Genomic DNA, 230,686 nt, shown 5'->3' with positions numbered 1-230,686 from the left:
ATTGAGCTGACTGTGCGTCAACGGGCTGAGCGGTATCCTGTCGGGGCAGACTGGGGCGACAGCTGGCACTGTTCACCGAGGGATGTGTGGTGGATATAGCAGCGCCGGTCAAACTTCGGATGGTCGCGTTGATGGCGCCGATAGCTGGCTATGTCCTCATGTGGTGCGTAGCGCTCTCGTGGGCGGGGAGTCTTCCAGATCCGGTTGCTGTTCAATGGGGTTCGGCGGGGGTGACAAATCTGAATTCGTTGGTGTCGTACTACGGGTTCTTTGCGGCTGGCGTGGTGGTGCCTGGCGGGTTGGGACTTCTCGCTGCTGTCACCGCTAACCGTGGAACCCGACGTGTGTGTGCGGGCTTGGCAGTTATGTTGAGCTTTGTCTTGGGCGGGATGTGCATTGCGATAGTGGCTGGCCAGCGACACCTTCCGAACGCATCGGAGTCGTCTGTTCCCCTGGCTAGCATGGGAATCGTCGCCACAATCGGGATCGGATTGGGTGTCGCGGCTGCTTACTTCGTCGATGGTGATGCACCTGGCAACTCTTCAACGGAGGAGTCGCTGGATTCCCGCTATCGGCAGCAGTGGCGATCCGCGACTGACGCAAGCCCTCCTAACTCGGACTGAGCGGTTGCGGAACGCTTTTCGGTTCTCGTCAAGAGGCCGCACTGGAAGTCTTCTCGTGCGATCTCTCCGAGTTACCGGCAGCGTGATCACCCGTGACGGCCAATAGTTTCAGAAGAAACGCATGCATTCCTGGGGCTACTCCCTGAATCGTCGGCATTGGGAAGGCCGTCAGGCGACTCGAGCTGCCTGAACTCGGTGAATCAGCGTCGACGAGCTTGCTCGCAACGGCGTCGACGCTCTTCACGGTGCGAGGCTGGGCAACGAAGATATCAATGAGCTCAGCACGGCGTCATCCCGCGACGGCCGAGTCCTCTAGCCGAGTGATCCTATGTGCGTCTATCTCCAGGAGCGGGCGACCGGAGACTGCCACGGGTCGTTGTGGCCGGTACTGGTGGACGAACCCGAGCTGGCGGTAGACCTGCAGGCGCCGCCCGAGTGGCCGTTCGAGATCGAGCATCCCGATCCCGTGAGCCTGAGATTGTGGCGGTCGAAGAAGGCGGTTGTGGAGCCCTATCCGTCCGTCTTGACAGTGTGCTGCGCCTTGGTCCAGACGATAACCGAAGTGAAACTCAGAATCCAAAATGTGAGAAAACCACCCCGAGTTTCACCTCCAGACAAGGTTTTCATCCCCACAATCACCCTGTTTGGTGCCAGTCTTCCTCCCTTTTCGTAGGTTTAAATTGCACATGCAAGTAGCTTGCAGTTCGCCAAGTGGGATTGTGTGTGTCCGTCGGGGACCCTGAAGTCAGACAGTGAGGGAAAACGTCGTGAGATCTGTGGTGTCGGAACTGTGGTCGACAATAGTGACTGTCGGGGTGCGCCCGCGCACATGCCGTAGGCGATCTGGGGGCTTCGGGGTGGCCGTCGTGGCTGCTGCGCTGGTGCTTGGAGCGCTATCGTTCACTGCGCCTGCAGCGGGTTCGGATGTCGGGTTGGTCGTAGAGAGCGACGCCTCACCGCTGTTCACCGTCGGATTATCTGTGTTCGACGGCGTCCCACCGTTCGATGCTGATGATGGTCCGGGTCGCGATTCCGGTCCGTCCAATCGGATTGTCCGCGAGGGTGATCCGGTGACGTACGTCATTGACATCGGTATCCGGGGCGTTCCCCTGCCTGATGTGGTTATCGACCTTCCGGTGCAGCGAGGATTCAAAGTGACGTCCGTGCCTGAGTACTGCGGCGACGGATCGTTCCTCGATGAGATCGGGTTGCTTTGTCGCGTGGGAGAATTGGAGCAGGACAGATACTTCACCCGCACGGTGGACATGACCGCTGGCCCGAAAGCAGAGGCGGACGGACTGCCGATCGCCGTCGTAGTGAGCGCACGCGGGGGATCGGTCCGTGTCCGCTCCAACGACGCCGTTGTGCGGGTCTCGACCGCTACAGGGGTGTGCGATCCGTACGGAGTCTCCGTTCCTGACAGCGCAACAACTCCGGAGGGTCCGGTGGTGGCGAACGGAACAATTTCAGGTGTCGTCACCTCCGGCCCGGCGTCGACCGCACTGATCGAGGGCGTGGATCAGTGTGGTCACGCAATTGCTCGGTCGGTGACACCCTTCGATGGGCGGTTCTCCTTCGTCGGACTTCTGCCTGGAACGTATCGAATCACGGTCGATGGACGAGCGCCGGTGGACGTCGGACTGTACCCGGGTGAGATGACTGTGAACGGGCTGATGCTGTGATCGCCGTCGCGCACGTTCGGGGACCTGACATTGATCCTCGAAGCCGCTGTCGTGTTTCAGAATGCCAGGACACCGTGGGAGGTTCTCGTGCGTGAAAGTCTCGGTATCGCACTCGACAGCGATTCCATCTCCACCGCTCTCGTGGACGCCGACACCCCTCTCCTCGGGCCTGTCGACCAGCACCGCCATAGGTGGAGTGCGGACGGGGGCGTTCCGTCCGCACAGTCATCGGCTCGCGCGCTCGTCTCCGCTGCCGGCGTCGCGATCGACCGCGCATCACGCTCTGACCTGCACCCGACTTCGATCGGGGTGGTGTGTGAGCGCAGCGACGTGCGCGATCTGATTTCAGAGACCTCGTCGCCCCTTGCGGGCGACAACGTCGTTGTGGTCAACGGTCTCGACGCACGCCTGGCTTACCTTCGAACGGTGGACACGCTGGCTGGGGTGTCCCCGATCCTGGCATTCTGGGGCGAGGGTGAGGAAACCGTGATCGCCGCGATCGATCCTCTCTCCGGTACGATCGACTCCGCGCACCGCTTTCTGAGCTCGGACTTGTTTGCGAACAATGAAACATTCACCGCAACATTTGCTTTGATCGTGGCGGAGCGGGATGCGGTTCCGAAGATGCTCGTGGCAATGAGGTCTCCCGAGCAGAGTCGGGAGATGGCCGCAGTCGCTGCCGAGCAGGCCGGTCTCGGATTCGTATTCCTTGGCGAACCCGGTCAACTCGCCATAGGTGCGGCTCTGGTCGCCGCCGCGCATCTCGCTGCCTTGCACGGGGTGCCCTTGGCCGGAGCGATCGGCGCCCCGGTGGTGACCGCGGCCGGAGCGCGGCATTGGGCACCACTTGCGGTGGTATCGACATTCCTCGTGCTCGGAGGGTTGTTGATCGGATTGCTGATCACCCTTGCGCCGGACAAGGCGAGCACCGCCACCACTGATCGGACGAACGGCGAGACCACACCGTCGATCCCCGGCGACGAGGACAGCCACGACAGTGGCGGCCCTGCCGTCCCCGTCCAACCTGGACACAGGTTTGGGGAGAGCGGCGAGAGTGTCGACGTACTGCCTTCGCTCCCAACGACTTTGAACGAGGTTCTCCCGCCCTGCGATCCGGTCGCTCCTGCCTTCCCGGCTGGCCTACGACGCTCGGACCCTGACCTTCCATCTGCGACGACCCCTCCGCAGGCTCCAGGCGTCGATGACTGCGTGCCAACACGTAGCGGATGATCTACGGGGCACATGCACATAGTGCAGCCTAGATCGCGATCGTCGCGGGATTGGTGACGGCACATCTCCTCAGCATCCGCGCTCGCGGTGCCACTGGCCACTCTCCGCCATATAGGGCGTACTCGTTGTTATCTATTCGGCCATCTCCTGGAATGAAAGGCTTTTGCCGGAAGTAATGCACTACAACGATTTTGCGGGGTGGGTGCGTGCTCGTCTCGATGCGGGGCCCGTACAGTGACGACATCGATGCGGCCCGGAAACTAGGCGTGCCACCTTCAACTGTGTTGCGGTGGCTCGGTGTCCGTCACCCGACCCGTGCAACGACCCGAGAAGTTGCGACCCGCTTCGGCGTACCCATCCAGGAGGTGCTCGTTGCCGGTGGCTACATGACGCCTGACGAAGCAGCCACCACCGCCGATACGCTCGACGACGCTCGAACAGTTCACTGACACTACCCTCGACACCGTCGGGAACGAAGAAACGGCCGAGCGCTCTTGGCCACGACCGACCAGGCTGAATCATCCCGGATTTTTCGGAGACTTCATCCTTGGAAAGATGGAGTCATGTCGTCAGGAACGAACAACAAGAACCTCGAACTGCGGCAGCGGGCACTCGCCCATGCTCTCGACGCTCAGAACTGGACTGCGGCGATCGACATCGCCGAACTTCACTGGGTGGAGATGCTCGTCGACAATGGCGGCGGCCTTCGCTCTGCGCTGCAGAGAATTCCTGCCGACGTGGCAGCTAAACACCCCACAGTTCTCGCGGTTCGTGCACTGTTCGACGGGCACCCCTTCGTCACGGTCGGCGTGTTGGCGGATCCACCACCCAGCATTTCTGGGCTGGTGACAATCGATACGCCGAAGGATGAACTGAACGTCGGTTGTATCGAGTCGATCATGCTCCGAATGGCCGGCCACTTCGAACAATCCGCGGCTGTCACGCAACGCCTGACCCATCTCAGTCGTAGCGCCCTAGACCACAGCGGGGAGGTCGTCAGCCGACAGTTGCCGTTCATGCGAGCCCAATGGGCCATCACCTATCAGCTCCATGGGATGCTTGCCGAATCCACCATCGAAGCACGCCTTGCCTACCACGACGGACTGTCGCAACAGATCGGTTTCGTCGCCCGCGCTGCCGCCAATACCATCGCATTGAACTGGGCGATGGTCGGTGAACCTCTCCACTCGCTGCACTGGTCGGAATGCGAGAAACGACATGCCGAACACGGTGGCTGGCTCGAACCGACCTTCCGCACAGCGGGACGCGTCGCACGAACACTGACGTTCCTTGACGCTCTCTCTGTCGACGACGCCCTCAGCGCCCTGGATGAGGTGGGGTATCCGTCCGAAGCTGAAGAGCTGTGGGCCTTCGTCATGTATGCACACAGTCAATGTGCGCTGGCCCGAGGTGACGCCTTTGCAGCGTTGTCGTTGATGCGCAGAACCGTATCAGCGCATAGGCATCAGCACACTGTCACGTCGATATCCCTGCCGCTGTTGCAGGCCACCGAGATTGATTTGTTGATTGCGCTCGGTGAAGGGAGTGAGGCACTCGCACTGGCCGAGAGCATCGTCGATCCCGCCGCCCACCCGTGGACGCTGACGTCCGTCGTGCGTCTTCGTCAGCGAATCGGCGACAACAAGACGGCCGTGGCCCTGTGCGACCAGTTCGGTTGGACTCTTGAGTCGCATCCACGGGCTCAGATGGAACTACTTCTCACTCAGGCAGTTGCCCACTGGGAACTAGGAGAAACGCACTTCGCTACGCAGGTGTGGTCCAAAGCCTGCAAAATCGCAGACCAGACCGGGCTGCTGCGATCGTTCTCGACCATCTCGGCCTCTGACATCGCTCTGTTGGACAACGCCGCGGACACTGGCTCACAGGCGCTCTCAGAGTTCCGCAAAGCCTCTGGGGTGGAATCCTTTCCGAGAGTTGTGCACATCGTCACCCTCACCGATCGTGAACACAAGGTCCTCACACTTCTCAAGCAGGAAATGACGCAAGTGGCGATCGCGAAGGCTCTCTACGTCTCCGTCAATACCGTGAGATCCCAGTTGCGTACCCTCTACCGAAAACTTGGTGCGCACAACCGCAATGATGCAATCCGGCGAGCACACGCCTTGAAGCTGATACCGCGCGCGTGAGAGTTAATGCACGACGCCTGCCGCCAGGATCAACTCGGTACTTCATTTCCACCTTAGCGACGTATCCGAAGGTCCCGCCCGCGTACCGGGTCCGGCGGAACCGACCCCATTGCTGGCAATCTAACAAGTGGATATGCGGGTATGTGGTCTTGCTAGCTTGTTACCTTGCCAGCACTTCATCGATGCACTTGTTGAATTCAGCGTCCATCGTCGTCCCCAGTTGGGCGAGCTTCGCCTTGAAGGCTGCACGACGGGCTTTCGTCACTCGGGCCGATACCTGGACAGTGCGGGCATTGGGGTCGTCGGTCAGGCTGAGAGTGGAATCGGCGGAGTTGAGGGCAATCGCTTCGCGGTTCTCCGCGGGAACGGCCGGATGCGCGCTCCGTCGGCGAGAGCTCAACGTACTTGCTTGCGGTTCATATTTTGGCGGCATTTCGATTGTCCCCGTTGTCGATTGAATGCAGGATCGAGGTCAGGTAGTCGGCGTATGTCTGGTGAAGGACTCTCGCTTTGACCGTGCCCCATGTATCCAGACCTCGGCCGGACTCTTGAGCCTCAGCGATGAAGCTTGCCCGTTGAACAGGCGGGGAGAGAAGAGGCACGGGTGCCGGAAGGCTGATCAGTGCACCCTGCAGTTCACTCATCCAGTGACCCATCCGCTTTGTCTTCTGGACCCCGTTCACGATGGCGGCCGCAATGGTGAGCTTGGGATTCGTATACTGCTGGATTATCTCGACAGTGTCGAGGAGGCGATCCAAACCATCGAGGGCGAACTGGCCGAGTTCTGCGACTACCACTACGGCGTCTGCGGCAGTGAACGCGTTGACAGGCAACTGGTCCAGACTCGGAGGGCAATCGATCAGAATGAGATCGTAACGATCGGAGATCTCCGCGATTGCCTTCTTCAGTCGGCTCTCTCTGCCGGCCTTCATGGTAACCAGGCTCTGAGCCACATCAGCAAGGTCATCACCGCCGGCCGGGACGACGTCAAGGTTTGCCCACTCGGAGGCCCGTATCGCGTCGGATATCGGTGAGCTATTCGACTTGTCCAGGACCGTGGCGAGTGAACAGGTCTGGCTGCCTTGATGTCTTGGTGCCAGGACTTTGGTTGCATTGCCTTGTGGGTCAGCATCGACCACGAGAACCTTGAAGCCGTGTTCCGTGATCGCCGCACGTGCGATGTTCACTGTGGTGGTCGTCTTCCCGACTCCGCCTTTCTGATTGGCGAACGCAATTATTTTGGTCATCTGGCTCCGGATTCTCGGCGGGAAAACAGCTCTTACCCGCGGCCTCTCTAGCTAAGACTATCGAATTCTTAACTTGCCATATAGTGACGACGCTGGCTTGTGAACATGCTGGAGAGTTAACAATTCAACAAGAGGTCATACCGGTCGATGCGATGCGATGCGAAGAAGCGGTGATTGTGGCCTGATCCGGGTGAGTCAGCGCATGAGAAATCCCGGCTGTTCGCAAGTCGACTTGTTAACAACCGGGATTTCGCGTGGCCGAACTGGTCGCAGCCGAGGTTCACTCTCCACGTGCCGTCTGTTCGATACAGGGTCGCCTCGAGGATCATTTGAGGCTCGTCGGTGAGGTTTATTGAGCAGCGTGCGACATCTCCGTCACCGTACTAACGAGACTTTGGATAGGAACTGTGTAAGTGAGCGCCGGGGGTTGTTCGCCCTCTGCCCAAGTCGTTCTCGAAGAACCTCGCGCAGTTCGGGACAGGTTTGGGATTGACCAAGTTCGCAATTGGAGTTGTTGACAAGTGATCGTGAATTGTTGTTAGGCATTCGAATTGGTTGAACCCCGATCTGGTGATCAACAAGATGAGGTCAGCGTTCCACTCAGTTGTCCGAATGGACGTCCCATAGCTTTTAGGCGAGACGGACTGGTTGGTGCATCCATAGGCGCCCCCGAGCATTGGACAGCGAAGCCCGACCACAGCGCCTAATTAGGATGTTCCAATGTCACGCTCAAACTGGTCGTTCACGATCGATTGCTCCCGTCGGGTCAGCGGTACAGGCGGCTTGGCTGTCGACAGCCGTGAAATGAGTCCGTATGAGATCGGTCGCCCGGATTGGTGGCCAAGTATCGATGCGGCTTGTCGGAAGTCGGACGTTCGAACCTCGGGCAGGTGCTCGTGACGACGAAGCGGAACCGTCGGTCCGGCGTAGAGGACCGCTGGAGGAAGACGATCAGGGTCGGTGATGTCGAGCAGAAGGTTCCGTCGGCGAATGATGGCAAAGGCAAGCGCTGGCGTGCTCGGTACGTTGACGACCTCGGCACCGAGCATGCAAAGGGCTTCGACCGGAAAGCCGACGCTCAGAACTGGCTGAACACAGCTACGACGGCACTTGGCACGGGAACTCATGTCGCGCCGCGCAATGCTCAGATCACTGTTCAGCAATGGTGCGATCAGTGGATCCTGGGATACGGAGTCCATCGTGACTCGACGGTCAGGCAAGCGCGCACGCACATTGCGCAGATAACCGCGGAGTTCGGCAAGGTGCGTCTATCTGCTGTCCGACCGTCGGCGGTCAAAACCTGGACGTCGAAGTTGAAGGTGGATGGGTTCGCGGAATCGTACGTCTACGCGTTGCATTCACGTCTGGCGCAGATCATGGGCGATGCGGTTCATGACGGACTGCTTGGTCGTAATCCGTGCTCGCGTCGGACATCGCCGCCGATGGGTCGCGCCAAGGTCTACGTGATCACGACCGAGCAACTGTGGGCAGTGCACGACGCAATGCCGGCTCACTATCGAGTGGCGATCCTTCTTGGCGCGTTCGCAGGCCTTCGGATCTCCGAAGCGGCCGCGACGCTTGTCGACGATGTCGACTTCACCAGGGGAGTAGTTCACCCGAAGCGGCAGTGGCCGGACAAGCCGTTGAAGACACAGGGGAGTGACGCGCCGATTCCAGTGCCGCAGTCTCTCGCGCTCATGTTGTCGGCGTCGGTGCAGCAGTGGCCCCATGAGCACATGGTCACGAACGGCGAGGGGAAGGCTGCGGGACCGTGGTTGATTGAACGTGCGTTGCGAGGGGTGAAGGACTCGGGGGACGTCGACCTTCCCGACGAGTTCACATTCCACGACTTGCGCCACTATCTCGCCTCGCTGCTGATTGCCTCGGGCGCAGATATCAAGACAGTCCAGGCTCGGCTGCGGCATGCGAGCGCGAAGACGACGCTCGACACCTACGGGCACATGTGGCCGGACGCAGACGAGTCCACCCGCTCTGCGATCGATGCTGTGATCACTAAGCGGGTGGACTCGTCTGAAGATGCTGCGGACGCTGTGCGGACGGAAGGCTAGGTCAGCCGGTTCCAGTCCAGGTCAGCGACCGATGCGGATCACACGTCGTAGTAGAGCTCGAACTCGTACGGGTGCGGACGCAGGTTGACCGGAGCGATTTCCTGCTCACGCTTGAGCGAGATCCAGGTCTCGATCAGGTCGGTGGTGAAGACGCCACCCTCGGTCAGGTACTCGTGATCGGCTTCGAGGCGGTTGATGACCGTCTCGAGGCTGGTCGGAGCCTGCGGGATGTTGCGAGCCTCCTCCGGGGGAAGCTCGTAGAGGTCCTTGTCGACCGGAGCCATCGGCTCGATCTTGTTCTTGATGCCGTCCAAGCCGGCCATCATCTGTGCAGCGAAGTTGAGGTACGGGTTACCCGAGGAGTCGGGTGCGCGGAACTCTAGACGCTTTGCCTTCGGGTTGTTGCCCGTGATCGGGATACGGACAGCTGCCGAGCGGTTGCGCTGGCTGTACACGAGGTTGATGGGGGCTTCGTAGCCCGGCACCAGACGGTGGTACGAGTTGATCGTCGGGTTGGTGAAGGCCAACAGCGACGGAGCGTGGTGCAGGATGCCGCCGATGTAGTGGCGCGCCATGTCCGAGAGGCCTGCGTAGCCGGACTCGTCGTGGAAGAGGGGCTTGCCGTCCTTCCACAGGGACTGGTGGACGTGCATGCCCGAGCCGTTGTCACCGAAGAGCGGCTTCGGCATGAAGGTTGCGGACTTGCCGTGCTGCCAGCAGGTGTTCTTGACGATGTACTTGAACAGCTGCAGGTCGTCAGCAGCTGCGAGCAGCGTGTTGAACTTGTAGTTGATCTCCTGCTGTCCGCCGGTGCCGACCTCGTGGTGGCCGCGCTCGAGCTCGAAGCCTGCGTTGGTCAGGTTGGTGGAGATTTCGTCGCGCAGGTCCACGTAGTGGTCGTACGGAGCGACGGGGAAGTAGCCACCCTTGGCGCGAACCTTGTAGCCGAGGTTCGGGGAGCCGTCGGCGTTGGTCTCTGCGCCGGTGTTCCAGGAACCGGAGATGGAATCCAATTCGTAGAAAGCGGAGTTCATGCCGGAGTCGTAGCGAACCGAGTCGAAGATGTAGAACTCGGCCTCGGCGCCGAAGAATGCGGTGTCCGCGATGCCGGTGCTGACCAAGTACTCCTCGGCCTTGCGGGCAACGTTGCGCGGGTCGCGGCTGTAGGACTCACGGGTGAACGGGTCGTGCACGAAGAAGTTGATGTTGAGGGTCTTCGCCTTGCGGAAGGGGTCGATCTGCGCCGTGGTGACGTCGGGAAGCAACATCATGTCGGACTCGTGGATCGACTGGAATCCGCGGACCGAAGATCCGTCGAATGCGAGGCCGTCCTCGAACACGTCCTGGTTGAAAGCAGACGCCGGGATCGAGAAGTGCTGCTGGACGCCGGGCAGGTCGCTGAACCGAATGTCGACGTACTCGATGTTCTCGTCCGCGATGTACTTGATGACCTCTTCGGCCGTGGTGAACGCCACGCTTGTGCTCCTTAAGTCGCTTCAGCCAAGTGATGTCGGTTGAATCCGTCGAGGCAGACGGTAGGGAGCTGGTGTTGCCCGCTCGTCAACCCTTTGTTTCGGCAGTGTTACGCGTCGCAGCATCCTGGGGATTTCCGAAGTCCATGTGACCGGCCACACAGTTAAAACCCGGCAAATCTGGACTACGGTGCTGCGACGCCTATCCTGGACAGCATGGCACGTATCACCGGAACTTGGCTCTCTGGGCCGCAAGCAGCTTTGCCGAAGAGCGCGGACGGCCGTGAGCAGTCGTACCGTGGCGAGCTCCTCGGTTTCCCTCAGGAGGGTCCGGGTTCGCTGGTCGGTTCGGGCCGTCGTATCGCGGCACTGTTGGTGGATTGGGTGATGGCTGTGGGAGTGGCCTCGCTCATCACCGGCGACTTCTTCGACGGTATGACCTCGACTGTCACGCTGATGGTGTGGTTCGCCGTCGGTGTCGTCACCGTGGCTCTGTTCAACTTCACCCCGGGGCAGTTCGTCCTCGGACTTCAGGTTGCGCGTATCGAAGGCCCGATCCGAGTGGGCTTCGTGCGCGCGCTCGGACGTCAGGCACTGCTTGTGTTCGTGATTCCCGCGACCATCACCGACATCGACGGTCGCGGTATGCAGGACCGCGCGACCGGCACTTTGCTCGTGAAATCGCGCTGACACAAACTTCTCGAACGAAGAAAGACCCGGGTCCGTGTGGGCCCGGGTCTTTCGTTTGCTGTGGGGGAGTGTCAGCGACGACGAATGGTTCGCTGCATTCCCTTCATCTTCGCGCCTCCGGGCATCGGGCCCTTGGGAAGCGCTGCTCCGCCGCCGCGTGCGCTCAGTGCAGCGAGGCGACCTTCGATGTTGTCCATGCGCTTGGTGTCGATGTTGCGGGGCAACTTGTTCAAGTAGCGCTGGAGCTGCGAGAGCGGAACCTGGCCCTCGTCGTTGCCGATGATGATGTCGTAGATCGGGGTGTCGCCGATGAGGCGGGCAGTCTTCTTCTTCTCCTGCGCGAGGAGGCCCTTGACGCGTTGCGGCGAACCCTCGGCGACGAGGATGACACCCGGCCGTCCGACGACGCGGTGAACGGCATCGAGCTGGGTGGTGCCGGCGACGGCATTCGTGACGCGCCACGCGCCCTGCATGTTGTCGAGCGCCCACGCAGCGGCACCGGCCTGGCCTTCAGCCTTCTTGTACACCGATTTCTGGACGCGGCGACCGAAGATGATGAAGGCGCCGAGGAGACCGAGAACGATGCCGATCGGCAGCAGGAACCACTGAAGGCCCCAGATGAGACCGACCAGGAAGAAGACCAGAGCCGCACCGACGAGGGTGCCGATCATCAGCGGCAGGAGGAGCTTGTCGTCCTTGCGCTGCATCTGGAATGCCTGCCAGAGCTGTGTTCTACGTTCCTTGGAAGCCTGCTTGCGGGCAGCCTTCGCTGCAGCCTTTGCCTCTTTGGTGGGTTTGCCCTTACCGGATTTGCTGCCGTTCGCCATGTACCCAGGATACGTCCATTGCTGTGCGCCTTTACTAACCGCCCGCGGTTAATAAAGGCGCACAGCAAAAAGTGGATCAGCGATTCAGGCGCGCCATGAGTGAGCTGGCTTCCTGGGAAGCGTCGCCGCCCTCGGTCAGATGACGCTGCGCCTCGGGAAGTTCACGGCCGTGATGTGCCATGGCCTGCGCATACAGGCGGCCGGCGCGGTACGACGAGCGAACCAACGGACCGGCCATGACGCCGGCGAAGCCCATCTCTTCTGCAGCCTTCGAGTGTGCGACGAACTCCTCGGGCTTGACCCACCGCTCGACGGGGTGGTGCCGGGGCGAGGGGCGCAGGTACTGGGTGATGGTGAGGATGTCGCAACCGGCGGCGTGGAGATCTGCCATCGCCTCGGTGACCTCTTCAGGGGTTTCGCCCATGCCGAGGATCAGGTTGGACTTGGTGACCAGTCCGTAGTCGCGTGCTGCGGTGATGACGTCGAGGCTGCGCTGGTACCGGAATGCCGGACGGATCCGCTTGAAGATGCGGGGGACGGTCTCGAGGTTGTGTGCGAGTACCTCGGGGCGTGAGGCGAAGACCTCGTCGAGCAGTTCGGGCTTGCCGTTGAAGTCCGGAACCAGGTTCTCGACGCCGGTGCCCGGGTTGAGTTCGTGGATCTTGCGGACGGTCTCGGCGTAGAGCCAGGCGCCGCCGTCGGGGAGGTCGTCGCGGGCGACGCCGGTGATCGTGGAGTACCGAAGGCCCATGGCCTGAACGCTTTCCGCGACGCGACGGGGCTCGTCGCGGTCGAGGGCTTCGGGCTTGCCGGTGTCGATCTGGCAGAAGTCGCAGCGGCGTGTGCACTGCTCGCCGCCGATCAGGAAGGTGGCTTCGCGGTCTTCCCAGCATTCGTAGATGTTGGGGCAGCCCGCTTCCTCGCAGACGGTGTGCAAACCTTCACGCTTGACCAGGCCCTTGAGCTGCGTGTACTCGGGGCCCATCTTTGCTCGGGTCTTGATCCAGTTGGGTTTGCGTTCGATGGGCGTCTCCGCGTTTCGGATCTCGAGACGGAGCAGCTTACGTCCTTCTGGGGCGATAGTCACGACAGTGATCCTACGCCCGGTGATTACTGCAACGGGGTTCGGGCGAGCCCGTCAGCTGTACTGAACGGTAGTAAAAGTCGGAGTAGGCGAGGCGCTTTCGAAGGTGACGCGCTCGACGTTCCGTTCGGTGACGGGCATGGTTCCGTCGAGAGCAGCGATCACTGCCTCGGTCACAGCGGGAGTGACTTCGTCCACGGTGACGTCGCGACCGAGTTCATGCGACAGCGTCGTGACCCCGGCGTCACGGATGCCGCAGGGAATGATGTTGTCGAATCCGGTCAGGACCGAATTGCAGTTCAGGGAGAAGCCGTGCAGTGCCACGCCCCGTTGGACGCGCACGCCGATGGCAGAAACCTTGCGCTCGGGCTTCCATTGCCCGTTTGCGAGTTCGGCAGGCAGCCAGACGCCGGAGCGGCCGTCGATGCGCCCGCAGTTCAGGCCGAGGTCCGTGCACACCGTGATCAGTGCTTCCTCGATGCGTCGGACATACCGCACCACGTCGATGGGCTCCGCCAGTTTCACGATCGGATATCCCACCAGCTGGCCGGGGCCGTGCCAGGTGATCTTCCCGCCGCGGTCGACGTCGATGACAGGCGTGCCGTCGACGGGACGATCTTCGGGTTCCGTGCGTCGTCCTGCCGTGTACACCGGCGGGTGTTCGAGGAGCAGTAGCGTGTCCGGTCCGATGTCGTCCGCCCGCGCAGCCGCGAGCTCACGCTGGCGGTCCCACGCGGCGTTGTAGTCGATCGAACCGAGTTGCTCGACGGCGATCGGCAGTTTCGAGAACCGGGCGGAAACGGCAGCGCTGCTCATGGACGTAGAGATTACGCCCGACTTCGGAATCAACCGAGTGCGGCCGCCAGCGCTTCGCCGATCGTGTTGTGGCGGAAAGAGAATCCCGCCCTTTCCAAAGCTGCGGGAATGGCGCGCTGGCCACCGAGGATGCCGCTCTTGGCGAATTCTCCGATCAACGCTTCGAGTGCGAACCCGGGAACGATCCAGGGAGCCGGTCGGTGGACCGCACGGGACATGGCGTCATTGAACTGGGCATTGGTGACAGGGGCCGGACCGGTCAGGTTGACGGGACCGGAGAGTTCGGAATTCGTGAGCGCGAATTTGATCGCGTCGCACTCGTCCTCGAGTGAGATCCACGGAAAGTACTGGCGACCGTTGCCCAGTCGCCCGCCGAGGCCGAACGAATAAAGGCGCCGAAGCCGACCGAGCATGCCCCCATGAGGTGAAATCACGACGCCGGACCGCAGATTGACGACGCGGGCACCCGCCGCACGCGCCGGTTCGGTGGCAAGTTCCCAATCGCGACACGTCGTGGCGAGAAAGTCTGTGCCTGCCGGCGAATCCTCGTCGACGATCTTGTCGCCGGTGTCGCCGTAATAGCCGACGGCGCTCGCGTTGGCGAGGACGGGAACCTTCTCACTCGCGACCGCTTCGGCCAAGACGTCGGTCGCGACGATGCGGCTGTCACGGATCGCTTGCTTGTAGGAACCCGACCACCGTTTGTCGCCGATGCCGACGCCGCAGAGGTTCACGACGGCGTCGGCGCCCTGCAGGACGGAGAGGTCCAGACGGTCGTGGTCCGGGTCCCAACGCGATTCGTCGGGGCCGGCAGTCGAGCGTCGCACCAGACGCACCACGTCGTGGTTGTCGGAGCGCAACGATGACACCAAGGCCGTTCCGATCAAACCGGACGAGCCGGCGATGACTACTCGCATTCGGAAAGCCTCCTTCGATTCAGCGTGCTTCGATATCCGAACGTATATCTCCGACCGTACTGAAAAAGCCGGGGCGCCACCTCCTGATGGAGATGACGCCCCGGCCGGCCGAGCAGTTGCTTACAGGCCCAGATCAGCTTCGAACGAGGCTTCTTCCAACCGCTGCTTCACAGTGGTGAGGAATCGGCCGGCGTCGGCGCCGTCGACCAGCCGGTGATCGTAGGTCAGCGGCAAGTAGATCATCGAGCGAACGCCGATGGACTCGTTGCCGTTCTCGTCGGTGACCACCATCGGGCGCTTGACGATCGCGCCGGTTCCGAGCATGGCCGCCTGCGGTGGTACCAGGATCGGGGTGTCGAACAGCGCGCCCTGGCTGCCGATGTTGGTGATGGTGAAGGTGCCACCCGAGAGCTCGTCCGGCTTCAGGCCACCCGAGCGTGCACGCTTGGCGATGTCGGCGATGGCGCGGGCCAAGCCGGCCAGGCCGAGATCGCCGGCGTTGTGGATGACGGGGGAGAGCAAGCCCTGATCGGTGTCCACTGCGATGCCGAGGTGCTCAGCGTCGTAGTAGGTGATCTGCTTGGCAGCCTCGTCGTAGCTGGCGTTGATGTTCGGGTGCGACTTCAGCGCCTCGACGACTGCCTTGGCGAAGAACGGAAGGAACGTCAGGTTGACGCCTTCGCGCTCGATGAAGCCGGCCTTGGCACGGGCCCGCAGGGCGACGATCTTGGTGACGTCCACCTCGAAGGTCTGCGTGAGCTGAGCGGTGTTCTGCAGCGACTCACGTGTCTTGGTGGCCGTGATCTGCCGAATACGGTTGGCCTTCTGCGTGGTTCCACGCAGGTGTGCCAGTTCGGGTCGGACGCCTGCGGCTGCGGTGGCGGCCGGTGCGGCCGCGGGTGCTGCAGCAGCGGGAGCGGCGGCGGGAGCCTTCTTGGCCTCCGCAGCGGCGAGCACATCCTGTTTGCGGATGCGGCCGCCGACGCCGGTGCCGGTGACGGTCGCGAGGTCGACGCCGTTGTCCGTTGCGAGCTTGCGCACGAGCGGGGTGACGTACGGGCTGCTGTCGCCGGAAGCTGCGGGGGCAGCCGCCGGTGCGGGAGCCGCAGCAGGCTTCGGAGCGGGTGCGGCCGGTGCGGCGGCAGGCTTGGGTGCTTCAGCCTTGGGTGCTTCGGCCTTCGGAGCTTCGGCCTTGGGGGCAGGGGGTGCTGCCGGTGCTGCGGGAGCGGCCTTGGGTGCCGGAGCCGCGGCGGGTGTGCCGGAGCCGACGACGGCCAGCTGGCCACCGATCTCGACGGTGTCGTCTTCCTGCGCATTGATCTCGAGCAGGATTCCGGCGACGGGGGACGGGATCTCTGTGTCGACCTTGTCGGTCGAGACTTCGAGCAGCGCCTCGTCGACGGCAACTTCGTCGCCGACAGCCTTGAGCCAGCGGGTGACGGTGCCTTCGGTGACGGACTCGCCGAGGGCGGGCATCGTCACGGCGGTACCTTCAGCGGAACCGCTCGAAGCGGCGGGTGCCTCGGCAGCGGGAGCTTCTTCAGCGGGAGCTTCGGCAGCCGGCGCTTCCTCGGCGGGAGCTTCCTCGGCGGCGGGGGCGGGTGCCTCTGCCGCGGGTGCTGCGGCTTCGCCGGCTTCACCGATCTGGGCGAGCTCGCCACCGATTTCCACGGTGTCGTCTTCCTGCGCGACGATCTTGGTCAGGACGCCGGCGACGGGAGACGGAATCTCGGTGTCGACCTTGTCCGTGGAGACTTCGAGCAAGGGTTCGTCGACTTCGACCGTGTCTCCTTCCTGCTTGAGCCACCGTGTGACAGTTCCCTCGGTGACGCTCTCACCTAGGGCTGGCATCTGGACGGAGAAGGCCATGTCTTTTGACTCCTCGACAGTTGTGTTCGGGTTGTTGAATTTTGTCGACTTGTGGTCGTAATACATTGTGCTCGAGTGGCGCGCGACGTGCGGCTACTTGTAGCTATTTTGCCGATGTCGACGCGCGGGCGCGGCGTCACCGTCGTTCATCTTTCCATTGATACGCCGGGCGTGTCCGATGAGGGGGATGCCGTCCGTTTCGGGTGTGTCGGCTACTGGCGAGTAGGTATGCGTCGGGGGTCCGGCTGTAACGTCGTAAGCGGACCAAACGGTATGTCGTGCGCAGGCACAACGGACATCGCCTGGCAAACTTGACATATCGCCGGGGTGCATCCGCGGCGTCGGTACCGAGGAGGGTACGACCGTGGGACTGTTCGATCGTTTCAAGCGTCCGCCGAGTGCGGCTCAGGCCGCAGCGCAAAGTGATGCGGATCATCTGGCGAATTGGGCGCACTCGCACGAAGGCGTCGAGGCCTATGTGGAACCGCAGACGACGGTGACCGAGGTGACCGTCGTCCTGGTTGCGAAGGACGGGGAGTGGACTCGTCGTCGTGTCGGCGGCGAACGTGGTGCCCGCAAATTGGGACAGGACCTGAAGATCCCGGTCTGCGACGTCCGCAAGACGGGATATCCGCAGCGTATGCGCGATCACGACGAACGTAAGCGAATCGAACGCAAGCGGGCCCGAGAGCAGGAATTACGCGACGGCGCCTGAACTGCTGTGCGCCTTTATTAACCGCGGGGGGTTAATAAAGGCGCACAGCAAGGGGTCAGCCGTTGACCGCGATGTCCTCCAGGACCGAGATCATCGTGCGAACGGGAACGCCGGTACCGCCCTTGCCGGTGTAACCCCACGGCCCTGAGGTGTTGTAGGCCGGCCCCGCGACGTCGATGTGCGCCCACTGGACACCCTCGGGAACGAATTCCTTGAGGTAGTGAGCTGCGACCAGCATGCCGCCCCAGCGGTGTGGGGTGACATTGGCCATGTCGGCGACCTTGGAGTCGAGATCTCCGCGCAATTCCTCCGGCAGCGGCATGGCCCAGCCGTTCTCGCCGACGCTCTGCGAGATGGAGGCGACGCGGTCACGGAACTCGTCGGTGCCCATGACTCCGGGGGTGCGGTTGCCGAGCGCGACCATCTGCGCACCGGTCAGGGTGGCGGTGTCGATCATGTAGTCGGGATTGTCCTCACCCGCGCGAACCATCGCGTCGGCAAGAATCAAACGGCCCTCGGCGTCGGTGTTGACGACCTCGATGGTGATTCCGCCGTACTGGGTCAGCACGTCGCCGGGACGCTGGGCGGTCGCGGACGGCATGTTCTCGGCCATCGGTACGTATGCGACGACGTTGACGGGAAGGCCGAGCTTGGCGGCAAGCACGACGGTGGAGATGACGGCTGCGGCGCCGCCCATGTCCGAGGTCATGTTCTCCATACCGGCGGCGGGCTTGATGGAGATTCCGCCGGTGTCGAAGGTGATGCCCTTACCCACCAGTGCGACCTTGCGGGCACCACGCTTCTTCGACGCGTATTCGAGGCGGACGAGACGCGGCTGGCGTGACGAGCCCTTGCCGACGCCGATGATTCCGCCGTAGCCACCCTTCTCGAGTGCCTTCTCGTCGAGAACCTGGACGGTGAGCCCGGCCTCGACGCCCAGTGCCTTCGCGCGCGCGGCGAACTCGGCGGGGTAGAGGTGGCTCGGGGGAGTGTTGACGAACTCGCGTGCGGTGGCGACGGCCTCGGCGATGGCAGCCGACCGTGCCAGCGTCGCTTTGGTCTCCTTCGTGCGCGGCGACGGCACCAGAAGTTCGACGCGGGCCAGTGGCTGCGAATCGGGACCGGGAGCCGTCATGGACGACTTGAATTCGGTGAAGCTGTACGCGCCCAACGCAAATCCCTCGGCGGCTGCACCGAGGTCGAGGATCGAGAGCGTGGTTGCGACGGTGTCGATGCCGGACAACGAGCGAGCTGCGGCGCCGGCGGACTTACGGATCTGCTCGCTGCCGAGCTTGTCGGCAGAGCCGAGTCCGACGGCGAGAACGCTGGTGACCGACAGTTCGCTCGGTGCCGGGACACGAGTGAGCTGCTCGGGCTTGCCCGTGGCGCCGACGGCGATGAGGCTGTCGAGGATCTCGGCGAGTACGTCTTCGGCGACGATGCCTTCGCTGAGTGCGATTTCGGGGCCGTCCGGACCCGACGTCAGACCGACGACCAGTATCTCTGCGCGCTTGGCGACTGTGCCGGCGAGAACGAGGTCGGGTCCCAACGATCGGGCTGTGCGAGTGCTCAAGGTGTCTCCTGTGAGGTGAGTGTGCGATGCGTCCGGTTCTGGCGGATGCCTGAGTCGATGTTAGGCCCTTTGCAGTTTGCGGACGGGCGATCGTCACGGCCGGGTGAGCTCTCGCTGCGGACATGTTTCGATCGGCGAAGTCCGATAGGTTGTGGGCCATGACCGACGAACAACTGTTGCAGGGCCCGATCCACCCCGTCCACGTCGAACTCGGCGCGACGTTCGCGCCGTTCGGGGGGTGGCAGATGCCGGTTTCGTACGCCGGCGTCGTGGCCGAACACACCTCTGTGCGTGAGAATGTCGGACTCTTCGACGTCAGTCACCTCGGCAAGGCCGTCGTGCGTGGCGCGGGCGCCGCGGAATTCGTGAACTCCGCACTGACCAACGATTTGAACAAGATCGGGCCGGGTAAGGCTCAGTACACGTTGTGCTGCAACGAGTCCGGTGGTGTCATCGACGACCTCATTGCGTACTACGTCAGCGACGACGAAATCTTCCTCGTCCCGAACGCAGCCAATACCGCGGACGTCGTTGCGGCTCTGGTCGCCCTCGCACCGGACGGAATCACCGTCGAGGATCAGCATCGTGCCTACGGTGTGCTGGCTGTGCAGGGTCCGAAATCGGTGGCGGTTCTGACCGCTCTGGGACTTCCCACCGAGATCGAGTACATGGCGTACGAAGATGCGGAATGGAACGGCGTGCCTGTTCGTGTGTGCCGCAGCGGTTACACCGGTGAGGTCGGCTACGAACTCCTGCCGCGGTGGGAGGACAGCGAGCCGTTGTTCCGCGCGCTTCTCGAGGCAGTGCGCGCCGAGGGTGGGCAGGCCGCCGGACTCGGCGCCCGTGACACTCTTCGTACCGAGATGGGGTATCCGCTGCACGGGCATGAGCTTTCGCTCGAGATTTCTCCGCTCGAAGCGCGCTGCGGATGGGCGATCGGTTGGAAGAAGCCGACATTCTGGGGCAAAGAGACCTTGACCGACGAGAAGGCTGCCGGCCCGGCTCGCAAACTCTGGGGGATCAAGGCTCTCGATCGCGGCGTGCTTCGTGCCGGCCTCGGTGTTCTGCGTGACGGCGAGGCAATCGGCGAGACCACCTCGGGGACGTTTTCGCCCTCGCTCAAAGTGGGAATTGCGTTGGCGCTCCTCGATTCCGGTGCCAATGTCTCGGCCGGCGACGAGATCGAAGTCGACGTCCGTGGTCGTGCTCTTCGGTGCGTCGTGGTGTCTCCTCCGTTCGTGGAGACCAACACCAAGTAGAGAGCTTTTTCACGTTCGATAGGATTGCGCCCATGACAGGTGCCGCCGATTTCGTTCGTGTTCAGAGCTCGTCCCCGAAGTCCGACGCCGAGCGCCGTGACATTTTGGCGGCGCCCGGCTTCGGGCGGCACTTCACCGACCACATGGTCTCGATCGACTACACCGCGGGCAAGGGCTGGCACGACGCCCAGGTGTTGCCGTACGGAAACATCGAGCTCGATCCGGCCGCAATGGTTTTGCACTACGGACAGGCCATCTTCGAGGGCCTCAAGGCATACCGTCAGCCGGGTGGCGAGATCAGCTCGTTCCGCGTCGAGGCCAACGCCGAGCGTTTCGCGGCATCTGCGCGCCGTCTGGCCATGCCGGAGCTCCCGTCGCAGATGTTCATCGATTCCATCACCGAACTGATCGACGTCGATCTCGACTGGGTTCCCGCAGCCGGTGGCGAGGACGCGCTCTACCTCCGTCCGTTCATGTTCTCCACCGAAGCCGGACTCGGTGTCCGTCCCGCCGACGAGTACCGCTACCTGCTGATCGCCTCGCCTGCCGGTGCGTACTTCCCGCGCGGCGTCAAGCCGGTCAGTGTGTGGCTGTCCACCGAATACGTTCGCGCGGCCCCCGGTGGTACCGGCGCGGCCAAGTTCGCCGGCAACTACGCCGCTTCACTCCTCGCCCAGGCGCAAGCCGCCGACGAGGGTTGCGACCAGGTGGTCTGGCTCGACGCCATCGAGCGCACGTACGTCGAGGAAATGGGTGGAATGAACCTGTTCTTCGTCTTCGGCTCGGGCCCCGACGCTCGCCTCGTGACGCCGTCGCTGTCCGGTTCGTTGTTGCCAGGCATCACGCGCAACTCGTTGCTCGCCCTTGCCGCCGATTCCGGTTTCGCCGTCGAGGAGCGCAAGATCAGCACCGACGAATGGCGCACCAAGTGCAAGAGTGGTGAAATCACCGAGGTCTTCGCTTGCGGCACAGCAGCAGTCATCACCCCCGTCGGACGCGTCAAGTCCGCCGAGGGCGAGTTCACCATCGCCGACGGCGAGCCGGGTGAGGTGACGATGGCACTGCGCGACACCCTCACGGGTATCCAGCGCGGAACCTTCGCCGACACCCACGGCTGGATGACGAAACTTCACTGATCGCTGGTTCGTTCCGCGAGCAATCGCTCCCGGAAGAACTGCAGAATCTCGTCTCGTGCGACGGTGGTGGGCGATCCCGCCTCGTCGACGAGATGAGCCGTCACCACGCTGTGTGGATTGGCAATGACGTGTTCGAAGAACGGCGACGTTGTCGCGTTGGCCGCTTCGTCGGGTAGTACCTTCCCGACGAAGCGCTCGCCCAAGGCCTTCGAATAGGCGGCGAATCGTTGTGCGCGGCAGAACGAGTCACCTCGAAAGCGGTATGCAAGCACCGTGAGGTCTTCGGCCTCGAGTCTCGAGCGCACGGCTTCGAGTTCTTCGGGCCCGTTGTCGGTTTCGTCCGGTCGATCGAGCGGTAACGACGGTTGGGCGAGAACCGGCGCGATGACCGAGGGTTCGAGCATCATCGACAACGCGAAGTTACCGGTGAAGCACATTCCGATCACGCCGACGCCAGGTCCGCCGCTCTCCTCATGGGCGGAAGCGGCGAGTGAACGCAGCCAACGGACCGCCGGACTCGGTTCGTCGGCAGCGAGGGTGCGGAATTCTGCACTGACGCAGGCTCTCTTGAACACCGTCAGCCCCTCGTTCACTGTGGGGACCGCGCCGTCGCGGCCGAACAGTGACGGAACGAAGACAGTGAAACCGGCGTCGCGCACCCAGCGGGCGAATCGCGCTACATGCGGGCTGATGCCCGGCATCTCCGGCATGACGATTACTGCGGGACCGGTGCCGGCCACGTACACGGACTTCGCCACTGCGTCGATGGTGATCGTTCGACGGTCGAAGTCTTCGAGCGGATCGTCTTCGGTCATGCTCCGGTTCGGCACGGTGAGCCCTCTCAGTAGTCGAAACAATTCCTCTGCACAGTCTTTCGGCGCGGGATCGACTACAGAAGAGGGCGGTTCGCCATGTTTTCGGGCGGGCTCGCCTCGCACCTATCCGGCGCCGCCGTTGCGGAATCGCTTTCGGTAGTCGGCCGGGCTGATGCCGACGCGGTCGGTGAACAGGCGACGAAAGGTTCCAGGATCCTGATAGCCGATGTGCCCCAGGATCTTTCCGAGAGGCCAGTCGGTCGATTCCAACAACCGTTTGTCAAGGGACAGTAGGAACTGCCCAGGGGCGGTCGTGAGACCTGCCCGCTGACGGTCACGAGAACTGCCCGGTGGTGGCCATGGGATCTGCCCAGTGGGCTTGCGGCCACCACCGACCAGAGCACTCAGCTCAAGGGACTCACCCCTCGGCCGGCGAGTGCCTGGGTAAGTCGCACGGAGTCTCCGCTGGTCTGGCACACGTGGGCGTGGTGCAGTAGCCGGTCGACGGTGGCGGTCGCCAGCGTCTTGGGCATCAGCTCGTCGAACCCGGACGGGTGCAGGTTCGAGCTGATCGCGACCGACCGCTTCTCGTAGGCGGCGTCGACGAGCCGGTAGAGCCCCTCGGCGGCATCCTGGGCGACCGGCAACAGGCCGATGTCGTCGACGACAACGAGATCGGCGCGCAGCACACGGGCGATGGCCTTGGACACCGTGTCGTCGGCACGATGGCGGCGCAGCAGGACCCCGAGGTCTTCCAGGGTGAACCAGGCGACCTTCAACCCGGCCTCGACGGCTTGGTGACCGAGTGCCTCCAGTAGGAACGTCTTCCCGGTCCCCGACGGCCCGCACACGACGAGGTTTTCCCGACGGTGGACCCATTCCAGGGTGCGGAGTGCCTGCTGGGTCGGTGCCGGGATCGAGGATGCCTCGGGCTGCCACGCATCGAACGTCTTCCCGGTCGGGAACCCCGCAGCCGCCCTGCGGGTGGCCAGTGCGGAGCGTTCCCTTCCGGCGACCTCCTCGGCGAACAGAGCCTTGAGCACCTCGGCGGGCTCCCAGCGTTGGGCCTTCGCGGTCGCGACGACCTCCGGTGCGTGGCGACGGATGTGGGGCAGCCGAAGCCGCCGCAAGAGGTCCTCCAACTCGGCCGGCAACGGCGGCGCGGACGCCATCGATGGTGTGGTGGTCTTGGTCGTCATCGGGTCACCTCGTTCCCCTCGCGGCTGTCGTGCTGGCTGTCGTGCTGGCCGAGACGTGCCCATCCGGCGGTGCCCTGGGTCAGCGACCGTTCTTCGCCGGCACGGTGCTCGCCAACAGCGGGTTGCCGGGCGTGGTGGTCGAGGATCGAGGACAGATCGGCCTCGGCGAACCGGCCGTGGACGGCGGCGTGGCCGAGTGCCCAGTCGACCTCGACGGGGTCGAACAGCTTGGCCAGGCTGAGGGCTTCGGCCATCTTGACCCTCATCCGCGGCGTGCCCGCCGCAGCGGCCTCGACCAGCCACAGGCGGGCGCCCTCGCCCAGGTCGAGGAACTCGGCTTCCGCTGGGTTCTTCGCTCGCGGCTGCCGGTTCAACGGACCTTCCGGCTGCGGTGGGAAGTGCTCGTCGTTGATCCTCGGCGTGCCCGGCGTCGCGCGCGCGTGGCGGGCGACCTCGGCGGGTCCGTCCTCGCCGACGTGAACGATGACGACCTCCTCGCCGTCGCCGAGTCCTTGGGCACGAACCCACACCGTGGCGCCGAGCAGGGTGTGTGGCACCGAGTACTGGCCGGACTCGAACATCACCATCGGCGTGTTGCCCGGCACTACCCGGGTGGTGCCGAACGCGACTGTGTGCGGCTGTGTCGGGACCGGGTGTAGCCGTGTCCGCTCTTCGGCCAACATCTCGACCGGTGGCCGCTTCGTGGTCCGGTGAGCCCGGGTGTTGACCTTCTGACAGAACGCCTCACACGCCTCCTCGAGCTCGCTAAACGACGCGTACTCCTCACGCAGGTTGGTGTCCTTGGGCACCAGGTCGGCCTTGCTGATCTTCACCGACGACTCGGTGCCGCCCTTGGACGCCGGATCCGCCGGCACACAGGTGTGGACCACGACCGAGTAGTGCTCGGCGAAGGTGACGAGCTGTCCGTTGCGGACCGGGATCCCGGCGATGTGCTCGGTCGTGACGGTCTTCTCGTTGTCGGTCAGCACGTAGGTCGGCACCCCACCCAACCGGCGGAAGGTCTGGTCCAGCGCGGCGAACACGGACGGCATGGTCTTATCGCGCAGCGCGATCACGACCCGGAACCGCGACCACGCCAGCCACGCCACGAACAGAACCGTCTTGACGCCGTCGACGACAGGTCCGTCGCCGTAGTCGTACTGCAGCCACATCCCCGGCTCGGTGACCCAGGGCCGGTGGACCCGCACATGTCCTGACCGGTATGACTTCTTCACCGATGCGACCGCACGACGGGTGGTGCGCTCCGAACCCTTGTAGCCCATCGCGAGCAGCTTCTCGTGCGCTCTGTCGGCACGGACCTTGCCCTTGGACCGCTCGACCCACTCCTCGACCTTGGGCAGGTACTCATCGATCAACTGCGGCCGAGTCACGGCCTTGTCCAGCTCACCCCCGGCAGCACGGCGGTCCACGTAGTGCTTGACCGTGTGGTGCGAGCATCCGGCCAGCTCGCCGGCATCACGCAACGACCCTGTCAGGTCGTAGGCATCCAGGATTTCCATGATCTCCTCGGCAGACTTCAAGTTGTCCCTCCTCAGGGCGACGGGCGCTTCAGCACCGCCGATCGCACCTGAGGAGGGGCCTCAACCGTCGGAGCCGGTGAGGCAGACGACGTCGTGTCGGGCAGATCCCATGACCGCCACCGGGCAGGTTTCATGTCCGCCAGCGGGCAGTTTCGTGGCCGTCTCCGGGCAGAATTTCATGGCCGCCGACAACCGTTTCGCTTTTCGGATCCGTGCACGCTGCAGATAACTGCGCGGCGATTCCCCGGTCTCGTCCTTGAACTTCCGAAGCATGGTTCGGGTGCTGAGGTGAAAAGCACTCGACAGCAGATCCAAGTCGTAAGGTTCCGCCATCCGTTCGACCAGCCACCTTCCGACGTCGTCGGCAAACTGTGTGTGTTTGGCGGGCAGCATCGAGTCGAGGATGTACGGAGCTTGACTGGTTCGGTTTTCGGGCGCCAGCGTAATTCTTGCGGTCGTACGCGCAATCTTGTCGCCGAGATGCTCGCGCACGAGTGCTGTTGCGAGGTCGAGCGCGGCGGTGAACGCAGCAGTGGTGGTGACGCCGTCGTCCTGGACGATCAACGAGTCGGTTCGAACCGTCGCACCGGGGTAACGACTCGCGAGGTCCGCACCGTACAGCCACGACGTCGTACATCGGCGTCCGTCGAGCAGTCCCGCCTCCCCCAGCAGATACGCGCCGACGCAGACCGACGACACCCGAACGCCGCGCGCCTCGCACGCACGGATGAACTCGATTTCTCTGTCCCACAGCGACAAACGCGTCGCAGGGTCTTCGGACGGCACGAGTTCGAACCCCGGCACAACCAGGTGATCGATGTCGTGATGCCCCTCCTGCACGCCGAGCGAAAATCCACCTGCCGCAACGACGGGCGTGCCGGACGCTGCGATGACCGATACCTCGAAGGGGTCGGCGGGCGCTCCATCAGCGACGCGATTGGCGATCAGGAGAAGGTCGGTGAAAACGAAGATCTCGGCCGCGAGGCAACCTTCGTACGCAAGGACACCTACTCGCACGACGTCGGATCACAGTCCGAGAGTGAGGCCGACGGCCGTAAGCGTCACAGTGAGTTCGAGTGCGAATCCGAGAACGTCTCCGTTGAGTCCGCCGAATCTACGGACGCAGTGACGCACGCACAGCACACTGATCACCAGCGCCGACGCGGTCACGAGAGGGCCGAGCCACCACCGGTCGGTGGCAAAGCCGGAAGCGGCGATCAGCGGAACCGACCACACGATTGCGGCCCACAACGGTTGTGAATCGGCGACGAGCGCACCGAATCCGCTCGGGCCAGACGCGAGAATACCTCGGCGGCAGGCAAAAACGACGGCCACACGACCCGCAGCGACAGATACGAGAACGGCGATCCACTGCGTGGGGGAGTCGGCAACAGCGAGGACGCCGAAGGAGACCGATTGCAGCCCAAGGAAGATGAACAGCGCCGCGACCCCGAACGGTCCGGCACCGCCGCTGTGCATGACCTCGCGGGCGCGCTCCGGTGGACCGTAACAACCCAGTCCGTCGACGGAGTCTGCCAGTCCGTCCACGTGCATCCCGCGTGTCCCGAGAGCGAGCGCACCTACCGTCAGCAAGCCTGCGAGATAGGGATTCAGGCCGACACTGGTTGTGCCCCAGAGCAGAAACGTCGCGGCAATGCCGAGAGCGATCCCGGTGAGCGGAGCTGCCGCGATGGCGCGACGGCCGGCAGTTCGGTCGATGTCGGAGGGACCACGAACCGGAAGGACCGTCAGCCACGAGAAGGCCAGTGGCACTCCGGACAGCGGGCCCGCCACCCTCACTCCGCCGTATCGGTCTTGGTCAGGTCGATCGACTCGGGTTCGTCGGCAGGTGCCCTGCCCTGAGTGCTGACGCCGGCTTCGGAGAATGTCGCCATCTTGCCCAGGATTGCCACTGCGCCCTGAAGAATCGGGAGCGCTGTGACTGCGCCTGAACCTTCACCGAGACGCATGTCGAACTCGACGATCGGGTCGAGACCCATTCGGGTCAATGCGATGGTGTGGGCAGGTTCGGTGGAGCGGTGTCCGGCGACCCACCATTCACGTGCGCCGAAAGCCAGTTCGTCGGCAACCATGGCGGCTGCGGTGACCACAACGCCGTCGAGGATCACCGGCGTACGACGCGAAGCTGCCTGGGCCAGAAAGCCGGCCATCGCGGCGAGGTCGGCACCCGAAGACGTGCGCAGCAGCGCGACTGTGTCGCGAACGTGCGGACGGGCACGCCGGAGAGCGTCGCGAATCGCTGCGGTCTTGCGGATCCATCCGGCGTCGTCGATACCGGTACCTCGACCCACGACCGCGACGGGTTCACTGTCCGTGAGTGCGGCGATGAGTACGGTTGCGGGCGTCGTATTGCCGATGCCCATGTCGCCGGCGATGAGAAGATCTGCGCCCCCGTCGATTTCCTCGTCCGCGATCGCTCGGCCGGCGGCGATGGCCTGAAGGGTTTCCTCGTTCGACATGGCGTCTTCGCGGTCGATGGACCCGGAAGACCTGCGCACCTTGTGGTTCGAGACGGACGGATCGGTATCGCCGTCCACTGCGATGTCGACGACGCGTACCGTGGCGCCGGCAACCTCGGCGAGGACGTTGACTGCCGCGCCGCCCCCGAGGAAGTTGGCGACCATCTGTGCGGTCACTTCCGGCGGATAGGCGGAGACGCCATTGCGGGCGATTCCGTGATCACCCGCGAACACGACGACGCGAGGCCGAGCGAAAGCGTGTGGGGGACAAACTCCTTGGCAGGCTGATGCCCAGCCGGCGAGAGCCTCCAGTCGGCCCAGCGAACCGGCCGGCTTGGTCAGATCACGCTGACGCGCATCGGCCTGCGCTCGCACCTCGCGGTCGGGCGGGGTGACGGGTTCGAAGTCGGCGCTACTGACTGGCGCGACGTCAGGGTTGGCATCTGGATTCGCCCCTGAAATGGCCCCTGGATTGGCCTCGGTACTCACATCGTGCCTTCCGGTTGTGCAGCAGTATCTTTCAAGATGAGCGGTAACCCTGCAACCACTAGTACGACACGATCGCACACCGCGGCGATACGAGCGTTGAGAGTGCCGATCTCGTCGCGGAACAATCGTCCGGACCGCGTCTCGGGGATGACGGCCAAACCCACTTCGGGGCTGACCAGCACCAGGTGTCCGCGATAGTTCTCGACACTGGCGACCAGGCTGTCCGCAGCGGGAGTGACGGTGCCGCGCGGAGCGTCCCAGGCGCCTTGCCGATCGAGTTCCGCGGTCAGCCACGTTCCCAGATCGTCGACCAACGTCGCTGTGTGTGAATCGCTTTCGAGCTGCGCCGCGAGATCGCCGGCATCTGCGGTTTCGACCGTCGACCAATGGGAAGGCCGCCTGTTGCGGTGTTGGTCGATCCGGCTCTCCCAGTCTGCGTCGGAGACATCGCGCCTTGCCGTCGCCAGATACCGGATCGGTGCCGAACTTTCGGGTAGGTGGCCTCCACAAACCAAATCCTCGGCGTGCGCGGACTTACCAGACCGCGCGCCGCCGAGGACCAAAGTTCTATACGTGTTCGTCACGCTCAGATTGCGTCGCCCGGCCCCACACGAGGCTTCGGTGCGCGCAGCTTGCGGATCTGCGACGCGCGAACGAACGCGTACCAGCCGAGCTTGAAGCCGCCGTCGGTGCTGTCGGGGAAGCGCTCGGCGACGCGGTTGTTGATCATGCGACCGAGCCAGATGCCTTCACCGACCATGAAGAGCATCATCACGAGCATTGCCAGTGTGACGATCTGCTGGAGCGCGGGCGTGACGAACATAGTCATGATGAGGATCAACGCGAGCGGCATGAACAGCCCGACGAGGTTGCGGCGAGCGTCGATGAAGTCGCGGACGTAGGCGCGAACCGGTCCCTTGTCGCGGGGGAGCAGGTACTTGTCCTCGCCGGCGAGCATGCGGGCGCGGCGGTCTGCCGACGATGCGCGACGCTCGGCGGCTTCGGCCTTGCGGTCCTCCTTGGAGCCGCGGGTCGCCTTGCGGCGGGCGCGGGCTTCCTTCGCGGTCAGCGGGGCAGGGGCAACGGGGCCACGCCTCTTCGCCTCGGCGTCACGACGCTTGGGTGTGGGGCGGCCCTTGCCCACCTGCTCGATGGGCGCCTCTTCGGAGGCCGAGGATGCCTCAGTGCCCTCGACGTCACGTTTGTCGGAGTTGTCTGAGTCACCGCGGCGTAACAATTTCACACCTCCAGGCTATTGGATAAGTGCACGGTCTGGGAAACCGACCTCGGTCTTTCTGAAAAACCCAATCGCCCGAGGCACTGAAACGCGCGAGATCGTGAAACATCGGGGTCATTCGGGACTCTTAGACTTCGGCTATGCGGGTAATAGTTGCTCCAGATTCGTTCGGTGAGACGTTGACGGCCGTCGAAGCGGCCGAATCCATTTCTGCCGGTTGGCGACGTGGCCGACCCGAAGACGACGTCGTCACCGCGCCACAATCCGACGGTGGTCCGGGATTCGTCGACGTCTTGGCCACGGCCGGGGGCGACATCCGGACTGCACGGGTGTCCGGGCCTTTGACCGCCGCCGTCGACGCCACGTGGCTGTTCGATTCGGACACGGCGTACATCGAGTCCGCCGAGGCCGTCGGGCTCGGCCTGCTCGGAGGTCCGCCGACGCGGGACACCGCACTCGCCGCGCACAGTCTCGGTGTGGGAGAGCTGATTGCTGTCGCGCTCGAGGCAGGCGTGAAGACGGTTGTCGTCGGACTCGGTGGGAGTTGCTGCACCGACGGGGGACGTGGACTGGTGGAGGCGCTGGGCGGCCTGCAGGCTGCAACGGCGGCTACGGCAGGCATTCAGTTGGTCGCCGCCACCGACGTCGAACACGTACTTCTCGGCGAGCACGGTGCGGCAGCGGTGTTCGGCCCGCAAAAGGGCGCCGACGCCGAAGCCGTCGCAGTCCTCGAAGCGAGCAACGCGAGATGGGCCGAACAGTTGGAGTCCGTCACCGGAAAACGAGTGTCGAGTTTTCCGGGTGCCGGCGCCGCGGGTGGTATCGGTGCCGCGCTCTTTGCGCTCGGTGCACAGCGGCGATCCGGGGCCGACGTCGTCGCGGATCGCACCGGACAGGCCGCGCTACTGGCTTCCGCTGACCTGGTGATCACGGGCGAAGGCAAGTTCGACCACCAATCTCTGCGCGGCAAACTCGTCACAACGCTCGCTTCGGCGGGGGCAGCGCACGGCGTTCCGACGCTCGTCTTTGCCGGCCAGGTGACGCTCGACGAGGCGGACTATGCGTCGACCTCGATAGTCGCGGCGAAGTCGGTGACGGATTTCGCCGGGTCGGTGGAACGTGCGATGGAGGAGGCGTCGGCGTGTCTCGAGGGACTCGCCGAACACACGGCGCGCGAGTGGAACATCTGGCGCGGCGTCCGGAGTTGAGGATCCACAAGCGTCGACGCGCCGTTGCCGTGTCGGGAAGACCGGATAGGATGAAGACGAATCGCACCCGGTAAAGGACTGGCGGGAATAAGTCGGCAGCGGCGTACCGTTGAAGCGTTCACGGGTTGGTACGAACATTAGGGAGAGCCCATGACTGTGCAGAACGAGACCGCCACCCACGGCGTCAAGATGACCGAGGCCGCGTCCGCCAAGGCGAAGGCACTCTTCGATCAGGAGGGTCGCGACGACCTCGCGCTGCGTATTGCAGTGCAGCCCGGCGGCTGTGCCGGACTGAAGTACCAGCTGTTCTTCGACGACCGCACGCTCGACGGTGACCTCACTGTCGACTTCAACGGCGTCAACCTGGTTGTCGACCGGATGAGCGCGCCGTACGTCGAAGGTGCGTCCATCGACTTCCTCGACACCATCGAGCAGCAGGGCTTCTCGATCGACAACCCCAATGCAACAGGCTCCTGCGCCTGCGGTGACTCGTTCAACTGAGTCTGTCGATCACAACTCAATTCACGAACAACTGACGCGGAACCGACATTCGGTTTCGCGTCAGTTGTTTGTGGTGACTCGTACGTAGACCGTTCCGATCCGACAGCTCTGGCGCCGATGACGGCGCTACGGGCGGTAACGTGAACTTTTGCTCCTCTTTCATTCATATACTCACTTCGCTGAAAGGCCACGATCCGTGACTATTGCGGTAACCGGTTCCATCGCCACCGACCACTTGATGCGCTTCCCCGGCCGCTTCGCCGATCAGCTCCTCGCCGATCAGCTCGCCCACGTTTCGCTGAGTTTCCTGGTCGACGATCTCGTGATTCGCCGCGGTGGTGTCGGCGGCAACATCGCTTACGCCATGGGCGTGCTCGGTGGGTCCCCGCTACTCGTCGGCGCAGTCGGTGCCGACTTCGCCGAGTACCGCACGTGGCTCGAGGACAACGGCGTCGACTGCAGCGCGGTCCGTATCTCGGACAAGGCACATACGGCGCGTTTCGTGTGCACCACCGACGAGGACATGGCGCAGATCGCGTCGTTCTACCCCGGTGCGATGAGCGAGGCTCGCGAGATCGAACTCGCGGCAGTGGCCAAGACTGCGGGCGCAGTCGAGTTGGTGCTGATCGGCGCCAACGACCCCGAGGCCATGGTTCGCCATACCGACGAATGCCGTCTGCTCGGGATTCCGTTCGCAGCGGATCCGTCGCAGCAGCTTGCCCGCCTGTCCGGTGACGAGGCCAAGGCGCTCATTCACGGCGCGAAGTACTTGTTCACCAACGAGTACGAGTGGGGTCTGCTTCAGCAGAAGACTGGTCTGAGCGAGGAAGAGATCCGCGCGCAGGTCGGCATCCGTGTCACCACCCTCGGCTCCAAGGGTGTGGAAATTGTTGACGCCGAAGGTAATTGGGTGCGCGTCGACGTAGTGCCCGAGACCGGCAAGGTGGATCCGACGGGCGTTGGTGACGGCTTCCGCGCCGGGTTCCTGCTCGCACACGGCGCCGGTCTGAGCTTTGAGCGTGCTGCACAGTTGGGATCTTTGGTCGCTGTGTTGATTCTCGAGACCGTGGGAACGCAGGAGTGGGTGTTCAATCGCGACGAGGCACTCAAGCGCCTTACCGACGCATACGGCAGCGCGGCAGCGGACGAGATCGCGACGATCCTGCCGAAGTAGGGCTCCGCCCCGTGAGTGGTTGAGGAGTCCGGAGACTCCCTAACCGCTCACGGGGCCGAAGGCCTAGATATTGACCGGGTACACCGGTTCCTGGATCTGCGGCACGATGCGCTTCTCCACGAAGATTCCGTGCCAGACCATGAAGGTCAGGACGGTCCACAGGCGTCGGCTGTGGTCGGACACGCCCTCGCGGTGATCGTTGAGCATCTTCACGACGGCCTGCTTGTCGAAGATGTGGTCGGTACCCGACTCCTCGATCTGCAGATGTGCCCAGTCGAAGAGTTCGGTGCCGCGCAGCCAGTGGCGTAGGGGAACCGGGAATCCGAGCTTCGCACGGTGCAGAACATGGTGCGGCACAATGCCTTCCAGGGCCTGGCGCAGTGCGTACTTGGTTGTGTCCTTCGTGATCTTCTGATCGAGCGGTACGCGTGACGCGACGTCGAAGACCTCGGGATCGAGGAACGGCACACGCAGTTCCAGCGAGTTGGCCATCGTCATCTTGTCTGCCTTGACGAGGATGTCGCCGCGCAGCCAGGTGAACAGGTCGAGATGCTGCATCCGCGCAACCGGATCCCAGTCCCGTGACTGCGCGTAGATCGGCGCAGTGACGTCCTGGTGAGTCCACTCGGGGCGGAAATCGCGCAGGACGGCGCGGAGCTGAGCGTCGTTGAAGCTACGAGCATTTCCGTAGTAGCGCTCCTCGAGCGTCAAGGAACCGCGGTTGAGCAGACTCTTGCCGCGAGTGCCGTCCGGGATGCGTTCGGACAACTTGCCGGCAGCCCGACGCAGTCCCTTGGGGAGGTACTCGAAAGGCTTGAGCGACAACGGCTCACGGTAGATCGTGTAGCCGCCGAACAGCTCGTCAGCACCCTCGCCGGACAGCACGACCTTGACGTGCTTGCGCGCTTCCTTCGCGATGAACCACAGCGGAATCAATGCCGGATCGGCTACCGGGTCGTCGAGGTACCAGACGATCTCGGGAATGGCAGCGGCGAACTCGGCGGGGGAGACCACCTTGACGACGTGCTTCGCGCCGATCGCTGCGGCAGATTCTGCAGCGACGTCGACCTCGGAATAGCCCTCACGTTCGAAACCGGTCGTGAACGTGATCAGGTTGGGGTTGTGGCGCATCGCCAGCGCCGCGATCGCCGTGGAGTCGATACCACCGGACAAGAACGAACCGACGGTGACGTCGGCGCGCATGTGCTTGGCGACCGAATCCTCGAGTGCCTCGGCGATTTCCTGGTAGCGCGCCTTCTCGGTGCCAGGTGCAAAAGGCTTGGCCGGGAACTTCGGCGTGAAATACCGCGTGAACGTGGGCTCCTCGCCCGGACGCACCCGAGCGAAGCTGCCCGACTCCAGGCGTCGGATCTGCTTGTGCAGTGTTTCCGGCTCCGGTACGTACTGCAGAACGGTGTAGTGCTCGATGGCACGCGGATCCAGCTCGGTACCGATGCCGATCAGATCGGTGAGTTCGAGCAGGCTCTTCTTCTCGCTGCCGAACGCGGTGCCGCCGGCGCCGGTCGCGATGAACAGCGGCTTGATCCCGAATGGATCGCGCGCGATGAACAGCTCGCGTGTGTCGGTGTCCCAGATCGCGAACGCGAACATTCCGCGCAGGCGCCGGACCGCGTCCTCACCCCAGTAGTGGAATGCAGCGACGATGGCCTCGGAGTCGCCCTCGGTGAAGAACTTGGCGTCGTGGTCCTTGACCAGTTCGGCGCGGATCTCCAAGTAGTTGTAGATCTCGCCGTTGAACGTGAGCGCATAACGCTCCGGGTTCTCCGGTGGGCCCCAACGCAGCGGCTGGTGGGAATGAGCGATGTCGATGATCGCCAGGCGGTTGAACCCGAAGACGAGGTGATCGTCGTTCCACGTCCCGTGTTCGTCCGGCCCGCGGTGACGAAGGCAATGCATCGCCTGGTCGACCCGCGAGACGGCGTCCTCGCTGGTTCCGCCAGATGTCAGTAGCCCGAGCAGTCCACACACAGCGTCCGGTTCCTCGATTCAGAATTTTTGTACAGAAGGCTCCCGGACACGAGTGTCGGGGAGAGGTCAACGAACTCTTGACGAAAGTATGCCGCAGATCGACGTCCCTGCCGATCGCGGCGGAACCAATCGACGTGATGTGCGTCGCCGAAACGACCTGAGCCGTTCCTGAGCAGCACCTGAGAGAGCTGTGTGACGTCCGCCGCGACACGGGCGAGGACCCGAGGATGGATAGCGCCCGGCTTTGGTCTACGCTGCGTAGTAATTGGGCCTTCCCTCCGGGCATGCCCTAGTTGAATTTTGTGGCGATCAGGAAGGCGTGAACGTGGCGCAAGGTCGGATCCTTCGGCGAGCGGGGCTGGCAGTATCTCTGGGCATTGCTGCCTTGCTGCTGTCGGGTTGCTCCATCGACAACGAAGTGCTTCGTTTCGGGTGGCCTTCGGGCATCACCCCGGAGGCGACGCGCATGCGTGAGCTGTGGACGTGGTCGGTTGTAGCCGCCCTCGTCATGGGTGTGCTGGTGTGGGGGTTGGTCTTCTGGGCCGTCATCTTCCACCGTAAGAAGAAGGACTCGCCGGAATTCCCGCGTCAGACGGCATACAACGTGCCGCTCGAACTCGGTTACACGGCAGTTCCCTTCGTCATCATCGCGGTTCTCTTCTACTTCACCGTCATCGTTCAGAACCATGTTCTGGACAAGACGGACAATCCTGACGTCGTCGTAGACGTCACGGCCTTCCAGTGGAACTGGAAGTTCGGCTACCGCTCCATCGAGTTCGGTGACGGCTCCGCTAAGTACAACGGAATCGACGTCGAGGCCGAAGAGGCTGCAAAGACCGAGGGTTCCACCGTGAACGAACACGGGGAAGAAGTCCCCGGCCCGATCCACGGCAACAGCACCGAGGACCTGAGCTACCTGCACTACGACAAGATCGAGACCGTCGGCTCCAGCCAGGAGATCCCGATTCTCGTTCTGCCCACCGGCAAGCGGATCCAGTTCGAACTTGCTTCCTCGGACGTCATCCACGCTTTCTGGGTGCCTGAGTTCCTGTTCAAGCGCGACGTTCTCCCGAACCCCAAGGAGAACCACTCGGACAACATCTTCCAGATCAGTGAGATCGAGAAGGAAGGCGCGTTCGTCGGGCGTTGTGCAGAAATGTGTGGCACGTTCCACGCGATGATGAACTTCGAGGTTCGTGCGGTTTCGCCCGAGGACTTCGCCAAGTACATCGAACTGCGCAAGGGTGACGCGGAGGGCAAGGGTGGTCTGACGACCGCCGAGGCTCTGCAGGCAATCGGTCAGTCGCCGGTGGCTACGTCGACCACGCCGTTCAACACCGACCGCGAGTACCGTCAGGCAACCGTCGCCACTGCAGGCAACTGAGCCGGCCAGCCTCTTCACTGAACAAGGACAAGTGCTGATATGAAGATCGAAGCCAAGCTCTTCGAGATCCTGACGATGTTCTTCATTCTCGTCGCGATCATCTACGGAGTGTTCACCGCTCTGTCACGCACAGGTATCGAGTGGGCCGGACTGACGGCCATCGTCCTGTCTGCAGGTCTGACGCTCATCGTGGGTACCTACTTCCGCTTCGTCGCCCGTCGTCTGGACACCCGTCCCGAGGACTACGACGACGCTGAAATCTCGGATGGTGCAGGAGAACTGGGCTTCTTCAGCCCGGGTAGCTTCTGGCCGATCCTGCTTGCCGCTGCTGCTGCACTCGCGGCAGTGTCGCTGGCGTACTTCCAGCCGTGGCTCATCGCAGTCGCAGTTGTCTGTGTGCTCGCCGCAGCCGCAGGCCTGGTGTTCGAGTACTACACCGGACCCGAGAAGCACTAGTTTCACCCGCACTCGAACAGAGGCGCCGCACCCACCCGGGTACGGCGCCTCTGTTGTCGTTTATGTACGTTTCGGTGGTAGGAGGGTGCCTGTCAACAACCGCTCTCTGTCAATCGTGGAGCGAGTATTCGAGGTCGTAGCGGTGCAGACCGTCGACGACCTCCAGCTCGAGAGTGCCTGCGATGCCCTTCAACTCGCCGGTCCCGGACCCCGGCACGATCTCGTACAGAAGCTTCTGCGTTCCGTCGATCATCTGACCGAACTGCTGCAGGGCGAACGATCCCACAGCTTCGTCGACCTGCCCCGTGACAAACTCCAAAGCGACATAGCCCGCTGCACCGGCTGTCGGATCGCCCGCGGACAGCATCAGTCCGGACGACGTGCCTTCGACGCCGCCGATGAACGTCTTGTCGAACTCGAAGCGTCCGACGCGTCCGGAGAGCTCAGGATCGGCGGGGCGAAGATCGATCTCGAAGGTGCCGCGTGCATGGGATGTCATGGTCCGAGTATCTCACCAGGCGACAACGCCTCGAGGGGACTCCCGAGAACGTGCAACACTCGGTAGATGATTCTCGAACATGCCGTCCTACAGGTCGATCCGTCGCAGTCAGCGCGTTTCGAGGCCGCATTCGACGTGGCCCGAACCATCATCTCCGAGGTTCCCGGATTCATCAGGCTGCGGCTCTCGCACTGCCTGGAATCGCCGGAGCGATATCTCCTGCTGGTCGAGTGGGAAGACGTGGAGTCACACACCATCGGGTTCCGTAAGTCGCCAGGATACGAGAAGTGGCGAGAACTTCTCCATCACTTCTACGAGCCGTTCCCGACGGTGGAGCACTATTCGACTGTGCTCGAGGTCTAGCAAAGCGTAGTGCCTGCTGTTGTCGGCGCTCAGACGACGAACCGGGGGAGTGGTGCCCACTTGGAGGTTGTCCATACTGAATCGCTCAGAGAACGAGTGAGGCCCCGAACCGGAATCCGGTTCGGGGCCTCACTGGTCAACTGACGTTCTTAGTGGAGTTCTCCACTGGAACCATCGGACTTGCCGTTGGTTCGGTTCTGGTAGTCCAGAAGGATCTGAAGCTGCTCGTGCTCAGCTTCGTGATGAGCGGCTTCGAGAGCCTCGCTCTCCTCGACTGGGTCAGCGGTGATCAGGCTACCGCTACCGGGCTTGCCGGCGAGGCCGAGCTTGTTCATCTTCTTCGGGACAGCAGCACCCTGGTACTCGAGCGGGATCGGGTGTCCGTGCTCGTCGACGGGGCCGAGCGGCTGGTGGATCTCGATGTACTGGCCGTTCGGCATCCGCTTGATGATGCCGGTCTCGATGCCGTGTTCGAGGACTGCACGGTCACTGCGCTGCAGGCCGATGCAGAACCGGTACGTCACGAAGTACGCGATGGGCGGAAGGATGACCATGCCGATACGGCCGATCCACGTCATTGCGTTCAGCGAGATGTGCAGGTGGTACGCGATGATGTCGTTGATGCAGGAGATCGTGAGCACCAGGTAGAACGCGATGGACATCGCACCGATAGCGGTACGGACCGGCACGTCGCGCGGGCGCTGCAGGATGTTGTGGTGAGCGTCGTCTCCGGTGAGACGCTTCTCGATCCACGGGTACGCGATCAACAGTGCGAAGACGAGGCCCATGATCAGGGCGACGGCGAACACTGCAGGGATCGTGTACCGGTTGAACAGGTAGATCTCCCACGCCGGCCACAGTCGAGCAAGGCCGTCCGTCCACATCATGTAGATATCGGGCTGGGAACCTGCCGAGACCTGTGACGGGTTGTACGGACCGATGTTCCACACGGGGTTGATCTGGAACAGACCACCGAGCAGTGCGAGCACGCCGAAGGTCATGGCGAAGAACGCGCCACCCTTCATCGCGAAGACCGGGAGGATGCGCACGCCGACGACGTTCTGTTCCGTACGGCCGGGGCCGGGGAACTGCGTGTGCTTCTGGTACCAGACCAACGCGAGGTGGCCGGCGATCAGAGCCAGGATGATGCCCGGGAACAGCAGCACGTGAGCGACGTAGAGACGCGGGATGATGAGGTCGCCGGGGAAGTCGCCGTCGAAGATCAGCCAGTGCATCCAGGTACCGACGATCGGGATACTCATCGTGATACCACCGAAGGCGGCGCGGAGGCCGGTGCCCGAGAGCAGGTCGTCGGGGATGGTGTAACCGAAGAAGCCTTCGAACATCGCCAGGATGAGCAGCAGGCAGCCGATGACCCAGTTCGCTTCACGTGGGCGACGGAAGGCGCCGGTGAAGAAGATGCGAGCGAGGTGAACGATGATCGACGCCGCGAACATCAGTGCAGCCCAGTGGTGAATCTGGCGAACGAAGAGACCGCCGCGCACCTCGAAGGAGATGTTCAGGGTCGTCTCGTAGGCGCGAGACATCGTGACACCGCGAAGCGGCTGGTATGCGCCCTGGTAGACGACGTGTGCCATCGACGGATCGAAGAACAGCGTCAGGAACACACCGGAGATCAGCAGGATCACGAAGCTGTAGAGCGCGATCTCGCCGAGCATGAAGGACCAGTGCGTCGGGAAGACCTTGTTGATCTGCCGGCGCATGCCTGCGGCGAGGTGGTAGCGGGAGTCCATAGCCTCCGCTTGTCCAGCCGCTGCCGCGCTGATCTTGGACGGTTTGGTTGTTGTTGTGGTCACGGTCGACGCTCCCAAAATGCCGGGCCGAGTGCTTCGATGAAGTCACCGTCGGCGACCAGGAAGCCCTCTTCGTTCACTGTAATAGGCAACTGCGGAAGTGCGCGAGCAGCGGGACCGAAGATCGGCTTGCCGTAGGTCAGTGCGTCGAACTGCGACTGGTGGCAGGGGCACAGAATACGGTTGCTCTGCTGTTCGTAGAGCGAGGTGGGGCAACCCAGGTGGGTGCAGATCTTCGAGTAGGCGAAGTAATCGCCGTAGTTGAAGCTTTCCTGGCCCTTACGCTTGGTGACACGCGCGGTGTCTTCCGTGCGGAGGCGGATGAGCATCACCGAGTTACGAATGCCGCGCAGTGCTGCGAGCAGAGCGTGCTCGTCGCCACGGTCGGACTCGCGGAACGGGAAGACCGTTTCCATCGAACCGGCATCGAGATCTTCCGGGCGAACGAGGACGATGTCCTCGGGACGGCCGGTGTCACGACGCAGGTAGATGGTCTCGCCCGGGTAGTTCGGGGTCCAGCCGGACACCCACAGAGGTGAGTCGTCGCCCTTGGCCCACGGGTTCTTGATGAGTCCGCCGAGGGGCATGACCATCATGACGCCGAGTGCGCCGCCGCCGAACATCAAGCTGCGCTTGATGGCCTTGCGGCGGGGGAGGGTGGACGTCTCGAGGGTATCGCCGAGCTCGGCGACGATCGTGCGACGATCGACCTCGGTGGAACCACCGTCGTGGCGGTCCTGGATCGAGACCTCTTCGGGGATGAACTTCTTCGTGAACTGAACGGCACCGATGCCGACGCCGAGAATCGCCAGACCCATGGTCAAGCCGATCAGCGGGGTGTACAGGCTGTACTTGCCGTAGTTCTCGTCACCGGCGCCTGCGTACTCCCAGGGCCAGAACAGGTAGATCGCGATGAACGCGATCGCCGAAACGCCGGCGAGGCCGAACCAGAAGGCGACGTTGCGCTCGGCGCGCTTTTCCGCCCTGGTGCCCTTTACCGACCAACGATCACGGCGGTAGACGACATCGACGCCATCGAGATTGGTACCCAGCTTGACCAGGTCGTCGCGTGACATCGCGTCGAGCTCTTCATCTGTGTACTTCTTAGGCGTATCGCCGCCATGCTGGCCAGCGTCGCTCATGACCTTGCTCCGATCCACAATGCTGCACCGACGACAGCGATGATTCCGACGGCCCACATGGCGAGACCCTCAGAGGCCGGACCGAGGCCACCGAGCCCGTACCCACCGGGGTCCTTCGACTCGCCCGACGACTTGACGTAGGCGATGATGTCCTTCTTCTCCTCGATCGTCAGCTGACGATCCGAGAACTTCGGCATGTTCTGGGGACCGGTAACCATGGCAGCGTAGATCTGCTGCTCGCTGGCCGGATCCAGGACCGGGGCGTACTTGCCCGAGGACAGTGCGCCACCGCGGCCGGTGAAGTTGTGGCACGACGCGCAGTTGAGCCGGAAGAGCTCACTGCCGCGTCCGACGTCGCCACCGCGCAGCGAGGACTGGGCGATTTCGCCGTTCTCGTCGCGGATGAGCGTCGGGCCGCCGCCGTTGGCCTGGATGAAAGCGCCGAGGGCGTCGGTCTGCGCAGCATCGAACTTGGGGTCCTTGCGTGCAGCCTGGGCCTCGTTGCGAGCTGCCGGCATACGACCAGAGGAGACCTGGAAGTACACGGCTGCTTCGCCGACGCCGATGAGGCTGGGACCGCGGTCCTGCACGCCCTGCAAGTTCGCGCCGTGGCACGTGATGCATGACGTGTCGTACAGCTGCTTGCCTTCACGAATCAGGGCTGCTGAATCGTCACTGGCGGTCGCAACCTGCGGAGCTGGTGTCAACGCCGAAGCGAGGAAACCTGCGCTGATCAATCCCATCATCAATACGAGCGCGCCAGTGACGCGCCGGCGGATTTTCCGCTGGCGACGCGACTTCGCGGCATTCGCTGAGTTATCGGATGCGGGAGGGGGGGATGAACTCATCTGTATCCCTTTGGTATGTCGGGACGGAACTGGACGTCAGGGGCTGCCTGGGGCGTACAGCTGATTAACGGATGAAATAAATCGTGGCAAACAGCGCGATCCACACGATGTCGACAAAGTGCCAGTAGTACGAAACAACGATCGCGGCGGTGGCCTGGGCGGGCGTGAACTTGCTGACCCGGGTACGTGCGATCAAGAAGACGAAGGCGATGAGACCGCCGATGACGTGCAGACCGTGGAAGCCGGTGGTCATGTAGAACACCGAGCCGTACACGCTGCTCGAAATCGTGGTGCCCTCGTGCACGAGGTGGTAGTACTCGTAACCCTGGCCGGCGACGAAGAACGCCCCCATGACCAAGGTGATGGTGTACCAGCGACGAAGTCCGAAGACGTCGCCACGCTCAGCCGCGAAGACACCCATCTGGCAGGTGAACGAAGATGCGATAAGCACCAAGGTCACCGGCACGGCCAGATAAAGGTTCAATTCGGTTGGCTCCGGCGGCCAATTTCCGTTCGCCTGAGCTCGTGCCACGAAGTACATGGCAAAGAGCCCTGCGAAGAACATGAGCTCACTTGACAACCACACGATGGTGCCAACGCTGACCATATTCGGCCGGTTCAGCGAGTGCACGCGTTGGGTGATTGCCGATCCTGAAGTCCCTACTGCGCTCGTCACAGACAGAAGTATGACGCTTCGTCGTAAGAGACGACCACTCGGGTCCACCATCGGCGCGTCGCTCGGCTCGAGTTCGCGGGATCGGGCGGCGAACGCGCTGGTGGCGTGGTCGGAATATGCTGGCGCGATGGCAGCTACACACAAGAGTAGACCGTGGTTCCTGAGAATTTTCGGCACGAAGATTCCGACACCGCTCGATGCAGGGCGGTCGGATCTGGTCGTCGTTGCCGAAGGCTTCGACGACGCCGAGGCGAGCTCGACGGCTCTCGAACGTGCCGCCTCCACCGAGCCGGAGTTCAGGGCGGAGTCCGAAGTGGTTCTGCGGCATCATCTCGACCTCCCGGAGGGCTCGGTAGCCGATGCCGAGAGCATCGTCGCCCAGGACGGATATGTGCGAGGCGTGGGTCGGCCCGAGGACGTGACTCCGGTGGTCGAGAATTCGGTTCGCGTCGTCTTCGAGCGTGTCCAGGTGCTTGACGCCCTGCATTGCTCCCAGGAGCGGTCACGAATGGCTGGTCTGGCGCAGCGACTCGGTGGTTCGGTCGCCGGGTGGGACGCGCTCCAGCCCCCGATACTTGCGGAGGCGCCGCCCAAACGCGGTCGCAGAAAGTCCTGAGCGGCCCTATTCGGTTTCCTCGTTACCTCACTGACTAGGCTGCGAGGGTCATCGGCAGCACAAAATGGCAGCGCGAAACGACAGCTCGAAACGACAGCTCGAAATCCAGCCCACTTGAACGACAGGGGACCAAGGCACTATGGCCGGCACCGACGCATCCAACGCCGTGAACGTCGATTCGAGTGCAGTGGTGCGGTCCTGGCCGATGATTCTCGGTTTGCTCACGGACGGCAGTGACTTGTCGGAAGCCGACAGTCGCTGGGCTATGGGCGAGATCATGTCGGACAACGCCACCTCCGCTCAGATCGCTGCTTTCGGGGTCGGTCTGAAGATGAAGGGAGAAACCCCCGCGGAGTTGGAAGGGCTCGCCGCCGCGATGCTCGAACACTCCAGGCGCGTGCCGGTCGATTCCGACGTCGTCGACATCGTCGGCACGGGTGGTGACCGCTCCAACACGGTGAACATCTCGACGATGGCCTCGATCGTGGTTGCCGCGTCCGGTGTGCGAGTTGTCAAGCACGGCAACCGCGCTGCTTCGTCCAAGAGCGGTGGCGCCGACGTGCTCGAGGCGCTCGGCGTTCGCATCAACCTCGGGCCGGAGCAGGTTGCGAGGTGCGTCGAAGAGGTCGGCATCGGCTTTTGTTTCGCGCCGGTCTTCCATCCCGCACTGCGCTTTGCGGCGGTGCCTCGCAAGGAAATCGGCATTCCGACGGCATTCAACGTGCTCGGTCCACTGACCAATCCGGCTCGTCCGCGTGCCGGGCTGATCGGGTGCGCATTTCCGAAACTGATCTCGGTCGTCGCGGGAGTCCTTGCGCAGCGCGGCAATTCGGCGTTGGTGGTACGGGGAGACGACGGACTGGACGAACTGACCACATCGACGACGTCGACGGTTCACATCGTCGGCGGTGGAAGTGTGCGAACTGTCACGCTGGATCCGCGTGACCTCGGAATCGACCGCGTTCCTCTCGAAGAGTTGCGTGGAGGCGACGCCGAAATCAACGCCACCGTCGCCAGAACGCTGCTTTCCGGGCAGAAGGGGCCGGTCCGGGACGCGGTCCTGCTGAACGCGGGAGCAGCCATCGCGGCATTCAACGGTGTCGGCGACGATCTCGAGAGTGCGATCTCTGCCGGGATGACTGCAGCCGCTGCCGCGATCGACAGCGGCGCGGGCGCTGAACTGCTTCACAAGTGGGCGGCGCTCACCGCCGAGCTGGCCGACCAAGCCTGATCGAGGGGCTATTCACCCAGCGAGAAACCGGCCTCGACGTCTGCGCTGGAGAATGACTGGAACGCAATGTGTGTGGCGGTTCGGAGAACGCCGGGCACCTTGTTGATTCCTCCGGTGACCACGTCGGCGATCTGGGCGTGGTCACGCACTTTCACGATGGCGATCAAATCGACGTCACCTGCGCACGAGTAGACCTCGGTCACTCCGGACAGGTCGGCGACGGCCTGCGCGGTTTCCGGGATCCGAGCGGACTCGGCGTGAATCATGACGATGGCGTTGATCATTTCTCTCCTCGATTTCCCTGCGGGTTGTGATGACCCGGTGGTTTCGATCGAGCTTAGGGGTGCCGCCCCGCCGTTACGTCATCGATGTTCGGATTCGGTTCCGGCTCGGGCGAGTCGGCACCAGGCTTCCCACTTGCCGGCGCCGCTCACAGGTTCGACGTATCCGGATGTCGCCGACACGATTCGGACACCGTCCGACGAGAGCCACCTTGCGATCAGTCCCAGTTCTTCGGGTGACGCGCCGCGGAACGGGGCGTCGTCCGGTAGGACGGTTTCGGCCGCCGCGGTGATGGCGTCGACGACGGGCATCGGGTGAGTCCCACGTCTGGCGAGCCCGGCGGACGCGAGACGCCCGGACCGGATCACCGACAGCTCCCAGCCGCCGTCTCCGGTGGGGCGGGCGAGAACGAGTTGTTCGATCGCCGCGACTGCAGCGAGTCGCTGAGTGCGCCGCACTGCGGTGGCGACTGCGACCGTTCGGTCACGCAGACGAGCAGCATTCTCGAACAACGCGTGTGCGGACAGCTCGTCGATCCGGGCCTGCATCTGTTGGAGGGGAGCGTCGTTGGTTCCTCGGAAGAATCCACGCACGGCCTCAGGGGCGGCCGCGTAGTCCTCTGCGTTGATTTCCGGGGTCCAGGAGGCTGGACACGCCCCCAGTTCGCGAGCGGGGCAGTCAGGGCCGTGAACGGCGCCGCGTCCGAGACGCTTGGTACACGTGCGCAGACGACTGAACTCTGCGACGGTGTCGGCGACGTCGACTGCGTCGCCGCGAGAGGTGAACGGGCCGATCGAATCGGCCGTGGGCGTGCGAACCACGGACAGTCTCGGAAACGCCTCGTCGGTGAGGGTGATCCACCAACCTCGCTTGGGAAACTTGGAGCGACGGTTGTACGGCGGCGCATGCGCGCTCAGCAGTCGTAGTTCACGCACCCCGGCCTCGAGAGCGTGCGCGCACTCGACATGGTCCACACGGGTGGCCAGCGCGACCATTTCCTTCATCCGGCCGCGGGTCTCCGAACCGGTGAAGTAGTTGCGGACGCGGCGTCGAAGGTCGGTAGCAGTTCCTATGTAGAGGGCTTCGTCGGAAGGACCGCGGAAAAGGTAGACACCGGGGCTTCGCGGCAGGTTTGCGGCGAAGGACCGTTTGGCCCGTTGATGCGAGGAAATGTTGGGCAGGTAGTCGACTAGTTCGCTGTAACTGTGGACACCCTGGTTTCCGACCCTGTCGATCAGTCCGTGGAGGACGTCGACGGTCGCACGCGCGTCGTCGAGAGCCCGGTGCGTCGGCTGGGTGGTCACTTGGAAGAGATGGGCGAGTGCGGAGAGCTTCACCGAAGGTGCTTCGTCGCGTGTGAGTACGCGCCGGGCGAGTTTGACGGTGCACAGGACACGGAACGCAGGCCACGGGCGCGCGCTGCGTGACGCCGCTGCTTTGAGGAAACCGATGTCGAACGGCGCGTTGTGTGCCACCAGCACCGCGCCCTCGGCGAACTCGAGAAATGCAGGCAGGACACGTTCGATGGGAGGTGCGCCGATCAGCATGGCCGTGGTGATTCCGGTCAGTTCGACTATGTAGGGCGGAATCGACCGGCCGGGGTCGACGAGTGTTGCCATTTCGCCCAGTACCTCGCCGCCGCGGATCTTGACGGCGCCGATCTCGGTGATGGAGTCCTGGTCGGCGCTGCCCCCTGTGGTCTCGAGGTCGACGACGACAAATGTTGTCTCGCTCAGCGGTGTGTCCAGTTCGTCGAAGCTCAGTTGCCGCCCGACGTCGAACTTCTCCCCGTCGGAGAACGGGGGCGGAGACGGAAATTCTCGGGCCGAGGCGGGACTCACACCGCAGACAGTAGAAGTACCCCCCGACACGAATTCGAGAGTGCAGACACGGAATCCGACCCGCACGGACTTCCGTTGCGAAATCGGTCGATGAACGCCCGACAAAAGTAGGAGAGACGAGGATCACACTTGCGGTGGGAACTCGCGAATGTGGACGCGCGCCTACTTGTGAGTAGGGCGAGTCGAGGGGGTCTTCGGTGCGTCTGTCGACGGCTGAAACCGCGTCCGTGACCGGAACAAGTTCTAGTTTCAAGTAATCATCGTTGAACTGCATGGAAGATCGGATTGTCGGGTTTGGTGAGCCTTGGCAGTGGGTAGCGGGCGCGGGTTTGACGGCCTGGAGTGGGTCGCCGAACCGACCTGTTGTTATCTCCCCGTGACCCGCCGGGCGTATCGCGGGCGCGGCACCACGATTTCCGGCGAATCGGGCGCGATTGTCACGAAGCGGTCGACATCGTCGCGATCATTTCGTAACCTTCCTGAGACCTAACGAAGTCTTGCCGGACCAAACAGGACCGGCATCGTCAGGAACCGCCTAATCGGGATCTCCGCGAGGAACCCGAACCGGGAACCCAAGTTTCCACTGGGGTGAATCCCGCCTGGGGTGCAGCACGCAGGATCGCTGCAGACCACGCGGGTAGGGCTGATCTTCCCAGCCCGAACCCGTCAGCTAACTCGGTCGGCGGATGAATGGAAGAAATGGAGCAACCCTTAAGTGGCGTCACAGAGTTTCAAGCGTTCAGCGCAGTTGGCAGTAGCCGGCGCGCTCGCAGTCGGAGCATTCGCTGCAACCGCTGCACCTGCCTCGGCAGACCCCATCACCATCCCCGGCGTCGGCACGTTCGAGGTTCCGGGCGTTTCTATTCCTCAGTTGCCGGTCATTCCGGGCATCACCGACATCGCACCGGCTGCACCGGCCGCTCCCATCTCCAGTGTTGGTGAGCAGGCAGTTCGCGCCGCAGAGAGCAAGCTGGGCTCCCCGTACGTGTACGGCGCAGCCGGCCCGGACGCATTCGACTGCTCCGGTCTCGTTCAGTGGGCATACAAGCAGGCCGGTCTCAACCTGCCTCGCACGAGCTACGACCAGGCTGCAGCCGGCGTTGCCGTCGCACAGTCCGATCTTCAGGTCGGCGACGTGATCTCCTTCTACGGCGGATCGCATTCGGGCATCTACGCCGGTAACGGCAATGTCATCCACGCGTCGACCGCTGGTCAGCCCGTGAAGCTCGCTCCGGTGTCCTCGATGCCGTACGACGGCGCTCGCCGTTACTGATTTCTGAACACGCTCGACGGCTGTCTCCGGTAGGCAGTCGGAACGATCCGCCGCTGTGATGCGGCGGAGCTCGGGGGAGCTCCGGATCTTCGAATGTGGGCCTCGAATCTTCGATTCGGGGCCCACATTTTCGTTTCGCGACAATTCGCCCGGTACTTCACCCCGACACGCCTACCGGCGAGTAGACACAAACGTATGCCGTTCCGTAACCTTATCGAGACATTGCGCGGCCGAGACAGGTACTGTGGATAGTTGACAGCCAGCTAACAGATCGTCGACCGGCCCCGGTCGGCGTCGCTTCACCGAGACGGAGAGTTGCATTCCGTGGTTTCATCGAAAAACAACAGTCGAGTACGGGCCGCATTGACAGTGGGAGTGCTGGCGTTCGGACTCGTTGCAGGGCCTTCGATGCAGGCCGGTGCCGACCCCGTCATCACCAACCCCACCGAGGCGCTCGACAAGCTCGGTGAACTCTCCCGGGTTTCCGAGCAGACCAACGAAGCGCTGCACAACGCGCAGATCGACCTCGACGCGAAGCTGGCAGTCGCGAATGATGCGGACGTGCGATCGGCAGCCGATCAGGGTCTTCTCGACGCGGCTTCGGCGCGCGTCGCCGAGTTCGCTCCGGCGGTAAACCGTATTGCCACAGCGAATTACCAGGGTGCGCGAACCAATCGCCTCTTTGCGTTGATGGTGAGCGACTCGCCGCAGCAGTTGCTCGACCAGATGTCTGCGCTCGACGTGATTTCCAACGACGCGGCAGTACAGGTCTCTCAGTTCAACCAAGCCACTGCCGATGCGCGTGCCGCCTCGGAAGCATCGAAGCGATCGGCCGAAGAAGCGCGAACCGCCGCCGATCAAGCCCGCGCACTCAGTGACGATTTGCAGCGCAAGCAGAGTGAACTGCAGACGCAGATCGCCGACGTGACCAAAGCCTTCCAGAATCTCACCGACGACGAACGTGACCAACTGAGCGGTACGCCTTTCCCGCCGGATGTCGATCTCAGCAAAATTCTGGCTAACTTGACCCCTGGCTCGGGTGCTGCTGCTCTGCAGGCAGGCCTCACGCGGATCGGTGACCCGTACGTCTGGGGCGCGACCGGCCCGAACGAGTTCGACTGCTCAGGTCTGGTGGTGTGGGCCTACAAGCAGATCGGAAAGACTCTGCCGCGATCGAGCCAAGCGCAGGCGCAGGGCGGTGTACCGGTGTCGAGGGACCAACTACAGCCCGGCGACGTCGTGACGTTCTACAGCGACAACTCGCATGTCGGCATCTACGCCGGCGACGGAAACATTCTGCATGCGTCGACGTTCGGCGTACCGGTGAAGGTCCAGTCGATGGCAGGCATGGAGTTCTCCACTGCGCGTCGTTACTGACGGCTTGCTGCGCCTGAGTGGCGTGTGGCCAGCCGCCGTGAAGCGTCGAGTCGAGTTCTCCTACACTCGGCACCGTGCCGACTGAACCGATGACGACGCCCGACGTCGGCGCAGATCGACCACGCCGTTGGGAGTATCCGGCCCTCGTGGCGCTCGGTGTAGCCGTGGTGCTCGTTCTGGGCCTGACGATCTTCCTGACGAACAGGTCCGATTCCGACGAAAACGCCGCCGCCGAACAGGACGCGGAACGCAGCGCTCAAGTCCAGAGCTTTCTCGATGCATGGGCCGCGGCTCAGATGTCCGACGATCCGTCGGGGCTGGCGAAGTTCGTCGACAGTTCCGCCGCACCCGGTGTGCTCGAGGCGGAAGTTCGACGAGCCACTGCAGCGGGAGCGCTCGAATTCTCCGACTGGGGATACGAGATTCCCAGCGGCGGCCTGACTCCGGCGCCGCGAACCGGTGCGCCGGGCGGAGACGTCGAAGTATGGAATGCGCAAGTTCTGTTGCGGTACGCCCTCGACGGCGTCGACGCATTGCCCACGCGCAAGGCAGTGTCCATGACACTCGCGAAACGCGGCGATCAGTGGTCGGTTCTTGCGGACGGGTCGATCGTCGGACTGGACGGCGCCCGAACGGCGGGCGAATCCTGGAATGGCCCCTGGGACTTCGGCCCGCTTGCCGTCGCCGAGAATTCTGCGGGTAACGCGCTGGTGATCGGCCACCCGGGTCAGCAGGCGTTCGTCGACGCTTTGGCTGCCGATGTGGACTCAGCCATCGAGAACACGACGCAGTTGTGGGGGCCGTGGTGGTCCGAGCGCGCGGTGCTCATGGTGGCGGGGTCCGCTGAGGAATTCACCGCACTGGTCGGCTCCCATCACGACGGCGCTTCGATTGCCGCAGTGTCGGTCGCGGATGCGACGGCGGACGGGTCTTCCGACGTGAGCGGCCAGCGGGTGGTCTTCTCGCCTGCCGCGGCTTCGAGGTTGACCGACATCACCAGGCGAACGGTGTTGCGCCACGAACTGATGCACATAGCCGCCCGATCGAAAACCCGTGACGGGTCGCCGATGTGGGTATTGGAAGGGTTTGCCGAATACGCGGGAAACCGTGGATCCTCGCGGGCCTGGGGTGAGATCGCGCCGACTCTGGCAGCAGCGGTACGCTCCGGCGATACTCCGACCGAGTTTCCGGACGACACGCAGTTCAGCGGTGTACCGGTCGTGAGTTCACTGGCGTACGAATCGGCGTGGTCGATCAACGCGTATATCGCCGATCGATTCGGAGAAGCAAAGCTGACCGACCTCTTTCGCGCTCTCGCCTCCGGAAAGATGACGGCCGAAGACCTCGATTCGCGGATCCGAGCGGTCGTTGGCGTCGGAACCGAGGAACTGCGAGCCGGATGGGTCGACTGGACCAACAGCCATCTGGGCTGAGCGGTTCGCGGCTGGGTCGATTGCAGCGGCGAGGTGCCCTTCGCACGTTTGAAGCACCGAGTGCCCTACGGTGGACGGATGCGCCGGACCCTCTTGGTGACCAACGATTTTCCTCCTCGCCCCGGAGGTATCCAGTCCTATCTCCACACGTTCGCCGGGCATCTGCCGCCGGACAAGTTGGTGGTGTACGCACCGCGGTGGCGGGGCGACTCGCACAAGAAGTTCGATGCGGCACAGCCTTTCGAGGTCGTTCGGCACCCGACGACGCTGATGCTGCCGTCGCCTTTTGTCGCTCGTCGAGCCGCGAAGTTGGTCAAGAAGCACGACTGCGAGTCGGTCTGGTTCGGTGCGGCAGCACCGTTGGCGTTGTTGGCACCGGTTGTTCGACGCGCCGGAGCGAGCCGAGTGATCGCGAGTACTCACGGCCACGAGGTCGGATGGTCGATGATTCCCGGTGCGCGGCAGTCGTTGCGTGTGATCGGTGACCACACCGATGCGGTGACGTTCGTCAGCAAATACACCCGTGGGCGGTTCTCGGCGGCCTTCGGCCCGCAAGCGGCGCTCGAGCACCTTCCTTCCGGAGTGGACACGTCAGTGTTCCACCCGGACTCGGTCGCCCGCGCGGAACTGCGTAAGCGATACGGGCTGGGCGAGCGGCCCACGATCCTGTGCCTGTCGCGGCTCGTGCCACGCAAGGGGCAGGACATGCTCATCAAGGCGCTGCCGACCGTACGCAAGAGCATTGACGGGGCGGTACTGGTGATCGTCGGAGGTGGGCCGTACGAGGACCATCTCCGCCAATTGGCGCGTAAGACCGGGATGGACGATCACGTCGTCTTCACGGGCACGGTGCCCGCCGCAGAGTTGGCGGCGCACCACACGATCGCCGACGTGTTCGCCATGCCGTGCCGTACCCGAGGCGCCGGATTGGACGTCGAAGGACTGGGAATCGTCTACCTCGAGGCCTCGGCTACCGGTGTGCCGGTCATCGCCGGGCGCAGTGGTGGCGCTCCGGAAACGGTGCAGCAGAACAAGACCGGGCTCGTGGTCGACGGCACCTCTGTTCGCGACGTCGCCGAATCCGTGATCGAGGTGCTGTCCGATCGTGATCGCGCGGCCGCGATGGGAGCAGCCGGCCGGGCATGGGTTGCCGAAGACTGGAAGTGGGACACGCTCGCTTCCAAACTGCGTAATCTCCTCGGCTGAGCTACCGGGACTCGAACGCGAACGGCCCGCACCGAATTCGGTGCGGGCCGTTCATGTCGGCACGTTCGTGTCGGCAGAGGACTGATCGGCGAAAGACTACTTGGCGTAGATCTTTTCGATGTCGGCGGCAAAGCTCTCGTGCACGACGTTGCGCTTGAGCTTCATCGTGGGCGTGAGTTCGCCTGTGTCCTCGGAGAAGTCGACCGGAAGAATGCGGAACTTCTTGATCGCCTCGGCGTGTGAGACGAGCTTGTTGGCCTCGTCGATGGCGTCCTGGATTTCGCCGACCAGTTCGCCGTCCGAAACCAGGTCGGCCGCTGTGGTTCCTGCGGCCTTGTTGTTGCGCTCGTTCCAGGCGGGGAGAGCTTCGGCGTCGATGGTGATGAGGGCGCCGATGAAAGGCTTCTGGTCGCCGACCACGATGGCCTGGCTGATCAGCGGGTGCGCGCGAAGGGAATCCTCGAGCTGAGCGGGGGAGACGTTCTTGCCGCCTGCCGTGACGATGATTTCCTTCTTGCGGCCGGTGATGGTGATGTAGCCGTCCTTGTCGACGGTGCCGAGGTCGCCGGTGTGGAACCAGCCGTTCTCGATCGACTCGGCGGTCGCCTTCTCGTTGCGCCAGTAGCCGGTGAAGACCACCGGTCCCGAGAGGAGGATTTCGCCGTCTTCTGCGATACGAACGGAGTTGCCGGCCAACGGCTTTCCGACAGAACCGACCTTCTGTGCGCCGATGGTGTTGACGGCGAACGCTGCGGTGGTCTCGGTCAGTCCGTAGCCCTCGTAGATCGTGACACCGATACCGCGGAAGAAGTGGCCGAGTCGAGCGCCCAGAGGTGCACCACCGGAAATGGCCAGCTGGCACTGCCCGCCGAGCGCTGCGCGCAGCTTCGAGTACACGAGCTTGTCGAAGAGAGCGTGCTTGGCCTTGAGAACGATGCCGGCGCCGCCCTTGTCCTGCGCCTCGCTCCACGCGACGGCGGTGTCTGCGGCCGCGTCGAAGATCTTTCCCTTGCCGTCGCCGTGCGCCTTGGCGCGTGCGCTGTTGTAGACCTTCTCGAACACGCGCGGCACCGAGAGGATGAAGTCGGGCTTGAACTCGCCGAACGTCGGAACGAGGTTCGGGATGTCGCTCGTGTGCCCCAGCGCTGCACCGGCATCGAACGACGCGATGCTGACTGCGCGAGCGAGAACGTGCGCGAGCGGCAAGAACATCAGAGTGCGAACGCCAGGAGTCTTGAGCAGCGTGCCGAGGTTGGAGTCGAGGATGCCCTTCGACTCGGCAATCAGGTTGGAGTGCGTCAGCTGGCAGCCCTTGGGTCGGCCCGTGGTGCCCGACGTGTAGATCAGGGTCGCGGGATCGGATGCCTTCAGTGCAGCGACGCGGGCGTGGACGTCCTCGTCGGAGATGTCGGCGCCCAGTGCGGTCAATTCCTCGACAACACCTTTACCGCCTGCCGCGGCATCGATCTGGTACACCGTGCGCAGCGCGGGGGCGGCTGCAGCGACGTCCTTCACGGTCGCGGCATGTGCGTCGTTCTCGACGATGAGGTCGATTGCTTCGGAGTCCTCGAGAATCCAGCGAACCTGCTCGGCTGCGGAGGTTTCGTAGATCGGAACCGTCACGCCGCCGGCCGCCCAGATGGCGTAGTCGACGAGCGGCCATTCGAAGCGAGTCGCCGACATGAGGCCGACGCGATCGCCCTGCTCGACTCCGATCGCGATCAGGCCCTTGGCGACGGCAGTCACCTGAGCGGCGAAATCGCCTGCAGTGACATCGACCCATGCATTTCCGACTTTGCGCTTGTAGACAACCGCCGCCGGCTTCGTCTTCGCGAAGGCGAAGACCGAGTCGACCGCGGAGGCATCCTCGGGAATGGTGAACGTCTGGGGTGCGCTGAACTCAGGCACGAAATACCTCCGACACTGCGAAATACTGACGAGTAGGGTTTTCGTCTCCTACTGTAGTCGCATGTCCGACGCAGTTGTGGCCAGGCTTACAGTCTGTCCGGTATGTAGTGTTGCGACACCCCTCGACGCTTCGCGGACGCGATATGTGAAGCTACTTCGGTGAGCAGCATTCAGGTCGCAGACCAGACTTTCATCGCCGCCCCGCCCGAGCGGGTCGCCGAACTGTTGTCCTCGCGCGCGCAGTGGCGTCGCTGGTTCAGTGATCTCGAGCTCGAAGTCCGGGAAGATCGCGGTCCCGCAGGATTCCGTTGGGGGGTGTCCGGTCAGCTGGTCGGCACCATGGAGGTGTGGCTCGAACCGGTCATGGACGGGACGATCGCGCACTACTTCCTGCATTGTGAGCCGGTCGGCGTATCGCCGTCCGATCTGGCGACCCTCGACCTCGCCGGGATGAACCGCAAGCGTCGGGTCGACGGCAAGGTCATGTCGTTCCAGCTCAAACGCGAACTCGAAGCGGGACGTGCCGCCGGAGTAGCACCGGACTGATAATCGAAGCACTGCACGTTGTGCAGGTTCTGGACTTTTGACGAAGGAAGGTAGCGCAGTCGTATGGCCGAGAAGACCAAGGGGTTGATCAGCATCGACGCTCCTGCCGACGCCGTGATGGACGTCATCGCCGATTTCGAGCGGTACCCCGAGTGGGTGGCCGCGGCGAAGTCCGTCGAGGTGACGGCGCCGGGACAGGGCGGCCGCGCGGACCGAGTACGTTTCGTCCTCGACGCGGGGATGGTGAAGGACACCTACGAACTGCAGTATTCGTGGGCACCGGACGGTATGGCGGTGAGTTGGGAGCTGATCTCGGGCGAGATTCAGAAGTCCCAATTCGGTTCGTACACACTCGAGCCCGGCCCGAACGGCACCACGTCGGTCACCTACGAGTTGACGGTCGACCTGACGATTCCGATGATCGGACTGTTCAAGCGCAAGGCCGAGAAGATCATCACCGACACAGCTCTGAAGGAACTGAAGAAGCGAGTCGAGGGCTGAGTGCCGGAGCAACGATCGCGCGTCCAACTGTTCGTCGGTAAAGGCGGAGTAGGCACGACGACGCTTGCCGCAGCGACTGCTGTGTCGGCTGCGACCGATGGGGCGAGAGTGCTGCTCGTGTCGATCGATCAGGCAGGTTCTCTTGCAGACGTCCTGGGCGTGCCGAATCCGCGAACGACCACATCTCTCACCGAGCGTCTCGACGTCCGGCAACTCGACACGTCAGCGCTCCTCGAGGACAAGTTCCGAGGATTGTCGGGGTTGATCGACGCTGCAGGAACTTTCGGAGCGGGAGATCACGAACACGGTTCGTCATTCGAGGGCTTGGAACCGGAAGAGTTGACGGGATCCCTGGGCATCCAAGACATGCTCGGGCTCGCCGAGATCGTCGACCTCTCGGACAGCGGCGACTACGACGTCGTGATCGTGGACTGTCCGGCCGCAGCCGAAGCGCTGCGGATACTCGGCTCGCCGTCGATGGTGTCGGAGTATCTCGAGCGATTGTGGCCGCGGCACAGGCGGATGGTCGCTGTGACAGGTACGGACATGCGGCTGCTCCTGCTCGTGTCCGTCGTCGAACGCGTGCTCGCGTCGGTGGATCGGATCGCGGTTCACCTCTCGGATCGGGAGAACACCGGCGTGCGTGTGGTGACGTCGGCCGACGGCGTGTCGGTCGCGGCGACTCGTCGGACGTTGTCCGGGCTGGCTCTGGCCGGGTTGCGAGTTGACGGGATTGTGGTCAACAACCTTGTCCCGCAGTTCAACTCGTCCGCCGGGAAGGGTGTCGACGATTCACCGGCGGCGCAGTGGCTCGCGTCGATCCGGGCGGCTCAGGCACTCGTCGTGGACGAACTGCGTGGATCAACCGATGGAATGTCCGTCACAACGGTCGAACGCGCTTGCGCCGAACCGGTAGGGTTGGCCGCTCTGGGCGAGATCGCGGCCACGTTCGAGGGTGGAGCGGGCACGGATTCGGGCACCGTCGGTACCGCGGACAACATCGTGGTGTCGTTGGAGTCCGGGACCGGAGTCGATTCGGTGTACGTGATGCGGATGTACCTTCCGCTCGTGGATCCGTCGTCGTTGTCGTTGGGCCGGGTGGAGGACGATGTGCTGGTGGGAGCAGACGGCGTACGACGCAGAGTTCGTTTGGCGTCGGTGCTGCGTCGTTGTGTCGTGAACGGGGCGGAGTTGGACGGCAGTTACCTGATCATCCGGTTCAGCCCGGATCCCGCGGTGTGGCCGGTATGAGCGAAGAGCACGAGCGCCTCGTCGCGGAGTTTCGCGCGCTGGCGGAAACCGTTCTGACGCGCCTGGAACCGGTGCTGCAGAAGGCCGCAGCAGCGACGGCAGACGTTGCGAGTGACTCGGCGTCCACGGACACGCAGCCGGTGTTCACCGGCTGCAGCTGGTGCCCGGTGTGCGCCCTCGCCGCACTGGTTCGCGGTGAGCACCACGAACTGTTGGCATTCCTCGCGGGTCAAGCAGCAGCATTCCTTGCGTTGCTTCGTGAGATTCTCGACGAGTTTCTCGGGGGGCCGTCAGGCCCCGATCGTGGACCCGAAGGCGGTCCGACGACGCCAGGTGCGGAGCGAACTCGCACGGCGGCATTTGTCCCGATCAACGTGACGGTCAAGGACTGACTCAGTACCCCGGGTAGAGCGAACGGCCCGAGATGAGCACAATCGACACAATGGTCACCGACGCACGAGGCACCGATTCAGGGTGCGCACTCCAGCGGACGCCGCTCGCGCGGGAATCGTCGCGATGAGCGCGCGCCGCTTGAAAGCGGTCTCCGACTCCACCATGGACGACATCTTGACGGTCGGCATCGACGTCGGCGGGACGAGTATCAGGGCCTCCGTCGTGGACGTCGACGGACAAGTGCTCGAGATGATTCAAGCCCCGACCCCGCAGTCGGCCAGGGCACTCGAAGACGGTCTCGATCGCGTCGTGCGCGAATTGGTCACCAGGCACGAGGTATCGGCCGTGGGGTTGGCGGTCGCCGGCTTCATCACCTCCGATCGAAGCTCGGTTCGGTTCGCTCCGCACTTGCCATGGGTGGACGCGCCGGTCGGAAGTGACTTGAGCAAGCGGCTCGGCTTGCCGGTCGTTCTCGAACACGACGCCAATGCAGCGGCGTTCGCGGAGCACCGATTCGGCGCGGCCGCAGGTGGCCGCAATGTCGTGATGGTGGCGATCGGGACCGGAATCGGTGGAGCGCTGCTGATCAACGGTGAGCTGTACCGGGGGAGTCACGGCGTCGCTCCCGAACTGGGCCACATCCAGGTCGTTCCGGGCGGGCGTCAGTGCGCGTGTGGCAAACGTGGGTGTTGGGAGCGCTATTGCAGCGGAACGGCGCTCGTCGACACGGCAATCGAACTGCTTGCCGCCGACCCGGCCGCGTCGACGGTCCTGGCGCGTGAGGTAGCGGTGGATCCTGGTTCGCTCACCGGTCGCCGGATCGCCAACGCCGCGCAGGACGGTGACCCACTCGCGCTGGCAACGATCGCCGAGTTCACCCGTTGGCTGGCCGTGGGTCTGGCCATGGTCGGTGACGTCTACGATCCCGATCTGGTCGTGATCGCCGGCGGCGTCGCGAGTTCTGCCCCACTGTTTCTCGACGACGCCCGCGAGCAATACGCGACATTGTTGACCGGGGCGAAGCACCGCCCACTGGCCCGCATCCGTTCCGCTCAGCTGGGCGAAGCTGCGGGCATGGTCGGCGCCGCCGCTTTGGCCCGATCGGTAGTGCCTCAGGATCTCGGTGGGGTCGACGGCGCTGGAACCACGTCTGCCGGACTGTGATCGGGTCGATCCTGCAGGGGGTTGTGTAGCGGGGGTTACCGGTCGGCAGTAAGGTCGTACTCAGCGAAATTCAGCTGTGAATGGGAGGGACGCCGTGTGGTATTGGCTCTTCAAGTATGTGTTGCTGGGGCCGATTCTCTGGCTGCTCGGGCGTCCGACGGTCAAGGGTCACGAGAACATTCCGACTGACGGGGCGGCCATTCTGGCCAGCAATCACCAGGCGGTTCTGGACTCGTTCTACCTTCCGCTTCGCGTCAACCGCCGCATCACGTTCCTTGCCAAGAGTGAGTACTTCACCGGTTCCGGTCTGAAGGGCGCTTTCCAGAAGTGGTTCTTCACCGCGGTCGGTCAGGTCCCTATCGACCGAACCGGTGCAGACGCGGCGCAGGATGCACTCAACGCCGGTCTCAAGGTCCTCGGTTCGGGCAGCCTGCTGGGTATCTACCCCGAGGGGACGCGCTCGCCTGACGGTCGCCTCTACAAGGGCAAGACCGGAATGGCGCGCCTCGCACTTGAATCGGGCGTCAAGGTGATCCCGGTAGCGATGGTCGGCACCGACAAGATGAATCCGATCGGCTCACGGATGTGGCGTCCCGCCAAGGTCACCGTGATCGTCGGCGAACCCATCGATTTCTCCCGCTTCGAAGGCATGGGCGGAAACCGCTTCGTCGAGCGCGCTGTGACCGACGAGGTGATGTACAAGTTGATGAAACTCTCCGGCCAGGAGTACGTGGACATCTACGCGGCAAGCCTCAAGAACCAGGCGCCCACGAAACCCGAAGCTGCCGTCGACGTTCCGGCGGAAGGCGGCGAGTCGGTTGTCGATCTCGTGGCCTCGGCCGAGTCGAAGGAATCCGCGAAGTCCGACAAGGATTCGCTCCCGGACGCACAAGCCAGCTAGAGATTTCCCACACCGGCCGCACGCGCATTGGCTCCAGAGCCTGCGCGTGCGGCATAGTTTTCGGACGTGCGCTACTTCTACGACTGTGAATTCATCGAAGACGGTCGAACCATCGATCTCGTGTCCATCGGCGTTGTCTGTGAGGACGGCCGAGAGTACTACGCGGTTTCGACGGAGTTCGATCCCGCCCGTGCCGGTAGTTGGGTGCGCAAGAACGTGCTGCCGAAGTTGCCGCAGCCTTCGTCGCCGCTGTGGAAATCACGCGAGAAGATCCGCGACGATCTTCTGAAATTCTTCGTTCCGCGGCCGATGGTGGTTCCGGAGCTCTGGGCGTGGGTCGCCGCCTACGACCACGTCGCGCTGTGCCAGTTGTGGGGCGACATGACGGAACTACCGCAGTCGATGCCGCGGTACACCCGCGAACTCCGACAGTTCTGGGAAGACAACGGCAGTCCTGCCCTCCCGTCGGCGCCCGCCGACGCACACGACGCACTTGCCGACGCCAGGCACAACCTCGTGAAGTTCGACGCCATTTCGGCTGCACGGTCACTTCGCTGACCCAGGTTTCGGTGCGCGGGAAGTGTTCCGATTGGGCTGCGATCGAGAGCCTGTGTGACGCGCCGACGAGCGAGCGAATATCCTGTAGAGGTGAACTGGACTGTCGACGTGCCGATCGACCGCTTGCCCGAACTCCCGCCGCTGCCTGCCGGACTGCGTAAGCAGCTCGACGAGGCGCTCGCGAAGCCCGCTGCTCAGCAGCCCTCGTGGCCCGCTGACCAGGCGGCCGCCATGCGGACTGTGCTCGAGAGCGTGCCTCCCATCACGGTGGCCAGCGAAGTCGAGGCGCTGCAAGAGCGTCTCGCGCAGGTCGCGCGTGGTGAGGCATTTCTGCTCCAGGGCGGTGACTGCGCCGAGACCTTCGCGGACAACACCGAGCCGCACATCAAGGGAAACATCCGCACGTTGCTGCAGATGGCCGTCGTGCTCACCTACGGTTCCTCGATGCCGGTCGTCAAGGTGGCTCGCATCGCCGGCCAGTACGCCAAACCGCGCTCGGCCGACATCGACTCGTTGGGTCTGAAGTCCTACCGCGGCGACATGATCAACTCGCTCGTCGCCGACGAGGCAGTCCGCGCCCACGATCCTTCGCGACTGGTGCGTGCATACGCCAACGCCAGCGCCGCGATGAACCTGGTTCGCGCACTCACCGGCGCCGGCATGGCCGACCTGCACAAGGTGCACGATTGGAACCGCGAATTCGTCGCAGCGTCTCCCGCGGGCGCACGCTACGAGCAACTGGCAGCCGAGATCGACCGCGGCCTGCAGTTCATGAACGCGTGTGGCGTCACCGATCCGAGCCTGCACCAGGCACAGATCTTTGCCAGCCACGAGGCCCTGGTTCTCGACTACGAGCGCGCGATGCTGCGTCTCGACAACGACAGCGATCACCCCAAGCTCTACGACCTGTCGGCTCACTTCCTCTGGATCGGTGACCGCACTCGTCAGCTCGACGGCGCGCACATCGCCTTCGCCGAGTTGGTGTCCAACCCGATCGGCCTCAAGATCGGCCCGAGCACGACGCCGGAAATGGCGGTGGAATACGTCGAGCGTCTCGACCCCACCAACAAGCCAGGTCGTCTGACTCTGATCTCGCGCATGGGCAACGGCAAGGTCCGCGACCTGCTGCCGGCGATCATCGAGAAGGTCCAAGCCACCGGTCACCAGGTCATCTGGCAGTGCGATCCGATGCACGGCAACACCCACGAAGCCTCCACCGGGTACAAGACGCGCCACTTCGACCGCATCGTCGACGAGGTCCAGGGATTCTTCGAGGTCCACAACGGTCTCGGCACGCATCCGGGTGGCATCCACGTCGAGCTGACCGGTGAGAACGTCACCGAGTGCCTCGGCGGCGCGCAGGACATCTCCGACCTCGATCTCGGCGGTCGCTACGAGACGGCGTGCGACCCCCGATTGAACACCCAACAGTCGTTGGAGCTCGCGTTCCTCGTGGCCGAGATGCTGCGAGGCTGAAACCTTGCTTCGCCGAAGCTGATTCGCGCCGGCATAGATTTTCGGCAACCGCCCTCACCCGCTCGCGCAGGTGGGGGCGTTCGCTATTGCGTGAATCGTGTGACGAATCGGCGCTGCCAGGGCATTTCGACGGCGCGAGGTGAGTAACGTGCGCGAACGTACGCGGTGGCGTCCTTACTGGGCACTCCGTCCATGACGGCAAGAGCGGCCAACGCTGTTCCGGTGCGGCCGTATCCACCACCACAAGCGATCTCGACTCTTTCGGTTTCCGAGCGCACCCACACTTCGTGCAAGGCCCTGCGCAGCGCATCGGGATCGCTCGGCAACCAGAAATCTCGCCAGCGGACCCACTCCGACTCCCATTCGGTGTCGGGAGGTTCTTTGCCGGTCAGATAGACGCCGAAGGTGGGGAGAGGTCCGGAAGGAAGTGGATTGCGGAGTCCTCGACCCCGAATCGATCTCCCCGACGGCAAGTCGAGTATCCCAATGCTCTCGGGTTCCCACGTGGCCATGAATTCAGATTAGGCCGAAGCGGACTGTCAGGGAATTGCGACGACGCTGATGTCGGTGCCCTTGGCAACGAGGTCGTTCTTGACGCTCTGGCTGATGATGACCGAGCTGTCGTTCTGGGTGAGCTGACGCACGGTGATCTCGAGGCCGAGGCGGCCGAGTTCTTCGCGTGCTGAGGAGACGGAGCGGCCGATCAGCGAGGGAACCTTGACGGAATCGGAGATGAGGAGAACCACGGAGGTGCCGGCGTTGACGGAGGACCCGACTGCGGGATCGGTGCCGATCACGCTACCGCCCTCGACGGCGTCGTCGAACGTCGTTCTGGTGGTGCTGACTGAGATGCCTACCTTGTCGAGGGCGGCGCGCGCAGCGTTCTCGGACATGCCCTTCACATCGGGAATGTCTACGGGCGGTGACCCTTTGGACGTGATGACCTTGACCGAGGAGCCCACGGCAACTTCGGTTCCCGGTGCCGGGTCGAGCGCGGCCACGCCGCCGATCGGGATCTTGGAGCTGAATGTGTCCCCGCCGTCGACCGCGACGAGAGTGCGGTCGGCGAGTTGTGCGCCCAGGGCCGAGACGTCGCCGCCGGCCGGAATGGGCGGGACAGTCGGTCGCCCGAGCGAAGTCAGTAACGCCACGGTCGAGCCTTTGGTAACCCTCGAGCCGGAGGCCGGGTCTGTCCCGATCACCGTGTCGATGGGTTGGGCGTCGGAGTACTGACCCTGGACGTCGGGGGAGAGCCCGGCGTCCTGCAGAGCGGTGACCGCAGTGTCCTTGGTCAGCCCGTCGATCGAGGGAACGGCTGTATAGCGGCCAGATCCCATCCACCATCCGCCGAAGCCCAACGCGAGCGCGAGGACCGCGATGACGATCAGCCAGATCAGGGTGGCTCGTCGCGATTTACGACGTGCCTCGACAAAATGAGCATGCGGATCGTCGTGCCCCGGGTGGTCGTCGCCGAAATCGGAACCGTCGTCGAAATCCGAGTCACCGTCGACCGTCGCCGGACGAGCAGTTTGTGCGGTGACCGCGCGAGTGTGCTGGATACCGCCAGGGGGAGGAGAGCCCGTGCCGAGCGCCGTGGTGGCTGCCACAGCCGGGGCCACGCCGGACGCCAATACCGTCGTGGCAGCAGGGTTCGGGCGCGCAGCAGAGTTCGGATGTACCTCCGTGGGAGGCGCGGGCGCCGGTTGTGGCCGGGCCGGGGCAACTTGCGCGCTCTGGTGCTGGGCGCTTCGACGCGGAGCGGGAACGCGGTATGACGGAAGTTCCAGTTGCTCGCTCACACTGCGAAGTGCAGCTGCCATCTCACCGGCGTCGGCGAAACGATGTGCGGGCTCGCGGTGAGTGGCTTCGGCAACCAGACGATCGAACTGCGCCGGTACACCGGGGATACGTGAACCTGGGCGCGGGACATCGTCGTGGATGCGTTGGTAGGCGATGGAGAGTGACGTATCGCCGGTGAACGGTGTTGTACCGGTGAGAAGTTCGAACATCAACACGCCGGTGGAATAGACGTCGCTTCGAGTGTCGGCAATTCCTGACGTCACCTGTTCCGGCGACAGATAGGCCGCGGTGCCGAGGATCACGCTGTTGGAGGTGGTGGTTGCTGCCGCAGCTGCACGCACCAATCCGAAGTCGGCGATCTTCACTTCGCCGGTGTCCGAGATCAAGATGTTCTCGGGTTTGACGTCACGGTGAACCAGTCCCGCTCGATGCGCCACCGCCAACGCGTCCAGGACAGGTGCCACGACTGCAGCGACTGCGTGTGGCGGCATCGGTCCGCGCTCACGAAGGAGTTCACGCAAGGTTCCACCGTCGACGAGTTCCATCACGAGGAACACGTGATTGCGATCGCTGCCTTGGTCGTAGACGGCCACAAGGGCCGGATGCTTGAGTCGGGCCACGGCCCGGGCCTCGAACTCGAAACGAGTCAGGAACGCTGGATCGCCGGCGAATTGCGGGTCCATCACCTTGATCGCGACAGGTCGATCCAACCGTGTATCGAGGCCTCGATACACGGTCGACATACCGCCGCGCGCGATCGGTGCGTCCACTCGATAGCGGCGCTCGAGCATTTCGCCGATCAACCCTCGACCTCCGTAATGACTGTTCCTCCGTGCTTGCGATCTGCGTGCTTGTGATCTGCGTGCTTGTGATCTGTCTGCTTGCGGTCTGGGTGGTAGCTGTCAGCAATGTGGGTGGTTGTATACCGCGTACCGGTTCCCGCAGTGAGGGCACCGATTCACATCCACCGCGAAATCCCGGTTACTGATACGCCGCATCCCGTCCATCGTAGCCAGCGATACCGACGCGGAAGTCTCGAGAACGTCACAGAGCGCTGTGACCTGAGCGGAGCGGCAGTTTCGAGCACTGCACCGGGCGGTACACAGCGGGCTCGCCGGACCGGATAAACTTCTCGCGGTGAGCGCGATTCCTTATTGTGATGATGTCCTGGATTCTTCGGTTTCCCTGTTCCAGCTGGTGGATGTGGCGAAGAACGTCGGGTTGCCGGTGAGCAAGGTTCACCAGTTGCTTCGCGATCACAAGATCATCGCAGTCAAGCGGCATGGCGTTCTCGGTGTCCCCGAAGTGTTCTTCGGCGAGGACGGCCAGATCGTCAAGTGGCTGCCCGGTCTGCTGGCGGTGCTGCACGACGGCGGTTACACCGACATCGAAATCCTCCGCTGGTTGTTCCTGGCCGACGATTCCCTGCCGGGGCGCCCGGTGGACGCACTGCATGGTGATCTCGCGCGTGAGGTCATCCGCCGCGCACAGGCCATGGCTTTCTGAGCTGCCGGCCTTCTGACAACTCACCGCATGCGGTTTTTCGCCGCGTAGGTTGCCGACCGGACCAGACCCGGCGCAGCGACTCGAAGTCGCGTGCGTCCTGGAACGGACACACGTCGATGCAGTATCCGGAAGTCGGCGCGCTCGACCTGGTCGAGAATTGCTCCGTACAACACGAAAGCCGTGCGGATCGACGGCTGGACCCGTCGGTCGAGCATCGGGATGCCGGATTCGGCGGTCCGATACCGCCCCCGCGTCACGGCGATGAAGTGCGCCAGCGCGCGCTTGACCCGAACGTCCACCGTTTCGGTTCTTCGCCCATGTTCGAGCATCTCGATGTCGACCCCGAATGCGGCGAACTCGCCCGCCGGTAGATACAGACGTCCCCGGTCGAGGTCTTCACCGACGTCGCGGATGAAGTTGGTCAGCTGAAACGCCTCACCGAGATTCGACGCGGGCACTACCGCTTCCTGCTGCGGAACGCTCACTCCGAGAATCGGGAGCATCTGCAAACCGATGACGACGGCAGAGCCGTACATGTACTCGCTGAGTTCGTCCATCGTGTTGTAAACGGGTCGAAACTTCGCCGTGTCGGGGGCGTCCATCCGCATGGACTCGAAGAAGGCGTCGAAATATGCGCGCGGGATGTCGAACGTCTTCACAGCATCCGCGAAGGCCGGGAGTACGCGTGTCAGGTCGAGGGGAACCGTCGACGGGAAGCCACCTGTCGCAGTGGGGTTGTCGAGTGCGTTGACGGCTGCACGTTCGACGTCGGCGAGCACCGTGCCTCGTTCATGCGGACCCGAGGGTTCGTCCACGATGTCGTCGACGACGCGAGCAAATGCGTAGAGCGCGTGAACTGCGCGGCGTCGAGGTACGGGCAACAACCGGGTGGCCAGAAAGTACGTTCGGCCGTGTTCCCTCGTCACGCCCTCGCAGAATTCATAGGACGCAGGCAGTGCGTTCATGACACGCGGATCACGCAGATCCTGACGTCGAGGGCGCCGAGGCGGCTGACGTCATTTCGATCGGTTTCTCGTGTTTGCGTCCACGAAGTCGCAGTGGGTCTTCCGTCTGCAAGGACATCGCCGCGATCACGGCAGCGACGATGGCCAGAGCCACGTGCGGGAAGGTGTACAGGCCGATCGATCCGTCTGGCTGGAACACCAGCATCAGCCAGGTGGACAGCCCGGTCAGTACGGCGAGAGTCGTCGGCGACATTGCGAAACCGGCAGCTACTGCCAGCGGCCAGGAGTAGTACCAGGGGAGTGCTGCGGGGGACAGAACGACGATGGCGACCATCACGATCACGATGCCCATGACGGCGTCGCGCTCGGTCTTGCGGTAGCGCCACCACACGACGGCGATGATCGCGATCAACACAACCGCCGAGATGGTCCGGGAGACTTCGAGGATGTCGTTGAAATGGTCGCCGGCGAACCAGGAGGTTGCCATGGTTCCGATGTGCGCCACGATCGTGGGCAGCGAGAGCCAGTTGATGATCTTTGCCGAACCGGAGAGTGCCGTCGTCCAGCCGAGGCCGACTCCGGCGATCAGTGAGGTGGATCCGAGTACCGCCACGAACACCGCGAAACCTGCGCCGGCTGTCTTGACGAACGATCGGATCGGTGACGCCGGTTCTCGCCCGGCCGCTGCGGCGTCCTCCCGCTCGTGGATCATCCAGATCCAGACTATGAAGGGAAGTGCGACGCCTGCGGTTGCCTTGATCGCGACGGCGAGCGCGATCAGCCCGATCCCGAAGAGGTGCTTGCGTTCGAGAGCGAGCGCAATGCCTGCGGCCATGAGGCCGACCATGAGCATCTCGTTGTGAACGCCGCCGATCAGGTGGATCAGGACGAGGGGATTGAGTACTGCGAGCCACAGGGCGATCGAGGTGTTTCCGCCGAGCTTCGTCGCGAGATGGGGAACGGCCCACATCATCAGGGCGAGTCCGGGGAGCATCGTGATCCGCAACAGCATCGTGCCGGCGATGACGTTCTCGCCGGTCAGCCGAACGATGGCGTCGGCAAGGAGAAGGTGAACCGGACCGTACGGGGTAGTTGTCGTCGTCCACACGTTGGAGACGTTGTCGAGCAGGATTCCCGGATTGACGACGGGGCCGACGGCATACGGGTCGAAGCCGTTGCGCAACAACGCGCCTTGCGCCAGGTAGGAGTAGGCGTCACGGCTGAACATGGGCACCGCGAACAGCAGCGGAAACGTCCAGACCGGGACGACGTAGCGCAGGCCGCGCAACGAGACGTCACCGCGCAGAGTCGAGCGGCCCAGTCGAACCCAGGCGGCGATCATGCACAGGACACCGATCCAGACGATGGCCGCCGACAGAATCGATCCGTGGCCGAAACGGAGCCAGGACAGATGCATCGACTCGAGCAGCGGATCTTGGCGCCGGACGCTACCGGCACCGAATCCGCCGAAAGTGATCATGACTGCGCCGAAGAAACCGAGCAGTGCACTGTGACCTTCGGGAGTCCGAAGGAAATTGGCGGCCCTTAGGTGCCACGGTCTTTCAGTGGCTGCGGCAGAGGACGTCATCGGTGCAGGTTCCTCCCCCGAGGAGATCGGTGTCGATCGGCGCGTGCAGCGCCCGAGTCGGTGAATCGTGGATGAATGGTCGGTTACGAGGGGCCAGTTTAGTTGCTCGCACGAGTGCCCACCGCGCTGGCTCGCTCGCGTGTACCGGTAATACGTTCGGCGGCGAGCCGTCCGGACAGCAGAACGGTCGGTACTCCCACCCCCGGAACGGTTCCCGATCCGGCGAGAACGACGTTGTCGAAGCCGCGGGCGAGGTTCTTGCGTCGGAACGGCCCCGTCTGGGTGAAGGTGTGTGCCGCTGCGAACGGGCTACCCGCGGCCATGCCCTTCTCGAGCCAGGTCTGCGGGGTGTCGACGTGATCGATCTCGAACCCTTCGACCAGTCCCGTGTAGCCACGTTCTTGCAGCGTGAGGATGATTTCGCGCACGTAGGGCGGGCCGAGAGTCGACCAGTCGAGACTTGCACTGTCCAGATTCGGACACGGCGCGAGGACTGACAGCGGTTCACGGATTCGGCCGTCTCGCGAGAAGGCCAGGCTCGGATCGGTCTGTGCCGGTCGGGTGACGAGCAGTGACGGATCACTCATCAGTCGCCCGCGGCCGCGGCGTGCCGTGATCTCGGCGAAGGTACGCTTCCACGCCTCGCCGAAGTCGATCATGTGGTGTCGCTGCGCGGGCCATTCGTCGGCGACCGCGGAGGAAACAGTGCCGTGAATCACGACAGCGGACGGCGATGTACGCACCGGGCGCGGACGCAATCGCGTATGCGGGCGCAACAGCGAGTCCGTGACGGCCATGTCGGGAGTGAGGACGGCGGCGTCACAGTCGAAGCGCTCGCCGTCGCGTGTGTGAACGGTGTGCACGCGCCGATCGCTCACCTCGAGGCGTTCGACAGTGCGGCCGAGATGCAGAATTCCGCCGGCCTCGGTGAAGGCGTCGGCCATCGACTCGGCGATCGTGCGCATCCCGCCCTCGGGGAAGTAGACGCCGAGTGAGGTGTCCATGTGAGCGATCGCCCCGTACACCGCGAGGGCCCGAGACGGAGCAACGCCCGCATACAGCGCTTGGAAGGTGAAGATCCGCCGGAGGCGAGGGTCGCGGATCTTGCGATCCACCTGCCCGCCCAGTTTCCCGAATCCTCCCAGTGCGACGAGCCGGCTCAGATCTTTGACTGCGTCACGCGAATTGACCAGTCCGAGGGGAGAATCGAAGTCGGCGTCCATGAAGCGGTCGAATTCCGCGTCGAAGATCCGGTTCAGCCATTGCCGCAACGCACGGTATCGCTGCGCTTCTTCCGGCCCGCAGACACGGGAGACTTCGGCAGCCATGTCTTCTGGGTCGGCGTGGACATCGAGAGCGGTGCCGTCTGCGAATCGCGCGTGGTACGTCGGATCGAGCTTGTGCACAACGAATTTGGGGTTTGTCGAGGCTGGGTCGGCGCCGACGGCCGCAAGGGCGTCTTCGACGAGTTCGGGCATCGTGAGCACCGTTGCGCCGTTGTCGATGCTGTAGTCATTGCCCTGGTAGACACCGACTCGCCCACCGACCGAGCTGTTGCTCTCGAGAATCGTAACGTCGCGGCCGGCGCCACGCAGATACAACCCCGCAGACAGTCCGGCAAGTCCCGCGCCGACGATCACGACTCGATCGGTCGGCGAGCTGACGGTTCGAGTGCGGTGCACGTGTGCCACGGTCAGTAGCTTCGCTTCGTGGCCGCGATCGCCATGTCGGTCAGGCGAGCCTTGGACTCTGCCGTTGCCGTGCTCGAGTCGAGGGCGTTCGCAGCTGCCTCGACGAGGGTGTCGATCTGCGTTTCGACGTCGGTGACGGCGCCCAGATCGGTGATCACCTGGCGCAGAGTGTCGACCTCGGTGTCGGTCAGCTGCGTGCCGATTCCGTTGCGGAGCAGTTCTGCTGCCGCCGGATCTGCGGCGTCGGCGCGGGCAAGCGCCATCGCGAACAGGACAGTTCGCTTACCGGCGATGAGATCGTCGCCCGACGGTTTGCCCGTGACGGACGGATCTCCGAAGACACCGAGCAGGTCGTCGCGAAGTTGGAAGGCGATACCGATGTCCGTGCCGAAGGTCCGGTAGGCATCGACCAACTCGGCGTCCGCACCGAACAGCGCGGCGCCGAGGTGCAGTGGGCGTTCGATCGTGTACGCGGCGGTCTTGTAGCGGTTGACCCGCATGGCTGCCTCGACGGTCTCGTCGCCTCGGGCTTCGTTGCTGATGTCGAGGAATTGGCCACCGAGCACCTCGGTGCGCATTGCCGACCAGACCGGGCTGACACGTGCGGCCGCCTCGGGGCTGATCCCGGATTCTCGGATCATGTCGTCCGCCCAGGCCAAGGCCAGGTCGCCGAGAAGAATGGCGACGGCCTCGCCGAAGTGCGCGGAATCGCCGCTCCACTCCTCGTCTCGGTGCTGGTTCTCGAATTCGACGTGAACGGTCGGGAAGCCGCGCCTGGTCGTGGATGCGTCGATGATGTCGTCGTGGACGAGCGCGCAGGCCTGCACCAGTTCGAGGGCGGCGCACGCACGAATCACCGCGTCTGCGTTCTTACCGTTCGGGTCGCCTCCGGCGCCGAGCCATCCCGTCCAGGCGAACGACGGTCGGACGCGCTTTCCTCCGCGCAGGACGAAGGCCTCGAGGGTGCTGACGGCCTCCTCGTATCCACCGCCGATGTTCGAGACGAGTTCGCGGCGTGAATCGAAGAAGTCGCGGAGCGCTGCTTCGAACAGACCCGGCAGTTCGAGAGAGGTCGGATGCGGTGCGGTGTTGGTCGAACTCTGTCCAACGCGCGCGGTTCCTGCGGACAGGGTGGCCTCCAAGATCGGTATGTTCTCGCGCCGGAGGGTTACACGGAAGCGAGCTTGGAGCCCAGCTTAGTGGGGGTTGGAATCAACGGCGGGTCGGGCCGTGAACTGCGCGATCCTGACATTCGGGATACGCAGTACTGGGCGATGAGCTTGTTTGCAGCTGGAAAACATATGCTTGACCGGTGACATTCGATCCAGTCAGGGGCCGCTCCAGCGAGGGATGGGCCACCCGAACACCGTCGATCGTCGATCGGATCGCTTCCTCGACAGGAAGCCGTATTCCGTTCTCGGTCGAGTTTTCGCCGCCGCGTGACGCGGACGCCGAAGCGCGCCTGTGGCGTGCGGTGCGTACCTTCGAGCGGCTCGGACCGGCATTCGTCTCGATGACCTACGGCGCAGGTGGCTCGACGCGCGATCGTACGGTGCGTGTCACCGGCGAACTTGCCGAAGAGACGACCCTGCTGCCGGTTGCTCACCTGACTGCTGTCTCACACAGCACCGAAGAGCTTCGCGCCATGGTCGGTGCCTACGCCGATCGTGGGATCAGCAACATCCTCGTATTGCGCGGCGATCCGCCCGGCGATCCGCTCGGCGAATGGAAGAAGCATCCCGAAGGCGTCGAGTACGCCGAGGAACTCGTGCGGATGGTCCGTGACCTGGGCGACTTCCACGTCGGCGTCGCGTCGTTCCCCGAGGGGCACTACCGCGCTCCGGACTTGGCATACGACACGAAGTACCTGGTGTCGAAGTTGCGTGCCGGCGCCGAGTACTCGATCACGCAGATGTTCTTCGACGTGGAGGACTACCTGCGTCTTCGTGACCGGGTGAGTGCGTACGACGCAGAACAGGGCGCCAAGCCGATCATCCCGGAGATCATGCCGGTGACGTCGCTGCGCTCGGTGCGGCGCATGCTCGAGCTCTCGGGCTCGTCGTTGCCCCCCGCTCTCGAGCGTCGATTCGACGCCGCGGCCGGAAGCGGTCCGGACGAGAACCGTGCAGCGGTCCGCGAACTCGGCATCGATCTGGCCACCGAGATGGGTGAGCGGTTGATCGCCGAAGGCGCTCCGTGCCTGCACTTCATCACTTTGAACTTTGCGCGCGCCACCAGTGAGGTCCTCGAGCGACTCGGTCTCACCCCCGACACCTCTGTCGGGACAGCGCAAGCCGTCTGATCCCGGTTGCCCCGCTCGACACCAATCGAGTGGGGCAATCGCCAGGCGCTACTTCGTGGTGTTTTTCGGATTCCTGTTGTCAGCTTGCTTGCTGGCAGGTGATTTCGTGACAGGCGTCTTCATGACCGGTGCTTTCGCGGCGGGCGCGCGCTTGATCGGTGCTCGATTGCGCGCCATCCAGGCCATCGCACCGACGACAATCGCGACACCGAGCGCCAGCCCGGCCATGATTCCTGCCCACCCGGCGAAGCTTCGGGTGCTTGGGTCCGCGTAGTTGACCTCGGCGCGCATTGTCGACACCTCGCCGGCGGGCAAGGTCCACGACACCCGGGAATCGCCGTCTCGTGTTCCGTTGGTCGTGCCGACCCGTGCCGGGAAGGCGATGCTGACCTGGACGTCGGCGCCCTGAGTTGGAACCGTCTTCAGGTCTGCCTTGCCGTCGAGCGTGACGGTGTCCCCGGATCGCTTGAGGGTGATCTGGAACGACCCGGACCCCTCGGCGTACATGGAGCCCAGTTGGGCGACGTCACCGAAGGACAAGTCGCTGAAGAACGCCTGGCTGCCGACGTACCCGTCCTTCTTGTACTCCTGAACCCGTATCTTGTCCTCCAGCGACGAAGGTGGGGTCAGCTGCGGACCCTTGTCCGCCTCGTTCGCCGGAATAGAGGCAGCTACCACCTGTCCGGTCACACGATCGTTCGCGGACACTCCCATCGACACCTGCACGCGGATGCACCCGGCAAGCAAGGGAACAAGCATGAGGGCGAGCGCGGCAACCGTCAGGAAACGTTTCCGACTGGTCGGCTTGGCGGCGGGATCGGTGGACTGTTGCACAGTGGTCATCGTGCCAGCCGTGGCGTAGCCAGTCATCGAGGCGGGGGCGTGTCGGCGGGTGAAGTTCGGCGGGTGACCTTCACGACCTGCTCGAACGACGCATCCAACGACGAGTCGCGCCGCGGCGGCTGTCCGACAGTGCGATTCGAGCCGCACTGCGACCACTGGCTCCGGACACACCGCCACCGGGATGAGTCGATGCTCCGGTCAGATACAACCCGTCTGCTCCCGGAACGCGATGGCCGGACAGTTCCGGAAGCGGTCGCCACAACATCATCTGATCGAGTGACATCTCGACGTGCATGACATTTCCGCCGATCATCCCCAATTCCGACTCGATGTCCCGGGGAGTCTGAATGAATCGGTCGAGGACGGAATCGGCGAACCCGGGTGCGAAAGCCTCCATCTCGCCGACGATCCGGTCGGCCTCCGCCTCGGCGACCGATGCCCAATCGCGATGTCCGCTGAGGCGATACGGCTGCCACTGCGACCACAGTGTCACCTGATGCCGCCCGGCCGGGGCGATCGTGGGATCGATTCCGCTGAAACTCATTCCGAGAACCGCAGGGCGAGGAGGAAGTTCCCCCGCCAGTGCTGCGCCGTGTGCAGTGCGCAAGTGTGCGCGATCGGAGACGAGTAATTGCAATCCCGAGGTACTTTCCCGTGTCGTGGCGTCGCCGCGGTACGACGGAAGCGCGGATGTCGCCAGTCGAAGTACCGCGCCGATGCCGGGGCCGACCCTGATTTTCCGCCGCCAGTGATCGAGCGTGGTTCGGTCGAAGCCCCCTCGGCCCAGGAGGTCGAGCGTGGTCAGGATGTGGCACCCGGCGATTACCTTGCGAGCGTGAACTTCTCGACCGCTCTCGGTTGTGGCGGTCCAGTGACTCGGGTTTCGACGGATCGACGTCACGCCGTCACCGAGCGCGACCGTGGCGCCGTCGACAGCCATCCGGGAGGCCAACGCAGCACTCAGTGCGCCGCTTCCACCGACTGCTCGCCCTGGCGGCAAGACGTGCATGAGGGCCGCGAAGCCGACCATCGGAGCGGTTCCCGGTTCCGACATCGCAGGCCCGGACTGGGCGCCGAACCACGCAAGCGCTGCTTTGAGTGCCTCACTGTCGAAATACTCGTCGAGCAGTGCGTCGCCAGGCGCGAGGAACTGCCGAGACAGTTCGCTGTTGCCGCGTGCGGTGGCGAGACCTCCGAACGCACCGATCAGGTTCGATCCGGTGGGCGGTGCGGAAAACGCTTTCATGACATGTCGACTGCGCTCCGACCAGACCGCGACGAATCGCCGGTAGGAGTCGGCGTCCTTTGTCCCGCATGCTCGTTCGATGGACCAGCAGGTTGCGTCGAGGTCGCGGTGAAACACGATGCCCGGCCCGTCGGTGCCCGGGGCGGGCGGCGCGAACGCCCACGGGTCACAGTCGATGTAGCGCAGTCCGTGCGCGCCGAGTCCGAGTTCCTCGATGATGCCGCTGTGTCGGATCATGAGGTGTGCCGACGACCCCCGGTCCACCTTGTATCCGGGAAATCGCTCGACGGTCGAGACGGCGCCGCCGAGAACCGTGTCCTTCTCCAGAACCTCGACCGACCAACCCTCGCGTGCGAGGTAGGCGGCCGATACGAGCGCGTTGTGTCCGGAGCCGACGACGACGGCGTCGAGAAGCGCGCTCACAGCGGCAGTCCACGGCCGAGGACTGCGAACGGCCGGTTGTCGCCGGCAAAACGAAATCTGCGGAGCACGTCACGAAAGCCGAGGCGACGGTACAGCCGCCAGGCTCGGTTGTCCTCGTCGTACACCTCGGGTGTCGACAACAGAACACTGCGTTCGGGTCGATCGACGAGGAGGTGACGCAAGAGCGATTCGCCCAACCGGTGACCTTGTCCGTTCGGATGCACGTGGAGTTCGGTGAGTTCGAAGTAGTCGCTCAGAATCGCGTCGATCTCGCTCTGGGGACGACCCGAGCGCCGAAGCCCGTGCAGTACCTGTTGATGCCACCACTGGTCCGGGCTCCCGCGATACCCGTAAGCGATCCCCACCAGCGGCAGATTTTCGTGTGACGGTTGCTGAGGAACCGCCAAAGCGCCGACTGCCTTCCAGCCAGGCCGGTTCGCGTGCTCCTGCCACATCGGTGCGCGATGGAACTCGGTTCCTCGCGGATAGTCCATCGCGGTGACGTACACGGCCAGTGCCTCGTGGAGTCGACTCGCGAATTCTGCGCGATCGAGGTCGACCGTATGTGGTGTCCAGGCGATCTGCGGGTCGACCGGTCTCACCTCTTCTCTTGACGGCGTGTCGGTGGGTGCAGTTATATTGAATAGGTCGAACAGATGTTCGATGTGGGTGATCCGGAGATGCCCGAAGGGAAGCGGGCATCTCCGGACCACCTGGTCTTGGATCCTCACGGTGCAGGAGGTGCCCCGATGTCCGAGCGTGTGAAGCCTGAACGTGTGAAGTGCCAACGAACTCTTCCTGCCGAGTTGTCGAGTCCGTCGGATGCCGCAATTTCTCGATTGCCGATGTCGGCGAGGCGGTCCTTCGGCGCGAGTGACGCCAGCGACCGCACTGCTCGAGTGGGAAAGTCCGGTGTGGCGTGGGGGCTGCTCCGGAAGGCGGATGCGCTTTTAGAGGAAGCGATTGGGGCGGGCGATCCTGCCGACCGGTTCCGGTGTGCCTACCTGGCGGCCCTACGTGGTGCCGGGGCAGTGTTGGCCGCAGCTCCTGCCGGTGCCGGCTCGAAGCGCAAGCGAAGTGGAAACGCGTGGGTTCTGATGGACGCCGCAGCGCCCGCGTTCGGAGCGTGGTCGAAATTCTTCGCAGGGTGGTCCGCTACGCGTGCGGCCGTGGAAACCGGCGTGTCGATCGTGATCACGGACTCCGATTCCGACGCATTCTTCGCCGAGGTCGGCCGTTTTCTCACGGCGGTCGAAGATTTCATCGGTCAGGACGCGTCCGAGCATTTGCGAGCGTCGTGAACAAATGGTCCGTGTCGGCAGTTGTTTCCGGGGAATTTCCTGGTCCGCACAGGCAAATGGAGCCGAATCGGGGCCCTTCGGCACGAATACGTACGCTTGTGGCGGAACTCGTACCCGGAGTTGGTGGTCCGAGACCTAAACTGCTCGTATTATGAAAACAGGTAATCGTCCAACTTGATTACCCGCCGCCTCACACCGTGGGGTGGTTGCCAAACTTCCAGTGCCGGGGGAGGTACCGTGCCACTCTCCGAGCACGAGCAGCGCATGCTCGATCAGATCGAGAGCGCTCTCTATGCCGAAGACCCCAAGTTCGCCTCCAATGTGAGGGGCGGCCGTATGCGGGCGCCGTCGAGTAGACGGCGGTTCCAAGCAGCGGCTCTATTCGTGCTGGGTCTGGTCCTGCTGATCGCGGGGGTTGCACTCCCGCTCAAGCCGGGCGGTTTTCCGATCATCAGCCTGTTCGGTTTCTTGTTCATGTTCGGCGCAGGGGTGTTGTTCCTCTGGGGTGGTGGACGTAAGTCTGCGCCGGCCGCCGACTCCGCTTCCGAAGGTGGCAATCATCCCTCCGGTCCGCCGGGTAGGGGTAGTGCCGGCGGATCCGGGCGGGGACGCGGCCGGAAGTCCGGCGGCGGATTCTCGTCGCGGATGGAAGATCGATTCAAACGCAGGTTCGAGCAGGACTAGCTCTCCCGCCCTTCTTCGGGCGTACTTCGAGAGTGATGCAGTTCGGACGTGACGCCCTCTTCAGGGCACGGACGACCACACGTGTGGCGGTCGGCAACCAAGGTTGCCGACCGCCACACGCCGTTGCTGTGGGTGTTGTACGTGTGCGCCGGCAATCCATCGAGTGAATCAGTGACGTGCGAGCGAATCACTCGCCACTCCTGCTGCCTCAGGGCATGCCCGCGGGCTTCCTCCACTTCGCTCCACTCGGCCCTCCACTTTCCTCCACCCTGGTCGAACTGCAACGCACGACCAGACCTCGTCCCGCTCACGTCTATTCGAAAACCGCGCTTGTACTGCGATTTTGTGTGGGGGAGCAACCGATCGTGGCGTAAAGGGTCGATCTGACGGCGGTGTGGGCCGGGACACGGTTACAAATTTCCCCCACGTCTCCCCACCTGCGCTGACCTGCTATTTATCAGCAAATGATGCTGAATAGGGACCATGTGCTCCTTGTTTGTGGGGGAAAGTGGGGTACTGTGGGTTCGGGCGGAGAGCTGAAGCACGATCCGCTCGATAGGGAGGGTTTCAGCGCAAGCTCGCAGGAGGTGTCGAGTGTTCCTCGGTACCTTCACGCCGAAGCTCGACGACAAAGGTCGGCTCACGTTGCCGGCAAAGTTCCGAGACGAACTGGCAGGAGGATTGATGATCACCAAGAGTCAGGATCACAGCCTCGCCATCTACCCCCGGGACGAGTTCGTCAAGCTTGCTCGAAAGGCAGCGGCAGCTCCACGCAATGATCCGGCAGCTCGGGCGTATGTCCGTGCCCTGGCCGCCGGCACAGATGAACAGCACGCCGATGCCCAGGGGCGAATCACCCTCTCGGCTGATCATCGGCGTTACGCAAACCTGTCCAAGGAATGCGTAGTGACCGGCTCCGTCGATTACCTCGAGATCTGGGATCTAGCAGCCTGGGAGAGGTATCTCGGAGACAACGAAGAGGACTATTCGCAGGCAACAGGCGAATCTCTCAGCGAGATCGTCTAGGCGAAGAGCCCCCGGCGAATGCCGCGAGGCCTCTGCCCGGAAAGACCCTGACGCACTTCCCCAGCGCCAGGTTCTCCTTCGGGCAGGGACCTCGAAGCATTCGCCTTCTCGAACAGTCATCGCCTTCTCGGAAAGTCAGCACCTTTTCGAAAAGTCATCGGAAATCATGAAAGTAGGAGCCGGAGCAATCATGGTGGATCACGAGGTGAACGAACCCTCGGATGCCGATGGCTTCGCGCACGTCCCTGTACTTCTGCACCGCGCCGACGATCTTCTCGGCCCTGCCATCACCGCCGTCGGTGACGGTGGAGCGGGCGCATACATGATCGATGCGACGTTGGGGCTCGGTGGCCACTCCGAATTCTTCCTGGGCAAGTACCCGGGCCTTCACCTCATCGGTCTCGATCGCGACACCAACGCACTCCGGATCGCTTCCGAGCGTCTGGCGCCATTCGCGGACCGAACGACGTTCGTGCACACCACGTATGACGGGATCGAGGACGCGCTCGAACAGGCAGGTCTGCCGTCGACGGAGTCGGTTCACGCGATCCTTTTCGATCTGGGTGTGTCGTCGATGCAGTTGGACGAAGCCGACCGAGGTTTTGCGTACTCGATCGACGCTCCTCTCGACATGCGGATGGATCAGACGGTCGGGCTGACCGCGGCAGAGGTCCTGAACACCTACAGTCACGGCGACCTTGCTCGCATTCTGAGCACGTACGGCGAAGAACGGTTCGCGGGAAAGATTGCGTCCGAGATCCTTCGGCAGCGTGAGCGTGAACCCTTCACCACCAGTGCAGCTCTGGTCGAATTGCTGTACCGAACAATCCCGGCAGCCACGCGGCGTACGGGGGGACACCCGGCCAAGCGCACCTTCCAAGCGCTGCGGATCGAAGTCAATGCCGAGTTGGATTCGCTTCGTGCAGCCGTTCCTGCCGGGCTCGACGCACTGGCAGTCGGTGGGCGAGTGGTGTTCATGTCCTACCAGTCGCTCGAGGATCGAGTTGTGAAGGCGGAGTTGGTTCCCCGCTCGAAGTCCACCAGTCCTGAAGGACTACCGGTCGAGTTGCCGGGTATGGGACCGGAGTTCCGCATTCTCACCCGTGGCGCAGAACGTGCGTCAGAGCAGGAAATCGAAGAGAACCCACGATCAGCTCCGGTGCGTTTGCGTGCCGCAGAACGCATTTCCAGGAGGCGGGCATGAGTCGTCAGGGCAAATCCGGTGCAGCGCAACGTGCATACGACAAGCGCACCGCACGGGCGGCAGGCCGGACCGGAACTGTCGCTGCTGCCGGCCCGTCTATCTCTCCTCGGGCGATGCTCAAGGGGAGAGTGCCGTTCGTCGCCTCCGTCATCGGACTTCTGTCCATCGGTCTCGCGGTGACTCTGCTGCTGACCACTCGCGCTGCCGAGGATTCGTACCAACTCAGTGATGCACGTGCATACAACCAGTCTTTGGTCGAGCAGAAAGCAGCGCTCGAACGTGACTTCCAGTCGCGTAACTCGGCTCCGGAGTTGGCAAATCAGGCAAGCGCTCTCGGCATGGTCCCCGCCAAGGACCCTGCACGACTGGTAGTTCATCCGGACGGTTCGGTCGAGGTCGTCGGAACGCCGACTCCCGCGACTGCCGGAGCTATGCCTCCGCTCGATGCGCCCACATCGGTGCCCGCACCGACTGCGACACCCCCGCGCACCACAACGCCGGTTGCTCCCGGAGCCACGCCGAGCGTTCCGAATAACACGCGAAACCTCGCGCAGAGTGAACAATTGGTTCCTGTGATCCCCACGACGACAGCACCCGCCACCACGACGGCGGTGCCTGCTCCGCCTGAGGAACGTCGGTGAGTCAGAACTCCCGTAACAACCCCGGTCGGCGTCCGCGCCGCTCGGCCACCGCCTCATTTCCGTTTCGTCAGCGAGTCGGTCGTATCACCATGTGTGGTGCGCTCGCCGTTGCGGCATTGCAGCTCTTGTGGATTCAGGGAATCGACGCGCCGAGTCTGGCTGCGGAATCTGCCAATCAACGAACCACGACCCAGGTCGATCCGGCTGTACGTGGCTCGATAACCGATCGCAACGGAAACCCCCTCGCCTTCACCATGGAAGCCAAGGCGCTGACTTTCCAGCCGGTGCGGGTACGCAAGGAACTCGAGGAAGCGCGCGCCAAGAGCATCGAGCAGGGCGCCGAGGGTGACAAGCAGGCGCCGGAAGTGAGCGATCGCCTCGCCGAGATCGCCGCCGGAATCCACGCCAAGCTCGGCGATACCGTTCCGGAAAAAGATCTGCTTCAGAAGATGAACAGCAACGAGACTTTCACGTACCTCGCGCGCAGCGTGGATCCGGCGGTTGCTGCCGAGATCTCGGACAAGTTCCGGGAGGTCGGCCTCGAGCGTCAGGACATCCGCGAGTACCCCGGTGGCTCTCTGGCCGCGAATCTCGTCGGCGCGACCGGCTGGGACGGGCACGGTTTGCTCGGTCTCGAAGATTCGATGGACTCCACGCTCGCCGGAACCGATGGATCCGAAACGTATGACCGCGGTTCCGACGGCGCTGTGATCCCCGGTAGCTGGCGCGACAAGCAACCGGCAGTCAACGGTTCGGGTGTCGAGCTGACCATCGATTCGGACCTCCAGTTCTACGTTCAGCAGCAGGTCCAGATCGCCAAGGACAAGTCGGGCGCAAAGAACGCTTCGGTTGTGGTCATGGACTCCAAGACGGGACAGGTGTTGGCCATGTCCAACGACAGCACCTTCAACCCCGCAATCGGCATCGACAAGAACGCGCCGACAGCCGAAATGGGCAATCCGTCGGTCAGTACGCCGTTCGAGCCCGGATCGGTGAACAAGATCGTCACCGCAGCAGCGGCCATCGAGGACGGTAAGACAACTCCGGACGAAGTTCTGCAGGTCCCGGGCAGCATCACGATGTCCGGTGCCACAGTCAAGGACGCGTGGGATCACGGTGTGGCCCCGTACACCTCTACCGGTGTGTTCGGAAAGTCCTCGAACGTCGGCACCTTGATGCTCGCTCAGCGAGTGGGCGAGGATCGCTACGCAGACATGCTGAACAGGTTCGGCCTCGGACAACGCACCGACGTCGGACTTCCCGGCGAGAGCGCGGGCAGCGTTCCGAGTCGCGACCAGTGGTCGGGCGGAACCTTCGCGAACCTGCCGATCGGGCAGGGTCTCTCGATGACAACCCTGCAGATGACCGGGATGTACCAGGCCATTGCCAACGACGGCGTGCGAATTCCTCCGCGGATCGTGAAGTCGACTGTCGATTCTTCCGGCACGCGGACCGAGACGCCGCAGCCCGAGGGCGTCGAGGTGGTCAGCGCCCAGACAGCGGCGACCGTTCGAGACATGTTCCGGTCGGTCACTCAGGAAGACACCGGCAACCAACGAGGAACCGGTGTTGCCGCGGGTGTGGAGGGATACCAGGTCAGTGGAAAGACCGGGACCGCGCAGCAGGTGGATCCCGCGTGCAAGTGCTACTCCAACTCCAACTACTGGATCACCTTCGCGGGAATCGCGCCTGCGGACAATCCTCGATTCGTGATCGGAATCATGCTCGACGCACCGGTTCGCGGCGTGGACGGCGGCGGCGGTCAGTCGGCGGCACCGTTGTTCCACAACATCGCGTCGTGGATGCTCCAGCGTGACAGTGTCCCGATGTCGCCGGACCCCGGTCGCAAGTTGGTGTTGCAGGCGGACTGATTGCGGTGTGTCGGTTTCGACACGGTCTTCGGGTGAATCCCGGACACGGTAATCTCAAACGTCGCAGTAACCTCATTCATCGCAGTGCGCCGAACTTTGCTTGCGTTGCGACCGCCATAGACAACGACCGCCATAGACAACGACCGCGATAGAACAACGACAATTGCCAGGAGTCGAGTGACAGTGCCGAATCGTTTGCAATCGTCGAACTCGGACGGCGCTCCCGGGACGCGTCCGACACAACCGGTTGCTACCGCGATCACGGCGCTCTCCGAACTGTCCGGGGCTCGCCTCGAATGGGTGGGGCAACCGGGATCACAGTCCTCGGAGGTCGTCGTCAAGGGCGTCGACCTGCGTGCGCAGGGAATCGTGACCGATGACCTCTTCGCCGCTCTGCCCGGTGCACGGACCCATGGCGCTCAGTTCGCCGTCGACGCTCTGGGGCGCGGTGCGACCGCGATCTTGACCGACGAGGCCGGCCTCGAACTGATCGAGGCCGCGGACAAGGCGCCTGACCGGTCCGTCCCAGTTCTCGTTCATCCGAACCCGCGGGATGTGCTCGGTGAGATCTCCGCGGAAATCTACGGCCGGCCCTCAGAGAAGATGCAGGTCGTCGGCATTACCGGTACATCGGGCAAGACCACGACGTCGTACTTGCTCGAAGCTGCGATTGCCGGAGCCGGCCGCAAGCCCGGCCTGGTCGGGACCATCGAGACTCGAATCGACGGCCGCCGGGTGCCCAGCGCTCTGACCACGCCGGAAGCTCCGCAACTGCATGCTCTGTTCGCCGTGATGGCAGAGCAGGGGATCGATACCGTCGTCATGGAGGTCTCCAGTCACGCTCTCGCTCTCGGACGCGTCGACGGCATCCGCTTCGACATCGGCGCGTTCACCAATCTTTCGCAGGACCACCTGGATTTCCATCGGGACTTCGAGGAGTACTTCCAGGCCAAGGCTCGGTTGTTCGATCCTGAGTCGACGGTGCGAGCCGAGCATGCCGTCGTCTGCGTCGACGACGTGTGGGGTCGACGGATGGCCGAGTTGGCCGCGACCGACGAGAGCGACGCGGTGACCACGGTCTCGACCTCGACGGCCGAGGCCGAGTGGACGGTCGGCGCAGTCGAGGTTGCCGAGGACGGCTCGCAGACCTTCGAGTTGGTCGGGCCGGACGGACAGTCGTGGCCAGTCTCACTTCGTCTCCCCGGGCGATACAACGTGGCCAACGCTGCGCTGGCGTTGACCGTCAGTTTTGCTGCGGGCCTCGACCCGGACGCGGCTGTTCGAGCGCTCGGGACCGTGGACGTCCCGGGGCGAGTTCAGCGGATCGACCGGGGGCAGAGCTTTCTCGCCGTGGTCGACTACGCGCACAAACCGGCAGCGCTCGAAGCTGTGATCGCCACGCTGCGCAACCAGGTTCCCGGTCGCGTTGCCGTGGTGGTCGGCGCAGGCGGGGATCGCGACGCCGGCAAACGGGCACTGATGGGTGAAGCGGGTGCGCGTGGCGCAGACCTGCTGATCGTCACCGACGACAACCCACGCACCGAGGATCCGGCGAAGATTCGCGCTTCGGTGATGCAAGGCGCCATGGACGTGCCCGAATCCGAACGCGGCGAGGTTCGCGAAGTGGGGGACCGGGCCGCCGCGATCGAGCAAGCAGTCCGGTGGGCACAGCCAGGAGATGTCGTCCTGGTGGCAGGCAAAGGCCACGAAGTAGGTCAAGAAATCGACGGGGTCAAACACCCGTTCGACGACCGCGAGGTGTTGGGCGAAATGATCGGCCGATTCGCGATCAACACAGCACATGGAGGCAAGCAATGATCCCGATGACGCTCTCTCGGATCGCCGAGATCGTCGGAGGAACCCTGCACGACGTCGACGATTCGTCGACGCAGGTGACTGGAACCGTCGAATTCGATTCGCGCAAAGTAGCTCCAGGTGGGCTCTTCCTCGCCCTACCCGGAGCGCGTGTCGACGGTCATGATCACGCGGAAGCGGCGGTGGCAGCGGGCGCTGTGGCGGTGCTCGCGGCGCGGCCGGTCGGAGTTCCGGCAATCGTCGTTCCATCGGTGCCGAACGACGGTCCCAGTGCAGTGATGCTGCTCGAACACGACACCGACGGGTCCGGAGCCGCGGTCCTGCATGCCCTCGGCCTTCTGGCCCGAGCCGTCGTCGACGAACTGGCAACTAACGGCGCACCGACCGATGGTGGACTGACGCTGGTCGGTGTCACCGGTTCTGCCGGCAAGACCTCGACCAAGGATCTGATAGCAGCGCTGCTGCGCGAGTGCGGCGAGGTGGTTGCGCCCCCCGGGTCGTTCAACAACGAATTAGGTCTGCCGTGGACAGTGCTCCGCGCCGACGAGAGGACCCGCTTCCTCGTTCTCGAGATGTCGGCCCGTGGGGTCGGTCATGTCGGCGAACTGACGAAGATCGCGCCGCCGAAGATCGGCGTAGTTCTCAATGTGGGCACTGCCCATCTCGGTGAGTTCGGTTCGCGTGAAGCGATCGCGGTCGCCAAAGGTGAACTGGTGGAAGCACTCCCGTCGGCAGCCGACGGTGGAGTTGCGGTCCTCAACGCCGACGACCGCATGGTCGCCGCAATGGCGAGTCGAACCAAGGCCCGGATCGTATTCGTCGGTCAGTCCGAAGACTGCGACGTTCGGGCGACCGACGTGGTTGTCGACGACCAGGCCAGGGCTTCCTTCACACTGAACTGTTCACAGGGTTCTGCACATATTCGCCTGGCCGTTCACGGCGAACACCACGTGAGCAACGCCCTGGCCGCGGCGGCCGTCGCACTCGAGAACGGCCTCGCGGTTGCAGACATCGCGCGTGTCCTCGAGGGCACGAAGGCAGCGTCCGCGAGGCGGATGGAAGTCACCGAGCGCGCCGACGGCGTCACCGTCGTCAACGACAGTTACAACGCCAATCCCGATTCCATGCGCGCCGCCCTCAAAGCGTTGGTGTCCATGGCGCGATCGGATCGGCACTTCGGTCGCCGTAGCTGGGCTGTGCTCGGAGAGATGGGTGAGCTCGGACCGGAATCAGTTGTCGAGCACGACGCGATCGGTCGCCTGGCCGTCAGACTCGATGTCAGCAAGTTGATCGTCGTCGGGACGGGCCGCACCTCGCGTGCGATGCATCAAGGAGCAGTGATGGAGGGGTCGTGGGGTGACGAGTCCGTCGTCGTGCCCGACGCAGCTGCGGCAATCGCCATTCTCGAAGCGGAACTCGAACCGGGCGATCTCGTCCTGGTGAAGGCGTCCAAGTCGGTTGAACTGTGGACGGTCGCCGAAGCGATTCTGGCCGCAACGCCCAGCGACAACACCGGTGACGCGAACACCGATGGCGAGAACGGCGGGGATTCGCAGTGATCCAGATTCTTCTCGCCGCAGGCATCGCGCTGGCGGTCTCCATCATGCTCACGCCGATCCTGATCAAGGCGTTCTCGAAACAAGGTTTCGGGCAGGAGATCCGAACCGAAGGTCCAGCCAGTCACCAGGCCAAGCGCGGCACGCCGACAATGGGCGGCGTCGCGATCCTGACCGGAATCTGGGCCGGCTATCTCGGCTCACACCTCATCGGTCTCGGCATGGACAACGCGGAGGGGCCATCGGCGTCCGGCCTACTCGTTCTCGGTCTGACCACCGCGCTCGGTGGAGTCGGTTTCCTCGACGACTTCATCAAGATCCGCAAGCAGCGCAATCTGGGACTGAACAAGACAGCGAAGCTGGTCGGCCAGTTCGTCGCTGCCATTGCCTTCGGAATTTTGGCCCTTCAGTTCCGCGGTGACGACGGGCTGACTCCGGGCAGTGTTCATCTGTCGTACGTCCGCGACATCGCCACCGTCTCACTCGGGTCCGTGGTCTTCATCGCCTTCTGCTACCTACTGGTCAGCGCCTGGTCCAATGCCGTCAACCTGACCGACGGCCTCGACGGATTGGCCGCCGGTGCGATGAGTTTCGTTCTCGGCGCCTACGTCATCATCACGTTCTGGCAGTTCCGCTACTCGTGCGAGACGAATCCCGGTAAGGGTTGCTACGACGTCCGAGACCCGCTCGATCTCGCGGTGCTCTGCGCGGCCGGCGCCGGCGCGTGCATCGGTTTCCTCTGGTGGAATGCCGCACCCGCCAAGATCTTCATGGGCGACACTGGTTCACTTGCCCTCGGCGGCATGCTCGCCGGATTGTCGATCACCACCAGCACGGAACTGTTGATGGTGGTCATCGGTGCACTGTTCGTCGCGGAGGCCGCGTCGGTGGTGATCCAGGTAGCGGTGTTCCGGTCCAGCCGACGGCGGGTCTTCCGAATGGCGCCGTTCCATCACCACTTCGAACTCGCCGGGTGGGCTGAAACCACGGTCATCATCAGATTCTGGTTGCTGGCGGCTATTGCGTCGGCTATCGGATTGGCACTCTTCTACAGCGAATACCTCGCAGCGCTCGGAGGCTGAAAACCATGACCAGCTCAGCGGATTCCGAGAACGACCTGTCCTGGCTCCGCGGTACGCGAGTGCTGGTCGCCGGTGGGCGGGTGTCCGGTCAAGCGACCATCGAACCTCTCGTCGCCCTCGGTGCTGTCGTGACGGTTGCCGATTCGACCTTGGACTTCGCGGAGCGCTGCGCGGAGCTCGGCGCGGGCATGGTGACCACCACCTCGATCGAGGATGCTCCGGATTCGATCACCGAGTACGGGCTCGTCGTCACCAGTCCGGGCTTTCGGCCGGATGCACCGATCCTTGCAGCCGCCGCCGGTCACGGGATTCCCATCTGGGGAGACGTCGAGTTCTCCTGGCGCGTCGACCACAGCGGGCACTTCGGCACACCCCGTAAATGGCTCGTCGTGACGGGGACGAACGGAAAGACCACGACGACGTCGATGCTGGCCTCGATTCTCGACGCCGCTGGAGTTGTCGGCCGAGCCTGCGGAAACATCGGGCTGCCGATACTCGACGCACTCGCCGAGACGTCGCCGCGCGTGGAGTACCTCGCTGTCGAACTGTCGTCCTTCCAATTGCACTGGGCGCCTTCGGTGCGTCCGGATGCCGGCGTGGTCCTCAACGTCGCCGAGGATCACCTCGACTGGCACGGCGGAATGAGCGCGTACGCCGAGGCCAAGTCGCGGGCGCTGAGCGGAAAGGTCGCGGTGGTCGGCCTCGATGACGCAATCGCTTCCGAACTGGGAACTCGCGCAACTGCAGACATTGTCACCGGGTTCAGATTGGGTGAACCGGGCGAAGGGGAACTGGGTGTCGAAGCGGGACACCTCGTGGACAACGCATTCGGCGATCACGTCCGCTTGGCCGAAGCAGCGTCGATAGATCCCGCCGGCCCGGCAGGCGTCATGGACGCGCTGGCCGCCGCCGCCTTGGCGCGGGCACTCGGATTCGAGGCAGACGTCGTCGAACGCGGTCTGGCCGCACACAAGGTCGGCCCACACCGAGGGGCGCTGGTCGGCCGTGTCGGGTCCGTTGTGTACATCGACGACTCCAAGGCCACCAATCCGCACGCAGCCAGACCGTCGATACTCGCGCACGATCGCGTCGTCTGGGTTGCAGGCGGTCTGCTCAAGGGAGCCAGCGTCGACCAATTGGTGAGCGAAGTCGGCCCTCGACTCTCCGGCGCTGTCCTTCTCGGGCGTGACGCTGGTGTGATCGAGGACGCGCTCGCGCGACACGCACCCGATGTTCCCGTGGTGCACGTGATGTCGGGGGACGATGCAGTGGTGAGCGAAAACAGCAGCAACTCGACTCTCACCATCCGGCTGCCGTCGGGTGCCGACGCGGATGCCGTCATGGCCGCAGTGGTAGTCGAAGCTGCCGAGTTGGCGTCCCCCGGTGATGCAGTTGTACTCGCCCCGGCCGCGGCGTCCTTGGACATGTTCGCCAGCTACGGACATCGTGGTGACAGCTTCGCCGCCGCCGTAGCCGCATTACCCGATCCGTTCACGGATTCGCTTGGCCAAGCCGGGAACTTGCGATGACCAAGGGTCCCAAGACCCGAATCGGTGCCTGGTTGGCGCGGCCGTTGGCGTCGTTCCACCTGGTGGTGACGATTGCCACGATGTTGACTGTCTTGGGGCTCGTGATGGTTCTGTCGGCGTCGAGCGTCGAGCAGTACGTGTCCGGTGGCTCGGCGTATTCGTTGTTCACCCAGCAGTTGATCTTCGCGATTCTCGGAGCTGTGCTCTTCTACGTCGCGCTGCGGATCCCGGCGAGAGTGCTCCGGCAGTATTCGTTTCCGCTGTTCGTCGTCGTGCTGATCATGCTGGTACTCGTCCTGATTCCGGGAATCGGCACAGAAGCGCAGGGCGCGCGTCGCTGGTTCAACGTCGGCGGGTTCTCGGTGCAGCCCTCGGAAATCATGAAGGTCGCGTTGGCGATCTGGGGCGCCCATCTGTTGGCTTCGCGGCGGCCGGACGACCGATCCGTGAAGTCGATCCTGATTCCGCTCGTGCCCGCAGCAATGCTGGTCTTCGCGCTGGTCGTCGCGCAACCGAACCTCAGTACGACCATCGCATTGGGAATCATCGTCGGGGCCCTGCTGTGGTTCGGTGGGCTGCCACTGAAGCTCTTCGGCTCGATCGCGGTGACGGGCGTCGTCGTGGCGGGCGTGCTGGCGATGACGGCCGGTTATCGTTCCGATCGAGTTCAAGCCTTCTTCAACAAGAGCGACGACCTGCAGGGCAACAACTATCAGGCCAAGCAGGCTTTGTATTCGCTCGCCGACGGGGGCTTTTTCGGACGCGGACTCGGTCAGAGCGTCGCCAAGTGGAACTACCTACCCAACGCGCACAACGACTTCATCTTCGCGATCATCGGCGAAGAGTTGGGATTTGTCGGCTGCGCAGTGGTGATCGGTTTGTTCGCTGTATTCGTCTACACGGGATTGCGGATCGCAGCCCGCAGCATCGATCCGTTCTGGCGGCTCCTGTCGGCCACTGCAACTACCTGGATCGTCGGCCAGGCAATGATCAACATCGGTTACGTCATCGGACTGCTGCCGGTGACCGGACTCCAGTTGCCCTTGGTCTCCGCCGGCGGTTCGTCCTTGGCGATCACATTGTTCATGTTCGGTGTCATCGCCAATGCAGCGCGCCACGAGCCCGAAGCAGTTGCCGCTCTGAACTCCGGGCAGGACGGCAAGATCTCGAAGTTGCTCAGACTGCCGAAGCCCGTGCTGTACCACCCGCCGTCAGGGGGCCGGCCGATCCGTCGACCGAAGCCCGCACGGCAGATCGAACCGGCACGCGGACGCGACGGCCGGCGCGCGATCGAGACGGGCGATCGACGCAAGCGGGCAGATCAAGGTGCTCGCCCTTCCTCGGATTCCAACCGAGGTGCGGCCGCTGGGTCACGGAAGCGCACCGCGGGAGGGCAGAATGGTCAGCGTCGGCAGGCGCCGACACGTAGGGCACAAGATCCACGAGAAGTTCGAGAGCGAGGAATTCGTAGGTGAGCGGCAACAAATCGGCTCTGTCGGTAGTGGTGGCAGGGGGAGGCACGGCTGGTCACATCGAACCCGCACTTGCTGTCGCGGACGCGGTCAAGGCCGCTGCGCCCGACACCAGAATCACTGCGCTCGGGACGGCGCGTGGTCTCGAAACCACCTTGGTGCCGGCTCGCGGGTACACGCTCGAGCTCATTCCCCCGGTTCCGCTTCCTCGTAAGCCCACGATGGATCTCGTCAAACTGCCGACACGCATCCTCGCCTCGGTGCGCAAGACCCGCGAGGTACTCGATTCCGTCGACGCCGACGTGATCGTCGGTTTCGGTGGTTACGTCGCGCTTCCGGCGTATCTTGCCGCACGTGGTGGTGTTCTTCGGCGCCGCCGCAAGATTCCGATCGTCATCCACGAGGCGAACGCCAGTGCCGGCATCGCGAACAAGATCGGTGCTCGCCTGGCGACGCGGGTGCTTGCTGCTGTTCCGGGTTCCGGAGTGAAGAACCGCGGCGATCAGGACGCCGAGATCGTTGGCATCCCGGTTCGCGCGTCGATCGCCAATTTCGATCGAGCGGGACTCCGCTCGCAAGCTCGCGAGTACTTCGGACTACCTCAGGACGGTCCCGTTCTGCTCGTCTTCGGCGGATCGCAAGGCGCGAAGTCGCTCAACGACGCGGTGTCCGGAGCAGCGGAAGAACTGGCGAAGGCCGGGATCTCGGTCCTTCACGCACACGGACCCAAGAACTCTCTCGAAGTCACGCAGTACTCGGAGACGGCACCGTATGTGGCTGTTCCTTATCTTTCGCGGATGGATCTCGCGTATGCCGCAGCCGACGCGACTATCTGTCGTTCGGGCGCGATGACGGTCGCCGAGGTCTCGGCGGTCGGGCTTCCGGCCGTCTACGTTCCGTTGCCGCACGGCAATGGTGAGCAGGAACTCAACGCGAAACCCGTTGTCGCAGCGGGCGGTGCGATCATCGTCTCCGACAACGAGCTCACGCCGACGTTCGTCGCCGGTACCGTCGTCCCGATGCTGAGCGACAGCGCGCGCCTCGACAAGATGAGCAGTGGTGCTGCCAACGTCGGGCACCGCACCGCGGCAACCGAGATCGCACGGATCGTGCTCGACATCGCGGCAAAGGAAAACGCCGTCCAGGAAAACGCAAGGGGAAACCGATGACCGCGCTGCCCGCCCACCTCGAGCGAGTACACATGGTCGGAATCGGCGGTGCCGGTATGTCCGGCATCGCGCGAATTCTGCTTTCCCGCGGGGGCCTCGTCTCGGGTTCGGACGCCAAGGAGAGCCGAGGAGTCCTGGCGCTCCGTGCACGCGGGGCGCAGGTCCGGATCGGCCACGACGCCGATGCTCTCGACCTGCTGCCGGGTGGTCCGACCGTCGTCGTCACGACGCACGCGGCTATCCCGAAGGACAACCCGGAACTCGTCGAGGCCGCTCGCCGCGGAATCCCGGTGATTCTTCGTCCGGCTGTCCTTGCATCACTGATGCAGGGCAATCGCACGTTCCTGGTTTCGGGTACACACGGCAAGACGTCGACGACCTCGATGCTCGTGGTCGCCCTGCAGCACTGTGGATTCGACCCTTCGTTCGCCGTTGGCGGCGAACTCAACGAAGCGGGAACGAATGCCCATCACGGCAGCGGTGACGTCTTTGTCGCGGAGGCGGACGAGAGTGACGGGTCGCTGCTGCAGTACGACCCCAACGTGATCGTCGTGACCAACATCGAGGCCGATCACCTCGACTATTTCGGGAGTGTCGAAGCGTATGTGAAGGTGTTCGACGATTTTGTCGACAAGTTGCGTCCGGGTGGGCTCTTGATTGCTTGCCTCGACGACCCGGGATCGGCGGATCTCGCGAAGCGAATCGTGGCCTCGGGCCGTTCGGACATCCGGGTACTCGGTTACGGATCGGCAGACGCGCAGGAAGTGGAGGCGGGCACCGCCTTCGAGCCTGTCGACGGTGTCGAGGTCGGAGTCCGACTACTGGGCTTCCATGCGCACGACGTCGGGGGAGTCCTGCAGTTCCACCTGGCGGGCGAGAGCGCCGCGCGAACCGTGCGGATGGCAGTGCCGGGTCGTCACATGGCGCTCAACGCACTTGCGGCTCTACTGGCTGCCCGTGACGCCGGCGCCGAGACGGAGGAGATCGTCGAGGGGCTCGCCGGATTCGGTGGCGTACACCGCCGGTTCCAGTTCACCGGCCGCGAGCGTGGTGTCCGGGTGTTCGACGACTACGCCCACCATCCGACCGAAGTTCGTGCGGTTCTCGGCGCGGCGGCGGATCTGGTTCGACCGGAGGACGATTCGTCGTCGACCAATTCGGCAGCCGGACGCGTGATCGTGGTCTTCCAACCTCATCTCTATTCACGCACCGCCGCGTTTGCCGAGGAGTTCGCGCAGGCGCTGGACTTGGCCGACGAGGTTGTCGTTCTCGATGTCTACGGCGCTCGCGAAGAGCCGATGCCGGGCGTCAGTGGTGCGCTGGTCGCTCAGTCGGTCACGAAACCTGTTCACTATCAACCGGATCTGTCACAGGCGCCGAAGCAGGTGGCGGCGTTGGCTCACCCCGGCGACATCGTCATCACGATGGGTGCCGGTGACGTGACCATGCTCGGCAAACAGATCCTCGATGCTTTGCGTTCGGCGCCGCATCCCGCGCCGCGATGACACCCGACGCACGAAGTCGGCGCGGGCGTCGAGATCCTCGAGCCAGACAAGCCACCAGTACGCGTCGGCGCAGTACTCGCACCGAATCGCGATACTCGACGCGGTCGACGGAGCCGGCTCCCGAACCCACACCGACTCGTAGGTGGTTCAAGCGACCGCTGATCGTGGCACCGCTGGCAATCGTGCTGGTGGTGGGAATTGCGTTGACGGCTTGGTTGTCTCCGGTGCTCTCGGTCCGGGGCACCGAAGTTCTCGGTGCGACGACCGTCAGTGAGGAACAGATCCTTTCGCTCCTGGCCGTACCGACCGGTCAGCCGTTGATGCGGGTAGACACCGGCGCCGCCGCCGCACGTGTGGCGACGATTCCGAAGGTGGCCTCGGCTCGTGTGCAGCGGATGTATCCGTCGACTATCCGCGTCACCGTCACCGAACGGGTACCGGTCGTCTTCGTCGACTCACCCGAGGGTGCACACCTGCTGGACGAGAAGGGCGTCGACTTCGAGATGGGCGTCCCGCCGCCCGGGGTTCCGCGTCTGGTGACACCGACGCCCGGGTGGAACGACGAGCCGACGCTTGCCGCGCTCGAGGTGTTGTCGGTGTTGCCGCCGGATCTGAGATTTCAGGTGGGAGAGGTTGCCGCTCGGTCGATTTCGAGTGTCACGCTGACTCTGCTCGACGGTCGCGTCGTAAACTGGGGCGGTGTCGAGCACTCGGATCGTAAGGCTGCTGTGACGCTTCCGCTGTTGACCCAACCGGGGCAGACGTACGACGTGTCCAGTCCTGATCTGCCGACGGTGCGATAGCGCCCGGTGCAGCCGTGCGTCAGTGCGCAGCAAATACTTCGGTGTGTCTCGGCGCGCCTAATGGCGGAACGCGACGACGGTGCATAGCGTTTCGTTTCAGATCGAATACTTGACATAACTCTAACCCTGTGGTTGAGGTTTAGGGTTTATCTCGAACACCAGCAGTGACAAATACAGCAGCAGTAAAAAGACAGCAGCACTGACAAGCAGCGTGAAACACGACACGGAAGGCGAGAGCCGATGACGCCCCCGCACAACTACCTCGCCGTAATCAAGGTCGTCGGCATCGGCGGCGGCGGCGTGAACGCAGTCAACCGCATGATCGAACAGGGACTCAAGGGAGTCGAGTTCATCGCGGTCAACACGGACGCGCAAGCCCTTCTGATGAGTGACGCCGACGTCAAGCTCGACGTCGGTCGTGAATTGACCCGTGGCCTCGGCGCCGGTGCCGACCCGGAAGTGGGTCGCAAGGCAGCCGAAGATCACAAGGACGAGATCGAAGAGGTCATCAAGGGCGCCGACATGGTGTTCGTGACCGCAGGCGAGGGTGGTGGCACCGGAACCGGTGGTGCCCCTGTCGTGGCAAGCATCGCCCGGAAGCTGGGCGCACTCACCGTCGGCGTCGTGACTCGGCCGTTCTCCTTCGAGGGCAAGCGTCGTGGGGGACAGGCGGATACCGGAATCCAGGCGCTCCGCGAGTCCTGCGACACGCTGATCGTCATTCCCAACGATCGCCTGCTCCAGCTGGGTGACGCGGCCGTCAGCCTGATGGACGCGTTCCGCAGCGCGGACGAGGTTCTCCTCAACGGCGTCCAGGGCATCACCGACCTCATCACCACTCCGGGTCTGATCAACGTCGACTTCGCGGACGTCAAGGGTGTCATGTCCGGTGCCGGTAGTGCGTTGATGGGAATCGGTTCCTCGCGGGGTGAGGGACGCGCGATCAAGGCGGCGGAATCCGCGATCAATTCCCCGCTCCTCGAAGCTTCGATGGAAGGCGCCCGCGGCGTGCTTCTGTCGATCGCCGGCGGTAGCGATCTGGGCCTGTTCGAGATCAACGAGGCGGCTTCGCTGGTGCAGGAAGCTGCCCACATCGACGCCAACATCATCTTCGGAACGGTCATCGACGATTCACTCGGTGACGAGGTTCGTGTGACGGTCATCGCTGCGGGATTCGACGGAGGAGCTCCGGCTCGTCGTCCCGTGGAGTCGACCGCGCAGGGACGTGGAGCTATCGGCGCCGGGCGCGCGGGTGAGGTCGGCCGGTCGCCGGTGGCCGCCGAACCTGCTGGCGAGCAGCCGATTTCCGCAGCGCGCGAGACCACCGGTTCGGGCAGCTTGCCTCCGATCGGTGGCCCCCGCCATGCGCCGGTCCAGGAAGACGAGGGCGACGACGACGTCGACGTGCCGGTCTTCATGCGTCGCTGACGTAGGGCTACAAACAGTTTCGAGAACAGGGTGCCCGGAATTTCTGGGTACCCTGTTCTTGACTGGATGTCCGGTCACGTCTGAGCCGGACGACAACTTTCGACGTTTGTGAGCACACTTATCTTGAGTACCGAGAAGTCGACCACCCGCACCCGCATTCGCCGCGTCGTGACCAGCCGAGCCGGTGGTGTTTCCGCGTCACCGTACGAGTCGTTCAATCTGGGCGATCACGTCGGAGACGATCCGGCAGCCGTCGATGCGAATCGCCGACGTCTGGCACGCGAAATAGGCGTCGAGCCTGACCATCTCGTGTGGATGGAACAAATCCATTCGCGCAACGTCACTGTCGTGACGGAACCGACCGACGAAGTGATTCCGGTGACGGATGCTCTGGTCACCACTGTTCCCGGCCTGGCGCTAGCCACCCTCAGTGCAGATTGTGTTCCCGTTCTGCTCTCCGACGAGGAGGCCGGTGTGATCGCGGCCGTTCATGCCGGACGGATCGGTGCCCGCATCGGTATCGTCCCGCGCGTCCTCGCGGAGATGGTGCGTCAGGGCGCGGACGTTTCGCGTATCGGCGCCTTCCTCGGTCCGGCTGCGAGCGGACGCCAGTACGAGGTTCCCGCTGCGATGCGCGCGGACGTGGAAAAGCACTTGCCGGGCAGCGCAACTCGCACCGAGAAGGGCACGCCGGGGCTCGATCTGCGTGCGGGACTGCGTAAGCAGTTGCTCGCCGCGGGTGTGTCCGGTGTCGCCGAGGACCCGCGGTGCACGATCGAGGATCGCGCGTTGTTCAGTCATCGCCGAGAATCTCTGACCGGGCGTCAAGCTGCAGTGATCTGGATGGAAGCGCCCGCAGCGCAGGAAACCGTCTAGGCAGAAATGCGCGAGACGGAAATGCGGCTGACAGAAATATCGACGGCACTCGACTCGGTGAGGGCGCGATTGGCGGCCGCCTGCCTTGCCGCCGGTCGCGAGGTTTCCGACGTAGCACTGCTGCCGGTGACCAAATTCTTTCCGGCGTCCGACGCTCGAATCCTGTACGAACTGGGTTGCCGTGAATTCGGTGAGTCTCGTGAGCAGGAAGCAGTGGAGAAGGTCGCGGACTTCGACGGCGCTGCACAGACGGGCGCGATCGATGATCCGGTTCGCTGGCACATGATCGGACAGTTGCAGCGCAACAAAGCTCGGTCGGTAGCGAAGTGGGCCTATGCAATTCACTCGGTGGACAGTGCGCGACTGGTCGATGCACTCGATCGGGCTGCGCTGAGTGCTTTGTCGGACGGTGAGCGCACGGAGCCGCTCCGGGCGCTCATCCAGGTAAGTCTCGACGGAGACCCCGCGCGTGGCGGAGTTCCGACGGGCGAGCTAACGCCTCTCGCCGAGCGGATCGAATCAGCCGAAGGTCTCGAATTCGCGGGACTGATGGCCGTCCCGCCGCTTGGATCAGATCCGGACGAGCAGTTCGAAATCCTCCGCAGGGCACATCTTTTGATCCTCGAATCGCATCCCCGGGCAACCGAACTCTCGGCCGGTATGACCGGCGATCTGGAGGCTGCAGTGCGCCACGGATCAACCTGCGTGCGTGTCGGAACCGCACTGCTCGGCTCACGACCAGTAATCTCGAGGTGATCGCTCAGGTGATCGCCCAACCCGTCCACACCGCTGCGACCGGTCGCAGTCGGATTGATTCCGCCGCGCCAAGGAAGGTCGATCAATGAGCAACCTGCATAAGTTCAAGGCTTACTTCGGCATGGTTCCCCTCGATGACTACGAGGACGAATACGTGGAGGAGCCCGATCAGGCTCGCCGCGCACCCCGTCGTAGTCACGACGGCTATGCCGAGCGCGACGACCGCGAGTTCGTCGAACCTGCCTTCTCGAAGGCGAGCTACGCGCCCAGTCGTCGTGACGAAGAGGACGCGGAGTTCGATCGCTACGATTCCCGGCCCCGCGTCGACACCGTTCCCAGCCGCAGCAGCCGCCCGGCGATGGCGCCGCGCCCGGCAAGCCGTGGCAACCTCGCGGTCGACGCGCGCGCAGAGCGACCCGAAGCGCGACGTGCGCCGGTTGTCGACGACGGCGGCCCGCTCGCCAAGATCACGACACTGCGTCCGCAGAGCTACGCAGAGGCCCGCACGATCGGTGAGCGGTTCCGGGACGGCACTCCCGTCATCATGGATCTGGTCGACATGAGCAACGCCGACGCGAAGCGTCTGGTCGATTTCGCGGCCGGCCTGGCGTTCGCATTGCGTGGTTCTTTCGACAAGGTAGCCACCAAAGTGTTTCTTCTCTCACCGGCCGACATCGACGTTTCCGCCGAGGAGCGCCGTCGGATCGCCGAGACGGGTTTCTACAGCCAGAAATGATGGTCTCGACCGCAGTCCGGCCCCTGAGCAGGGGTGACGTGAGCACATTCGAACGGCGGCCCGCCTCGGCGGACGCCGCATTCGGACCCATCGCCGGCCGTTACAAGACGGACTCGATGCGGACCGGTTCCGGAATTGCTGCGGTGTGTCTGTTTTGGACACACCGCAGAAGTCAGGCAGAGTGAGGGTGTGGACGCGCTTCTCTCTGTGATCTATCTGGTGCTGGTTGTCTTCTGGCTGTTGCTGATCGGCAGAGTGATCGTCGAGTTCGTTCGTTCGTTTGCCAGAGATTGGCGACCGACCGGATTGGTCGCAGTCATTCTCGAAACCATTTTTACGATCACCGATCCTCCGGTGAAACTGCTCCGCAGGTTGATCCCCCCGATCAACCTCGGTGGAGTTCGCTTGGATCTATCCATCATGGTCTTGCTTTTCATCGTCATCATCCTGATGTCGGTTGTTCGCTGAGCGCAGTCCGAGTGAGTGGTATGCCAGAATGGATGCCATAACTCATCCAGTGGTTCGCCACTACGTAGTTCGCCACTACGTAGACTGTGTTGCAACTGAATGCTTGCTAGACCGCCAAATGACGCGTGAAGGGATCCTTCCATGCCGCAACTGACTCCAGCTGACGTGCACAACGTTGCGTTCAGCAAGCCGCCTATCGGCAAGCGTGGCTACAACGAGGACGAGGTCGACGCATTCCTCGACCTCGTCGAGCAGGCGCTGTCGCAGCTCATCGAAGAGAATGCGGACCTGCGCCAGCGCGTAGGTGAGCTGGATCAGGAGCTCGCGGCTGCCAAGAAGTCGCCGGCACCTGCTCAGCAGGCAGCACCCGTCGCAGCGCAGCCCAAGCCGGAGCCCGCTCGGGTCGTCGAACCGCCCAAGCCTGCACCTGTTGCAGCGCCGGTTCCCGCCGCCGCTGCCGTTGCAGCGCCGCAGAGTGGCGACACCCACATGCAGGCCGCAAAGGTCCTCGGACTGGCTCAGGAGATGGCGGATCGCCTCACCAACGATGCCAAGACCGAGTCCGAGCAGCTGCTCGGCAGTGCCCGCACCAACTCCGAGCAGCTCATGAGCGAGGCTCGCAGCAAGGCTGACGGCATGATCGCGGATGCGCGCAACAAGTCGGAGGCGATGCTGACCGACGCTCAGACTCGCTCCGAGACCCAGCTTCGCCAGGCTCAGGAGAAGGCAGACGCTCTCAAGGCGGACGCCGAGAAGAAGCACACCGAAATCATGGCGACCATCAACCAGCAGCGATCGGTCCTCGAGGGCCGTATCGAGCAGCTCAAGACGTTCGAACGCGAGTACCGGGTGCGCCTGAAGTCCTACCTGGAATCGCAGCTCGAAGAGCTCGAACAGCGCGGCTCGGCCGTTCCGGTCGACGGTGGACAGGATTCCTACAGCCCGTCCTTCGCCAAGGGAAACAGCTGACCGAGAGCGCTCCGTCGGCTCAGCTATCGGACCGGACAAAGGTTGATACGTGCTGGTCGTGACGTTGGTTCTCGCGGGAGTTGGTTTCGCTCTCCTGATCGTCGCCCTGACCACAGGGTCGCTGATCTGGGCGTGGGCATGTATCGCGATTTGTGTAGCAGGTGCCGTCCTCCTGCTGGTCAGTGCGCTGACCAGCAGGAAGGCGGTTCCTTCGTTGGATGACCCGGCATCGGGCAGCGGAATGTCGTCGCCTTACGGTCGAGTCGAGAGTTCCTCGAATTCGTCGATCGACGATGCAGCCACCGCCAACGATGACAATCAGAGAAATCATGGCGAGTCGCCGGGTGGCCCCGACAAGTCCTAGGGCGAGTTCCGACAAGGTCCAGGACGAGTATTAGACTGTCCAACACGAATACCAGGCTGTGATCCGGCAATCACCGGGGAGCTTTCGGAAGAACGGTTCTTGTCGCTTCAGGCGCCCAGAACTCAGTAGAACCGAACGGGTGAGCCCGTCACAGCTCGATCGAGTGGCACCTCGGGATCCAAGCGCGGATCTACGGGGTGCAAACGGGGTGGTACCGCGGTGTCGGCGCACAAGCGCCACGTCGTCCCCGTGCCGAGTCCGACTGGCACGAGGAGATCGCCATGGCGAGTAACGGGTATCCCAAAGTCGACTACGGTGTCCCCGCCGACACCGGAGTCAAGTTCCCCGAACTGGAACAGAAAGTCCTGAAACAGTGGGACGACGACGACACCTTCCGTGCGTCGGTTTCCAATCGGGACGGCAGCGAAGAGTTCGTTTTCTACGACGGACCGCCCTTCGCAAACGGTTTGCCGCATTACGGTCACCTGCTGACGGGGTACGTCAAGGACCTGGTGCCGCGCTTCCAGACCATGCGTGGACGCAAGGTCGAGCGACGCTTCGGCTGGGACTGCCACGGACTGCCCGCAGAACTCGAAGCGGAGAAGCAACTCGGCATCAAGGACAAGGCCGAGATCGAAGTCATGGGTCTGGCCAAGTTCAACGAGTACTGCAAGGCCTCGGTGCTCAAGTACACCGACGAGTGGCGCGACTACGTCACCCGCCAGGCACGTTGGGTCGACTTCGACAACGACTACAAGACCCTGGACGTCGACTTCATGGAGTCCGTCATGTGGGCCTTCAAGGAGCTGCACGACAAGGGCCTGATCTATCAGGGCTTCCGCGTGCTGCCCTACAGCTGGTACGAGCAGACTCCGCTGTCCAATCAGGAGACTCGTCTCGACGACGCGTACAAGATGCGTCAGGATCCTGCAGTCACGGTCGACATGCCGCTGGTCGCTCCGGGTTCACCATTGGACGGCGCAAACGCGATCATCTGGACCACGACTCCGTGGACACTGCCGTCCAACTTGGCCACTGCGGTTCATCCCGAGGTCGACTACGTCCAGGTGCTCGGCGAGGACGGAAAGCGGTACGTGCTCGCGGAAGCACGGGTTGCTCATTACGCACGTGAGCTGGGGGAGGACCCCGAGGTCGTTTCCCGTCACAAGGGCGCCGAGTTGGTCGGACTGTCGTACACACCGCCGTTCGACTTCTTCCTCGGACATCCGAACGCGCACGTCGTGCTTTCGGCCGACTACGTGACAACCGATTCCGGAACCGGAATCGTCCACCTCGCACCGGCTTTCGGTGAGGAGGATATGGATGTCGCCACGGCCAACGGTATCGAGGTCGTGCAGCCGCTCGATCCGGGTGGAAAGTTCACCTCGATGGTTCCGCCGTACGAGGGCTTGATGGTCTTCGACGCCAACCCGGTCATCATCAAGGACCTCAAGGCCGCTGGAAAGCTGCTGCGGCACGAGACGATCGAGCACTCGTACCCGCACAGTTGGCGCAGTGGGCAGCCGCTCATCTACATGGCGGTTCCCTCGTGGTTCGTCGCGGTCACCAAGTTCCGCGATCGCATGGTCGAGCTGAACAAGGACATCACGTGGGTGCCCGAGCACATCCGTGACGGCCAGTTCGGCAAGTGGCTCGAAGGTGCACGCGACTGGAACATCAGCCGAAACCGCTACTGGGGCAGCCCGATCCCGGTGTGGGTGTCGGACGATCCGCAGTACCCGCGTACGGACGTCTACGGATCGCTCGATCAGTTGGAGGCAGACTTCGGTGTGCGTCCGACCGATCTGCATCGCCCGATGATCGACGACCTGGTCCGCCCGAACCCCGACGACCCGACCGGGAAGTCGATGATGCGCCGCGTTCCCGAGGTGCTCGACTGCTGGTTCGAATCCGGTTCGATGCCGTACGCGCAGGTGCACTACCCATTCGAGAACCGTGAATGGTTCGAGGGCCATTTCCCGGGCGATTTCATCGTCGAGTACAACGGGCAGACTCGCGGCTGGTTCTACACGCTGCACGTGCTGGCCACCGCACTCTTCGATCGTCCGGCGTTCAAAACCGTTGCTGCGCACGGCATCGTGCTCGGCGACGACGGACTCAAGATGAGCAAGTCCAAGGGCAACTACCCGGACGTGAAGGAGGTGTTCAACCGCGACGGCAGCGATGCCATGCGATGGTTCCTGATGTCTTCGCCGATCTTGCGCGGCGGAAACCTCATCGTGACCGAGCAGGGCATCCGCGAAGGTGTGCGTCAGGCATTGCTCCCGCTGTGGAACGCCTGGAGCTTCCTGCAGTTGTACGCGCCGGAATCCGGTGTGTGGCGTACCGATTCGAAGAACATCCTCGATCAGTACATCCTGGCCAAGCTCGCTACCACCCGCGACGTGATCACCGAGGCCCTCGAGGTCAACGACATCGCCGGCGCGTGCGACGAGCTTCGGTTGTTCTGTGACGCACTCACCAACTGGTATGTGCGACGGTCGCGTTCGCGGTTCTGGGACGAGGATCGCGACGCGATCGACACCCTGCACACCGTGCTCGAGGTCGTGACGCGTCTCGCTGCGCCGCTGTTGCCGCTGGTGTCCGAGGTGATCTGGCGCGGGCTGACCGGGGAGCGCTCGGTTCACCTGGCTGATTGGCCCGAGGCGTCGGAGCTCCCCGCGAACCCCGAGCTGGTAGCGGCGATGGACGACGTCCGGACCGTGTGCTCCACGGTGCTGAGCCTGCGCAAGGCGCAGAATCTGCGTGTTCGTCTTCCGCTGCCCGAGGTCACGGTTGCGGCGCCGGATGCCGAGCGTCTGCGTCCGTTCCTCGGACTGATCGCCGACGAGGTCAACGTCAAGAAGGTCGATCTGACCGATGACGTCGACGTGCACGGGCGCTTCGAGATCGCGGTCAATGCGCGTGCTGCAGGACCGCGTCTGGGCAAGTCCGTTCAGACTGTCATCAAGGCGGTCAAGGCGGGCGACTGGACCGAGAACGCGGACGGCGTCGTGGTTGCGGCGGGCATCGAACTGCTGCCCGAGGAGTACACGCAGAAACTGGTTGCAGCCGAGCCTGATTCGACGGCTGCATTGCCCGACGGTGCGGGACTCGTCGTACTCGATTCCGTCGTGACGGAGGAACTCGAAGCCGAGGGCTGGGCGAAGGACCGTATCCGTCAGTTGCAGGATGCGCGTCGTGCCGCCGGTTTGGACGTCTCGGACCGGATCAACGTCGTGCTCGAGGTTCCGCAGGACTGCAAGGAGTGGGCAGAGCGTCATCGCGAATTGATCGCCGGTGAGGTTCTGGCCACCTCCTTCTCGGTGGGTGAAGCGGGAGACGACGCCGTCGATCTCGGTGACGGTATCCGCGCCGCGATCACGAAGGTCTAATACCGCCGTAACTACTCCGGCTCCCCGAAGAATGTCTGTATGTCGGGGTGCCGGAGTAGTTTGCTCTCATGAGTACGAGCAAGGAAACCGTGGCGCGCATTCTCGAGCAGTTGGAACCGCTCGACGTGCGGGCAAGGGCGATGTTCGGCGAGTACGGATTGTATTGCGACGAGAAGATCGTGGGCTTGATCTGCGGAGACGTTCTGTTCGTCAAACCCACCGAGGTCAGTGCGGAGTTCGGATCAGAGGCGGATCTGGCTCCGCCGTACCCGGGAGCGAAGGATTACTACCGGGTGACGGAGGAACGGTTGCAGGACCTCGATCACCTGCACGCCTTCATTCAACGGACTGCCGACGTATTGCCGCTGCCGAAGAAGAAGTCGCCCAAGAAGAAGGCGCGGACGTAGATTCTGCACCTACTTTTGAGAGAACCGTAACTCCCGATGAATCAAGGTGATCCCACACGAAGTCGCAGGTGGGTGCTGCATCTCGACATGGATGCGTTTTTCGCCTCCGCCGAGCAGTTGACCCGTCCCACGCTGCGAGGTCGCCCGGTGCTGGTCGGCGGCTTGGGCGGGCGCGGAGTGGTGGCCGGGGCAAGTTACGAAGCGAGAGTTTTCGGTGCGCGTTCGGCGATGCCGATGCATCAAGCACGCCGGATGGTCGGTGGTGGAGCGGTGGTATTGCCACCGCGGATGTCGTTGTATTCGGTTCTGAGTAAACGCACGTTCGACGCGTTGCGCCTTCGTATGCCGATCCTCGAGCAACTGTCGGTGGACGAGGCTTTCGGGGAGCCGGTGGAGTTGGCCGGTGTCGGAGCTGACGAGGTCCGCGCGTTTTGCGAAGATTTGCGGGCGTTGATCAAAGCCGAGACCGGGTTGGTCGCCTCGATCGGTGCCGGCGCAGGTAAGCAGGTCGCCAAGATCGCGTCGGGACTGGCAAAGCCCGACGGCGTCGCAGTCATTCCTCCCGGGATGCAGCACGAGTTGCTCGATCCACTGCCGGTGCGGAAGCTCTGGGGGATCGGCCCTGTTGCCGAGGAAAAGCTCAAGCGTCTCGGCATCGAAACCATCGGAGGGTTTGCCCGCACTCCCATAGCGGAGGTGGCGTCGATACTCGGAACCACTGTCGGACCGGGGTTGCATCGGCTCGCACAGGGGATCGACGATCGGCCGGTCGCCGAGCGTGCCGAATCCAAGCAGATCAGCGCGGAATCCACTTTCGCCGCAGACATCGTCACGATGGCGCAACTGCGCGCCGCCGTCGAAAGTAGTGGTCGTGCAGCATTTTCCAGGCTGGAGAAGGACGGAAGAGCTGCTCGCACCGTCGTACTGAAGCTCAAGAAGTCCGATATGAGTATCTTGACTCGATCCGTGACGCTGCCGTTTGCCACCATCGACCGCCAAATCCTCATCGCGACTGCGCAGAAACAGGTCATCGATCCACAGGAATTGGGGCCGATTCGCCTGGTCGGTGTGGGATTCGCCGGTTTGTCCACCGTTCGGCAAGGATCACTTTTTCCCGAGTTGGATCAGGATGTTCCCGGCTATCCGGTCGAGACTCTCACGGGCGCCCTCGATGAGGCTGAACTCGACGTTCCGGTGGCCGCACGCGTGCCTCAGCGCTACTGGCACCCCGGTTTGGACGTGAAGCATCCAGAATACGGACACGGTTGGGTGCAGGGCGCCGGGCACGGTGTGGTCACCGTTCGCTTCGAAACCCGTTCCAGCGGAACGGGAATAGCCAAAACCTTCGCCGAATCGGATGAGGTGCTCGCGGTAGCAGATGCGGTCGACAGCCTTCTCTGAGGATGTCCTTAGACTTTTTCCGCTTACCGTTGGGTAATGTTGTCGACGATCCTCGAGCAAGCACGATGTTCGACTGACGCTCGAATGTGAACACCCGAATGGATAGGACTGAGAAGTTGAAGCTTCAGAAGATGACCGTTGCAGCCGTGGCGATCGCAGCAGCCCTGACGATGACCGCGTGTGGTTCAGACGGAGGAGACTCCGACAAGACGACTTCGGCGAAGCCCACGACCACCACCTCTGCGGCACCCACGTCCGAGGTTGTTCTGCCGACCGCCCCTGAGCTCAACGCCAAGGTCGCTCAGGCACTCGACGAGAGCGTTCCGGCCGCAGACAAGGTCAACCTCGTCCAGGGCGCCGAGGCTGATCCCGAGCTGATCAACCAGGTCGCCGCTGCCGCCAAGGCTGCCGGCGCGCAGGTCGAGATCCTCGACCCGGTCACCGACACGGGCAGCGAGACGGCAGCAGCTTCGCTGAACATCGTCGTCAACGGCCAGCCGCTGCAGCAGGGCCTGCAGGCTTCGTTCGTCTACGAAGACGGCGTCTGGAAGCTCTCGAAGACCACGGCTTGCCAGATCGTCGGCGTTGCAGGTCTGACCTCGCCGGCTTGCGCTGCTTGATCTCTCGGTAACACCTGAAACACCAGAGCGGCCGCCGACTCCCGAAGGGGAGTGGGCGGCCGCTCTTCACGTGGTAAGCGACGTCAGTGATGGAATCCCTCGGTGACGCGCGGCCGCGGCATCGGGCTGTCCAGTTCGTCGAGGAACGCGGTTTCCTCTTCGATGATGCGCAGCAGATTGGCCGCCAGGTCCATGCTCAGTCCGTTACGAACCACGATGCGCTGCACTGTCAGATCCGCGAGATCGTCCGGCATGGGGTAGGCCGGCACCAACCAGCCCTTGCCTCGCAACCGGTCCGAGAGGTCGTACAGCGTCCAGTTGGACGTGTGCCCCTCGGCGAGGCGCCACGCGAAGACCGGGATGTCGGAACCGTCGTTCCACAGTTCGAACGCGTCGAGTTTCCCGATCCCTTCGGCGAGAAATTTCGCCACGTCCTGGGAGGACTGCTGGATCGCGCGATAGCCGTCGTGGCCGAGACGCAGGAACAAGTAGAACTGCAGGATCACCTGAGCGCCGGGACGCGAGAAGTTCAGTGCGAAGGTCGGCATACTGCCGCCGAGGTAGCTCACCTTGAAGACGAGGTCGTCGGGAAGTAGATCCTGCGATCGCCAGACCACCCATCCGAGGCCGGGATAGACGAGCCCGTACTTGTGCGCCGAGGTGTTGATGGAGTGGACGCGCGGTAGTCGGAAATCCCATTCGAGTTCGGGCTGAAGGAACGGTGCGATCATCGCACCGGAAGCGCCGTCGACGTGGATGGGGACGTCGAGTCCCGTCTTCGCCTGGATCTCATCGAGTGCCTTCGAGATTTCCAGGACCGGCTCGTACATCCCGGTGTAGGTGACGCCCATGATCGCGACGACGCCGATGGTGTTCTCGTCGACGTACTTGTCCAGATCGTGACCGTCGAGGGTGCGGTGTTCCTCGCTGATCGGCACGTAACGCGCTTCGACGTCCCAGTAGTTGCAGAACTTCTCCCAGCACACCTGGACCGCGGAACTCATGATGAGATTTGGCTTTTCGGTCGACTTGCCCGCGGCTTTTCGTGCGTGCTGCCAGCGTCGTTTCATCGCCAGGCCGCCGAGCATGCAGGCTTCGGACGAACCGATCGTCGAGGTGCCGATTGCGTCCTTGGGGGAGGGTGAGTGCCAGAGATCGGCAAGGATGCGCCAGCAATAGGTTTCGATCGCGGCGGTCTGCGGATACTCGTCCTTGTCGATCATGTTCTTGTCGAACGACTCGGCATACAGTTTGGTGGCGTGATCGTCCATCCACGTGCTGACGAACGTCGCGAGATTGAGCCGCGCATTGCCGTCGAGCATCGTTTCGTCGTGGACGATCTGATACGCGGTCTCGGGAAGCATGCCATCGGGTTCGAGTGTGTACTTCGATGCAACCGAATCCTCGCCAGGCCTCGAGAAGATCGGATTGACGGCTACGTAATCGGTGTGATCTGACCTTCTGGGTTCCGGCATGAACTCTGGCTCCTCACATCAGTGTGTCGCGTTGGTCTGTTTCGTACCTACTCTCACCGTTCAGTGTGGACGGGCAGTTGTCAAAGGGTCTGTGGTCCCGAATCATTCGCGAAAGGCCGAGACGGGACCAATCCGCTCGTTGTCAGGGCGTTTGTGCGCGCAGGCGATCTGCGGCGGCCGATGCCATCGAGAGGAGAACATCGGGGGCGATCGGACTCGGCGCCGTCGCGGACAGCTGAGTCAACGTCGTCCCGACTACGGCCACGATCGCGTCGGCAACCAAGGTGAAACCGCCACTCTCCGTGATGATTCGGAAAGCGAAAGACGCGTCGCCGATGTTCGGGTCCGACGCTCCGCCGACGCGATAGGTGATTGTCGTTCCGTCGGCATCGGTTCCCGAATACTCCGCACACCCAGCCAGCGTGGTCTGAAGTTTCTCGAAAGCTGCTGCTGCCGCGGTGCCGTCGGCGTACGAAGCAGAGTCCTGATCGATGCTCGTGAAATCGGGGCCGGTGAACATGTCGGAGAGGTCGGCGACCGATCCGGGAGCCTGGGTGGCTATCGGCGCCAGAACCTGGGCGCAGACGGCGGGGTCGGTGCTCGACTTGTCCGCCTCCGAGTTTTCCGGCGCCGGTGCGAGGCCGAGGTCGTCGACCGGGTCGGGAACTACGTCGAAGTCGGCAGGTAGCTCGGACAGGGTGAGCGCGGCTCGTTGCAGGCCGTCACGGTCGAGAGGCGCCCCGCTCAGCGGTGCGGCCGGAGCAGCCGTGAACGGCGCCAAGCCGACCTGTGGGGCGGAAACCTGCGTAGTCGTGTCGGCACCAGGCGAGTCGTCCGAGCCGCAACCGGTCACGACGAACAGTGCCGCCGTTGCGGTCAGACCAAGTGCGAGAAGCGACCGGCGTGTCACGATTCCCACCGAATGCTGTTGGAGATGGTCTGCCGGATCACCGAGGAGCTGTCCGGGTCGCCGTATGCCTGGTCGCCGCCGACGGTCATCTGTCCGTCGATCGGCAAGGGGAGTGAGAGGTCGACGGTGAGGTTTCCGGAGCCGGCCATGACGTACTGATCGATGTTCAGCGTTCCGGCGTCACCGGCCAGGTTCCAGACCGGGCTCTGCGGGGTCTGCGATACGTCCACCGCGAGCGAAAGCCGATTGCCCTCGCGCGCGGTGAGCGTGACGGTGGTTGTCTGATCGAGCAGGATTTCGCTGCTGACTTGCTGCCGAACCACCCAACGTGCGCCGACACCGACCGGAGCGTCGGGGAGTGCGACGGTCCGGTAGACCGCTTGGCCCAGCGCTTGTTCGATTGCAGCGCGGGCAGCATTGGCCGAGTTGGCGGAGGGCTTCAACCGTAGGGCGGTGATGGCGCCCGAATCCGTGACCGACAATCCGGCCGCAGACCCGTCGGCCCCGCTCAGCGCAGCCTGCAGCGTTGCATCGGGCGAGGTCATCGACGATAGCGTGAGGTCAACGACTGCGGTGGGATCGTCAGCGGTCACGTTTGCCGAGAGCGGGATCGTGATCTCCGGCGAAGAGAAATCCTGCGCCGGTTGTTGATCGATCTGCTGACTCACGACGGCCTGGGTGACGAGCGTCGCCGTCTGCGTGGTGCCGACAGGCAAGTTCGTACGCAAAATTTCGCGCGGCTCGCTTCCCGCCTCGAGAACTTCGACCGTCGCGGCGGTCACCGGAACAGTCACCTCACTCGGCGAGGAGGTCGGGGTGTTCGGAGGTTGATCCGAGTCGCCGCAAGCGGTGAGAACGGTGGTGAGAGCGAGGGCAGCGAGGGCGAACGGAACGCGTCGGCCGGTCGTGGACAGCAGTGGCACGCGCTCCAGGCTAGCCGCAGTTGCAGAGTGCGTGACCCGGTGCGGTGAACATGAGGGATGATGGTTGCGTGAGTACAGACCACCCAGACCGAGATGTCAACGCGGAGGATCAGCCGATTACCGAAATCTCGAAGGCCGACGAGTCCGAAACCGTGAAACCGGAAGCCGTGAAATCGGAAGACGGTGACCTGGCGGTTGCGCCGGTCGAAAAGCCCCGCCGGCTGACCATGCTCATTGCCATCGCCGCTGTCATCCTGCTCTCGGACATTCTCACGAAGGTGTGGGCAGTCGCCGCGGTCAAACCGGGGCAGCCGATCGAAATCATCGGTGACGTGGTCACATTCACGATGGTGCGCAATCCGGGGGCAGCGTTCTCGATGGCGACGTCGATGACGTGGATCCTCACTCTCGTCGCAATCGGTGTGGTCATAGGTGTGATCAAGATCGGTCGCACGCTCCGTTCACCGTGGTGGGCGCTCGGTCTCGGCCTCGTTCTCGGCGGCGCGCTGGGTAACCTCGTCGACCGATTCTTCCGCTCTCCCGGAATCATGCGCGGACATGTGGTGGATTTCGTCTCCGTCGGCTGGTGGCCGGTGTTCAACATCGCGGATTCCGCGATCGTCTGTGGCGCGATTCTGCTCGTCGTCCTGACACTGTTCGGCTTCGAACCCAACGGTGAACGCCTGCGTGATCACAAGGCGGACGACAAGAAGCTCACCGAATCGAAGGCTGCAGCCGAGGGAGAAACCAAGTGAGGGAATCCCGTTCGATGCCAGTGCCCGACGGTCTCGATGCCATGCGCGTCGATGCCGGCCTCGCGCGCCTTCTCGGACTCTCGCGCACCGTGGTCGCGACACTCGCGGAAGAAGGCTCGGTACTCGTCGACGGTGTGGCCGTCGGCAAGTCCGATCGTCTGACCGCAGGGTCGTGGCTCGAGGTAGTCCTGCCCGAACCGCCGCGGCCCCTGACCATCGAAGCGACACCGGTCGAGGGAATGGAGATCCTCTACGCCGACGACGACGTCGTGGCAGTCGACAAGCCCGTCGGAGTTGCCGCGCACGCCAGCGTCGGGTGGACGGGACCGACCGTCATCGGCGGACTTGCCGCGGCCGGTTTCCGCATCTCGACGTCCGGTGCCCACGAGCGTCAGGGCATCGTCCACCGCCTGGACGTCGGAACGTCGGGTGTCATGGTGGTTGCCACATCCGAGCGCGCGTACACGTTGCTCAAGCGCGCTTTCAAGCAGCGGACCATCGACAAGCGCTATCACGCTCTCGTGCAGGGACACCCCGACCCGAGCAGCGGAACGATCGACGCGCCCATCGGACGCCATCACGGGAACGACTGGCGATTCACGGTCACGGCCGACGGCAAGCCCAGCGTCACGCACTACGACACCATCGAGGCGTTCCAGGCAGCGAGTCTGCTGGACGTGCACCTCGAAACCGGTCGCACACACCAGATCCGTGTCCACTTTTCGGCGTTGCGCCATCCGTGCTGCGGCGACCTGACTTACGGCGCGGACCCTCGACTTGCCGAAAGGCTCGGCCTCGAGCGCCAGTGGCTGCACGCCGTGTCTCTTGGATTCGCACATCCGGCGGACGGTCGCTGGGTCGAGATCAAGAGCAAGTACCCGAAGGATCTCGAACACGCACTCGAAGTTCTCCGGTCCTCATGACACCGCGCGGGCTTACCCCCGCGCCGGCCGTCGTCGCGGTGGTGGTCGGTGTGGCGGCGGTGGTGGGCGTGGGGTTCGCGAATCCCGTGCCGACCCCGCCGATCCGGACGGACACCCTGGGTCCGGACAGTGGGGAAGCTGTCCCGGACTACCTCGACCGAGCGCGAGATTCCGTCGCGTCGGTCGATGGGCCGGTGTGGGCGTTGGTCTCGTTCACGAAGGCACTCACCGTCGACGAGGTCATCACGTCGACCAGCAGTGTTCAGGTGCCGGGCGCTGAGGTCTCGGGCGTTCGCGTGTCCAGGGTCATGTTCCGAGTTCCGATCGAGCGCGTCCAGACGCCGCTCATGTCGGTGCCCGTGCCCGACAACGACGAAGCAGTACGCAGATCGCCCGGGGTTGCAGCCACGCGACTGGTCTCGCTCGGCGGCGACACCGATCGTCAGCAACAGGTGGCGCTCGCGTCGGCGAAGCGATTGTCCGCCGGGTGCGCCTGCGCGGTGGGCGTGCTGGTGCGAGCTACTCCCGAAGGACTCGAAGCGATCGAACATGACTCGAACGTCCGTGCAGTGGAAGCGTTGCCGTCCGACGCCTCGCCGTGGCTGGCAGCCGTCCGTCCCTTGCTGCCGGAGTACGTGGACGTCGTTGCTCCCGGCCCCGACGACGGCCCGGTCCCGTGAACTCCGGTTCTGTGAACAAGGACGAACGCGCTAGGTCCGGTTCGTCCTCGGGGATCCTCTACGGTGTGGCGGCGTTCCTGTTGTGGGGAACGTTCCCGGCATTCTTCGGACTACTCGACTTCGCCGATCCGGTCGAGATCCTGGCGCACCGGGTGGTGTGGACCCTTCTGTTGATGCTGATCGTGTTGGCCTTTGCCGGCCGCCTCGGATCGCTTCGCGGAATCAGCGCACGCACCTGGCTGCTGGTGACCGCGGCGTCAGCGGCGATCGCCGTGAACTGGGGGACGTACATCTATGCCGTGGTGTCAGGCCGCGTCGTGGAGGCGGCTCTCGGGTACTTCATCAACCCGCTGGTCACCGTTCTGCTCGGCGTCGTGATCTTCCGCGAACGACTGCGTCCCGCCCAGATCGCCGCGCTCGTTCTCGCTGCCACGGCAGTTGTGGTGATCACGGTCGACTTCGGGAAACCTCCGATCGTCGCTTTGCTGCTCGCCGGCTCGTTTGCCACCTATGGGTTGGTCAAGAAGGTGGTTCCGCTCGATCCTCGAACCAGTTTGACTGCCGAGGGAGTCGTTGCCGCACCGTTCGCGGTCGGCTACCTCGTGTTTCTCGGCCTGACCGGGGCCGGTGCATTCATCAGCAGCGGTACCGGGCACAGCCTGTTGCTGCTTGCCGCCGGCCCGGTCACCGCGCTGCCGCTGCTCCTGTTCGGCGTCGCCGCTCAGAGAGTTCCGTTGGCGACGATGGGCATGCTGCAGTACCTCACCCCGGCGCTCCAGATGGCGTGGGGTGTGGCCGTCATGCACGAGGACATGCCGGCCTCACGCTGGATCGGCTTCGTTCTGATCTGGGCTGCACTGGTGATCTTCACGACAGACACCTTCGTCGCCGGTCGACGTTCGCGGCGTTCGGTGAGGTCGAGCGCCGAACCCGAGGTTCCGGTCACGTGACCGGAGGCGGCGCACGGCGACTCCGCTACGTCGGTCGCCGGTCGTGTCGGCAGCGCGGCATACACTCGATCTCGCTCCCAGACCTTCAGAGAGGCGCACGTGGCTGACTCGTTCGTACATCTTCACAATCACACCGAGTACTCGATGCTCGACGGTGCGGCCAAGGTCGGCGCCATGTTCGAGGAGGCCGCTCGTCTCGAAATGACCGCAGTCGGCATGACCGACCACGGAAACATGTACGGCGCCAGCCAGTTCTACAACGAGGCAAAGAGCGCCGGCATCAAGCCGATCATCGGCATCGAGGCCTACATCGCACCCGAGTCTCGCTTCAACACCAAGCGAGTTCTGTGGGGCGATCGCAGCCAGAAGTCCGACGACGTCTCCGGTAGCGGTGCGTACACCCACATGACGATGGTGGCCGAGAACGCGACCGGACTCCGCAACCTCTTCAAGCTGTCGTCGCTCGCGTCCATCGAGGGCCAGCTCGGTAAATGGCCACGGATGGACGAGGAGCTCATCGCCGCGCACGCCGAGGGCATCATCGCGACCACGGGTTGCCCGTCCGGTGAGATCCAGACCCGCCTTCGTCTCGGTCACGATCGCGAGGCTCTCGAAGCTGCCGCGAAGTGGCAGGAGATCTGGGGCCCGGACAACTTCTTCCTCGAACTGATGGATCACGGTCTCTCGATCGAGCGCCGTGTGCGAGAGGGTCTGCTCGACATCGGCAAGCAACTCGGTATTCCGCCACTTGCCACCAACGACTGCCATTACGTCACCAAGGACGCCGCCGAGAATCACGAGGCGCTGCTCTGCATTCAGACCGGCAAGACGCTCTCCGACCCCACTCGCTTCAAGTTCGACGGCGACGGCTACTACCTCAAGTCCGCTGCCGAGATGCGCGCCATCTGGGACAACGAGGTACCGGGGGCATGCGACAACACCGTTGCCATCGGCGAGCGTGTGCAGTCGTACGAGGACGTCTGGGCATTCCACGACCGGATGCCGATCTTCCCGGTCCCGGAGGGACACACGCAGCAGACCTTCCTGCGCGCCGAGGTGATGCGCGGACTCGATCGCCGCTTCCCGAGCGGACCGCCGCAGGAGTACCTCGCCCGCGCCGACTACGAGATCGGCGTCATCAACGAAATGGGCTTCCCGGCCTACTTCCTCGTGGTCGGCGACCTGATCAACCACGCCAAGGACGTCGGGATCCGTGTCGGGCCCGGCCGTGGATCGGCTGCCGGTTCGTTGGTGGCCTACGCGATGGGTATCACCAACATCGACCCCATCCCGTACGGGTTGCTGTTCGAGCGATTCCTCAACCCCGAGCGTGTGTCCATGCCCGATATCGATATCGACTTCGATGATCGCCGTCGCGGCGAGATGGTTCGCTACGCGACGGACAAGTGGGGCAACGACAAGGTCGCCCAGGTCATCACCTTCGGCACCATCAAGACCAAGGCTGCCATCAAGGACTCGGCTCGCGTCCAGTTCGGCAAGCCGGGCTTCGCCATCGCCGATCAGATCACCAAGGCACTCCCGCCGCCCATCATGGCCAAGGACATCTCTGTCTCCGGTATCACCGATCCGAAGCACGAGCGGTACAAGGAGGCCGTCGAGGTTCGAGCACTCATCGACTCCAGCCCGGACGTCGCGAAGATCTACAAGACTGCGGTGGGTCTGGAGGGGCTGATCCGTAACGCCGGTGTGCACGCCTGCGCGGTCATCATGTCGTCCGAACCGCTCACCGACGCAATCCCGGTCTGGAAGCGCGCCCAGGACGGCGCAATCATCACCGGGTGGGACTACCCCTCGTGTGAAGCCATCGGCCTGCTCAAGATGGACTTCCTCGGTCTGCGAAACCTCACGGTCATCGGCGACACGCTCGAGAACATCAAAGCCAACCGCGGCATCGACCTCGACCTCGACACTTTGCCGATGGACGATGCGGCAACATACGAACTGCTCGCCCGCGGCGACACTCTCGGTGTGTTCCAGCTCGACGGCGGCGGTATGCGCGAGTTGCTGAAACTGATGCAGCCCACCGGATTCGGCGACATCGTCGCCGCCTTGGCGCTGTATCGACCGGGACCGATGGGTGTGGACGCCCACATCTCGTACGCTAAGCGCAAGAACGCCTTGGAAGACGTCAAGCCGATTCACCCCGAATTGGAGGAGCCGCTCGCGGAGATCCTCTCGGAGACCTACGGCCTGATCATCTACCAGGAGCAGATCATGCAACTGGCGCAGAAGGTGGCCGGGTACACCCTGGGTCAGGCCGACTTGCTGCGTCGCGCCATGGGTAAGAAGAAGCTTTCCGAGCTGGAAAAGGCCTACGCCGGCTTCCGGCAGGGCATGTTGGACAACAACTTCAGCGAAGCCGCCATCAAGGCGCTGTGGGACACGGTCCTTCCCTTCGCCGGCTACGCGTTCAACAAGTCGCACTCCGCCGGCTACGGACTCGTGTCGTACTGGACTGCGTACCTCAAGGCGAACTACCCGGCCGAGTACATGGCGGGTCTGCTGACCTCCGTCGGTGACGACAAGGACAAGTCCGCGATCTACCTCGCAGACTGCCGCAAGTTGGGCATCACCGTTCTCCCGCCGGACGTCAACGAGTCACGCGTCGACTTCGCGACCGTCGGCGACGACATCCGTTTCGGTATGGGGTCGGTGCGCAACGTCGGCGCCAACGTCGTCGCCTCGATCATCAAGGCGCGCACCGAGAAGTCGAAGTTCACAGATTTCTCCGACTATCTCGGCAAGATCGACGCGATGGCTTGCAACAAGAAGGTCACCGAATCGCTCATCAAGGCCGGTGCTTTCGACTCGTTGGGTCATCCGCGCAAGGGCCTGATGTTGGTCCATGCCGACGCCATCGATTCCGTGATGAGCACCAAGAAGGCGGAGGCGATCGGACAGTTCGACCTCTTCGGCGGTGCCGAGGCGGACGAGTCGATCACCTCGGTGTTCGACGTCAAGATTCCTGACGAAGAGTGGGATTCCAAGCATCGCCTGGCGCTCGAACGAGAGATGCTGGGGCTGTATGTCTCCGGTCACCCGCTCAACGGCGTCGAGCACATTCTTCGCCAGCAGTCCGACACGTCCATCGCCGCGATTTTGGAAGGCGGCGTCCAGGACGGTGCCCAGGTAACTCTCGGCGGCATCATCGCCTCGGTGGACCGCCGGGTCAACAAGAACGGTCTGACCTGGTGCATCGTGCAGCTCGAAGATCTCGTGGGTGGAATCGAGGTGCTGTTCTTCCCGCAGGCGTACGCCGTGTACGGAATGGACATCGCCGAGGATGCCATCGTGTTGGTCAAGGCTCGCGTTTCGATCCGAGACGATCGGATGTCACTGATCGGCAACGACCTTGCGGTACCTGATATTTCGGCGATCGGGGTTGCGCGTCCGCTGTCGGTCTCGCTGCCGCTTCGGCAATGCACCAAGGACAAGCTCAGTGCTCTCAAGCAGGTGTTGACCAGGCATCCGGGGACGTCCGATGTCCATGTCCGACTGATCGGCGGAACCGAAATCAGCTTGTGGAAGGTCGACGACGTCCTTCGGGTCGAACCGTCCTCGGCACTGATGGGCGACCTGAAGGCATTGCTCGGACCGAGTTGCCTGACGGTCTGACCGCCGAGCGGACCTGAACCGAACGAAGGGACCTTGCTGCTGATGCAGCAAGGTCCCTTCGTGGTTCGCGGGAGTTCGGGGGAGTGCGGTGATCAGGTGGTGCGTGAGTAGTGCACGCGCCGTACCCACCACGTGACTACAGCGGCCGTTGCGGCAGTCAGTACGGCCACCTGCATCGACTGCGTGACGGCACCGGCGACGACGAACAGCACGAACCCGACCACGAGAGCTTCGATCTTGTACAGCGGCCACCGAGTTCCGGCCAGATCGACGCAATAGTCGGGGGAGGGGCGTGATTCGCGAGTGGAGATATCTGCGGTGGTCATCTCGTCCCTTTCTGATACGGCTGTTCGAAGCTGTGGTTTCAGAGTAGCCAGAGATGAGAGTTCGGGCAAGCGAACTTTATTGATCGGCAGCTCACTTAATCGATCAACCAGGGGAGTGCGCGGGCGACAGGCCTGGTCGGCGTGGTTCGGTGGCCAAGGTGCTCGAGTGGGTGTTCACTGGTACACATGCCAATCACAGGTGAGTACGAACCCAGTCCAGCGTCGTGGGCCGCCGATCAGGTCGCACGCATCGAGAACTCCGGTGGCACCGAGGGAAACGACATGAACGGCATGCCCGTCGTCGTTCTCACGACCATCGGGGCAAAGTCCGGCAAGGTCAGGAAGACGCCGCTGATGCGGGTCGAGCACGACGGTTCGTATGCCGTTGTGGCTTCGCTCGGTGGCGCCCCGAAGAATCCGGTCTGGTACTACAACGTCAAAGCCGACCCGCACGTCACGCTGCGTGACGCGACGCAGGTCTTCGACCTGGTTGCTCGGGAAGTCACCGGCGACGAGAAGGCGGTCTGGTGGGAGCGCGCTGTCGCTGCGTACCCCGACTACGCCGATTATCAGACGAAGACCGATCGTGAGATTCCGGTGTTCGTGCTCGAACCCAAGTAACCCCGCATTCCACAAGAAGCGCTGCATCAATCACAAGTAAATCGTCACTCCCGGGGGTCGGCGATCCCGACTCCCGTGAGTGTGTCATGGAGGTCTGATGAGTCCGAAAACCGTTGCAGATCAATTGGTTCAGCAGCTCGTTGACGCGGGTGTCAGTCGGATCTACGGCATTGTCGGTGACAGTCTCAATCCCATCGTCGATGCGGTTCGTCGCACCGGTGGTTCCGAGAAGGGCGGAATCGATTGGATACACGTCCGGCATGAGGAAGCAGCCGCCTTTGCGGCCGCAGCGGATGCCCAGATCACCGGAAAACTCGCAGTGTGTGCCGGATCCTGCGGTCCCGGAAACCTTCACCTGATCAACGGCCTGTACGACGCTCATCGTTCGGGCGCGCCGGTCCTCGCGATCGCCTCGCACATCCCCAGCGCCCAGATCGGAATGGGCTACTTTCAGGAAACGCATCCCGAGCGGATCTTCATCGAATGTTCGAGTTACACCGAACTCGTCAGCACGGCAGTCCAATCACCTCGCGTGGTGCAGTCGGCGATTCAGCATTCGGTGGCTCGAAACGGCGTCTCGGTGATCGTGCTTCCCGGGGACATCGCCGATTGTCCGGCAGAAGGCACCCCGCCGACGCTCGTCGAAACCCGAAGGCCGACAGTCGTTCCGGATGCCGGTGACGTCAAGGCGTTGGCAGATGTGATCAACGGCTCGCGTAAGGTTGCGATCTTCGCCGGCGCGGGCGTGCGAGATGCGCGCGCGGAGGTTCTGGCGTTGGCCGAAACCGTCGGCGCTCCCATCGGGCATTCACTGCGTGGCAAGGAATGGATCCAGTACGACAATCCATACGACGTCGGGATGACCGGATTGCTCGGTTACGGTGCGGCGCACGACGGTATCCACGGCGCCGATCTCCTGCTCCTGATCGGTACGGACTTTCCCTACGATCAGTTCTTGCCCGACGACGTTCGTACCGCTCAGATCGACATCGCGGCCGAGCGGTTGGGGCGTCGAACCAGCCTGGACCTGGCTGTGCACGGCGACGTCGCGAGCACCTTGAGCGCACTGATTCCGCAGCTCGATCGAAAGACCGACCGCGGGTTCCTGGAGGACACGCTCGCCAAGCACAACACTCTGATGACCAAAGTGGTTGGTGCATATACGGATCCGGTCAAGCAGCGCACGCCGATTCACCCCGAGTATGCGGCCTCGATCTTGGACGATCTGGCAGCCGACGACGCAATCTTCACCGCCGACACCGGGATGTGCAACGTGTGGACGGCGCGCTATCTCAATCCGAACGGATCGAGACGCTTCATCTCCTCGGCGCTGCACGGATCGATGTCCAATGCGCTCCCACACGCGATGGGTGCTGCATGGTCGAGTCCGGGGCGTCAGGTCATCTCGGTGTCGGGCGACGGTGGATTGTCGATGCTGCTCGGTGAGTTGGTCACCGTCGCGATGTACAAGTTGCCGGTCAAGATCGTGGTGTTCAACAACTCGACGCTCGGAATGGTCAAGCTCGAGATGCTGGTCGACGGCCTTCCGGATTTCGGGGTCGACGTGCCCGCGGTCGACTACGCGGCGGTTGCTGCTGCGCTCGGTATCTTTTCGCGCCGAATCGAGAATCCCGCGGATATCGAAGCGGGCCTACGCGCCGCGCTCGATCACGACGGTCCGGCCTTGGTTGATCTGGTGACCGATCCGCTGGCATTGTCGTTGCCGCCCACCATCACCGGTGGTCAGATGAAGGGCTTCGCTTTGGCGATGTCGAAGATGGTGATGAACGGCGGCGTCGGCGAGGCAGTACAGATGGCCAAGTCGAATCTGCGGAACGTGCCACGTCCCTCACAGTTGGATCCGCGCGGCTGACCTACCGCCACCCTGCCTCGCAGACCATGCGGGGCGGGGTGGTGGGAAGGTTGATCTCCGACGTGCGAAAATGGCGGGGTGTCTAACTCGCCCGATGTCGTAGTAACGAAGTCCACCGTCCCCGCGCTCGACGCGCAGGAGATCGACGCGGCCATCGAGCGAATTCAGCACGTCATTGCGGCGACGCCCCTGCAGTACAGCGATCGTCTTTCGGCGTTGACCGGGGCACACGTGTATCTCAAGCGTGAGGACCTCCAGGGCGTTCGTTCGTACAAGATTCGTGGCGCGTACAACCTGATCGCTCAGCTCAACGAGGCCGAACGCGGTGCCGGCGTAGTGACTGCCAGTGCCGGTAACCATGCGCAGGGTGTTGCTTTCGCGTGCCGAACGATGCAGATCAAGGGTCGGATCTACGTTCCGGCCAATACCCCCAAGCAGAAGCGTGATCGCATCCGCGCGCACGGTGGAGCGTTTGTCGAACTGTTCATGATCGGTGAGACCTATGACGCCGCAGCTGCTGCGGCCGCCGAGGACGTAGCCGAAACCGGCGCAACCATGGTTCCCCCGTTCGACGACGTGCGCACCGCTGCGGGGCAAGGAACCATCGCAGCGGAGATTCTCACGCAATTGGACGCCCCTCTCGACACGATCGTCGTGCCGGTCGGCGGCGGCGGTTGCATTGCGGGCATCGCCACCTACCTGCACGAACGGTCGCCCAAGACGTCGATCGTCGGGATCGAGCCGTCCGGTGCGGCGTCAATGACGGCCGCTCTTGTTGCCGGGGGCCCGGTGACTCTTCCCGACGTCGATCCATTTGTCGACGGCGCAGCGGTCAAGAGGATCGGCGATGTTCCCTACGAGGTCGTCTCACGTCTGGGTGCCGCCGTGGTGTCGCACGCGTCGTTGCCGCTCGTGGCTCGTCAACTTCAGACACGGTCCGGTTCGGGATCGTTTGTCGTCAATCAGATCGACGAGGGCGCTATCTGCACGGCGATGCTCGAGCTGTATCAGAGCGAGGGCATCATCGCCGAACCCGCGGGAGCGCTTTCCGTTGCGGCACTTCAGAATTTGACGTTCGAGCCGGGTTCGACCGTCGTGTGCCTGATCTCCGGTGGCAACAACGACGTCTCTCGTTACGGCGAAATCCTCGAGCGTTCGCTCGTTCACCTCGGGCTCAAGCACTACTTCCTGGTCGACTTTCCGCAGGAACCGGGAGCGCTCCGTCGCTTTCTCTCGGACGTGCTCGGGCCGGACGACGACATCGCGCTGTTCGAGTACGTCAAGCGAAACAATCGCGAGACGGGTGCCGCGTTGGTGGGTATCGAACTCGGTTCCGCCGACGGGTTGGCGGCGTTACTCGAGCGGATGGAGCGCGCGCCGATGCAGTCCGAGAGGCTCGAGCCGGGAAGCCCGGCGTACCGCTATCTGACGTAAGAGACGCCCCCGGTCAGGGCCGCAGTCGCTCGACCACCTGTCGATGCAGTTCGGGATCCGGCTGGGGGAGCCCGAGCATCGCCGCCAAATACAGGCCGTCGCCGACGAGTCGGATGATCTCGGCCTGCACAGGGTCGGCGATCTCGGTCTGAAGGCCCTTGTCCCAGCTCCGCATCACATGTGTGACGGCTTTCTGGATTTCGTCGTGTTGTCCGTCGACTGTTCTCAGTGCCGCGATGATCGACCGGAAGAGTGAGAGTTCTTCGCTTTCGTTCGCATCGGGGATCTGCAGATAGAACTCGGTGACCGTCGTACCGCCTGCTACGGCGTCTTCGAGTTGCTGATCCGAGCGTTCTCCGAGTCTGCGGACCATCGCCGCGAGCAGTGCTTCCTTGCTGGGGAAGTGATAGAGAAGTCCGCCCTTGGAAACCCCGGCTTCGGCGGCAACGCCTTCGAGCGTGACTTGGGCGACGCCGCTGACCAGCAGCAGCTTCTCCAGTGCGTCGAGAATTCGATCGCGAGTGTCGGCAGCCATGTGATGTGACCCTACCCGGAAATAACTTTACCGCTCGGACGGTTCACTGTTACCGTAGACCTACTGTACCGGCTGGACGGTGCAGTGAAGTCTTTTCGAAAGAACTCAGAGAAAGTCGCAGGGGAGCAATGTCAGTGTCGGCAGATACGTCTGCAATCAATCCCGACGAGGTTCGGGCGACAAAGCGTGACTGGGCGGGCTTGATAGTCCTTGCCTTTGCTGTGTTGCTCATCGCAGTCGACGGCACGGTGCTCGATCTTGCGCTTCCGTTCATCAGCGCCGACCTCGAACCGAGCAGCACGCAGTTGCTGTGGATCATCGACGTCTATTCGTTCGTGCTCGCCGGTCTGCTCATCACCATGGGTACGCTCGGCGACCGGATCGGTAGGCGAAAACTGCTCCTGATCGGCGCAGTCGGCTTCGGTCTCGCCTCGATCATCGCCGCTCTCGCTGTCAGTCCCGAGATGCTCATTGCCGCCCGCGTGCTGCAGGGTATTTCCGGTGCAACGCTGATGCCTGCCACCCTCGGTCTGATCCGCACGATCTTCGTCAACCCGCGTCAGCGCACCGAGGCGATCGGTGTCTGGGGCGCGATGGCCGGTGGCGGTACCGCGGCCGGCCCGTTGGTCGGTGGTTGGTTGCTCGAGCACTTCTGGTGGGGTTCGGTCTTCTTGATCAACATTCCGGTCATGATCGCGCTGGTTGTACTCGGCCCGATCCTGATCCCGGAGTCGAAGGACCCCAATCCGGGTCGATTCGACCTCATCAGCGCTGGTCTGTCGATGGCGACCATGTTGCCGCTGGTGTACGCGGTCAAGGAATCCGTGGTGCACGGCGTCAGCATCACGTTGCTGGTGATCGGCCTCGTTGGTCTCGCGGCGGGTTACGTGTTCGTGCGTCGTCAGCGGATGCTGAAGGATCCGATGTTGGATCTGAAGCTGTTTGCCAACGCGTCGTTCTCCACCGCCGTCATCACCAACCTGCTCTCGATCTTCGCGCTGGCAGGTGTCCTGTTCTTCGGCTCGCAGTACCTGCAGTTGGTGCTGGGTAACTCGGCGCTCGACGCCGGCCTGCTGATGCTCCCGGGTATGTTGCTCAGCGCATTCACCGCGGTTGCGGCAGCCTGGTTGATTCGCCGGTGGTCGGTGTCTCACGTGCTCAGCGCGGGCCTCGCGGTTGCCGGTATCGGTGCTGCGATGCTGCTCGCGCTCGGCGTCGACAGCGGCCCGTTGATGTTCGTGATCGGCTTCGGTCTGGCCGGTGCTGGTGTCGGTGTCGCGTTGACGTTGACATCGGATCTCGTGGTCAGTTCGGTGGAACCCGAACGCGCCGGCGCTGCTTCCGCTGTGTCGGAGACCGCGTACGAACTCGGCATCGCGCTCGGCGTGGCGATCCTGGGCAGCGTGGTGATGGCGATCTTCCGCAAGGGAATCGACACCTCGATGCTCGAAGCAGATCAGGCGCACGCTGCACAGGGCACACTCGGCGGTGCCCTGCAGGAAGCAACGTACCTACCTGGTGAACTCGGTTCGGTGCTTGCCGATTCCGCGAAGTCGGCGTTTGTCGACGGTATGCACGTTGCTGCCGGTGCAACAGCTTTGGTTCTGTTCGTCAGTGCCGCATTGGTGTTGAGGATGCTGCGGAGTACACCAGAGAACGCGAAGCGTTAATACCGGAATCTCGAGAGTTAGTCAGCTTTCGAGTACGACGAACGAGTGCCCCGGCACGGCGGTTGCGGACGCGGTCTCGTCCTGTGTCGGCGGATCCCACCAGAGGATGGGGGTTCCGCCGGCCGGGACCGAGGCCGCGTCCGTTCCCAGATTGCACACGATCTGTAATGCGCCGCGGCGCAGGGTGATCCACTGGTCGTCCTCGTCGTAGTCGACGTGCAGGTGCCCCAGCCAAGGGTCGGTGATCTCGATTCGCTTCCTGCGCAGGGCAAGTAGATCGCGATAGCAGGCCAGGACGCGAGCGCGTGTCTCGTCGTCTCGCTCGTCCCAGTCCAGTTTCGATCGCAGAAATGTCTGTGGGTCTTGCGGATCCGGAATGTCGTCACTGTTCCAGCCGTGCGCCGCGAACTCCGCTTTGCGGCCTTTGGCAGTGGCCTCGCCGAGTTCCGGTTCCGGATGCGAGGTGAAGAACTGGAACGGAGTGGTCGCTCCCCATTCCTCGCCCATGAACAGCATCGGCGTGTACGGCGATAGCAGGACCAGCGCCGCCTTGATCGCCAATTGTCCTGGCGTCAGATAGGCGCTCGGGCGGTCCCCGATCGCGCGGTTGCCGATCTGATCGTGGGTGCACGTGTATGCGAGCAGGGCGCTGGCGGGCTGATGCGTGATGTCGATCGGCCGGCCGTGAACCCGTCCACGGAACGAGGAATACGTTCCGGCGTGGAAGAAACCGCGCCGCAATGTATTTGCAAGGGATTCCAAGGATCCGAAGTCGGCGTAATAACCCTGGCGTTCGCCGGACACGGCCGTGTGAATGGTGTGGTGGATGTCGTCGTCCCACTGCGCGTCCAAGCCGAACCCGCCGGCCGCTCGTGGCGTGATCAGAGTGGCGTCGTTGAGATCGCTTTCGGCGATCAACGTGAGCGGTCGACCCAGATGAGCCGACAGTGTTTCCGTTCGGACGGCGAGTTCCTCGAGGATGTGCGTTCCGGTGTGATCGACCAACGCGTGGACGGCGTCGAGGCGTAGACCGTCGATGTGGAAATCGCGCATCCATCGCAGGGCATTCCCGATGATGTACTCGCGAACCTCGCCCGACTGCGGACCGCCGATGTTGATCGTTCGGCCCCAGGTGTTCGCTCCATCGGCAATGTAGGGGCCGAACTTTTCGAGGTAGTTGCCCGACGGGCCCAGGTGGTTGTAGACCACGTCAAGAATCACGCCGAGTCCGCGTTCGTGGGCCGCATTCACCAAGCGTTGCAATCCGTCCGGGCCACCGTAGATCTCGTGGACCGTGTACCAGAGCACACCGTCGTAGCCCCAGTTGTGAGTTCCGTTGAAGCCGTTGACCGGCATGATTTCCACGAAGCCGACGCCGAGGTCTACCAGGTGATCGAGACGTTCGATCGCGGCGTCGAATGTTCCTTCGGGGGTGAACGTTCCGATGTGCAGTTCGTAGACCGATGATCCTGGGAGTTGTCGTCCGGTCCACTGAGAGTCGGTCCAGGACGCCTCGTCGAGCTGATGCAACTGGGAGCGGAGATGCACGCCTTCGGGCTGGCGTGGTGAACGCGGATCCGGGAGTGTTTCACCGTCGACGACAAAGCCGTAGCGAGCGCGGTTGTCGCAGTCGACCTCGGCGCGCCACCACCCGTCGTCGGTCCGGTCCATCTCGTGCGTGATGCCGTCGACTTCGACCCGGACCGATTCCGGTGTGGGCGCCCAGACCTCGAATGTATGCACACGATCAGCATGCCTTGTTCGGCCGGATGTGGCAGCCCGGCGGGCTGGTTCCGTCGTCAAGGACTGTTTCTATCCGCAGGTGTTGCCGGACGGTGCAGACAGCGTGATCAGTTTCGGAGCGGGGGCGCTGCAGCATCCGCCCTCGGCTTTCCCTGTGTCGGTTTCTGCTGTGTCAGGTTCGTCGAAAATGCCTGCGCCGCCGCAGACTCCGGTCTCCGGAAGGACCAACTCGACGCGGGCCGCTGCTTCGTGATCGCCGGCGAGCTCGGCTGCGATGCTGCGAACCTGCTCGTAGCCGGTCATCGCCAGGAAGGTGGGTGCTCGGCCGTAGCTTTTCATTCCAGCCAAGTACACCCCCGGCTCCGGATGGCGAAGCTCCTTCGCGCCATGCGGGTAAACGGTGCCGCACGAGTGGACGTTCGGGTCGATCAGCGGAGCAAGCTCGACCGGTGCTTGTAAGACCGGGTCGAGGCCGAGTCGAATTTCCGAGAGCCAGGACAGATCGGGGCGGAAGCCGGTCAGCGTTATGACGTTGTCCACGTTCTCGATGCGATCACCCGCATCGGAGGCGAGTATGAGTTGTCCCGAAGGGGTAGTTGTCACCTCTGCGGTGCGGAAGCCGGTGACGACTCTCAACAGGCCATCCTCGACGGCCTTCTTTGCACGCAAGCCCAGGGCGCCGCGCGCGGGCAGTTCGTCAGCGTCGCCGCCTCCGAATGCAGAGCCGATGTTTCCTCGGCGGACCGCCCAGGTGATGCGGGTGCTCGGAGCCTGCTCCGCCAACCCTGACAGCGCAACGATCGCCGTCAGCGCGGAGTGGCCACTACCTGCGATGACGGTGTGCGTTCCGGCGAACTGTGCCCGCACTGCCGGATCGTCGAGATCGGGAACCCGGTACCGGATCGCAGTACCCACAGCGCCTTCGCCGAGTGCAGGAAGCCCTTCACCACCGAGCGGGTTGGGGGTGCCCCAGGTGCCGGACGCATCCACAACGGCCTGGGCGAACATCCGATCCTCGGTTCCGTCACGGCGGCGCAGGTGAATCGAGAGGGGTTCGCTGTCGCGTCCGGCGTCGACGACCAGGTCACGTCCGCGTCGAGCGACGCCGATCACCTCGGTGTCGAACTGGACCAGGTCGGCGAGGGCCGAGGCGAGTGGTTCGAGGTAGAGCTCGCGCCATTGCCGGCCGGTCGGATAGGTCTGCCCGTCGGGTGAGCTCCATCCATTCTGGTCGAGGAGTCGCCGCGCGGCGGGGGAGACGAGTTCGGACCACCGGGAGAACAGTCGAACGTGATTCCACTCGGAGATCGCAGCACCGGCTGTGGTTCCGCGCTCGAATACAAGGGGTGTGAGTCCGCGCTCGCGCAGTTCTGCTGCGGCTGCCAGGCCGATCGGGCCGGCCCCGATCACGACAACGGGTAGGGGGTTCATTTTCGTGCCTTTCATCGACGATTATCGATCTACGGGAACTGTATCGACGATCATCAATATAAGCAACCATCGACAGCTGTCGATATAGTGGAGAGATGACTTCGCTGCAGACTCCGACGGTACGAGTCGGAGATTCGGACCCGGATCAGATCCGTTCTTCCGTCCTCGCGCAGGGCGATGCCGATACCTACGCGCAGTGGTTCGCCTGCCTTGCCGAGCCGATGCGCGTCCGATTGCTTCACCGGGTAGCGAGCGCGGTCGGTGGTATTACCGTCGGAGCGCTCGCCGAGGCGTTGGGGATCGGGCAACCGACGGTGTCGCACCACCTGCGCAAGCTCGCCGATGTGGGTTTTGTGACCATGCGTAAGGAAGGGACGAGCACGGTCGTCGCGATGAGTCCGACGTGTTGCGTTGCCTTGCCGCAGGCGGCGGATGTGGTGATGGGAGTCCTTGCTCCGCGTCCGTGCTGCCCGAGTGATTTGCCCGACGATGTCTCTGTCCGGGCCATGATCGACGACGACTGGGATGCGGTTCGCCGTATTTACGGCGAGGGTATCGACACCCGAAATGCCACCTTTGCCGCTGAGGTCCCCTCGCGTGAGCATCTCCACGAACGGTGGCTGCCGCAGCATCGATGGGTGGCGACTATCGGGGGTGTTGTTGTCGGATGGGCTGCGTTGAGTCCGGTTTCCGAGCGTGACTGCTACCGCGGGGTTGCCGAGAACTCCGTGTACGTTGCGGACGGCATGCGTGGTCGTGGCGTCGGAAAGGCGTTGTTGCGCAAGCAAGTCATGGCCGCCGACGCCGACGGACTCTGGACTCTGCAGACGTCGATGTTCCCGGAGAGCCGTGCCTCCATCTCGCTCCATCATTCGGCCGGGTTTCGAACGGTCGGCCTTCGCGAGAAGATCGCCGAACTCGACGGCGTGTGGCGCGACACTGTTCTGCTCGAGCGTCGAACGGCGATCGCCGAGGGATGAGTCCGGGATCCGGCTGACCGGATGCCCGATTGCGCGTTGATTCGATATCTGTCAATATCGAAGAATGTCGAATCAAGAGCTGCCGGACTCCGAGGCTTGCTGCACCCCGCTCGTTCGTGAACCGTTGACCGAGGATTGGGCCGGCGACTTGTCTCGGATGTTCAAGGCCCTCGGCGATCCGGTTCGTCTCCGCTTGCTCAGCTTGGTGGCAAGTCACGAGGGTGGTGAAGCCTGCGTCTGCGACATCTCCGACTCGTTCGACTTGTCTCAGCCGACTATCTCGCATCACCTGAAGGTGTTGCGCCAGGCCGGGCTGCTCGATTGTGAACGACGCGGGACCTGGGTGTACTACTGGGTTATTCCGGCTGCGCTGCAACAGCTTTCCGCCGTTCTGCTGGTTGAAGGTGCGAGCGTGAGTGCCGCGGACGCTTGCGCTGAGGTCACCGCATGAGCAACACCGCTGCCACCACCGAACACCCCGAAGTCGTCGGAAAACTCTCCACCCTCGACCGCTATCTGGCGGTCTGGATCGGCGTGGCCATGGTCGTCGGCCTGCTGGTTGGACGCTGGATCCCCGGTGTGAACACTGCCCTGGACAAGGTGCAGATCGACGGCATCTCGCTACCGATCGCCCTCGGTCTGCTGATCATGATGTACCCGGTCCTGGCGAAGGTCCGCTTCGACCGCCTCGACACAGTCACCGGGGACAAGAAACTCCTCGCCGGCTCCCTGTTCCTGAACTGGGTTCTCGGCCCGGCGCTGATGTTCGCCCTCGCCTGGCTGTTTCTGCCTGACCTGCCGGAATACCGAACCGGTTTGATCATCGTCGGTCTCGCTCGGTGCATCGCGATGGTGATCATCTGGAACGACCTGGCCTGCGGAGACCGCGAAGCCGCCGCGGTGCTGGTCGCCATCAATTCGGTGTTCCAGGTGATCATGTTCGCCGTGCTCGGTTGGTTCTACCTCTCGGTCCTGCCCGGGTGGCTCGGCATCGAACAGACCACCATCGACACCTCGCCCTGGCAGATTGCGAAATCGGTCCTGATCTTCCTCGGTATCCCGCTGCTGGCAGGTTTTCTGTCCCGCTTCTTCGGCGAACGCGCCAAAGGCCGCGACTGGTACGACAACAAGTTCATCCCCAAGATCAGCCCCTGGGCGCTCTACGGTCTGCTGTTCACCATCGTCGTGCTCTTCTCGATGCAGGGCGAACAGATCACCTCCCAGCCTTGGGATGTCGTCCGGATCGCGCTGCCCTTGCTCGCGTACTTCGCGCTCATGTGGGGCGGAGGCTACATCCTCGGCGCCGCAATCGGATTGGGCTATGAACGCACCACGACCCTGGCGTTCACCGCCGCGGGCAACAACTTCGAACTCGCGATCGCGGTAGCCATCGCCACCTACGGCGCCACCTCGGGGCAAGCTCTTGCCGGTGTCGTCGGCCCGCTGATCGAGGTACCGGTGCTCGTCGGGCTGGTCTATGTCTCCCTTGCTCTACGCAAACGCTTTGCAGTCAAAGAGGTTTCATCCAGTCGAGAAAGAGCGAGGTCATGAGCAAACCATCGGTGTTGTTCGTCTGCGTCCACAATGCCGGTCGATCTCAGATGGCCGCGGGATTCCTGAGCCATCTCGCGGGCGACGCCATCGAGGTCCGTTCCGCCGGATCCGCACCCGCCGAGACCGTCAATTCGGCAGCGGTCGAGGCGATGGCAGAGCGCGGTATCGACATCTCAGCGCAGTCTCCGAAGATCCTCACTGTCGACGCCGTCCAGGATTCGGATGTCGTCATCACCATGGGCTGCGGCGACACGTGCCCGATCTTCCCCGGCAAGAGTTACCGAGACTGGGTTCTCGACGACCCGGCCGGACAGGGCCTTGAAGCAGTTCGCCCGATCCGTGACGAAATCGAGCGGCGCGTTCAAGCTCTGATCGACGAACTCACCACTGCCGCGAAGTCTTCCTGACCGATCGGGGACTCGACAGGATCATTCGCCCGCGGGCTCGATGTGTTCGGCACCGAGGACGGAGAGTCGGTATTCCTGTGCGTCCTGCTCGGTTTCGAAATCTTTCTCTTCGAGGAGATTCCGGTCGGCGTCGAGGTATCGGTAAGCAGTCATTCCTCCACCGTGTCACTGATGAACGATTCGTGCTCGGATACCGGTTCGATTTCGTCGACGGCTATTTGAATCAGCCTTCCGTAGCGCCGGATCAGATCCTCCGACGACAGTGAATCCTCACCGAGGAGTTCGAGCGTCCGCATGCCGGTGGCCAGTCCGAGCAGCAGTGAGACGACGATCTGGCTGCGTACCAAACCGGGCTCCGTGTCGCCGATGCGGCGCGCGATCCCGTGAACGTATCGTTGCTTGATCTCGGCCCGAGCGGCGGCCGGATCTGGCGCCTCGTGAACGTGTACTGCGAGCATTGCCCACGGATCGGTTTCGTCGGATTCTCTACGAGCGACAAGTTTCTCGACCAGTTGACAGCCGATGTCTCCGGTGGCGTCGGCATTCGGATCCTCGTCCATCGGAGGTGCGGACGGGATCGCAGCCGAGTACAGCCGAGCTTTGCTGCCGTAGATCTTCATGACCAGGGCAGGGGAGTAGCCGGCTGCGACCGCGATGTCCTTGATGGTCGTCGATGCGTAACCTCGTTCCGCGAACAAGGCTTTCGCTGCTGTGAGGATGCTGGCTTCGCCGCTGCTCATGTCGCTCGCCTCCGCCTCGATACCCGATCGCCATGCGTTCGGTTGCTTGTACTGGCGTTCATACTGTCGTCAACGGCTCGGCATCGACGGGTACGTCGAAATCGACGACGGTGGACTGCGCGATGACCGCTCTCTGACGAGCCAATGTGCCGTGTCCGCTCTCGGTCAGCGCGGTCAGGATGTACCGGCCGGATGTGGGAAGTGCGATTCCGTAGTGCCCGGTTCCGTCGGTGACCGTGGATGCGACGAATTCGCCGGTCGGTTTCGTGAGCGTGACGACGGTTCCCGAGGTTGTTCGGCCGCCGACTCCGACCTTGCCGGAGATGGTGAGGCGGTCACCGAGTTCGACGGTGTGCGTCGATTGCGCGCTGTCGAAGCTGATTACCTGTGATCTCGGGGACCAACCGTCGGCGCTCGTGACCACCAGGTACCGGCCGGGCCGGGGTAGGGCGAGGGAGAAGTTGCCCTCGTTGTCGGCGCGACTCCAGTCGATCGGTCGCCCCTCCATGTCCATCACGGTGACAACGGCCTGCCGGATCGGTCGGCTGTCGGCCCGGACCACATGACCGGCAACCACAATTTCCGTTTCGGACACGGCGGCGTCGGGAAGCTCGAACCCTTCCGGGGTCACCGGGCGAAGTGCCGCTTCCGGTTTTGCGCCGCGGCGAGGAATGAACGCAGCGGCAGCGGCAGCAGCCACGGCGGCGAGGGCGGCCAGCCAGAAGATGTTCTTGAAGGCGTCGATCGACGGAAGGCCCTCGCCCGGCCTGGACGGGATGACCATCGAAGTGAGCATGGCGGCAACCACCGCGCTGGACGTGGAAGTACCGACTGAGCGGAGCAGCGAATTGAGGCCGTTTGCCGACGCGGTTTCGGTAATCGGAACCGATCGCATGATCAGCATCGGCATCGCGGAGTAGGCGATTGCGGTTCCGATGCTGACCACCGCCGCGCTGATGATGATCAGTGCTATCGAACCGGTCAGGAACACTCGCGCGATGTAGGCGAGCGCGAGCACCGTGCCGCCGACGATCAGGGTGATCTTGGCTCCGAATCGCTTCGTGATGTTCGCGGAGACGGGCGCGAAGAAGACCATCGCGAGGCCTGCCGGAATCATGCACAGTCCGGCCGCCATCACGCCCAGTTCGAAGCCGTAGCCGGAGATCTTCGGCATCTGAAGTTGTTGGGTGGTGGAGAGGTTGTTCGCGTACATCGAGAAGCCGACGAGGATCGAGGCGACGTTGGTCAGCAGAACAGGCCGCTTGGCCGACGTTCGTAGATCGACCATCGGCTGGGTGACGCGAAGTTCGTAAGGGAACCACAATGCGAGAGTCACGATTCCGATGACGAACATCAGCAATGTCAGTTCGCTCGTCCATCCCCAACGGGCGCCCTTGGAGATGGCGAGGAGGATCGCCGTGAGTGCTGTCGAGAGCATGACCGCGCCCAGGAAGTCGAATTTGCCGCGGGTACGAACACTTGATTCCGGGACGACGACGGCTACCGCGATGATCAGCAGGACGCCCACGATCGCCGAGAGCCAGAAGATGGCGGGCCAGCCCAGATGCTCGAAGATCAACCCGGACAGCGGGAGCCCGAGTGCGCTGCCGATTCCGAGAGTGGCACTCATCAACGCTGTTGCCGACGCCACCTTCTCCTTGGGCAGTTCGTCGCGCATGATGCTGATTCCGACGGGGATCATCGAGATCGCGAAGCCCTGGAGACCACGTCCGATCAGCAGGGCGACAAAGTTGCCGCCGATCGCCGCGACCAGTGATCCGACCACGATCATCGTCATCGAGATCAGCATCATGCGTCGTTTTCCGAACATGTCTGCCAGGCGGGAGACGATCGGAGTGGCGACGGCACTCGTGAGGAGCGTGACTGTGACGAGCCAGGAGGCGTCGTCAGCGCTGACGCCGAGGATCTTCGGGAAATCGGGCAACAACGGAATGACCATCGTTTGTTGCAGCGCGACCACGGTGCCGGAAAGACAGAGAATTGCGGTAATGAGCCGACTTGAACGGCGAGTGGTCGGAGACGAGTGCAATGCCAAGAGACGGTCCTTCACGCGGCGATGGTGAACGGGAATTCACCCATGAGTGAACCACTGTTCACCCGTCACTGTCACCTTCGGTGAATATGCGATTTCTCACGACGGCAACTTGCCCCAGGGTTTCCGAGTCGGCATGGCGGGAACAACGTCAGTGGTTGGTCTGCGCCTGCGCGAGCGGGCAGCGAGGAGGAGTGATGCATGCCGAAGTGGGTGACCGTCTCCACGTCCAGGGGCGCGTTGTGGGGCAGGCGGAGGTAACTGCCGAGGTTCTCGAGGTGCACGGCGAGGACGGCGGTCCTCCCTATCTGGTCAGGTACGACAACGGCCACGAGGCGTTGGTGTTTCCCGGTAGCGACGGCTGGATAGACCACCCCGGAAAAGGCTCCTGAGCTGCACGATTCTTTCCATGCATGGTCGTTGCATCGAATGCGGCTAAAGTGTGCGCAATGGAGGGCAGACGCCAGTACCACTCCCGCGTGCGTGAAGCTTCCGCGCAGCGAACGCGTGAACTCATTCGTGATGCGGCGACGGCCTTGTTTGTTCGAGACGGGTATGTCAGTGCCACCGTCAAGCAGATTGCCGCCTCGGCCGGCGTCGCCGATCGGACGGTGTTCACAGCCTTCCCTGGCGGGAAACTCGAGATCTTCGAAGCGGCCCTCGCTGCGGCGCTCGATGCCGAAGAGGTTCCACTCGGCGCGCCGAACCTGGCCTCGGACCCCGATGACGTTCGCCGGATCGTCTCCCAGATCGTGGCTCAGGGCATCGGACTGCTCGAACGTGCCGGCGCTCTGATGATGGTCGCGGTCGAATCCTCGGGTGCGGATGCCGACATGCGTCGACTATCCGAGGAGTCGTCGGATCAGTCGGCCGTCAATGCGATGTCGATAGCCGAGGGTCTCTCCGAGCATGGCTTGTTGAGGCCTGAGATTTCGCTCGAGAAAGCTGCGGGCATACTTGCCGCTTTCGTCTCGCCTCAGCTTCATCAGCAATTGCGTCGGGTCAGTGGATGGGACGTCGATGCGTACCGAGGATGGCTCGAGTTCAACATTCGCCAGAATCTAATGTACTAATTGGTCTGTTTTCGTTAGCATGGCGAGGGTTTTTTATTCTCGGGAGGAATCGCCAGCGTGCCCTATGCCTTGTTCGGCCTCATCACGATGTTGCTGTGGATTTTCTGCATCGTCGACGCCATCACGAGAGATGACGCCTACATCCAGTACCTACCCAAGGTCGTCTGGATTCTGATCATCATCTTCCTTCCTACTTTGGGATCGGTTCTGTGGCTGGTGGTCGGGCGCGGACAGAACGCGCCCCGCGGATACGTCGGCCCAACCGGGTACGGCGAATACGAGCGCCCGGGACGTGCCGTTGCGCAGGATCCGGCGGCGGACGAAGCCTTCTTGCGTCAGTGCCGCGAGCGGGCGGAAGAGCAGCGTCGAATTGCCAAGCAGCAGCGCCGCGACGGCGACGCTGATCGGATGTGAGTTATCGGTAGGCCGTGAGTCGGTCCAACACGAGCCGAAGCGGCGGCCACGACGATCGGCCGCGACGCGTCACCGCATAGGCAGTGAGGATGACGGGCGGATCGACGAGTGGTTCGACGCGCACGCCTTCGCGAGTCTTGCGTTCGAGCGGCATCAGCCCCACGCCGTAACCACTGAGGATCAAGAGTTCGACCAAGTCGAGACTGTCGATCTGGTGAGTGATCCGAGGGGTGAACCCGGCCAGCGACGCGAGGGTTCGCACAGCGCGCTCGTCTGCCGTGTTGCGTGAGTTCACTATCCATGACGTGTCGGCGAAGGCGCGGAGATCGATTCCGGATTCTGTGGACTTGTCGGGAGCTTTGGCGTCGTCGGGAACACACAGTCCCCATGGCGTCGACCAGAGCGGAATTGCTTCGAGTAGTGGGCTCGGCGACGCGGGGGCAAGGTTGTAGTCGTACGTCAGCGCGAGGTCTAGATCGTCGCGTTCGAGGAGTGCAAAAGCCTCGACGGGTTCGTATTCGTAGATCATCACGTCCACCTGCGGGTGACTGCGTTGCAGGCTTCGAGCGACGGGGAGCATCGCGGTTCTGATCGCAGTTGCGAATCCGCCGACTCGCAGGGTCCCCACCGGTTCCGCGTCCGGATCGAGGTCCAGGCGAGCTGCATCGACGGCTGCCAGGATGGTGACGGCATGATCGGCCAGTCGTTGACCGGCCGGCGTCAGCCGCACCCGGCGACCGTCGGGCTCGATCAGTGCGGTACCGGTCTCCGCGGTCAAGGCCGCGAGTTGTTGGGACACTGTCGACGTCGTGAGGTTGTGCGCTTCGGCGACCGCACGCATCGAACCCAAGCGGGAGAGTTCGAGGAGGAGATGGAGTCGACGGGTTTCCATCCTTCGATCATTCACTAATCGTGAACATAATGTAGGTCAAAATCGCGTGGACACGAACGGTTGGCCTCCCGTTCAATTCAGCTATGGATACGAAAGCGCGGGCCGGAGTGGGCCTGGCTGTTTTGGCGATGTTGTGCGTGCAGCTCGGGCTCGCCGTGTCGGTGGGCCTGATCGATCAGCTCGGCGCAGACGGAGCGGCGTGGCTACGACTCGCCTGGGCAGGCATCATTCTTCTGATCATCGTCAGGCCCCGCCCTTCGGCGTTCACTCGCAAGGCGTTTCTGGCTTGCGTGGTTCTGGGTGTGGTCACCGCAGGCATGACGCTCCTGTTCATGGCAGCGGTGGAGCGCCTTCCGCTGGGAACAGCAAGCGCATTGGAATTCTTGGGTCCGCTGACGGTTGCATTGCTCCGGGGGCGTGGCCGCGTTCTGTGGCCGGTTCTGGCAGGCGTGGGCGTCGTGCTTCTCACCGAACCATGGGCAGGGACAGTCGATCTGGTCGGTGTGGCGTACGCACTCGGTGCGGCGCTCTGCTGGGCGATGTACATACTGCTCACCCAGCGCGTCGGCGACGAGGTTGCCGGGATCAACGGGCTGGCGGTGTCGATGGCGGTAGCCGGGTTGGCCGCGACAATTGCCGTAGGCCACTCGGCTATCGGGCGGCTGACTCCGCATCTGATTCTCGTGGGCCTCGGACTCGCGATCTTGCTGCCCGTCGTGCCGTTCGTTCTGGAGATGGTCTCGTTGCGAAGGCTGTCCACGGCGGCGTTCGGCACGCTGATGAGTCTCGAGCCTGCTTTCGCGCAGCTTATCGGTCTGGTTGTGCTGCAACAGGTTCCGAGTGTTCTGGCCGTGGCAGGTATCGCGTGCGTCGTCGTCGCAGGGATCGGCGCGGCCCGCGGTGGTGCTCGAGGTGGTGCTCGGGATGGCGCCCGGAAGCCGACTGAGCCACCCTCCGATTCCGAGCGAACGTACCTTTCGGCGCCTTCATGAGACCGAGAGTGCCGTTCGCTCAGATCGCGTTCGCTCAGCGAGAGTGCGCCGCGGCGATTGCTCCGTCGAACACGTCGGCGACCTCGCCGAGGGAATCGAGAATCGGCTGACCGGATCGTTCGACGCGAGCCCGCACCAGCGAGCCCTCGAGCGCGGACACTGCCAGGATGGCAAGCCGTTCCGCTCGCGCACGTCCGACCCCGGACGCGATCAGTGTGTCGCGCAGTAGCGAAGTCCACTGTCGATACACCGCCTGTCCGGCGGCTGTCACGCTCTCCGAATCGGGGGCAAGTTCCAACAACACCGTCGTGATCGGCGAGCCTTCGTGGAAATCCGAATCGCTCACCCATCCGGCGAGCAACCGCGCGTACTCGCGCAGCAGCGACCCGGCGTCCGATTGGCTGTCGGCGAGTTCGGTCAGGGTGTCGGTGACCAACTGCCCGCCGACGCGGACGACCTCTTCGCCGATCTGCTCTTTGCCGCCGGGAAAGTAGTGGTACAGCGAACCTTTCGGCGCCCCGCTCGACTTGAGGATCTCGTTGAGGCCCGTTGCCGCATACCCCTGGCGGCGAAACAGATCGGCCGCAGCTCGTACGAGTGCTTCGCGGTGTTTCGGGGGAGTCGCCACGAGTTGGAGCTTAAACACCCCAGCGATCCACCACAATCTATGTAGACTGGTCTACATGGGAAATTCTGAAATGCTCGAACAGTTGCGGGCGGTCAACGCCTCGGCGGCCTTCAACCGGTGGGCCGGATTCGAAGTCACGGAGGCCGAACCGGGTCGCGTTTGTCTGCGGCTCGAATGGCGTGAGGATCTGGGCCAGTACTCGGGACACCTGCACGCTGCGCTCGTGGCGGGACTCGTCGACACCGCGTGCGGATTTGCTGCTTTCACCCAGGTAGGTGTCGTGGCGGCGTCCAACTGCGCGGTCAATTTCGTGAGTCCGGGCGTCGGAACCGCATTTGTCGCTACGGCGCGCTCGGTCAAGGCCGGGCGCAAGCAGGTGTTCGTCACTGCCGAGTTACATGCCGAACGCGAAGGCGAATCCGTGCTCGTCGCGTTCGGCACCACCCTGTTGGTTCCACTCGCCCCTCAGACACAGGGAACCGCAAGCAACGTCAGGGAATGAGGATGAACTTCCCGGCGGGATGGGAGCTCTGCAACTCGGTGTGAGCGAGCGCGACGTCCGTTAGTGGGAAAGTCTTGGCGATCTTCACGGTGAGATGTCCGGAACCGGCTTGTTCGACCAGCTCGGATCGAGCCTTCAAACGTGCTTCGGCACTTGCCGGATTGCCTCCGCCGACAGACGCGAAGCCGTCGGTCTGGGCGCGTCCGAACGCGACGATGGTGACGATGCGACTCTTGTCGGTGACCAAAGCCAGAGATGCATCGACGGCTTCGTCCGTTCCGGCGATGTCGAACGCCGCATCGACGCCGTTCGGCGCGAGTTCACGGACACGCGCTTCGAGGCCGTGGCCGTAGAGCACAGGCGTGGCGCCGAGCGAGCGCACGTAATCCTGATTCGAGGCTCCCGCAGTGCCGATCACCGTAGCTCCGCGACCAACTGCCAACTGAACAGCGATCGCGCCGACGCCGCCGGACGCGCCGTGGATGAGAACGGTGTCGCCGGAACCGACCCGAATGGTGTCGAGGGCGTCGACTGCAGTTCCGCCGACCAGAAGGAGGCCGGCTGCCTGTTCCCAGCTGATGCCTGCGGGCTTCGCGGTGACAGAGGAGACCGGCACGACTACTTGTTCGGAGTAGAGGCCGTTGCCGGGGCTGACGATCACTTCGTCGCCGACGTTCACATTTGTGACGCCGTCGCCGACAGCCGAGACGACGCCCGCTGCCTCGCCGCCGAGGCGGATGGGAAGTTTCTCGGGGTCGGTGCCGAAAGCGCCGCTGTAGAGCTTGAAGTCGAAGGGATTGACGCCGATCGCCTTCACGTCGACCAGGACTTCACCTGATTTCGGTGACGGTAAATCGACGTCCACCAGCTTCAGGACCTCGGGCGTGCCGTACGTCTGCGCTACAACAGTTTTGGTCATGTCTCGCGCAACCGTCCTCGGGGAAGCGATATTCCCCGAGGACGGGAAAAACTCGAGAAGATTCGATCAGCGGATCAGGGTGCCCAGATCGAGCGGCATCGCGATGCCGGTGATGTGATGGGCCTCGTCGGAACCGAGGAACGCGACGGCGGCGGCGATGTCCTCCGGCTGGCTGACCGGGTCGGGCAAGGTCTGCATGAAGATCGGACCGAGTGTGTGGGCGTTGGCGTCGATGAGCGGCCGCATGTCCGTCATCTGCATTCCGGTTTCCACGCCGTGTGGGTGGATGGTGTTGACCCGAATGTTGTACTGCCCCAACTCCGAGGCCATCGTCTTGGCCAGACCGGTGATGCCGTGTTTGCTCGCGACGTAATGGCCGAGGAAGGGGAGGCCGCGCAGGCCGGCGACGGAGCTGGTGAAGATGATCGAGCCACCGGTGCCTTGCTTGATCAGGTGCGGGATCGCTGCCTTGGCGGTGTGGAAGACGCCGGTCAGGTTGACGTCGAGCGTTTCCTGCCACTGCTCGGGCGTGATTTCCCAGGACATGTTGGCAGAACAGATTCCGGCGTTCGCGACGACGACGTCAAGTCGCCCCAATTCGTCGATGCCGGCCGCGAGCGCCGCGGACAGCGCAGAGAAGTCGCGAACGTCGGTCTTGGTAGCGACAATTCGACGGTCCAGGGCCTTGACCATTTCGACTGTCTCGGCCAGGTCGTCGTCGGTGGCGCCGGCATACGAGGTGGATTCGAATTGAACACACGCGTCGACGGCGATGATGTCTGCGCCCTCTTCTGCCAGCCGGACAGCTTCGGCGCGCCCCTGACCACGGGCGGCTCCGGTGATGAAGGCAACTTTTCCGGTGAATCGACTGGCGGCCATGCTCAAACCTCCGACTAGTGGTGATGATCTGCTCTTCGGAAGTTAGCGCGACGAAGTTCTTTTCGGGGGTGAATGCCCAGTCAGCGGAAACCGCTCAGCGCACCCTGGTCAACAGGGCACATGGCCCGGCAGCGAAGATGTCCCGCGCATCCGAAGACAAGACGGGTTGTCCGCTCAGTGCGTCGACCCATTCGCCATCTGGCAGGTCCACTCGCGTATCTCTCCAACCGTGCGACGAGAGTCTGAGCGAATGTCGCGTCGCCAGAGCAACGACCATAGGCGGATCACCTGCCGGGCCGCGCGAGAAGCCGACCAGATGACCGGATCCGGAACCTGAAGCGAAGACCGGCCGGTACTCACCGTGATCGAACCACGAGGGGTTCTCCCGCCGCAGTGTCAGTGCCGTGCGAACGAGGTGCAACTTTGCGGTTCCGGTTGCGTCGATCGGCGCGGCGCCGGAATCGAGCAGTGATCGCCTCGTTCCGTAGTCGACAAGCCGCCGGTTGTCCGGATCGACCAACGAGTCCTCCCACAGCTCAGTGCCCTGGTAGACGTCGGGAACGCCGGGCCCGAGAAGTTGGAGCAGCTTTTGGCCCAGAGAGTCCGACCAGCCGTGACGCGCGATCCGGCCGACGAATTCGCTGACCGAATCACCGACTGGGCCGTCGATCACCTCGTCGATCCAGCGGTGCACTGCCGACTCGAAGTCGACGTCCGGATCGTTCCAGGAAGTTCTGGCGCCGGACTCGCGGACGGCTTTCTCCGCATAGGCGTGCAAACGCTCGCGCAGCTCTGGAACCGAGGCTGCCGAGCGGCCGTCCGCCGGCCACACACCGATGATGTTCTGCCACAAGAACAATCCGGTAAGCGGATCAGGGCTGGGGCACACGTCTTCCCACTCGCGAATCAGCCGGGCCCACAGCGTCGGCACCTGAGACACAACACCGATCCGTGCCCGCACGTCCTCGCCGCGTTTGGTGTCGTGAGTGGACAGACTCGTCATCGCGCGCGGCCACCGCTTCGCTCGGTCCGCGTTGTGGAGATGGAATTCGGCGACGGAGACGGCAAGCGATGCCGGGTTGCCGCCGACTTCCTGACGTGAGACCAGGCGCGCCGTCCGATAGAAGAGTCGATCTTCGACGGACTTGGCCATGACAGCGCCACACACCTGCTGGAAGCGAACTGAGGCTTCACCGCTGTTCACCAGGGATTGCGCCAACACGTTGAACGATGGTTCATGTCCGGGAGCCAATTCGTGCATGTCGCCGACGATCCGAGCGGCCAAACCGGCGAGGGGACTGTAGTCGGATCGGTACACCGGCATCCGAGCGATCGCGACGACAACTGCGTCGTTCAGTTCGGTCTCACTGCAACGACTTCCGGTTTCGCGTCGGATTGCACGTACGAGCCTGCGAACCTCCGGTGCCAGGTCACCGCGCCCGGTGTCGCGTTTGAACTGACGTTCGGTGTGATGCAACCACGTACTGTCCCCGTCGTCGCCGGTCAGATCTGCCGAGAGTTCGGTCAATTCGAGTTCGGCGGCGGGATCGACGAAAATGCCGCCCAGCTGATTGAGGGCGTCGTATCCGGTGGTGCCGTCGATCGGGAGCATCGGATCGAGTGGTTCCGTATGGCCGAGGATCTTTTCGATCACGAGCCACTGATCTGGTCCGATCAGTTCTCGCAGGCGCCCGAGATATTCCGCCGGATTCGCGAGTCCGTCCGGATGATCGATGCGAACGCCGTCGATCAGTCCTTCGTCGACCCACGACTTCACTTGCCGATGGCAGAGTTCGAAGACTTGGGGGTCCTCCTGGCGCAGCGCAGCGAGTTCGTTGACGGCAAAGAACCGTCGGTAGTTGACGATCCCGGCGTTCCACGGTACGAGTCGGTACGACTGCCTGGAGTGCACCTCCTGTGGAGATCCGAATTCAGTACCGGCAGCGATGGGGAAGCGGTGCTCGTAGAACGCGAGAAGTGTTTCCTCGCCATCTTTCTCGACAGTCAGTGCGTCGAGATCGTCCGGGCTGCCCAGTACCGGGAGTGAGAGTTTGCCGTCGGCGCCGTTGGCTCCGTTGTCCTCGGCCCAATCGATGTCGAAGAAATGCGCGTACTCCGACGACTGCCCGTGCGTGAGAACGTCCCACCACCAAGCATTTTCGCGAGGTTTGGCGACACCGACATGGTTGGGGACCAGATCGACGATCAGGCCCATCCCACGTGATCGAACGGCGCGCGAGAGCTCCACCAGGGCCTCGCGGCCACCAAGTCCTTCGGACACGGTTGTCGGATCGGTGACGTCGTAGCCGTGCGTCGATCCGGACGTCGCAGTGAGGATGGGGGAGAGATAGAGATGTGAGACCCCCAAGGCCTCGAAGTAGTCCACCTGTGCGGCCGCATCACGAAGAGTGAATGCATCCGGTCGCAACTGCAGTCGGTAGGTGCTGGTTATCGGGGCCATGTGCACGTCTCCCTCAAGCGGTTCTGCGAAGTACCGTCAATGCTCGCGCTTTTACATCCAATGTTGTTCCGGCTTTGATCACGGTATCGCTCTCACCGGTGGGGACCGAGGTGTCCAGTACGACGGTCCACTCCGACGCGTAGTCCGCGTTGGGGGTGGAGAATTCGAGATCTTCGTAGTGGGCGTTGAAGCAGAGAAGGAACGAATCTCCGGTGACGCGCTCGCCACGGTAGTTCGGTTCCGGGATCGCGTCACCGTTGAGAAAGACAGCCAACGACTTGCCGAAACCGCTATCCCAGTCGGCCGGAGTCATCTCTTCGCCAGACGGCGTGAGCCAGGCGATGTCGCGACTCTGATCGCCACTTCGAATAGGTCGCCCCTCGAAGAATCGACGACGCCGGAAGACCGGGTTCTTGGCGCGCAAGGCAATTGCGCGCTTGGTGAACTCGACGAGGTCGGCGTTGGTTTCCGCGAGAGTCCAATCCATCCATGACAGTTCCGAATCCTGGCAGTAAACGTTGTTGTTACCCTGCTGAGTTCGGCCCATCTCGTCGCCGTGAGCAAGCATCGGGGTGCCCTGGCTGAGCATCAGCGTAGCCAGTATGTTTCGGCTCTGACGTCCACGCAGTTCGAGGATTTCCGGGTCGTCGGTGGGGCCTTCGACTCCGCAGTTCCACGATCGGTTGTGCGATTCGCCGTCGTTGTTGTTCTCACCGTTGGCTTCGTTGTGCTTCTCGTTGTACGAGACGAGGTCGTGCAGGGTGAAACCGTCGTGAGCGATGACGAAGTTGATGCTCGCGCCGGGGCGACGTCCGGTGGCCTCGTAGAGATCAGAGGATCCGGTGAGACGGGAGGCGAACTCCCCCAGCGTTGCCGGCTCACCACGCCAGTAGTCGCGGACGGTGTCGCGGTATTTGCCGTTCCATTCGGTCCACAGGCCGGGGAAGTTGCCGACCTGGTAACCGCCTTCGCCGACGTCCCACGGTTCGGCGATCAGCTTCACCTGACTGACGATCGGATCCTGTTGCACGAGATCGAAGAAGGCCGAAAGGCGGTCCACGTCGTGCAGTTCACGGGCGAGTGTCGAGGCGAGGTCGAAGCGGAAACCGTCGACGTGCATCTCCGTGACCCAGTACCGCAGAGAGTCCATGATCAATTGCAGCGTATGCGGATGACGGGCGTTGAGGCTGTTGCCCGTTCCGGTGTAGTCCATGTAGTGCTCTTCGTCGCCGTCGACCAGGCGGTAGTAGGCGGCATTGTCGATTCCGCGGAAACTGATGGTCGGCCCCATGTGATTGCCCTCGGCGGTGTGGTTGTAGACCACGTCGAGGATCACTTCGATACCCGCCTGGTGGAAGCTGCGCACCATGGCTTTGAATTCCGCTACGGCCGCATCGGGTTTCGTGGCCGAGGAGTAGTCGGTGTGCGGAGCGAGAAAGCCGAAGGTGTTGTAACCCCAGTAGTTTCGCAGACCTTGGTCGAGAAGCACCTGATCGTGCATGAACTGGTGGACCGGCATCAGTTCGATCGCCGTGACACCCAGATCGGTGAGGTGCTCGATGATCACCGGATGAGCGAGCCCCGCGTACGTGCCGCGCAATTCCTCCGGAACTCCGGGATGCGTCGCGGTCATACCCTTGACGTGCGCTTCGTAGATGACCGTCTTGTGATACGGACGCTTCGGCGAGTGGTCGGACGCCCAATCGAAGAACGGGTTGATGACGACGGTCGACATCGTATGGCCGAGCGAATCATGTTGGGGGAAAGGGATGGTGGCGGGTTCGTCGACGAGTGGTTCCGGCTCGAAGGGTTCGGGCTCGAGGATCTCGTCCGATTCCTGATCGCCCGTGGGCGAGTCGTCTTCGAGGCCCACCTCGTCCGATTCGGCTTCCGAACTCGTTTCGTCGGTAGCCTCTTGCGGCCCCACGGCGGGAGATTCGTCGTCTCCTGAAGGTTCGGGGTCCGCCGCCGATTCGACGTCGTACGAGAACAGCGAACGGTCTCCGTCGAAGTCTCCGTCGAACGCTTTTCCGTACGGGTCCAGCAGGAGTTTGCTCGGATCGCATCGCAGACCTGCAGCCGGATCGTACGGCCCGTGTACGCGGTAGCCGTATCGCTGGCCGGGGGATACCGACGGAAGGTACGCATGCCAGACGTAACCGTCGACCTCGTCCATCCGAATGCGGGTTTCGGTTCCGTCCTTGGCGATCAGGCACAGCTCGACGGCCTCGGCGACCTCGGAGAAGAGCGAGAAATTGGTCCCAGCGCCGTCGTAGGTGGCACCGAGTGGGTACGCACTGCCAGGCCATACCGGGATGGGAGTGGCTGAGGTCTCGCTCGGCGGTTGATCCATGAATCAGACCCTATCGGGTGCAGCCGATCGAATCTCGTCGACTGTCTACGGTGCCGATCACCGTTTCGCCTGGCTGCGGGCGGTTGCAAGCATTCCGGCTGTGATCTGTTCCACCTCTGCCTCCGAACACAGGTACGGAGGCATCGCGTATACGAGGTTGCGGAACGGCCGGAGCCAGACGCCGGCGTCGACGGCTGCATCGGTCGCGCTCTGCATGTCGACCGGCTGTTCGAGTTCGATCACTCCGATTCCGCCTTTGACGCGGACGTCGACGACCCCGGGAATTGTGACGGCTTCGGCGAGGCCTCGAGCGAGGCCACGTTCGAGGGTTGCGACGTCACGCCGCCAGTCCATCGCAAGCAGAAGTTCGGTCGACGCCACCGCGACGGCGCACGCGAGTGGATTGCCCATGAAGGTGGGGCCGTGCATCAGCCCGCCGCCCTCACCGGCAGTGATGGTCTCCGCGATCTCCGTGGTGCACAGCGTTGCCGCCAGACTCATGTACCCGCCGGTCAGTGCCTTGCCGACGCACATGACGTCGGGACTGACGCCGGCGTGATCGGCGGCGAACAATTCTCCGGTGCGTCCGAATCCGGTCGCGATCTCGTCGAAGACCAGGAGGACTTGGTACTTGTCGCAGAGGTTACGCAGGTCGATCAGGTACGCGGGATCGTGGAAACGCATTCCGCCGGCGCCTTGGACCACCGGTTCCACGATCACCGCTGCGAGGTCCTCGTGATGCTCGGCCAAGAGCGATTCCAACTCCTGCACGTATTCGGGGAGATAGCCCGCCGGGGGAGCCTGCGCGAAGACCTGAGGGCGCAGGACGTCGGTCCAGAGAGAATGCATGCCGCCGTCGGGATCGCAGACGCTCATGGGGGTGAAGGTGTCACCGTGGTATCCGCCGCGCCAGGTCATCAAACGATTCTTCGACGGCTTTCCGAGGCTCCGCCAGTACTGCAGGCACATCTTCACTGCGACTTCGACGGCCACCGAACCGGAGTCGGAGAGGAACACCTTGTCGAGGTGAGGTGGTGTGATGTCGACGAGCAGTCGCCCGAGGCGAGCGGCGGGTTCGTGCGTCAGTCCGCCGAACATGACATGGCTCATTTTGCCGAGCTGCCGTGCGGCGGCGGTGTCGAGCACGGGATTGCGGTAGCCGTGAATGGCGGCCCACCACGAGCTCATCCCGTCGACCAATCGGCGGCCGTCGGAGAGCGTCAGGGTAGCCCCCTGCGCAGAGTCGACGATCAGCGGACGAGTCGACGCGGGAAACGATCCGTACGGATGCCAGAGGACATCGGCATCGATGGCGGAGACGTCATGGGGATCAAGTCCGGTTGTGAGCACGGATGCACCCTAACCATTGAGTTGAACGGTGTTCAAGTATGGTCGGAAAAGTGAACACCTCGCTGAATTGGCTGACGGCCGTCGAAGCGGACCGCAGGGCCGCTGGACTGCGTCGCGAACTCCGTCCTCGCACGGTCGACTCCCCGTTGATCGACCTGGCGTCGAACGATTACCTCGGACTCGTGCGGCACCCCGATGTGATCGAGGGTGCCGCGGCGGCTCTGCGCCGTTGGGGCGCGGGCGCCACGGGCTCTCGTCTGGTCACCGGCACCACCACCGAACACGAACTGCTCGAAGTCGAACTGGCCGAGTTCGTCGGGGCGGACTCCGGACTTGTCTTCTCCTCCGGTTACACAGCCAATCTCGGCGCGGTGACGGCGCTCTCGGGTCCAGGGTCGTTGATCGTCTCCGATGCGGGATCGCATGCCTCGCTGGTGGATGCCTGCCGCCTGTCACGTGCTCGGGTCGCCGTTGCTCCGCATTCGGACGTGGGCTTTCTCGCCGACACGTTGCGCAGCAGAGTGGAAGAGCGAGCGCTGGTCGTCACCGATTCGGTCTTCAGTGCCGACGGAGACCTCGCGCCACTGCGGCAGATGCATCAGGTGTGCCGCGAGTACGGGGCGATCCTGTTGGTCGACGAGGCGCATGGCATCGGTGTGCGCGGTGCCGGTGGACGTGGACTCGTCCACGAGTCGGGCCTGGCCGGTGAACCCGACGTCGTCGTGACGGCAACACTGTCCAAGTCGCTCGCCAGCCAGGGCGGAGTTGTGCTCGGTGACAACAAGATCCGCGCGCATCTCATCGACGCGGCAAGAACGTTCATCTTCGACACCGGTCTCGCACCGGCCGCCGTAGGCGCGGCCAGGGCTGCACTCGCCGTACTCCAGCGTGAGCCGACGCGAGCGCTCGACGTCCTGGCCCGGGCATCCGAGTTGGCGGACGTCACCGGTGCTCCGTCGCCTGAATCTGCTGTCGTCTCAGTCGTTCTCGGTGATCCGCAGCGGGCGTTCGATGCCGCGTCGGCGTGCCGGGATCAGGGGTTGCATGTCGGTTGCTTCCGCCCGCCGTCGGTTCCGGAAGGAACGTCACGGCTGCGTCTGACCGCACGCGCGACGCTGTCCGCATCCGAGATGGAGCAGATCGCTCTCGTACTGCGCGAAGTATTGGCCGGAGCCCGAGCATGAGCATTTTCCTGGTGACCGGAACGTCGACCGACGTCGGAAAAACAGTGGTGACAGCCGCATTGGCATCGGTGGCCTTGCAGTCGGGAAAGTCGGTTGCAGTGCTCAAACCGGCCCAGACCGGCGTCGACGTGGACGGTGCGGGTGATCTGGCCGAGATCGAGCGTCTGACCGGCGGCGGTGCGACGCTGGTCGAGTTGGCGCGGTACCCCGAACCTTTGGCGCCGGATACTGCTGCACGTCGAAGTGGTCTCCCGTTGTTGGCGCTCGACGACGTGGTTCGGGTCGCCTCCGACCTGGACACCACCCACGACTTGACCCTGATCGAAGGCGCCGGCGGCTTGCTGGTCCGCTTGGGCGTCGACGGGTTCACCGCTCGCGATCTTGCCGCGGCTCTGGCAGCGCCAGTGGTGCTGGTGGTTGCGTCCGGCCTGGGCACGCTCAATCACACGGCACTGACCGTGGAAGCCCTACGTGCATCCGGCGTGGACTGCGCCGGGTTGGTGATCGGTTCGTGGCCGCAGGAACCGGACCTCGCCGAGAGATGCAATCGCGAGGATCTGGTCTCGGTCAGCGGTGTTCCCCTTCTCGGGGTAATGCCTGCCGGAAGTGGGGGCGCGAGTGTCCGAGAGTTTGCTCGCACCGCTTCGATCACGCTCGGTGAACTTCATTTGACCAACTGACGACGTAACATCCGATTTGTCCGCATCGATAGCCAAGGCACAGTGGGGCGCCTTGGGTTTCGACGTCCCTCGCGTACGATTCCGGTCGGTATATTTCGACGGGTGTCTTGCGGCGACCCTGCATCCGGGGCGCCTTGGTCACCGACAGTGGTTGTCGAATTGTGAGTAGGTCAGTCGAATGTAGGTGGTGAGCACGGTCGAAAAGTCGTTGTCGTCATCGGCCGTACGTCGCGCACTGCTTATCGGCGTAGTCGTCTTCGTCTCGTGCCTGGTCGGAATTCTGAGCCGTCTGCCGGGCACGCTTGCAGTCTTCTGGCCGGCCAACGCGCTGCTACTCGGGATCCTCTTTCGGTCGCCGCGTTCCGCCACACTGCTCACCTGGATCTGCGTCGTAGTCGGTTATGTCGGAGCCGACCTGATCACCGGTGGGGCATGGGAGTCCACGGTGTGGCTCAACGCGGCCAACATCGTCGGGGTTGCGAGCGGCTTCTACGGCTTTCGCTGGGTCGACAGTGAGGACCGTCGACTGACCAGTATTCAGTCCGTCGGCTATCTCGTGTCGATGACTGTCGCCGCCGCGTCGATGGCGGCGCTCGTGGGCGGTATCGCGAACCGCGTGCTGTTCGGCGGGCAGTGGTGGGACGGCTGGTTGCTCTGGTTCTCGAGTGAGTTCGTCAACTACATGACCATCGTCCCCTTGGTGCTGACATTCCCTTCGCTTCGACGAGTGGATCGAGAACCGAAAGCTGTTGCCACGCTTGTGCGTCGATCATTTGTTCCGACGGCGCTGCTGGCCGTCTGCATCATCTTGGAGTGGGTGATAGGCGGTGCCGGAGCGATCGCGTTTGCCATGCCGGCGCTGGTGACTGCAGCCTTGCTTACCAATGTATTTGTCACGTCGGTGCTCACCGCTGTGTCAACTGCCTGGACGTTGGTACTGACGGCCGACGGCCATCTCGGATTGTCCAGCGAGGGCGTCTCGCCGGTCAGCGCGTCGGTCCAGATCGGATTGTCGCTGCTGGCGGTAGCGCCGATCGCGGTGGCCTGTGTGATCCTCGAGCGTCGCCGCGCGCTCGAGGCACTCACCCAGGCCGTCACCCACGACGATCTCACCGGTGCGTTGCGCCGGGACGAATTCTTGCGGCGAGGCGGCAGCGTGACGGGTGCGACCGATCCGCGTCGCCACTCTGGACGTCCGGTCAGCGTCCTGATGATGGATCTGGATCACTTCAAGATGGTGAACGACAACCTCGGTCATCGTGCCGGCGATACAGCGTTGGTGAGTTTTGCCGATCAGGTGCGGCGGCACCTCGATGACAAGCACCTCTTCGCCCGATTGGGCGGCGAGGAGTTCGTCGTACTGATGGCCGGTGTCGATCTCGAGGGCGCGACCGAAACAGCCGAGATGATTCGACGCGCGCAAGCGGAGAATTCGTCGGCAGTATTGGGCGACTTCGGGCCGACGGTCAGCATCGGCGTCGCGTGTTCACCCCACGGCGACGCAGACCTGACGCAATTGGTCGATTGCGCTGACGAGGCGTTGTATCGAGCGAAGAAGTTGGACCGCAATCGAACCGTGGCGCTCACGGTCGGTAGCTGAAGAAATACGTGCGGACCCGCAGTTTGTTGCGGGTCCGCACGTGGTGGTGGAGTCGACCGATTCAGAACAGATTGATCAGGGCAGGAACACTGAACAGCGCTACGTAGTAACCCATGAACAGAACTCCGCCGTGAATCTTGAACAGGCGCCCGAGAAGGCCACCGACCAGGCCGACCGTCACGGTGATCAGAAGCCCGAGGACGCCGCCCTCCCAGATGCTGATGACGACGACGAGTCCCGTGAACACCGCGATCACAGCTTCGTGACTGATGTGCTTGACCACCGCTGACGCAGCGCGGTACGCGTAGTTCATGGCAAACGGGTATGCGATGACCGTTGCCGTGACCACTGCGAGCAGTCCGTAGAGCAGGAACTCCCACTGCGTCAGGTACGTGGAGAGATTGTTGATCACTCCGGTTTCCTGATTGGTCTCGAACACCGGTGGAGCGTTGAACAGAGGGGCTGCGGGGCCTGCCGCGAGCGGGCTGAGCGGAAGGCCGAAAGCGACGAGTGGGATGAGGGTTTCCGCGATGTAGGTGGATTCCGTCGTACCGTTCTTCGCCGAGACCATTGTGGTCAGTCGGTGATAGCCGTTCTTGATCCGCGCACCTACCAGCTCACCCATCAGAACAGTCATGGCGACCGGGCTGAAGACGAAGGTTGCGCTCGACACCGTGGAAGCGGCGGCGGTGTAACCGATCTGCTTGCGATCGAGGACCTTCAGAGGATTGGGGAAGTATCCCTTCCATCCTTTGATGTCCGGGGCCAATGCAACGGTTTTGGGTTCACTGCGTTCCATGTCCTTACGGCTCGACGGGCCCAAGGTCAATGCGAGGTCCGCGATCAGCGGCCCGACTGCGATCGCAAGGAAGTAGCTGATGTTCAGCGACACATCGTAATTCGACGTCAACGCGCGGGCGCCGAGGATCAAGATGACGAAGGGAACGAGGGCGACAACCCCGGCCCAGCGGCCTGGTGAGGCGTAGGCGATGCCGATGGCGGCGACCAGGAACAGCCACGGTGCTATCGACTGAACGGTGTCCGCAAACGGCGCGAGGATGGTCGCGAACAAAACGGCAACCGGCACAGCGACGAACGCCGAGATCACTGCTCCCGAGATCGCCTTGCGGAGTGCGATGTGCGGGATGCCGAGTGAGCGCATCATCTGCGCTTCCGGCAAGAGTGGAATCGCCATCGTGTCGCCGGGAATGCCCAGCAGCATCGTCGGCACCGCGTGCGTCATGTGTTTGGCGATCGCACCGGAGAGGAAGAACGTGAAGACCGCCGCCGGGGGAGCGCCGAGCAGAATCACGAGCAGAGTCAGCGGTGCGATCGTAGCGGTCTCGTCCGTGCCGGAGATCAATCCGATGAACGTGAACGCGACCGCACCGATGATGCCGAAGAGAACGGCAATCAGAATTTCGTTGGTCAGAACCGAACTCATGCGCGCCCACCGTCCTTCGGTGTGTTCGAGACCCGTGCGTGCTCGGCCTCGGCAGCGGCGAAGTGGTCGTACAGACCCAGCTCGCGAAGTTCCTGTCGGCTCTGCTCCGGAATGTCGGCGAGAGTGCCCAGACCCTGGCGCTGTTCACTCATCGTCGTGATGACACCGTCGATCGACTCCGCGTCGGCGGCGGCCAAGGCGACTATCCGCTTCGGCTTGATGAAGATTCCGCAGACCACGCCGGCGAGCAGGCAGGCCGCGATGCCGACCAGAAGGCTGTACGCCTGGGCCAACGACGGTTCGCTGACGACCCGTTCGAACAGTGCCTGGGCCGCGAGAAGGGCCGAGGCGCCGACGACACTGCCGACTGCAACGGAGATCGCGAGGTGTCGACCGTTGACGGTGTCACCCCAGACTTCGAGGTATGTCTGCTGCTCGGTCGGCTCGGTTGTGGTGGTCGGCGTCGTTGCCGGCTGCGGTGGTGACATCAGTCTTCTCCAGTGTCATGCATGGCGGGGTCGTACAGGGAAGGGCTTGCGAGATGAGGGGCTTGCGTTGCGGGTGTCAGGTGCGTGCTGCGCGGAGGGCGGTGACAACTCGGGACGGGCTCGAGTGGCCGATCTGTTCGGCCATCCAGCTGCTTGTATCGGTGAGCGAATCCAGGTCGATGCCGGTGTCGATCCCGAGGCCGTGAAGCATCCACACCAGATCCTCGGTGGCGAGATTTCCGGTCGCGCCCTTGGCATACGGGCACCGTCCGAGACCACCTGCGGAACTGTCGAATTCGGATACCCCAGCGGTCAACGACGCATAGACGTTCGACAGCGCCTGGCCGTAGGTGTCGTGAAAGTGCATGGCGATCTGCGATGTGGGGATGCCACGTTCTCGGAGGGCGCCGAGCAAAGCGAGTACATGGCCAGGTGTGCCGACGCCGATGGTGTCGCCGAGTGAGAGTGACGTGACACCGCTGTCGATCAGGGTCTTTGCGATGTCGGCGACACGCTCGACGGGCACGGAGCCTTCCCAGGGGTCGCCGAAGCACATGGAGATGTAGCCGCGGACGGGAAGTCCCAGGGCTCGGGCGGCCGTAGTGACCTCGGCAGCCGCGGCGATCGCGCCGTCCACCGTGGAATTGAGGTTGCGTTTCGCGAATTCCTTTGTGGCGCTGACGAATACTGCAACCTCGCTTGCTCCGGCGGCGACGGCCCGCTCGAGACCCTTGCGGTTCGGGACAAGAACGACCGTACGTACCGAGTCCGGCAGGTGCAGCCGACCCATCAATTCTTCCGCGTCCGCAAGTTGCGGGATCCATCGAGGTGAGACGAAACTCGTCAATTCGACAGTGCGGGAGCCGGCCGCGACCAGGCGTTCGATGAACTGGGCTTTCGTCTCGGTCGGGATCACCGCTGTTTCCGCTTGAAGTCCGTCGCGTGGCCCGACTTCGTAGATCCGGACCGAGGTCGGCAGCCCCGGCGCCGGCACTCGATGAGGCGCCGGCTTCCACACCGGTGATCCTGCAACTGTTTCGGTCATTGTCGTCAGTTTCCGCCGCGGATCTCGGCGAGAACCTTCTCGGCATGCTCGACGCGAATGCTCTTGTCCGCGATCAGGCGTGCCACCACGGCGTCGATCTCGCTCTTCTGCGCTCCGGCGGTGGCAGCGATGTTGCGGGCGTGCAGCCCCATGTGTCCGCGCTGGACACCCTCACTGGCCAGAACGCGGACCGCAGCCAGGTTCTGCGCCAGGCCGACTGCCAGGATGATGCCGGCGAGTTCCTCGGCGCTCTCGACGCCGAGCATCTTGATTGCGGCCTGCGCTACGGGGTGCACTTTGGTGGCCCCGCCGACGAGGCCGACCGGCATGGGCAGTTCGAGGGTGCCGACGATGTTTCCGTCGGCATTCTTCTCGAAATGCGAGAGCGACGAGTAGATTCCGTCGGCGTTGACTGCATGGGAGTGGCACCCGGCTTCGACTGCGCGCGTGTCATTTCCGGTCGCCAGCACCACGGCGCTGATGCCGTTCATGATGCCCTTGTTGTGCGTCGCGGCGCGGTAGGGATCCAGCTCCGCCAAGCGTGCGGCATGGATCAGGTTGTCCACAACCTCTGCGCCGCCGATCAATTCGGCGTCGAACACGGCGCGAACGCGTGTCAGCCGCAGATCGGCCTTGTTGGTGAGGATGCGCAGGACGACGTGTCCGCCGCCGATCTCGGCGACTCGATCCGCGATTGCCTCGGCCATCGTGTTGACGGCGTTGGCGCCCATGGCATCTCGTACGTCGACGTGAAGGTGAAGGACGACGTAGGCGGCCTTGTCCGAGGACACGATGCGAACCGAAATGTCCTTCACGCCACCCCCGACGCTGACCAGTTTCGGGTCCTGCTCGTTGGCGAGTGCAATGATTTCTTCACGTGCCTCGAGGAGTCGGATGCGGGCAGCTGCCGGATCCACGACGTCGACGAGTTGAATCTGGGCTTGCATGATCGGCTGCGTGCTCGAGACGTGAAAGCCCCCGAGTCCGCGTGCGATGCGAGCAGCGTTGCTTGCGGCTGCGACTACCGACGGCTCCTCGGTGGCGAGCGGGATCAGGTAGTCCGTGCCGTTGATCGTGAAGTTGGTGGCCACGCCGACCGGGATGCCGATGACGCCGAGGACGTTCTCGACCATGCGATCGGCCTGGTCGATGGTGAGGCCGTCGGCGGCGTCGTAGACCGCGATGTCTGCCTCGGTCAGGTCGGTCTGGCGGACGATCTCGGCGCGTCGTGCGGCGACGTCGTAGGACCGGAAATCGGCGATGCGGCTGTTGATGGACCGGTTGTTCATAGACACGTGGGGTCGTCCTCCTGAAGTGGTTCTGTGCTCCGCTTCACAGTAGGGAGGTCGATGCTTGCCAGGCCACGTGCTCACGACACATCGATCGGTCGAAATTGTAGTGTCATGCACCATCGGCGCTGTCGTTGATGCCGCTTCCGGCCTCTTCGGTTCCCACGTCCCGAAGTTCGTCGAGCCTCGTCGCCATGGACACCCGGAAAAAGCTCTCGTCTTCCCGCCACGATTGACCGAGGAGCGTACGGATGCGGTCGAGACGCTGAACGACGGTGTTGGGGTGATAGTTGAGTGCGCGGGCAGCCTTGGTCGGGCTCCCGTCGTTGCGTACCAGGGCACGAAGGGTCGCGGTGAGATCGGTGTCCTTGTCGCGGTCGTACGCGAGTACCGGGCCGATTACTTCGTCGATGAACTGATGAAGTGATTCCGGATTTTCGCCGAACAGAACGGTGTACGGCAGATATGACGCCGTCGTGACCGCGCCGTCGGTCTTGCCCAATGCCGTGAGTAGGCGGGCCGTGCGCAGCGCCGAGGTGAAGCGCGCCGGGAGCTCTTCGGGGCGTTCCGCCGTCGCCGGCGCAATGACTACTGCGTGCGGTCCTACCGAACCGGTGATCTGACGGTGAATGACCGTCGCCGCGGCTGCCGGGTTTCCCGAGCGCGAGACCACCGCGATCAATCCGGCATGCTGCGCCGCCAACCCCGCTACCGGCAGAGACTGCCCGATTGCGCGGAGCGCGGCGGTGCGGAGTTCCGGAGCGACCGACACCACGAGGACGGTGTCCAGTTCGCCGAGGGAGATGCCGAGGTTTCGGGTCCTACGTTCGAGATCGCGCCTACGCTCGGGCGCAGTGCTCAGCAAGTCGGCGACCAGTTCGTCACGTGCACGCCGGTCCGCTGCTGCCGCCGCCGAGTGTTGCAACACGAGGATGGCAGTGACCTGAGCTGCCCGTTCCACGGTCCGGAGTTCGACGGGGCCGATCGGCGCGTCCGAACGATTCAGCAAGATGGCCCCGAGGAACGATTCTCCGGCGGTGACGGCGCTGACGAGTTGGATCACGGTCTCGCTGTTATCGGCGACAAACGTGCATCGGCCACTGCGGCGACTCTGGTCGATGGCATCGGACACGGCGCGAGGTAGCGACAACGGCACCGTCGTGATCTGCTCACCCGACGATGTGACGAGAGGGCGTAGCTCATTGTCGACGACGACGGTGCTGCGTTCGAGTGCGCTGCTGAGGGTTCGTGCAACCTGGGCGTAGCCACCGCCGCGGAGAACGGCGTGGATCAGATCCTGGTGGACGATGTTCGATTTGTCCCGCGCGGACACGTGCTCGCGCAGCTCGTCGAGTGCTCGCCCGGTCTCGGCGGCGGATTCCTCGGCGCGGTCCAGCGCCCGTGCGGTTTGCAGGACTACCGAGGCGTGATCAGCCAGCGCCGAGAGCAGGGCAATCTGATCTGCGGTAAATCGTCGTTCCCGGCGGTCGGCGGCAAACAGGACTCCGAGGATCTGGCCGTCGGAGAGCATCGGCACGCCGAGAATCGCCACCAGACCCTCGGCGACGATCGCGGCATCGACCACTTCGTCATGGCGCGACTGCGTGTAGTCGCTGTAGTTCTGAACCCATTGGGCTGCTCGAGATTCGGCAATCGCGCTGACCAGTCCCGCGCCGGCAGGAACTTGCAGATGCTGGAGTTCCGGCGAGACCGCGCCGGCCGTCTTTCGAACATTCAGGTCACGAGTGATCACGTCGAACTCGGACAGGTACGTGACGTCGGTGCCCATGATGTCGTGTGCGCGGTTGACCAGCCTCTGCAGCAGTGTGTCCACGTCGCGAACCTGCGCGAGCTCACGTGCACTCGAATAGAGAACCGCCAATTCGTTCTCGCGACGGCGAAGTCGCCGAAATTCCGACCGACTGGCCCGGATGAGGGCCGCGGTCTCCGCGACCTCCGTTGCGCCAAAGCCGAATTCGGCAAGTACCTGTTCGACATGTTCGTCGCCGACTGAATCGGACGTCACGTCGAACAGCGCGGCAATCACGTTGGGCGCTGAGTCGGAGTCTGAATCAGGGGCGGTCACACCGAACAAACTACAGACCGGTGGATCCACCGAATTCGTCGAGCGGTGTGGATATGTGATTGTTGTTTGTTTCCAATGCATTCCGAGTCGTGCTCGTGTCTCCCGTTTCCCGTCTCAGTCTGTTCACGTCCTTCTCGAGCGCGCTGACTTCTGTCTCGAGGGCACTGATTTTGCGGTTCAACGCTTGGATGCTCGCCATGCAGACGCCGTTCGCGTCGACGGCGGAGATCCGGCGGGCGTTGGATCCCAAGCCGAAAATCGCCGCAAAGTCTTGCGCCATCGGACCCAGGTGACGGACCGACTTGTGGTCGAATCCGTAACTCCACGTACTTATTCGGAGTGCCGTCAACCGGTCGAGCACGTCCTGCGCGCTCGTCGGAACATCTACGCCGGTATGCACGCCACGTCGATGCGCGGCCCGTGCGAACACCCACTGCGCGGGGTGTCGCATCGCGGCGTTCACCCGAATACCGACCCGAGTGCCCAAAAATTCAGTGCGCTCGCCCTCGTCAGGCGGTGAGTTCACGTCGTGCGGTTTTGACGGTCTTGTCGCTCAGCAGAATTCCCGCTCCTGCGCCGAGCAGTCCGAGGCCGATTCCGACAGCGGCGCTGCCGAGGCCCAAAGCAATTCCCAACATGATTCCTCCAAAAATTGTGCGGTGAATTGAGGGGCCAGGTGTCCGACGAAAGTGCTGCCGACCTGCTCCGCGCTCATCTTTCACATTGCTCCGCCGTGCGGGCGATGACAACCCGTCTGGACCGAATTTCTCGTGGAAAACACAGGCGTGCAACACTGGGTGAAGAACTGCTGAGTCATCGGCGTCTTGTCGGCGCCGTACGGGCGGCAGTAATTGAGTAGCCATCGACCGATCTCTAACGCAGGTTTATCTGCGCGCGGCAACGATGACCAGGCAAAAGGGTGGCATGTGAACGAATCGAGCAGTGGCTTGTTTTCCGACCTCAGCGCGTCGGAGCCCGTTGTCGACGCAAAAAGCGCCGAGCAACTGGCTGCCGAGCGTGAAACTGCGGCAGCAGAACGCTCCAACACCGACACCGCTGAACAGCGGCAGTCGCAGCTGTTCAGCGGTTAAGCGCGTCAGGACTCCTTGATCACCGACAGAACATTGCCGGCGGGATCGGTGAACCACGCGATGTCGGGGCCGTTGCCACGCATGATGCCTCGCTCATCCTGGGGGAATCCGTCGTATTTGAGAAACTCCACGCCACGTGCGGTCAGTTGGTCGACGGTTGTGTCGATGTCGTCGACGACGAAGTTGAGAATTGTGTAGGTCGCCGCTTCGTGATTCGGCTTCGGATAAACGAGGATCTCGGTTCCGCCGGCAAGATGTAGGCGAATCAGTCCCATGTCTCCGTCGGTTACCTTCAACCCGAGTGTTTCGCCGTAGAACTTCTTTGCAGAGTCGATGTCTGTCACCGAAAATCCGCTGAATGCTTTCGTGTCTGTAAGCATGACTATCTCCGTTCCCAGCGGTTGCCGGACTAGGTGGTTTGGGAATCCGTCATTCCGGATTCCATCTCGGCCCTGGCTTCCTCGCTGAACTCGATGATCTGAACGTAGTTTCCGTCGGGGTCGATCGCAGTGGCGAACAAACTGCCCCCGCGGTCTTCGAGTGGAGCGTGCCAGTTTCCGCCGAGCGTATCGATGCGCTGTGCGATCGACCGGGCGTCGTCGGTTTCGACGTTGAGGAACATGCGACCCGGCTGGGGGTTGGTCTCGCCGACGTCGTCGCGTCTGTCGAGCATCACGTAGAAACCGTTGAAGTCGAGCACGTCGTAGCCGGGTTCGCCGGGAGTCCGGTCGACCTTCGGGGCGAACGCCTCGGCGTACCAGTCGCGCAAGCGTTCGGGGTCGGTGCTCGAGAGCAAAATGCTGCTGATGCTGGATCCGGACATGGGTCCTCCTGCTGTCGGTCGTTACTGTCGTCGGCAATCGAGGCTCTGGTCACGTCACCTCCCAGATATAGACTTCCCGCAGCGGCGAAACTCATCGCGGCTCAGGTGTGTTCCGACACCAAGATCGCTGTCGTCCCTGGTTCGAGCGCCCGAAAGATGTGCTCCTCGTCGCCGGGATAAGCAAGATAATCGCCCGGTCCGAGTTCGATCGGATTTGCAGTGGGCCCGACCTCCGCCCGTCCGGTGCCGATCACGACGTGTTCGGTGGTGCCGCGTGCATGCGGAGTGGAAATACGCGGCTCGCCCGGTTCGGCGACTACCCGATACAGATCGCGTCGTGCGTTCGGTGGGCTCGGCGCCAAGAGCGTCGCGATGTACGACGCGTTTGCCGACGCAATCGCGGGACCTTCTCCGGCTCGAATCAACTGAACGGTCTGTGCCTGAGAGTCGACGAGTTGTGAGAACGGCACACCCAATGCGTTTCCGAGTGCCCACAGAGTTTCGAGGCTCGGATTTCCGAGTCCGGATTCGAGTTGGGAGAGTGTGGACTTGGCGATATCGGCGCGCCGGGCGACCTCCGAAAGGCTCAAGCCTGCTCGGGCACGTTCGCGTTTGAGTGCGACGGCGACCAGTTTCTGAGGAGTCTGCGCTGTATCCGTTTCATTACTGGGCATCGTTCGATTCTCCGATCGATCGTTCTACTTGACGAACGGTGTCACTTCGTTCAACATAGAATACATGCGTTCTTTATGGCGAACAGTTGATCGAGACACGGTTCGGGTGAGCGTGCTGATCTGTCTCTCCGTGGCCATCGTCGGTGCGTCCTACGGTGTGACGGCAGGATCGGCTGGATTCTCGTTGTGGCAGCTTTTGGCGTTGGCTGTACTCGTTCTGGGAGCGTCTTCGGAGTTCTTGTTCATCGGAATCATCGCGGCCGGAGGCGGCGCCGTCGCTGCAGTTATAGCCGGCTTGCTGATCAACTCCCGAAACTTCGCCTACGGATTGGCAGCGGGATCTTTTCTCGGCGAGGCTCGCCACACGGATTCAGGCTGGCGCAGGGGCTCGGGCTGGCGCAAGTTGGTCGGCGCGCACCTGGTCAACGACGAAAGCGTCGCGGTCGCCATGGCGCAGGAATCGGTGGAGCGCAAGCGTGCGGCTTTTTGGTTCTGTGGAATCGGGATCGCGGTGTCGTGGCCGATCGGAGCTCTCCTGGGCGGGCTGCTCGGCAGAGTCGTCCGAGACCCCGGCGCGTTGGGATTGGATGCCGCGTTTCCGGTTGTCATTCTGGCCCTTGTCTTGCCTGCGCTGAAGGAAAAGGTGACATTGCTTGCCGCTGTGATCGGTGCAGCAGTCGCGGTGGCCACGTCGCCGTTCCTGCCGTCGGGTACCGCTCCGCTCGTTGCGCTGCTGAGTATCGCGGTGACGATACCGTTCCGGGAGAAGGTTCGATGAATACCGCGTCGGTCTGGATCGGTATCGTCGTGTTCGCTTGCGGTTCTTACGCTTTGCGGGCAAGTGGCGTTCTGCTCCGCGCTCGGGTGAAGCTCTCCGGCTTCGCCGAGAAAACCCTCGATCGTGCTGTCGTGGTGCTGCTGCTCGCAGTGGTTGTGACATCGACGGTCTTCACCGGGCATGACGTTGCGGGGCCGGCGCGGATGCTCGGCGTGGTGGCCGGAGGCATCTGCGCCTGGTTCAAGGCGCCGTTGGTGGTCGTGGTGATTGTCGCGGCCGGCACTACTGCAGTACTCCGACTGTCAGGAGTGTCGTAGAGCCGATTCGATGGGCGTTGAATCGGGGATCGAATTCAGGCGAGTGCGAATGCCGTCGATGAACAGGTCCAGGCCGAACTGGAAGCGCACTGTCGGATCGCCGTCGAGGAGGTCCTCGTCGGAACCGCCGCCGATCACCTCGGGGGAGTCGGGGGAAATGGGTGCTCGGGTAAGTGCCCCCATTTCTTCCATCTGCGCTCGGGACTGCTCGTCCACGGTATGGCCGAGTACGTAATACAGCAGGGCGTACGCCGCGAGTTGGGCGTGCTCGCGTGAGAGACCGGATTCTTGCCCGGCTTGTACGAAATGCTCGCGCACCTTGCTGTTCGTCATCCGCGAAGCGAAGGTGGCGCTGACCAACTCGGCGCCATCGCGGTGCGCCAGTAGGGCAGACCGAAGTCTGTGTGCCAGTTCGGAATACGCCTCTTGCCACGTGTCCGCGTCAACGGGGGCGTCGAGGTCTTCGAGGATCTTGTCGACAACCGCGCCGAGCAAGGTCTGTTTGTTCGGGAAATGCCAGTAGAGAGCGCCGGGTTGGACACCTAGTGAGGTTGCGAGCCTGCGCATCGTGAGGTCGGCAAGTCCGAACTCGTCGAGTATCGCCATGGCGCCGTCCAGCACGTCGCCGCGTCGCAACTGCACTTGTTGTTCCCCTCGTTTCGTCCCGCTGTGGAGCGCTCTCGATCGAATGTCGATCGGACCCGCCTTTGACAGTATTCCACCACGTCTCTAACGTGAACACCGTTCAACTTGTACGGTGTTCAATTTTGCTGGTTTCGAAGGAGACGTCTGTGACCCCGCCCCCGATTAGCACGGCCCCTGCGACGGTCGACATCCTCGACCAGGCGCGCGAGCAAGTTCTCGAAAGAGGAGTTGGCCTGACCGAAAGCCAGGTGCTCGACGTACTCCGACTCGACGACGACAGGCTCGAAGACCTGCTGGCTCTCGCCCACGATGTGCGTATGAAGTGGTGTGGACCGGAGGTCGAGGTCGAGGGCATCATCAGCCTGAAGACGGGCGGCTGCCCTGAGGACTGCCATTTCTGCTCGCAGTCCGGACTCTTCCAGTCGCCGGTTCGCGCGGCGTGGTTGGACATCCCGAGCTTGGTGGAAGCTGCCAAGCAGACTGCGAAGTCGGGCGCTACCGAGTTCTGCATCGTGGCCGCCGTCCGCGGACCCGACGCCCGGTTGCTCGCTCAGGTTGCCGCAGGCATCGAGGCGATCCGCAACGAGGTCGACATCCAGATCGCCTGCTCGCTCGGCATGCTCACCCAGGAGCAGGTCGACCAACTGGCCGCCATGGGTGTGCACCGGTACAACCACAACTTGGAAACTTCGAAGTCGCATTTCCCGAACGTCGTGACCACGCACTCGTGGGAAGAGCGGTGGAACACGCTTCGGATGGTTCGTGGAGCAGGCATGGAAGTGTGCTGCGGCGGAATCCTCGGCATGGGTGAATCGCTGGAGCAGCGCGCAGAATTCGCGGCCAACCTGGCTGAACTGGAGCCGGACGAGGTCCCGCTCAACTTCCTCAACCCGCGTCCGGGTACGCCGTTCGGTGATCTGGACGTGCTGCCCGCCAGCGAGGCGCTCAAGTCCGTGGCCGCTTTCCGTCTCGCGCTGCCTCGCACGATCTTGCGCTTCGCAGGTGGACGCGAGATCACTCTCGGCGACCTGGGTGCCAAGCAGGGCATCCTCGGCGGAATCAACGCCGTGATCGTCGGCAACTATCTGACGACCCTCGGACGTCCCGCCGAGAAGGATCTGGATTTGTTGGTGGATCTGCAGATGCCGATCAAAGCACTGAACGACACTCTGTGAGCACTCCGGTGACCGAGGAGCGGTACAACCCGTTCACCGGGCGTCGGATCGTCGACGGCGTCGACGATCCGACGCCGACTGCGGCGTCGATGGGGCTCGAGCCTCCTCGCTTCTGCGAGCAGTGCGGGCGCCGCATGATCGTTCAGGTCAGCCCTGACGGATGGTGGGCGAAATGCTCCCGACACGGTGTCGTCGACTCGATCGACGTCGCCCGCAGGTAGCGTCACTCTGTGTGATCTCTCTTCGGCAGATTCGTCTGCGCACCGCGATCGTGATCGCCGCAACCATTGCGGGCGTGAGCGTGCTCGTCGGTGTGCTGTGGGCGTTCTTGGCTCCGGCCGAGCACCTGTTGGTGGTGTCCGAGGGGCGCGGCGTCGCGTTGACGGGTGAGAGCCTTCATCAGTTCGACGCGAGCGCCGTGTTCATCTGGCTGGCACTGATCGTCGGTGTGCTGTCGGCGGTGGCGGCCTGGTTGGCACGCCTGAGTCGAGGTCCTTATGCCCTGGGCGGGTTGATAGTCGGTTCAGTGGCAGGTACCGGACTGATGGCACTCGTGGGTTCGGGCGTGACAAAACTGCGTTTCCCCACGGCCGACAATCCGGCGGTCGGGGAGATCATTGCGCGGGCCCCGAACGTCGGAACTTTGCTCGTGCTTCTGTTTCAGCCGCTCGCGGCGTGCGTCGTGACATTGGTTCTTGCAGTGCTCAATCCGTACGACGACCTCGGGGTGGGGGACCACCCGGAATCCGGGGATCCGGAATCTGGGGATCCGGCCACCGACACCGAACAGGCCGAAGTCGAGAGCCAGCCGAAACTTCCGTAACTGTTGCGTCGCTACGCCGCAGAGGTCGACGAGCGCTTGGTTTCGGCTTTCATTCGCACGTCACCCAACAGTCGCCCGGAAATCAGCGCGCCCAACCGGCGGGTTGCGAAGCGAGTGCTGATCGAGGACACCCAGTTCGGCAGTCCCGATACGACGGTCGGCGGCGCGTAGCGTCGATCCAGTGCTCGGAAAGCGGTGTCCACCACCTGAGTTGCCGTCTGCATTCGCCCGACCGCCGCGTCTTCGGAGCCGACTACGTCGAAGAACTCGGTGCGCGTCGGACCGGGGCACACCGCCAATACAGTCAATCCGCTGCCGCGAGCTTCGGCCCAGAGTGCTTCGGTGAAGTTGAGTACAAACGCCTTGGATGCGCCGTAGACGGCCATGCCCGGTGTCGGCTGGAACGACGCTGTGCTGGCGATGTTGACCAGTGCTCCGCGGCCGGTGAGAAGGTCGGGCAGGAATGTGTGTGTCAGCTCGACCAGCGTGGCGATGTTGAGCTGAATCTCGGACGTGACGCGCTCGAGATCTTCGTCCACGAATGCCCCGTGTGTTCCGAATCCGGCGTTGTTGATCAGCGAGTCGACGGTGATGCCACGGTTTGTCAGCTCCTGGTGCAGCGATGCACCGACGCCGGGTGCGGCCAGGTCGGCGGGCAGGACTGTCACGATGATGCCGTGGGCGCCACGGAGTTCGGTGGCGAGTGCCTCGAGGCGGTCGGCCCGCCTGGCGACCAGAACCAGGTTTGCGCCGCGAGCGGCAAAGCGATGAGCGAATTCCACTCCGAGCCCAGCGCTGGCTCCGGTGATGAGGACGGTGGTTCCGGCTACGTCGATGGCCATGGTGGCTCCTTCGGTTCGGGTGATCCCAAATGTAGGCACTGACACCATAGTTGTCAATGACAACATTTTGATATGGTGCCACCATGCCCGCCCACGAACAGCCGTATCATCACGGCAGCCTGCGACAGGAACTCCTGGCGTCGGCCGAAGCAACACTCGAACGAGATGGCGTCGACAAGTTGTCGCTGAGGCAACTCGCGCGTGAGGCGGGCGTGAGCCACGCGGCTCCGGGCAAGCACTTTCGTGATCGCCAGGCTTTGCTCGATGCCTTGGCCGAAAGTGGATTCCATCGGATGACCGGTGCGCTCGAGCGGGCAGTCGCGGATGCTCCACCGACCGCGAGGGCCCGGTTCTCCTCGCTCGCCAATGCCTACGTGGATTTTGCGCTGGAGCATCCGGGCCTGCTCTCTCTGATGTACAGCAACAAGCATGCGCCGGGCGCCGCCGAAACTGTCGTCAACGCGGGGCACGCGACGATGGACCTGACCGTCCGGCTCGTTTCGGAAGCTCAGGCCGCAGGTGACATTGCCGCCGGTGATCCGGAAAGTATTGCGCTGGTTGCCTTTGCGACGTTCCACGGCGTCGCGACGCTTGCTGCGGGCGGAATGTTGGGCGACGTGCCGGTGGGCGAGGTGGTGAACGCGGCCTCGACGGTCTTCTGGGCGGGCCTTTCCAGGGCAGTCTGAGGTGGGGCGCGCAATTCCCCAGAGTTCTCACAGAACCAGCACAAGGGAAGCACAAGATTGCGGACTTACATAGGAGTCAAGAAGTTTGATTCCGAGTGGAGGTTCGGCAATGAGTGTTTCAGAGATCGCCCCCAACAGGGGAGTTGTACTTGTCACGGACATCGGATTCGAGCACGGTGCGCGCACGGCCGCCGAGTTTCTCGACGCTGGTTGGAGCGTGGCAGTCACGGCGCGGACGGTCACCGAATTGGTTCGCGTCATGGCGGGAAAACCTGCCCATCGCTTCTTTGCGATTGTCGCCGATCCGACGGATCGTTGGCAGGCCGATCGGATTCTCGATCGGGTGACGACTCGGTTCGGTGTAATCAACCGGGTCATCGATCCGGCCGGCGCCGTGACCTCGGTGTGGTTGCAGCGCGGAAGTCTCGAAGCTGTTGCCTGACAGTGCGATCGGTGTCAGCTTGGCGGCCGTAGTGCGGCGAATTCGTCGGTGACCCGCAAGGTGGAGTCGGTGAAACGGTACAGGGCGGGTGGACGTCCACCCGACTTGCCGGACGGTGCGGTGTTGCCGGTGGGAGTCAGAACGCCTCGACGCCCCAGCACGCGTTGCAAGTTGGTGGCATCGACCTGGTAACCGAGGGCAGCGCAGTAGATTTCGCGCAGTGTCGACATCGCGAACTCTTCCGGGGCCAGCCCGAATGCGATGTTGGTGTACGAGAGTTTCGCGGCAAGTCGATTGCGCGCGTGCCGTACGACGGTTCCGTGGTCGAACGACATCTCCGGCAACTTCGAAACGGGGTGCCAGGCTGTGTCCGGTGGCAGTTGTGGGTCGGCGCTGAGGGGAACGAGTCCGAGGAAGGTCGACGCGATGCGGCGCGGACCCGGCACGCGCTGTGGATCACTGAAGACGGAGAGCTGTTCGAGGTGGGCGACCTTTCGTAGGTCGACCTTCTCGGCGAGGAGTCGTCGAGCGGAGGTCGTCAGGTCCTCGTCGTCGCGCAAAGTGCCCCCGGGCAGGGACCACGTGCCCTTCTGTGGGTTGAGTGCACGCTGCCACAGCAGTACGGCCAACTCTTCACGCCCTTGCGGGCAGTGATCGCCGTCACCTGCGGCGATGCTTGCGGGGAAGGTGCGAACTTGGAACACCGCTGCAAGCACTTCGTGGGTGGTGTTACTATTGGGCACGTTTTCGATCCTAAGTCGAAAACCTCGAATACGGAAATCCGGGCCAGCCCGTCCGGATTTGAACTGGGTGACGAGCCCGGGTTCACGGTGAAGGAGAACGCCATGACGACCACGACGTTATGGGAGGGATCGGCCTCGCAGATTCACGACGGCCCCGGCGGATACAACGGAGTCGAAGCGACCCCCGAGTGGGCCGCTGAGATCAAACGTCTGGCTCGCGAACGCGGCGCGACGATTCTTGCGCACAACTACCAGCTGCCTGCGATTCAGGACGTCGCCGATCATGTCGGTGACTCCCTGGCGCTGTCGCGAATCGCTGCCGAGGCGCCCGAGGACACGATTGTCTTCTGCGGTGTGCACTTCATGGCCGAGACCGCGAAGATCCTGTCGCCGTCCAAGACCGTGCTGATCCCGGACGAGAGAGCCGGCTGCTCTCTGGCCGACTCGATCAATGCCGAGCAGCTTCGTGAGTGGAAGGCCGACAACCCGAACGCGCTGGTGGTGTCGTACGTGAACACAACCGCAGAGGTGAAGGGTCTCACCGACATCTGCTGCACCTCGTCCAATGCCGTCGACGTGGTCAACTCGATCGATCCCGACCGCGAGGTTCTGTTCCTGCCGGACCAGTTCCTGGGAGCTCACGTCAAGCGCGTGACGGGCCGTACCAACATGCAGATCTGGGCCGGTGAGTGCCACGTGCACGCCGGCATCAACGGTGACGAGCTGACGGCCAAGTCCAAGTCGCACCCAGACGCCGAGCTGTTCGTGCACCCTGAATGTGGTTGCGCTACTTCGGCTCTGTACCTAGCCGGTGAAGGCGCGGTCCCCGCGGACAAGGTCAAGATTCTCTCCACCGGCGGAATGCTCGACGCTGCCCGCGTCACCAAGAGCAAGCAGGTTCTGGTCGCGACCGAGATCGGGATGCTGCACCAGTTGCGCAAGGCAGCGCCCGACGTCGATTTCCAGGCCGTCAACGACCGCGCGTCGTGCCCGTACATGAAGATGATCACGCCTGCCGCGTTGCTTCGCTGCCTTCTCGAGGGCAAGGACGAGGTCCACGTCGATCTCGAGATGGCCAAGCGTGCACAGAAGTCGGTGCAGCGCATGATCGAGATCGGTAATCCGGGCGGCGGCGAGTGACCAGCCCTGCCGGGCGTTTCGCCTGGGAGGCTCATGCCGACCTGGTCGTCGTGGGAGGCGGTGTCGCGGGCCTCACCGCTGCGCGCACCGCTTCTCTGCGGGGATTGAAAGTACTCACGGTCAGCAAGGGCGGTCCGACGGACACCGCGACTCAGTACGCGCAGGGCGGCATCGCGGTCGTCGACGATCTGAATACCGATTCCGTCGAGTCGCACGTTTCGGATACGTGTGAGGCCGGCGTCGGTTTGTGCGACGAGGAAGCTGTCTATTCCATCGTCGAAGCTGGTCACGACGCTGTTGCTGCGCTGGCCGCGTTGGGAGCGGTCTTCGATCGCGGGCGAGACGGCGAGGTGTCGCGCACCCGCGAGGGTGGGCACAGCACGCGTCGGATCATCCATGCCGGCGGCGACGCCACTGGCGCGGAAGTGCAGCGGGCTCTCAATGCTGCCGGGCTCCCCGTTCTGTTCGGTGCAGCGGCAGTCCAGGTGGTGACCAACCGGCGTGGGGTGTGCGGACTCATCGTCTCCTCGCCGGAAGGCCTCGGCGTGATCCATGCGCCCGCGGTGCTGCTCGCTACCGGCGGACTCGGTCAGCTGTATGCCTGCAGCACAAATCCGCCCGGAGCGACTGCCGACGGAATCGCGTTGGCACTCGAAGCCGGTGCGGCGATTGCGGACCTGGAGTTCGTTCAGTTCCATCCGACGGTGCTCTTCACTCCGGGCGGGGTAGGCCGCCGACCCCTGATCAGTGAGGCGGTCCGCGGCGAGGGCGCGATTCTTGTCGACACCAACGGTGATTCGGTCACCGCAGGTGTTCATCCGCTGGGTGATCTCGCCCCGCGTGACGTGGTCTCGAGGGCAATCGCAGCACGCCTACGCGATCTCGGCACTGATCACGTCTATCTCGACGCTCGCAAGCTCGACGGTTTCGATTCGAGATTCCCGACCATCACGGCGTCCTGCCTCGAAGCGGGCATCGATCCACGCACCCAATTAATTCCGGTCGCTCCGGCCGCGCACTATTCGTGCGGCGGAGTCGCCACCGACGTCCATGGACGAACGGGAGTGCCTGGTCTCTACGCAGCAGGCGAAGTGGCTCGCACGGGATTGCACGGCGCGAATCGTCTTGCGTCCAACAGCCTTCTCGAGGGTTTGGTAGTCGGGGAGCGTGCAGGAATCGCAGCTGCCGAGCGTCGCGAGGTTCATGCCGAAGTGGTCAACGTGGTGCGCAAGCCGATGCCGATCCTGCCGCGAGAGACCGTGCAGTCCGTCATGACGGCACACGCGTCGGTGGTTCGCGACGGAGGCGGTCTCCAGATTGCGCGAGCCGCGCTTGCCGACGCCGAACAGACAGTGGCGGTGGCTGCTCCGGACCTCGAAGACGCGGCGCTCACGTTGACCGCGACTGCATTGGTCGACGTGGCCGTGGCGCGAACCGAGAGCCGTGGCTGCCATACCCGCACCGACTATCCTGAAACAGATCCGAATCAGCGTCGCAGCACTCGGATCAAGATGGGTGCCGACGGAGCGCTCGAAATACCCGACATGTTGTTGACAGGAGTTCATTGATGACCGAGCAGAAGATCCTGCCCGCGCCGCTCGACCGTGACGAGCTGCTCACATTGGTCAGGCTCGCTCTGGACGAGGATCTGCGCTATGGCCCCGACATCACTTCTACCGCAACGGTTCCCGCCGATGCGGTCGCGAAGGCGTCGGTCGTCTCACGCTCCTCGGGTACTGTCGCCGGCATCGACGTCGGACTGCTTGTTCTCGACGAGGTGATCGGCGCGGGTAACTACGAGGTCGTTGATCGGGTGGCCGACGGAACTCGGGTTGCGCCAGGTCAATCGGTGCTCACCGTTGTCGCACCCACCCGCGGCCTTCTCACGGCAGAGCGCACGATGCTCAACCTCGTCTGCCATCTCTCGGGAATCGCCACGGCGACATCACAGTGGGTCGACGCCATCGCCGGCACTCATGCCAAAGTGCGGGACAGCCGAAAGACACTGCCCGGACTGCGTTCTCTGCAGAAATATGCAGTCCACGTGGGCGGAGGCGTCAACCACCGCATGGGATTGGGTGACGCGGCGTTGATCAAGGACAACCATGTTGCTGCTGCCGGTTCGGTGGTTGCAGCACTTCGTGCGGTCCGTGAGCTCGCCCCGGACATCGAGTGCGAAGTTGAGGTCGACAACCTCACTCAGCTCGATCAGGTGCTGGCGGAGAACGTGGAACTTGTTCTGCTGGACAACTTCCCGCTGTGGCAGACGCAGATCGCGGTCCAGCGCCGAGACGCTGTAGCTCCAGAAACCAAACTCGAGTCATCCGGTGGTCTCACCATCGACGTTGCCGCAGAGTACGCCCGAACCGGCGTCGACTACCTCGCTGTAGGTGCCTTGACGCACTCGGTGACGGTCCTCGACCTCGGGCTCGACATGTAGGTGTCGCTATTGCTCGGCGTCCAGCAGTTGCGGGACGGCCGAGCGAAGCGCGTTTGTCACGGTTGCGACCGCCGGGTGAGCGTCGGAGCCCGCTCGGTGTGCAATCTTGGTCCTTCGTCGAATGGGCATCGGCGTCAGGCGCACACCTAGCGGCGGATGGATTGCTCCGAGTTCAGGAACCAGCGAAACACCCTGTCCCGCAGCGACGAGGGCGAGAACGGTGGCGAATTCGTCGATGTGGTGTCGCACTTTCGGGGTGAATCCAGCTGCCTGGCATGCGCGAATAGTCATTGCATGACAAGCAGTTCCGGGAATTGCGGTAATCCAGGGACGTTCTACGCAGTCGGTCAGCGATGCGACAGCGTCGTGGGGATCTGACTCGATGTCACTCGATGCGAGGTACACGGCTTCGCTGCAGAGCGGCAATGTCGTCAGGCCCGGTTCGGTGGGGCGAGGGACGAAGTCGTAGTCGTGAATCAACGCCAAGTCCAGAGTCCCAGCTCGTAGGTCGTCGGCGACGTCCGCCGGGTCGATCTCCGAAACCATCGGTTCCAACCCGGGATGCTCGCGAGACAGGGCGATCAATGCCGCCGGGAGGATCGCCCGTGCCGCGGTCGGGAACGTTCCGATGCGCAGCGGCCCCGCCAGTCCACGACGTGCGTCGACCAATTCACCTGACGCCTGCTCCAGGCGTTGCAGGATGGCTTCGGCATGACGTGCGAGGTTCTCACCGGCGGGTGTGAGTCGGACGCGACGGCCTGTTCGTTCCAGCAGCGGCACGCCGGCTTCACGTTCGAGGACGGCCAACTGCTGCGACACCGCGGAGGGACTGAACGACAGCGCCTCGGCAACGGCAACGATGGTTCCGCGCAGCGCTAGTTCGCGCAAGAGCTTCAGTCGGCGAACATCGAGCATCAGCTCAGCTTACGCTCGACGATGGAAATGCGAACTAGACCTACAAGGTTTGTTCGGTGAGGCTGAGTTCTATGACTACGACTCGAGTTGACCTGGCCGGAATCCATGTTCCACTGATCACGCCCTTCGAGAGCGACGGTCGTATTGCAACCGATGCACTCGAACAGCTTGCGCACCAGGTCCTCTCCGAGGGTGCGGTCGGACTCGTTGCGCTTGGGACTACAGCGGAAGCCGCAACACTCACCGAACAGGAGAGAGTGACCGTTCTGGATATCTGTGCGAATGTGTGCCGTGCGAGAGGTGCGACGTTGATGGTCGGCGCGGGCAGTAACGACACGGCGGGCAGTGCGCAGGCGCTCGGGAGGCTGGCTCGGTGGCCTGAGGTCTCGGCGGCCTTGGTGCCGGTTCCCTCCTTCACGAGGCCGTCGAAAGCCGGTGTGGTGGCGCATTTCGCGCATCTGCAGTCGTCGAGCCCAGTGCCGCTGATCGTCTATCACGTGCCGTACCGAACTGCGTGCGATCTGGACAGCGGCACTATGCAGGAGGTGGGTACTTTGCCCGGGGTTGTTGGTGTGAAGTATGCCGCGGGCGGTATCGACGCAGCTGCCGTCGAACTCTTCGCGGATCTTCCAGGCGACTTCGCCGTACTGGCGGGGGATGATCTGTTTCTCGCGCCTCTTCTGGCCTTGGGTGCGGCCGGTGGCATCTTGGCGTCCGCTCATGTGTCGACCGCTGAGTTCGTCCGCTTGGTAAAAGCTTGGGACAGTGGCGATGTGGACGGCGCCCGTGACCTCGGGCGGAGTTTGTCGAAGCTGTCCGGAGCTCTGTTTTCCGAACCGAACCCGACTGTGATCAAGGGCGTATTGCATGCGTTGGGACAGATTCCGTCTCCCCATGTGCGACTGCCGTTGCTACCTGCGGGTGACGAATCGGTAGCGCGGGCGCTCGAGGTCTACCACTCTTGACTCGAACGGGTGTTCGAGTATGATTTGGGCAGGGGATCGGGGGATTCAATGAGTGTCTTGTTGTCGGACGTGGTGTCTGGTTCTGCGGTGGGGTTACGCGGACGCCTGTGGCAGTTGTCTGCTTCTGAGTTGCGTACCGCTGCTGTCGAGGCGAGTGCGGAGATTCTGCGTCTCGAGGCTGTGCGGGTGGCGGTGGTGGACGGTTTGTCGTTGCGTTCCGATGATCAGGTGATTGCCAGCCGCGGAGTGGGTGCGTGGTTGGCGGCGAACACGATGCTGCAGGTTCGGGACGGGAAGAAGATCGCCGCGTTGGGTGCGGCGTTGCGGCCGTTTCCGGCGGTGGCGGCTCGGTTCGATGGTGGGGATTGCTCCTTCGATCATGCCGTGTTGATCGTGGCGTTCTGTGAATCACCACCGAAGGGGATGCCGGAGGAGGCGCTACCGAAGTGCATCGATTTGTTGTTGGCTGCTGCGTCGGGGGTGGAAGCGACGACGACGAAAGTGCGGAACGTGATCGCGACCTTGGAGCGGTTGTTCGAATCGGATGAGATCCCGCCCGCCGAGGATGTCGATCTCAATGAGTTGCGGATCGCGTCGACATTGAACGGTCGGGTGGTGGTGCGCGGGGATTTCGACGCCCTCACCGGGGAAATGCTGCTCTCGGCCCTGTCGAATCTGACGATGCCCACCCCGGCACTCGATGGAACCCCGGATTCTCGGTCGGCAGCGAAACGAACTGCCGACGGGTTCACCGAACTGATCCGCCGCTATCTCGACTGCGCGAAAACCGGTACCGATGGTGGTCAGCGTCCGCATGTGAACGTGCACATCAATGCTCGTGATTTGGCGGAGCATCGGGATTGCGCCGCGTCGCCTTCTGATGTGGACGACGAAGGCTCACCCGATCTGGACTTGTCGGATCTCGATGTCGGGCACATGCCCTGGCTCGGACCACTGTCCGTATCGCAGACCAGGCTTCTCGGGTGTGATTGTTTCCTGTCGACCGTTCTGCTCGACGATCACGGCGCGCCCTTGGATGCGCAACCAGGAAAACGATTGGTCACCGCCGAACAGCGAGTGGCGTTGATCGCCCGGGACAAGGGCTGCGCGTTCCCGGGCTGCACATGCGTGCCCGCCTGGACGGATGCGCACCATATCCGGCACTGGGCGAACGGCGGGCCGACGGTGATGAACAACCTGGTCCTGCTGTGCCGTTCACATCATCGGTTGATGCACCGCAAATCAGGGTTCGTCGGGAAATGGGCGATCCGAATAGGCGCCGACAACAAACCGTGGTTCATCCCGCCGCCCTCGATCGACCCCGGCCAGCACCCGCGACCGGCCAACACCACATTCAAAACCTGACTGAGTGGTGACACCCGTTCAGGCGCACAACTTCACGCCGATAGGCTTCAACTCGGAGATACACCCGGGTTGGGGCCTGGAGGCCGTGTTGTTGTGAACGGCTGCAGATATGGGGGAGGTCATATGGTTGTCGACGTTGTGCAAGCGGTCGAGACCGATGGGCCGGAGATTCTGGCGCTGCGGCACGCGGCAGAAGACTGGTTGGCAGAACGCGGAATCATCCAGTGGCGCCCGCGTGAAGTGTCTGTCGAGCAGGTCGGGGAGCAGATTTCGAGAGGGGAGTTCTTTGTTGCGCGAGACCGGGAACAGTCGAGGATTGTCGGTGCCCTGCGGTTGATCTGGTCAGACCCCGTGGTCTGGCCCAATTCGAACGATCCTGCCGGCTACGTGCACGGATTGGTTATCGATCGAGAATTCTCGGGCACCTCGTTGGGCGAACGCTTACTCGTCTGGGCCCATCGACGGTCCGCGCAGGAGAACGCGCAGTACCTGCGGCTCGATTGTGTAGAAACCAACGTGCGGTTGCGCCGCTATTACCGAGACGCGGGTTTCGCCGAGGTAGGGCGTCGTGACTTCGGAGACGATGCCGACAACGGGTGGTTCAGCGTCGTGCTGTTCGAGCGCTCCCTGACCTGATCCATTCACAGCAACTTTCCAGGCGGCTCCCAGTGCCGCCAGGGGTTGGAGACGCGATCGTTGGCAGGACAGTAACTCGTGAAGGGACTTCCTGATGACCGCCGTTCTGCATCCGGCCCCGCGTCAGCGGCCGGCACCAACTGCCCATCGCGCGGAGCCCTCGCCGTCGTGGTTCCGCACGCGCAGTACGGGATTGGCGCTGACGATCCTGTTGGCAGCAACGGCAGTCCTGTATTTGTGGAATCTGACCGCGAGTGGCTACGCCAACACCTTCTACGCTGCAGCGGCGCAGGCCGGCTCCCAGAATTGGAAAGCGTGGTTCTTCGGGTCCCTCGATACCTCGAATTTCATCACGGTCGACAAACCGCCCGCTTCATTGTGGGTCATGGGTGTGTCCGGGCGAATCTTCGGATTTTCGAGTGCCAGCCTTCTAGTTCCGCAGGCATTGATGGGCATCGGATCGGTTGCGCTCGTATACGCGGCCGTCAAACGAGTGGCGTCGCCCGCTGCGGGTTTGGTGGCGGGAGCTGTTTTGGCAGCTACGCCCGCTGCCGCCCTGATGTTCAAGTTCGACAATCCTGATGCACTGTTGGTTCTGCTCATGACTCTCGCCGGCTACTTCGTTATTCGCGCCATGTGCACGGCGATAGGTCGTCGAGCCGCTATGTGGGTGGCGCTCGCAGGAGTAGCGCTGGGGTTTGCCTTTCTCACCAAGATGCTGCAAGGGCTGATGGTGTTGCCTGCATTTGGTGCCGCGTATTTGATCGCCGGACAGGTGCGCTTGCGGACTCGCCTGGTCCACCTGGTGATCGGTGCTGCGTCCGTTGTCATATCGGCTGGGTGGTGGGTGTTGGCAGTGTGGCTGTGGCCCGCTGATTCTCGCCCGTACATCGGCGGATCGACCAACAACAGCGTCATGGACTTGGTAGTGGGATACAACGGATTGGGTCGACTTTTCGGGAGCACCGGTGGCGGTGGCGGAATGGCCGGTGGCAGTGCAGGTTCGAGCTTCGGGGGAAGTGCCGGACTCGAACGGCTGTTCGGCAGCGAGATGGGTATCCAGATTTCCTGGCTTATTCCTGCGGCTTTGATTGCGCTGGTGTTCGGCCTGCTCGCCTGTGGGCGCGCACCGCGCACAGATCTTGTCCGTGCGTCGTTGATCCTTTGGGGTGGCTGGTTTCTCGTTACCGGCCTGATCTTCAGCTACATGTCCGGCACGATCCACCCCTACTACACAGTTGCGCTGGCGCCCGCCGTCGCGGGGATGATCGGGACCGGTGGATACGCTCTGTGGTTGGTCCGTGCCCGTTGGATCGGACGTTGCGGGTTGGCTGCGACGATGCTGGCCGCAGGAATCTGGAGCTGGGTGTTGTTGCACCGCAATGCCGACTGGCTGCCGATGCTGAAGTGGATTCTGTTGGCGGGCACTGTCGTCGGCGCGATCCTGGTTCTCGTGGGAGCTAAGGATCGATTTCGCAAGCTCGCTGTCGCTGGATTAATTCTTGGATCGTTGGCAGGGATAACCGGTTCTGCGTCTTACGCGATTGCCACTGCCGCAACAGCGCACCGTGGGTCCATCCCGACGGCCGGACCGACCGGCGCCGTGTCCGACTCCGGAATCGGCGGGGGAGGAGGTATGGGTGGGGGCCCAGAGCTGCAAAACGGTGACGCTCCGCCGAATTCTTCTGACGCGACTGTAAATCCGGCGTCGAACAGGCAAGAACTGAGTAGCGGCAGTGAAAGTACTTCCGAGTTGACGGCAATGCTGGTCAATGCGGGCACCACGTGGTCGGCCGCGACCAACGGCTCGCAAAGCGCAGCAACCTACGAGTTGGCCAGCAATACCGCGGTGATGGCGATCGGCGGTTGGAGTTCCGATCCCGCACCGACATTGGATCAATTCATCCAGTACGTGGCAGACGGAAAAATTCACTACTACATTGCCGGTGGCCAGGGCGGAAGCCAGCGAGAGGGCCAAAGCGGGGACAGCACGTCGAGTGCCATCCAGGAATGGGTCGAAGCCAATTTCGCATCGACGACCGTGGGAAATTCCACGGTTTACGACCTCACTGGGTATGTCGGATAGTGACGTAGTTGTTGCCGTAGGCAATGATCGAGAAATGTCTGGGCGCACCGCACACGAGTCGAACCGTCGCCGCGAGCAATGGACCTGGCGCGACGGGTTGGTGATCGTCTCGATCGTCGCCTTGGGAACTGTTGTCGCGGCGGTGACGAACGAGGACACGGGCGCGTCGATTCCCGGATGCGAGTCTGTGGAATCGCCGGGTCCGCCGGTGCGATTCAACTACGGTTTTGCCGGTGAGCCCGGTTATGGCGACCCGGACTATCCGTGGTTCTCGGGTCCGAAGGCCACCGCCATGAGCGATGCACTACTCGAATCGTTGCCTTCCGATGTGGAGGTTGTATTTGCGAGTCCGTCGCAATCGCTCGAGTTTGCGCCGATCCAGAATTACCGGGGGGCTTCGTTTCCTGACGGGGTCGACCCGATCGAGTTCAGCGGTTCTACGTCGGCGAAGGGAACCTTGACTCGCGTCGGGCGGACTGCGTATATCTCGGTTCAGGTGCGTGCATGGGATCAGCCGGTGCCGCCGTGCTTGGAGGGTCTGGTGGATCGGCGGGAGCATCTCGAAAACGGAACAGTGCTCGACATCGCCGATTTCGAGGACAGAGCCGATTTCGAAGACAAAGACGGTTCGGAAGTCGGGGGCGAGCGCGGAGTCGTCGCGTATCTCGGTGATGGATCCCGGGTTGTTGCCAGCGTCGACACGTCGACCGGAACTTCGTCGGATGCTTCCCCGCTCTTGACGATGGACGAACTGATCGCGTTAGCGACCGCGCCGGGGCTTGCGGTGACTGCGCCGGTTCCAGACTCGACGCCGCCGCCGATGGCATCCTGCTACACCGATTCTGTGAATGCCGGTCCACCTGCGTCGCGCATGGATATCGACCGACTGAATCAGTTGCTCGATGCACGTTGGAAGGATCTCGGCGCGGCAGGCGTCACTTTGGAGCGCCCGCTCGGTTCATTGGTTCCAGATGATTACGGACAGGGAGGAGTGTGCGAGCGGATCGTCGCCTCGACAGCGGACGGCAGCAGCGATGTCGAAATATCAGTTGGTACCGCTGTGCCGGAACCGGGTGACACACTGACGTTGCCAGGCTCCACCACCGTGACTCGCCTGGTCGATCCCGATGGCTCGGGCGATGACACGGTCCGGGTTGTTCACCCCTCCGGCGAAACAGTAGTGGTGACCCAGTTCGTGACATCGGCTGGCTCCACATCGGCGTCGCCTTTGACAATCGAACAGCTCGAGTTCATCGCAACCACTCCAGGGCTGGTGATTTCGGCTCGGTGACGGTGGTGCTGGCACAATAGTGGCGAATTGTTCGTACCCAGAGACGTCGGAGGCTCAACGAATGGGCGATGCCAGCCCTGCTCGCGGTGACGATTTCTCCACCTGGTTCATCGATCAGTTCTCCGTGTACTGGCAGTCCGGCGGTGGGGCCCGCATCGAAGGACGTATTGCGGGCTATCTGTTGATCAGCGAGTCGCCAGGGGTCAGCGCCGAAGAGTTGGCGCAGGCACTCGGAGCAAGTCGCGGATCGGTGTCCACCTACATTCGTCGGTTGATCGACCGGGGGTTCGTCAAGCTCACGCGCAAGCCTCGGGATCGGACTCACTACTACGTCATGGATTCCGACGTGTGGGGCGGATTCCTCGAAACAGAGCACGTGTATCTCGAGAATCAACGCAAGCTTGCGACCGAGGCCCTGCAGTACGCAAATCCCAACGGTCCCGCGTACATTCGTGTGCTCAACATGCGCGATTACATGGGGTGGATCATCGACAATCGCATGCTGAGCAGTGAGTGGATGCGATTCAAAGCTGAACGCGACGGCAAGAAACCCGCGTCCGAATAGGACGCGGGTTTCTCGATCGCACGATGCTGATCTACATCACTTGTTCAGCTTCGCGATTGCCTCGTCGATCATCGGCACGTAGCGCTCGAGCGACCAGGGCACGGTCAGAGGGTTGATCATCGAGGAACCGGTGACGAAGGGCTGTTCGGTCGGAGCGATGACAGTTCCCCGAGCCACAGCGGGGATTGCCTGGTAAGCGGGCTGCGCTTCGATCTCGGCCCGGTTGGCCGGGTCCGAGTAGAAGGTGAAGAGCAGGTCGGACTTGTCGAGGAGGTTTGCGTTCTCGAGGCCGATGACGGCGGAGTCTGTTCCTTCAGATTCCGTCAAGGTGTAGACGACGGGATCCACCTGCAGGCCAAGTGCGCGGACCATGGCCACACGCTGCTCTTCGGCGAAAAAAACGCCGAGGGTTCCTGGGCCCGTGTTGTAGATGAAGGAGAAGCTGACGTCGGCGTAGTTCGGATGTGCTGCAGTCGATTCCGCGAACTGCGACTTGATCTTGTCGATTTCGGCTGTCGCCTTCTCGGATTCGCCCATGGCTTTGCCGATGACGTTGATCTGGTCTTCCCACGTGATGGTCCAGGGGCTCTCGGCGTAGGCGACGGTCGGCGCGAACGCGTTGAGCGAGTCGAACTGCTGCTGTGTGATGCCGGACCACGGGGCGAGGATCAGGTCGGGTTCGAGAGCGATGATCGCCTCGATGTTGAGATCGGTTCCGCCGGTGAACTGCTCTGGCAGTTCGCCACCTTGCTTCGTGACCGCTTCGTGCACCCACGGCAGATACCCGGTGTCGTCGCTGCCCCATGCGTACTTTTCGACGCCGACGGGGATCGTGCCGAGCGCGATTACGGTCTCCGCCGACCCCATGCCGAGAGTCACGATTCGCTCGGGCTTTTCGGTGATGACGGCGTTTCCGAGCGCACTTTCGATGGTGACGGTTTCGAAGTCGCTGCTGCTCGATTCGGTTGCGGTGTCGTTGTTACTGCATCCGCCGATTACCAGGGCAGCAATGACCAATCCACTCAGCGCCACAGTTCGGCGAAGTGAGCGCACACGGGCGTATCGCATGGGGAACCTTCCGTTGTCGATGCGCCGAGGAGTGAGACTCCGACGGATCGCAGCCGACGGCCGGTTCCAGGCGCGTCAGGAAGCATAGGCTAGCCTTCGCCAAAGTTTCAAATCTGCTGAAAGTTCACGAGCCCGACAAACGGCGACATGCCAGGGGCCTCGTCGACGTTTGCCGGTCAAGCTCAGCAGGTAGGCACGTCGACGGTAATCTTCGGGTCGTCGACCAGCGGCTGGACCGGTACGCGAGCTTCGCCCTCGGCTGTGGGCTCGGTCAGATCGAACTTCAGCTCAACCGTCTGGCCTCGCGGAATGACGGCCCTGGTCATGTAGGCCGGGTGACCCTGTTCAGTTCCGTTGACGGCAAACGAAATCTGTCCACCCACGGAGACGGCATCGAGTTTGGCGCCGGCTGTCGCAAGCAGAGTGACTGCAGCCACATTGGTGCCATTGGGCAGTCGTCCGGGGTTGTCGACGATCCCGCTGACATATTCGGTCAGGTCGGCGTCGGGCGCGTTGTTGGTCAGTCGAACGGTGACCGTTGTCTTTCGGGTGTCGCCGGTGCACGTCTGGGCTGTGTAGTCGATTTCTCGTGTGAGGTAGTAGTCGAGCTTGTTACCGGCTTGGTTGTTGATCACCACACCGGCATACGGAGCCGCATCATCGGGAATGGTGTGCCCGAGGACGGTGTCGGCAAGAACCGATTGTTCGTCGGGGTGAGAGCTCCACACTGCGATTCTGCCCTCGCTGACACCTCTGCCCAGAGCCTCCAGTAATGCGCTCGGCGACTTGATGTTCCCGGTCATCTTCGCCACGACACGGGCCGCGATTGTCTGCAGATACTGCTTTCGTGCCTTGTTGTCGGAGGGAAAGCGTGCGTACGCGGTCGACTCGGTCAACTCAACGACGTTGTCGGCGGTGACCGACTCTCCGTCCGGCATCTCTACTGGTCCCACCGCCTCGAGGAGGTAACTCAGTGCTATCGGATCGGTCGCTATCGCGCCGTCGACCAGCTCACCCCCGGACTCCTGTGACCACAGGGACTGCCAGATCTGCGCTGCGTAGGGAAAGTGCGAGCTGAGGTTGCTGTTGCGAAAATCGGTGGTCGGTCGACTGTTTCCGTACAGCTGGTTGAAGTCAGGACCAAGGTCTATCGGTTGATTGTCCAGTGTTAGTTCGGAGTTGGGGGAGAGTGTGTCCACCCGAGCGGCGCCGTTGTCGACTCGGACGATGCCGTATCCACCCAACAGGCCGCCGGTTCCTCGCGCTTCCGCATTGGTCTGGAAACCGATGAAGTAGTTGCGCGGTCCGTCGGTGCCGAGCATCGCCGGTGCGATGCGCGCCGCGGTGGCGGTGTTCGTCAGGAGGGTAGCCAGTTCGCTTGTCTGCGACTGTAATTCTGCTCTGGCATCGTTAACTCGGCCCAGGTACTTCGATTCGGGAACTTCCTGTGCCTGCGACGACAGCAATTCCGCGGCGATAGCTGTTTCGGCCAGTTTCGGTTCCGCTTCGCGTAACGGTGCGAGTGCCAAGCGCCCACCGGGCTGCACCAATTCCGTTGGTGCGAGTGAAGTTCCGGTAGTCACGGCAGGGCCGAGAACGTCACGCGTAAGCCCCTGAACGACCTCGGTCATCTGGCGCGTCGACTCGAACGGCGACCCGATGACGGGAATTGCGGCGGTGATGTTCCAGGGGAGTGAATGGGTGTTGTCGTATGCGGCCGATGCTTCGCGATCGGCTTCCGCCGCGGCAGACTCTGCGACTCCCGTATCTCCGGCCAGGAGAGCGCTCTTCGCCGACTGTGCGTGGTCGCGAGCCGCCTCCAGGTTGTCTTTCGCTTCGTATGCCGTGTACCCGAGCCATGCCACGAAACCGCCCACTACCAGCGTCGTTGCGGTGATCGCGACTGCCGTTCTACGGCTTCGGAGAAAAGCGGCCGCCCCCTTGGTTTCGCGCTCCGGGCCCCTCGGTGGGATGGTGTTGGAGCCGCTCGGTTCAGCCCCGGAATCGTCGTCGGACTTTGGTCCCACCGTGTCGTTGTTCATCCGCTGAAGCTCCTGACGTTTGAGTGCGTGAAAGCTGCGTCGACATGTCTAGCAGTGTTGGCCCAGTGGTGAAAACTTAGACGAGACAGTAGGGTTCGGTTCGGCCGTTCGTGGTGTTCGCTCCCATGGATTCACGTGATCAGCCACCGAACGTTCGTGAAAAACAAGGCTGGTGAAATGTGAGGTGACGGGTTGAGTGCTTTTCCGTTGTCTCGGGCTCAGCTCGCGCTGTGGTTCGCGCAGCAATTGAGTCCGTCAACTCCGTTCGTGGTGGCTCAGTACGTGGAACTACGCGGACCGGTTGACGTCGACGCGCTGATCGAGGCAACGAATACGGCATGTCATGAATTGGAGTCGCCGTTCGTTCGCCTCGTCGCTACCGATGCCGAGCCGGCACAGGTCGTCGATCATTCGATCGTCGACGATCTCGCATACCTCGACTTACGCAGCGACCGCGACCCGGTTCAGCGCGCGAACGAGTGGATGACAGCGGAATACTCACGGCCACTTGACGTGATGTCTGACCGCCTGATCTCGGCAACCTTGCTTCACCTGGCAGATGAGCACTACTACTGGTACTCGCACGCCCATCACCTCGTGCTCGACGGACATGCGGCGATGACACTCACCGCTCGGGTGGCCGAGCGCTATTCGCATCTGGTTCATGGCAAGACGCTGACTCCTTTCGGTGGTCTCGGGGTACGTGCACTGCATGACCTCGACGTCGACTACCGATCCTCGTCGCGGTATCGATCGGACGAGCAGTACTGGACGGAGATGTCCGAAGGCCTGCCCCGCCCGGTTCGCCTCGCCGACGGCGCCGGGCTGACATCCATGCCGCAGCGCATGATGGTTCGGACACTGAATCCAACTCTTGCAAAACAACTTTCGGACGTCGCGACCGAGTGGACTACGTCCGAGGTGGCGGTCCTCGTCGGTGCATTCGCGTCCTATCTGGGTCGCATGACGGATTCCGGTGACGTAGTCCTCAGCTTGCCGGTGTCCGGCCGCACCACGGCGACGTCGAGACGTTCAGGTGGGATGCTGTCCAACATCGTGCCTGTTCGTGCGCAACTCGAACGGGATCTGTCCCCACGAGAACTGGTGCGTCAGATCTCGGTTCAGATGACCGGTGCACTACGCCACCAGCGATTCCGCTACGAGGACATGGGCTTCCAGGAGGGTCAGGGCGGATCCCGTGAGGCGGCGGGCCCGGCCGTGAACGTCATGATGTTTCACGAAGCCATTCGGCTCGGCGACGTCGTCGGCGAGTTTCACGTCCTCACATCCGGCCCCACCGAAGACCTGTTCTTCAGCATCTATCCGTCGATCGCGGGGGAGAACGTTCGCCTTTCCTTCGAAGCCAATCCGCACCTCTATAGCGAACGTGACCTGGCGATGCATCATCGTCAGTTCGTTCGGCTACTCGAGGGGTTCCTCGACTCGGCGACTTGTGCGCTCGGTGACCTCCGCATCCTCTCGACGGATGAAGTGAAGGATCTGGTCCCCGCGCTGGGTCCGCGGACGGACGGATTCGCGACGCTCGATTCGGTCATCAGAGGCGGCGCAGGGCAGGGGAGTGCTGTCGCGATCCGCGAGCAAGGTGTGGACGTCACTTACGACCAGCTCGGCGCTCGCGCGGATGCACTCTGCGCCTTGCTCGTGGAGAACGGAGTCGGACGAGGTGACGTCGTCGGGATCCTCACCGAGCGCTCGACCGATTCCGTAGTTGCATTCCACGCGGTAGTGCGGGCTGGTGCTGTCCTTCTTTACGTGGATCCTCAAACACCCTCCGAGCGTGTCGCTTTCATTCTCGACGACGCCGACGTGTCGGTTGTGGTCGGTGGCGAACTCGTGGACGTGCCGGCTTGGGTGTGCGTCGTTGATCCCAGTGGCGACGAGACCGTCGAAGGGCCGGTGGATCGACGCGTGGGGGCGGGTTCATCTATCGCCGACCTGTCTCTGGACGACACCGCCTACGTGGTCTACACCTCTGGTTCTACCGGGCGACCGAAGGGTGTCGCGGTCACGCACCGAGGCATTGTGCCGTTGCTGCGTTCTCACGCACGGCGTCTGAACATCGATAGTTCCTCCCGCGTCGCGCTCCTTGCAAACACATCGTTCGACGTGGCGATCCTCGAGATTCTGCTTGCACACGGCTGCGGCGCGACCGCAGTGATCGTTCCTCCCGGATTGATCGGCGGAGTGGACCTCGAAGACTATTTGCGGCTCGAAGGTGTCACGCACCTGAACTCGACGCCATCGGTTCCGTTGACGATGGATCCTCGGGCTTTGCCGGAACTTCGAGTCCTGAACGTCGGCGGCGAGCGACCGCCGGGAGCGCTCGTGGATGCGTGGTCGAGTCACGTCGACATCGTGAATTCGTACGGGCCCAGTGAAGCAACCGTCGCGGCATTCATGAGCGAGCCGCTCGCGCCTGGTGGTGATACTCCGATCGGGCGCCCGATCGACGGCGTTTCCGCTGTGGTGTTGGATTCGTCGTTGCTGCCCACTCCGGTCGGCGCCGCGGGGGAGCTGTACGTGATGGGACACGGACTGGCGCGAGGGTACCTTTCTCCGACGCTCACCGCGGAGCGTTTTGTCGCTGCGCCCTTCGGTGCTGCCGGCGCTGGTGAGCGTATGTACCGCACCGGGGACATGGTGCGATGGAACGCTGCCGGTCAACTCGAGTTCTTGGGCCGCTCTGACCAACAAGTGAAGATCCGTGGAGTACGCGTCGAACTGGGCGAGATCGAGGCTGTGCTCCTGTCGACTCCCGGCGTTGCGCAAGCAGCGGTGGTCGAGCGATCCGGGTCGCTTGCGGCGTATGTGACCGTGGCCGAAGGTGCAGCTCATCCGTTGAGCCAGACGATGGTGCTCGATCATCTGGCTTCCCGACTTCCTCGTTCCATGCTGCCGAGTTCGGTGACTATTTTGGCAGCATTGCCCGTCACGAGCCATGGAAAGACTGACCGTTCGGCGCTCCCCGAACCGGCGTCGTCCGCGCCGGCCGAGCAGCGCGCGGCGGTCAACCACCCGATCGGGTACGACGAGGAATTGATTGCCTCGGTGATGGCCGAGGTCCTCGGCGTCGGAGTTCTCGGACCGCACTCCGACTTGTTCGCCTGGGGCGGTAGTTCACTCGACGCCGTGTATGTCGCCGCGCGAGTGAGTTCCGCCCTCGGAAGACGGGTTGGTGTGAGGGATGTGTTCGGTGCCCCGACGCCGGCGCGCCTGGCCCGGGTGATCCGTGCGGGGCGGGCGGAGTGGGTGGAGGAACCCCAGCGCATTTCGGACGACCTCGTCGTGGAAATCGCACCGGCGCAACAACGCCTGTGGTTACTCAACCGTCTGGATCCCCAGTCGTCGGCGTACAACATTGCGTTCGAGGTCGCGTTCAGTGGTGCTCTGGATATCGAGGCGATGAGGGCGGCGGTAGGTGACCTGACCGATCGCCATCTCGTCTTGCGTACTGTTTTCTCGTTCGACCAGAATCACGATGCGTGGCCGATCCAGGTTGCGACCGCGACTCCGGTGACTCTGATCGAGGTTGCGTCCGAGGATTACGAGGCTGCGTCAGCGGATTTGGTTGCGGCGGGTTTCGACCTGGCGACCGATGCGCCTCTTCGCTTGATCCTCGCCTCCGGCAGCGACGCCGACCACCGCATGACCGTGGTTGCCCATCACGTCGCCCTGGACGGCCTTTCGTTCGCGACGATCGTCTCGGACCTCGTCGCGGCGTACGACGCTCGCGCCGACGGACGGTCGCCGATCTGGCCTTCGCCCGCTCTCGACTACCGCGACTATTCCGCTTGGCACAGAACCATTCTCGGTGATCCCGCGGATCCACAGAGCTTGGCAGGACGCCAGCTGGAATTCTGGTCCGACACACTCGCCGGTGTTGATCCGACTCTGGCGCTTCCCGTGGACAGATCCCGCCGGCCGGACCAACCGTCGTCGGCGCGGGACGTGGCGTTCGAGTTGCCCTCACCTATCCATGCGGCGCTGAACGAGATCGCTCGCGCGCACGACTGCACAACCTTCATGGTGTTGCACGCCTGCCTTGCGATCGCACTGAGCAAGATCACCGGTGCGTCCGATGTGGTCATCGGGACCCCGACCTCCGGACGAACGCATCCTTCGTTCGACGGTGTCGTCGGTATGTTCGTCGGGACCGTCGCGCTGCGAACGCTCCTTCGCGGCGGAGACACGTTCGGTGAGTTCTTGACTCGGGTGCGCGAGGTTGATGTGGCGGCCCTGTCCAATGCCGACGTTCCGTTCGACTGGGTGGTCGACCGTGCGGTCGGTGGGGGCGTAGGTGAGAAGAATTCCTTCCTCCGAGTTGTTCTCGCTGTCGATCCGGTAGCGCCCGACTCCGAGATCGCGATGGGAACTCTGACGGCGCACGGCACTCCGCTACCCCCCGTGCACCCTCGCTTCGACCTCGAAGTGACTGTGCGCGAGGATCGTACGATTGACGGAGACGCGAGCGGTATTCGCGGTACATTCCGATATGCCGACGATTTGTTCGATGCAGGCACCGTGCAGAGCTGGGTCGAGCGGCTTCGTCGAGTGTGTGGCTCGATTACCGAGAACTCGTCAATCATGCTGCGTGACATCGATGTTCTCAGTGTTGCGGAACGCGAAGAATTGTCGGCTCGGGTGCCGGCGCCGTCGATTGTCGCGCAGTCGCTGCCTGACCTCTTCGGGGCCGTCGCAGCCCGGCATCCGAATGCAATCGCGGTGTCGAGTGGCGATACTCGTTTCACCTATGAAGAGGTGCGAGTTCGTTCGGAGGGCCTTGCCGCTGTCTTGATCGATCGAGGAATTCGAGTCGGTGATCGCGTGGCGGTCGCCCTGCCTCGATCGGTCGACCTCGTCGTAGCCATCATCGCTGTCGTTCGCGCGGGCGCGACGTACGTACCGATCGACTTGCAGTATCCCGACGCTCGTATCCACTACGTACTTGCCGATGCAGGCCCGAAAGCGATTCTGTCGACGGACGAATCTGCTGGGCGGTTCGTTGGGTACGAGCAACTTGTCATCTTCGTGGACGAGACGACTGACGCTACGGCCGACTGGCCCGTTGCACAGTCGGAGTCCGCCGCCTACGTGATCTACACTTCCGGATCAACTGGAGCACCCAAAGGCGTAGTGGTGTCTCAGGACAACGTGTTGGCGCTGCTCGCCTCGACCCGAGAGATCTTCGACTTCAACGCCGAAGATGTATGGACGATGTTTCATTCGTACGCATTCGACTTCTCGGTCTGGGAGATGTGGGGTTCGTTGACCACTGGCGGATCCCTCGTGATCGTGGACGGTGATGTCGCGCGCTCACCCGAAAGATTCGCGGATCTGATTGTGCGGGAACGAGTGACCGTTCTCAATCAGACCCCGGCCGCCTTCTATGCGTTGGCGGAAGTCACGCAGGAAATGCTGCTTCCGCTCCGGACGATTGTTTTCGGCGGTGATCGCCTCGACGCCGGGCGCGTGGAGGCTTGGTTCGATCGGCACCCGGACGTGCGGGGCGTCAACATGTTCGGAATCACCGAAACCACAGTCCATGTCACCAGTTTCGATCTTGTCCCCGGTGACGAGACTGTCTCGCCGATCGGGTCCCCACTACCAGGGTTGCGCAGCTACGTACTGGACGCGTCGTTGAAGCCCGTCCCTCCGGGATCTGTCGGCGAACTGTATGTTGCGGGTCCGCAGGTGGCCGAAGGCTACTTGGGTCGACCCGCGATGACGTCTTCGCGATTCGTGCCTGAACCCGGATTCGATGGATCACGGATGTACCGCAGCGGCGATCTGGTCCGTTGGCGAGCCGGCCGACTCGAATATGTTCGCCGCGCCGACGGTCAGATGGCACTGCGCGGTTACCGCATCGAACCGGGCGAGGTCGAATCCGCGCTGTTGGCTCACACGTCGGTGGAGCAGGCCGCGGTAGTGGTGAGAGAACTCGACAGCGGGCCGACTTTGGTCGGTTACATCACCCCGGGGAGCGGACACGACCTCGACGGCGTCTTGCGGACTGCTCGTTCGTTGCTGCCCGCGCACATGGTTCCGTCGGCTTTGATGGCGCTCGCGTCATTACCGGTCACGATCAACGGCAAAATCGACCGAGCATCGTTGCCGACCCCGGTGTCTCTCACGCAGCCGACTCGGCAGTCGCGAGACTTCTTCGAGCAGACAGTCGCAGCTATTCTGAGCGATTTGATGGAAGTTCCGCATGTCGATCCGGTCCGGAACCTCTTCGATCAAGGCGCCAATTCCTTGATCGCCACTCGTCTTTCGTCGCGTCTGAACTCCGCCCTGGGCTGTAACCTCGACGTCCGCGATGTGTTCGAGCACCCATCCGTCGATCAGCTCGCAGACATCGCTGCTGCGCGGATAGGTGTAGGGCGAACCGGCGCGGAGCACGCGTCTGACGTGTCCTTGGGGCCTCGTTCGGACAACACGGAAGTGCACCTGTCAGCTTCCCAGCATCGAATGTGGATTCTGAATCAGTTGGATACAGACTCCGCCGGATACAACATCCCGATCGTGCTGCGCTTGGCAGGCGAGCTGGACGTGGTTGCGGCCGAACTGGCAATTCGTGACGTGATCAATCGCCATCGCACTCTGCGGACCGTGTACCCGGTTCTCGGCGGCGGCCCGGTTCAGACGGTGCTCGACGCCGAGGATGCGCTTCCGGCCTTTCAGCTCGCGGCACTCGACGGCGGCGACGCCGAGAATTGTGTAGCAGAACTGGTGGGTTCGGGCTTCGATGTCACCGTTGATCCGCCCGTACGTGCGGCACTTCTCCAGGTTTCACCTGTCGAGCACATCCTGGCTGTCGTCGTCCATCACATTGCCGCCGACGCTCGATCACTCGAATTGTTGGTCCGCGACTTCACTGCGGCGTACATCGCCCGCTCGGCGCAGCACGCTCCGCAGTGGTCGCCGCTCGCGCTCGAATACTCCGATTACAGTGCATGGCAAAGGGAATCGGGGATTCCCGAGACGGTACGCAGCTACTGGATGCAGGCTCTCGAAGGACTTCCCGAGCAGGTGACGCTTCCCCTCGATCGTCCACGTTCGACGTTCGCCCGTGCGTCGAGCTGTCGGGTGGAGATCTCAGGTTCGGTACGAACGGGCCTTCAGACACTCGCACGATCGAACAACGCGACCATGTTCATGGTTGTACACGCCGCTCTCGCGGCGCTGTTGGCGAGGTACAACGGTAGCAATGACGTAGCTGTCGGCACTGTTGTGTCCGGACGCGTCACACCTGAACTCGACGAGCTGGTCGGCATGTTTGCCGGCACGATTGTTCTTCGAACCGAAGTCGATCCATCGAACTCGTTCGGCCGGTTGGTCGAGCAGGTTCGTCAGCGTGACGTAGCGGCGTTCGCGCACGCAGAGATGCCCTTCGAATCGCTGGTCGATCTGATCGACCCACCGCGATCGCGTTCGCGACATCCGTTGTTCCAGGTGGCGCTCTCGTTCCGAACTGCTGATACCGCCGCGTGGTCGATACCAGGGCTGGACATCACACAGATTGCTCCTGAAGTCAGGCACGCAAATTTCGATCTGCAGGTCAACGTCACGGACGAGGGGGTCGGGGGCGGACTCGGTCTCGAATTCGTCTACAACGCTGATCTATTCGATGATCTGACGGTCTCGAGCTTTGCGGGCCGGTTCGAGCGCTTCCTGAATCAAGTGTCTGTCGACCCGAATGTCGCCGTAGGGCAAATCGACCTGTTGGACAGTGCGGAACGAGCTCTTCTCGTCCCCGCACACGGCGCGGTCGACCGGCCTGATCGATCTCGACTTTCCGGTACGACACTTGCCTCCATGCTGCGCTTCGGCGTCGAATCCGCCCCGGACGCTGTGGCGGTCGAGGGTGAGGGCAACACACTGACTTACCGGGAACTCGATGCCCAGTCGGATGTCGCAGCCGACGAGTTGCGCTCCCGGGGAGTTGGAGTCGACCAGGTCGCTGCTTGGACTGCAGATCGGTCGATTGCGTCGATCGTGCAACTGTGGGCAATCGCGAAGGTCGGTGCAGCTCCAGCATTGACGGACCCGGAACAGCCGCAGGCGCGAGTACGCGATGTCCTCGAAACACTGGGCACCGGAGCGATCGGCGGCCGCAACGCTGGTGGTGAAGGCGCTGGTGGTGAAGACGCTGGTGGTGAGAAGGTCACCGACTCGGTGCGCGAATATTCCGAGAACCTGGCGGCCTACGTAGTTTTCACGTCAGGAACGACCGGAACCCCCAAGGCTGTGGTCGTGACCAACGGCGGGCTCGGTGTGATCGCCGAAGACCTGCCCGGTCGATTCTCGGCTGGGCCAGGTTCTCGCGTATTCCATCGCGGGGCGCCAGGATTCGACATGACGTTGCTCGAGGTGCTCATCGCGAGTGCGTCCGGGGCCACGCTCGTTCTGGCGAAGAACGAAGAACTGTTCGGCTCGGGACTCGCATCAGCACTGAGGCGCGAGCGAATTACTCATCTGTGCGCCACACCTACTGTCGTCGCCTCGATCGGCGATCCTTCGCTGCCGGACCTTTCCACGGTGATGTTCGGGGGCGAGCGACTCGGCGGCGCGTTGGCGAAGCGCTGGCAAGCCGGACGCCGAGTCATCAACGGATACGGACCTGCCGAGTCGACGATGTATTCGCTTGCTACCGAACCACTGTCGATCGAACCACTGTCGATCGAACAACTGTCGGCTGACACTCACGACGGATCGATCGGGTATCCACTGGCCGGGGTCGACGCCGTCGTGCTCGATGATCGACTCGAACCGGTGCCGCCGGGAGTCGCCGGCGAACTGTATCTCTCAGGTCGAATGCTCGCTCGCGGTTACGCCGGCCAACCGGCCCGAACTGCGGAACGATTCGTGGCAACCGGTTCAGGCGCCCGGATGTACCGGACCGGCGACCTGGTGATGTGGAAGCCGGAAAGCCCCAAATCCGAGGGAAATACGTATCGCCTGCATTATCTCGGGCGAACCGACGTGCAGGTGAAGGTCAACGGTGTCCGGATCGAACCGGGTGAGATCGAGGCAGTCATTCAGTCTGTCGCGAACGTCGACTTCTGTGTCGTCGTGGTTCGGTCGGCCGAAGGTGGAAGTCCTCTGTTGGTCGCCTACATGAGAAGTTCAGGTGCCGAAAGAGTTGACACAGGTCAACTTCGCGCTGCCGCCGCAGAAGTCCTTCCGACGTACATGGTTCCGCATGTCATCGTCGACATCGAGGGCGAGCTTCCGATGCGGAACGGCAAGGTCGACTTCGCCCGTCTCCCGTCGCCGACACTGGATGCTTCCCGTGCAGAGGGGCCGGCCACCGCCACCGAACGTGTTGTAGCCGGAGCTTTTGGTTCCGTCCTCGGTGGGAATGAGGACGACCGCGACGCAGACTTCTTCTCGCTCGGGGGCAACTCGCTGTCGGCCGCGGAGGTTACCTCGCTCTTGAGTAGTACTCTGGGGCTGGTTGTTCCGCTCAGGACCGTATTCGAGCATCCAACAGTTGCGGCGTTGGCAGCCCGGCTCGATTCGCTCGAGCAGAACGACTCGGTGACCGATCTTGTCCGACTGGAACCGCGCCGCGACCCCACGCCCGCACCCCTGTCACGAAACCAGCGTGCGATGTGGGTACTGAATCAGCGGAACACAGCGAGCGGCGCGTACAACCTGCCGATCTGCATCGAGATCGACGGTGAACTCGACGCGGCGGCGCTGCGTCAGGCAGCAACGGATCTTGTCGGTCGTCATGATGTCCTCAGAACCCGGTATCCGGGCACTCCACCGGTTCAGGTCGTGGATCCTCCGACCTCCGTGACAATGGAGACGCGGCTGGTCGCCGACATCGAGGTCGAGGTGCTGCTGCGAGAGTTCGGCTCGCGTGGTTTCGATGTAGCGGCAGACCTGCCGGTGCGCTGGATGCTGCTCCAGGTGTCACCGGTCAGGCACGTTCTGGCAGTGAGCTTTCATCACATCGCAGTCGACGGGGTGTCGATGCGAACGGTGGTCGGCGACCTGCTGACCGCGTACGGCAAGCGACGAGCTGGACTGGATTCGCAATGGTCTCCGTTGCCGATCCAGTACGGGGATTTTGCCGCGTGGGAGGCAGCACGTGACGTTTCCCCTGTCGTCGAGCAGTTCTGGCGCCGAACGCTGGACGGTGTGACATCTGTGTCTCCGCTGACGGTGGATCACTCCGATGGCGGGCCGGATACCTTAGCGCAGCGAGTGAACTTCGTGATACCAGCCGTCATCACCTCGGCACTGCAGGCGCGAGCCGACCGATTGAAGGTCTCGCTGTTCGCGGTGGTTCATGCGGCGTTGTCGGTGGTGCTTGCCAAGCTGAGTGGAAATCCCGACGTCGTGATCGCGACAGCTGTCGACGGACGGCGGGCGCCTCAGCTCGACGGCGTGGTCGGCATGTTCGTGGATACGGTGCCTCTTCGCCTTCGGATCGACGGGGACGTGCCGATCGATCTTCTGTTGGGTGCAGCTTTCGATGCTGATGTGGCAGCGTTCGAAAACAGCTCTGTTCCTGCCGAGTTGGTTGGTGAGCTGCTCGGTGGACGAACTCCCCAGATTGCGCTGGGTCTGCAGAACTTCGCGATCCCTGCCGTGGAGGTTTCCGGTCTCACGATCGAGGCTCGCGAAATCGAGACCGCGACAACGAAGTTCCCCATGCATGTCTCGCTCGCACCCGCTGTCGACGGTTCATTGACCGGAGCGCTCATCTATGCCGCGAGCGTTTTCGATCCTTCGAGCGCCGACGCGGTTACCCGACAGCTGTCGAGAGTGCTCACCTCGATTGCCGAGGATGTGCCAGTACTCGTTTCGGATCTCGCGGTGGGCGCGGCGCCCAGTTGGACTGCTGCTGAGGTCGATTCGTCCCGCACGCTGACCGAGATCTTCGCCGCCACCGCGGCGCGATTCCCGAACAACATTGCTCTCGACGACGGACACCGCACGGTGACGTATGCCGAACTCGACTCTGCCTCGGATGCCCAAGCCTGGGAACTGGTGGCTCGGGGAGCAGGACCGGGTGCCGTGTACGAGATTCCGGCGGTACGGACTATCGCGTACCTGGTCCGAATGTTGGCGATCTCGAAAACGGGCGCGGCATTCGTACCGATCGACCCCGACCTGCCGCCGGCACGTCTGAAGCAGCTGCGCACCGTCCTCTCCGATCGCAGCCCTGTTCCCGGTCGGCAGTATCCGGATTCAGTCGCGTACGTTGTTCACACGTCCGGGTCGACCGGTGAACCGAAAGGCGTTGCAGTCACCCACCGAGGACTGGGCCTGCTGACCGACGATGCTGTCCGCAAGTACGGCGTGACTTCGGACTCGGTTGTGCTGCACGGTTACAAACCGACGTTCGATGCAGCAATCCTCGAGATGATGTTGGCGATCGGCGCCGGGGCTACCTTGGCGGTCGCTCCTCGGGAGGCTTTCGGCGGAAGGGCACTCGAAGAATTCGTCGCAGAGCGCGGCGTCACTCACATGTTGTCCACTCCAGCCGTACTCGACACGATGGCTCCGGAGCGGTTCGATTCGCTCGAGGTGGTGGCAGTCGGTGGCGATGTGCTCTCACCTTCCACCGCGCGTGCATGGAGTCGCCGCGCGCGAATGCTCAATGCGTACGGACCGACGGAATGCACGGTGGTCACCACTGTCGCCGAAGTGGATCATCGGGTCACCATCGGAGTCCCGCTCGCCGGAATCGGTGCAGAGGTGCTCGATACGCGACTGCGTCCGGTGCCGTGGGCCGGGATCGGTGAGTTGTACGTCAGCGGGCCCGGGCTTGCGATGGGCTATGCCGGAGATCCTGCCGGCACCGCCACGTCGTTCATCGCAGCACCCGGTGGGTACCGCCGTTATCGGACCGGTGATCTGGTTCATCGCCGCACGGATGACACGCTCGGATTCGTCGGACGCTCCGACCGTCAGATGAGCGTGCGAGGAATCCGCGTCGAGCCCGCCGAAATCGAATCAGCTCTGCGTCGGTGCACGGGCGTCGAGGCTGCGGCGGTTGTCCTCGTCGACGACATTGCGGTTGCATGTGCGGTCGGCGATGGTGTGGAGGCGGATCAGCTGACAATCGAGTTGGCCGCGATGTTGCCTGCGTATCTGATGCCCGGCCGCGTGGTCGTATTGGAGTCGATCCCGCTCACGACGAACGGAAAACTGGACGCAGATGCGTTGCGGCGCCATGTGTTCGAGAGCCAGGCGCCCGATGCAGCAGTGACGGTTTCGGAGGAACTCGTCACCGCTGTCATGTCGGAACACGTGTCCGGAAGTTTCGGCGCTCTGCACAACCTGTTCGAATCAGGTGGTGATTCGTTGGCCGCGGCAGCGGTGGCAGGTCGACTCGCCTCGATCTTCGCGCGGGATGTGCCTGTTCGCGCCGTCTTCGACAATCCGTCGCCGCGAGCGATGTCTCAGTGGCTGTCGGCGAGCGCGTCCGATGGCAAACGCCGCGAACTGACTCGACGTGATCCCGGCAAGCCGGCCCCGCTGGCGCCCTCGCAACAACGACTCTGGCTGATCAATCAGCTTCAGCCGGAATCGACTGCGTACAACCTGACGTTTGCAGCGGTCCTGGCAGACGACGTCGATCGTTCGGTCTTGAGCAGCGCGCTCAGCGACGTCGTCGATCACCATGCCGTTTTGCGAACTGTCTGTGTTCCGGGTGAATTCGGTCCGGAACAACTTGAAATGGACTCTGTTGCATTCGATCTCACTGCGGTACACGTCGGCGAAATCCGTGCGAGCGCTTCGGCATTCGCGACTGTGCCGTTCGATCTCGAACGAGATGTTCCGTTCCGTGTGCGTGTGTTCACCGAAAAGGCAGGAGTCGACTCTGCAGGACTGACGGTCCTGGTCATAGTTGTTCACCACATCGCGATCGACGGAGCGTCGATGGGCCCGATCCTGACCGATTTCGTGGCAGCCTTCGAGGCCAGGTCGGCAGGTCTTCCCTGGGATCGCTCGTCGGGGGAGATCAGCTACGGCGACTACAGTTTCTGGGCGAGAGAGAGCTTGGGTGACCCCGAGGATTCTCTCAGCATGGCCCACCGGCAACTCGACTACTGGTCGGACGCACTTTGTGGCGTCGAGGATGTGTTGGCTCTACCCGTCGACAACCCCCGGAGTCCCGTGTCTTCACGATCCGAGGAGATGGTGACGGAAGTCCTCGACGGCGCCACCTACGACGCGTTGTCGGCGTTGGCTCGTTCGCATGGTGTCACGGTATTCATGGTCGTCCACAGCGTGATTGCCGTGCTGCTCGCTCGCGAGTGCGTCACGGACGACGTCGTGGTGGGAGCAGCTGTGAGTCTGCGGAACGATCCGGCGCTGCTGAGCGTCGCCGGAATGATGGTGGGTACTGTCGCATTGCGCACGAGGATCAACTCCACCGATCGCTTCGCTGCTGTTCTGGACGAGGTTCGCCGCGTCGATCTGGAAGCAATGGCGAACGCGGACGTCTCATTCGACGACGTCGTTGCGAAGGTCGATCCGCCGCGCAGGATGAACGAGCATCCGCTGTTCACGGTCATGCTGGCGTACCGGCGAGCGCTGGAGTTGCCGCAGATCGACGGCATTACCGTCTTCGACATCGACAATTCAGGGGCGTCGACCGGTTACGACTTGACGTGGGACCTGGTCGACACCGGTGACAGTCTGACTATTCGATTGCTGTATGCGACGGACAAGTTCCGCGAGTCGACCGCGGAACTGTTCATGCAGCGGGTGAGACGTATCGCCGAATCAGTGACCGCGGAACCCGAGATTGTGATCGGGGAGATCGAACTGCTGTCCGGACTCGAACGCTCGGCGCTGACTGCTGCGAATCCTCGCCACGTCGAACCTCTGACGATTGCCGACATTTTCGAACGCGCTCTGCGTCAGGCGCCCGACGGCGTCGCGCTGGAAGAGAACGGCAGACGCTGGACTTACCGCGACCTGCACGAGGAGTCGTCGCACTGGACACGCGAGTTGGTGGTCCGAGGAATCGGACCCGACGACGTGGTGGCCGTTGCGCTCGGGCGCGGGCATCTGTGGATCGTTGCGTTGTGGGCAGTAGCGCGTGCAGGCGCAGCGTGGCTGTCGCTCGATCCGGCGCTGCCGACAGCGCGCCGGCAGACGATGGTCGAGGAATGCGGTTCGGTTGTCGGTTTGACAGCGGGAGGTGCATCCGAGAGTTTGCCCGAGTGCGTCGAGTGGGTGGCGATGGACGAATCCCGCACTGCTGGTGGCGCTGCCGAGGTATCGGCAACGCCGGCTCACCCCGACAACCTCGCCTACGTCATCTACACGTCGGGTTCCACGGGAAGACCCAAGGGCGTGGAGGTTTCACACCGCGGAATCATGAACGTCTGCACCGCACACGCCGAGATCGCCGAGCTCGAGCGTGGCCCCCGAGTCCTGCAATTGGCGTCGTCGACCTTCGACGCGTCGGTGATCGAGATCCTTCTCGCGGCTGCAGGGTGTGGAACGCTGATTCTGACTCCCGACTTCGTCTACGGGGGAGAAGAACTCACGAATCTGCTGATAGCCGCCGACGTAACACATCTGATCGTGACGCCGACGGTCCTGGCGACAGTCGATCCGGATGCAGTGCAACCGTTGATCGTCGAATCGATGGGGGAGCCGCTCTCTGCGCGCCTTGCGTCGGCGTGGTCACCCCGACATCGCATCGTCAACGGATACGGACCGACCGAATCAACGATCGCGGCATCGATTTCCGCACGGATCACTGACGCGGACGTCACTGTCGGCACTCCAGTCCCTGGTACGACAGCATTTGTTCTCGATCAGAGGCTCCGACCGGTTCCGGATGGCGTTGCGGGAGAACTGTTCCTCGCCGGTGAGAATGTGGCACGGGGGTACGTCGCTTCCCCGGCTCTGACTTCCGAGCGCTTTGTTGCCAATCCTCACGCGGTGGGGACTCGGATGTATCGCACGGGTGACCTCGTGCGTCGTAGGCGTCACGACCGAGCGCTCGAGTACCTGGGTCGCAACGACGCGCAGGTGAAGGTGCGGGGTGTCCGCGTGGAACCGGCGGAGGTCGACGCGGCTCTGTCAAGCCATGGAGCAGTGGCCTTCTCGGTAACCGTTGTCTGTGACGACGGGCACGGATCCGCTGAGCTCCGTTCGTATGTGACGTTGGCGGAAAACGGTTCGGCGACGGAATCGGAGCTTCGCGGGTTCGTCTCCGGCCTGCTGCCGAAGCACCTGCTGCCTTCGTCGGTGACGATAGTGGGCGAGGTACCGTTGCTCGCTTCGGGGAAGATAGACGCAGCGGCACTTCCTGCTCCTTCACCGCAGCCAGGGTCGAGTGTGGATCGACCCATCTCGGATACCGAACGTCACGTGGCACAGGCATTCGAGGGCGTGACCGGCGCGATATCGGTCGGCCGCTACGACGACTTCTTCGAGCTCGGCGGGACATCGATGGGTGCAGTTCGAGTGGCTACGCGCTTGCGTGAGAGCCTGAACAGGGAATTCCCGGTTCAATGGATTTTCACCGACCGAACTGTGGCGGAGCTTGCCTCTCGGATGGATCTCGTTCATGCCGATGTCTTCGAGGGTGATTCGCTTCGTTCGGATCCGCTGGACACGGTCGTCATGCTCGGAGGCGACCCCGATGACCAACGGCCGCCGTTGTTCTGTGTGCATCCGGTCAGCGGAATCGCCTGGTGCTACGCCGGACTCGTCGGTCAGCTGCGGGGTCGACGGGTGTACGGCATCCAGGCAACGGGAGCAGGTGAATTGCCAGGCACGGTGGCGGAGTTGGCGTCGGGGTACGTCGATGCCGTACGGACGGTGCAGCCGTCGGGTGAATACCATCTACTCGGTTGGTCTGCCGGCGGAACGATCGCGCTCGAGATGGCGAGCCAGCTCGAAGAGGCCGGCGATCTGGTCGGTTCGGTTGTCATGCTCGACGCGCTGTTACCGGAGATGATGCCATCGGTACAAGCGGCTCCGAAACCTTCCGAACTGTTCGCGCAGATCGGGCTATCCGAGGTTGAAACTGACACTGCAGCACTGACTTTCACAGACGTTGCGGCAGAGATCCGAAGGCAGACCGGTATGGATTTCCTTTCCGATACGGTACTCGAATCCGTAGTGGGTCGGGTGGAAAAACTGTCGCGAATCGTTCGGGACCACACGCCGAGGCACTATTTCGGGTCAGTGGAACTGTTTGTGGCGCAGCATGATCTGCCTGAACATCGTCACCTGGTCGAAAGGTGGTCCGAACTGGTGGGGCCGTTGCGGGCGTACCTGGTCGACTGCTCCCACTCGGAAATGTCGAGCACTGAGGTGTTGGCAGAGGTCGCCCAAGTTCTCGTCGGCTATCTCGAAGGTGTCGATTCGGATTCGAAGGATCGCAATCATACTGGGGTGCAGTAGATCTAACGGGCCGGGACTTTGGTCCGGAATTGTCACTCCCGTGGTCCCCTTGCTTCAGTTCCGCAAGTAGAATCTGTAGCATTTCCCTTGTGGCAGTAAGCCATTCAGAAACTATCTCCGGAGGATCGTATGTTGGGTTCCCTTTTTTCCATCAGCTCTGAAATCGGTGTTCCGTCCGTCGACGCGCTCTTCGAGGCTGCTCGGACCATCATCGGCGCGCTCTTCGGCCTGAGCTGACACGTCGCAGCGACCTTCCCCCGCGGTGAAGAAAGTCCCTGTTCTCCGACAAGGAGAACAGGGACTTTCGTGCAGCCTGCAGGTGAGCGTTTGCGTGGCGGTGAGTGAGTGACCTACCGGCCGTTCTGTTGATACGCGATCGCTGTCAGCGATCCGACTTCGTCATTCACGTCTGCGGTGCTGCTGAGCCCGATCTTGTGGGTCGACTGCCCGGGAGCCTTGGCCGGGACAAGAAGTTCGGATTCGGGGCCTCGACAAAACGTAGTCCGAGGTCGACTCGGGCCTTGGTGGCCGCTGCGATGGCGGCGAATTGGCGAGCGCGAACGAAGGGCGTGTAGGTTCCGCTCGGGCCTTGGTGGCCGCTGCGATGGCGGCGAATTGGCGAGCGCGAACGAAGGGCGTGTAGGTTCCGCGGCCTTCGACCCGAACATCGGCTCCGAGTTCTTCGATCAGACGTCGGGCTGCATCGAAGATCGGCCGCAGTGCTGCCTTCGGGCCGCTGTACTGCTGGTCGATGTATTGCTCGACGGTCGGCTCCACCCATCCGGACTGTTCGGCAGTCTCGAATGCAATTGCCCACTGCGAATTCTGCGGTACACCGTGCTCTGCTTTCAGCCACTTGCGCACTTCGTTCTGATCGAGCGGGTCGACCCCGGACGTCCGTACGGCCTCAACCCATTCTTCGAGGGTGCGCCCGGTACGGTCGCGCATGGACGAGGTGACTGCGGCCATCATGTCGGAGGGTTCCATGTGTCTGTTCTACCGGTTGTCACTGGTCTTCCGGTTGTCGCTGCTCTCTCGGTTCTCACGGTGCACGGGTAGCTCGCTCAGTCGATGCCGAGCATCGTCTTGAACGCGCGCACGCCGGTCACTTCGACGGGATACGGCGGTGCGACAAAATCTTCGCGGCTGAGGGTGAAGAGACGACGCACGGTCATGCGACCGTCGGCAGCCAACTCCTCTACTGTGCCGTCTGCGCGGTACCCGACTTTGGTGGACACCGTGATCGAGGCGGGGTTGTCCGTGAATGCCGACGACACGACGCTTCGTGCACCCAAAGAGTCGAATGCGAATGCGCAGATTGCCTGTCGGGCGAGAGTGCCGACACCCCGGCCTTGGAACCCGCGTCCGATCCACGAGCCGGTTTCACCGGTACGACTGGTAGGAAAGTCCGTCGCGGCGAACGCCTGGCAGCCGACGATTTCTCCGTCGACGACAATGGCTGTTTCGAATTTCCAGTCGGTCATGGTCATCGCTCCGCGGACCGACCAGTGGTATTGGATGAATCTTCGCGACACTTCGTCGGGAGTGCCCACCGTCCAGGGGACGAGAAACGGCATCTGTTCGGCAGGGTGAATGCCGGCTCGGACCAGCGCAGTGAGTTCGGGGAAATGATCGTCGCGCACAGGGAGCAAGGTGACGGGCCCACACGTGATCGTGACTCCGTACGGAGGCCAGATCTCTCGCAGTGGGTCAACCATCGTCTTCAGACCTTCGTTTCGTGTGCGAATCGGGTCACAGTCTGGCATGCCAGGCCCGTCCGAGTGAGCGACTTCTGGTCATCGGGATTCTTTTGCCCTCGCGGTACGAAGTCGTGACATTAGTGTGTGGACGGTGACTACAGACAAACCGGTACGTCTTCGTGAAGGTAGATCGCCCGACAGGCTTTCGCGTGGTGTGGTGGCCGGATACGCAGCGGGAAGTGTCGGTACGGGTGGATTCGGTGTTCTGCCAGGTCTGGTACTGGCGTACTACCTGACCGACACGCTCGGCGTTGCCGCGGCGCTCGCGTCGCTTGTGGTCATTGTCCCGAAAATCGCCGACGTCCTGATCGATCCGCTGATCGGGTCGATCAGCGACCGAAGCTCTCATCGAACTGGTACGCGAGTGCCACTCATGCTCGCAGGCGCTCTGGGACTGCCGTTGCTCTTCATTCTCACGTTCTCGGCCCCGGTGTCGGCCGGCCCAGGAGTCGGGGCGATGTGGGTGCTCGTCTTCTTCCTGCTCGCGGCGAGTGCCTACAGCCTCTTTCAGGTGCCGTACATCGCGTTGCCGACCGAGTTGACCGGCGATTACCACGAGCGCACCCGGTTGGTATCGGTTCGAATTGCGGTGTTGGCCCTGACAATTCTGGTCATCGGCGCCGGCGGACCCGAGCTACGCGACGCTGCCGGGGGCGGAGCACGCGGTTATCTGGTCATGGCGATCGGGGTGTCGGCGCTGATGTGCGGGGCAATGATCTGGGCAGTTCGCGGAGCCGCGCGCCACACGGTGACTCACGCGGACGCGCCGGTCGGCTCGTTGCTCTCGCAGTACCGGGACGGGTTCGACGCGATACGACGTACCCGCGCGTTCCGATTGCTGGTCAGCGTCTTCGTGCTCCAAGCTCTTGCCACCGCCGTGATGTTGGCGGGTGCGCAATATCTGGCGACCTATGTGATGGGCAACGAAGGTGCGCTCACCGGTCTGTTCGTTGCACTCGTCGGACCAGCTCTCGTCGTCATGCCGCTGTGGTACCGGTTCTCGCATCGGTACGGAAAGCTTCGCGGTTACGTGGTGTCTTCGGTTCTGTTCGTCGTCGCCACGGCGTTGTTGACGCTTGCGGCTGTCCACGCGGGTTCGTGGATCTACGGTGCCGTCGCGCTTGCCGGCGTCGGCTACGCCGGCATGCAGGTGTTCCCGCTGGCGATGCTTCCGGACGTCATCGAGGACGACGCGCGAATCGGTGGGCGCCAACGCGGTGGTTCGCTCAGTGGTATCTGGACCGCCGCGGAAACCGCAGGCCTTGCCCTGGGACCCGCGGTGTTCTTGGGTGTACTCGCGGTCACCGGATTCGTCTCGAAAACTGCGGGCGAGACTGTCGTGCAACCGGAATCGGCGCTGACCGGAATAGCCCTTGGCTTCTCGGTCGTGCCGGCGATCCTGGTTGCGATCAGCCTGGTCGTATTGCGGAATTACCGCACTGAACAAGAATCCACTCACGAGAACGAAAGGTGAACGATGAGTTCCACTCGGGCCGAGGAACTTCAGGGCAAGATCGTCGAGAGCGCAAACCTCGAGAAGAGGGCGGCCGACATCTTGAGTCGGTTGCGTTCGCTTCGCGAGCAGGACGCTCCGACGCACGGAGGCCGGGTTCTGTCGTACGTGTACGACAGCGGCCTCGCAGCGCTCGACGAGTTGGCAGCGGACGCAGCTCGATTGGTTCAGCCGGTCAACGGTCTCGACCCGACGGTGTTCCCGTCCACCGCGGTGATGGAGCGTGAGTTGGTTGCGTTCGCACGCGAGTTCCTCCATGGAGCTTCAGACCCAGCCGCAGATACAGACGCCGGAGGCGCAGTCGTCGGCAATGTCACCAGCGGCGGAACGGAGAGTTGTGTGTTGGCCGTCAAGGCAGCTCGCGACTTCCGTGGGCTCCCGCCGGGTGAGGGTTCGCTGGTTCTTCCGACCACCGCGCATGCCGCTTTCCACAAGGCAGCTCACCTGCTCGGACTGGAACTGATCCTGGTACCCGTAGATCCCACGTCGGGGCGCGTCGGCGCACAAGATATTGCGACGGCAGTTCGGAAAGACACGGTCTTGATCGTCGTCTCCGCGCCCAGCTACCCGTTCGCGGCGCTCGACCCGATCGCCGATGTCGCGGAAGTTGCTCGTGCACATTCGATTCCACTGCATGTCGACGCCTGCATCGGTGGGCTTGCGTTGCCGTGGTGGGGTGATCTGCCACCCTGGGATTTCCGGGTGCCCGGGGTCACCAGCATGTCGGTCGACTTCCACAAGTACGGATACTCGCCCAAAGGCGTTTCGGTTCTGCTGCACCGAGGGCGAGATCTGCATCGCAAGCAGTATTTCGGACTCACGGACTGGCCGGGGTACCCGGTGGTCAATCCCACGCTTCTCGGTTCCAAATCCGTTGCTGCTCTTGCCGGTGCTTGGGCTATTTCGCAAGTCCTCGGGCAATCCGGGTACGCCGAATTGGTGTCCCGGGCGCAGCGGGCCACTCGTGCACTGATCGGCACGGTCGAGGCAATCGAGGGTCTTCGCGTCGTGGGCTCGCCGGTGGGACCACTGTTCGCGGTCGCTACCGACGATTCCGTGCCGCTCGAACGGCGAGTGGATCCGCATCGCTGGGTGAGCGCTGTCGGTGCTCGCGGCTTCGTCCTTCAAGGGCAGCCGGCGTCGACGCAACCTGACGGGACGACGTTGCCTCGAACAACCCACCTCACCGTCACCCCGGTGACGGAATCTGTGCTCGGCGAGTTGACCAGCGCACTCGTCCTCGGTGCCGACGACGTTCGCGGCTCGGCGGCAGCCGAGGCGCCGCCGGCCCTGGCAGAGTTGGCCGGAGCATTCGAACGTGGCGATGTCACCGTCGCCGATGTTCTTGCGTTGCCCAGTGACGCCGTCGCGGCAGCGTTGACGTCGGCGGGGCTGGATCCTCGGGGCTCTTCCGATTCTCCCTTGGACATGGCGGCCGTCCTCGCGGCAGTGGAATCGCTGCCACGTGAGGTCACGAAGAGACTGCTGGTGGAATTCCTCGCCGGAATGGTGGAGCCCTGAACTCGGCGATGAATACCGAAACCGCGATGAACACTGTCCAAAACTCGGACAAATGGCGCGAAAGATTCGCGAATCGGGCGTAAGTTTTCTGTCATCGGCTAACCATCTTTTGTCGGAGGGTTGATCAGTGACTGGTGCCGCGGCCAAGATTTTGACGGTGTTCGAGGAAGTGATCGGGGTTCCGCTTCCGGTTCGCGTGCGATGTTGGGACGGTTCGGAGGCAGGGCCACCGGACGCCGCTGCGCAGGTTCACTTCCGGAATCGGCGTGCCCTACGGCGGGTCCTCTACTCTCCCAACGAATTAGGGCTGGCGAGGGCGTACGTTTCCGGCGATCTGGACGTAGACGGCGACATCTTCGCGCTCCTCGACGTCCCGGAACTGGTCACGCGGCTCGGTGAGAATCGTTTGTCGACGTTGCCGCTGCGCTCGATTGTTCGCGCCGCCGGTACTTTCGCCGGCTTGGGGGCGGTGGGTCCACCACCGTCACCCCCGGCGATCGAGATGCGTAGTAAGCGAGGCAAGCGGCACAGTAGATCACGCGATTCGGCGACTGTCTCCCATCACTACGACGTCGGGAATCGCTTCTACGAACTGTTCCTCGGGCCGAGCATGGTTTATTCGTGCGGATACTGGCCGGAAGGTGTCGAATCCCTCGAAGCTGCTCAGTACGCGAAGCTGGACTTGATTTGCCGCAAGCTCGATCTGAAGCCGGGAATGCGACTGCTCGACGTCGGCTGCGGTTGGGGATCGATGGCATTGCACGCCGCCCAGAACTACGGCGTCGACGTCGTCGGAGTCTCGCTGAGCAACGAGCAGGTCGAATACGCCAAGGGGCGAGTTGCCGACGCGGGTTTGACCGATCGCATCGAGATTCGGGTGCAGGACTACCGCGACGTCGACGACGGCCCTTACGACGCGATTTCGAGCATCGGCATGTCCGAGCACGTGGGCCTGGTCAATTTGCCGGTGTACACGGCAAAACTCTACGACCTGCTCGTGCCGCGGGGTCGTCTGCTCAATCATGCCATCGCCGCGGTGAAGTCGTTGTCGGACAACGTCGATGACGGTCCCAGCTTCATCGACAGGTACATCTTCCCGGACGGTGAGATCCTTCCGTTGAGTAAAACCATTGATGCGCTGGAACTTTCGGGTTTCGAGACGCGTGACAGCGAAGCGTTGCGCGAGCATTACGCACTGACACTGCGCGCATGGGTGCAGAACCTCCGCGAGAACTGGGACGCATCGGTCTTACAGGTCGGTGCTCCCCGGGTGCGTACCTGGTTGCTGTATCTCGCTGCCAGTGCCCTGGGTTTCGAGGAGCCGCACAGGCTTACGATTCATCAGGTTCTGGCCGTGAAACCAGGGGATCGGGGGGCCAGCGGCATGGCCCGCTCGCGTGACAGTTGGTATCGATCGATTGAAGTCCCGCAGATCGAAACCGGTCCGCGCGTCGACTGAGGCCTATACGTTGGATTTCCATGAGCACCCGGAAGGTTGTCCTCGCGGCACTGAAGATTTCGGCCGTTGCGGTATCAGCGCTGTTGCCGACCTCGCTGCTGTTCACACCGATGTCGAACGCCGAACCTGTGAACGATTTCTACGATGCGATTCCGGGCGACGTCGGTGATCCGGGTTCGGTGATTCGGACGGAACCGCTGGCTCTGGCCGGTGCCGTCGGCGGAGTGCCTGGTGTGGGGACCCGGATCCTGTATTCGAGTACCGACACCCACGGATCCAAGGTTGCTGTGTCGGGCTCGTACCTGGAGCCGGCTGCCCCGTGGTCAGGAGCGGGCCCCCGCCCGACAGTGGTGATCGGTCCGGGTACGCAGGGCCAAGGTGATCAGTGCGCGCCGTCGAGGATGTTTCCCACTGCCGGTCAGCTCCGCCTGGCGGAACCCGGGAATCCGTCGAACTACGGTGCCGGTGTGGACAGTGTCGGTGTCAACTACGAGTCAGCTTTTGCTTTCGCTTTCCTCGCCCAGGGCGTTCGTGTATTCGTCACCGACTACATCGGACTCGGAACACCCGGCGTCCATACCTACGTCAATCGCGCCGAGGAAGCCCATGCGATGTTGGACGGTGCACGCGCTGCCCGAGCCCTCGCGCAGGCAGGAGAGGACGATCCGATAGCGCTGTGGGGCCATTCGCAGGGCGGCGGCGCCACTGCCGCTGCAACCGAACTGGCACCCGAATACGCGCCTGAGTTGAATCTGGTCGGGAGTTACGCGAGCGCGCCCCCGGCAGACCTGGCAAGCGTTCTGCGTCATATCGACGGTACCGGCCTGATGGCCGCGATCGGTTACACGATCAACGGCGTCCTCGACCGCTATCCTGCCGCCCGAGAGCCAATCGAATCTCGACTCAACGACTACGGCCGGTCCGTGCTCGCCGACGTCGCCGGGCAATGCCTCATCGATTCCCGAACCAAGTACGGGAAGCAGTCGACGGCGTCGTGGACCACAGACGGACGACCACTCGCCGACGTGGTGGAATCGGTACCGGAGATCCAAAAGGTGATCGAGGAACAACGCATCGGGTGGCGAACCCCGGCCTCGCCGATTCTGGTCAACGGAGCGCTCAACGACGATTTCATCCCGTACGAGCAAACCCGGCGCCTGGTTCAGGACTGGTGCGCGCGCGGGGCCGAGGCGACGTTGTTCATCGACACCCTGCCTGCGGTGAATCCGGGGAGCGGCAACAACCACCTCGCGCCGGCCGTAGCGGATTTCGGCGTCGGATTGCAGTATGTGCTGGACAGATTCAACGGCAAGCCGATAGTCGGTGCGTGCAACGCCTGAGTCGCCGTGTCACGTAACCACCGTCTCACTTCTAACAGTGGTTGACTGAGCCCGTGAACGATCGACCGCACGACCTTCCGATCAACCCGGTTCCACGGAGCGCCCTGGGTGCCGGGCCGGCGCTGAGAGTGTCGACGGGTCTGCTGCTCGGTGTGGCCGCCGGTGTCGTCACGGCGTTGGTCGGCTACCCCCGATTCGCGTTTCTGATCGGCTGGGATGTGGCGGCGATGGTGTTCACGGTGTGGACGTGGATTCTGGTCTGGCCCTTCGACGCGACGCTCACCGCAAGCCACGCAACGCGCGAAGAGCCGGCCCGAAACGTCGCGCACCTGCTGATTCTCGGTGCCGCCGTCGCGAGCCTGGTCGGTATCGCGTTCCTGCTCCTGGCGGCACCCGACGGACATCACTACCAAGTAGTGGCGGCATCGGTTGCAGTCGGCAGCGTCGTGATCTCGTGGCTGGCGGTACACACGCTCTTCGCCCTCGGATATGCACGGCTGTACTACTCCGGCCCCGACGGCGGAATCGATTTCAATCAGGAAGAACCGCCGAGGTACAGCGATTTCGCCTACGTGGCGTACACGGTCGGGATGAGCTTCGCGATTTCCGACACCAACTTGAAGTCGTCGGACATGCGCGCGATGGCACTCGGCCACGCATTGCTGTCGTACCTGTTCGGTTCGGTGATCGTGGCGTCCGTCGTCAACTTGATTGCGGGCCTGTGATCTCTCGAGCCGTGTTACCGATCAAGCCGCTGCACGCCCGATGCTCGAGAGGAAGCCGGCGGCTCCGAAGAACAGACCGGCGAACACTCGATTGGTGGTTCGCTGCTGTTTGGGGGAGCGCATCAAGGTGAGTACCCGGGCGGCCAGGCCGGTGTATCCGGTCATCACGATCACGTCGACTGCGCACATCGTGGCGGCGATGATCAGATACTGCGGCAGCAGCGGCGCCGACGGGTCCAGGAACTGCGGGAGCACTGCGAGCATGAAGCTCTTGTATCGTCAATAGCATCAGTTGGCGATCAGGAGTTAGAACATGAATCATCCCAGCTCAGCAGCTATTTACGTACGAATTTCGTTGGATCGAGAAGACGAAGCAGGTGTAACCAGACAACGCGAAGACTGTCAGGAGCTTGCTACCAAACTGGGATGGAGAGTCGGCCAGGTCTACGAAGACAACAGCGTATCGGCCTACAAACGCAAGGTCAGACCTGAATGGCAATCGATGCTCGATGATTTACGGTCAGGCATTCGCGATGGTGTGATCTTCTACGATCTTGATCGAATCGCAAGGCAGCCAAGGGATTTGGAAGACTTGATTGACGTGATCGAGCTGAAAAAGATCCCGAACAAGGTAGTCACTGGTGACGTGAATCTGAGTGACGACAATGGCCTGTTTATGGCGCGATTGCTGGTCAACGTCGGTAACAAGGCATCGAAGGACACAGGTAGACGTGTGGCCCGAGCAGCATTACAACGTGCACAGCAGGGCAAACCTCAGAAGGCTGTCACACGACCATTCGGATACACGCACGATTACAAGATCATCGAGTCAGAGGCCAAGCTGATTCGTGAGGCGTACGAGCGGGTCATTGCGGGGGAGTCGTTGACCAGCATCTTGAAGGACTGGCAGCAGATACCGACCGTAGAAGGCAAACGCTGGCACCGCCAGACCGTGAAGAAGATCCTGCAAGCACCGCGTAACGCGGCCATTCGCACGTACCGGGGGGAAGAAGTTGCCGTTGGGAACTGGGAACCCATCGTGAGCCGTGAGGTGTGGCAGGCCGCTCAGGACGTATTCAACGCCAGAACTCAGCCGATGCCAGACACCACGAGCGTGTATCTGCTCTCTCGTATCGCGAGATGTGGCAAGTGTGGCAGTCCGATGTACGGACGAGCACAGAACAAGACACGCAAGGCCAGCTACACCTGCATGTCTGCGCTAGGGGGATGTGGTGGCATCAATCGACAGATGAAGCCGGTAGACGAGTACATATCCGGTCTGATCAAGCGTCAAATGGCTAAGGGCAAGCCGGTAGCGCCACCCGTTGACGATCATGCGGCCGAGATTGCAGAGATTGAGACACGCATCAGCGATTTGCGTCAGGCATGGACGGACAAGCAGATCGATCTGTCGGATTTCATAGCCATGCGAGACGCTGAGACACAGAAGCTCAAATCGTTCGAACGTGCAAAGGCTCAGGCCAGCGCCACCCAAATCTCGGACACATTTGCCGAGAACTTCGATGATGCCAACCTGAGCCAGCAGCGAGCACTGATCAAGCGGTACCTGACAGCGGTTGTGATCCATCCGGCGGTACGTGGTGCTCGTAAAGTCGATTTCGATGCTATCGAGCCAATTTGGAAGAAAATAATCTAGTCATAAAAGCTATATCTTCTTCCGTCAGGTCAGGCGCATTCTGCATCTCCTTCTCAATCGCGCTCTCCATGTCGTAATTGGTCAACTTACATTCGGTTCTCCTTTCTGTAGGACGGTGCCAGACCTGGTGTCTGACGATGCTACGAGCGCGTATGGCGCTAGCTATGTGCTCCTTTCCTTTTGGTCTATCCTACTAACGCAAGCGCTAGTTGACAATAGTTGTCGATAATAAATGTCTATAAATAGAAGGTTATAGTACAAAACATGCTACAATAGACAAAGGTCCTACCTTGTTGACCGAGTGCCCTAGTTTACTTACGTGAGCTAGGGCATTTTCATGCAAACATGCAGGTCAAAGCTGTTTTACAATCTGTCCAATCTAGTTCTTGTTAAAAGCTAGATCTAGCTATAAACTAGGTATACAAACAACGAAGGGGAGCAGATCATGAGATGCTTGAAATGCGGCAATGCGTTCACTGACAACGGTTCGTCGTTCTGTTCCCCCGAACATCGTCGTAAGTACGAGCGCAAGAACAAGCTGTGCAGCTACCCGAGCAAGCGCGCATGGTCGAACCGGGAAGGTGCTCAGACATTCATTGATCGGACAGACGGACTGCACCTGAACGGTCTTCGTCCGTTCTATGACCCAAGTTGCAAGCACTGGCACATCGGCCATAGCTACTCAGTAGCGGCGTAACACCAAACACCTGACCTACGATCTAGCAATCAATCAAAGGAGACAATCATGGGCATCAAGACAATCGTAACCAGTGACTGGAACGGCGAAGTCATCACAGACCCAATCGAGCCTGTCACGATTACGATCGAACGAGCAGGTCAGGAAGCTAAGCAGGTGGAGAATGTCTATCTGACAGAGGATGATGTAGCCGCGCTGATCGACAATCTCAAAAGTGACGGTCAGCTGTATCACGAAGTGCGAAACACTGCTAATAGTGGGAATATCAAGAAAACCAAACCATCAGAGACATCGGAGACGAAACTCTTCGAGGCACTCGGTATCGATGACGAGGTAAAGCAGGAACTTCACATGTGGGCGGAACGGCAGGGCTACGCCAAAAAGGCCAACATCACTCCGAAGTTGGATGAAATCGAGAAGCTCGTTGACGCTGGCAAGTTCACCACGGTCGATAAATCTCAGTTCAAGCTGGTACGCGAGCTACACGGTCATGATCGCGGGAAGTACCGCAACGCGGCCGTACTGGCGGTTCTGAAGAAGCATCTAGAACCAAGCAAGTAGCAGCATTACCGTCAGATCCCTCGTCAGAAGTGGCGGGGGATTTGTCGTATCTAGACCTATAGCAAACTGATTAATAAAGAACAAATAGCATCGGTGCACGTCAGGGCGGTATTGATACTTGCTGTTTAGGTATTGCATCGTGGTCGAGGCTATCGATAAGCTCTGTAGGAAAGCAGGTGAACACGACGAACGGAGGCGCGGCGCTGGATTGAAGGTATTTGTTTGGCCACCCTTTCTCTGCGGGGTAGATCATTGGTTGTACTGGTGCCAAGGCACCAGGCCAGAGCGAAGCTCTGGTCTAATACTACTTTCATATTGTTCTAATACTTTGTATTCAAGAGTATTTACTAGATTATGATAAAAGAGTCCAGTGCAAGAGTCTTATGCAAGAGTGATAATCAAGAGTGAAAGCAAGAGTATTAACAAGAGTATTAACAAGAGTACTATGCATTTCTCATGCAACAGCTAGGTAACGATAGAAGGGTAAGGATTGTAAGCAGGGAAGGTTAGCACTAAGATCTACAGTAAAAGGTAGATAGCTATCTGAATAACTAGCTTTAGCTAGCGGTGTTTGGTAGAATAGTAGTAACAAGAAACACGCCACCAGTGCAATGGGAAGGATGTTCAAAGACTTTTCTTTTGGATGAGAAATAACACGAGACTCCCCTAACTGTTGCACCAGTTGGGGGAGTTTTTTGATCCAAAAGAGAAGGAAGTACAAAGTATGAAGATGAGTATCAAAGATGAGGTCTGGATTACTCTAGGTGAAGAGATTGACGATTCGGTGGAAGCAGGTTTAGGCACCTCGATAGTCAGTGACAAGAGTACAGATCAACAGGTTTACGGGTTCGCGCTGACATGCATGCATCTCGGATTCGATCCAACCAAACCTTTAGAACAGAGATATGGACAAGAGAGGGCACTACAAATAATGGACGAGATAGAAGCAAGTGTTGAGTTGGAGGAAGAGCTACGACGAAACATCCTGTACATAGCATGTGTGTGGGCAGCGTCAGCCAAGAAGACGGTAGAGCATCTAGGCCCCAAGCCGAAACAACACGTCGAACGTCTGATTGACGAGATTGCCAAGTTGTGCGTTCGATACTGGACGCTAGAACCAATAGTAAACCAGTCAGGGTTTCAGGAGAAGCTAGGTATATCTCAGCCACGAGCGTCCAAGTACCTGGCATACCTAGAACAGCAGAAGGTGCTGGAAAAGACCAAAAAGGGTGGAATGACCGGGGGGAAGAAGACCAGCAATGTCTACAAGATCATAGGTACACAGGACTACTCTCCTGAGCAGATCAAGGAAGAATTCGACGCATTGCGCTTACAGTCTGTTACCGCTGAGGATCAGATCAAGGAGTATGTCAGCGTGGGATCTACTAGGAAAGAAGCAACACCAGATAATCCTAGAGGGTACACATGGTGATGAACAAACACCTATTGATGTGGAAAGCACCATTGGATAGCGCAATGATCGATCCTGACGAGCTACAAAGCTATCTCGATCAGGGATGGAAAGAAGTAGGTTGGATCGTATGTGAGCCGAGCAATCTGGCGGGGGATACCTGTAGTCATCCAGCCCTTGAAAGTAGCTCAGATCGTGTCAGGCAGGTACGAAACGATGAAGGATGAAGACCCACCTAAGGCACAGGCAGTAGAGAGAGAAGTACGGACGATCACTGACGCATTCGAACGGCTGTTGGATATGGGAGTACCCGCCATGCGTATAGATCTGATCATCGAGCACATACGGAACAAGTACGGATACAAGAGCAAGAACAAAATGATACAATGAGTGATACAATAGAATGAGTCACTGCATTGCAGTGCCTAGATAGCTAGTAGATTATGGACAAAGAATTAGATTACGAAGTAGACGAAAATGGCTGTTGGATCTTTGCCGGGTGCAAGGATCGATCCGGTTACGGAATCATCAAGTATCAGAACAAGAGTTATAAAGCACATAGATTCGCATACATTCAGTCAGGTAAACCATTACGTGACGAGCAGGTGGTGATGCACTTGTGCGATAACCCTAGTTGCATTCGTGTTGATCATCTCAGAGCGGCAACGCAACGAGAAAATCTAGAAGATATGCGTGCAAAAGGCCGGGGGCGCGGTCAAGAAAAAGTCCAATACTGTAAGAACAACCATAAACTAAACAGAGTAAACAGCTACAGATTCAATAACAGAACTGTGTGCAGGTTGTGCAAGATAAGAAAGATGCAATAGCATGCATAGTTTAGCTATATTAGATAGGTACGTTAGAAGTGGATTAGATATTAGGTAAATATGTTAGAAGTATATTGAATATTGGGTAAATATGTAATACGAGCATCGTGCTCCTGTACTTAATCGAAAGCAGACATTTTTATACACAACTATGAATAATAATCAATACAAACATAGAGTCATGCGACTCGGAAAGGATAATGAAAATCATTGGCAAAATACGAATACGAAGAACGAAAGGCATTCGCTGAACTGGCGGGGGATGTTGGTCTAGCCAAGGCCAAACGAGAACTGGGATATCCAGAGAGTTGGGCAACGGGTAAGAAGTGGTGCGAAGAGTTTGGTATCGAGATTGAACTCGATGAACTCAAATCCAAAGCAGCACAATATAATTCATTCTACGAAGAGACTGAACTGAGGATTGCTCAGCAGGACATAATCAGTCGTGGACGGGAACTGTTGGAGAACCCAAATCTGACACCAGCCGACTTCGACAAGATCGTGAACGGATTGAACAAGGCTACGAACTCGATCCAGATGCTGCGCGGTAAGGCCACCAGTCATCGAGCACCAGAAGATACCACCAGCGAAGATGCATTGAAGCTGTACGACGAGTACCAGAAGAGTCGTGAGCAGTCATAGATCCAGCTCAGTACGTTGCACAGTATCCACGTGAGCTGATCGCCAGTTCGGAGGGCCGAAGGCTACTCACCAGGGATGATCCGTTGCTGTTCGCCCTGTTATATCTACCTGATTCACTCAGATTCGAGGATCAGCCATCATCGTTGGCTCAGTTCCATATCGATCTAGCTGAGCATGGCAAGACCTGGATCAACGGCAAGTCATCACGTCATGCATGGATCGCACCCAGACAGTCGGGTAAGACGACGTGGATCTTCCTGTTGCTTCCAATGTGGGCAGCAGCGCACGGTCACATCAAGTTCATTGCAGCGTTCAGTGACTCGGAGGATCAGGCCACTACCCACCTGGACACATTCAAGAAGGAACTGGACTCGAACGAGCTACTTCGCAAGGACTACCCAGAGCTGTGTACGCCGAAGATGGGGGCCAATGTCAAGCGTTACGTCAGCCAGTCCAAGGCCAAGATCGAACAGGCAAATGGGTTTGTATTCGTAGCCAAAGGTATCGACGCCAAGTCGTTGGGGTTAAAGGTAGGTAATACAAGACCTGATCTGATATTGCTCGATGATATTGAACCACCTGAATCCAACTACTCATTGAATGAGGTACAGAAGCGTCAACGCAACCTACTCGATGCTGTGTTCTATCTGAGCGACAAATGCCAGATCGAGCTAGTCGGTACGACAACAATGTCAGGGTCACTGATCGACCAGTGCAGGCAGGTATGGGAGCACGAGCAGGCATGGAATACGTCTCATATAGTGGAACAATCAGATGATAAGCAAAGCGAACGATAAACTGGTAACGGGACGTGTTGAACTAGGACGAGTAGACCACCTATCTCAGAGGCCCGACGTCGTTGAGCCCGGCTGGGAAATAATGGGGCTCAAGCGAAGGCAGGGCCACCGAAGTACAACCGAACTCGAACCGAGTACTGGCACGCGCCGTCACCGATAGGGATAGTGCCGCTGACATATACGTCGCCGATGGAGACAGCTCCAGCATCGCGGGCCCTACGGAGTACAGCCTCGTTTATCTGCTCGCTGAGTTCGGGCCCATTCAATTGAGCCGGCAGGATGAAGCGGAACATCGCCTCGTTGCTCTTCGCTCCCACAGGACCATTGTGCGCCGTCCGGAGCCAAGCCGTGCAGGCGTCACCCCGATCAGACATGAAGTGGATGACCAGGCCGAGGTGCGCTTGGTGCAAAGCTCGGCTATCCTGCCATGTCTTGACCTTCCTCGGACATGTCCATACCGGTGAGACGCTTCCATTCCGGAGGAATGTGCAGGGCCACGATCTCTACCTCCTGTTTCGCCCCGAGATCTGGCCTGACTTGGTGAGTATCGGTCCAGCGGATTGGTAGCGAAAAAGTGGTGTCGATGTACAGCTCCGCCTCTGCGGGGGAGGTGTCACGGTTGAGGTGCAGGAGGTAACCGTGCTCGGTGGACTCGGCGCCCTTCATTCTCCACTTATCTCCCGGGCGCCCCCAGATCGGGAATCTACTCGGTGTCATCATCTTGATGAGCAGAGGCCAGTGGTCGAACCCTGATGGTGGTTTGGGAGGGATGAGCTGCCCGTCGTCATCGACCAGCTCCTGTCCGGCGCCACTGGAGTAGCGGCGGGTTTGCGCGGACTTGGTGTCGCGCTGAGACCATGAACCGAGCTCGTTGTCGATGGAGAAGTGCACTGTATCGACGCGGTTCGGCGGGCCCGCTATGTCGTTCTTGGGCCACCGTCGGTACTCGGCGGTCCCGGATATGCGAGCACATTTCTCGGTGTTCTGCAGCAGGCTGATCGCAGCTAAAGTGTCTTCTAGTGTTATCGCCATGCTCATAGCCTGCCAGAAAGGCGAATCGAAGGTTGTTTCGTCGTCTTTCTGGTCCGAGGTTTGCCGCGATTCTCTCTCGACATTCTTAGCTCCATCCCGGCCGCCAATAGTAGCCTGACATATCAGTACCGCGAGTTTATGAACGGCATCGGCCGCAGAAGCAGTTCGAGCTACACAACCCTAGCCATCAGCGTCAATCATCGCTACGTATCGGGCATATGTGGCTGCAGACGCCACCGCATGTCGCTCGATGGTGGCAGGGGAGTAGCCGAGAGTGTCGGCGAGGATTGCGGCGGGTGCGAGCTTGGTGAGTTCGTGCAGGGTGCCGAGCCGGGCGGCGCGGGTGCCGAACGTCGACTTCAGGCGGTTCCGCAAGTGGCCCGGGTTGATGTGTTGGCCAGGGATATAGCCGCGGAACACCCAGCGCGTACTTGGGTGGGCGGCGGTGTTCCCGAGGTCTCGTTCTCCGGCGAGATATCGGAATGGTTCGTCGAGCGGTGCGGGAAGAGCGATGGCGATGTCGCCGAGTGTGACGGTCACGAGTTCGTCTGAGACTATGACGTGGTCCCAGGTGAGTTTCACGACCCGGTCGATCTGTTGGCCGAAGACGAGCACCAGGATCGCCGCGGCTCGATCTCGCGGATTCAGTGCGGGTTGGTTTGATGTAATGCCATCGACGACGTCTTGCTGGGCCTCAGGGCTCATCTTAGAGCTTGTACCACGACGATGTGGTGTCATTGTAAGGTCCCGAGCGACCAGCTTTGTCTTGACTGCCCACGCGAGGAACCGGATGGCGAACTCTCGCGTGCTCGGGCCTTCGGCCTGCCACGCGTCCAGATCCGCTTGGGATAGATCGTCGATCGAGATGTCCCGGTCGGTGAGCCAGTTGAGGAATTCGATTGTGACGGAAACGGTTTGCTTCGACCGCAGGAACGTGCCGTGTGACACCGACTCCATGCAATACATCTGCCGCAGGTGATGCCAACGAATGTACCGGGTCGCGACTTCCCGGTGCTCGGACGACTTCAGCCGGTCGAGGGCTTCATCGGACCAGTCGATGTAGCGGTGGAGTAGTCCGTCTCTGGGCGGCAGGATCTGGTGGGTGACCAGGAGTTCTCGGACGTATTCTCGGGTGCGCGATCGGGGGAGTTGGTCGATGACGTCGTGGGAAACGAGCGGTGTGCGGGCCAGCTCGGTGAGGAACGCTGTGACATGTTCCTGGTTGATCCAGGTCAGACCGCTGTTGGCCCGTTTCATCGACTTCAGGGCAGCTGCAAAGGGTTTCAGTTCGTCGTTGATGCTAGCAGTCTCTGGATTCGTCAGTAGTCGGTCGACGGTCGCCCTCAGGACGCATCGCCAGCAGCATCCCTGTGCGTACAGTTCTTCCTCGGCGCCGCACTCAACGCAGTCGACGTTGAGTTTTATGCCCGCGCATTTGCGGCACGCCTGCTGGCCGTTGATGATTCCCGGCAACACCCCGTCGTGACCGCACGCGCATACGCCTCGAGTTCGTTTGGCTGCTTGGTAGCAGTAACCGCACACTCCGAGGCCCTGCCAGGTGACGACACATTCTCTGTGCTCACCGCAGCGATCGCATGGAACTTCCCACCGTTGTGGGTCTTCAGGTTTACGTGGTCTTGCCATCGTCATCATCGCTACGGACGACTCGGATCCGGCGGGCAACCGAGCGCTTGTCGCTGATGCCTAGGTCGGCCGGGTTGGCCGGTGCGTCGGCCGTGGCCGCAGCTCGGATCTCGACATATGGTTCGAAGAGATCGTTGGGTGTGCATTCAAGGATGTCGCACAGCGCGGCGAAGGTGCGCGCAGGGATCCGCTCGGGTGTGCCTGTCACCAATCGGTGCACTTGTGCGTTTGATAGGTTGATTCCGCGGGACTTGAGAAGCGGGATGAGTTCCGTTGTCTTCCAGAGGTTGTGATCGGCCATTCGTTGGCGGAGATTCCAGCGATAGCCGATTCGGCGTTGCTCGCTCACGTGTCCTTCCCGGTCCTTCTTTCGTCACGTGTGACGATTCGTTGCTGGATCATCCGTTGGATGGTCTTTTGTTTGAAGTCTGCCGAGACTGAGGTGTAGAGCGCGGTGGTGGATGAGTAGGCGTGGCCAACTTGCTGCTGGACAAACATAGGATCGTATCCGGCCTCGAGGAGATGAGTGACGTAGGAGTGGCGCAGGCAGTGCATCTTCAACTCTGTCGGTAGCCCAGCCAGTTCGCGGACCGCAGTGAAGGTGCGATTGAAGTTGCGGATGCCCGTGGCGCCAGCCCGTTCCGACGGCCACAACGAGGCCGAGCGGTCCGCAGTGGCGAACTGTTCGCGACCCTGCGGCGAGAGCCAGTGATCGAGAAGATCGACCACCCAGTCAAACTCAGGCACCGTGAGAACAGTGCGACGGCGCGGTCCTGACCCCGACATGCCTTTGGCGTAGCGGATCTGAACGGCGCCATAGCGGCCGTACTTGTCTACGTGCGGATTTGGGCCGAAGTCGTGGTAGTCGAGCATGGAAAGTTCCCGACGGCGCAAACCGTAGGCGTAGCACACCTTGAACGCGGTGGAGTCTCGCATCAGTGGGAGCCAGCGCTTCGAGCCCTTGGCGAACTCTTGATCGACGAGGTCATCGCAGGTGTCGAAGAATGTCTGCAACTCGGTCTGAGTGAAGCTGCGCCGGTCCGCTGGGATGGCGTCATCGGTCTTGTGGCGCGGCGTGTTCCACTCGAACACGACTTGGGCGGGAACGTCGTCAAATACTTTGCTGCAGAACGCAGCCCACCCATACCTTTCGTCAGTGACGTAATAGCAGAAGGACCTGATCGTGCCAGCGTTCGCGCGCAGCGTCGACACCGAGACGGCTTTCGGCCCGGTTCGTCGATCAGCCAGGAACTCATCGACATGGATCGGCTGCCAGCCCCACGGATACTCGTTGGAGTGCTCCTGGAACCGAGAGACCAGGCCGCACGAGGACCGAATGAACGGCACACCGAGCCCACGGGCCAGCATTTGCGCTCGCCAGCCATCGAGCATCGCCTCAAAGACTCGGTCCTCGGGTCGCAGCAGCCCGACGACGCCGTTCGACAGGAACTCTGGCAGCCGACCTGGAACACTCTGCATGAACGCAAGTGTAGCGCGAGAATCTCTCATCTGTTTGCATAAACCGATGTCGATCTGGGGATCAGGCTCGTGGGCCACCGTCCGGCAGCAAGTCGTCACCGGCCACAGGCAGCAGTTTCGCTTGAGATCCAATGGGACGAGTTCTCTCATCTAGTTGAACTCGACCTTCTTTTGTGCCGATAATATTGATTATGTAAGGCTGAATAAGGATAACCTAACTCAAGTTGAGAGTGAAATAGGTACCTCATTCAGGCTACAAGCGATCGAACATGCTTTCAGCTACTCGGAGACCAAAGAGCCATTTTCTAGTCCAGAATCGCAAATAGAGGCTTTCGTTTCGCCGTCGCACACATTCGAACCTGACTCGATTAGTCAAGTGGATATGGCGGGGGAGAATCGAGGCATTGATAGTGAAGATGGATATATTAACAACCCTGTTAACGATGATCTGAGTCGGAGTTCCGACAAGTCATTGACAAACTTGGAAGAATGTGAATCAAGTGCTGTAGAAAACGACTTTAATTTTCAATCTGTTTTTGATGATGCATCTATACCTAATAACTATGTATCAGAAATTGAAAACTTCGAGACAAGACAGCAGCGAGAACTAGCTAGATTCGAGACTCCCAAGATCAATCAGGGGGAGTTAAAGCTACAACAATCGAACAGTGAGCATGTCAATTTTTATGACAGTCTCGATTCTGGATTGCACTGGATCATCGATGAACGGATCGAGGTGCATTACTACCCGGCCATTGTCGTAGACGAACATGGCAACGAGTCGAGTTGGTGGCCTGAGTTCAAACCCATGTCGGTGCTCGAACGTGATCGTCATACCCGAGCATTTGCCATGAACATGATGAACCGCCCGGTCAACGTCGATGCGCAGTACTGGAACGAACACGATATCGAAATTGCCGAGTTGGACGAGTACCGATGGACCGTCTTGAGTGTTGATCCTGCCGTCAGTACGAAGCAGTCAAGTGACTACACAGCCTTTGTGATCGTCTCTCTCGGAAATGACGGTCTGGTGTACGTGCGTCATGCCGAACAGCTCAAACTTGTCAGTACCGGGCTACGAGAGCGTGCAAACGAGCTGATCGAGCTGTTCGATGTGGATCTGCTACTGATCGAGACCAATCAGGGTGGCATGGTGTGGGCGCAAGTCTTCGACCAGATCAAGTGCAAGTACAAGGCGATCCATCAGACAGAGCCGAAGCCGGTACGAGCGGCCAGAGCGTTGGACTACTACCGCAAACAGAAGGTGTGCCATACCCGTCACTTCGATCTGCTCGAACAGCAGATGCATTCGTTTCCCAAGGTGACGCATGACGACCTGGTGGATGCATTAGGCGCAGGGGTGCATTACCTGTTGAATGCATCCGGTAGAGCACGCATTAAGAAACGTAGCTATCTGTAACACCTGATAGTTATAAAAATGTTAGAATAGCAAGTAATGAAACTAAGGAGATTAATAACGAACTAAATGTCAGATCTAACCATCGCAGTACAAACAATCTTGGATACTCAGCAGCATTATCAACAGGCTGAGAACTATTACAACGGCACCGTACCGGAGTTCTTCGCATCACGATCGGTAGCCAAGGAACTGGAAAAGCTAGGCGATCCCAATCGGGTCAATTTCGCCGCTACGCCAGTGAACGCCGTAGCCAATCGTCTGGAAGTTACCGGCATCAGCACCATGAGCGATCGGGCCCGCATCGTTGTGGACCAGGTATGGCAGCAGAACAACTTGGAACTCGAACTGACGCAGCTGATCAATCGCACTCTCGTGTTTGGCAGTGCGTATCTGATCTGTTGGCCTGATTCGGACGGTACGACTCAGATTTACTACAACAGTCCACTGAGCATGGTGATGCTGTACGACCCAGAGAACCCACGACAGCCGAAGTGTGCGGCGAAGTTGTGGAGTGTGACCGTAGACGGCAAACCACGTACTCGTGTGAATCTGTACTACTCGGATCGCATCGAGAAGTATCTGAGCACCAGTGAGCGTCTACCGATGACTGTCAAAGATACAGACTTCGAACCGTTCATTGACGAGCAAACAGACGAAAATGGTTCTGTTGCAAATCCTTTCGGTCAGATCCCTGTCTTTCACTTCACCACTGGTGTCGATCAGTACGGCAGACCGGAACACATCAATGCCTACGGTCCACAGGACATGATCACCAAGATGCTGGTCAGCCAAATGGCATCGGTGGAGCACTACGGATTCCCCACACGTTGGATGCTTCGTGATGCGAACTCAGTCAGCAATCCGCTCTCAGACGTAGACGATGACGCTGACGACGTACTGGACAGCGCACCTGGTCAGGTCTGGGATCTGGCAGGCATCACCAAGGTTGGCCAGTTTCAGGTGGCAGCACCCGAGACCTATATCGCTCCGTATCGCGAGTACGTGCGCGCTATGGCATCGGTAACCGACACGCCACTGCACTACTTCGAGAACACGCACACAAACGTCTCAGGTGAGTCACTACGAGCGGCTGAGGCACCGCTAGTGAAGAAGGTACGCACCCGTCAGTTGGCCATCGGCCACACGTTGCGTCAGATGTTCGTGTTCGTACTCAAGATGAACAACATTGCCGAGGACGTACAGATCCAGTGGCGACAGATCGAGTCCATTGACACGAAAGAGCAGTGGGAGATTGCCTACAAGAAGTTGCAGGCAGGTCTACCTGTTGAACAGATTTTGCTCGAACAGGGCTATGACACTGAGTTGGTAGCTCAGTGGAAGAAAGACGGTCTGTTGCAGACCGAACCAAACACAAGCACGACAGAAGTACCAAATACAGATTTCGAAGGAGAAGCAGCATGACACAGGAAAATGAGCACGATATTGAGAGCATGAAGGAAGCTCTGAGCAAGGCAAACAACGAGGCCGCTAGTTTCAGGCATCAGTTGAACGAGGCTAAAGCAGAGCTGGAACAGGCGCATAGTTCGGCAAACGAGTACAAGAGTTCATATGTAGATGCCAAGATCACGGCCAAGCTAGCCGAGAGTGGTGTAAGCAATGTGAAGGTAGCCAAGCTACTGGACAGATCGAAGATCGATATTGACGAATCAGGTGATCTGGTCGGATTCGATGATCAGCTAGAGCAGGTCAAGACCGACTTCGCCGAGCTGTTCCAGGTCCAGAAGGTACCTAGTATCGATGCCGCTGAGAAGCCGGTAGCAAAGCGCAACCTAAGCAGTGCCGAGAAATTGATACAGAACACAAGATAATACAATACTTGGTACAATAAGAGTAATAGAGCGAGATGCTCTGATCGTGACGCGAGATGTGGAACGATCCCCATAGTCCATGCAGGACTTTAAAACGTAAATTCATTAGGAGTTTTATAGACAAACAATATGGCAAGAGTAAATGCAGATAGCTGGGTACCAGAAGAGTACGGCAGCGAAGTCATTCAGACCGTTGAACAGCACTCAGCGGTAGAAGCAGTAGGTCGCAAGGTCAACATGACCAGCGATATTCAGAAGACCCCACGTATGGGGGACGTAGACGTACAGGTCATTGCCAAGGGTGGCGTTTACCCGGAAGATCAGCCAGCACTAGACAACGTGCAGTTGGACGCTGTGAAGTTCGGCGATCGCATCATCATCGCTGAGGAAGATCTAGCAGATGCACGCGTAGACGTAATTACCGAGTATCAGAAGGGTTGGGCAACCAACTACGCACGTAAGTTTGACAACGCGTGTCTAGGAACTACCGCCGTAGCAAACGGCACCACTGTTCCTTTCACCTCTGTGTACAAAGAAGTAGGCGCACAGGTCATCAAGACCGCAGGACCATTGACATACGCTCAGTTGTCCGATGTGTTGGCCAAGGCTGAGAATGGTCGCTACTTTGCTGATCCCGATACGATCATCATCGCGCACACCAGCTTCAAGGGTCAGCTACGAGGGCTACTAGACCTCAATGGACGACCACTGTTCATCGAGCAGGTAGCGGCCGGTCAGCCTCAGACTCTGTTCGGTTACGAGATTCGTTTCTCCGACGGAGCGAAGACCAGCGCCACAAGCACATGGAACCCAAACGGCAATCCATTGCTGATCGTAGGCAATCGCAAGCACCTGATTGTTGGCGTTCGTTCACCAATCGAGTCTCTGATCAGCTTCGACGCTGGTTTCAGCACTGACGAACCACATATCAAGGTTCGTACCCGTAAGGCATTCGCCGTAGGGCGCAAGGAAGCATTCGGCGTGTTGGAAGTAACAGCACCCTGATAATTGAATAGCAATACGGTAGGGCTAGGTTCACATCGAGCCTAGCCCTACTATCTTAGAGAAAGTAGGTATGGAAAAATAGCAGCAAGAATGTACGGCAGGGTAGCAAGTAAGCTAGCCCGAAAAGAAATAGACCTGGTGAACGACAATATCAAGATTGCTCTGTTCACCAATAGTTACGTACCCAACTATCATGCACATGAGTTCTACAGTGCGATTGCTAACGAGCTAGTTGGTTCTGGATATGTTGCAGGTGGCAAGAGTCTCGCAAGCAAGGTATTGACTCAGAAGACCTCAGATTCTCGTTGGGTCTATTCGGCAGCAGATCAGACGTGGACAGCCCTGACAGGAAACTTTAGATATGCCGTTATTTATGACGATTCGGTAACTAGCAAACCGTTGATAGCGTGTATCGACTTCGGGGCGCAGAGTGCGTCGGGGCAAGATGTGACGGTCAGGTTCGAATACGAGTACTTGAATACAGAGACTGGTACCTATGACACTGAACGTGGACTACTGGTGATCGCGTACTGATGTATCAGGACGTAATTCTGGCAGATAGTCCACTTGTCTACTTTCGATGTGAGACCAATACGGCATTCGATACGGTATCTGGAGCAAATAAGTCGTTGGTAGGTGTACCTACGGTCACGAGCGGCAAGGTTGGTAATGGTTGGACGTTGAACGCATCGCAAGCAATCGCCATGCAATCAGCCTTCACGGATTACTCAGCAGGCACATTCTCAGTCGAATGTTGGTTCAAGACCGGACCAGCGACCAACGACTATCCGACATTGTGGAGACGTGACGGGGGAGGCAAGGCGATTCTGCTACGTCTTCGAGGTAACGCGGTAGCCAGTCCAGGCAAGCTAGAGATATATCTCAATGGCGTATCTCAGTACTCCGCCAGTAGATATGACGACAATAAATGGCATCACGTCGTGCTTGCGGTAGGAAGCGGTAATGCTCGATTGTACGTCGATTCTGTCGAGATAATGAGTGTTGCCGTAGGGGATCTGAGCATCCCGAATACAGGTAGTCGATCACATGCGTTGGCATCGGGTAGCGATCTGGGTAGCGCCACAGAGGGTTGGTCAGGTCAGATCGATGAGATTGCCATCTATGCGAGGAAGCTCAGCGCATTGCAGGTTAGTGCACACTTCGGTGGTGCTCAGCCAGCCCTGACGCTAGTTACGGGTATTGCCCTGTTGACATTGAGCGTATGGGAACCGTCACTGAGCGTGAGTGCATCGGCGCTCTCGTTACGTTCAGGTGTTGCACTGTCGGCGGCCATGAAATTCTGCCCGGAGACGGCCACGAAACTGCCCGCTGGCGGACATGAAACCTGCCCGGTGGCGGTCATGGGATCTGCCCGACACGACGTCGTCTGCCTCACCGGCTCCGACGGTTGAGGCCCCTCCTCAGGTGCGATCGGCGGTGCTGAAGCGCCCGTCGCCCTGAGGAGGGACAACTTGAAGTCTGCCGAGGAGATCATGGAAATCCTGGATGCCTACGACCTGACAGGGTCGTTGCGTGATGCCGGCGAGCTGGCCGGATGCTCGCACCACACGGTCAAGCACTACGTGGACCGCCGTGCTGCCGGGGGTGAGCTGGACAAGGCCGTGACTCGGCCGCAGTTGATCGATGAGTACCTGCCCAAGGTCGAGGAGTGGGTCGAGCGGTCCAAGGGCAAGGTCCGTGCCGACAGAGCGCACGAGAAGCTGCTCGCGATGGGCTACAAGGGTTCGGAGCGCACCACCCGTCGTGCGGTCGCATCGGTGAAGAAGTCATACCGGTCAGGACATGTGCGGGTCCACCGGCCCTGGGTCACCGAGCCGGGGATGTGGCTGCAGTACGACTACGGCGACGGACCTGTCGTCGACGGCGTCAAGACGGTTCTGTTCGTGGCGTGGCTGGCGTGGTCGCGGTTCCGGGTCGTGATCGCGCTGCGCGATAAGACCATGCCGTCCGTGTTCGCCGCGCTGGACCAGACCTTCCGCCGGTTGGGTGGGGTGCCGACCTACGTGCTGACCGACAACGAGAAGACCGTCACGACCGAGCACATCGCCGGGATCCCGGTCCGCAACGGACAGCTCGTCACCTTCGCCGAGCACTACTCGGTCGTGGTCCACACCTGTGTGCCGGCGGATCCGGCGTCCAAGGGCGGCACCGAGTCGTCGGTGAAGATCAGCAAGGCCGACCTGGTGCCCAAGGACACCAACCTGCGTGAGGAGTACGCGTCGTTTAGCGAGCTCGAGGAGGCGTGTGAGGCGTTCTGTCAGAAGGTCAACACCCGGGCTCACCGGACCACGAAGCGGCCACCGGTCGAGATGTTGGCCGAAGAGCGGACACGGCTACACCCGGTCCCGACACAGCCGCACACAGTCGCGTTCGGCACCACCCGGGTAGTGCCGGGCAACACGCCGATGGTGATGTTCGAGTCCGGCCAGTACTCGGTGCCACACACCCTGCTCGGCGCCACGGTGTGGGTTCGTGCCCAAGGACTCGGCGACGGCGAGGAGGTCGTCATCGTTCACGTCGGCGAGGACGGACCCGCCGAGGTCGCCCGCCACGCGCGCGCGACGCCGGGCACGCCGAGGATCAACGACGAGCACTTCCCACCGCAGCCGGAAGGTCCGTTGAACCGGCAGCCGCGAGCGAAGAACCCAGCGGAAGCCGAGTTCCTCGACCTGGGCGAGGGCGCCCGCCTGTGGCTGGTCGAGGCCGCTGCGGCGGGCACGCCGCGGATGAGGGTCAAGATGGCCGAAGCCCTCAGCCTGGCCAAGCTGTTCGACCCCGTCGAGGTCGACTGGGCACTCGGCCACGCCGCCGTCCACGGCCGGTTCGCCGAGGCCGATCTGTCCTCGATCCTCGACCACCACGCCCGGCAACCCGCTGTTGGCGAGCACCGTGCCGGCGAAGAACGGTCGCTGACCCAGGGCACCGCCGGATGGGCACGTCTCGGCCAGCACGACAGCCAGCACGACAGCCGCGAGGGGAACGAGGTGACCCGATGACGACCAAGACCACCACACCATCGATGGCGTCCGCGCCGCCGTTGCCGGCCGAGTTGGAGGACCTCTTGCGGCGGCTTCGGCTGCCCCACATCCGTCGCCACGCACCGGAGGTCGTCGCGACCGCGAAGGCCCAACGCTGGGAGCCCGCCGAGGTGCTCAAGGCTCTGTTCGCCGAGGAGGTCGCCGGAAGGGAACGCTCCGCACTGGCCACCCGCAGGGCGGCTGCGGGGTTCCCGACCGGGAAGACGTTCGATGCGTGGCAGCCCGAGGCATCCTCGATCCCGGCACCGACCCAGCAGGCACTCCGCACCCTGGAATGGGTCCACCGTCGGGAAAACCTCGTCGTGTGCGGGCCGTCGGGGACCGGGAAGACGTTCCTACTGGAGGCACTCGGTCACCAAGCCGTCGAGGCCGGGTTGAAGGTCGCCTGGTTCACCCTGGAAGACCTCGGGGTCCTGCTGCGCCGCCATCGTGCCGACGACACGGTGTCCAAGGCCATCGCCCGTGTGCTGCGCGCCGATCTCGTTGTCGTCGACGACATCGGCCTGTTGCCGGTCGCCCAGGATGCCGCCGAGGGGCTCTACCGGCTCGTCGACGCCGCCTACGAGAAGCGGTCGGTCGCGATCAGCTCGAACCTGCACCCGTCCGGGTTCGACGAGCTGATGCCCAAGACGCTGGCGACCGCCACCGTCGACCGGCTACTGCACCACGCCCACGTGTGCCAGACCAGCGGAGACTCCGTGCGACTTACCCAGGCACTCGCCGGCCGAGGGGTGAGTCCCTTGAGCTGAGTGCTCTGGTCGGTGGTGGCCGCAAGCCCACTGGGCAGATCCCATGGCCACCACCGGGCAGTTCTCGTGACCGTCAGCGGGCAGGTCTCACGACCGCCCCTGGGCAGTTCCTACTGTCCCTTGACATTGCACAGCTCAGCCTGAGTGCGCTGTCTGCTTCGTTGTCGATACAACAGGTATATACACCAATATCAATGACAGCGTATTTGCCAGTAAATAATTTACGAGCTGAGCTAGGTAGCAAGTCAATACATGCACGTCTAGTGCGCAAGCAATACAGAACAGGAGAAAAATGAATCATATTTACTATTTGCGTCAGAAGCCAGTAGAGCCTATCGAGTTCACTGTCTGTGACGAGCAAGACAAGCCAAGAAACTTGAGCGCATACAGCGGCGCATCAGTCGTGTTCATCGATCCCGAAGGAGAAGGACTAACCGGGGGAGTAGCCACGATCACTGATGCAGCAAACGGCAAGATCAAGTTCGTGTTCGAGGGAGAAACGATCTTTACCGAGGTAGGTAAGTATCAGCTTCAACTGTTGCTGCATGCCGATGATCGTGCCGACTATGCCGAACGTATGACAATTGAAGTAGAGAAAGGATGGATGTAAATGTATGCCACTGTAATCAAAGTGAAGGAGCTAACTGATGTGAATGTTGACGATAGTCTGATCAGACAGGCTCAGGCAATCGTAGAAGTCGTGAGCGGTAGACCGGAGAGTGTGGTCACCAACCTGACTGATCGAGCATGGTTGGAGTATGCCGTCTGTTGGCAGGCCGCATATATGTCCAGCAATACGCAGGTGTTCGGACAGGCCAACGTGAAGCGTGTCGAACAGGATCGCAGCATGGTCGAGTTCGGTGATCAGCTGTTTGCGGTCAGTCCACTGGTGATTCATGCTGTCAAGCAGCTGAGCTGGAACCGTAGCCGATCGTTCGGTACGAAGGGCTTCACGTTCAAGGCGAAGCGTATGCCAAGCTGGTGGCGCTGGTGAGTCTGATACCGAAGTCGTATCCCAGCTACGTAGATGTGTACGTGAAAGTCTATGAAGTGGATTGGGAAACGGGGGAATCGATCGAAAGATGGGATTACGAGAATCCGCGTACGTACCGATGCAACGTGACAAGCCTGAAACCAGACAATGCGCTGGAAGTGTTCGGTGCCAACTACTGGAAGACTATGCCGGTAAAGGTAGAGCTTCCAGAGCTGATCCCATTGAACAGCCGTATGGGTAACATGCGTAGCGCTCGGTATGACGGTCAGTACTTTCCTGGTCTGGTGTTCAATATCGTGAACGTGAACACTCAGATAGATATCTTAGGTAACGCTGTATGTCATGAGCTATACGGCGAGCTAGTTATAGGGTAGTTATGATATAATTGTCTGGTAGCAACACACTCACTGTGTTACTTCCTTTCAGAGAATGCCGTCACTGGGTAGGTGACGGCATTTTCGTGACTTCTAGCATTTTTTCCTGTCTGGCTGGCGATCATCGCGAGACATCTTCGAGATTGACTTCTTGATTTGCTTCGAGTTCAAGTATCGCCGGGTCAGAATAATGAGCTTCGAGTTTTCTATGTTTAGGTTCTTGATGTCAACAATAGCGCTGGTGGGATCTGCGTTCGAACCGTGCAGGCTTGCTCCCTTTGCGCCGAAGACATGCATCTCCATGATGACACCAGCTTGTTTGTATAGTTCTTCTGCGCCGATTACCCAGAACTGGTTTCGGCACATTTTCATTTTGCTAATCAGTGCAATCTGTTGATCGTTATGGTCCTTCAACCAGTCGTTTCTATTCAGGATCAGGAGCTGATTGCGGGTCTCGGAGGCCTCGATAAATTCGCTGGTGGCCTTTGTCAGAGTCTCACGACGCCACTTGACGCTCTCGCGTTGATCCATCCTGGCCTGCGTGTATAGGAAGTTGCCGACTGCGACAAACACCGCCAGCACTGAAATTACGAGGGAGACAATTTCCATCAAAGCATCATGCCAGGCGGTGGCCCATTAGAACTGATTCCACCATGCGGCAAACGCATTCCACAGACTGACGCTGGTCCAAGTCGTGTCCAGACCGTAGCCGAGGTCAGGCAGGTATCCGATCATTGTTCGTCTCCTTCTTGCAGGTTTGCGATCATGTCTGGTGTATCGCACGTCACATTAGAGGCGTTATCGTGCGCGCCTATTTGTGAGTAGGCATGAAAACGACGGCCTTCGGATTGCTCGCGTTCACGAGAAATCCGCGAAGCATCATCATCGGACCGGAGCTGCTCGCGGCTGCCTCGTCGGTCTCCACCTCGGTGGGCGCCGATCGCCACTGCCTGATCCCCAGGTAGACGAGGTATGCGACACCGAACCACTTGATCAAGGAAAAGGCCACGGTCGAACTGGCGAGAATTGCACCGACCCCCGCCGCGACAATTCCGATCTGCAGCAACAATCCCAACTGCAGCCCGAAGATGTTCCAGTATCCGCGTCGCAAGCCGTAGGCAAGTCCCGACGACATCGACGCAATGGCGCCGGCCCCCGGCGACAGGCTGATCACCCAACTTGCTCCGAAGAACGCCAACCAGACGTGCCAACTCATGTCGAAAGTCCTTTGATCGGGAAATACTCCCGACAACGAGCACGCACGGGATCAGAAAAGTGTAGACGGACAGTCCTGCTCACTGCTCGCGGCAGTGCAATGATCGGGAGATGACGTCGTATCCCGTACTCGACCTGACACCCGACGAATTGCTGACCACAACGCGGACCGTTCGAAAGCGTCTGGATCTGACCCGTCCCGTGCCGTTGGACCTGGTGAAGGAATGCCTCCAGATCGCCCTGCAAGCGCCCTCCGGTTCGAATCGCCAGGGCTGGCAGTGGATGGTGGTGACCGATCCGGCACTGCGTGCAGCAGTCGGGCAGATCTACAAGGAAGTCACCGACGAGTACCTTGCCTCTCACGGTTCGGCGGCAAAACTCTTCGCCGATGATCCCGATCGCGCGCCGATTCAACAACGCGTGGGCACCAGCGTCGCGTGGCTCGGTGAGCACATGGGTGAGGTGCCGGTCCTTCTCATTCCGTGTATCAAGGCGGGCAAGACGCTGCCGGAGGGGAACCAAGCCGGCCTGTGGGGTTCGCTACTCCCGGCTGCGTGGAGTTACGCGCTGGCCGCGCGGGCACGTGGGCTCGGTACGGCGTGGACGACATTGCATTTGCAGCGTGAAGCGGAAGTTGCCGAGCTGCTGGGCATTCCGGCCGGATTCCATCAGGCTGCGCTCATCCCGACGGCGTACTTCACCGGCGAGACGTTCAAACCCGCCGCCCGTGAACCGGTCGACAACGTGCTGCACGTGGACCGATGGTGAGCCTGATCTACTCGGCGATCTGCTCGATCGACGGGTATGTGGCTGATGAGCAAGGAAACTTCGACTGGGCGGTTCCCGACGCGCAGGTCCATGCGTTCGTCAACGAGCTAGAGAGGGGAGTCGGCACGTACCTGCTCGGGCGCCGGATGTACGAGACGATGATTCCCTGGGAAACAATGGCATCCGAGGATCTCGAGCGTTCTTCGGTGGCAGGAGGACCTTCGGCTCCGGACGAGTTTGCCGGAATCGAGGCGGCGACCGCCGAGTTCGCTCAGATCTGGCGTGGAATCGACAAGATCGTGTACTCCACGACGCTGAACGAGGTGTCGACCGCACGTACCAGGATTGTCCCGAGCTTCGATGAAGACTCCATCCGTTTGCTCGAGAGTGAAGCGGTACAAGATATCTCGATCGGTGGACCGACGGTTGCGGTTAGTGCTTTCGCGGCGGGTTTGGTCGATGAAGTCAGACTGTTCCTGTGTCCGGTCAATATCGGTGGCGGATTGCGAGCTCTCCCGGAAAGCCGGCTTGATCTGCAGCTGCTCGAGGAGAAAACCTTCGACGGCGGCGTCGTCTATCTGCGATACGCCGTTCGCTAAGCAATCACCATCACTGCCGTGACGACGCCGAGTAGAGCGATGTAGGCGGCGGCATGGACTCGGTCCGGTATGGCACCGACGATTCGTCGGCTCAGCGCGATCGCCGGTAGAGAACCGGCGAGTAGTGCACAGACGGCCAGAAGGTCGACAGCGCCGACTCTGCCCGCCGACAGATCCGAGGCTGATCTGTGCCCTGATGAGACCGCATACACCGCAGTCGCGACGACGGCGACAGGCAAGCTCAACGGGTTGGCGCTCGCGGCGGCGTCGGCCATCGGAACTCCGCCGCGTCGCATCATCGGAACCGTCATGACGCTCCCGCCGACTCCGAGGAAACTTGCGACGGCACCGATGCCTATCCCGACAGCGCGGACGCCGTGACGGTCAAGATGTTCGCGAGGTTCAGATGGTGTCAGAAACCCTTGTCGCAGAAGACTGTCCAGGATTGTCACCAGGAGGTAGAGCACAAACAGAATCCGGACGACGCCGTCGTCTACGTGGCCCGCCGCAACCGCTCCGAGCCCGGCTCCGAGTGCGACGGGGCCGATCAGAGGTCTGATGTACTCCGTCCGAAGCCGTCCTGACTTCCTGAATGCGACTGTGGCACCGAGTGAATTGACCACCATCACGGCCGCCGAGGATGCTACGGCGACATGCATCGGATCGATGACGTCCGGCCTCAGCGTCGATGCAGCGTAAACGACTGGGACAGTGACAAACCCGCCACCGAATCCGAACAGAACGGTGGTGACTCCGGTCAAGGCGCCGAAAGCGAGAAGGATGAGGGCGTAGTGAAGCACTTGATGAACGGTAGCGATTTCTCCGCTGGCGCACATTCGAAGGTTCGCCAGGTTCCATTGTCAATCAGACACGGACTCGGTAGGTTCCTCCGGTGCGCAACATCTCGATCAACGACGTCGATCACTCACCCCGCGGTGTTCTCGCACTCGGAACCGACTACCCACCCGGTCATGTGCTGGCCGCCCACGAACATCGACGAGCCCAGTTTCTCTTCGCTGTGAACGGTGCGATGAACGTCGAAACCGAAGACGGTGAGTGGACGGTTCTGCCGTCCAATGCGGTCATGATTCCCGCCGGTGTCGCTCATGCCGTGACAATGGACGGCGTCAGCACGCGAAGCCTCTACATCGAACCGTCGGCAGCGCCGTGGTTCCCGGTCAGGTGCCGAGTCGTCGCAGTATCGTCGCTCCTGCGTGAGTTACTTGTCGCTGCAGTCGACGTGGATGTCGAGCTGAATGTGGAGGACGACTTCCCCGCACACGGACGCAGCGCCGCGGTATTTCAGCTGATCCTGCACGAACTTCGCGATCTTGCGCCCCTACCTGTGGAACTCCCGCTGCCTCGGCACCCGGGATTGCGGGCGTTGTGCGCGCAGTATCTCGCAGCCCCGTCGATCCATGACTCGCCCACGCGGTGGGCTGACCGACTCCACGTCAGTGAACGGACACTGCACCGCTTGCTGATCTCGGAAACGGGGATGAGCGCGTCGTCGTGGATGCAGCGTGCCTGCATTCTTCACGCGCTTCCGAAACTTTCTGCCGGGGCCAGTGTGACGGCCGTTGCGTCTGAACTCGGATACTCGACGCCGGCTGCCTTCGCGGCGATGTGCACCCGAGTCTCGGGTGCACCGCCCAGTAGCTATCGGGCGCGCGTCACGACACAGACACAGGGATGATGTCGGCGACGACGTCGTGGATGAGACCGTCACGGACTTCGAAGGTTTCACGAATCTCCACGGTCATGAGGCGAGTGCCGCCGATTCCCGCGTCCAGCAGGTAGGTGGTCGAGACGATGTCCCCGGCCTCCGACATCTCGAGGTCTCGGACGCCCTGGATAACGCGGTATTGGATGCCGTTTTCGAGGTCGGCGGACATCTGTGGTCCGGAGAACCCCGTCTTGAGTCCGGCTTCGACGCGGGTCGCATCCGGGGCGAAATGAACATCGGAGACGTCATGGGAGACGAGGGCGTCGATGTAGGCGCGTGCTTGCGCCTCGCGGGGTGAATCGGCCGGGTTCGGGGCTGCCGTCGCAGCGCCTCCGGCAACCAGGATCAGGACAGCGGTGGCAGCGGCAGTTCCGGCGATATTTCGCAGTGTTCGCATGGGACATCCTAACGACGAGGAGTGGAGGAAATTCGGAAAACGGCCCTCATCGAGTAGCCGTACAGCTGCGGGGAGGATCGACGAGCGAGCAGAAAGCCGGGGCCATGACGGGCACGTAGTCGGCTCCGACGCCGTTGTCGTGGATGATTCGGCGGTAGGCGGCGACGCCGTCGGTCGGGATTCGGGCCGCAGTGGGATCGCCGAGAACATCGACCGTGTAGAGGCCGAATCGAGGTCGGTACGAACCCCATTCGTAGTTGTCGGTGATGGACCAGTAGTTGTAGCCGATCACGTCGGCACCGTCCTCTCGGGCGCGTTCCATCCAATAGATGTGATCGCGTAAGTGATTCGCGCGTGTGTATCCGTCGGCGCGCGGCGCTCCGTTGTCGGTGGGCATGCCGTTCTCGACGATGTAGAGGGGGAGTTCCGGATACTTGCCCGAGTACCGCATCAATGCGTCGTACAGGCCTTCGGGCTGCGGCGTGACGTTGTAGAACTCGTCGAGTGCGGCGTACGCGGCAGTCGGATTGTTCAGGGCCACACCGTAGTAGTAGTCGATGCCGAGAAAGTCGAGCTTGTCGCGAACTCGATCCGTGAATACCGAATCGATCGCCTCGGACACGCCGGGAATGAAGGAGAAATTACTGCTTACGCGGGCACCGGGATCGAGAACATGGATGCGGTCGTAGATCGCCCGGTGGACTCGGACCAATGAGTCGAACATCGACGGCGCCTGGGTGAGTGCGATTCCGCCGTAGGTCAATTCGCGCTGAACGTACACAGTCGGCTCGTTGATCGTGATCCAGAGTGCCCCGATTCCGGAGTACCGCTCGACTACCTTCTCTGCGTTGACCAGCCAATCGGCTTCCGTCTTCGGATTTGTCCAGCCGCCTTGATCGACAACCCATCCCGGATACACCCAGTGGTCGAGTGTGATCATCGGAGTCATGCCCCGCGCGCGGATGTGAGCTACCACGTCGTCGTAGTAGGCGAATTCGGTCTCGTTCCAGCTCCCGGCGGCGGGCTGAACTCGCGCCCACTCGACGCCGAATCGGAAAACCTTCGATCCCAGATCGGCCGCCCGGTCGATGTCCTCGGCGTAGCGATGACGGAAGTCGACCGAGTCACCGATCTTGTCGTGGGTTCGTCCGGAATCGGAGTATCGAGACCAGTTGCTGTCCGGCGACGAACCTTCCGATTGGAACCCGGAGGTGGCAACGCCCCAGAGGAAGTCATCCGGTACCTCAGCCGAGGCGTGCGCGGGAAGGGCCAGCACCCCGAACAGGCACGTCAGTGCCATCAGCGCAGGCGCGATAGACCGTGACAGGGCTCCCATGCCTGGGAGACTAAGTCATACAAGTGTCCAGTCGCAGGCGTTTCGTCCGATCCGCCCGCGGCTGGACCGTGTCACTCAGTGACCCAGCCGCTCAGAAATTCCGCTCAGAAATCCATGGTCATCGATCCCGGGTTCCACGTCCCGGAGCGCTGAACGGTCGTTTCGTCGACCTGGGCAGGTACTGCACTCGGATCGATCGGTGTGTACTTCTCGATCGAACCCCAGTCGCGAGCCCAGTCGTTGTCGAGATACGACGGAATGGTCTGCGCGGTCAGGAGCAGATCGATCCACCCCAACGGTCCACCACCGTAGTGGTCCTGCCAGGCACTGGTCACGAGCGCACCGGAATGGTCGGGAAGGATCCGATACTCGGGGACCTCGGCGATACCGACCCGATGATCGAAGGGGCGTTGGCATGGGAATGCCAGTCCGACAGCCCAATCCAGCATGACGGGCGCCTGTGAACCGACGACGTCGTTGAGCTTCTGGGTCTTCGGAACCCGCGGCGGGGTGACGGCCACCCATTGGTCGGGCTTGCTGTCGTAGTCGCTGACGACCAGTCGAATGCTGTTGGCTTCGACGGGAATCTGATCCAACGGCACACGCAGGTTCCGCCATGACGGCGCCGGGCCGATGTCGAGGGGCGCGATCTTTCCGAGTGTTTCGACAGCGTCTGTTTCGGCATCGTCGACGCCACGCGCTGTGCCGTACTCGACCTCGACGTTCTGGCCGTAGGTGACGATTCCGTCCTTGTCGACGGACCGAACACGACCAGCCGCGGCAATCGAGATGATGTCGCCACGCGTGGCGTTCTCGCCCACGTCGGGGAGTTGGTACCAGTCACTGGTCAGAGTGCCGGGGGAGGGCTGACCGTAACTACCCATGACGGGTGTTGTCGCCGGGTCGAGACCGAACGGCAACGCGACCGAACTGCCGTTGACTCCGGTCTGTCCGGCGCCACCGCCGGTTCCGGCCGAGTTGCCGGCGGTGTCCTCGGAGGTGTCGACGGTGTTCGCGCCGCCGGTAGCCGTGGCTTCCTTGTCTGCTCGAAGGTCGGAAGCGACGCCATTCGGATCGAATCCCGTAGCCCCACCGGCGGACAGTCCTGTGGCGACGCTGCCCGAGAGGGGCGTCAGCATCGAGGCGTTCGGATCGGTCTCGAGCAGAACGTCGTTGGCGAGACCGCAATGTTGGCCGAGAACGGCGTCGACGTTTGCACGGCCCACCGAATAGGCCGGGTACTGGGTGACCGCGCCCTTGGCCATGGACAGCACCTCGAAGAGGACCATGGCACCTGCGGCAACCGTCAGTGGCGAGATGGCAAGCAGTCGAGCGTGCTTCGCGGACGGTTCCTTCCCCGCGGTGTACGGCTCACGGAAGAAGTACCACGCGGCGACGCCGAGCATCAGCACCGTCAGCCCGAGGAGGACGGTGCTCGCGCCGAGTCCGCTGATGGACACAGGCTTGTCCCACCACGGAACGCTGTAGCTGGACACGTAGTAGTAGCTGTTGCTGCCGGTGAATGCCACCGCGAGGAGGAACAGGACGGCCGCCGCGAAGAGGGCCCGATTGCGCGGCGAGCGCAGGAGTTTTGTTCCTACGGCGACGGCCGTCATCATCGCCAGAACGGCGGTGAGTCCGGCAAAGATTCCGAAGTGGTGCGTCCACTTGGTCGGCGAGAACATCAGCAGTGGCAGTGCGCCGATCGTCAGCCCCACGACGCGGCGTGACGGGCCGGCGGCCAAACCGGGAATCCGGCCCCCCTTGCGCAGCATCATCGCGGTGCAGACGCCAAGGCACAGAACCATGACGAACACACCGAATCTGCGAGTCAGGGAACCGTCGACGGAGATGTTGAAGAGGTACTGATAGCGGAGGTACTCGTCGAACCAGGGCTGATTCGGTGAGATCGAGTGGACGCGTTGCATCTCGATGACGGCGGCCAGACTTTGATCGCCGAACGCGGGGATGAGAATCGAGAGTCCGGCAGTTAGCAGTGGCCCGACAGCCGCGACGTAACCGGTGGTGCGCGCACGTTCGATGATGATGCGCATGATCGGGCGTATTCCGGCGATGAGTGCGGCAAAGCAGATGAGGCCGGAAGGGCCGGCAGTCAAGGTGAATCCGGCGATCAGGATCGCGACTGCGACCGGCAGAAGTCGTCTCGTCGCGACGGCGCGTTCGATCGAGCACCAGGTCAGCAGCACGCCGAGGGCAACGATCGGTTCGGGGCGCAGTCCGTTGTTGAACGGAAGCCAGAAAGCGAGGAAGACAAGCGCGCCGGTCCAGAGGGCGAGTCGATTTCCGCGAATGGCGGCGCCCAGCCGAGGCGCAACCTCCCGGCTGATGACGAGCCAGGTGATGATGCCTGCCAACAGAGCAGGCAGACGGACCCAGGGGCTTGCGGTGCTGACGTGGGCCAGGAGTCCGAGGATGTTGTAATACGGCGTTCCGAACGGGGTTTCGGGGACCGCGAACCACCGGAAGTAGTTGGACATGTAGCCCGATTGCTCGGAGGCTCTTGCCATCGTGAACTGGTAGCCGTCGTCGGTGGTGGTAGCGCCGATGAAGTGCCACAGCACCAGAGTTCCGACGACGACCCCGTCGAGGACGGTGAACTTCCACCATCGGGCGGGCAGAAATTTGCGTGTGCCCCGGCCGTCGCGGTTGTCGAGGCGGTGCAGCGCGAAGAGGGACACGACAGCCGTGAGTGCCCCGAGAATCATGGCGAGAGTCTTGATCACCGACGGGCTCGACGTGAAGCGAGAGTCCGCCTCGATCGAGACGTTCAAACCGGCTGCCGCCGAATCGAGGTCGCTGAAGACGCCGACTACCTGTGGCCGGCTGTCGCCCTCGATGACGCGCGGTTCGGAACCGGTGGCACTGAAGGTGGTTCGGGTCGGTTCGGCGGCGAGCGTGAGTGCGCATCCACTCGGCAGATCAGCGACGGGTGTCGAGAGCAACACTCGATCGCGTAGGACAACGTCGACCCGAGCGGGAGCGTCGGAGGATTCGGGGGAGACAGTGGCAACAAATCCGTAGCGGCGCGCATCGGCGGCACCCGGGGGAGCAGTCGAGACGAGCGTTCCGCCGGTGGCAGCCAACTCACTGATCGACGCGCACGGAATCGATGCCTCCATGCGCAACGGTGTGTACGAGACCAATGGCGCCTCGACGCTTGTCGTCGACCCGGCCTGCGGCCAGTTGACGGCGGCGGTGTCTTGCTCGATCGGCAGGAACGGCACTGATCCGCACAAAACTATGCCGAGGATCGATGCGACAATCGCAACGATCCGTGCTCGGTTCGGTCCGCTGGATCGCTGAGGGGTCGGCAAGGCCGGAGGTGCGGTCGTGGCCACGTCACTGTCTGTCACGACTTTGGACCCTAGCTGTGCGTGACGTGTTTGTTATAAAAGCGCGAGTAATGGGATGGTCGTGTTCCCGGTGTCATTCCTCGGGGTGGGGTTGTCGGCGATCGAGGCGGGGGTGCTGTGCGCGAATTTCACGAGTCCATTCCCCTGAGCCCACTACTGCGGCGGTCGGCGGTCGCATTGTGCGTCGTCCTCGGAATTGTCCTGGTAATTGTCTGCGGGTTCGCGGCAATCGTGGATCGCGACTCGGCGGGCTACGTCGGCGCCGTGTTGTCCGCGGTCCTGTCCTTCGGGTTGGCCGCGTACATGTGGAAGGTGCGCGTGATCATCACCACAGACGTCGAACGAGTGTCGATCACGCTGTCTCCGGGGCTGCGTCAGGTATTTCGGTGGGACGAAGTTGTGTCTGCCACTGCAGTACATATCGGGATGGGCTCCGGAATCGGTTATCGAATGACCGGCCCAGGTATGCGGGTAATTCTCGCATCTCCCGGCGACGGGGTCCGCTTTCGTCTGCATGACGGCCGTGAAATCTCGGTGGCAACACCTCGAAGGGACGAGCTGATCGAACTCGCCCGGCGGCGGGCGCCGGACCTGCAGTGAGCGTTGCAGGTGGACCGGTGAAAAACGGGGTGCGCCTATCCTGGATAATTGACATCAGTTCTGTGTTTCAGGCGCGCTGTTCAGGGCCTGTGATGCCGGACCGGTTTGCTGCCGCTTGCACAGGCACCCCGTTTGCGTACGAGAGGAACTCTCATGCTTGCCCGCACCGACCTGCGTGGTCGTACCCCATCCACGGCCGAACTTCGCGCCGCGCTTCCCCGAGGTGGAGTGGATGTGGACGCGGTACTGCATCAGGTTCGCCCGATGGTCGAAGCCGTCCGTGATCGCGGGGCAGAAGCCGCTCTCGAATTCGGCGAGAAGTTCGACGGCGTTCGTCCGGCTTCGGTTCGTGTACCCGCGGCCGAGCTCGAGCGCGCACTTCGTGAACTCGACCCCGCAGTCAAGGAAGCCCTCGAGGTTGCGATCGAGCGCACCCGCAAGGTGCACGCCGATCAGCGTCGCAAGGACACCGTCACCGAGGTCGTTCCGGGTGGCACGGTCACCGAGCGTTGGGTTCCGGTCGAGCGCGTCGGGCTGTACGTGCCCGGCGGCAATGCCGTGTACCCGTCCAGCGTTGTCATGAACGTCGTGCCGGCTCAGACGGCCGGCGTCGGATCACTTGTTGTCGCCTCGCCGCCCCAAGCCGACTTCGGCGGATTGCCGCACCCGACCATCCTTGCCGCAGCAGCCATGCTCGGCGTCGACGAGGTGTGGGCCGTCGGCGGCGGGCAGGGCGTCGCCCTCCTTACCTACGGCGGAACCGACACCGATGGAACCGAGCTTGTCCCGGTCGACCTCATCACCGGTCCCGGCAACATCTACGTCACTGCCGCCAAGCGTCTGTGCCGCGGACTGGTCGGCATCGACGCGGAAGCCGGTCCCACCGAGATCGCGATCCTCGCCGACCACACCGCTGACCCGGTCCACGTTGCCGCCGATCTCATCAGCCAGGCCGAGCACGACGTGATGGCCGCCAGCGTTCTTGTCACGACCAGCGTCGACTTGGCCGACGCGGTCGACAAGGCTCTGGCTGCGCAGCTCGAGATCACCAAGCATCGCGAGCGCGTCACCACGGCACTGACCGGTAGCCAGTCGGGCACGGTGCTCGTTTCTGATGTTTCCGCTGGTCTGCGCGTCGTCAATGCGTATGCGGCAGAGCACCTCGAGATCCAGACCGAGGATGCAACCGGGGTGGCAGCTCAGGTCACCAGCGCTGGTGCCGTGTTCGTCGGCCCGTGGGCGCCGGTCAGTCTCGGCGACTACTGCGCCGGCTCCAACCACGTTCTGCCGACGGCCGGGTGTGCACGCCACTCCTCCGGTCTGAGTGTGCAGACGTTCCTTCGTGGAATCCACGTGATCGACTACTCCGAGTCTGCACTGAAAGACGTTGCCGGACACGTCATCACGCTGGCCAATGCGGAGGATCTGCCGGCTCACGGCGAGGCTGTGCGTCTGCGATTCGAGGCTCTGCGATGAGTAGTGCTCCTGGAGAGTCGATTTCGGTCGACGCCCTTCCGATTCGCGAGAACCTGCGTGGAAAGTCGGCGTACGGCGCACCGCAGTTGACGGTTCCGGTTCAGCTCAACACGAACGAGAACCCGCATCCACCGACCCAGGCGCTCATCGCCGATGTGGCCGAATCCGTGCGCGAAGCCGCGAAGGAGCTGCACCGCTACCCCGACCGTGACGCTGTCGCATTGCGGACGGATCTGGCGGCGTACCTGGCGAAGCAGACAGGTGTACCGGTCACCGTCGACAATCTGTGGGCGGCAAACGGATCGAACGAGATTCTGCAGCAACTTCTTCAGGCGTTCGCAGGTCCAGGACGTAGCGCGATGGGTTTTGTGCCTTCGTACTCGATGCACCCGATCATCGCCGACGGTACCGATACCGAGTGGGTCGAGGTCTTCCGTCGGGACGACTTCGCACTCGACGTGGATGCTGCCGTCACCGTGATCGCGGAACGTCGACCCGACGTCGTGTTCGTGACCAGCCCCAACAACCCGACCGGACACAGCGTCGGCATTGCGGAACTGCGACGCATCCTCGACGTGGCGCCGGGCATCGTGATCGTGGACGAGGCGTACGCGGAGTTCTCCGCTGCCCCCAGCGCGATGACGCTGATCGAGGAGTTCCCGGCCAAGCTGGTTGTGACCCGCACCATGAGCAAGGCTTTCGCGTTTGCCGGTGGCCGACTCGGCTACCTCGCCGCCGCTCCCGCGTTCATCGACGCACTGTTGTTGGTGCGCTTGCCGTATCACCTCTCGGTGGTCACGCAAGCGGCGGCACGTGCCGCCCTGCGTCACGCCGACGAGACCCTCGGCAGTGTGCATGCCTTGTCCGCCGAGCGCGATCGAGTGTCGAAGGCGCTGGCGGACAACGGTTTCCGAGTGATTCCCAGTGACGCGAACTTCATCTTGTTCGGTCAGTTCACCGACAGTGCACAGGCGTGGAAGGAATACCTCGACCGCGGGGTTCTCATCCGCGACATCGGCATCCCCGGATATCTGCGGGCCACCGTGGGACTCGAAGCCGAGAACGACGCGTTCATCAAGGCCAGTGACGAAATCGCAGGCACCCAGCTGGTCGACACGAATTCAGGAGAGACGGCATGAGCGATCGCATCGCGCGGATCGAACGAACAACTCGGGAATCAAGCATCGTCGTCGAACTGAATCTGGACGGGACCGGCATCGTCGACGTCTCCACCGGCGTTCCGTTCTTCGACCACATGCTCAACGCCCTGGGTACGCACGCCAGCTTCGATCTCGACGTCAAGGCGAAGGGTGACGTCGAGATCGACGCTCACCACACCGTCGAGGACACCGCGATCGTTTTCGGCCAGGCGCTCGGCCAGGCTCTCGGCGACAAGAAGGGCATCCGTCGTTTCGGCGACGCTTTCATCCCGATGGACGAAACGCTGGCGCACGCGTCGGTCGACGTCTCCGGTCGCCCGTACTGCGTGCACACCGGTGAGCCCGACTACATGGTGCATTCCGTCATCGGCGGGTACCCGGGCGTTCCGTATCACGCGGTGATCAACCGCCACGTGTTCGAGTCGATCGCATTGAATGCACGTATCGCACTGCACGTTCGGGTTCTGTACGGCCGCGATCAGCATCACATCACCGAAGCCGAGTACAAGGCCGTTGCGCGCGCTCTGCGTGAGGCGGTCGAGCCGGATCCGCGCGTGAGTGGCGTGCCGTCGACGAAGGGCACACTGTGAGCGTCCTCTTCACCTATCTGCTGTTCATCGGCGCGGGTATTGCCGTGGGCGGCGCCTACTCGATGTTCAAGGTCAACAAGCTTGCGTCGGGAATCCTTCTGGCATTGGCGGTTCTGGCGGCGGTAGCGGGCGCACTGCGTCTGTGACGCGAAAAGTGACTGTGTCTGAGACGCAAGATCCTGCTCCATCGCCGGGATTGCTTCGCACTCCGGGCATGATCGGTGTCCTGATCATGGCGGCAGCAGCTTTCGGTGGCTGGTCGTTGCTGTTGCCGGTGGTGCCGTTGCTGGTTGCGCAGTCCGGCGGATCGGATGCGCTTGCCGGATCGGTGACCGGTGTCTTCATGGCGGCCACGGTCTTGACGCAACTGCTCGTGCCTCGGTTGTTGCGGACGCAGGGCTACCGGCGCGTGCTGGCGGTCGGGTGTCTGCTCCTCGGTCCACCGTCGTTGGTGCTGTTGATCTCGGCCGACGCCGGTCCTGTCCTGGCGGTTTCCGCGGTGCGTGGTATC

207 protein-coding genes, 2 pseudogenes and 1 riboswitch (1 of these 210 only partly in view) are annotated in these 230,686 nt (G+C 62.3%); of the genes and pseudogenes, 125 read left to right on the top strand and 84 right to left on the bottom strand.

Features of this window, described 5'->3' with window-relative positions:
• The first annotated feature begins 1,489 nt into the window (after positions 1–1,489).
• The 4 genes from M0639_RS17130 (at position 1,490) to M0639_RS17115 (ending at position 5,682) form a co-directional block, all read left to right on the top strand.
• Positions 1,490–2,305, top strand: coding sequence for a carboxypeptidase-like regulatory domain-containing protein (locus M0639_RS17130; RefSeq protein WP_230793121.1), 816 nt, complete (start codon positions 1,490–1,492; stop codon positions 2,303–2,305).
• A gap of 87 nt (positions 2,306–2,392) precedes the next feature.
• Positions 2,393–3,535, top strand: a complete 1,143-nt coding sequence (locus M0639_RS17125) for a DUF7159 family protein (RefSeq protein ID WP_042445978.1) — start codon at positions 2,393–2,395, stop codon at positions 3,533–3,535.
• Between the two features lie 266 nt (positions 3,536–3,801).
• A complete protein-coding gene (locus tag M0639_RS17120; protein WP_144245824.1) occupies positions 3,802–3,984 on the top strand; it encodes a hypothetical protein in 183 nt (60 codons plus the stop codon).
• A gap of 114 nt (positions 3,985–4,098) precedes the next feature.
• Positions 4,099–5,682: a helix-turn-helix transcriptional regulator gene (locus M0639_RS17115; RefSeq protein WP_052416908.1), complete on the top strand. Its 1,584-nt coding sequence runs from the start codon at positions 4,099–4,101 to the stop codon at positions 5,680–5,682.
• A gap of 160 nt (positions 5,683–5,842) precedes the next feature.
• On the opposite strand, the gene M0639_RS17110 is transcribed toward M0639_RS17115, so the two are convergent.
• Positions 5,843–6,082 carry a hypothetical protein gene (locus tag M0639_RS17110; protein WP_042445928.1) on the bottom strand — a complete coding sequence of 80 codons (240 nt, stop codon included), beginning with the start codon at positions 6,080–6,082 and terminating at the stop codon, positions 5,843–5,845.
• Positions 6,083–6,098: 16 nt separating this feature from the next.
• Entirely contained in the window at positions 6,099–6,929 is an 831-nt protein-coding gene (locus M0639_RS17105) for a ParA family protein (RefSeq protein WP_052416909.1), read from the bottom strand.
• Positions 6,930–7,825: 896 nt separating this feature from the next.
• Between M0639_RS17105 and M0639_RS17100 the strand changes: the two genes are divergently transcribed.
• Positions 7,826–8,998, top strand: a complete 1,173-nt coding sequence (locus tag M0639_RS17100; protein ID WP_042446231.1) for a tyrosine-type recombinase/integrase — start codon at positions 7,826–7,828, stop codon at positions 8,996–8,998.
• Between the two features lie 38 nt (positions 8,999–9,036).
• Here the strand turns inward: M0639_RS17100 and glnA are convergent, their stop codons facing one another.
• Complete coding sequence (gene glnA, locus M0639_RS17095) at positions 9,037–10,473, bottom strand: type I glutamate--ammonia ligase (RefSeq protein WP_003941609.1); 1,437 nt, start codon at positions 10,471–10,473, stop codon at positions 9,037–9,039.
• 213 nt (positions 10,474–10,686) lie between these two features.
• On the opposite strand from glnA, the gene M0639_RS17090 reads away from it, so the two are divergent.
• On the top strand, positions 10,687–11,160 hold the full coding sequence (locus M0639_RS17090; protein WP_003941579.1) for an RDD family protein: 474 nt from the start codon (positions 10,687–10,689) through the stop codon (positions 11,158–11,160).
• 71 nt (positions 11,161–11,231) lie between these two features.
• Here M0639_RS17090 and M0639_RS17085 read toward each other — a convergent pair whose 3' ends face one another.
• The 5 genes from M0639_RS17085 to sucB form a co-directional block, all read right to left on the bottom strand.
• Positions 11,232–11,987 (bottom strand): DUF4191 domain-containing protein, encoded by a 756-nt coding sequence (locus tag M0639_RS17085; protein WP_003941625.1) that lies wholly within the window; start codon positions 11,985–11,987, stop codon positions 11,232–11,234.
• 76 nt (positions 11,988–12,063) lie between these two features.
• Positions 12,064–13,074, bottom strand: coding sequence for a lipoyl synthase (gene lipA / locus M0639_RS17080; RefSeq protein ID WP_064075450.1), 1,011 nt, complete (start codon positions 13,072–13,074; stop codon positions 12,064–12,066).
• 51 nt (positions 13,075–13,125) lie between these two features.
• Complete coding sequence (gene lipB, locus M0639_RS17075; protein WP_003941602.1) at positions 13,126–13,887, bottom strand: lipoyl(octanoyl) transferase LipB; 762 nt, start codon at positions 13,885–13,887, stop codon at positions 13,126–13,128.
• Positions 13,888–13,916: 29 nt separating this feature from the next.
• Positions 13,917–14,804, bottom strand: coding sequence for a TIGR01777 family oxidoreductase (locus M0639_RS17070; RefSeq protein WP_064075449.1), 888 nt, complete (start codon positions 14,802–14,804; stop codon positions 13,917–13,919).
• Positions 14,805–14,924: 120 nt separating this feature from the next.
• On the bottom strand, positions 14,925–16,673 hold the full coding sequence (gene sucB / locus M0639_RS17065) for a 2-oxoglutarate dehydrogenase, E2 component, dihydrolipoamide succinyltransferase (RefSeq protein WP_050655824.1): 1,749 nt from the start codon (positions 16,671–16,673) through the stop codon (positions 14,925–14,927).
• 364 nt (positions 16,674–17,037) lie between these two features.
• Here sucB and M0639_RS17060 point away from each other — a divergent pair, with 364 nt between their 5' ends.
• Complete coding sequence (locus M0639_RS17060; protein WP_064075448.1) at positions 17,038–17,388, top strand: hypothetical protein; 351 nt, start codon at positions 17,038–17,040, stop codon at positions 17,386–17,388.
• Between the two features lie 55 nt (positions 17,389–17,443).
• On the opposite strand, the gene M0639_RS17055 is transcribed toward M0639_RS17060, so the two are convergent.
• Complete coding sequence (locus M0639_RS17055) at positions 17,444–18,961, bottom strand: leucyl aminopeptidase (RefSeq protein WP_007730044.1); 1,518 nt, start codon at positions 18,959–18,961, stop codon at positions 17,444–17,446.
• Positions 18,962–19,119: 158 nt separating this feature from the next.
• Between M0639_RS17055 and gcvT the strand changes: the two genes are divergently transcribed.
• Both gcvT and M0639_RS17045 read left to right on the top strand, forming a co-directional pair.
• A complete protein-coding gene (gene gcvT / locus M0639_RS17050) occupies positions 19,120–20,220 on the top strand; it encodes a glycine cleavage system aminomethyltransferase GcvT (protein WP_003941726.1) in 1,101 nt (366 codons plus the stop codon).
• Positions 20,221–20,252: 32 nt separating this feature from the next.
• A complete protein-coding gene (locus tag M0639_RS17045; protein WP_003941766.1) occupies positions 20,253–21,356 on the top strand; it encodes a branched-chain amino acid aminotransferase in 1,104 nt (367 codons plus the stop codon).
• On the opposite strand, the gene M0639_RS17040 is transcribed toward M0639_RS17045, so the two are convergent.
• From M0639_RS17040 to M0639_RS17000, 9 genes are all read right to left on the bottom strand, one after another.
• A complete protein-coding gene (locus tag M0639_RS17040) occupies positions 21,350–22,171 on the bottom strand; it encodes a dienelactone hydrolase family protein (RefSeq protein ID WP_082661511.1) in 822 nt (273 codons plus the stop codon). The two genes, M0639_RS17045 and M0639_RS17040, sit on opposite strands and share 7 nt — an antisense overlap.
• Before the next feature lie 123 nt (positions 22,172–22,294).
• Positions 22,295–22,441, bottom strand: coding sequence for an AraC family transcriptional regulator (locus tag M0639_RS17035; RefSeq protein WP_248671207.1), 147 nt, complete (start codon positions 22,439–22,441; stop codon positions 22,295–22,297).
• 134 nt (positions 22,442–22,575) lie between these two features.
• On the bottom strand, positions 22,576–23,370 hold the full coding sequence (istB, locus tag M0639_RS17030; protein WP_183591811.1) for an IS21-like element helper ATPase IstB: 795 nt from the start codon (positions 23,368–23,370) through the stop codon (positions 22,576–22,578).
• A complete protein-coding gene (istA, locus tag M0639_RS17025) occupies positions 23,367–24,911 on the bottom strand; it encodes an IS21 family transposase (protein WP_064075337.1) in 1,545 nt (514 codons plus the stop codon). The genes istB (M0639_RS17030) and istA (M0639_RS17025) overlap by 4 nt, the downstream gene beginning before the upstream one ends.
• A gap of 60 nt (positions 24,912–24,971) precedes the next feature.
• The gene (locus M0639_RS17020) at positions 24,972–25,928 is read right to left on the bottom strand and encodes a GlxA family transcriptional regulator (protein WP_248671206.1); all 957 of its coding nucleotides are present in this window, start codon (positions 25,926–25,928) and stop codon (positions 24,972–24,974) included.
• Positions 25,929–25,937: 9 nt separating this feature from the next.
• Entirely contained in the window at positions 25,938–26,705 is a 768-nt protein-coding gene (locus M0639_RS17015) for an adenosylcobinamide-GDP ribazoletransferase (RefSeq protein WP_080572302.1), read from the bottom strand.
• 2 nt (positions 26,706–26,707) lie between these two features.
• Positions 26,708–27,853 carry a nicotinate-nucleotide--dimethylbenzimidazole phosphoribosyltransferase gene (gene cobT, locus M0639_RS17010; protein WP_058039510.1) on the bottom strand — a complete coding sequence of 382 codons (1,146 nt, stop codon included), beginning with the start codon at positions 27,851–27,853 and terminating at the stop codon, positions 26,708–26,710.
• A gap of 23 nt (positions 27,854–27,876) precedes the next feature.
• A complete protein-coding gene (gene cobU, locus M0639_RS17005; RefSeq protein ID WP_064075447.1) occupies positions 27,877–28,464 on the bottom strand; it encodes a bifunctional adenosylcobinamide kinase/adenosylcobinamide-phosphate guanylyltransferase in 588 nt (195 codons plus the stop codon).
• Between the two features lie 2 nt (positions 28,465–28,466).
• Complete coding sequence (locus tag M0639_RS17000; protein WP_007730051.1) at positions 28,467–29,123, bottom strand: DUF3043 domain-containing protein; 657 nt, start codon at positions 29,121–29,123, stop codon at positions 28,467–28,469.
• 134 nt (positions 29,124–29,257) lie between these two features.
• On the opposite strand from M0639_RS17000, the gene M0639_RS16995 reads away from it, so the two are divergent.
• The 3 genes from M0639_RS16995 (at position 29,258) to M0639_RS16985 (ending at position 32,000) form a co-directional block, all read left to right on the top strand.
• Positions 29,258–30,325 (top strand): glycerate kinase family protein, encoded by a 1,068-nt coding sequence (locus M0639_RS16995; RefSeq protein ID WP_064075446.1) that lies wholly within the window; start codon positions 29,258–29,260, stop codon positions 30,323–30,325.
• Between the two features lie 150 nt (positions 30,326–30,475).
• Complete coding sequence (locus M0639_RS16990; protein WP_007730053.1) at positions 30,476–30,826, top strand: HesB/IscA family protein; 351 nt, start codon at positions 30,476–30,478, stop codon at positions 30,824–30,826.
• A 196-nt stretch (positions 30,827–31,022) separates the two neighbouring features.
• Complete coding sequence (locus tag M0639_RS16985) at positions 31,023–32,000, top strand: carbohydrate kinase family protein (RefSeq protein WP_003941700.1); 978 nt, start codon at positions 31,023–31,025, stop codon at positions 31,998–32,000.
• 63 nt (positions 32,001–32,063) lie between these two features.
• Here the strand turns inward: M0639_RS16985 and asnB are convergent, their stop codons facing one another.
• Positions 32,064–33,989 carry an asparagine synthase (glutamine-hydrolyzing) gene (gene asnB / locus M0639_RS16980; protein WP_003941790.1) on the bottom strand — a complete coding sequence of 642 codons (1,926 nt, stop codon included), beginning with the start codon at positions 33,987–33,989 and terminating at the stop codon, positions 32,064–32,066.
• 319 nt (positions 33,990–34,308) lie between these two features.
• On the opposite strand from asnB, the gene ctaC reads away from it, so the two are divergent.
• Positions 34,309–35,373, top strand: a complete 1,065-nt coding sequence (gene ctaC, locus M0639_RS16975; protein ID WP_030537048.1) for an aa3-type cytochrome oxidase subunit II — start codon at positions 34,309–34,311, stop codon at positions 35,371–35,373.
• 39 nt (positions 35,374–35,412) lie between these two features.
• Complete coding sequence (locus tag M0639_RS16970; protein WP_003941723.1) at positions 35,413–35,829, top strand: cytochrome c oxidase subunit 4; 417 nt, start codon at positions 35,413–35,415, stop codon at positions 35,827–35,829.
• Between the two features lie 109 nt (positions 35,830–35,938).
• Here the strand turns inward: M0639_RS16970 and M0639_RS16965 are convergent, their stop codons facing one another.
• Positions 35,939–36,328 carry a DUF3224 domain-containing protein gene (locus tag M0639_RS16965; protein ID WP_030537047.1) on the bottom strand — a complete coding sequence of 130 codons (390 nt, stop codon included), beginning with the start codon at positions 36,326–36,328 and terminating at the stop codon, positions 35,939–35,941.
• 66 nt (positions 36,329–36,394) lie between these two features.
• Here M0639_RS16965 and M0639_RS16960 point away from each other — a divergent pair, with 66 nt between their 5' ends.
• Positions 36,395–36,691, top strand: a complete 297-nt coding sequence (locus tag M0639_RS16960; protein WP_019748908.1) for an antibiotic biosynthesis monooxygenase family protein — start codon at positions 36,395–36,397, stop codon at positions 36,689–36,691.
• Positions 36,692–36,840: 149 nt separating this feature from the next.
• Here the strand turns inward: M0639_RS16960 and qcrB are convergent, their stop codons facing one another.
• The 4 genes from qcrB to ctaE form a co-directional block, all read right to left on the bottom strand.
• Complete coding sequence (qcrB, locus tag M0639_RS16955) at positions 36,841–38,445, bottom strand: cytochrome bc1 complex cytochrome b subunit (protein ID WP_007730057.1); 1,605 nt, start codon at positions 38,443–38,445, stop codon at positions 36,841–36,843.
• Between the two features lie 59 nt (positions 38,446–38,504).
• Entirely contained in the window at positions 38,505–39,647 is a 1,143-nt protein-coding gene (qcrA, locus tag M0639_RS16950; protein WP_007730058.1) for a cytochrome bc1 complex Rieske iron-sulfur subunit, read from the bottom strand.
• Complete coding sequence (gene qcrC, locus M0639_RS16945) at positions 39,644–40,495, bottom strand: cytochrome bc1 complex diheme cytochrome c subunit (RefSeq protein WP_003941682.1); 852 nt, start codon at positions 40,493–40,495, stop codon at positions 39,644–39,646. The genes qcrA and qcrC overlap by 4 nt, the downstream gene beginning before the upstream one ends.
• A 64-nt stretch (positions 40,496–40,559) precedes the next feature.
• Positions 40,560–41,171 carry an aa3-type cytochrome oxidase subunit III gene (gene ctaE / locus M0639_RS16940; protein WP_007730060.1) on the bottom strand — a complete coding sequence of 204 codons (612 nt, stop codon included), beginning with the start codon at positions 41,169–41,171 and terminating at the stop codon, positions 40,560–40,562.
• A gap of 127 nt (positions 41,172–41,298) precedes the next feature.
• Between ctaE and M0639_RS16935 the strand changes: the two genes are divergently transcribed.
• Both M0639_RS16935 and trpD read left to right on the top strand, forming a co-directional pair.
• Positions 41,299–41,787, top strand: a complete 489-nt coding sequence (locus tag M0639_RS16935; RefSeq protein ID WP_030537046.1) for a hypothetical protein — start codon at positions 41,299–41,301, stop codon at positions 41,785–41,787.
• A 139-nt stretch (positions 41,788–41,926) separates the two neighbouring features.
• Positions 41,927–43,018 carry an anthranilate phosphoribosyltransferase gene (trpD, locus tag M0639_RS16930; protein ID WP_003941751.1) on the top strand — a complete coding sequence of 364 codons (1,092 nt, stop codon included), beginning with the start codon at positions 41,927–41,929 and terminating at the stop codon, positions 43,016–43,018.
• Between the two features lie 8 nt (positions 43,019–43,026).
• Here trpD and M0639_RS16925 read toward each other — a convergent pair whose 3' ends face one another.
• Positions 43,027–43,302 (bottom strand): Lrp/AsnC family transcriptional regulator, encoded by a 276-nt coding sequence (locus M0639_RS16925; protein WP_003941677.1) that lies wholly within the window; start codon positions 43,300–43,302, stop codon positions 43,027–43,029.
• Between the two features lie 78 nt (positions 43,303–43,380).
• Complete coding sequence (locus tag M0639_RS16920) at positions 43,381–45,141, bottom strand: DEDD exonuclease domain-containing protein (RefSeq protein ID WP_176741994.1); 1,761 nt, start codon at positions 45,139–45,141, stop codon at positions 43,381–43,383.
• A gap of 522 nt (positions 45,142–45,663) precedes the next feature.
• A riboswitch (cyclic di-AMP (ydaO/yuaA leader) is annotated at positions 45,664–45,842 on the top strand.
• Positions 45,843–45,856: 14 nt separating this feature from the next.
• Between M0639_RS16920 and M0639_RS16915 the strand changes: the two genes are divergently transcribed.
• The 4 genes from M0639_RS16915 (at position 45,857) to M0639_RS16900 (ending at position 50,430) form a co-directional block, all read left to right on the top strand.
• Positions 45,857–46,414 carry a C40 family peptidase gene (locus tag M0639_RS16915; protein WP_003941754.1) on the top strand — a complete coding sequence of 186 codons (558 nt, stop codon included), beginning with the start codon at positions 45,857–45,859 and terminating at the stop codon, positions 46,412–46,414.
• A gap of 324 nt (positions 46,415–46,738) precedes the next feature.
• Entirely contained in the window at positions 46,739–47,791 is a 1,053-nt protein-coding gene (locus M0639_RS16910) for a C40 family peptidase (protein ID WP_064075444.1), read from the top strand.
• A gap of 74 nt (positions 47,792–47,865) precedes the next feature.
• Positions 47,866–49,224 (top strand): peptidase MA family metallohydrolase, encoded by a 1,359-nt coding sequence (locus tag M0639_RS16905; protein ID WP_230691661.1) that lies wholly within the window; start codon positions 47,866–47,868, stop codon positions 49,222–49,224.
• Positions 49,225–49,302: 78 nt separating this feature from the next.
• Positions 49,303–50,430 (top strand): glycosyltransferase family 4 protein, encoded by a 1,128-nt coding sequence (locus M0639_RS16900; protein ID WP_003941734.1) that lies wholly within the window; start codon positions 49,303–49,305, stop codon positions 50,428–50,430.
• Positions 50,431–50,526: 96 nt separating this feature from the next.
• On the opposite strand, the gene M0639_RS16895 is transcribed toward M0639_RS16900, so the two are convergent.
• Complete coding sequence (locus M0639_RS16895; RefSeq protein WP_003941777.1) at positions 50,527–52,338, bottom strand: AMP-dependent synthetase/ligase; 1,812 nt, start codon at positions 52,336–52,338, stop codon at positions 50,527–50,529.
• A gap of 159 nt (positions 52,339–52,497) precedes the next feature.
• Here M0639_RS16895 and M0639_RS16890 point away from each other — a divergent pair, with 159 nt between their 5' ends.
• The 8 genes from M0639_RS16890 to M0639_RS16855 all read left to right on the top strand — a co-directional run bounded on the left by M0639_RS16890 (position 52,498) and on the right by M0639_RS16855 (position 59,128).
• Positions 52,498–52,884 carry an SRPBCC family protein gene (locus tag M0639_RS16890; RefSeq protein ID WP_003941776.1) on the top strand — a complete coding sequence of 129 codons (387 nt, stop codon included), beginning with the start codon at positions 52,498–52,500 and terminating at the stop codon, positions 52,882–52,884.
• A 63-nt stretch (positions 52,885–52,947) separates the two neighbouring features.
• Entirely contained in the window at positions 52,948–53,385 is a 438-nt protein-coding gene (locus tag M0639_RS16885; RefSeq protein WP_003941701.1) for an SRPBCC family protein, read from the top strand.
• Positions 53,386–54,636: an ArsA family ATPase gene (locus tag M0639_RS16880; protein ID WP_003941793.1), complete on the top strand. Its 1,251-nt coding sequence runs from the start codon at positions 53,386–53,388 to the stop codon at positions 54,634–54,636.
• Positions 54,633–55,028 carry a hypothetical protein gene (locus M0639_RS16875; protein WP_007730069.1) on the top strand — a complete coding sequence of 132 codons (396 nt, stop codon included), beginning with the start codon at positions 54,633–54,635 and terminating at the stop codon, positions 55,026–55,028. The genes M0639_RS16880 and M0639_RS16875 overlap by 4 nt, the downstream gene beginning before the upstream one ends.
• A gap of 124 nt (positions 55,029–55,152) precedes the next feature.
• A complete protein-coding gene (locus M0639_RS16870) occupies positions 55,153–56,193 on the top strand; it encodes an ROK family protein (protein ID WP_020969875.1) in 1,041 nt (346 codons plus the stop codon).
• 94 nt (positions 56,194–56,287) lie between these two features.
• Positions 56,288–57,094 carry a lysophospholipid acyltransferase family protein gene (locus M0639_RS16865; RefSeq protein WP_003941692.1) on the top strand — a complete coding sequence of 269 codons (807 nt, stop codon included), beginning with the start codon at positions 56,288–56,290 and terminating at the stop codon, positions 57,092–57,094.
• A 66-nt stretch (positions 57,095–57,160) separates the two neighbouring features.
• Positions 57,161–57,652, top strand: coding sequence for a polyadenylate-specific 3'-exoribonuclease AS (locus tag M0639_RS16860; protein WP_003941683.1), 492 nt, complete (start codon positions 57,161–57,163; stop codon positions 57,650–57,652).
• A gap of 90 nt (positions 57,653–57,742) precedes the next feature.
• Entirely contained in the window at positions 57,743–59,128 is a 1,386-nt protein-coding gene (locus M0639_RS16855; RefSeq protein ID WP_007730070.1) for a class II 3-deoxy-7-phosphoheptulonate synthase, read from the top strand.
• Between the two features lie 83 nt (positions 59,129–59,211).
• Here the strand turns inward: M0639_RS16855 and M0639_RS16850 are convergent, their stop codons facing one another.
• Positions 59,212–59,640, bottom strand: a complete 429-nt coding sequence (locus M0639_RS16850) for a protein-tyrosine phosphatase family protein (protein ID WP_003941706.1) — start codon at positions 59,638–59,640, stop codon at positions 59,212–59,214.
• A 27-nt stretch (positions 59,641–59,667) separates the two neighbouring features.
• Positions 59,668–61,731, bottom strand: coding sequence for a Stk1 family PASTA domain-containing Ser/Thr kinase (gene pknB / locus M0639_RS16845; protein WP_082893304.1), 2,064 nt, complete (start codon positions 61,729–61,731; stop codon positions 59,668–59,670).
• Between the two features lie 334 nt (positions 61,732–62,065).
• Here pknB and M0639_RS16840 point away from each other — a divergent pair, with 334 nt between their 5' ends.
• Positions 62,066–62,434, top strand: a complete 369-nt coding sequence (locus M0639_RS16840; RefSeq protein WP_020969869.1) for an Rv2175c family DNA-binding protein — start codon at positions 62,066–62,068, stop codon at positions 62,432–62,434.
• Between the two features lie 20 nt (positions 62,435–62,454).
• Here the strand turns inward: M0639_RS16840 and M0639_RS16835 are convergent, their stop codons facing one another.
• The 4 genes from M0639_RS16835 to M0639_RS16820 all read right to left on the bottom strand — a co-directional run bounded on the left by M0639_RS16835 (position 62,455) and on the right by M0639_RS16820 (position 67,820).
• Complete coding sequence (locus tag M0639_RS16835; protein WP_064075442.1) at positions 62,455–63,399, bottom strand: phytoene/squalene synthase family protein; 945 nt, start codon at positions 63,397–63,399, stop codon at positions 62,455–62,457.
• A 10-nt stretch (positions 63,400–63,409) separates the two neighbouring features.
• Positions 63,410–64,987 (bottom strand): alpha-(1->6)-mannopyranosyltransferase A, encoded by a 1,578-nt coding sequence (locus M0639_RS16830; RefSeq protein ID WP_003941737.1) that lies wholly within the window; start codon positions 64,985–64,987, stop codon positions 63,410–63,412.
• Positions 64,988–65,085: 98 nt separating this feature from the next.
• Positions 65,086–66,678, bottom strand: a complete 1,593-nt coding sequence (gene crtI, locus M0639_RS16825) for a phytoene desaturase family protein (protein ID WP_003941668.1) — start codon at positions 66,676–66,678, stop codon at positions 65,086–65,088.
• Positions 66,679–66,680: 2 nt separating this feature from the next.
• A complete protein-coding gene (locus M0639_RS16820; protein ID WP_003941696.1) occupies positions 66,681–67,820 on the bottom strand; it encodes a polyprenyl synthetase family protein in 1,140 nt (379 codons plus the stop codon).
• A 170-nt stretch (positions 67,821–67,990) separates the two neighbouring features.
• Between M0639_RS16820 and M0639_RS16815 the strand changes: the two genes are divergently transcribed.
• Positions 67,991–68,980, top strand: a complete 990-nt coding sequence (locus M0639_RS16815; protein WP_003941803.1) for a methylenetetrahydrofolate reductase — start codon at positions 67,991–67,993, stop codon at positions 68,978–68,980.
• 48 nt (positions 68,981–69,028) lie between these two features.
• Here the strand turns inward: M0639_RS16815 and M0639_RS16810 are convergent, their stop codons facing one another.
• The 3 genes from M0639_RS16810 to M0639_RS16800 form a co-directional block, all read right to left on the bottom strand.
• Positions 69,029–69,823, bottom strand: coding sequence for an LppM family (lipo)protein (locus M0639_RS16810; RefSeq protein WP_064075441.1), 795 nt, complete (start codon positions 69,821–69,823; stop codon positions 69,029–69,031).
• Between the two features lie 70 nt (positions 69,824–69,893).
• Positions 69,894–71,492: a phytoene desaturase family protein gene (locus tag M0639_RS16805; protein ID WP_064075440.1), complete on the bottom strand. Its 1,599-nt coding sequence runs from the start codon at positions 71,490–71,492 to the stop codon at positions 69,894–69,896.
• Complete coding sequence (locus M0639_RS16800) at positions 71,489–72,094, bottom strand: GNAT family N-acetyltransferase (protein WP_003941672.1); 606 nt, start codon at positions 72,092–72,094, stop codon at positions 71,489–71,491. Before M0639_RS16800 ends, M0639_RS16805 begins: the two co-directional genes overlap by 4 nt.
• Before the next feature lie 147 nt (positions 72,095–72,241).
• Here M0639_RS16800 and M0639_RS16795 point away from each other — a divergent pair, with 147 nt between their 5' ends.
• A complete protein-coding gene (locus M0639_RS16795; RefSeq protein ID WP_225320059.1) occupies positions 72,242–72,793 on the top strand; it encodes an SAV_6107 family HEPN domain-containing protein in 552 nt (183 codons plus the stop codon).
• Between the two features lie 237 nt (positions 72,794–73,030).
• Positions 73,031–73,477: a DUF3040 domain-containing protein gene (locus M0639_RS16790; RefSeq protein ID WP_003941660.1), complete on the top strand. Its 447-nt coding sequence runs from the start codon at positions 73,031–73,033 to the stop codon at positions 73,475–73,477.
• Here M0639_RS16790 and M0639_RS16785 read toward each other — a convergent pair.
• A complete protein-coding gene (locus M0639_RS16785; protein WP_003941749.1) occupies positions 73,474–73,668 on the bottom strand; it encodes a hypothetical protein in 195 nt (64 codons plus the stop codon). The two genes, M0639_RS16790 and M0639_RS16785, sit on opposite strands and share 4 nt — an antisense overlap.
• Before the next feature lie 403 nt (positions 73,669–74,071).
• Between M0639_RS16785 and mraZ the strand changes: the two genes are divergently transcribed.
• From mraZ to M0639_RS16670, 23 genes are all read left to right on the top strand, one after another.
• Positions 74,072–74,503: a division/cell wall cluster transcriptional repressor MraZ gene (mraZ, locus tag M0639_RS16780; RefSeq protein ID WP_003941779.1), complete on the top strand. Its 432-nt coding sequence runs from the start codon at positions 74,072–74,074 to the stop codon at positions 74,501–74,503.
• Between the two features lie 190 nt (positions 74,504–74,693).
• A complete protein-coding gene (gene rsmH / locus M0639_RS16775) occupies positions 74,694–75,707 on the top strand; it encodes a 16S rRNA (cytosine(1402)-N(4))-methyltransferase RsmH (RefSeq protein WP_007730079.1) in 1,014 nt (337 codons plus the stop codon).
• Positions 75,704–76,348 (top strand): cell division protein FtsL, encoded by a 645-nt coding sequence (ftsL, locus tag M0639_RS16770; protein ID WP_003941715.1) that lies wholly within the window; start codon positions 75,704–75,706, stop codon positions 76,346–76,348. The genes rsmH and ftsL overlap by 4 nt, the downstream gene beginning before the upstream one ends.
• Positions 76,345–78,219 (top strand): peptidoglycan D,D-transpeptidase FtsI family protein, encoded by a 1,875-nt coding sequence (locus M0639_RS16765; RefSeq protein ID WP_003941764.1) that lies wholly within the window; start codon positions 76,345–76,347, stop codon positions 78,217–78,219. The genes ftsL and M0639_RS16765 overlap by 4 nt, the downstream gene beginning before the upstream one ends.
• A gap of 183 nt (positions 78,220–78,402) precedes the next feature.
• Positions 78,403–80,037, top strand: a complete 1,635-nt coding sequence (locus M0639_RS16760) for a UDP-N-acetylmuramoyl-L-alanyl-D-glutamate--2,6-diaminopimelate ligase (RefSeq protein WP_042921840.1) — start codon at positions 78,403–78,405, stop codon at positions 80,035–80,037.
• Positions 80,034–81,593 carry a UDP-N-acetylmuramoyl-tripeptide--D-alanyl-D-alanine ligase gene (locus M0639_RS16755; protein WP_064075439.1) on the top strand — a complete coding sequence of 520 codons (1,560 nt, stop codon included), beginning with the start codon at positions 80,034–80,036 and terminating at the stop codon, positions 81,591–81,593. The genes M0639_RS16760 and M0639_RS16755 overlap by 4 nt, the downstream gene beginning before the upstream one ends.
• Positions 81,590–82,672, top strand: a complete 1,083-nt coding sequence (gene mraY / locus M0639_RS16750; protein WP_003941699.1) for a phospho-N-acetylmuramoyl-pentapeptide-transferase — start codon at positions 81,590–81,592, stop codon at positions 82,670–82,672. Before M0639_RS16755 ends, mraY begins: the two co-directional genes overlap by 4 nt.
• A 5-nt stretch (positions 82,673–82,677) precedes the next feature.
• Positions 82,678–84,201, top strand: coding sequence for a UDP-N-acetylmuramoyl-L-alanine--D-glutamate ligase (murD, locus tag M0639_RS16745; RefSeq protein WP_064075438.1), 1,524 nt, complete (start codon positions 82,678–82,680; stop codon positions 84,199–84,201).
• Positions 84,198–85,676 carry a putative lipid II flippase FtsW gene (gene ftsW, locus M0639_RS16740; RefSeq protein WP_064075437.1) on the top strand — a complete coding sequence of 493 codons (1,479 nt, stop codon included), beginning with the start codon at positions 84,198–84,200 and terminating at the stop codon, positions 85,674–85,676. Before murD ends, ftsW begins: the two co-directional genes overlap by 4 nt.
• Complete coding sequence (murG, locus tag M0639_RS16735) at positions 85,673–86,842, top strand: undecaprenyldiphospho-muramoylpentapeptide beta-N-acetylglucosaminyltransferase (RefSeq protein ID WP_003941767.1); 1,170 nt, start codon at positions 85,673–85,675, stop codon at positions 86,840–86,842. The genes ftsW and murG overlap by 4 nt, the downstream gene beginning before the upstream one ends.
• On the top strand, positions 86,839–88,347 hold the full coding sequence (gene murC, locus M0639_RS16730) for a UDP-N-acetylmuramate--L-alanine ligase (RefSeq protein ID WP_030537033.1): 1,509 nt from the start codon (positions 86,839–86,841) through the stop codon (positions 88,345–88,347). The genes murG and murC overlap by 4 nt, the downstream gene beginning before the upstream one ends.
• Positions 88,344–89,150 carry a cell division protein FtsQ/DivIB gene (locus M0639_RS16725; RefSeq protein ID WP_231915029.1) on the top strand — a complete coding sequence of 269 codons (807 nt, stop codon included), beginning with the start codon at positions 88,344–88,346 and terminating at the stop codon, positions 89,148–89,150. Before murC ends, M0639_RS16725 begins: the two co-directional genes overlap by 4 nt.
• 240 nt (positions 89,151–89,390) lie before the next feature.
• Positions 89,391–90,578, top strand: a complete 1,188-nt coding sequence (gene ftsZ, locus M0639_RS16720; protein WP_003941788.1) for a cell division protein FtsZ — start codon at positions 89,391–89,393, stop codon at positions 90,576–90,578.
• Positions 90,579–90,686: 108 nt separating this feature from the next.
• The gene (gene pgeF, locus M0639_RS16715; RefSeq protein ID WP_007733207.1) at positions 90,687–91,454 is read left to right on the top strand and encodes a peptidoglycan editing factor PgeF; all 768 of its coding nucleotides are present in this window, start codon (positions 90,687–90,689) and stop codon (positions 91,452–91,454) included.
• Between the two features lie 6 nt (positions 91,455–91,460).
• Positions 91,461–92,210 (top strand): YggS family pyridoxal phosphate-dependent enzyme, encoded by a 750-nt coding sequence (locus tag M0639_RS16710; RefSeq protein ID WP_007733204.1) that lies wholly within the window; start codon positions 91,461–91,463, stop codon positions 92,208–92,210.
• A gap of 85 nt (positions 92,211–92,295) precedes the next feature.
• On the top strand, positions 92,296–92,946 hold the full coding sequence (locus tag M0639_RS16705; protein ID WP_003941752.1) for a cell division protein SepF: 651 nt from the start codon (positions 92,296–92,298) through the stop codon (positions 92,944–92,946).
• Between the two features lie 189 nt (positions 92,947–93,135).
• Positions 93,136–93,414 (top strand): YggT family protein, encoded by a 279-nt coding sequence (locus tag M0639_RS16700; protein WP_003941780.1) that lies wholly within the window; start codon positions 93,136–93,138, stop codon positions 93,412–93,414.
• Between the two features lie 141 nt (positions 93,415–93,555).
• On the top strand, positions 93,556–94,383 hold the full coding sequence (gene wag31, locus M0639_RS16695; RefSeq protein WP_003941722.1) for a DivIVA-like cell division protein Wag31: 828 nt from the start codon (positions 93,556–93,558) through the stop codon (positions 94,381–94,383).
• 49 nt (positions 94,384–94,432) lie between these two features.
• Positions 94,433–94,747 (top strand): hypothetical protein, encoded by a 315-nt coding sequence (locus tag M0639_RS16690; RefSeq protein ID WP_007733197.1) that lies wholly within the window; start codon positions 94,433–94,435, stop codon positions 94,745–94,747.
• Positions 94,748–95,028: 281 nt separating this feature from the next.
• A complete protein-coding gene (gene ileS, locus M0639_RS16685) occupies positions 95,029–98,142 on the top strand; it encodes an isoleucine--tRNA ligase (RefSeq protein WP_064075455.1) in 3,114 nt (1,037 codons plus the stop codon).
• Positions 98,143–98,210: 68 nt separating this feature from the next.
• The gene (locus tag M0639_RS16680) at positions 98,211–98,549 is read left to right on the top strand and encodes a TfoX/Sxy family protein (protein WP_021344556.1); all 339 of its coding nucleotides are present in this window, start codon (positions 98,211–98,213) and stop codon (positions 98,547–98,549) included.
• Positions 98,550–98,585: 36 nt separating this feature from the next.
• Positions 98,586–99,950 carry a DNA polymerase IV gene (locus tag M0639_RS16675; RefSeq protein WP_058039460.1) on the top strand — a complete coding sequence of 455 codons (1,365 nt, stop codon included), beginning with the start codon at positions 98,586–98,588 and terminating at the stop codon, positions 99,948–99,950.
• Between the two features lie 116 nt (positions 99,951–100,066).
• Complete coding sequence (locus M0639_RS16670) at positions 100,067–100,570, top strand: WKL family lipoprotein (RefSeq protein ID WP_047270137.1); 504 nt, start codon at positions 100,067–100,069, stop codon at positions 100,568–100,570.
• 83 nt (positions 100,571–100,653) lie between these two features.
• On the opposite strand, the gene gad is transcribed toward M0639_RS16670, so the two are convergent.
• The 3 genes from gad to M0639_RS16655 all read right to left on the bottom strand — a co-directional run bounded on the left by gad (position 100,654) and on the right by M0639_RS16655 (position 103,878).
• Entirely contained in the window at positions 100,654–102,045 is a 1,392-nt protein-coding gene (gene gad, locus M0639_RS16665) for a glutamate decarboxylase (RefSeq protein WP_003941675.1), read from the bottom strand.
• 142 nt (positions 102,046–102,187) lie between these two features.
• Positions 102,188–102,955, bottom strand: coding sequence for a sensor domain-containing protein (locus tag M0639_RS16660; RefSeq protein WP_225320057.1), 768 nt, complete (start codon positions 102,953–102,955; stop codon positions 102,188–102,190).
• Positions 102,952–103,878 (bottom strand): hypothetical protein, encoded by a 927-nt coding sequence (locus M0639_RS16655; protein ID WP_064075436.1) that lies wholly within the window; start codon positions 103,876–103,878, stop codon positions 102,952–102,954. Before M0639_RS16655 ends, M0639_RS16660 begins: the two co-directional genes overlap by 4 nt.
• Positions 103,879–103,946: 68 nt before the next feature.
• Between M0639_RS16655 and lspA the strand changes: the two genes are divergently transcribed.
• From lspA to dnaE, 5 genes are all read left to right on the top strand, one after another.
• Positions 103,947–104,633 carry a signal peptidase II gene (gene lspA / locus M0639_RS16650; protein ID WP_054187270.1) on the top strand — a complete coding sequence of 229 codons (687 nt, stop codon included), beginning with the start codon at positions 103,947–103,949 and terminating at the stop codon, positions 104,631–104,633.
• Entirely contained in the window at positions 104,630–105,556 is a 927-nt protein-coding gene (locus M0639_RS16645; RefSeq protein ID WP_007733161.1) for an RluA family pseudouridine synthase, read from the top strand. Before lspA ends, M0639_RS16645 begins: the two co-directional genes overlap by 4 nt.
• Entirely contained in the window at positions 105,553–106,236 is a 684-nt protein-coding gene (locus M0639_RS16640) for a hypothetical protein (protein ID WP_064075435.1), read from the top strand. The genes M0639_RS16645 and M0639_RS16640 overlap by 4 nt, the downstream gene beginning before the upstream one ends.
• An 11-nt stretch (positions 106,237–106,247) precedes the next feature.
• Complete coding sequence (gene rarD / locus M0639_RS16635; protein ID WP_042453573.1) at positions 106,248–107,186, top strand: EamA family transporter RarD; 939 nt, start codon at positions 106,248–106,250, stop codon at positions 107,184–107,186.
• Positions 107,187–107,285: 99 nt separating this feature from the next.
• On the top strand, positions 107,286–110,822 hold the full coding sequence (dnaE, locus tag M0639_RS16630) for a DNA polymerase III subunit alpha (protein WP_003941755.1): 3,537 nt from the start codon (positions 107,286–107,288) through the stop codon (positions 110,820–110,822).
• Between the two features lie 92 nt (positions 110,823–110,914).
• Here the strand turns inward: dnaE and M0639_RS16625 are convergent, their stop codons facing one another.
• Entirely contained in the window at positions 110,915–111,148 is a 234-nt protein-coding gene (locus tag M0639_RS16625; RefSeq protein WP_003941759.1) for a hypothetical protein, read from the bottom strand.
• 186 nt (positions 111,149–111,334) lie between these two features.
• On the opposite strand from M0639_RS16625, the gene M0639_RS16620 reads away from it, so the two are divergent.
• The 3 genes from M0639_RS16620 to ilvA all read left to right on the top strand — a co-directional run bounded on the left by M0639_RS16620 (position 111,335) and on the right by ilvA (position 115,076).
• Positions 111,335–111,769 (top strand): nitroreductase family deazaflavin-dependent oxidoreductase, encoded by a 435-nt coding sequence (locus M0639_RS16620; RefSeq protein WP_003941666.1) that lies wholly within the window; start codon positions 111,335–111,337, stop codon positions 111,767–111,769.
• Between the two features lie 97 nt (positions 111,770–111,866).
• Positions 111,867–113,642: a pyruvate dehydrogenase gene (locus tag M0639_RS16615; protein ID WP_020969844.1), complete on the top strand. Its 1,776-nt coding sequence runs from the start codon at positions 111,867–111,869 to the stop codon at positions 113,640–113,642.
• Positions 113,643–113,720: 78 nt separating this feature from the next.
• Positions 113,721–115,076: a threonine ammonia-lyase IlvA gene (gene ilvA, locus M0639_RS16610; protein WP_007733150.1), complete on the top strand. Its 1,356-nt coding sequence runs from the start codon at positions 113,721–113,723 to the stop codon at positions 115,074–115,076.
• Between the two features lie 13 nt (positions 115,077–115,089).
• Here ilvA and M0639_RS16605 read toward each other — a convergent pair whose 3' ends face one another.
• A complete protein-coding gene (locus M0639_RS16605; protein ID WP_007733148.1) occupies positions 115,090–115,611 on the bottom strand; it encodes a TetR/AcrR family transcriptional regulator in 522 nt (173 codons plus the stop codon).
• Positions 115,612–115,739: 128 nt separating this feature from the next.
• Here M0639_RS16605 and M0639_RS16600 point away from each other — a divergent pair, with 128 nt between their 5' ends.
• Positions 115,740–117,281, top strand: coding sequence for an MFS transporter (locus M0639_RS16600; protein ID WP_042452853.1), 1,542 nt, complete (start codon positions 115,740–115,742; stop codon positions 117,279–117,281).
• A 21-nt stretch (positions 117,282–117,302) separates the two neighbouring features.
• On the opposite strand, the gene treZ is transcribed toward M0639_RS16600, so the two are convergent.
• Together treZ and M0639_RS16590 are read right to left on the bottom strand one after the other, a co-directional pair.
• Positions 117,303–119,024: a malto-oligosyltrehalose trehalohydrolase gene (gene treZ / locus M0639_RS16595; RefSeq protein ID WP_063316136.1), complete on the bottom strand. Its 1,722-nt coding sequence runs from the start codon at positions 119,022–119,024 to the stop codon at positions 117,303–117,305.
• A 69-nt stretch (positions 119,025–119,093) separates the two neighbouring features.
• A complete protein-coding gene (locus tag M0639_RS16590; RefSeq protein WP_050655316.1) occupies positions 119,094–120,455 on the bottom strand; it encodes an NAD(P)-binding domain-containing protein in 1,362 nt (453 codons plus the stop codon).
• A gap of 95 nt (positions 120,456–120,550) precedes the next feature.
• Here M0639_RS16590 and M0639_RS16585 point away from each other — a divergent pair, with 95 nt between their 5' ends.
• The 4 genes from M0639_RS16585 to M0639_RS16570 all read left to right on the top strand — a co-directional run bounded on the left by M0639_RS16585 (position 120,551) and on the right by M0639_RS16570 (position 123,396).
• Entirely contained in the window at positions 120,551–121,435 is an 885-nt protein-coding gene (locus tag M0639_RS16585; protein WP_064075434.1) for a helix-turn-helix domain-containing GNAT family N-acetyltransferase, read from the top strand.
• Between the two features lie 64 nt (positions 121,436–121,499).
• A complete protein-coding gene (locus tag M0639_RS16580) occupies positions 121,500–121,886 on the top strand; it encodes an ArsR/SmtB family transcription factor (protein ID WP_003941739.1) in 387 nt (128 codons plus the stop codon).
• Positions 121,883–122,986 (top strand): ACR3 family arsenite efflux transporter, encoded by a 1,104-nt coding sequence (arsB, locus tag M0639_RS16575; protein ID WP_064075433.1) that lies wholly within the window; start codon positions 121,883–121,885, stop codon positions 122,984–122,986. Before M0639_RS16580 ends, arsB begins: the two co-directional genes overlap by 4 nt.
• A complete protein-coding gene (locus tag M0639_RS16570) occupies positions 122,983–123,396 on the top strand; it encodes an arsenate reductase ArsC (protein ID WP_054781566.1) in 414 nt (137 codons plus the stop codon). The genes arsB and M0639_RS16570 overlap by 4 nt, the downstream gene beginning before the upstream one ends.
• 21 nt (positions 123,397–123,417) lie before the next feature.
• Here the strand turns inward: M0639_RS16570 and M0639_RS34950 are convergent, their stop codons facing one another.
• From M0639_RS34950 to M0639_RS16560, 3 genes are read right to left on the bottom strand one after another with little or no spacing between them, the layout of a single operon-like run.
• Positions 123,418–123,549: a hypothetical protein gene (locus M0639_RS34950; protein WP_256933145.1), complete on the bottom strand. Its 132-nt coding sequence runs from the start codon at positions 123,547–123,549 to the stop codon at positions 123,418–123,420.
• Positions 123,546–124,136 (bottom strand): TetR/AcrR family transcriptional regulator, encoded by a 591-nt coding sequence (locus M0639_RS16565; protein ID WP_003941800.1) that lies wholly within the window; start codon positions 124,134–124,136, stop codon positions 123,546–123,548. The genes M0639_RS34950 and M0639_RS16565 overlap by 4 nt, the downstream gene beginning before the upstream one ends.
• Positions 124,137–124,194: 58 nt before the next feature.
• Positions 124,195–126,207 carry an MFS transporter gene (locus M0639_RS16560; protein WP_064075432.1) on the bottom strand — a complete coding sequence of 671 codons (2,013 nt, stop codon included), beginning with the start codon at positions 126,205–126,207 and terminating at the stop codon, positions 124,195–124,197.
• Between the two features lie 179 nt (positions 126,208–126,386).
• Between M0639_RS16560 and M0639_RS16555 the strand changes: the two genes are divergently transcribed.
• Genes M0639_RS16555 through M0639_RS16545 form a run of 3 tightly spaced genes read left to right on the top strand, consistent with a single transcriptional unit; the run spans position 126,387 to position 127,676 of the window.
• Positions 126,387–126,581: a DUF1918 domain-containing protein gene (locus tag M0639_RS16555; RefSeq protein ID WP_003941743.1), complete on the top strand. Its 195-nt coding sequence runs from the start codon at positions 126,387–126,389 to the stop codon at positions 126,579–126,581.
• A gap of 57 nt (positions 126,582–126,638) precedes the next feature.
• Complete coding sequence (locus M0639_RS16550; protein WP_030537114.1) at positions 126,639–127,262, top strand: TetR/AcrR family transcriptional regulator; 624 nt, start codon at positions 126,639–126,641, stop codon at positions 127,260–127,262.
• A gap of 57 nt (positions 127,263–127,319) precedes the next feature.
• Positions 127,320–127,676, top strand: coding sequence for a PLD nuclease N-terminal domain-containing protein (locus M0639_RS16545; RefSeq protein WP_003941757.1), 357 nt, complete (start codon positions 127,320–127,322; stop codon positions 127,674–127,676).
• Position 127,677: 1 nt separating this feature from the next.
• On the opposite strand, the gene M0639_RS16540 is transcribed toward M0639_RS16545, so the two are convergent.
• On the bottom strand, positions 127,678–128,568 hold the full coding sequence (locus M0639_RS16540; RefSeq protein WP_042921818.1) for a LysR family transcriptional regulator: 891 nt from the start codon (positions 128,566–128,568) through the stop codon (positions 127,678–127,680).
• An 83-nt stretch (positions 128,569–128,651) separates the two neighbouring features.
• Between M0639_RS16540 and M0639_RS16535 the strand changes: the two genes are divergently transcribed.
• Positions 128,652–129,560, top strand: coding sequence for an EamA family transporter (locus M0639_RS16535; RefSeq protein ID WP_047270118.1), 909 nt, complete (start codon positions 128,652–128,654; stop codon positions 129,558–129,560).
• A 34-nt stretch (positions 129,561–129,594) separates the two neighbouring features.
• On the opposite strand, the gene M0639_RS16530 is transcribed toward M0639_RS16535, so the two are convergent.
• A complete protein-coding gene (locus M0639_RS16530; protein ID WP_064075431.1) occupies positions 129,595–130,188 on the bottom strand; it encodes a TetR/AcrR family transcriptional regulator in 594 nt (197 codons plus the stop codon).
• Positions 130,189–130,243: 55 nt separating this feature from the next.
• Between M0639_RS16530 and M0639_RS16525 the strand changes: the two genes are divergently transcribed.
• A complete protein-coding gene (locus tag M0639_RS16525; protein WP_231915215.1) occupies positions 130,244–130,690 on the top strand; it encodes a PaaI family thioesterase in 447 nt (148 codons plus the stop codon).
• On the opposite strand, the gene M0639_RS16520 is transcribed toward M0639_RS16525, so the two are convergent.
• The 5 genes from M0639_RS16520 to M0639_RS16500 all read right to left on the bottom strand — a co-directional run bounded on the left by M0639_RS16520 (position 130,680) and on the right by M0639_RS16500 (position 138,652).
• Positions 130,680–131,609: an NADP-dependent oxidoreductase gene (locus M0639_RS16520; protein ID WP_064075429.1), complete on the bottom strand. Its 930-nt coding sequence runs from the start codon at positions 131,607–131,609 to the stop codon at positions 130,680–130,682. The two genes, M0639_RS16525 and M0639_RS16520, sit on opposite strands and share 11 nt — an antisense overlap.
• Before the next feature lie 66 nt (positions 131,610–131,675).
• Complete coding sequence (locus M0639_RS16515) at positions 131,676–132,488, bottom strand: mycofactocin-coupled SDR family oxidoreductase (RefSeq protein WP_047270120.1); 813 nt, start codon at positions 132,486–132,488, stop codon at positions 131,676–131,678.
• A 94-nt stretch (positions 132,489–132,582) separates the two neighbouring features.
• Positions 132,583–134,949 (bottom strand): malto-oligosyltrehalose synthase, encoded by a 2,367-nt coding sequence (treY, locus tag M0639_RS16510; RefSeq protein WP_064075428.1) that lies wholly within the window; start codon positions 134,947–134,949, stop codon positions 132,583–132,585.
• 13 nt (positions 134,950–134,962) lie between these two features.
• Positions 134,963–137,302, bottom strand: a complete 2,340-nt coding sequence (glgX, locus tag M0639_RS16505) for a glycogen debranching protein GlgX (protein WP_064075427.1) — start codon at positions 137,300–137,302, stop codon at positions 134,963–134,965.
• Positions 137,303–137,359: 57 nt separating this feature from the next.
• Positions 137,360–138,652, bottom strand: a complete 1,293-nt coding sequence (locus tag M0639_RS16500; protein ID WP_030537108.1) for an adenosylmethionine--8-amino-7-oxononanoate transaminase — start codon at positions 138,650–138,652, stop codon at positions 137,360–137,362.
• A gap of 38 nt (positions 138,653–138,690) precedes the next feature.
• Here M0639_RS16500 and M0639_RS16495 point away from each other — a divergent pair, with 38 nt between their 5' ends.
• From M0639_RS16495 to M0639_RS16485, 3 genes are all read left to right on the top strand, one after another.
• A complete protein-coding gene (locus M0639_RS16495) occupies positions 138,691–139,836 on the top strand; it encodes an 8-amino-7-oxononanoate synthase (RefSeq protein WP_007733119.1) in 1,146 nt (381 codons plus the stop codon).
• Positions 139,833–140,516, top strand: a complete 684-nt coding sequence (bioD, locus tag M0639_RS16490) for a dethiobiotin synthase (protein ID WP_030537106.1) — start codon at positions 139,833–139,835, stop codon at positions 140,514–140,516. Before M0639_RS16495 ends, bioD begins: the two co-directional genes overlap by 4 nt.
• A 187-nt stretch (positions 140,517–140,703) precedes the next feature.
• Positions 140,704–142,116, top strand: a complete 1,413-nt coding sequence (locus M0639_RS16485) for a GGDEF domain-containing protein (protein WP_230587611.1) — start codon at positions 140,704–140,706, stop codon at positions 142,114–142,116.
• Positions 142,117–142,177: 61 nt separating this feature from the next.
• Here the strand turns inward: M0639_RS16485 and M0639_RS16480 are convergent, their stop codons facing one another.
• The 7 genes from M0639_RS16480 to M0639_RS34945 form a co-directional block, all read right to left on the bottom strand.
• Positions 142,178–143,560, bottom strand: a complete 1,383-nt coding sequence (locus M0639_RS16480) for a tripartite tricarboxylate transporter permease (RefSeq protein ID WP_047270124.1) — start codon at positions 143,558–143,560, stop codon at positions 142,178–142,180.
• Positions 143,557–144,048, bottom strand: a complete 492-nt coding sequence (locus tag M0639_RS16475; protein WP_003941716.1) for a hypothetical protein — start codon at positions 144,046–144,048, stop codon at positions 143,557–143,559. Before M0639_RS16475 ends, M0639_RS16480 begins: the two co-directional genes overlap by 4 nt.
• A gap of 76 nt (positions 144,049–144,124) precedes the next feature.
• Entirely contained in the window at positions 144,125–145,093 is a 969-nt protein-coding gene (locus M0639_RS16470) for a hydroxymethylglutaryl-CoA lyase (RefSeq protein ID WP_080712772.1), read from the bottom strand.
• 5 nt (positions 145,094–145,098) lie between these two features.
• Complete coding sequence (locus M0639_RS16465; RefSeq protein WP_064075426.1) at positions 145,099–146,382, bottom strand: hydroxymethylglutaryl-CoA reductase, degradative; 1,284 nt, start codon at positions 146,380–146,382, stop codon at positions 145,099–145,101.
• A 112-nt stretch (positions 146,383–146,494) separates the two neighbouring features.
• On the bottom strand, positions 146,495–148,468 hold the full coding sequence (locus M0639_RS16460) for a helix-turn-helix domain-containing protein (RefSeq protein WP_064075454.1): 1,974 nt from the start codon (positions 148,466–148,468) through the stop codon (positions 146,495–146,497).
• Positions 148,469–148,478: 10 nt separating this feature from the next.
• Positions 148,479–148,994 (bottom strand): tail fiber domain-containing protein, encoded by a 516-nt coding sequence (locus M0639_RS16455; protein WP_030537101.1) that lies wholly within the window; start codon positions 148,992–148,994, stop codon positions 148,479–148,481.
• The gene (locus M0639_RS34945; RefSeq protein ID WP_003941742.1) at positions 148,978–149,106 is read right to left on the bottom strand and encodes a hypothetical protein; all 129 of its coding nucleotides are present in this window, start codon (positions 149,104–149,106) and stop codon (positions 148,978–148,980) included. Before M0639_RS34945 ends, M0639_RS16455 begins: the two co-directional genes overlap by 17 nt.
• Positions 149,107–149,394: 288 nt before the next feature.
• On the opposite strand from M0639_RS34945, the gene M0639_RS16450 reads away from it, so the two are divergent.
• Positions 149,395–149,559 carry a hypothetical protein gene (locus M0639_RS16450; RefSeq protein WP_003941708.1) on the top strand — a complete coding sequence of 55 codons (165 nt, stop codon included), beginning with the start codon at positions 149,395–149,397 and terminating at the stop codon, positions 149,557–149,559.
• A gap of 5 nt (positions 149,560–149,564) precedes the next feature.
• On the opposite strand, the gene M0639_RS16445 is transcribed toward M0639_RS16450, so the two are convergent.
• From M0639_RS16445 to M0639_RS16435, 3 genes are all read right to left on the bottom strand, one after another.
• The gene (locus M0639_RS16445; RefSeq protein WP_007733101.1) at positions 149,565–149,939 is read right to left on the bottom strand and encodes a VOC family protein; all 375 of its coding nucleotides are present in this window, start codon (positions 149,937–149,939) and stop codon (positions 149,565–149,567) included.
• A gap of 29 nt (positions 149,940–149,968) precedes the next feature.
• Complete coding sequence (locus M0639_RS16440) at positions 149,969–150,382, bottom strand: VOC family protein (protein WP_007733099.1); 414 nt, start codon at positions 150,380–150,382, stop codon at positions 149,969–149,971.
• A gap of 101 nt (positions 150,383–150,483) precedes the next feature.
• Positions 150,484–151,056 (bottom strand): helix-turn-helix domain-containing protein, encoded by a 573-nt coding sequence (locus tag M0639_RS16435; RefSeq protein WP_007733095.1) that lies wholly within the window; start codon positions 151,054–151,056, stop codon positions 150,484–150,486.
• Positions 151,057–151,120: 64 nt separating this feature from the next.
• On the opposite strand from M0639_RS16435, the gene M0639_RS16430 reads away from it, so the two are divergent.
• The gene (locus M0639_RS16430; RefSeq protein ID WP_064075453.1) at positions 151,121–151,834 is read left to right on the top strand and encodes an AzlC family ABC transporter permease; all 714 of its coding nucleotides are present in this window, start codon (positions 151,121–151,123) and stop codon (positions 151,832–151,834) included.
• Positions 151,831–152,151 carry an AzlD domain-containing protein gene (locus tag M0639_RS16425; protein WP_007733089.1) on the top strand — a complete coding sequence of 107 codons (321 nt, stop codon included), beginning with the start codon at positions 151,831–151,833 and terminating at the stop codon, positions 152,149–152,151. The genes M0639_RS16430 and M0639_RS16425 overlap by 4 nt, the downstream gene beginning before the upstream one ends.
• Here M0639_RS16425 and M0639_RS16420 read toward each other — a convergent pair.
• Positions 152,137–152,793, bottom strand: a complete 657-nt coding sequence (locus tag M0639_RS16420; RefSeq protein ID WP_007733086.1) for a TetR/AcrR family transcriptional regulator C-terminal domain-containing protein — start codon at positions 152,791–152,793, stop codon at positions 152,137–152,139. The two genes, M0639_RS16425 and M0639_RS16420, sit on opposite strands and share 15 nt — an antisense overlap.
• 164 nt (positions 152,794–152,957) lie before the next feature.
• Between M0639_RS16420 and bioB the strand changes: the two genes are divergently transcribed.
• Genes bioB through M0639_RS16405 form a run of 3 tightly spaced genes read left to right on the top strand, consistent with a single transcriptional unit; the run spans position 152,958 to position 154,794 of the window.
• Positions 152,958–153,971: a biotin synthase BioB gene (gene bioB, locus M0639_RS16415; protein WP_064075452.1), complete on the top strand. Its 1,014-nt coding sequence runs from the start codon at positions 152,958–152,960 to the stop codon at positions 153,969–153,971.
• Positions 153,968–154,192 carry a biotin synthase auxiliary protein BsaP gene (gene bsaP / locus M0639_RS16410; protein ID WP_003941741.1) on the top strand — a complete coding sequence of 75 codons (225 nt, stop codon included), beginning with the start codon at positions 153,968–153,970 and terminating at the stop codon, positions 154,190–154,192. The genes bioB and bsaP overlap by 4 nt, the downstream gene beginning before the upstream one ends.
• Before the next feature lie 11 nt (positions 154,193–154,203).
• Positions 154,204–154,794: a DUF2567 domain-containing protein gene (locus M0639_RS16405; protein WP_007733080.1), complete on the top strand. Its 591-nt coding sequence runs from the start codon at positions 154,204–154,206 to the stop codon at positions 154,792–154,794.
• 11 nt (positions 154,795–154,805) lie between these two features.
• Here M0639_RS16405 and M0639_RS16400 read toward each other — a convergent pair whose 3' ends face one another.
• Positions 154,806–155,636: an SDR family NAD(P)-dependent oxidoreductase gene (locus M0639_RS16400; RefSeq protein WP_007733078.1), complete on the bottom strand. Its 831-nt coding sequence runs from the start codon at positions 155,634–155,636 to the stop codon at positions 154,806–154,808.
• 83 nt (positions 155,637–155,719) lie between these two features.
• Between M0639_RS16400 and M0639_RS16395 the strand changes: the two genes are divergently transcribed.
• Positions 155,720–156,322, top strand: coding sequence for a TetR/AcrR family transcriptional regulator (locus tag M0639_RS16395; RefSeq protein ID WP_007733070.1), 603 nt, complete (start codon positions 155,720–155,722; stop codon positions 156,320–156,322).
• Positions 156,323–156,431: 109 nt separating this feature from the next.
• Positions 156,432–156,764 carry a Rossmann-fold NAD(P)-binding domain-containing protein gene (locus tag M0639_RS16390; protein WP_003941794.1) on the top strand — a complete coding sequence of 111 codons (333 nt, stop codon included), beginning with the start codon at positions 156,432–156,434 and terminating at the stop codon, positions 156,762–156,764.
• Between the two features lie 14 nt (positions 156,765–156,778).
• Here the strand turns inward: M0639_RS16390 and M0639_RS16385 are convergent, their stop codons facing one another.
• The gene (locus M0639_RS16385) at positions 156,779–157,507 is read right to left on the bottom strand and encodes an NUDIX hydrolase (protein WP_007733069.1); all 729 of its coding nucleotides are present in this window, start codon (positions 157,505–157,507) and stop codon (positions 156,779–156,781) included.
• Between the two features lie 102 nt (positions 157,508–157,609).
• On the opposite strand from M0639_RS16385, the gene nadA reads away from it, so the two are divergent.
• The 3 genes from nadA to nadC are packed head-to-tail and all read left to right on the top strand — an operon-like array spanning position 157,610 to position 161,087.
• Entirely contained in the window at positions 157,610–158,647 is a 1,038-nt protein-coding gene (gene nadA, locus M0639_RS16380; protein WP_003941702.1) for a quinolinate synthase NadA, read from the top strand.
• Complete coding sequence (locus M0639_RS16375) at positions 158,644–160,215, top strand: L-aspartate oxidase (RefSeq protein WP_003941771.1); 1,572 nt, start codon at positions 158,644–158,646, stop codon at positions 160,213–160,215. The genes nadA and M0639_RS16375 overlap by 4 nt, the downstream gene beginning before the upstream one ends.
• Entirely contained in the window at positions 160,215–161,087 is an 873-nt protein-coding gene (gene nadC, locus M0639_RS16370) for a carboxylating nicotinate-nucleotide diphosphorylase (RefSeq protein ID WP_003941805.1), read from the top strand. The genes M0639_RS16375 and nadC overlap by 1 nt, the downstream gene beginning before the upstream one ends.
• A 6-nt stretch (positions 161,088–161,093) precedes the next feature.
• On the opposite strand, the gene M0639_RS16365 is transcribed toward nadC, so the two are convergent.
• The gene (locus tag M0639_RS16365; RefSeq protein ID WP_030537090.1) at positions 161,094–162,002 is read right to left on the bottom strand and encodes a LysR substrate-binding domain-containing protein; all 909 of its coding nucleotides are present in this window, start codon (positions 162,000–162,002) and stop codon (positions 161,094–161,096) included.
• 71 nt (positions 162,003–162,073) lie between these two features.
• Between M0639_RS16365 and M0639_RS16360 the strand changes: the two genes are divergently transcribed.
• From M0639_RS16360 to M0639_RS16335, 6 genes are all read left to right on the top strand, one after another.
• Positions 162,074–162,967, top strand: coding sequence for a dihydrodipicolinate synthase family protein (locus M0639_RS16360; protein WP_064075425.1), 894 nt, complete (start codon positions 162,074–162,076; stop codon positions 162,965–162,967).
• A 48-nt stretch (positions 162,968–163,015) separates the two neighbouring features.
• Positions 163,016–164,332, top strand: coding sequence for an HNH endonuclease signature motif containing protein (locus tag M0639_RS16355; protein WP_064075424.1), 1,317 nt, complete (start codon positions 163,016–163,018; stop codon positions 164,330–164,332).
• Between the two features lie 123 nt (positions 164,333–164,455).
• Positions 164,456–164,968 carry a GNAT family N-acetyltransferase gene (locus tag M0639_RS16350; RefSeq protein WP_054801584.1) on the top strand — a complete coding sequence of 171 codons (513 nt, stop codon included), beginning with the start codon at positions 164,456–164,458 and terminating at the stop codon, positions 164,966–164,968.
• Positions 164,969–165,062: 94 nt separating this feature from the next.
• The gene (locus M0639_RS16345) at positions 165,063–167,054 is read left to right on the top strand and encodes a glycosyltransferase family 39 protein (protein WP_082893301.1); all 1,992 of its coding nucleotides are present in this window, start codon (positions 165,063–165,065) and stop codon (positions 167,052–167,054) included.
• Positions 167,055–167,088: 34 nt separating this feature from the next.
• Positions 167,089–168,345 carry a hypothetical protein gene (locus M0639_RS16340; protein ID WP_064075423.1) on the top strand — a complete coding sequence of 419 codons (1,257 nt, stop codon included), beginning with the start codon at positions 167,089–167,091 and terminating at the stop codon, positions 168,343–168,345.
• A gap of 61 nt (positions 168,346–168,406) precedes the next feature.
• Positions 168,407–168,910 carry a GbsR/MarR family transcriptional regulator gene (locus tag M0639_RS16335; protein ID WP_003942377.1) on the top strand — a complete coding sequence of 168 codons (504 nt, stop codon included), beginning with the start codon at positions 168,407–168,409 and terminating at the stop codon, positions 168,908–168,910.
• 36 nt (positions 168,911–168,946) lie between these two features.
• Here M0639_RS16335 and M0639_RS16330 read toward each other — a convergent pair whose 3' ends face one another.
• Together M0639_RS16330 and M0639_RS16325 are read right to left on the bottom strand one after the other, a co-directional pair.
• Positions 168,947–169,978: an iron-siderophore ABC transporter substrate-binding protein gene (locus tag M0639_RS16330; protein ID WP_007732282.1), complete on the bottom strand. Its 1,032-nt coding sequence runs from the start codon at positions 169,976–169,978 to the stop codon at positions 168,947–168,949.
• Positions 169,979–170,160: 182 nt separating this feature from the next.
• Entirely contained in the window at positions 170,161–172,020 is a 1,860-nt protein-coding gene (locus M0639_RS16325) for a DUF4012 domain-containing protein (RefSeq protein ID WP_030537083.1), read from the bottom strand.
• Between the two features lie 192 nt (positions 172,021–172,212).
• On the opposite strand from M0639_RS16325, the gene M0639_RS16320 reads away from it, so the two are divergent.
• Positions 172,213–188,439 carry a non-ribosomal peptide synthetase gene (locus tag M0639_RS16320; protein ID WP_064075422.1) on the top strand — a complete coding sequence of 5,409 codons (16,227 nt, stop codon included), beginning with the start codon at positions 172,213–172,215 and terminating at the stop codon, positions 188,437–188,439.
• 399 nt (positions 188,440–188,838) lie between these two features.
• Here the strand turns inward: M0639_RS16320 and M0639_RS16315 are convergent, their stop codons facing one another.
• Together M0639_RS16315 and M0639_RS16310 are read right to left on the bottom strand one after the other, a co-directional pair.
• Positions 188,839–189,426, bottom strand: coding sequence for a DUF5655 domain-containing protein (locus tag M0639_RS16315; protein WP_231915216.1), 588 nt, complete (start codon positions 189,424–189,426; stop codon positions 188,839–188,841).
• A 77-nt stretch (positions 189,427–189,503) separates the two neighbouring features.
• On the bottom strand, positions 189,504–190,157 hold the full coding sequence (locus M0639_RS16310) for a GNAT family N-acetyltransferase (protein WP_193595236.1): 654 nt from the start codon (positions 190,155–190,157) through the stop codon (positions 189,504–189,506).
• A 124-nt stretch (positions 190,158–190,281) separates the two neighbouring features.
• Between M0639_RS16310 and M0639_RS16305 the strand changes: the two genes are divergently transcribed.
• The 5 genes from M0639_RS16305 (at position 190,282) to M0639_RS16285 (ending at position 196,757) form a co-directional block, all read left to right on the top strand.
• The gene (locus M0639_RS16305; RefSeq protein WP_172827115.1) at positions 190,282–191,673 is read left to right on the top strand and encodes an MFS transporter; all 1,392 of its coding nucleotides are present in this window, start codon (positions 190,282–190,284) and stop codon (positions 191,671–191,673) included.
• A 3-nt stretch (positions 191,674–191,676) separates the two neighbouring features.
• Positions 191,677–193,233 carry a pyridoxal phosphate-dependent decarboxylase family protein gene (locus tag M0639_RS16300; RefSeq protein ID WP_172827116.1) on the top strand — a complete coding sequence of 519 codons (1,557 nt, stop codon included), beginning with the start codon at positions 191,677–191,679 and terminating at the stop codon, positions 193,231–193,233.
• Positions 193,234–193,360: 127 nt separating this feature from the next.
• Positions 193,361–194,692: an SAM-dependent methyltransferase gene (locus M0639_RS16295; RefSeq protein WP_007732273.1), complete on the top strand. Its 1,332-nt coding sequence runs from the start codon at positions 193,361–193,363 to the stop codon at positions 194,690–194,692.
• A 20-nt stretch (positions 194,693–194,712) separates the two neighbouring features.
• The gene (locus tag M0639_RS16290) at positions 194,713–196,032 is read left to right on the top strand and encodes a lipase family protein (protein ID WP_064075421.1); all 1,320 of its coding nucleotides are present in this window, start codon (positions 194,713–194,715) and stop codon (positions 196,030–196,032) included.
• A gap of 53 nt (positions 196,033–196,085) precedes the next feature.
• Positions 196,086–196,757: a DUF1345 domain-containing protein gene (locus M0639_RS16285; RefSeq protein ID WP_030537075.1), complete on the top strand. Its 672-nt coding sequence runs from the start codon at positions 196,086–196,088 to the stop codon at positions 196,755–196,757.
• A 21-nt stretch (positions 196,758–196,778) separates the two neighbouring features.
• On the opposite strand, the pseudogene M0639_RS16280 reads toward M0639_RS16285, so the two are convergent.
• A pseudogene (locus M0639_RS16280) lies at positions 196,779–197,024 on the bottom strand (LysE family transporter); the annotation flags it as partial.
• A gap of 46 nt (positions 197,025–197,070) precedes the next feature.
• On the opposite strand from M0639_RS16280, the gene M0639_RS16275 reads away from it, so the two are divergent.
• From M0639_RS16275 to M0639_RS16255, 6 genes are all read left to right on the top strand, one after another.
• Positions 197,071–198,414, top strand: coding sequence for a recombinase family protein (locus M0639_RS16275; RefSeq protein ID WP_064075420.1), 1,344 nt, complete (start codon positions 197,071–197,073; stop codon positions 198,412–198,414).
• Between the two features lie 745 nt (positions 198,415–199,159).
• Entirely contained in the window at positions 199,160–199,672 is a 513-nt protein-coding gene (locus M0639_RS16270) for a hypothetical protein (RefSeq protein WP_064075419.1), read from the top strand.
• Positions 199,673–200,402: 730 nt separating this feature from the next.
• Positions 200,403–201,104, top strand: coding sequence for a hypothetical protein (locus tag M0639_RS16265; RefSeq protein WP_156525087.1), 702 nt, complete (start codon positions 200,403–200,405; stop codon positions 201,102–201,104).
• Between the two features lie 422 nt (positions 201,105–201,526).
• The gene (locus M0639_RS35200) at positions 201,527–201,910 is read left to right on the top strand and encodes an HNH endonuclease (RefSeq protein WP_082893300.1); all 384 of its coding nucleotides are present in this window, start codon (positions 201,527–201,529) and stop codon (positions 201,908–201,910) included.
• A gap of 210 nt (positions 201,911–202,120) precedes the next feature.
• Positions 202,121–202,552 carry a hypothetical protein gene (locus M0639_RS16260; protein ID WP_064075416.1) on the top strand — a complete coding sequence of 144 codons (432 nt, stop codon included), beginning with the start codon at positions 202,121–202,123 and terminating at the stop codon, positions 202,550–202,552.
• Positions 202,553–202,635: 83 nt separating this feature from the next.
• Entirely contained in the window at positions 202,636–203,349 is a 714-nt protein-coding gene (locus M0639_RS16255; RefSeq protein ID WP_064233868.1) for a hypothetical protein, read from the top strand.
• 89 nt (positions 203,350–203,438) lie between these two features.
• Here the strand turns inward: M0639_RS16255 and M0639_RS16250 are convergent, their stop codons facing one another.
• From M0639_RS16250 to M0639_RS16230, 5 genes are all read right to left on the bottom strand, one after another.
• The gene (locus M0639_RS16250; RefSeq protein WP_156525133.1) at positions 203,439–203,666 is read right to left on the bottom strand and encodes a hypothetical protein; all 228 of its coding nucleotides are present in this window, start codon (positions 203,664–203,666) and stop codon (positions 203,439–203,441) included.
• Between the two features lie 100 nt (positions 203,667–203,766).
• A complete protein-coding gene (locus M0639_RS16245; RefSeq protein WP_156525134.1) occupies positions 203,767–204,381 on the bottom strand; it encodes a hypothetical protein in 615 nt (204 codons plus the stop codon).
• Positions 204,382–204,561: 180 nt separating this feature from the next.
• Positions 204,562–205,857 carry a Fis family transcriptional regulator gene (locus tag M0639_RS16240; RefSeq protein WP_248671205.1) on the bottom strand — a complete coding sequence of 432 codons (1,296 nt, stop codon included), beginning with the start codon at positions 205,855–205,857 and terminating at the stop codon, positions 204,562–204,564.
• A 151-nt stretch (positions 205,858–206,008) separates the two neighbouring features.
• Positions 206,009–206,374: a helix-turn-helix domain-containing protein gene (locus tag M0639_RS16235; RefSeq protein ID WP_054802584.1), complete on the bottom strand. Its 366-nt coding sequence runs from the start codon at positions 206,372–206,374 to the stop codon at positions 206,009–206,011.
• Complete coding sequence (locus tag M0639_RS16230) at positions 206,371–207,504, bottom strand: tyrosine-type recombinase/integrase (protein WP_064075756.1); 1,134 nt, start codon at positions 207,502–207,504, stop codon at positions 206,371–206,373. The genes M0639_RS16235 and M0639_RS16230 overlap by 4 nt, the downstream gene beginning before the upstream one ends.
• 154 nt (positions 207,505–207,658) lie before the next feature.
• Here M0639_RS16230 and M0639_RS16225 point away from each other — a divergent pair, with 154 nt between their 5' ends.
• The 10 genes from M0639_RS16225 to M0639_RS16180 all read left to right on the top strand — a co-directional run bounded on the left by M0639_RS16225 (position 207,659) and on the right by M0639_RS16180 (position 216,560).
• Positions 207,659–208,924: a phage terminase large subunit family protein gene (locus M0639_RS16225; RefSeq protein ID WP_248671204.1), complete on the top strand. Its 1,266-nt coding sequence runs from the start codon at positions 207,659–207,661 to the stop codon at positions 208,922–208,924.
• Between the two features lie 66 nt (positions 208,925–208,990).
• Complete coding sequence (locus tag M0639_RS16220; RefSeq protein ID WP_064233912.1) at positions 208,991–210,346, top strand: phage portal protein; 1,356 nt, start codon at positions 208,991–208,993, stop codon at positions 210,344–210,346.
• On the top strand, positions 210,343–210,753 hold the full coding sequence (locus M0639_RS16215; RefSeq protein ID WP_054802503.1) for a phage scaffolding protein: 411 nt from the start codon (positions 210,343–210,345) through the stop codon (positions 210,751–210,753). The genes M0639_RS16220 and M0639_RS16215 overlap by 4 nt, the downstream gene beginning before the upstream one ends.
• A gap of 129 nt (positions 210,754–210,882) precedes the next feature.
• Positions 210,883–211,758: a phage major capsid protein gene (locus M0639_RS16210; protein WP_064074886.1), complete on the top strand. Its 876-nt coding sequence runs from the start codon at positions 210,883–210,885 to the stop codon at positions 211,756–211,758.
• 138 nt (positions 211,759–211,896) lie between these two features.
• On the top strand, positions 211,897–212,292 hold the full coding sequence (locus M0639_RS16205; protein ID WP_156525063.1) for a hypothetical protein: 396 nt from the start codon (positions 211,897–211,899) through the stop codon (positions 212,290–212,292).
• Positions 212,292–213,170 (top strand): LamG domain-containing protein, encoded by an 879-nt coding sequence (locus M0639_RS16200; RefSeq protein WP_248671203.1) that lies wholly within the window; start codon positions 212,292–212,294, stop codon positions 213,168–213,170. Before M0639_RS16205 ends, M0639_RS16200 begins: the two co-directional genes overlap by 1 nt.
• A gap of 60 nt (positions 213,171–213,230) precedes the next feature.
• Positions 213,231–214,775, top strand: a complete 1,545-nt coding sequence (gene istA / locus M0639_RS16195; protein ID WP_064075337.1) for an IS21 family transposase — start codon at positions 213,231–213,233, stop codon at positions 214,773–214,775.
• Positions 214,772–215,566, top strand: coding sequence for an IS21-like element helper ATPase IstB (istB, locus tag M0639_RS16190; RefSeq protein ID WP_183591811.1), 795 nt, complete (start codon positions 214,772–214,774; stop codon positions 215,564–215,566). Before istA (M0639_RS16195) ends, istB (M0639_RS16190) begins: the two co-directional genes overlap by 4 nt.
• A gap of 292 nt (positions 215,567–215,858) precedes the next feature.
• A complete protein-coding gene (locus M0639_RS16185) occupies positions 215,859–216,176 on the top strand; it encodes a BppU family phage baseplate upper protein (RefSeq protein WP_156525118.1) in 318 nt (105 codons plus the stop codon).
• Entirely contained in the window at positions 216,177–216,560 is a 384-nt protein-coding gene (locus M0639_RS16180) for a hypothetical protein (RefSeq protein ID WP_064233893.1), read from the top strand.
• 467 nt (positions 216,561–217,027) lie between these two features.
• Here M0639_RS16180 and M0639_RS16175 read toward each other — a convergent pair whose 3' ends face one another.
• Together M0639_RS16175 and M0639_RS16170 are read right to left on the bottom strand one after the other, a co-directional pair.
• On the bottom strand, positions 217,028–217,543 hold the full coding sequence (locus tag M0639_RS16175; RefSeq protein ID WP_064075676.1) for a hypothetical protein: 516 nt from the start codon (positions 217,541–217,543) through the stop codon (positions 217,028–217,030).
• Positions 217,544–217,760: 217 nt separating this feature from the next.
• Positions 217,761–218,150: pseudogene (locus tag M0639_RS16170) on the bottom strand (LysE family transporter); the annotation flags it as partial.
• A 110-nt stretch (positions 218,151–218,260) separates the two neighbouring features.
• Here M0639_RS16170 and M0639_RS16165 point away from each other — a divergent pair.
• Both M0639_RS16165 and M0639_RS16160 read left to right on the top strand, forming a co-directional pair.
• A complete protein-coding gene (locus M0639_RS16165) occupies positions 218,261–218,917 on the top strand; it encodes a nitroreductase family protein (RefSeq protein WP_003942413.1) in 657 nt (218 codons plus the stop codon).
• The gene (locus tag M0639_RS16160; protein WP_054802006.1) at positions 218,911–219,516 is read left to right on the top strand and encodes a dihydrofolate reductase family protein; all 606 of its coding nucleotides are present in this window, start codon (positions 218,911–218,913) and stop codon (positions 219,514–219,516) included. Before M0639_RS16165 ends, M0639_RS16160 begins: the two co-directional genes overlap by 7 nt.
• Here the strand turns inward: M0639_RS16160 and M0639_RS16155 are convergent.
• Positions 219,513–220,316: a sulfite exporter TauE/SafE family protein gene (locus M0639_RS16155; protein ID WP_231915244.1), complete on the bottom strand. Its 804-nt coding sequence runs from the start codon at positions 220,314–220,316 to the stop codon at positions 219,513–219,515. The two genes, M0639_RS16160 and M0639_RS16155, sit on opposite strands and share 4 nt — an antisense overlap.
• Before the next feature lie 92 nt (positions 220,317–220,408).
• Here M0639_RS16155 and M0639_RS16150 point away from each other — a divergent pair, with 92 nt between their 5' ends.
• Positions 220,409–221,212: an AraC family transcriptional regulator gene (locus M0639_RS16150; RefSeq protein WP_064075678.1), complete on the top strand. Its 804-nt coding sequence runs from the start codon at positions 220,409–220,411 to the stop codon at positions 221,210–221,212.
• On the opposite strand, the gene M0639_RS16145 is transcribed toward M0639_RS16150, so the two are convergent.
• The 3 genes from M0639_RS16145 to M0639_RS16135 form a co-directional block, all read right to left on the bottom strand.
• Positions 221,190–221,639, bottom strand: a complete 450-nt coding sequence (locus M0639_RS16145; RefSeq protein WP_007732260.1) for a DUF8021 domain-containing protein — start codon at positions 221,637–221,639, stop codon at positions 221,190–221,192. The genes M0639_RS16150 and M0639_RS16145 overlap by 23 nt on opposite strands.
• Positions 221,640–221,685: 46 nt before the next feature.
• Positions 221,686–222,939, bottom strand: coding sequence for a glycoside hydrolase family 1 protein (locus M0639_RS16140; RefSeq protein WP_007732259.1), 1,254 nt, complete (start codon positions 222,937–222,939; stop codon positions 221,686–221,688).
• Positions 222,940–223,079: 140 nt separating this feature from the next.
• Positions 223,080–226,334, bottom strand: coding sequence for an arabinosyltransferase domain-containing protein (locus tag M0639_RS16135; RefSeq protein ID WP_064075679.1), 3,255 nt, complete (start codon positions 226,332–226,334; stop codon positions 223,080–223,082).
• 132 nt (positions 226,335–226,466) lie between these two features.
• Here M0639_RS16135 and M0639_RS16130 point away from each other — a divergent pair, with 132 nt between their 5' ends.
• The 6 genes from M0639_RS16130 to M0639_RS16105 form a co-directional block, all read left to right on the top strand.
• The gene (locus M0639_RS16130) at positions 226,467–226,949 is read left to right on the top strand and encodes a hypothetical protein (RefSeq protein ID WP_231915243.1); all 483 of its coding nucleotides are present in this window, start codon (positions 226,467–226,469) and stop codon (positions 226,947–226,949) included.
• Positions 226,950–227,102: 153 nt separating this feature from the next.
• Complete coding sequence (gene hisD / locus M0639_RS16125; RefSeq protein WP_007732254.1) at positions 227,103–228,425, top strand: histidinol dehydrogenase; 1,323 nt, start codon at positions 227,103–227,105, stop codon at positions 228,423–228,425.
• Positions 228,422–229,564: a histidinol-phosphate transaminase gene (locus M0639_RS16120; RefSeq protein WP_064075680.1), complete on the top strand. Its 1,143-nt coding sequence runs from the start codon at positions 228,422–228,424 to the stop codon at positions 229,562–229,564. The genes hisD and M0639_RS16120 overlap by 4 nt, the downstream gene beginning before the upstream one ends.
• Positions 229,561–230,175: an imidazoleglycerol-phosphate dehydratase HisB gene (gene hisB / locus M0639_RS16115; RefSeq protein WP_003942383.1), complete on the top strand. Its 615-nt coding sequence runs from the start codon at positions 229,561–229,563 to the stop codon at positions 230,173–230,175. Before M0639_RS16120 ends, hisB begins: the two co-directional genes overlap by 4 nt.
• Positions 230,172–230,321 (top strand): hypothetical protein, encoded by a 150-nt coding sequence (locus M0639_RS16110; protein ID WP_007732248.1) that lies wholly within the window; start codon positions 230,172–230,174, stop codon positions 230,319–230,321. The genes hisB and M0639_RS16110 overlap by 4 nt, the downstream gene beginning before the upstream one ends.
• A 68-nt stretch (positions 230,322–230,389) precedes the next feature.
• Positions 230,390–230,686, top strand: partial view of an MFS transporter gene (locus M0639_RS16105; RefSeq protein WP_042923080.1) — the 5' end (the start) only. 825 nt of this gene lie beyond the right edge of the window; only the first 297 of its 1,122 coding nucleotides appear in the window; it begins with the start codon at positions 230,390–230,392; the stop codon falls past the right edge of the window.

Source organism: Rhodococcus qingshengii JCM 15477, assembly GCF_023221595.1.
In the GTDB taxonomy this organism is placed as follows: Bacteria; Actinomycetota; Actinomycetes; order Mycobacteriales; family Mycobacteriaceae; genus Rhodococcus_F; species Rhodococcus_F qingshengii.
Note: the sequence above shows the minus strand (reverse complement) of the source record. Positions and strands in the feature narration are given on the sequence as shown.

Excerpts from the sequence above, each read along its gene's own strand:
- M0639_RS17115 (WP_052416908.1), top strand. The coding sequence starts at position 4,099 with ATGTCGTCAGGAACGAACAACAAGAACCTCGAACTGCGGCAGCGGGCA.
- M0639_RS17105 (WP_052416909.1), bottom strand. The coding sequence starts at position 6,929 with ATGACCAAAATAATTGCGTTCGCCAATCAGAAAGGCGGAGTCGGGAAG.
- M0639_RS17090 (WP_003941579.1), top strand. The coding sequence starts at position 10,687 with ATGGCACGTATCACCGGAACTTGGCTCTCTGGGCCGCAAGCAGCTTTG.
- M0639_RS17085 (WP_003941625.1), bottom strand. The coding sequence starts at position 11,987 with ATGGCGAACGGCAGCAAATCCGGTAAGGGCAAACCCACCAAAGAGGCA.
- lipB (WP_003941602.1), bottom strand. The coding sequence starts at position 13,887 with ATGAGCAGCGCTGCCGTTTCCGCCCGGTTCTCGAAACTGCCGATCGCC.
- M0639_RS17070 (WP_064075449.1), bottom strand. The coding sequence starts at position 14,804 with ATGCGAGTAGTCATCGCCGGCTCGTCCGGTTTGATCGGAACGGCCTTG.
- sucB (WP_050655824.1), bottom strand. The coding sequence starts at position 16,673 with ATGGCCTTCTCCGTCCAGATGCCAGCCCTAGGTGAGAGCGTCACCGAG.
- gcvT (WP_003941726.1), top strand. The coding sequence starts at position 19,120 with ATGACCGACGAACAACTGTTGCAGGGCCCGATCCACCCCGTCCACGTC.
- M0639_RS17045 (WP_003941766.1), top strand. The coding sequence starts at position 20,253 with ATGACAGGTGCCGCCGATTTCGTTCGTGTTCAGAGCTCGTCCCCGAAG.
- M0639_RS17040 (WP_082661511.1), bottom strand. The coding sequence starts at position 22,171 with ATGACCGAAGACGATCCGCTCGAAGACTTCGACCGTCGAACGATCACC.
- istB (WP_183591811.1), bottom strand. The coding sequence starts at position 23,370 with ATGACGACCAAGACCACCACACCATCGATGGCGTCCGCGCCGCCGTTG.
- M0639_RS16995 (WP_064075446.1), top strand. The coding sequence starts at position 29,258 with ATGCGGGTAATAGTTGCTCCAGATTCGTTCGGTGAGACGTTGACGGCC.
- M0639_RS16990 (WP_007730053.1), top strand. The coding sequence starts at position 30,476 with ATGACTGTGCAGAACGAGACCGCCACCCACGGCGTCAAGATGACCGAG.
- M0639_RS16970 (WP_003941723.1), top strand. The coding sequence starts at position 35,413 with ATGAAGATCGAAGCCAAGCTCTTCGAGATCCTGACGATGTTCTTCATT.
- M0639_RS16965 (WP_030537047.1), bottom strand. The coding sequence starts at position 36,328 with ATGACATCCCATGCACGCGGCACCTTCGAGATCGATCTTCGCCCCGCC.
- M0639_RS16960 (WP_019748908.1), top strand. The coding sequence starts at position 36,395 with ATGATTCTCGAACATGCCGTCCTACAGGTCGATCCGTCGCAGTCAGCG.
- qcrB (WP_007730057.1), bottom strand. The coding sequence starts at position 38,445 with ATGGACTCCCGCTACCACCTCGCCGCAGGCATGCGCCGGCAGATCAAC.
- qcrA (WP_007730058.1), bottom strand. The coding sequence starts at position 39,647 with ATGAGCGACGCTGGCCAGCATGGCGGCGATACGCCTAAGAAGTACACA.
- qcrC (WP_003941682.1), bottom strand. The coding sequence starts at position 40,495 with ATGAGTTCATCCCCCCCTCCCGCATCCGATAACTCAGCGAATGCCGCG.
- M0639_RS16935 (WP_030537046.1), top strand. The coding sequence starts at position 41,299 with ATGGCAGCTACACACAAGAGTAGACCGTGGTTCCTGAGAATTTTCGGC.
- trpD (WP_003941751.1), top strand. The coding sequence starts at position 41,927 with ATGGCCGGCACCGACGCATCCAACGCCGTGAACGTCGATTCGAGTGCA.
- M0639_RS16925 (WP_003941677.1), bottom strand. The coding sequence starts at position 43,302 with ATGATCAACGCCATCGTCATGATTCACGCCGAGTCCGCTCGGATCCCG.
- M0639_RS16900 (WP_003941734.1), top strand. The coding sequence starts at position 49,303 with ATGCGCCGGACCCTCTTGGTGACCAACGATTTTCCTCCTCGCCCCGGA.
- M0639_RS16885 (WP_003941701.1), top strand. The coding sequence starts at position 52,948 with ATGGCCGAGAAGACCAAGGGGTTGATCAGCATCGACGCTCCTGCCGAC.
- M0639_RS16875 (WP_007730069.1), top strand. The coding sequence starts at position 54,633 with ATGAGCGAAGAGCACGAGCGCCTCGTCGCGGAGTTTCGCGCGCTGGCG.
- M0639_RS16870 (WP_020969875.1), top strand. The coding sequence starts at position 55,153 with ATGAGCGCGCGCCGCTTGAAAGCGGTCTCCGACTCCACCATGGACGAC.
- M0639_RS16850 (WP_003941706.1), bottom strand. The coding sequence starts at position 59,640 with ATGGCCACGTGGGAACCCGAGAGCATTGGGATACTCGACTTGCCGTCG.
- M0639_RS16835 (WP_064075442.1), bottom strand. The coding sequence starts at position 63,399 with ATGAACGCACTGCCTGCGTCCTATGAATTCTGCGAGGGCGTGACGAGG.
- M0639_RS16830 (WP_003941737.1), bottom strand. The coding sequence starts at position 64,987 with ATGACGTCCTCTGCCGCAGCCACTGAAAGACCGTGGCACCTAAGGGCC.
- M0639_RS16810 (WP_064075441.1), bottom strand. The coding sequence starts at position 69,823 with ATGACCACTGTGCAACAGTCCACCGATCCCGCCGCCAAGCCGACCAGT.
- M0639_RS16795 (WP_225320059.1), top strand. The coding sequence starts at position 72,242 with ATGTCCGAGCGTGTGAAGCCTGAACGTGTGAAGTGCCAACGAACTCTT.
- rsmH (WP_007730079.1), top strand. The coding sequence starts at position 74,694 with ATGGTGGATCACGAGGTGAACGAACCCTCGGATGCCGATGGCTTCGCG.
- ftsL (WP_003941715.1), top strand. The coding sequence starts at position 75,704 with ATGAGTCGTCAGGGCAAATCCGGTGCAGCGCAACGTGCATACGACAAG.
- M0639_RS16755 (WP_064075439.1), top strand. The coding sequence starts at position 80,034 with ATGATCCCGATGACGCTCTCTCGGATCGCCGAGATCGTCGGAGGAACC.
- murD (WP_064075438.1), top strand. The coding sequence starts at position 82,678 with ATGACCAGCTCAGCGGATTCCGAGAACGACCTGTCCTGGCTCCGCGGT.
- ftsW (WP_064075437.1), top strand. The coding sequence starts at position 84,198 with ATGACCAAGGGTCCCAAGACCCGAATCGGTGCCTGGTTGGCGCGGCCG.
- murC (WP_030537033.1), top strand. The coding sequence starts at position 86,839 with ATGACCGCGCTGCCCGCCCACCTCGAGCGAGTACACATGGTCGGAATC.
- M0639_RS16725 (WP_231915029.1), top strand. The coding sequence starts at position 88,344 with ATGACACCCGACGCACGAAGTCGGCGCGGGCGTCGAGATCCTCGAGCC.
- ftsZ (WP_003941788.1), top strand. The coding sequence starts at position 89,391 with ATGACGCCCCCGCACAACTACCTCGCCGTAATCAAGGTCGTCGGCATC.
- M0639_RS16710 (WP_007733204.1), top strand. The coding sequence starts at position 91,461 with ATGCGCGAGACGGAAATGCGGCTGACAGAAATATCGACGGCACTCGAC.
- M0639_RS16705 (WP_003941752.1), top strand. The coding sequence starts at position 92,296 with ATGAGCAACCTGCATAAGTTCAAGGCTTACTTCGGCATGGTTCCCCTC.
- wag31 (WP_003941722.1), top strand. The coding sequence starts at position 93,556 with ATGCCGCAACTGACTCCAGCTGACGTGCACAACGTTGCGTTCAGCAAG.
- ileS (WP_064075455.1), top strand. The coding sequence starts at position 95,029 with ATGGCGAGTAACGGGTATCCCAAAGTCGACTACGGTGTCCCCGCCGAC.
- M0639_RS16680 (WP_021344556.1), top strand. The coding sequence starts at position 98,211 with ATGAGTACGAGCAAGGAAACCGTGGCGCGCATTCTCGAGCAGTTGGAA.
- M0639_RS16675 (WP_058039460.1), top strand. The coding sequence starts at position 98,586 with ATGAATCAAGGTGATCCCACACGAAGTCGCAGGTGGGTGCTGCATCTC.
- gad (WP_003941675.1), bottom strand. The coding sequence starts at position 102,045 with ATGCCGGAACCCAGAAGGTCAGATCACACCGATTACGTAGCCGTCAAT.
- M0639_RS16640 (WP_064075435.1), top strand. The coding sequence starts at position 105,553 with ATGACACCGCGCGGGCTTACCCCCGCGCCGGCCGTCGTCGCGGTGGTG.
- M0639_RS16625 (WP_003941759.1), bottom strand. The coding sequence starts at position 111,148 with ATGACCACCGCAGATATCTCCACTCGCGAATCACGCCCCTCCCCCGAC.
- M0639_RS16620 (WP_003941666.1), top strand. The coding sequence starts at position 111,335 with ATGCCAATCACAGGTGAGTACGAACCCAGTCCAGCGTCGTGGGCCGCC.
- M0639_RS16615 (WP_020969844.1), top strand. The coding sequence starts at position 111,867 with ATGAGTCCGAAAACCGTTGCAGATCAATTGGTTCAGCAGCTCGTTGAC.
- M0639_RS16605 (WP_007733148.1), bottom strand. The coding sequence starts at position 115,611 with ATGGCTGCCGACACTCGCGATCGAATTCTCGACGCACTGGAGAAGCTG.
- M0639_RS16600 (WP_042452853.1), top strand. The coding sequence starts at position 115,740 with ATGTCAGTGTCGGCAGATACGTCTGCAATCAATCCCGACGAGGTTCGG.
- M0639_RS16590 (WP_050655316.1), bottom strand. The coding sequence starts at position 120,455 with ATGAACCCCCTACCCGTTGTCGTGATCGGGGCCGGCCCGATCGGCCTG.
- M0639_RS16585 (WP_064075434.1), top strand. The coding sequence starts at position 120,551 with ATGACTTCGCTGCAGACTCCGACGGTACGAGTCGGAGATTCGGACCCG.
- M0639_RS16580 (WP_003941739.1), top strand. The coding sequence starts at position 121,500 with ATGTCGAATCAAGAGCTGCCGGACTCCGAGGCTTGCTGCACCCCGCTC.
- arsB (WP_064075433.1), top strand. The coding sequence starts at position 121,883 with ATGAGCAACACCGCTGCCACCACCGAACACCCCGAAGTCGTCGGAAAA.
- M0639_RS16570 (WP_054781566.1), top strand. The coding sequence starts at position 122,983 with ATGAGCAAACCATCGGTGTTGTTCGTCTGCGTCCACAATGCCGGTCGA.
- M0639_RS34950 (WP_256933145.1), bottom strand. The coding sequence starts at position 123,549 with ATGACTGCTTACCGATACCTCGACGCCGACCGGAATCTCCTCGAAGAG.
- M0639_RS16565 (WP_003941800.1), bottom strand. The coding sequence starts at position 124,136 with ATGAGCAGCGGCGAAGCCAGCATCCTCACAGCAGCGAAAGCCTTGTTC.
- M0639_RS16555 (WP_003941743.1), top strand. The coding sequence starts at position 126,387 with ATGCATGCCGAAGTGGGTGACCGTCTCCACGTCCAGGGGCGCGTTGTG.
- M0639_RS16550 (WP_030537114.1), top strand. The coding sequence starts at position 126,639 with ATGGAGGGCAGACGCCAGTACCACTCCCGCGTGCGTGAAGCTTCCGCG.
- M0639_RS16540 (WP_042921818.1), bottom strand. The coding sequence starts at position 128,568 with ATGGAAACCCGTCGACTCCATCTCCTCCTCGAACTCTCCCGCTTGGGT.
- M0639_RS16535 (WP_047270118.1), top strand. The coding sequence starts at position 128,652 with ATGGATACGAAAGCGCGGGCCGGAGTGGGCCTGGCTGTTTTGGCGATG.
- M0639_RS16525 (WP_231915215.1), top strand. The coding sequence starts at position 130,244 with ATGGGAAATTCTGAAATGCTCGAACAGTTGCGGGCGGTCAACGCCTCG.
- M0639_RS16520 (WP_064075429.1), bottom strand. The coding sequence starts at position 131,609 with ATGACCAAAACTGTTGTAGCGCAGACGTACGGCACGCCCGAGGTCCTG.
- M0639_RS16515 (WP_047270120.1), bottom strand. The coding sequence starts at position 132,488 with ATGGCCGCCAGTCGATTCACCGGAAAAGTTGCCTTCATCACCGGAGCC.
- treY (WP_064075428.1), bottom strand. The coding sequence starts at position 134,949 with ATGGCCCCGATAACCAGCACCTACCGACTGCAGTTGCGACCGGATGCA.
- glgX (WP_064075427.1), bottom strand. The coding sequence starts at position 137,302 with ATGGATCAACCGCCGAGCGAGACCTCAGCCACTCCCATCCCGGTATGG.
- M0639_RS16495 (WP_007733119.1), top strand. The coding sequence starts at position 138,691 with ATGGTCGGAAAAGTGAACACCTCGCTGAATTGGCTGACGGCCGTCGAA.
- bioD (WP_030537106.1), top strand. The coding sequence starts at position 139,833 with ATGAGCATTTTCCTGGTGACCGGAACGTCGACCGACGTCGGAAAAACA.
- M0639_RS16480 (WP_047270124.1), bottom strand. The coding sequence starts at position 143,560 with ATGAGTTCGGTTCTGACCAACGAAATTCTGATTGCCGTTCTCTTCGGC.
- M0639_RS16475 (WP_003941716.1), bottom strand. The coding sequence starts at position 144,048 with ATGTCACCACCGCAGCCGGCAACGACGCCGACCACCACAACCGAGCCG.
- M0639_RS16470 (WP_080712772.1), bottom strand. The coding sequence starts at position 145,093 with ATGACCGAAACAGTTGCAGGATCACCGGTGTGGAAGCCGGCGCCTCAT.
- M0639_RS16465 (WP_064075426.1), bottom strand. The coding sequence starts at position 146,382 with ATGAACAACCGGTCCATCAACAGCCGCATCGCCGATTTCCGGTCCTAC.
- M0639_RS34945 (WP_003941742.1), bottom strand. The coding sequence starts at position 149,106 with ATGTTGGGAATTGCTTTGGGCCTCGGCAGCGCCGCTGTCGGAATCGGC.
- M0639_RS16445 (WP_007733101.1), bottom strand. The coding sequence starts at position 149,939 with ATGCTTACAGACACGAAAGCATTCAGCGGATTTTCGGTGACAGACATC.
- M0639_RS16440 (WP_007733099.1), bottom strand. The coding sequence starts at position 150,382 with ATGTCCGGATCCAGCATCAGCAGCATTTTGCTCTCGAGCACCGACCCC.
- M0639_RS16435 (WP_007733095.1), bottom strand. The coding sequence starts at position 151,056 with ATGCCCAGTAATGAAACGGATACAGCGCAGACTCCTCAGAAACTGGTC.
- M0639_RS16430 (WP_064075453.1), top strand. The coding sequence starts at position 151,121 with ATGCGTTCTTTATGGCGAACAGTTGATCGAGACACGGTTCGGGTGAGC.
- M0639_RS16425 (WP_007733089.1), top strand. The coding sequence starts at position 151,831 with ATGAATACCGCGTCGGTCTGGATCGGTATCGTCGTGTTCGCTTGCGGT.
- M0639_RS16400 (WP_007733078.1), bottom strand. The coding sequence starts at position 155,636 with ATGGCCATCGACGTAGCCGGAACCACCGTCCTCATCACCGGAGCCAGC.
- M0639_RS16395 (WP_007733070.1), top strand. The coding sequence starts at position 155,720 with ATGCCCGCCCACGAACAGCCGTATCATCACGGCAGCCTGCGACAGGAA.
- M0639_RS16390 (WP_003941794.1), top strand. The coding sequence starts at position 156,432 with ATGAGTGTTTCAGAGATCGCCCCCAACAGGGGAGTTGTACTTGTCACG.
- nadA (WP_003941702.1), top strand. The coding sequence starts at position 157,610 with ATGACGACCACGACGTTATGGGAGGGATCGGCCTCGCAGATTCACGAC.
- nadC (WP_003941805.1), top strand. The coding sequence starts at position 160,215 with ATGACCGAGCAGAAGATCCTGCCCGCGCCGCTCGACCGTGACGAGCTG.
- M0639_RS16365 (WP_030537090.1), bottom strand. The coding sequence starts at position 162,002 with ATGCTCGATGTTCGCCGACTGAAGCTCTTGCGCGAACTAGCGCTGCGC.
- M0639_RS16360 (WP_064075425.1), top strand. The coding sequence starts at position 162,074 with ATGACTACGACTCGAGTTGACCTGGCCGGAATCCATGTTCCACTGATC.
- M0639_RS16355 (WP_064075424.1), top strand. The coding sequence starts at position 163,016 with ATGAGTGTCTTGTTGTCGGACGTGGTGTCTGGTTCTGCGGTGGGGTTA.
- M0639_RS16350 (WP_054801584.1), top strand. The coding sequence starts at position 164,456 with ATGGTTGTCGACGTTGTGCAAGCGGTCGAGACCGATGGGCCGGAGATT.
- M0639_RS16345 (WP_082893301.1), top strand. The coding sequence starts at position 165,063 with ATGACCGCCGTTCTGCATCCGGCCCCGCGTCAGCGGCCGGCACCAACT.
- M0639_RS16340 (WP_064075423.1), top strand. The coding sequence starts at position 167,089 with ATGTCTGGGCGCACCGCACACGAGTCGAACCGTCGCCGCGAGCAATGG.
- M0639_RS16335 (WP_003942377.1), top strand. The coding sequence starts at position 168,407 with ATGGGCGATGCCAGCCCTGCTCGCGGTGACGATTTCTCCACCTGGTTC.
- M0639_RS16330 (WP_007732282.1), bottom strand. The coding sequence starts at position 169,978 with ATGCGATACGCCCGTGTGCGCTCACTTCGCCGAACTGTGGCGCTGAGT.
- M0639_RS16325 (WP_030537083.1), bottom strand. The coding sequence starts at position 172,020 with ATGAACAACGACACGGTGGGACCAAAGTCCGACGACGATTCCGGGGCT.
- M0639_RS16315 (WP_231915216.1), bottom strand. The coding sequence starts at position 189,426 with ATGGAACCCTCCGACATGATGGCCGCAGTCACCTCGTCCATGCGCGAC.
- M0639_RS16310 (WP_193595236.1), bottom strand. The coding sequence starts at position 190,157 with ATGGTTGACCCACTGCGAGAGATCTGGCCTCCGTACGGAGTCACGATC.
- M0639_RS16300 (WP_172827116.1), top strand. The coding sequence starts at position 191,677 with ATGAGTTCCACTCGGGCCGAGGAACTTCAGGGCAAGATCGTCGAGAGC.
- M0639_RS16290 (WP_064075421.1), top strand. The coding sequence starts at position 194,713 with ATGAGCACCCGGAAGGTTGTCCTCGCGGCACTGAAGATTTCGGCCGTT.
- M0639_RS16275 (WP_064075420.1), top strand. The coding sequence starts at position 197,071 with ATGAATCATCCCAGCTCAGCAGCTATTTACGTACGAATTTCGTTGGAT.
- M0639_RS16270 (WP_064075419.1), top strand. The coding sequence starts at position 199,160 with ATGGGCATCAAGACAATCGTAACCAGTGACTGGAACGGCGAAGTCATC.
- M0639_RS16265 (WP_156525087.1), top strand. The coding sequence starts at position 200,403 with ATGAGTATCAAAGATGAGGTCTGGATTACTCTAGGTGAAGAGATTGAC.
- M0639_RS35200 (WP_082893300.1), top strand. The coding sequence starts at position 201,527 with ATGGACAAAGAATTAGATTACGAAGTAGACGAAAATGGCTGTTGGATC.
- M0639_RS16245 (WP_156525134.1), bottom strand. The coding sequence starts at position 204,381 with ATGGCGATAACACTAGAAGACACTTTAGCTGCGATCAGCCTGCTGCAG.
- M0639_RS16230 (WP_064075756.1), bottom strand. The coding sequence starts at position 207,504 with ATGCAGAGTGTTCCAGGTCGGCTGCCAGAGTTCCTGTCGAACGGCGTC.
- M0639_RS16220 (WP_064233912.1), top strand. The coding sequence starts at position 208,991 with ATGTCAGATCTAACCATCGCAGTACAAACAATCTTGGATACTCAGCAG.
- M0639_RS16215 (WP_054802503.1), top strand. The coding sequence starts at position 210,343 with ATGACACAGGAAAATGAGCACGATATTGAGAGCATGAAGGAAGCTCTG.
- M0639_RS16210 (WP_064074886.1), top strand. The coding sequence starts at position 210,883 with ATGGCAAGAGTAAATGCAGATAGCTGGGTACCAGAAGAGTACGGCAGC.
- M0639_RS16200 (WP_248671203.1), top strand. The coding sequence starts at position 212,292 with ATGTATCAGGACGTAATTCTGGCAGATAGTCCACTTGTCTACTTTCGA.
- istB (WP_183591811.1), top strand. The coding sequence starts at position 214,772 with ATGACGACCAAGACCACCACACCATCGATGGCGTCCGCGCCGCCGTTG.
- M0639_RS16185 (WP_156525118.1), top strand. The coding sequence starts at position 215,859 with ATGAATCATATTTACTATTTGCGTCAGAAGCCAGTAGAGCCTATCGAG.
- M0639_RS16180 (WP_064233893.1), top strand. The coding sequence starts at position 216,177 with ATGTATGCCACTGTAATCAAAGTGAAGGAGCTAACTGATGTGAATGTT.
- M0639_RS16175 (WP_064075676.1), bottom strand. The coding sequence starts at position 217,543 with ATGGAAATTGTCTCCCTCGTAATTTCAGTGCTGGCGGTGTTTGTCGCA.
- M0639_RS16165 (WP_003942413.1), top strand. The coding sequence starts at position 218,261 with ATGACGTCGTATCCCGTACTCGACCTGACACCCGACGAATTGCTGACC.
- M0639_RS16160 (WP_054802006.1), top strand. The coding sequence starts at position 218,911 with ATGGTGAGCCTGATCTACTCGGCGATCTGCTCGATCGACGGGTATGTG.
- M0639_RS16145 (WP_007732260.1), bottom strand. The coding sequence starts at position 221,639 with ATGCGAACACTGCGAAATATCGCCGGAACTGCCGCTGCCACCGCTGTC.
- M0639_RS16140 (WP_007732259.1), bottom strand. The coding sequence starts at position 222,939 with ATGGCACTGACGTGCCTGTTCGGGGTGCTGGCCCTTCCCGCGCACGCC.
- hisD (WP_007732254.1), top strand. The coding sequence starts at position 227,103 with ATGCTTGCCCGCACCGACCTGCGTGGTCGTACCCCATCCACGGCCGAA.
- M0639_RS16120 (WP_064075680.1), top strand. The coding sequence starts at position 228,422 with ATGAGTAGTGCTCCTGGAGAGTCGATTTCGGTCGACGCCCTTCCGATT.
- hisB (WP_003942383.1), top strand. The coding sequence starts at position 229,561 with ATGAGCGATCGCATCGCGCGGATCGAACGAACAACTCGGGAATCAAGC.